We start from the raw sequence: 227,350 nt of genomic DNA on the forward strand, positions 1-227,350 counted from the left end.
GACGTCCCGGATCTTGTCGATCAGCAGCGGATCGGTGGAGATCTTGAAGTCCTCGCTCCGCCACGGCTGCAGCCCGAACGCCTTCCAGATCCGCTGCACGCTGGTCGGGGAGATCCCGACCTGTTTGGCCAGTTCCCGCTTGGACCAGTGGGTGGAACCTTCGGGCACCTCCTCCAGGGTGCGGACGACGACCTGTTCGACCTGAGCGTCGCTGATCGAGCGGGGCACGCCGGGGCGCGGTTCGTCGGACAGGCCGTCCAGGCGCCGGGCCAGGAACCGTGACCGCCACCGGCTGACGGTGTTCCTGGCCACCCCTAATCGCGCCGCCACCGCCAGGATGCTGCGGCCTTCCGCGCACTCCAGCACGATCCGCGCCCGCATGGCCAGGCCTTGCGCGGTCGATCGCCGTTTCGCCCAGTTCTCCAACGTCGACCGCTCGGCCTGCGACAGCACCAGCGGCGTCAACCGGTTGTCACTCACACCCACCAGCACACCCCGGCCACCGGCCGCTGTCACGCCTGAACCCACGATCTGAAACAGAACGCGACTCAGGTGGCGATACAAGCACTCAAGACCGGCTCACTAGGCGATGTGGTAGCCGATTCCGGGCGTTGTCGCGATGAGCGGCGGGTCGCCGAGTTTGCGCCGCAGTCGGCCTATCGTCACCGCGACGGTGTTCGTGAACCGGTCGGCGTTTTCGTCCCATACCTGTTCGAGCAAGGTTTCGGCGCTCAGAAAGCCAGGGCTGGTCCGTAGCAGCGCCTCCAGCACGGCGAACTCCTTCACCGAGAGGACCAGTTGTCGCCCGTCGCGAACGGCGATGCGGCGGACCGGGTCCAGTTCGATCCCGGCCGCGCGCAGCGTCCGGGGCCGCGCGTCAGGCTTGCGGCGGGCCAGGGCGTGAACGCGCAGGACGAGTTCCGGGAAGTGGAAGGGCTTGGCGAGATAGTCGTCCGCGCCGAGGGTCAGCCCGCTGACCCGGTCGCCGGGCGCGCTCGCCGCGGTCAGCATCAGCACCATCGGCCGGGCCGCCCGGTCCGTAATCATTTGGCACACTGTGTCACCGTGCAGGCCGGGCAGATCCCGATCCAGGACCACCACGTCGTACGAGGCGAGGTCGAGCTTGGCTGCGGCGGCCAGCCCATCGTGGGCGAGGTCGACGGCCATCCCTTGGTCGCGCAGCCCTTCGGCGATCACTTCGGCCAGGGCGTGATCGTCTTCGACGACGAGGACCCTCATGCCGCCACCGGCACCCTGGCAACCGGAAGCATGATTGACACGCGCAGGCCACCCCCGGGCCGGGCGAGCAGCACGAGCCGGCCCCTGTGCGCGGCGGCGACCGCGGCCACAATGGACAGACCCAGTCCGGAGGAGCCGGTACGCTCGACCCCGAGCCGCTCGAACGGCTGCGTCAGCCGGTCGACCTCCCGCTGGTCGAGGAGGCACCCGCCGGTCTCGACGGCCAACACCATCTGCGCCTCGCCCGCGGACCCGGTGATCTCGATCCATCCGCCGTCCTCGTTGTGCGTCACGGCGTTGTCCACGACGTTGCCCACAAGCCGCGCCAGCAGTGCCGGGCTGCCCTGGATCGCCATCCGCGGTGGCACGTCCACCGTCACGCTCAGCCCTTTGGCCCGCATGTCGGCAAACCTTTCGCGCAGCGCCGCGCCGATGAGGTCGCCAAGCTCGACCGGGACGGTGTCCGCAAGCGCGCCGTGCTGCGCCCGGGCCAGCACGAGGAACCCGTCGAGCAGGTGATCGACCCGATCCAGCTGCGTACGCACCCGGTCCGCAAGCGTCACCGTCGAGGCGGCCGGGTCGGGTTTGGCGACCGCGACGTCCAGCGACGCGCGCATCGTCGCCAGCGGCGTGCGCAGCTCGTGGGAGGCGTTGGCGACGAAGCGGCGCTGCGCGGCGAACGACGCCTCCAGCCGTTCGAGCAGCTCGTCGATGGTGTCGGCGAGGTCTTTCACCTCGTCGGCAGGGCCGGTGACGGCCAGCCGCCGGTCCAGGCTGTCGGCGGAGATGCGCCGCGTGGCGCTCGTGATGAGTCGCAACGGCCTCAGCACGCGCCTGGCCAGCACTCGCCCGAGCAGCAGCGAAACGACCGCCATCACGGCCAGCGCAATCAACGCGCCGGCCAGGAGTTGGCGGGTCTGCTGCTCGTGCACGGCGGCCAGCTGCTCCTCCAGCTGCCAGATGCGCTGCTGCGCCTGGCCGGAGGGATCCCCAGCGGGGCCGTTGCTCTTGCGGTCACGGGAAAACAGGAAGGTCAGGCCCAGTAGGCCGAAGCCCGAAAGGAGGAACACGACGGCGTACAAGATGGTGAACCGTAGCCCGACGGTCCCGCTGCGCAGCCCGATCATGTCTCCAGCATGCCCTGGAGGACTTAACAACAGCATGACAACGCCGCTTCGGGCCGCGTTATGGGCCGATCTGTAGAACCGACGCCATGTCAACGACCCAACCCATGCGATCCGAGTGGACCGCGTTTCGTCGCCCAGGCAGGCTGATCGCCCTGGCCGCCGCCGGGCTCATCGTGATCGCGGTGGGCCTGCTGCTCGCCGCCGGCAACCGCTCGGACTGCGGCGGTCCCTGCCCGGAACTTGTCTCTGGCGGCGGAGTCGTCGTCAGAGACAAGTTCTCGTTCCTCCATCGCGACCTGGGCCGCGAGGGCAGCATCACGGTCCGGCTCACCTCGATGACCGGGACGATCACCTATCCGCCGCCGAACCACGACCAGATCGTGCCCGGGCTGGTGCCGTGGGCGAAAGCCGGCATCCTCATCAAGGACGGTGTGCGGCCGGGCTCGCAGTACGCGGCGCTCCTGATGACCGGCAGCCACGGCGTACGGTTCCAGTACAACTACACGCACGACCTCGCCGGACGCGCAGGTGGCGTCTCGGAGCAGTCCCCTCGCTGGCTGCGCCTGACCCGCTCGGGCGACAACATCACCGGCGCCGAGTCCACCGACGGCAAGCAATGGCACAACGTCGCCACTTCGAAGCTCCACGGGCTGCCGGAAAACGTCCAGGTCGGCCTCTTCGCCACCTCCCCCAACGACCTCACACTCCGCAAGGTCGGTCTTGGCGCCACCATGGGGCAGGCCCGGCACACCCAAGCCGTCGGCGTCTTCGACAACGTCACCGTCGACGGTGCCGCCACCGGCAAGTGGCACAACGAACCGGTCGGCGGCGAGATCAAAACGGACTGGGAGAGACAGCACCCGTCGGGAGCCGTGGAGAAGGATGGCGCCATCACGGTCAGCGGCAGCGGCGACATCAGGCCGCACAGCGACGAAAGTGTCAAGACCCTCCTGCTCGGGCTCCCAATCGGCCTGATCATCGTGCTCATCGTCGCGGCCCGCCACGGCACCCGCACAGCCCGCCAGACGCCATCCCGGCGAGTGATCGCCGCGCGGGCGACCATCCTCGGCGCGGCGACCTTCGCCACCGGCCTCGTGGCCGTCGGTATCCTCGTGCCGACGGGTATGGCGATCCTGAAGGGCAACGGCATCGCGGTATCGCCGCCGCCCTTCCTGACCGGCACCCGCGTGGTCGCCGGCCTCGCCGTCGCGCTCGCCCTCTGCGCGATCCTCACCTTCGGACTCGGTCTGCGGCTGCGCCGCGGCTGGACAGCGATTCTCATCGGACTGTCACTGATCGCCCTGCCCTACACGATCGCCACGCTCCCGCTGCTGCCCGACCCCTTCTCGCAATGGTTGCTGCGGCTCACCCCCGCCGCCGGCTTCGCCGTCCAGCAGACGATGACAGAGTACCCGCACGTGACCGCGCACTACGCGCCGTCGGCAGGCTACTTCCCGCTCCCCTGGTGGGCCGGGCTCGCCCTACTCGGCGCCTACACACTGATCGTCATGTGGATCGCCCTCGGCCGGAAACCAGTCGCGGACACTGAAGCGGTCCGGGTCTGATGGAGGCTCTGATGTTCCCCGTGTTGGGCGGAGTCGGGTTGCTGGACTCTATGCCGGTTGGCGGGTTGGGTAGAGCATCTCGTATTCGACGGGTGTGCGCATGCCCAGGGCGCTGTGGCGGCGTTGGCGGTTGTGGAAGATCTCGAGGTATTCGAAGATCGCGTTGGCGAGTTCGATGCGGGTCCTCCAGCGCCGGCGGTTGAGGAGTTCGACCTGCATGCGGCCCCAGAAGGACTCGATGACGGCGTTGTCGAAGCAGTCGCCGATGGACCCCATGGAGGGGACGAGTCCGGAGTCTTGGGCGCGGCGGGTGAACGCCCAGGAGGTGAATTGCGTCCCATGATCGGAGTGGATCAGCGCACCCGGGTGCGGGGTGCGGTTGTGGATGGCCATCCCGAGCGCGTTGGTCACCAGCGCGGAGGTCTGGGTGGAGTCGATGGACCAGCCCACCACGCGGCGGGAGTAGACGTCCAGGACGACGCAGCGGTAGACCTTGCCTTCGCGGGTGGGGTGCTCGGTGATGTCGGTGACCCATAACGTGTTGGGTGCGTCCCGGTGGAGGTCCCGGTCGACCAGGTCGGCGGCGGTGGGGACCTGCTGGACCGGCCGGCGCCCTCGCGGGTTGCCGGGCAGGCCGCGGATGCCTTGGCGCTGCATCAGCATTTCGACCGTGTGGTAGGCGAGGATCAGGCCGCTGCCGAGTTTGAGCTCGGCGTGGACGCGCCGCGATCCGTAGGTGCCGCGGGAGGCGGCGTGGATCTGCCGGATCCGCTCGGTCAGCCACGCGTGACGCAGCGACCGGGGTGACGGGGGCCGGTTCCGCCAGGCGAAGTAGCCCGATTCGGAGACGTTCAGCACCCTGCAGGCGACCTGGACCGGCAGGCCTCATCGGCCATCACCGCGATGGCTTCGAACCGTCTTTTGGGGGCACCACCTCTCGCACCAGCTCGATCGCCCGATGGGTGACGGCCAGTTCGGTCTCCAGCTCCCGGATCCGTTTGCGGGCGGCCAGCAACTCAGCTTGCTCGGTCGTGGTCACTCCGGGGAGCCGCCCGGTGTCGATCAGGTCCTGCTTGCGCCAGACGTAGATCGTCTGCTCACTGATCCCCAGATCGCGGGCGATGTCCCGGACGGGCCGTCCGGCCTCGACCAGATCCAATACCTTGCGGCGAAACTCCGGCGGGTAGCCCCTGCGTGGCATGCCGACCTCTTCTCGAGGGGTCCATGGCATACAAGTCAAGCAAAGCGACTCCACGGAAGCCGGGGAACATCACCACCCGCCCGCACTCAGCCCTCGGCGGGCGACCGCCCATCAGCCGACTGTCACCAAGTCCATGACCGAGTACAGCCAGACCTGCCCATTTCGGCCAGCGCCACGAGCCCCGGTCGGGGTGGTGCGCATACGCGGGCACAGTCCAGGCATCGTTCGCGGGGGCTGTCCCTACCGGGCACGGGCGCCCCAGCCGTACCGCTCATACGCCTGCCCGCCGGATTCTGTGATCAATCAAGCCACCGAATGATGGGTGACGCAATCCCCACAACAGCACCCGTATCCCAGAGGATCAGTCATGTCCCCCATCACGCCCAACCGCCGGTCCGTCAACCGGGCGCTGCCGACCCTTGCTCTGCTGGCTGTGACTGTCGGTGCCGTCACGGCCTGCAGTGACCCGGGCTCCGCCTCCAAGCCCTCGATCTCTCCGTACGCCACCTCATCCGTATCACCCGAGACCAGCCAGGTAGCCGGAGCGAAGCTGCACATGATCGACAATGACGGTCACCGAGTGGCGTTCTACGTCACCCAGGGCAACAGCTCCACCATCGTCCTGGATTCGGGCGGCGGCGAGTCCTCCTCACAATGGAAGGACATCGTTCCCCGGCTTCACGAAGCCACCGGAGCCACCGTCATCACCTATGACCGGGCCGGTCTCGGCAAGAGCGACGTGGTGCCCGGCAGGTGGAAGGTTGAGAGCGCTGTCAGCGACCTCAAGACGGGGCTCAAGCAACTGGGCATCACCAAGGACGTGACCCTGGTGGCCCACTCCCAGGGCGGCGAGATCGCGAACCACCTCGCCCAGGACAACCCCGAGATGCTCTCCGGTGCGGTCCTGGTCGACGCCAATCTCCCTCAATTCTTCACCGACGAGGAGATTCCCCGCCTTGTAGCCGCGACCCAGCCGGAGGTCGACGCGGCCAGGAAGAACCCCGAGAAGCCGGAGAACCGCCAGCTCATCTCCACTGCGGAGGGCTTCGCCGCAGCGCACGAGGCGTTCCACAAGGTGACGTGGCCTGACTCGGTGCCGGCGACGGTCATCGTCTCGGAGAAGACTCCGTTCGAGGGGTCTCCTCTGGACGCCCAGCGCTGGCGTGATGCCGCCGTTTCGTTCGTCCGGGCGGCGCCCAACCGAAAGCTCGTCACCGCCGAGGGCACGTCCCACGAGGTGCCGACGGAACGTCCCGACCTTGTGGTCAAGGAGATCGAGGACATGTTCGCCACACAGCACTGACCCCGCACCTCAAGCCAACGTCGTCTGCGGCCACGCACTGCGACCCCATGGGGCCGGTGTGAGTGACCACGTAGGAGACCGAGAGGCTAGGGCTGTATACCGCAGCACAGATCTTTGATCTGCCCAGAGTTCGAGTAAGCGACCGTTAGCTCCACTCGCTCGGGATGGCCCGTGGTTGTTGCCCCTTCGGGGCACCGGCCACGGGCCTCTCTCGTTCGTGCATACGGGGGGACGACCCCCGAACCCCCCGATATCGAGAGGGCTGCGCCCCCTTCGCGCGCCCCCTGGCCGCCGACGCATCCCGGCGTCGCTGTCGCTCCGGATCGCTGCGCTCCTGGCCAGGGCTCCGCCCCTCGCGCTCCCTGGCAAGGCCTCGCTTCGCTCGGGTTGAGCTCGCTTCGCTCGAATGAGGGGCTCCAAGCCGCACCACAGGGTTTGGGAAACAAGCCCGGCGAAGGCTTGCGTTGCTCGTCCTGAATGTCCACGAGACGGCACAATGTCGGCGTTCCCAAGACGGGGCTCGCTGCGCTCGGATGAGCGACCTCCAGCCCGGGCCGGGCCTCTGTGAAGCGGTTGCTTCTCTTTGGGGTGACGCGACCGCCGTCGGCGGGTTTAATTGTTAGCGTGGTACGGGGTGGTACGGAGGGAGGGCGAGTGATGAGCGGGAAGTCTCAGCCAGTGGACGTCAGCGTGCGGCAATTCGTCAGTGACTCGGGAAGCGTGACGCGAGGACTGCGGCGAGGGCAGCGGTATGTGCTGACGATCAATGGCGAGCCCCTCGCCGATGTTGTTCCCATCAAGCGTCGGCGTGCTGTGCCCATGACGGAGGTACTGGCGATCTTCGCCGGCGCGCCTGCCCTGGATGTCGATGAGCTGCGCGCGGATCTGGACGCCGGTATCGATCAAGGGTTGCCTGACGATCCGCTGGAGGGGACCGGTCTGTGAGACATGAGGAAGGCGTACTGGACACGAACATCGTGGCTGTGCTGTCTCTCTATGAAGCAGCTGAACTTCCGCAGGCGGGTCTCATCACCGCTGTGACCCTCGGTGAGCTGTCAGATGCGCCGCATGCGACGACCGATCCGATCAGGCGTGCTCGACGTATGGCGGTTCTTCAGCATGTAGAGGCCACATTCGACGCGCTGCCCTATGACGACGAAGCCGCGCGTATGTACGGCCAGATCTGTGCGGCCGTCCGCGCGGCCGGCCGACAGCCGCGTAGCAGGGCGGCCGATCTGATGATCGCTGCGATCGCCGCGAGCAACGGGCTTCCCCTGTATACAGCCAATCCGAAGGACTTCGTCGGGCTCGACGGCATGGTGGAAATCGTGGCTGTGTCGCGGCCTCCGGATGCCACCGCGTGATTTCCCCGAAGTTGGCTGGTGATCGCAAGGGGAGGCGAACTCGCCAAGAACGGGGAGCAAAAGTACTCAACTGACTGTGGTGGGACGACCACAAATGCGTCACTTCACATGCTTCCGCAGCTCCGCAAGCGAGGCTTTGTGTTCGAGTAAGCGACCGCTAGCTCCAGGTGTATGAGGACAGACATCAAGGGGCAGATCGAGCGTGAAAAGCTCACTGCCGACGACCGGGTGCCATCTGTCCTTGGGCTACAGGAGATCTACGGCATCGCCACGGGCCAGAGATGCACCCGGACCTGCCGGGTCGCGGGCGGCAGGTCCGTCGGGTTCTCGTTACCGATCGGCCAGGCCGAGGTCCGCGATGAAGCGGGCCATCCCGATCCGCCGCCGGAACAGTTCGCCGAGTTCGGGGGTCGGTTCGTCCGCCAGATGATCCAAGGGCAGGGCCGACCAGAGCGACCGCAGCACCATCGAGCCCGTGTACCCGAGCCTGACCTGGTCCTTGTCGCCGCCGTAGGCGTCCAGGATCGTCTCGTGGATGGCGGGCAGGTCGGCGGGTTCGATCTTACCGTCGTGGGCCAGGCCGACGATGAGCTGACCGAGGTCGAACCCGATCGCGGCCGGGCTGCCCCAGCTCCAGTCGATCACCACGAACTCGGCCGAGCCGTCCGCCGGGACCAGCAGGTTCTGCGGGGCGGCGTCGCCGTGTACGCGGGTGTGCGGCAGCCGGGCCAGCTCGGCTAGCAGTTCGCCATACCGGGCGGCGAGGGCGAGGATGTCGGACCTGAGCCGGTCATCGGCGAACGGGGCTACCAAGGGGTGCGTCCAGGTGGAGTCGTCTCGCAGCGCCGGCAGCCACAGCTGCGGCAGCGGGCCGTCGCCGATCACCCGCAGGCCGACGCTGTCGTTGTACGCGGACGGGCGGCTCGCCGCCATTTCGCCGAGCAGCGCGGCGGCGCGCGCGTACCGGGCCAGGTCCCACGGCTCGGGCACGGTGCGCACGTCCTCCATCCAGGCGACCAGGCGGTCGTCGCCCAGGTCGTCCAGGCGGTGGAGACGCGGCATCCGCAGGCCCGCGGGCAGCGGCTCGTTCGCGAGATAGGCGTCGATGTCCGTACGCCAGGGGAAGTTCTGGACGAAACCCGCGCGCTGGTCTTCGGGAATCATGACGAGACCGGGCCAGTGCTGGGCCGAATGCACCGACTTCGCGACGAACGACCACTCCGCGCCGGTGGTGGTGGTGCCGCGCACCCGGTGCAGGCCCGCGGTGGTCAGCATGGTCGGGGCCGGAAGGACCGGCTCGACCCGCTGCTCCGCGATCTCGGCGGCCGGGTCGCCCAGACTCTCCCTGACCAGGGCGGTGAGGTCGGTGGTCACGGTCATGTTCATACCGGTCAGCCTGGCGGGCGCGAAAGCGGTTCGCCTGAGTAGGGGCTACTCAAATACGCTCGGCAGGTGCCCAGCACGTGGCCGTTCTCCGGCCGATCCTCTCCCCTCGCCGCGATCCGGGCCGCTCCGCGAGGCGTGGTCGTCACCGGTCCGTCCGGCGCGGGGAAGAGCCGCCTGGTGGCCGAGGCCGTCCGAGGGCTGTCGGGGGTGGCGTGGGTGCGGGCCACCGAAGCCGCGTCGGAGCTGCCGTTCGGCGCGTTCGCGCACCTGCTGCCCGAGGTCGCGCCGACCGGGAATCCGCTCCGCTGGGCCGCGTCCGCGATCGGCGCGGATGTTCTCGTCGTTGACGACGCACACCTGCTCGACCCCGCGTCCGCCGCGCTCGTCCACCATCTGGCCGCGCACGGTCCCGGCCGGGTGCTCGCGACCGTGCGCGGCGCCGGGGCGTCCGAATTATGGAAGGACGACCTGCTCACCCGGGTCGACCTGGAACCGTTCACGCTGAGTGAGACGGAGGAGATCCTCACCGGCGCGCTCGGCGGCCGGATCGAGTCGGCCACCCTGGCGCGGCTCTGGCGTACTAGTCAGGGAAACGCCCTCTATCTGCGCGAACTCGTCCTCTCCGGGGTGCTGCGCGACATCGGCGGCCTCTGGCTGTGGCACGGCCCGGTCACCCTGACCACCACGATGCGCGAGACCGTCGCCGCCCGTCTCGGCGAACTCACCCCGCCCGAACGCGACGTGCTGGAACTCCTCGCGTACGGCGAGCCGCTCCCCGCCGGCCTGCTCGACCTCCCGGTCACCGAGCATCTGGAGACCCGGCAGCTCGTCACCGTCGACCCCGACCTCGCGGTACGGCTCGCGCACCCGCTCTACGGCGAGGTCATCCGGGAGGGCTGCGGCACGCTCCGCACCCGCGCGATCGTGCGCCGCCTCGCCGACGCCGTCGGCACCCGCAGACGGGAGGACGTGCTCCGCGTCGCCGTCTGGCGCCTGGACAGCGGCGACCCGGGCGACCCCGCGCTGCTCACCGCCGCGTGCGAGCGGGCCCGCGCCGTCCGCGACCTGGACCTGGCCGAACGCCTGTGCCGGGCCGCCATCGCCGCCGGCGGCGAGGCGCCCGGCCTGCGGCGTGACCTGGGCCGGATCCTGTGGTTCGCCGACCGGTACGAAGAAGCGGAAACGGCCTTCCGCGAGGCTTGGGACACCGGGGTCGGCGATTTCGACGTGACCGCGTGCGCGGTCAACCGCGCGATGAACCTCACCTGGGGCCTCGGACGGCTGGACGACGGGCTCGCCGTGCTGTCCGAGGCGGACGAGCGGATCACCGGTCTCAGCGAACGACACGCGCTCATGATCGTCAGCGTGACCCTGCACGCCCAGTCCGGCGACCTGCCCGCCGCGTGGGAACTCCTCGCGCGAGCCGAGCGGCTCGGGCCGGTGGATCAGCAGGCCAGGCGCGCGGAGGCCGTCGCCACCGCCGGTGTCCTGGCCGCGTCCGGTCGGGCGTCGGAGGCCCTGACCGTGGTCGACGACGCCCGGCGGCTGTTCGGCCTCGTACAGGACCCGCTCCCCAGCCTGCTCACGTCCCTGCTCTGGGCGGCGACCCTCGCCTGCTTCACGACCGGCGACCTCCCCGCCGTCGACCGCCTCACCACCGAAGCACTCGACGACGAGATCGCGTTCGCGCACTGGACCCGGACCGCCGTCCAGTTCACCGCCTTTCAGGCCTGGGGCCTGCGCCTGCGCGGTCAGGTCCGGGACGCGCTGACCCGCGCCGCCGAGGCGGCCGTCCGGTTGCCCCCGACCAGCGTGTACGCCGGCGCCTGCCTGGGGGAGTTGGCGCACGCGCATGCTCTGCTCGGTGACGTGGACGCCGCCGAGGAGACGCTGCGGCGCGCGACCACGGCGACGGTCGCCGCCGGTCCCGCCGCGACCGTGCCGCTGCAATTGGCGCGGGCGTGGACACTGGCGGCGCGCGGCGACATCGCCGGGGCGGTGGAGGTCGCCCTGCTGGCCGGGGACAGCCCGCACCCGTCGCAGGCGCTCTTCGGCCTGCACGACGTGGTGCGATTGGGCCACGCCGACCTGGTCGCGTCCCGGCTGGCCGAGCTGACAGTGGAAGGACCGCTCGCCGCCCTGTTCGCCCGGCACGCGGCCGCCGCGACCGGGCAGGAGCTGGACCAGGTCTCCTCTGATTTCGAGGAGATCGGGTTCATCCTGTACGCGGCCGAGGGCGCGGCCAGGGCCGCCGGCCGGTATCGGGAGGACGGGCTGACTCGGGCCGCGCGGGCGGCGGAGACCCGGGCGTGGGCGCTGACCCGCCGATGCCAGGGCGCCCGGACACCCGCGTTGATGGATCTTGACGTTCCCGGGATGACGCCCCGCCAGCGCGAGGTGGCGACCCTGGCCGCGCAGGGCTTCACCAACCGCGAGATCGCCGAACGCCTCTTCCTGTCGATCCGGACGATCGCCAACACGCTGTACACGATCTACGAGAAGACCGGCGTCAACGACCGGACGGCGCTGGCGGACCTCCTGGGTCTGGCAGACGGTACGAAAGAAGACATGTCTGGTGGTGGATCGAATGGCGCTCCACGACCTCAGGCTCCTGAATCAGGTCGGTAAGTGCTCCCGGCCACGATCCAGCGAGAGAACATGGCCACCTCCTCACATGGATTCCTTGCCGGCTCCGTGAAGCGCCCGTTCCACGCCGACGGTCGCACGGGTGAAGCGAGCGGCCAGCGTGCGCAGGTGCTCGATCAGCTCCGGAGGCTCGGTCACGTCGAAGTCGAGGTCGAGCAGGTTCGCCAGTCGTCCCGGTCGACGTCCCAGGCGACGAGATACCAGCGACGCCCCCACGACACGATCCGATACGGCTCGACGGCGCGCACCGTGCTCGACCCGTCATGGGCGCGATAGTCGAACCTCAGCCGCTCCAGGTTCCGGCAGGCCGTCGCGAGAGTGGACAGCACGGCGGCGTCCACGGTCGGCCCGGGACGGTCGGCGGGAACAGGTTCGGTCGACGCGCGCAGCGCGTCGACGCGGTGTCGCAGGCGGGACGGGAGTACTTGTTCCAGTTTGGTCAGCGCGCGGGCGGAGGTCTCCTCGATGCCGGCGATCGAGCCGCCCACGGCGGTGCGCAGGCCGATCGCTACGGCGACGGCCTCCTCGTCGTCCAAGAGCAGGGGAGGCATGGCCGTGCCGGCGCCCAGGCGGTAGCCGCCGTCCGTGCCTCGGCTCGCGTGGACGGGGTAGCCCAGGTCGCGTAGGCGGTCGACGTCGCGGCGCACGGTGCGGTCGCTGACGCCCAGGCGGTCGGCGAGGTCGCGGCCCGGCCAGTCGCGCCGGGCTTGCAGGAGGGACAGCAGGCGCAGCAGCCGCGCCGAGGTTTCCAGCATGGACGCCACATTGCCACCCCTTCCGGACAGAGGTTGACCGGAAGCCCCCGTAGCGTTGCGGTCATGAGCGAAGAGATCACCCCCTTCCGGATCGACATCCCTCAGGCCGACCTCGACGATCTCCGCGATCGGCTGGACGGCACCCGGTGGCCGGACCAGATCCCGGACACCGACTGGGACTACGGGGTGCCGGTGGCGTATGTGAAGCGGTTGGCCGAGCACTGGCGGCACGCCTACGACTGGCGTGAATGGGAGGCGAAGCTGAACGCCCACCCGCAGTTCACGACCGAGATCGACGGCCAGAACATCCACTTCCTGCACGTCCGCTCGCCGCGTGCGGACGCGTTGCCGCTGCTGCTCACCCACGGCTGGCCGGGGTCCGTCGTGGAGTATCTGAACGTGATCGAGGCGCTCACCGACCCGCCGGCCGGCGAGCAGGCTTTTCACCTGGTGATCCCGTCACTGCCGGGGTTCGGGTTCTCCGGCCCGACCAGGGAGCGGGGCTGGAACCGGTTCCGCACGGCGAAGGCGTGGGCCGAGCTGATGCGGCGGCTGGGCTATGACCGCTATGGCACGGGCGGCAACGACGCCGGGTCGATGGTCGGGCCGGAGCAGGGCCGGATCGACCCCGAGCACGTGGTCGGCGTGCACGTCACGCAGATCTACTCGTTCCCGTCGGGCGACCCCGCGGAGTTCGAGAAGATCACCCCGGAGGACCAGGAGGCGCTCAAGGTCCTCGCGTGGTTCCGCGACAACAAGATGTCGTTCAACATTCTGCACTCGCAGCAGCCGCAGACCCTCTCCTACGCCATCACCGACTCGCCCGCCGGGCTGCTCGGCTGGCACGCCCAGCTCATGGGAGAGGATCTCGACCCGGACTTCGTCCTCACCAACGTCATGCTCTACTGGCTGACCGGCACCGCCACGTCGGCCACCCGCTTCTACTACGAGGACGCCAGGGCCGAGGCGCCGGCCGGGCCGACCACGGCGCCGATCGGGCTGGCGATGTTCAAGGGCGACTTCGTGTCGATGCGCACCTTCGCCGAGCGCGACCACAAGGACATCCGCTCGTGGCACTCCTACGAGGAGCCCGTCGGCCACTACGCGGCGCACCTGGCGCCGGAGCTGCTCGTACAGGATGTTCGCGAGTTCTTCCGGGGGCTGTGAGGGCTCCGCCTCCCTGAGGAGGCGGAGCCCGGCGAGCGTCGGCCCTGGTCAGTTACCCCAGCCGCCGCGGCCGTCCCACGGGTTCACGTCGGACTGGTTCCCGTCATCGGGCCCGCCCTGGTCCGTCGCGCCGGGGTCGACCGAGGTCACACCGGGGTCGTTCGTGCCGGGGTCGTCCGGGTTGAAGCCGTCCGGGGGACGCTGGCCGTACTCGTCCCACGGGCGGTCGCCCCAGTAGTCGAACTCCTGCTGCGCGCCGAACCTCGTCGTGTTGATCGGCGTGAACGGTGTCGCGGGCACCCCTTCCAGGGCCGCGAGCATGGTGGCCTTCCAGATCGGGCCCGGCACGGTCGCGCCGAACACCGAGCCGTACCAGCGGCCGCCCATCGTCACGTTGTTCAGGCGGTGGGTGCTGGCGCCGCGCGGGTCGGCCAGGCTGACCGCTCCGGCCAGGTCGGGGGTGAAGCCGGCGAACCAGGCGCTCGACTGGTTGTCGTTGGTGCCGGTCTTGCCGGCCGCCGGGCGGCCGATGCCGCCGACGCTCGACATAGTGCCCTTGGTGAAGACGCCGGACAGGATGTCGGAGGCGGCGTCGGCCACTTCGGGGTCGAGGGCGTCTTCGCACTTCGGCTCGAACGTCGTCTTCTTGCCGTTGCGGTCGGTGATCGCGGTGATCGCCATCGGGGCGCAGTACTTGCCGCGGGCGCCGATCGCCGCGTAGGCGGTGGCGACCGTGACCGGGTCCATCTCGTTGATGCCGAGGGTGAAGGTCTCGTACTCCTGCAGCTTCTTGCCGTCGGCGCGCTTGATGCCGAGCGACTTGGCCGTCTTCACCGTCTCGCACAGGCCCACGTGGGCTTCCAGCTGCATGAAGAACGTGTTGATCGAGCCCCACGTCCCGGTCTGCAGCGTCGTGTGGCCGGGCGAGCCCTCGTCGTTGGTCACGGCGTGCGAGGGGTCGCCGACGGCGTTCCCTTCGCAGTCGGTGAAGGTCGAGGGCGTGGGCGCGGTGTAGGAGGCGCCGACGTTGAAGCCGTCGCTCAGCCGCATGCCCTGGCTCAGCGCGGTGAGCAGGGTGAACGTCTTGAACGTCGAGCCCGCCTGTACGCCGCCCAGTCCCCCGTGGGCCCGGTCGGCGACCACGTTGTAGTCGAGGTTGTCGCGGCTGGCGGCCATCGCGCGGATCGCGCCGGTGCCCGGTTCGACGAGCGCCTGCGCCGCCACGGGGCCGTCCTTCGGGCCGACGTAGGCCTTGATGCCCTTCTGGGCGGCGTCCTGCATCGTGGCGTTCAGGGTGGTGCGGATGGTCAGGCCGCCCTGCTTGAGGACGCGTTCGCGGTCCGCCCTGGTCTTGCCGAGGCTCTTGTCGGCCAGGATCTCGGCGGAGACGTACTGACAGAAGTAGCGGTAGTCGCTCGTCTCGCAGCCGCCGGGGATCGGGACGCCCTTGTAGCCGAGCTTGGACTTCTTCGCCTTCGCGGCCTCGGCGGGGGTGATCTTCTTGAGTTCGGCCATGCGGTCGAGGACGACGTTGCGGCGGGCCACCAGCTCGTCGCGGTTGGACTTGCCGCCCTCCGGGTCGGTGGAGGTCGGCAGCCGGACCGCCGCCGCGAGGGTCGCGGCCTGCGGCAGGGTCAGCTTCGACGCCGAGACGTTGAAGAAGCGTTTGGCCGCCGCCTGGATCCCGTGCGCGCCCGCGCCGAAGTAGGCGATGTTCAGGTACTTCCCGAGGATCTCGTCCTTGGTGTACTTCTCCTCGACCGACAGCGCGTAGCGGAGTTCGTTGAGCTTGCGGACGTAGCTCGGCGCGAGCGCCGCCTGCTTCGCCTCGTCGGTGGGGGCGTTGTTGAGCAGGACCTGCTTCACGTACTGCTGGGTGATGCTGGAGCCGCCCTGGGCGACGCCGCCCGCGTTGAGGTTGGCGGCCAGGGCGCGGATGGTGCCTTCGAGGTCGATGGCGCCGTGCTCGTAGAAGCGGTCGTCCTCGATGGCCACGATCGCGGTGCGCATGATCGGGGACACCTGGTCGATGGTCACGCTGTCGCGGTACTGGTCGTAGAACTGGGCGATCCGCTTGCCGTCGGCGTCCAGGAGCGTGGTCTTCTCGGCGAGCGGGGGTTCGCTCAGTTCCATCGGGCTGAGGTCGATGGCCTCGACGGCGCCGCTGAGGGCGATCCCGACGGGGACGCCGATTCCGGCGGTGAGCACCCCGGCGGCGATTCCGGCGACCAGCAGGGCGGGCATGTTACGCAGGCGCATCAGAGTTTCCCGAGGCCACGGGCCGCGATCGTGGCGGCCTTGGCGATGACGGTCTCGTCTGCGGTGCCGTTCTTCGCGGTGCGGTTGGTGTAGATCGCCATGATGATCGGTTTCGTCGAACCCTTCGGCCAGATGATCGCGTAGTCGTTGGCGGAGCCGTAGGTGCTGCCCGTGCCGGTCTTGTCGCCGATCCGCCACGACTTGGGCAGCCCGGCGCGGATCCGCTTGTCGCCGGTCTCGTTGGCGACCAGCCAGCCGGTGAATATGCGGCGGTCACCGGCGTCAAGGGCGGTCCCCACCGTCAGGGCCTTGAGATCGCGGGCGATGGCGGCGGGGGTGGTGGTGTCGCGGGGGTCCTTCGGAGTCCAGTCGTTCAGGCCGGGTTCCGTGCGGTCGAGGCGCGACACGTGGTCGTTCAGGCCGCGGAAGTAGCGGGTCAGGCCCTTGGGGCCGCCGACCTGCTTGAGCAGCAGGTTCGCGGCGGCGTTGTCGCTCTTGGTGACGGCGGCTCTGGCGAGCGCGGCCACGGTCATGCGCGAACCGACGTGCTTCTCGGTCTCCGGCGAGTTCGGGAGCAGGTCCTTCTTCTTGATGAGGATCCGCTTGCCGAGGATGTCGGGCTTCTTGTCCAGGACGGCCGCCGCGAGCACGCCCTTGAAGGTCGAGGCCAGGGGGAACCGCTCCCCCGACCGGTAGGCGATCGTCCTGCCGGTGGCGGTGTCGATGGCGTACACCCCGATTCGGCCGTGGTAGGAGGTCTCCAGCGCGCGCAGATCCGCGACCGCCGAGGTCGACTGCGGGGTCGACGCGGCGGTGAGGCCGCCGGAGAGCAGGGCGAGGGACATCACGAGTGGAAGCATGCCGGTGAGTCTGTTCTGTCAGCGTAAATACCGTCAAAGACACTTGAAGCCTATATTATGCATTCATGGCATAATTCCAGCTCGTGGACCTACTCGCGGCCTGGAGAGTGTTCGTCAACGTGAGCGAACGCGGCAGCTTCACCGAGGGCGCCGCCGCCTCCCAGATCCCCCAGCCGGTGGCCAGCCGCCGCATCGCCGCCCTGGAACAGCACCTCGGCGGCAAGCTCTTCGACCGGTCCGCGCGCGGCGCGCTGCTCACCGATTTCGGCCGCGACCTGCTGCCCTCGGCGCAGCGGCTGCTCCGCCTCGCCGACGACATGGAGTGGGAGGCCGGGCAGTCCCGCCTCAAACCGCTCCGGCTGGCCGTCCCGGAGATCTGCGCGGTCCGCGACCTGGCGCTGTTAACGGTGGAGGCGCGCGAGGAGGGCGTCCACCTCGATGTGGTGCCGGCCGCCGCCGGGATCAGGGCCGAACTGGCCCGCTCGCGGGAGGTCAGAGCCGCCCTGGTGGGCACGCCGGAGGACGGCGCGACGTGGGTGGTCGAACTGGGGCTGGCCGGCGTGACCGGGCCTCCGGTTCCGGTCGTGTACGTCGAGAGCCTCCGGTCCCCCCGCGCCGACAGGTCCGGCCGCAGGCGGAGGATCTGGGTCCAGCCGGAGGACGACGTACCGCACATCAGAGACCACCTCTTCCGCATCAGGGACGCCGCAGGCCTGCTCCCCGCCCAGGTCGCCGTCGCGTCGTCGCTGACGACCGCCGCCGCCGAGGTGATGGTCTCGACCGACCTGCTGCTCTGCTCCCCCCGTCAGGCCGCCGACCTGGGCCTCGACTGGCACCCGATCGGCGAGATCCGGCTCGTGCGCGGGTACGCTGTCGCTTCCGCCATCGGGGACGACGCCGAGCGGGTTCGGGGATGGCGTCGGGTGGCGACCTGCTTGGGGGTTTGACGCGTGATCCGTGAGGTGCGCCGGATGCTCGACGAGGGCGGGCTGCGAGGATCGTTCCTGGTCCGCGACCTGCTCACCGGCGAGGAGATCGGCATCGACCCCGACGTCGAGTTCATCACCGCCTCCCTGGTCAAGATCCCGCTGGCCGTGGCCACCCTGGAGCGGATCAGGCGCGGCGAACTCGACGGCGCGACCCGGCTGACCGTCGGCCCCGGCGCCCGCTTCTCCCCCGGCCCGACCGGCGTGAGCCGCTTCCGCCACCCGGCCGAGATCGCGATCGACGACCTGCTCCTGCTGACCATGACGGTCAGCGACAACACCTCGGGCGACGCCCTGTTCGACCTGACCCCGCCCGCGATGGTGGCCGCTTTCCTGGACGAATACGGGCTGCGCGGCATCTCCGTCCGGCACACCCTGCGCCACCTGACCGACAGCCCGGTCGAGCACCTCGGCGGCCACCTGGCCCACGTGCTGGCCATCGAGGGCGCGACGGCCGGGCGCGGCCACCCCGTTCCCCAGCTCGACGTGACCCGGGCGTCGTCGGGCACCGCCCGCGCGTTCGTCGACCTGCTGGCGGCGTTGTGGCGGCCGTCCAAGATCGACCCTTGGGTGTCGGAACGCGTGCGGGAGCTGATGGGCGACAACGTGCTCCGGCAGCGGCTCGCTCCCGACTTCGCCTCCGACCTGACGACGTGGTCGTCCAAGACCGGGACCATGCTCAACCTGCGGCACGAGGTGGGCGTGGTCGAGCACGCCGACGGCCAGGTGTTCGCGGTCGCGGCGCTGACGGAGTCGCGGGTCGCGGCGGTGCGGCAGCCCGGGGCGGAGGCGCTGATGGCTCAGGTGGCACGGGCGTTACGGGATGAAATCCGCTCGCGCTGACGGCTCGCCGACTGCGACGATCATGACAAATGAGCAGTCGATTACGGGCCATCGCCCGCGAAACCGTCGAGGTCGTCGAGAACGGCGGATACAAAGCACCGTCCGGCCGCTGGGTCGAGGTCACCGTCGACCGGACCGAGACCCGCATCCACCTGCCGGACGAGCCGCTCGTCCGGTGCGGAGACCGCACACCGGTGATCGAGGTCGTCAACCAGACCACACTGGAGGCCACCCGCGAGCTGGCCGCCGATGACCTGGCCTGCCTCGTCTTCGCCTCGGCCAAGAACGCCGGGGGCGGCTTCCTCAACGGCGCCCAGGCCCAGGAGGAGAGCGTCGCCCGGGGGTCGGCGCTGTACGCCTGCCTGACTGCGGCGCGCGCGTTCTACGAGTTCCATCGTGAGCAGGGAGACCTCCGGTACAGCGACCGGGTGATCTACTCCCCCGGCGTGCCGGTGTTCCGGGACGACAGGGGTGACTTCCTGAAGGAGCCGTACCGGGTGGCGTTCCTGACCTCGGCCGCGCCCAACGCACGCGCCATGGGGCAGACGCAGCGCTCATCGCTCGGGGAGGTGCCCGAGTTGCTGAAGGCGCGGGCCGCAAGGGTGCTCGACGTCGCGGCCGCTCACGGGCACCGGAGGCTGGTTCTCGGGGCGTGGGGGTGCGGAGTGTTCGGCAACGACCCCGAGGTGGTCGCGGCCGCGTTCGCCACGGCTCTCAAGGGGCCGCAACCCTTCGACCTGGTCAGGTTCGCGGTGCTGGACCGGACTCGCGGCAATCCGGTTCATTCGGCGTTCGCGCGAGTCTTCGGCTGACGGGCGATCTCAGCCCAGGCTTGAGATACCGGCTGAAATCCGTGGCGAGGCAATATGGGGCTCCAGGCACTCATGAGGGACGAGCGTCGTGTGCGCCGAAATCCGGCATCGACAAATACGATATCGATCTTCTGCTCGCTTTCGCCAGACAGAATGACCGGCTTATAGTTGCTACTGCGCAATTTCTCCTTGGCCTATTTAGGTGCAGAGAGGTGTGCGGGTATTGGCCTCCAGCGTCTACCACGTCGGTCGCAACCTCGAGCTCAATCTCACGGAGCCGGATCTCGGGCATCCGGAATTACCCGGTCTCTGGGAAGAACTGCTCGGCGAGAGAAACCTCCCCGTTCCCGAACGTCAATTGCAGTGCATGGAATGCCGGGATCAGCGGCCAGCCTGTCCGGAGTGGATGTTTCTCACCGAGCGCCGAGGTGTGCGCTTCGCCACTCATCACAACCCGGCGGTCCGCGACCATCCATCCAACGAGAGTGATCAGCACAAGGCGATCAAAGAGCGGATCGCCAAGGCGGCCATACTCGGTGGATTCAGGGTCGACGTCGAAAGCCGCGCCAAGGATGGCCGCCGCCGGACCGATGTGCTCGTCAAAGGCGTCGGTGACCTGCTCGTGGGGCACGAGGTTCAGTTGGCCTACGCAGGCCTCTCATCGGTGAGAAAGCGGACCCGGCGGGCTCGCGCCGACGGCATCACACCGTCGTGGACGACCGTCGATCCGCAGCGGGACTTCATCAACCACGTCCCCTGGGCTCAGACCGATGACTTCCCGTGGAAATACATCGCCGAAGGCGGCGACCTGCAGATCCGGGGCGGCGTTCGCTCTCTGCACATGATTCGCTGCAACGTCCTGAGTCCCGAGCCGTGTCCGACGCGCGGCCAGGGGAGGTGCGGGCAACGCCACGGCACATGGATCCCCCATTTCCCGTACCTGCTCGACGATCTCGTGCGCGATACGGCGGCCGGTGAGTTCGTGCCGGTGATCGTCACCGGAAAGCGGCTGAACCGCCGGTGGTGGGTGCGGCCCGCAGACCGTGACCGCTACGCCGATTGCGGCGGCGGGATCGTCACGGAGGACGACCTGCTCCGTGGCCGTGAGGGGAAGATCGCCGCCACCGTGATTCCGCGCCCCCTCGACGGCGAATGCCGTTTTGGACAGGACAGCGGAATCCGATCCGCGCCACGACCGGCCCACGACGGTGACGACACCGACCTGTCGGTGATCACCGAGACGACGCCATGGCCGTCTCCGCCCCCGAGAGCTCCGATCCGGCGGGGTGTGTGCGGCAGCGGATCGGGACCGTGCGGGCATTCGCCAGCTCGGCTCTACGCATGCGGCTGGCGCTGCGAGCAGCACCGCCCAGGTCTTCCGGCGGCACGGTTAATCGATGGTCCGGCAAGGGATCTGATGGCATAGTTCCTGGATGATCCGCACATCGACGGCGTCCTGACCACGTGACCGTCGACCGGAGGGCCGACCTCCCGGCCCGTCGCCGCTATCCGGAGCATCTCAGCCCATGACCGATGAGTTCACGACGAAGGCCACCTATGGCCAGGTCTTCGCGGTCACCCAGTTCCGTGCCCTGTTCGCCGCTCGCCTGCTCGGCGTCATGTCCGACACACTGCGATCCGTCGCGCTGGCCGTCCTGGTGTTCGACCAGACCAGCTCTCCCCTGTTGACGGCGGTCGCGTTCACGATCGGATTCCTCCCCCAGGCCGCCGGCGGCCTGTTCCTCGCCGCGATGGCCGACCGGTTCCCGCCTCGGACCCTCATCACGACCGGATACGCCCTCCAGTGCGCGGTCGGCCTGCTCCTCGCGTCCGGAAGGATCCCGGTCGCGTTCAGCCTGCTCCTCGTCGCCGCGGTCGCCTGTCTGACACCGGTCATCACCGGGGCCGCCGGCCGCGTCCTGGCGGAGATCCTCACCGGTGACACCTACGTGCTGGGGCGTTCGCTGAACTACCTCGTCGCCGTCGCGGCGCAGCTGGTGGGCATGGCAGCCGGTGGGGCGCTGGTCGCATGGCTGGGTGTGGGGCCGACGATGCTGGTCACCGCAGGGGCGCATCTGCTCGCGTTGGCGATCAGCCGCCTGTTCCTGGCGCACACCGAGAGGGCGGCCCGTACGGGCGGATCGATCGTGCGTAGGACCCTTCAGGGGAACGCCGCGCTGCTCGCCGCCCCCGGGGTCGCCAAGCTGATCATGGTGCAGTGTCTGCCCGCCGCGCATCTGGCCGCGGCGGGCAGCCTGCTCATCCCCTACTCCGAGCAGCGCGGGTTCGGTCCGGCGGAGACCGGGCTCCTTCTGGCGGCCACGTCGGCCGGGATGCTCATCGGGGACATCGTGGTGGGGCGGGCGTTCGCGCCGGCCACCCGGGAACGGCTCGTCCTGCCGTTGCTGCTGGTCATGGGGACACCCCCGATCGCGCTCGTCCTGGACCTGCCGCATCCGGTCGTCGCCGCCCTGTACGTCGTCACCGGCGTCGGCTCCGCCTACCTGCTCGGCCTGCAACGACGCTTCCTGGAGGCGGTCCCGTCAGACCTCCAGGGTCAGGGTTTCGCGGTGCTCAACACCGCCACGATGACCATCCAAGGGGTCGGGCCTCTCGTCTTCGGCGTGTTCGCGGAATTCCTCCCGGTCGGCCACGCGATCGCCCTGACGGGAGTGAGCAGCGTGATCACGACGCTCCTCCTGCGCCACGTCATTCGTGCACCGGGGTGGCCCGCGAGGGCGGGCTCTGGACATACAGAAGAGTGATTCACGAGATCATCACAGGCTGAGCAGCACGAGCACCACCACGAGCAGCGCGAGCGCGACGAGTGGCGCGGTCAGCTTGGTGGCGCTGTAGGGCCGTTTCCCGCGCACCTCCCCGGTCGCCCCGTCGACGGTGAAGCGCCAGGTCTTCCCGCCGAGTGAATAGTCTCCGGTCCAGTACGGCAGCAGGATCAGATCCCCGTCCATCGAGGGATACGTGGTCACCATCGAGTTCAGGCGTCGTTCGTCGCCGCCGATGTCGGCGAGGCAGGCCGTCCGGATGTGCGACTTCACCGAGGTCTTGGCCTGGTTGAGTGCCTGGTCGGGCGGGACGGTGTAGCGCAGCGTCGCCACTCCCGACAGGTATTCGGCCTGGAACGGCACCGTCGTGGCGGGCAGTCTCGCGGGCCGGTGCTGCTTCACCCCGGGTACGACGACGTCGGTGAAGCGACGGTTGATCTTGCCGCGGGCCTGCCTCCAGCGGGTGCGCCGGACCGACCGGGTTCTGGTCTCGCCGCCGCTCTCGTAGGTCTCGACCTGGTAGTAGTGGTCGCCGCGGCGTCCCACGTAGCGGGTCACGGTCTCCAGGTCGAACACCCAGACCGGGACGAACGTGGCCGTGATGGACGCGGCGTCCGACACCCGGGCCAGCGATTCGGGCGCGAACCACCGGGCGCCGGCCCAGCGGTCGAGGGCGTTCAGGGCGAGTTCCCGGTCGAGGGTGAACGGCGCCAGCGCGCCGGGCCGCACCTCACCGCCGAGTTCCAGCACGATCGGCGTCTCGCAGGCCGGGCAGCGGGAGGACAGCAGAGCGGGCGTGGACGCGGTCGCGCACCGGGGGCAGACCACCCGATGCTCGTCGGTGAGGGTCACGGGCAGGCGCCCGCGCAGCGTCTCCACCGGCCGCCGCACCGCCGGTCCGGTCACCGCGAGAGGCTGGACAGCCTGGCAGTACGGGCAGCGCATGCCGTCGGCGCCCGGGACGTACTCGGTCACGCCACCACACAGATCACACAACATATGGCCTGGTCAGCCCCCCTATGTCGATGTCGCAGACTTCCAGTCCCGGCTCGGCCAGGTCGCGGTTGACGGCGGCGGCGACCTCGTCGGCCAGCGCCGCGTCGTTGAGCACGTCGAGCACCGGCCGATGCGCCGACCAGGCCGCGAGCGTGCTGGTGAGGCGCCGGAGCAGCGGCCCCCTGATCGACTCGGCGACCTGTTCGGCCACCACGAGCGGCTGCCCGGCGACGAGCTGGTTGAGGAAGGCGGTCGGGTCGACCACCCGGAAGGAGAAACTCCCGTGCGCGGCGACCATGACCGGGCCCATTCGCGGATCGTTCAGCGCGACGGGACGCCGGGTGCCCCATTTGAGGTTGGTGAATCTGCGGGTGCTGACGAAGTGGACTTCCGCCTTCTCCGGGGAGCGGAAGCCGTACCGGAAACCGCGCAGTCTGCTTTTCACCGGCACATTGCCGGTCTGCAGAGTCTGGGTTCCGGCGTGGCATTCTCTGATGATCTGACCGCCGCGTACGAACAGGGCGACCTGCCATTCCCGGACGATCAGTTTGGACCCGTTCTTGAGTTCGTCGAACGGCCGGTGGTATCGCCAGGCGACGACGCCCGGCCGCCCGCCGTTCCATTCCACGATGTCGATCAGTTCGCCGCGTATCAGGCCCATGTGCTCCCGCTCCCGTGGACTCACACCCCAGTGGGAACAGGAAACCGTCCGCTTCCGGACAGCGGGGGTAACCGTGCGGCTATAGAAATATAGGGAAATTTCGCTAGTCAGCCGGGGTGTGACGCACGCCACTTACTCATGTACTCGGCCAGATCGAGCGACGCGTCGCGAATGGTCGCGCAGGCGACGCCGGAACCCGGTGAACGTCCAGCCCGGCGCGCATGAACGAGAACTTCCCATCGGCGCCCCCGCAGACGGAAGCAGCCTCGGCGAACGAGATCACTGAACGGATGAGTTGTTCTCACTTCGAGATAACGGTCTACACGAATCCGCACCCGCCCGTGCTCGAATTCAGCGCAGCGTTCGCTCCTCGGTGATGACGACGTCGGTCAGGTCAGGACGCTTGGCGAACCGCCCGTTGCCCGACGACCGCCCGGTCAGCCGGCGCACCAGCCACGGCCCGAGAAAGGTGGCCACCCACACGAGTTCGGCCCGATACCTGGCCAGCCGCTTCGGCGCCTTCAACGGCGGCAGCGGCTCGGCCCACGACTCGTCGGAGTCCGGCAGCCCGAGCGCGTGCGCGGCCCCCGCCGCGATCAGCGAGTGCCCCAGCGGGGTGGCGTGGACGCGGTCCCGGCACCAGAGCCTCGGGTCGACCCCGATCTCGTACGCCTCGGTGTCGACCACGATCACCCCGAGCCGCCGCGCCGACTCACGGATCCGCCGGTTGAACTCCAGCAGCTTCGGGCGCAGGTGCCGGGTGATGGCGGAGATCCTGGTGACGTCGGGATAGGTGAACGTGAGGATGGTCGCCCCGGCGTTCGCGAAGGCGGCGTAGACGGCGTCGAGGTCGGCCATCACCGCGTCGACGTCGAACCCGGGACGGACCAGATCGTTCATGCCGACCATCACGGTGACCAGGTCGGGCCGCATCGCCAGGGCGGGGCCGAGCTGCATCGACCTGACGTGGCAGCTGCGATGGCCGCGGATGGCGAGGTTGGCGTACTGGATGCCGGGATGATGGACGGCGAGCAGCTCGGCGAACCGATCGGCCCAGCCCCGGTAACCGATCGACTCGTCACCGTCGAGAAGTCCTTCGGTCTGGCTGTCGCCGACGGCGACGTAGCGGAGATAGCTCATGCCGGCTCCTGGCGCTCAATGTGTTGCACAGTGATCGCACCAGCTCCGCTTTTCCGCCACTCGCCGGACAGGTGACACGCGTCTTAAGGCCCGGTGAGATCGGGGCTGTCCGGGGTCGGCCCCACCCTTCGCTTCGCGCTTGCGGGTGGCGGAGCGAATCTGCTCCGCCACCCCGTCTCAGATCAGTGGCGGCGGCCCTTGAAGACGCTCTTCGGGATGTAGCCGGTCACGACCTGGGTGCGGTCGACGACCTCGGCGTTGTGGTAGTTCACCGCGATCGAGGCGAACGAGTAGGCCTTCGGGACGGTCAGGCCCTGGGTGGTGACGAGGAAGTCGACGGTCTTCTCGACCGCGATCCGCATGGCGCGGTCGAGGTCCCAGTGGATGCCCATCATGATCCAGTGGTCGTCGGTCTCGGCCCACGGCAGTTCGGTTTCCACGTTCTTGATCAGGGTGATGCGGAACGTGCCGGACAGCGAGTGCTCGACGGCGGTGCCGCTGACCTCGCCGTCGCCCTGGCAGCTGTGCGGGTCGCCCATGAAGATCTGCGCGCCGGGCTGGAAGACCGGCAGGAAGAGCGTCGTCCCCACGTTGAGGTCGCGGACGTCCATGTTGCCGCCGAACTTGCCCGGAGGCGTCGAGTTCTGCACACCGGTGGCCGGCGGCGGCTCGTTCTCGGTGTTGCCGATGAACTCGCCCGTGGGCGAGGCGACCGCGATGATCCCCATGAACTTGTGGGTCGGGATGATGATGTCGTCGGCGAAGAAGACGACCTCCTCACCCCGGTGCATGCCGGTCCGGTAGAGGTGGGTGCGGACGTCGGGCCAGACGCCGGCCGGAAGGTCCGGCGGGATGGTGGCGGGTATGTCGAGGCCCTGGTCGCCCTCGCGCCAGCCGGGGTAGAACGTGGCCATCACGCCGCTGGTCGGGGCGGTGTTGTTGAAGCCGTAGGGCACCCGGGTGTCGACGTTGAGGATGTCGATCGCGACGGTGTCGCCGGGCTCGGCGCCCTCGATGTAGATCGGGCCGGTCAGCACGTGCCCGCCGTAGCGCCGGCCCGTGGCCTCGCGCTCGGGCAGCGTCTGCCAGAACGCCAGGCCGTCGGAAAGGATCTCTTTCGGCCTGACCCCGAAGGCGCCGAAGTAGTCGTTCGGATGGACGGCGGAGTTGGTGAAACCCTGGTGGGAGAGGGTGTCGACGCGGACGGTCTGACCCGACCTCATCGTGAGGCCGGGCGTCCAGCCGATCGGGTAGCCGCCCCAGTGCAGTTTGTCGGGGGTGGACTTGAGGTGGTGGTCCCACTTTCCGGGCTTGGGATGGCCGTGGCCGCCCCTGTCTCCGGGTGATGCCTTGGCGGGGGCGGGGACGGTGGCCGCGAACGTCGCGGCCAGACCGGCGGCCAGCAGGCTCCGACGACTCGCCGAACTCCAGTGGTTGGTGGAAATGGTGGACTCCCATCCCTGGTCCCTGACGATGATCATCGGGGGGGTGGCTCCACCTTGACCGCCGGGTGTTTCGGCCGCTTAACGGTCGTGCAAAATCCGGGCGCTTACGACCACGGTGCCCCGCCTCGGGCACGGGTGTCCCATTGGCGGGCGGCGGCGCGTACGAAAATCACCCTGGATCCGGTCTATGTACGGTCCACGTACCAACTCCCGCAGGTGACGCCCCCGCCATTCGGCCGGATGCAGGCACGAGTCGCGTAGTGGCGCTGCTGGGTCGTGTTCCAGTTCATGACGAGGTCGGTGATCCGCCCGTCGGTCGTCCACCATTCGATTTTGAATGGACCGCACTGCTTCCATCCGCCCTCGCCGTTGACCTGTGCCGTGCTCGGATACTTGGGCAGCGAATTGGGGATCCCGTTCCTGCTGCGGTCGATCCAGACGAGGTCTCCCGACTGGCCTCCGTCGACGTTGGTATAGCTGAAGTTGAGGGCCGCGCCGTTCATGAGTTTGACGGTGCGTCCGGACACGCTGAGGGAATAGACCTGCTTGTAGACATCGGGCCGGAGGTAGGCATCGCAGTCCGCGGTGCCTGCCTGCGCCTGGGCCGGCACCAATACGACGGTGGCCGCACCAGCGATGACCGCGGCCATCGACAGCACAAGCCTTCGCGTCTTCATACTTTTCATCATTCGACGAACCCCTCGTTGTTTTGCCACTCCGAATCTCTATATCCGGAGCGAACAACGCCATTTTGGGCGCCGATCGATAAATGAGAAACCTATAAGCTTATAGGGTGCCTCGGGTCGTTTCCCGTCCCACGGTGATCGTCTGCAGTGCCTGGACCAGGTCCTGGGCGGAGGGCGCGCTGTCCGGGTCGACCAGCCACTGGGTCGCCAGCCCGCCGAGCAGCGCCTGGTAGAACGCGCCGACGGCCATCGCCTTCTGTTCGTCGGCGGCCGGGTCGAGGTTCTCGAAAAGGGCCGCCAGCCCCAGCCGGGCCTGCCGGTTCGCGCTCGCGAACGCCTCGCGCACCTCCGGCAGGCGGTCCATCTGCGCGATGAGTTCGAACTGGATGGCCCAAAGGGGCCGGAGCCTGATGTACGACTCGATGATCTGAGTCCAGATCGCTTCGAAGCGCCGCAGGGGGGTCGCCCCGGGTGGCGCCTCGGTGGTCAGGGCGCGCTCGATCTCCTTCCCCCAGTCTTCCATCGCCTCGATGAGGGCCTCGTTCAGCAGCGCCTTCGTTGATCTGAAGTGATAGCCGATGGCGGCGAGGCTGGTGCCTGCCGCCTCGGCGATGTTGCGCGAGGTGGTGCCCGCGTAGCCCTTCTCCATCAGGCATTGCTTCGCCCCGGCGAGCAGATCTTCCCGATTTCCCATGCTCACAAGGGTATCGGATAGTCGCACAGATGTCTTGCACAAACGTCCTAGACAGTTGCCTGAGACGTTTGTACAGTCGAGGCATGACAAACATCCTGATCTCCGGCGGCAGCGTCGCCGGGCCGGCGTTGGCCTTCTGGTTGCGTGCGTACGGGTTCAACCCGACCGTCGTGGAGCGCGCGCCCGCACTGCGGACCGGCGGCTACAAGATCGACATCCGGGGCGCGGCCCTCGAGGTCGTCGACCGCATGGGGCTGCGGGACGAGGTGGCGCGCAACGGCACCGACATGCGGATCGCGCGGTTCGTGGACGCGACCGGCAGACAGCTGGCCAGCATGAGCGCCCAGCTCTTCGGCGGACGCGAGGGCGACGACGTCGAGATCATGCGCGGAGATCTGGCGCGGATCCTGTACGACGCGACCGAGAACGACGTCGAATACCTCTTCGACGACTCCATCACCGCGTTGGAGGAGACAGCCGACGGTGTGCGGGTCACCTTCGAGAACGGACCCCCGCGCACGTTCGACCTCGTGGTCGGCGCCGACGGCCTGCATTCCAACGTCCGGGCACTGGCCTTCGGCGAGGAGTCCGCCTACATCCACGACCTGGGGCACTACATCTCGATCTTCACCGTGCCCAACCACCTCGATCTCGACCGCACCGAGATGATGCACCCCGCCCCCGGCCGCAGCGCCGGCATGTACAGCACCGGCCGGAGCGGCGACGCCAAGGCGATGTTCCTCTTCGCCTCGGCCCCCCTCTCCTACGACCGCCGAGACATCGCCGAGCAGCGGAAACTGCTCGCCGAGATCTTCGCCGGCCAGGGCTGGGAGGTGCCCCGGCTCCTCGACGCCATGGCCGACGCGCCCGACTTCTACCTCGACTCGATCAGCCAGGTGCGCATGGACGCGTGGTCGTCCGGCCGGGTGGTCCTGGTCGGCGACGCCGCCTACGGGCCCTCCCCCGCCTCAGGCCAGGGCACCAGCCTGGCGCTGGTCGGCGCGTACGTCCTGGCCGGTTCGCTCGCCGCCGCGGCGGGAGACCACCGGGCCGGGTTCGCCGCCTACGAGAACGACATGCGCCACTTCGTCGAGGAGAACCAGAAGCTCGCCGCGAACAACCTCAAGGGCATGGTGCTGAAATCGGCGGCACAGATCCGCTTCCAGATGTTCCTGCTGCGCCTGATGCCCCATCTGCCGGGGAAGGACAGCATGATCAAGCGGGTGACCGAGCCGATCCGCAAGGCCGCGACAGCGATCACCCTCAAGAACTACCAAGGGGACAGAACCGGCAGGTAGCCCGCCGGTCAGGCCACATACTCCCGCAGGTGCTGGGCCGTCAGCGTGTCGGCGTTGGCGATCAGGTCTGCCGGTGGGCCGGTGAAGATGACCTCGCCGCCGTCGTGGCCGCCCCCGGGGCCGAGGTCGATGATCCAGTCTGCGTGGGCCATGACGGCCTGGTGGTGTTCGATCACGACGACCGAGTGGCCGTCGTCGACCAGGCGGTCGAGCAGGCTCAGGAGCTGGTCGACATCGGCCAGGTGGAGGCCCGTCGTCGGTTCGTCGAGGACGTAGATCGAGGACTTCTCGGCCATGTGGATGGCCAGTTTCAGGCGCTGACGTTCGCCGCCAGACAAGGTGTTCAGGGGCTGGCCCAGTCGGAGGTAGCCGAGGCCGACGTCGACCATGCGGGCGAGGATGGTGCGGGCCTGGCCGGTGGTGAAGAAGTCGCGGGCCTCGGTCATCGACATGCCGAGCACCTCGTGGATGTTCTTGCCGCGCAGCTTGTAGCCGAGCACCTCGGCGGTGAAGCGCTTGCCCTCGCACTGCTCACAGATCGACGACACCCCGGCCATCATGGCCAGGTCGGTGTAGATCAGGCCGATGCCGTTGCAGCCGGGGCAGGCTCCTTCGGAGTTGGCGCTGAACAGGGCCGCCTTGACGCCGTTCTCCTTGGCGAAGGCGGTGCGGATCGGGCCGAGCAGGCCGCTGTAGGTGGCGGGGTTGCTGCGGCGCGAGCCCCTGATCGCCGACTGGTCAGCGACGACCACGCCGTCGCGGCCGGACAGGTAGCCGTGGATGAGGGAGCTCTTGCCCGACCCGGCGACGCCCGTCACCACGGTCAGCACGCCGAGCGGCACGTCGACCGACACGTTCTTCAGGTTGTGGAGCGTGGCCCCGCTGATGGACAGGTGGCCGCTCGGAGGGCGTACGTGATCACGGAGTTTGGCCCGGTGGTCGAGGTGGCGGCCGGTGAGGGTGCCGGAGGCGCGCAGGCCGGGGACGTCGCCGGTGTAGCAGATGTGGCCGCCGTTCTCGCCGGCGCCGGGGCCGAGGTCGACGACGTGGTCGGCGATGGCGATGACCTCGGGTTTGTGCTCGACGACCAGAACCGTGTTGCCCTTGTCACGGAGCATCAGCAGGATCTCGTTCATGCGCCGGATGTCGTGGGGGTGCAGCCCGACGGTCGGCTCGTCGAAGACGTAGGTGACGTCGCTCAGGCTCGAACCCAGGTGGCGCACCATCTTCACGCGCTGCGCCTCGCCGCCCGACAGGGTGCCCGAGGAGCGGTTGAGGCTGAGGTAGCCGAGGCCGATGCCGACCAGGGACTCGAGCAGTTCGCGCAGGCTGGTCAGCACCGGGCCGACGCTCGGGTCGTCGACGGTCCGCAGGAAGGTGGCCAGGTCGTTGACCTGCATCGACGAGCACTCGGCGATGTTCACGCCGTTGATCTTCGAGGAGAGGGCCGCGCGGGTCAGCCGGGTGCCCTCGCATTCCGGGCACGGGGCGAACACCACGGCGCGGTCGACGAACGCCTTGATGGCGCCCTGCATCGATTCGCGGTCTTTGGTCAGGTAGATGCGGTTGACCTTGACGATCAGGCCCTCGTAGCTGAGGTTGTTCGAGCCGATCTTGACCTTGGTGTTGGGCTTGTTGAGGAAGTCGTCCCACTCCTGGTCGGTGAAATCCTTCAGCTTCTTGTCCGGGTCGTAGAACCCGGAATGGGCCATGACCTGCCAATACCAGCTGTCGACGTGGAACTGCGGCACCGTGATCGCGCCCTGGTTCAGCGACAGCTCGCGGTCGACGAGCTGGTCGACGTCGATCGTCGACACGTGCCCCAGCCCTTCGCATCGGGGGCACATGCCGTCGGGCAGGTTGAACGAGAACGCGGTCGACGGGCCGATGTGCGGCTGCCCGAGACGGCTGAAGATGATCCGGAGCATCGTGTACGCGTCGGTCGCCGTGCCGACCGTCGACCGCGAGTTGGCGCCCATGCGCTCCTGGTCGACGACGATGGCCGCGCTCAGGTTGTGCAGCGCGTCGACGTCGGGCCGGCTCTGCGACGGCATGAACGACTGGACGAACGCCGCGTAGGTCTCGTTGATCATCCGCTGTGATTCGGCCGCGATCGTGCCGAACACCAGCGACGACTTGCCCGACCCGGAGACCCCGGTGAAGACGGTGATGCGGCGCTTGGGAATGTCGAGGGAGACGTCGGCCAGGTTGTTCTCCCTGGCCCCACGCACCTGGATCAGGCTGTGGGAGTCGGCCGCGAGCGATTCGTTGAGGGGAGGCAGCACAGCGGAGAGCCTAAACGACCGCACCGACACTTCCGCCCACCCGCGACCTCCCGACCGCGAGCGCACCCACCGCCCAGACTCCCAGCACCGCCAGCCCGGCCCAGGGGCCGATGGACGCGATTCCTCCCTGTACGGCCATACCCGCCTCCATCGGCGAGATCCAGGCCAGCCGCTCCTGCCAGACAGGATCCTGAATCATGCGGATGACCAGCGGAAATCCGTACAGGATCCCCAGTGCGACCCCCATCGCGACCGCCGTGTCCCGGACCGCCGCGGCCACACCCAGCGCGAGCAGTGACACCAGCACGAGGTAGACGATCGACCCGACGAAGGCCGTCGGCGTGACGCCGGGGCCGATGACCGCCGAAGTGGTGATCGCCACGAGCGCCCCGGCCAGCGTGACACCCCCGACGAGCAGGGCTTTCGCGGCCAGCATCCGCCCCCGGTGCGGGACGGCGAGGAGGGTGACGACGATCATGCCGGTGCTGTACTCCCCCGCCACCATCCCGACGGCCAGCGCCACGGCGGCGATCTGCCCGGCCTGGACGCCGGCGAGCGACACCCGCGACGGGAGGACGTCGCAGCAGGGCACCAGGGCGGTGGCCGCAGCTCCCGTGCCGACGGTCAGGACGACCAGCAGCAGCACGAGCCACGGGAGGCCGGGGAGGGTGCGGAACTTCGTCCATTCGGCCCGGATCACGCGTCCCTCCGGCGCAGCACCACGATCGCTCCCGCCAGGGCCACGGCGGCGTACCCGCACATCACCGCGAACCCACCCAGCGGCGGGAGCGGGTAGTAGCCGAGTGCGGGGATGTAGTAATCCTCGACCTGCGGATACGCGGGGATGCTCTGCTGGATCGCGAACCCGGCCGCCGGGGTGACCCGCAGCAGCCACTGGGCCGCCGACGACGGGATCACCGAGGCCGTCGCGAGGAGCTGGGGCAGCAGGACCAGCATGATCGCGGCGATGACCGCCGCCGCGCTCCGCCGGAAGATCGCGCCCAGCGCGAGGGCCAGCACCGCCGTGACCGCCAGCAGCGCCGCCGTACCGACGATCACGCGGACCTCGGTGAGGGCGGTGATCGGGGCGATGCTGTTGTTGCGGTCGCGCATCAGGCCGATCCCGACCGGGACCGCGAGCGCCGCGGCGACCAGCCCGCCCGCGAAGGTGACCGTGGCGACGACGGCGGCCTTGGCCAGCAGCACCCCGGTCCGGCCGGGGTTGGCCGCGAGCGTCGCCTTGATCAGGCCGCGCCGGTATTCGGCCGTCACGAACAGCACGCCGACGACGATCACCGCGATCAGCCCGATGGACGCGCCGGTCAGGGTGCGTTCGACGACCGCGCCGCCCTCCATGCCCGCCGGTGAGATGTCCCCCGACCCGGTCAGCTGGATCGTGCTCCCCCACACCCGCGCCGACCCGACCGACAGCGTCGGTGCGCCGATTTCGCCACCGACGTCGTCATGTGTCCATGTTCCGGACGCCCCCTCGACGGACACGTCCTCGAACTTCCCGGTGACGTTGGTGAGCCGGCACGCGCCGATCGTCCCGCCGAGCGCACCCTGGGAGAGGGTGACGTCGCAGGGTGAGGCCGCGAACAGCCCGATGAGCGCGGGCCCCTTGAGCCGCCTCTCGGCGATGACCCGCCACGACGTGCCGTCCGGGGAGGACTCGCCCTTGAGGGTGTCGCCGCTCCGGGTCAGCCGCAGCCACGGGTCGCCGCCCGCGGCGAGGTCGTTGACGAAGTCGTCCTGGACCCGGGTGCCGTGCGCACCGGTGACCATGACGGCCGCATAGGCCGAGCCCTGCCGGAGGTCCTGCTTGACCATCACGCCGACCTTCGCCCAGGGCACCACACCCGGGACGATCTTGTCGTGGTCGGGCGGCGGATAGGTGATGACGCCGCTCACGTCGGCGACCTTGACCGTGATGGAGCCGTCGCCGGGAAGGGCCCGGTGGTAGAAGGAGAACCGGTCGTGGACGGCCTGCCCGCCGGGGCCGATCGGGATCTCCGGGCAGACGTCCCCTTGCGGGCCCTGACACGACCGGACCGTGCCGGCGGCGCCCAGCAGCCCGACGCCGACGGTGAGCAGCACCGCCACGATCGACCCGGCGACCCAGCCGCGTACCGTGCGGAACTTGGTCCATTCGGACCTCAGCAGAGGGATCATCGGAACTCCACGCTTTCTCGCGTCAGCTCCATATAGGCCTCTTCCAACGTGGCCCGATGGGCGCTGACCTCGGCGAACGCCACCTCGGCAGCGGTCAGCACCGCCACCGTCTCCGCGCCGGACAATCCCGCCACGGTCAGCGAGTCGGCGCCGGTCACCGTCACGGTCGCGCCCGCGCGGGCCAGCGCCTCCATCGCGTCCTCACGTGCGGTCGTGCGCAGGGTCACCCGCCCGTTCGAGGCGGTCGCGATCAGGTCCTCGACGGCCCGGTCGGCGACCACCCGGCCGCGTCCGGCCACGATCAGGTGCCCGGCGACGTCCTGCAGTTCACTCATCAGGTGGCTCGACACCAGGACCGATCGCCCGTCGGCCGCGAGTGACCGCAGCAGCCCGCGGATCCACACGATCCCCTCCGGGTCGAGCCCGTTGAAGGGCTCGTCGAACAGCAGCACCGGCGGATCGCCGAGCAGCGCCGCCGCGATCCCGAGCCGCTGCCGCATCCCGAGGGAGTAGCCGCCCGCCCTGCGTCGCGCGGCCGTGCCGAGGCCGACCTGTTCGACGACCTCGTCGACCCGGCGCGGGCCGAGGCCCTGTGACTGGGCCAGCCACAGCAGGTGGTTGCGCGCGGTCCTGCTCGGCTGGAACGCCGACGCGTCGAGCAGGGCGCCGACGTGGGTCAACGGCCTTTTCAGGGTCCGGTACGCCACCCCGCCCACCAGCGCCGACCCCTCGTCGGGCCGGTCGAGGCCGACGATGATCCGCATCGTGGTGGACTTGCCCGCCCCGTTGGGGCCGACGAAGCCGGTGACCAGGCCCGGTTTGACGGAGAAGGTCATGTCGTCGAGCGCTCGGGTGGCGCCGAATCGTTTTCGGAGCCCGTTGACTTCCACAGTCACGTCCATGTTCCGGAACCCTAGGTTCGGGCGTCGCGCGGGGCGTCCCGCCGGGGAGCGGTCTTCGGGTAGCTCACACGAGGGATGCCGGGGAGCCCCTTTAGGGGCAGAATGACCTGCGTGAATGGGCGTGCCGTCGCAGGTCTCCTCGTGGTGGCGGCCTTCGTCCTGGGGGTGTCCACGTCGCTGGCCATGGCGCTGGTGGGCCTGGCGGCGACGCTGCCGCTGGTGCTGCTCTGGTCGCAGCGAGCCGCCGCCGGCGTCCTCGTCACGGTGGCCACGGTGCTGTCGCTGACGGCTTTCCAGGACCCTTCGTACGCCGGCCTGATCGCCACCATGGTCGCGCTGTTCCGTCTGGGCGAGACCTCGGAGCGGCTGGCGCTGGCCTGCTCGATCCCGTGTCTGGCGCTGATCGTCCACGCCCCCGTGCTGGCCCTCGCGCCGTCGGCCGCGATGGCCGGGATCACCTGGCAGGCGCGGAGGAAAGCGCAGGTCAGCGCGGCCGCCCGGGATGTGATCGAGGAGAACCTGCTGCGCCGCAGCGCGGCCGGTGAACGGGCCAGGATCGCGCGCGAGCTGCACGACGTGGTGGCCCACCACATCTCGATGGTGGCCGTCCAGGCCGAGGCGGCCCGCCTGGCGACCCCCGGGCTGCCCCAGGCCGGAGCCGACCGGCTGCGCGCGATCGGCGACACCGCGCGGAGCGCGCTGACCGAGATGCGGCGGCTGCTCGGCGTGCTGCGCGAGGACACCGACCAGCCGGAACGCGTGCCCCAACCAGGCCTGCGCGAACTCAACGCCCTGGTGGACACGGCCCGCGCGGCCTCCGGCGGGGCGACCCGGCTGATCCTGCGCGGGACGCCGATCGCGCTCGACCCGGTGGCCGAACTCGCGGCCTACCGCATCGTCCAGGAGGCCCTGACGAACGTCCGGCGGCACGCGCCGGGAGCGGCGGTGGACGTGGAGTTCGACTACGGAGGCGACGCGCTGAGGGTGGTGGTCCGGGACAACGGACCGGCGGTGGAGACCCCGATCGAGGGGCTGGGCCTGGTGGGCATGCGGGAACGCGCGTACGCGGTGGGCGGGACACTGCGTACCGGAGCACTGAGAGGCGGCGGTTTCATGGTCGAGGCGATCCTCCCTGGTAAGACGGCATGATCCGCATCGTCATCGCCGATGACCACCCCGTCGTCCGGTCGGCGTTCGCCGATCTGCTGGCCACCCAGCCCGACTTCATCGTCGTCGGCAGCGCCTCCGACGGCGCGGAGGCCGTGCGGGTGTGCGCGGTGACCGCGCCGGATCTCGTGCTGATGGACGTGCGGATGCCCGTCATGGACGGCATCGAGGCCACCCGGCGATTGTCCGAAGGCACCAGGGTGCTCATCCTCACCACCTTCGACCTCGACGAATACGTCTACGACGCCCTGCGCGCCGGAGCCAGCGGGTTCCTGCTCAAGGACGTCACGGCCGAGCGGCTCTTCGACGCGGTCAGGGTCGTGGCCGCCGGTGAGGCGTTGCTCGCGCCCACCGTCACGCGGCGGCTCATCGGGGAGTTCGCCCAGCTCCGGCCCAAGGTGTCCGTCGAGGGGCTGACGCCCCGCGAGACCCAGGTCCTGCGGCTGATCGCCGAGGGACTGTCCAATCCGGAGATCGCCGGAAGGCTGACCGTCACCGAGGAGACGGTGAAGACCCACGTCAGCCGGGTGCTCAACAAGCTCGGCCTGCGCGATCGGACGCAGGCCGTGGTCGCCGCCTACGAGTCGGGCCTGGTGGTGCCGCGCTTCAGGGGATGACCTCGAAGGTGGCCATCATGGCCATGTCCTCGTGTTCGAGGTTGTGGCAGTGGAAGACGTACCGGCCCGGATAGCCGTCAAATTTGGCGATCACCTCCATCGTCTGGGCCTCCCGGAGTTCGACCGTGTCCTTCCATGCCGGGTCGGGGGTGCCGTCGGTCATCACCTGGAAGTGGGCCAGGTGCAGGTGGATCGGGTGGCTGACGTCGCTGGTGAACCGCCAGATCTCGGTCGCGCCGAGTTTCACCGTGGCGTCGACCCGGCCGGCGTCGTACGGCTTGCCGTTGATCAGCCAGCCGGTGCCGCCGTGGAGGTTGCCGCTGGTGAACTCGAAGTCGCGGGTGACCGTGGCCGTCTCGGGGTCGATCCTGTCCACCTGGGAGAGGACGGGCGGGATCGACGAGTCGTCGGGGGCGTCGCGGTCGACGTCGAACCGCATGACCCGGCCGTCGTCGGCGAGGTCGCGCAGTTCCACGCGGTCTCCGATTCGGTGGGCGGCGAAGTCGACGACGAGATCGGCCCGTTCGCCGGGCGAGAGCCGTACGGAATCCAGGGTTCTCGGAGCGGGCAGCAGGCCACCGTCACTGCCGATCTGGACGATCGGGCCACCGGTCGACAGCTCGTAGGGCCGCGCGTTGGACGCGTTGACCACGCGCAGCCGATATCGGGCGCGGGCGACCTTCAGCACCGGCCACGGCGCGCCGTTGACCAGGGTGACGTCCCCCAGAACGCCGCCCATGTACGCCTCCTTCGCGCCGGGTTTGCCGGGTTGGCCCGGGTAGGGCATCGTGCCGTCGGCGGCGAACGTGCGGTCGCAGATCACCAGAGGGATCTCGCGCTCGCCCTTGGGGAGCGGCAGGGCGTCTTCCTCGTCGTCGCGGACCAGGAACAGACCGGCCAGACCACGCCAGACCTGCGGGCCGGTGTAGTCCATGCGGTGATCGTGATACCAGAGCGTGGCGGCCCGCTGCGTCATCGGATAGTCGTATTCGCGCGTCGCCCCCGGTTGTACGAGGTCGGTCGGATGGCCGTCGGAGGCCGCCGGCGTGTGGCCTCCGTGCAGGTGCAGAACGGTCGGAACGCTCAGTTCGTTGGTCAGCCGCACCACGGTCCGGCGGTCCCGGCGGGTCTCGATGATCGGCCCGGGAAAGCGGCCGTCGTAGCCCCAGATGGGCGTCCGCAGCCCGGGGATGATGCTCGCGACCGCCTGACGTGCGGTGATGTCGTAGTAGTCGGTGTCGCCGCGCCGAGTCGGGCGGGCGAACGGCGGGATGGGCAGCGGCGAGGCGAACGGCTTGGGCAGGGGCGCGGTGCTGCGCAGAATCTGCGGCACCGGGGTGCCCGCGAGCAGCGAGCACCCCGTGACCAGGGCGAACCCGCCCAGGCCGAGCGTGGCCAGCGCCTCGCGTCGGGTGAGCCTCACGCGGCCACCGGCGTGTCGCGCCTGGAGGGGTAGAGGATGCCCAGCGTGTGCACGACGCCACCGAACATGATCATGCCGATCGGCACGTGCAGCGCCTTGAAGTGGGCGAATCCGAAGTACATCTGCAGGAAGACCAGGAGAAGGATCATCACCGCGGGAATGATCTGCTTCCGGTCCTTCGTCATGATCGCCACCACCAGCGAGGCGATGGCCGCCAGCACCACCAGGATCGCGGTGGCCCGGTGGATTCCCCGCCCCCCGGGCGAGGCCAGCAGCAGGCCCGCGGTGATGCCCTGAATCAGCAGTGCGGCGGCGAGGATCAGCGTCACGATTCGGCGCGCGCCCAGATAAGCCGTGTTCATCGGTGGTCTCCCCACGTGAAAGTCAACGCCGCCAAGCGTCGCCGCCACGCGGACGCGCCGCGTCGTGCCCAGGTGGGCAGCCGGCCTACATCTCCGGGAGTACGTGTCAGCGCCGCGACGGCCCGATGTCAGCTCAGGCGGCGAAGGTTGCCCCATCGACCTCTACGGAATGAAGGAGCACGCCATGGACCTGCGGACGACCATCGAGGAGATCGTCGAATCCGGCTTCGTCGGAATGCAGTTGCGCGTCAACGACCCGCGGGGCGAATGGGTCGGCACCGCCGGAGTGCGCGAGCTCGGCTCGCCCGAGAGGCCCCCGGCAGACGGGCGGTTCCGGATCGGCAGCGTCACCAAGACCTTCACCGCGACCGTGGTGCTCCAGCTGGTGGCCGAGGGCAGGTTCGGCCTGGACGACTCGGTGGCCGCCCACCTGCCCGGCTTCGACCTCGACGAGCGGATCACCGTGCGCATGCTGCTGCAGCACACGAGCGGGGTGTTCAGCTACACCGGAGAGGTCTACGAGGACGGGACGATCGTCCCGGGCATCACCGTGCTGGGCAAAGAGTGGGTGGACAGCCGCTTCACCACCTATCAGCCGGAGGAACTGGCCCGGCTGGCCCTGTCCAGGCCGGCCAGGTTCGAGCCGGGCACTGACTGGAGCTACTCCAACAGCAACTACGTGCTGGCCAGACTGCTGGTCGAACACGTCACCGGCCGCTCACTCGCCGACGAGACGCACAGGCTGCTCCTCGGGCCGCTCGGCCTGACGGGCACCTTCGTCCCCGGCACCCAGACGGAGATCCCCGGCCCGCACGCCCACGCCTACTACCGCTACGAGGAGGACGGCCAGGAGAAGATCGTGGACGTCACCAGCCAGAACCCCTCCTGGATCGCCACCGGCGGCGACATGATCTCGACCACCCGCGACCTCCACACCTTCGTCTCCGCGCTGATGGGCGGCAAGCTCCTGCCGCAGTCCCTGCTGGACGAGATGCGCACGCCCGACCCCAAGATCGGCTACGGCCTGGGGGTCTTCGTACAGCCGGACGGCGCCCTCGTCTTCCACAACGGCGGCCTCACCGGCTACGCGACGCTGATGTACAGCACGCCCGACGGCGGCACCACCCTGACCGCCTCGGTCACCTATGTGGACGACGCCGCGATGTCCCTGGCGACGACGTTCCAGAAGTCGGTGGAGCGGCTCCTGACCGAGGTCTTCAGCCGGTAGCCAGGATCCGGTAGTGGTAGGCGTGCGAGAAGGTGAACCCTTGCCGGGCGTAGAGGGCCCTGGCGCCCGGATTGTCCTCCTCGACCTGGAGGAAGAGCCGCCGCGCGCCCTGGCTTCCGGCCCAGCCGGCCCCCGCCGCCAGGACCGCCGAGGCGATCCCCCTACGGCGGTGGGCAGGGTGCGTGACCATGCAGAAGACACCGGCGTAGCCCTCGTCCACGGCGAAGACCCCCATGCCGGCGATGTCCCCGTTGACGGTGGCGGCGAAGAAGGCGACCGGTTCGGGGATCCGGAGGATGACGTCGACGGTGGTCAGCCGGTCGTCGAGCGTCGCGAAGACCTCGGGCCAGCGGGCGCGGTCGTGGATCTGGTCGACGGATCCATCCGCTTCGAAGATCGAGGTGGGAGCGGTGAGGATCAGGGTCGGGGCGTCGCGGCGGTAGCCCCGGGCCGCGAGCGTCTCGTCGAGTTCCGGGTGGACTTCGGCCGGGCTGACCTGGATGCATACCGCCTGGCCGAGATCGCGGTAGTAGGTCTCGACGGCCTCGATCGACGGGCTGGATCCGTGGAGGGGCAGCGCGGAGTTCGTTCTCCGGCGGGGCACCGACGGGGTGTGCCGCAGCAGCCAGCCGTCACGCTCCTCCGTGTGAACGGCGGGCCAGACGCGGGCCGCGCTGCGTTCGAGCCTCCACCACTCCGGTTCCGTTGCCACGAGCGGCACCCTACACAGCCCGGAACGTCCGTAATGTCTAATGGCTTGCATGGAGATCGGGTGTGACGAGTCGGGGGCGGAGGGCGAGAAGCTCATCGGCGGGGTGACCGACGTGTTCGCCCACGCGGGCGTCGCGCTCACCCTCGACGAGGCCGACGCCTGCATGGACGAGGTCCGGCACCGCGCCCCCTCCCCCATCACCGAGTACAAGTCCTTCGTGATCAGAAGGGCCAAACACCGGCTGGCGCTCCAATGGCTGCTCGGCCCGACGGGTCCTCTCCAGGGTCACGCGCACGTCCATCTGACCGACAAGACCCTCTACATGACCCACCGCGTCACCGATCTGATCGCGGAGGACGGCGACCGCCTCTACCTGCTGGGGCCCGAGGCTTTCGGCCTCCGCTGGCAGGAGCTGCTGGCGGGCTTCAACGATCTGATGCGTCCCTACACCGAGCGGCCGATCGCCGACGTGTTCGCGCTGGTCGACGAGCTGGCCGTGGTTCCCGGTGAGGCCGGGGACCTGATGCGGCGGCTGGCCAAGGCCCGGCCCCTGGTCGAGGACCTGCGGCTGCGCCTGGCCCGGAACCCGACGACGGCCGCGCCCCTCGATCCGCTGCTGCCGGCGATCGTGCGGGCGGTGGACTACTGGGGCGGCGGACGTCCGGTGACGATCGTGCACGACCGGCAGACGACCCTCACCGAGGAGCGCGTCGACCTGCTGCGGCAGGCCGGTCCACTGGCGGAACTGCGCCTGGTGGATTCGCATCTCGACGCCCGGATCCAGGTGGCCGACCTGCTGGCGGGGATCGCGCGCGGGATCGCGGCCAACGACCTGCACGGCGAGGGCGACCCGCTGATGACGGGCCTGCTCGCCCCTTATGTGGATGATCGTTCCGTTTGGATTTGAGAAAGCCACGGGGACGTCGAGGCGGACATGCGCCGCGACCTGCCTAGTGTCGGCGGCATGAGGACAACGCTGCGACGACTGGCCACCGCGACCCTGCCGCTCGCCGTATTCGCCGTGCTCTCCCCCGCACCGGCCGAGGCCCGCCCGGCGCCCGACCGGCAGACGGCCTACTACCTGGTCAAAGCCGGCAAGCTCAACTTCCTGCGGCAACTCGCCCTGTCCGGGCGGGCCACTATGATCGAACCGTCTCTTCCCCGCCTGGTCGACGAGTACAAGTCGATCAGGATCGACGGCGCCGACCTGCGGACCTACCTGCGGAAGATCGACCCCAGGTCACCCGCCGACCCGGCACTCGACCCGCTGGTGGCCAACCCGGACTATCAGGCCGCTCTGGCCGAAGTCCGGCGGCTTCCGACCTACCCCAAGCTGATGCGCCTGCTGAAGAGGCACGTCAACCGCTGACGGGATCGATGTGGATCTTGGGTGGCCGGTCGGGGTTCCGCTTTTCGGCCAGCACCCCGGCCACGTCGTCGAGCCCGATGGTCGCGGCGACGAGCGGGGAGGGATCGACCGCGCCGGAGGCGTAGCGTTCGATGGTCCCGGCCAGGCCGCCTGACGCGCTGAGCACGCCGGTCACCCGCAGGTCCTTGAGCGCGATCACCCTGGTGTCGACGAGGCTGGGCTCACCGGCCAGGCCGATGTAGACGACCCGTCCGCCGGGTTCGACCTTCTCGGCCGCGAGGGCGGGCAGATCGGCGGAGTTCGAGGCGTCGATCACCGCGTCGAACGGCAGGTCGGGCACCTCGGTGTGGCAGGTGAAGCCCAGCGAGCGGGCGAAAACCGGGGACAGCCCGAGCAGGTGCACCTCGACGCCTTCTGCGACCGCGAACATGGCCGCCAGTAGGCCGATCGTCCCCGGGCCGAGGATCAGCAGCTTCTGGCCTGGTCTCAGCCGGGCGGCCTGGACGGCGCGCAGCGCGTTTCCGCCCGGCTCGACCATCGCCCCGAGGACGGGGCCGACGTCGTCGGGCAGCGCGTGGAGTGCGAAAGCGGGCACCGGCAGGAATTCGGCCAGCGCGCCCGGGTGACCGTACCGGATCCCGATCTCGAACCTCTCGGCGCACAGGTGCTGCCTGCCGCCCTGGCAGCGGGCGCAACGCTGGCAGCCGAGCATGGTGTCACCGGTCACCCGCCGCCCGAGCCACTCCCCGGACACGCCGGCCCCGAGGGCGGTCACCACGCCGCACCATTCGTGCCCGATCCGGAGGGGGTAGCGGGCCTGTCCGTCGTGCAGGTAGGCCATCTCGCCGGTGAAGAACTCGGCGTCGGTTCCGCACACACCGGCCCGTTCGACCCGGACGATCACTTCTCCGGGCTTCGGTACGGGCGGTTCGACGTCCTGAACCTCGCCCTGAAAGGGACCTGTGATGACGAATGCGCGCATGGTCCTATTTTCTGCCTAAGACTCCTCGAAACGAGTGATCCGGGCGCGGCCGGTTGGCGCCGGCTGCGGGCGAACCGGGGGCGGCGGGCGGTGCCGTGGTGGGCGGAGCCGTAACGGAGCAGCAGTCGGCTTTTTCGGCGGGCCCTAACCGCAAAGGGTTCTTTGCAAAGAGTTGTTTGCGGTTTATGGTGGTTCGCATGAACGAGTCCGTCTCCCTCGACGCCAAGGGCCTGCGCGCGCTCGCCCACCCGCTGCGCGTGCAGATCATCGGCCTGCTGCGCCTCTACGGCCCCCACACCGCGACCGGCCTGGCCGACCGCCTGGGCCTCACCTCGGGTGCCACCAGCTACCACCTGCGCCAGCTCGCGGCCGCCGGATTCGTCGAGGAGGACGTCGACCGGGGCAACGGCCGCGAGCGCTGGTGGCGGGCCGTCCACCGCAGCACCTACTTCAACGACCGTGACCTCGCCGACCAGGAACCCGAGGCGACGTTCATGTACCTCCAGTCGGTGATCAACGTCCAGGGCGAACGGGCCCAGCGCACGCTGGCCGCCTCCCAGACGATGCCCACCGAGTGGCGCGACGTCTTCGACCTCAGCGACTGGTCGCTCCGGCTCACGCCCCAGGAGGCCAACAGCCTGATCGAGGAACTCCACGCCGTCGTCGGGCGCTACCGCAAGTACGACGCCGAGGCCCCCGACGGCGCCGAGCGCGTGGTACTCGTCATCCACTCCCTGCCGGAGCCCTCATGACCCGCTCATGGCGCCCGGTCGCCGGCCTGTTCGCCGCCTCCCTCGTCGCCCTCACCGGAACCCGCGTCTCCTCGATCGCGATCCCCTGGTTCGTGCTGGTCACGACCGGGAGCGTCACCCAGACCGGCCTGGTCGCCTTCTGTGAGATGGCCCCGTACGTGCTGGTCAAAGCCCTCTCAGGACCGGTCGTCGACCGGGTGGGACCGCGCAGGATCTCGTGGCGGGCCGACGCGGTCAGCGCCGTGGCGGCCGCGACGATCCCGGTTCTGCACGTGTCGGAGTTACTGTCGTTCCCGCTGCTGCTGGTCCTCGTGGCGATCATCGGTGGGGTACGCGGCCCCGGCGACCTGGCCAAAGAGATCATGGTCCCGGAAGCGGCCGAACGCGGCCGGATCCCCCTCGAACGGGCCGCCGGCCTCGCGGGCGTGGCCGAACGCCTGGCCTCCACGGTCGGCCCGGCCCTCGCGGGTGTCCTCGTGGCGCTGACCGGGCCGATGATCGGGCTGGTCGTCAACGCCGTCTGCTTCGCCCTCGGCTCGGTGATCGTCGCCACCGTGCTGCCCAAGGACATGGGCCACCGGCCCGCCGCGACGGGCCCGCAGCCCGGCTACTGGCGCAGGTTCGGCGAGGGGTTCACGTTCCTCAGGAGCGAACGCCTCATGCTGACCATCACGATCATGGTCGGCATCACGAACCTGCTCGACGCCGCGTTCTCCTCGCTGCTGCTCCCCGTCTGGGCCAAGGAGACCGGCGGCGGCCCGGCCGCGATCGGCCTGGCCGCCAGTGCCATGGGCATCTCGGCGGTGGCGGGTTCCCTGATCGCCGCGATGGTCGCGCACCGGCTGCCGCGGCGGACGGTCTTCTTCCTCGGCTTCCTGGTGATCGGCGCGCCGAGGTTCCTGATCCTCGCCTTCGACGTGCCGCTGTGGGCCGTCATCGCCGTCTTCGCGGTCGGTGGCTTCGGCAGCGGCTTCCTCAACCCGATCATCGGGGCAATCTACTTCGAACGGGTGCCGAGGGCCATGCTCGGCCGGGTCAACTCACTGAGCGACGCAGTGGCCTGGTCGGGGATCCCCCTCGGTGGCCTCCTCGCGGGTGCGGCGGTGGCGGCGACCGGGCTGGCGCCGGTGCTGGTGGCGTGCGGGGTGGCGTACTTCCTGACGACGACGCTCACCGGGCTGAGACCGGAGTGGCGGCAGATGCGGCGACAGACGGGCGGGCCGGTCGAGGCCGAGTCGGGGGGCGGCGATCCGCGGGCCGGTCAGGAACAACGCACACCGTAGATCGGCCTCGCACAGATGTCGTCAGGATGGCCTGGCCACTTCAAGCGACGGGCACGGAAGATCCGCCCTCGCGGGTCGCTCTACGGCCAGGTCAGAAACACACAACCAGGGCTGCGCGAGACGGTCATCCCGCCGTAGAACCGCCTCACGAACATCGGCCCATGTGTGTGCGGTCACCTCCAGTGAGCGGGACGGTCAAGGTCGATCTGCGTCCCCTGATCACCCCGAGCGGCGGCGACCTGCGGACGAGTCAGGAACAACGCGCCCCGGAGGTCCGCGCCCCGAACATCGGCCCCGCGCAGGTCGGCGCCCAGGAGGTCGGCCTTGCGAAGGTCGGCGCCGCGCAGGTCGGCGCCGATGAGCAGGCGGCCGCGCAAACTCACGTTACGCAGGTCCTGACCTCGCAGTTTCGCCCCGGCCAGATCGTGGCGCATCTCCTTGGCCCGGCCGCGGACCTGCGCGCTGATCTCCCCCAGGCGAGCCCCGATCCGGCCGCGCAGCTCGCTGATCCGGGCGGGGTCGATGATCGGCGACGCCGCCAGGGTTTCGGTCTCCTTGTGCAGGTCGGCGGCGTGCCCGTACCGAGAAGCCTCTTCCAGGTACCACAGCAGCTCGTGAAGCTGCCGGATCAGCGGGAACAGCGCCACATCGAGGCGCTCCTGCGTGACCCGCTGCCCCGCGCCGAAGCACTCGAAGGTCACGCACCCCTGGTAGCCGCTCTCCCGCAGCCGGTCATGGATGCGGCAGCGATAGTCGCCGGTCAGGTTGACGCAGGGCTTCCCGGCAGGCTTGTCGACGGCGAAGTCGGCCGACTTGGCGAACGGCAGCTCCACGCAGCACAGGCCGGCGCAGGAGCCGCAGTCGGAGTGCAGGTCGGTCACACGTGCTCCATGACGATCACGGCGGTGGTCTGGGGTTCCAGGGCGCGGAAGACGTGCGGCACATCGCCAGGGTAGGTGATGTAATCCCCTGGCCCGAGTTCCACGGGCCCCTCGGTCGGCCCGACCAGCGCCCGCCCGCGCCCGATGATCGCGTGCTCCATCGTGCCGGGATTGTGTGGGTCGGAGGTGCGGGCCTCGCCCGGTTCGGCGTCGATGCGGAACAGGTCGCGGCGCGCCCCGGGCGGACAGGAGGCCAGCAACGTCGCGGCGTAGTCGGCCCGCTCGGAGTGGGTCACCGGCCCCTCCCCCGCGCGGATCACCCGCACATGCGGCCGAGGCGGATCGATCAGACGGCTGATCGGCACCCCCAGCGCGACCGCGAGCGCCCACAAGGTCTCCACGCTGGGGTTCCCGCCGCCCGATTCGAGCTGCGACAGCGTCGACTTGGCGATTCCGGCGCGTTTGGCCAGCTCGGTCAGCGACAGTCCGACCCGATCGCGTTCGCGGCGGATCGAGGCGGCGAGGAGCGTGATCAACGCGGCGGAGGTGTCCAAGCGTTCGCTCCACAAGTCCGATCGTTCGCCTTGACGAACAATGTCCGTAGTGTTCATTCTAATGGCCATGCGTTCGATATCGCGAACAGCGCTACGTGACATCGCCCTGGTCTGCGTGGCCGACGCCATCGTAGGGGCCTCCTTCGGCGCGATCGCCGTATCCGGCGGCTTCGACCCATGGGTACCGGTAGTGATGTCCCTGATCGTCTTCGCCGGAGGCGCCCAGTTCGCCGCGATCGGCATCGTCATGGCCGGCGGCGGGATCATCGCCGCGGTCGCCACCGGCCTGGTGCTCAACGCCCGGCTCCTCCCGTTCGGCTTCGCCGTCGCCGACGTGGTGAAAGGCCGCCTTGCAGGGGTGCACCTGATCACCGACGAAACGGTCGCGTTCGCCCTGAAGGGCCGCGACGCCCGCGAGCGGCACGACTACTTCTGGACCAGCGGCCTGGCCCTGTTCGCCGCCTGGAACGCGTCCGTCGTGGTGGGCGCACTGGCCGGTTCCGTGATCGGCGACACTGACGCACTGGGCCTGGACGCGGCCTTCCCCGCCGTCCTGGTAGCGCTGATCATGCCTGCCCTGGCCGACCGCGGGGCGCGGATCCCCGTACTGACCGGCGGGGCGATCGCGCTGGCCGCCTCGACGCTCTTCCCCGCCGGGGTGCCGGTCCTGCTGTCACTGCTCGGGCTGCTGGCCCGGCCGAAGGAGACCTGAGATGAACATTGCCGCCGACCGTCCTTTCCATGATCGTGTAAGCCTCACGCCCCACCCGAAGGCCGTCGCCGCACGGTTTCCCCTGTTCGCACCGACCGCACCCTCAGCGTTCCCGACCGTGCTGAACGTGCTGCCCGGGATCCCGGCCCAGCCGATGGAGGCGTGAATGGACATGCCCATCGCCGCCATCGTGGCCCTCGCCGCCGGAACGCTCGCGTTCCGGCTGGCGGGCCCCCTTCTCCGCGATCGTGTACGCCTTGCGCCCCGCCTGGAGGCGCTGCTGGCCACAGCCGCGCTTGTGCTGCTGTTCGCCCTGGTAGTGACTTCGTCGTTCGGCGGCTTCGCCAAGCCCGCCGGGGTGGTCGTGGCCGGCGTGCTGGCCATCCGGCGAGCCCCGTTCCCCGTGATCGTCATCGCAGCGGCGGCAACCACCGCACTGCTGCGGTTTATCGGGGTGCCCTAATCCACCTACTGCGCTTCGCCCTGCTCGCGACCTCGCCCTTTGACCGCCTCACCTGCCCTCGGAGTGATCGTGGCAGGCGTGCCGAATCTCCGACGCGCGCAGGTCCCCGCGATCGCCATCGCGGCGGCGACGACCTCCGCACTGCTCCCTGTTCCGCTTGCCCCCGCGTTCATACTGCGGTTCAGATGGTCGCGACCTCGCCTTTCGGCGGCCTCGCCCGTCCCGCCGGGGTGATCAAGGCAGGCCTGCCGGCTCTCCGGCGCACCCCATTCCCCGCGATCGTCATCGCGGCGGCGACAGGCGTGCCGACTCTCTGACGCACACGTTCATCGCCTCGCTGTGTCCTACCGGGCTACCGTGACCCGGGCGTCGAACTCCTCGCGTGTCGGCAGGAACCACGTCTGGTCGCCTCGGTTGCTTTCGCGGACCAGGTCGCGGAAGGCGTCACTGGCTGCGATGTGGCGGGAGACGTCTCCGATGACGGCCAGGCGGAAGCCGTACTGAACGAATTTCTGCAGGATCGCGCCCGCGAGGCCGGTCCGCAGGGAGAAGAACGCGTCGGCGAGCCGCTCGGCCGGGATGACCACCCAGGTCACGTCCTGTCCGTAGGTGGCACCGATGACGTCGAGCGCGTCGGCCTCGGTGGCGATCAGCGGGCCGTCGGCGGGGAGAACGTAGTGCATGGTCATTCCTGGGTGAGGGTGTCGATGATGGTGAGCAGCGCGGCGGTGTCGGCGGCGCCGCCGATGACGATGATCTTCAAAGAGGCCCTGACCTCGTCATAGATGGCCTCGACGCGGAGTTTCTGCTCACCACCGGAGTTGGCGACGGCGATCAGCGCGTTGGAGAGCCGATCGGTCCGCTCGCGGCTGATCGCGTCGACCTGTACGACCGCGGACACCTCGACCCCGCGCTGCCGCCGCACCGTCTCCTGGACGACCGGCTGACCGGTGAAGGCCTCCAGGTCATCGCGCGTGATGCGATATTGCTTGCCGATGCGGACCGCCTTCAGCTTCCCGTCGCGCACGTAGTTGCGGACAGTCTTGACGTGAAGGCCGAGGAGATTGGCGACCTGCTCGACAGAATAGGGCTGCATCTTCCCTATCATAGGGAACAATAGGGAAGGTTAACGCCGAAGCGAGAACGCAACGAGCACAACACCGACGAAGGCGAGCGACAGGTTCGCGAAGACCTCACGGCCCTCGAAGAACTCCAGCCGCTCGAAGATCAACCGGTTGGGTGCGTTGAGCAGCAGTCCCATGAACGGCTGCGCCGCCAGGTGGTCGATCGTGCCGCTGACACCGATCGCGAACAGAAGCAGGCCGAACAACCGGGAAAATTTTCGCATGCGCCGACAGTAGGAGTGGCGACGGTCGCGACGGCTCGGCCGAAGGTCGCCGAGTGGATCGACTTTCGGGTAGGAATGGCTGAATGACCACGGTTCTGTGCGTGCCGCAGTGGCAGGGTTCGGCGTCCGAGCGGGCACCCCGGCTGGCGGAGGGCGCACGGCGAGCGGCGGCACTGGTCACGGCCGACGCGGTGGTCACGGTGCCGGTGCCCGACACCTCCCCGAAGCTCGGCGGAATCCGGGCCAGGGACGCCCTCATCGAGATCCAGCGCCGGACTTCCGAGGCGCTCGCGGGGATCGACGATCGGGTGCTCACCATCGGCGGCGACTGCGCGGTCGACATCCCGTCGATCGCCGCCGCCCACGACCGCTACGGCGACGCACTCACGGTGTTGTGGATCGACGCGCACCCGGATGTGTACAGTCCGTCGACGCTTCCGTCGGGGGCCTTCCACGGGATGGTCGTCCGGGCGCTGCTGGGTGACGGCCCGGCGGGCCTGGTGCCGGCACGGCCACTTTCTCCGGATCAGGTGATCATCGCCGGGGAGCGGGCAGGCGCCGATTCGGAGCACGAATACCTCAAGGAACGCGGAATCCGCCGGTATGGGGTCGCGGACCTCCACCACGCCTTCGCAGGCTTGACCGGGCCGGTTTACGTCCATATCGACCTCGACGTGCTGGATCCCGAGGCGTTCGATGCGACGTGCTACCCGGAGCCCGGCGGGGTGCACCCAGACCGGCTGGCGGAGCTGGTAGCCGGATTGGACGGCGTGGTCGGCGCGGCCCTGACCGAATACGCGCCCCTTGAGGAGGTAGCGAGCGAAGACGACGTGATCCGGGCGTTGTCTGCCGCCCTCACTAACGCCTTCTGAGTGGCACCTACCGAATGAGCACCGCCCAACAGGAGCCCTGCCGCCCAAGCAGGAGCCCTGGTGAGCGGCGCTTCTGAGTAGGCACCCTAGGACCACGCCTTCCGAGCAGGCGCCACCGAGTAAGTGCTTCCTGCGGGGCCTCCCATTTCGGAGACCTTCTGAATCAAAACTCCCGAGTCAGCGAATACCAAGGGCCCTCCGACCAGGCGCCTTCCGAACGGGCGCCTAACACTTGGGGACTTTCCGCTTGCGAGCCTCCACCGCTCTAACGAGCACTTCCGAAGTAGGTACCCTCAAGCACCTACCGAACCACTCGCCACTCGGGCACTCGCCACTCGGGCACTCGCCACTCGGGCACTCGCCACTCGGGCACTCGCCACTCGGGCACTCGCCACTCGGGCACTCGCCACTCGGGCACTCGCCACTCGGGCACTCGCCACTCGGGCACTCGCCACTCGGGCACTCGCCACTCGGGCACTCGCCACTCGGGCGCCTCCGAGGCAGGCGCCCTCGAATCAGCACCTACCGGGCGCCATCCGAATGGGCGCCTCCCGCTCGGGTGCCGCCCGAGCAAGCAGCTCCCGCTCGGGCGGCTTCGATGCAGGCGCCGTCGAATCAACGTCCTCTGAGATAGGCGAGCACGGCCAGCACACGGCGGTGGTCGTCTTCGGCCGGGGGCAGGTCGAGCTTGGTCAGGATGCCGGCGATGTGTTTGGCGATCGCCGCGTCGGTGACCACCAGAGCGCGGGCGATCGCGGCGTTGGAGCGGCCTTCGGCGACCAGACCCAGTACCTCGCGTTCGCGCGGGGTCAACCGGGAAAGGGGTTCGCGGCGGCGGCTGAGTAGTTGCCGCACCACTTCGGGGTCGACGACCGTGTGCCCGGCGGCGACGCGTTCGACCGCATCGACGAACTCGCGCACGTCGCCGATGCGGTCTTTCAGCAGGTAGCCGATGCCCACACCGCCGCCGGAGTCGAGCAGTTCGGCGGCGTAGGTCTGTTCGACGTATTGACTGAGCACCAGAACAGCCAGTTGAGGGCGGGTGGCGCGCAGGATGAGCGCGGCCCGCAGACCTTCGTCGGTGAAGCCGGGCGGCATGCGGGCGTCGGCCACGACGATGTCGGGTTCGTGTTCGGTCGCGGCGGTGATCAGCGCGTCGCCGTCACCGACCGAGGCGACGACGTCATGGCCGAACCGCTCGAGGAGCCCGGCGATCCCTTCGCGCAGCAGCACGCCGTCTTCGGCCAGAGCTATCCGGAGACGAGGCACGAAATCTTCACCAGCTCTACCCGGACACGGGACACGAAACCTCCATGGTGTTCATCGGAAGGCAGACCACGAGACTTCACCAGGGCAACCGGAGACGGAAAAGGTGATCTCCGCCGGATCAGTCAGGAGATGAAACCACACGATCTCCACCGGGGCAGTCCCGAGATCCGGCAAGCGATCTCCACGAGGGCCGTGAGGTCTTCGCGGACCTGTCCGCTCGCCTTCGTCTGGGCTAGACGGCGACCGGGCACGGGATCTCCACACGCAACGAGGTCGGGCCGCCGGGCGGGCTCGACAGGGTCATCACGCCGTCGGTGACGGCGACGCGGTCGGCCAGGCCGGCCAGCCCTGATCCGGCCGCCGGGTCGGCTCCGCCCACTCCGTCGTCGCGGACCTCCAGCACCAGGGTGTCGTCGTGGAGACGGCCGTAGATGAAGCCGTGCCGGGCCTCGCTGTGCTTCACGATGTTCGTCATCGCCTCGGAGACGATGTAGTAGGCGGCGACCTCGACCGGGGGCGGTAATCGGCCGGGGAGCGAGACGTCGACGTCGACGGGGATCGGCGACCGCCCCGCCACATCCTCCACGGCCGCGCCGAGCCCCCGATCGGTGAGCACCTGGGGGTGGATGCCGCGAATGAGTTCCCGTAGCTCGGCCAGCGCGCGTTTGGCCTCCTCATGGGCCTCGGCCAGCTGCGTCTCGGCAGGCGAACCGGGCGGCAGGTCGAGACGGGCCAGGCCGAGCTTCATGCTGAGGGAGACCAGCCGCTGCTGGGCGCCATCGTGGAGGTCACGCTCGATGCGGCGGCGTTCGGCCTCGAACGCGTCGACCAGCCGGGCCCGGGAGCGGATGATTTCCGCGTCGCCAGGCGCGAGCACCGCCCGCGTGATCATGGCCCGGGTGCCCGCCCAGGCCGTCAGCATGTAAGCGGAGATCGGCACCAGCAGCACTCCGCCCGCGGCCAGCGGCAGGCCGTCGGCCCAGTGCATGCCCGGCTGGAACGGCCCCGACATCAGCAGCACCGGCAACCAGAACGCGGAGGAGACCAGCCCCAGATCCATCCAGCACAGCACCGAAAGCCCGACAACCGTGAACCCGAGGTCCCGCCAGGTCGCCTGCTCCCGCGCACGGGTGCTGAGCCAGGCTCTCAGCCCTTTCTTCGGCGGTTTCACATGCGGGTTATCCGTAGGCATACGATCCACCAGCCGTAACCGCCACCGCTCGAACGCCGCCGACGGTAACGCCAGCACGACAAGGACGAGCAAGGCGGTGGCGGACGCCACCCAGGCGCCATAGACGTAGCCCGTGTAGATCAGCAGGCACGCGGCCACAGCGTAGACCGCGCTGCCCAACAGATAGACGAGCGAGCGCCACGGCCATGACGAGCAGAGGAACGCCAATGGCCGACGCGTCATCGCCGCCGTAGCGGTTCGGGTCAGCACGCCCCGACCGTAACCGATCGAGCCGGACGGGCACGGTAGTGCCAGGACTACTGTCGCTTCTCGCCACAGCACCAATGCGCCGACATGGGCCGGTCGAGTTCGCTGGACGCCATGAGGGTTCGATTAGAAGCGGTACGCCGCACCTATGGCACGGTGACGGCGCTCGACGGAGTGACGGCCACCTTCGACGCGGGCACCCTGACGGCGATCATGGGCCCGTCCGGCTCGGGAAAGTCTGTTACTGAATTGTGCCACTTCTCTTAACCGGTGATCTTATTAGCTGAGCACGCGGGGACCTGCCTTGACGTGCTCTTTGTCCTTTGAGGGCGAGCGTTGGCGCGGGCCTTCGCGTGGCGGCCTGGCCGCTCCTCTCCCGGCTCCCGGATAGCTGCCAGGGTCCGGGGCCTGTGCGCGGCGGCGGCGGTCAAGGGCTGCCTCGCGTGACCTTGGCGCGCTCTCTTCCACTCGCGCTGACTGCGCGTCGTGCACGGCAGCCCTTGAGGGTCGCGTCCGCGCCCCCGGATACTTGGGCAGCGGGGCAGGGAGACCGGTTGGGATGTGGAGCGAAGCGGAACGATGGTCGCTGACGCGGTGAGATCCAACCGGGCACGGTTGATAAAAATCAGCAACGGTCGAAAAACCGAAAGGCCTTTCGCCCGTGTCGACTACTCCTGCCTGTCTTTGTTCTTGCTAGTGCGACCCGGGTTGAGCTTCTAACTGTTCACGCGCAGGGCCGACCTCGGGGTCGTTCGCCCAATGATGTGTTTTCTTAATTATCCGAGATACGCGTGCGTTCATTCGGCCTGATGACACGAATGGAAGTATCATCGCGAGTGCATTCATGCGGTCGGCCGCAAATGCGGCATCGGAGCTTGCGATTGCCGTAAGGACCTGCCGGCCGATGTATTGCGCCTGAAATAGCGGCGACCGTGAGGCTATCTGTGTGGCAGCTTCATCGAGTAGCGAGTTAGCGTTGGTGTAATCAGCTAGCTGGCCAAGCCCAATCCCCACATCGCCCAGAATGGCAGCCGAAGAGAAGGCCGTTAAGCCTTCGGTATTCAGTGCTTGCTCAAGCGCCTCTCGGGATTGCTGCGACTGACCAGGTGTGGCGGCTAAAGCTCTGCCTAGCCTCATGTAGATCTGTGCGGTCTGATCTGGGGAAAGCTCGGGAATCGCTAGGCCGCGCTGGGCGTACTCGATCCCTCTGGCGTAGTCCCCCTTGTAGAGCTGGACTCGGCTCAAGATATCGAATGCACGAGCCTGTGCTGAGTGATCGGCCGCTTGCGTCGCATATCGCAGCGCAAGCACTCCTACGCGTTCGGCCTGCGCAATGCTGTTTGCATCGTAGAGAATAAGTGTGGCTTGTGCCATTAACTCGGATGCGGCACCCAGAAGGGTCGGGCTCTGCGATTTTCCGATAACTTCTCTGATTTTCGCGACTTGCGCCAATGCCTGCGGCACCAGCGGGTTTCCGCCAATCGCATACCTATTGTTTGCGAGCGATACAGATAAAGCGCGCAAATAGTTGGGGTCGTGATACGGAGTTGTAGTTGGCGAAGGTATGAACATGACGGAAGCAGCGGCGGTCAAGAACTCCCTGCGCTTCACTTCATCTCCCTCGTCTCGTTGTGTGACTATCCGGACTTCGAGACCAATGCGGGCTAGCAGCGGGGCTGCCTTGCCGATGCCGGGGTCCGTGGCTCCCCGGATCACTCGTGATACCCACACCTGAGATGTACCCAGTTGGTGGGCCAACTCGTTCTGAGTCCACGAGCGGTCGACCATCGTTCGGCGTAAAGCCTCTGAGAGTGTCCGCGCCTCCATGACCTCAGATTATTCACAATCTGAATATCGCGCTAGGGCGTAACGGCCAGGTGGGGTCAGAATCCCGAAGGAACACGACGTGGCCGGAAGGTCGCGGAACGAAGCGGACCCGCCCCGGTGCCTTGCACAACACCGTGACGGGTCCTTGACCAGGAGGGTGATCCTGATCCATGGCACACGATAGGGCTATGAATGGGGTTCGGCGAGATGATCTCTCGCCGGTGCCCTTACGCAGAGAGTTTTCGGACACAGGCAGAGGTTCCGGTGGCGGCGCGCAGCGTCGGGGCAGATCTTTGGAGCGTCATTACGAGTGCCTGATGGCGCACGCTCTTTCGTCGAAGTCCGCTCGGGCGTACGTGCGGAGGGCGGTCCTCGCGGTGGGACGTGATGACCTGGTGGACGCCGCCCAACTGGTGACTTCCGAGCTGATCGCCAACGCGATTGCGGCGACTCGGGAGGCGGACAACGGGCCGGGAACCGTTGCGGTGGGGGTGTATCAGTTCGGCCGGGCCTTTGTGATCGAGGTCTGGGATTGCAGCCGGGTGCCTCCTCGGATGGTCGACGCCACCACCGATGATGAGGGCGGGCGGGGGCTGCTGCTGGTCGGCGCGGTGTCGTCGGACTGGGGTTTCCGGTGGCCGGTCTCGGGCGGGAAGGTCGTTTACGCGGTCGTCGGGACGGTGTTGTGAGCGAGCCGGGAGAGATCACGGTCGCAGGCGGGCCGGATGATGCGGCGGACTTGCGGGCGCTGGAACAGCTGCTCGACGCGGGGGGCCTCTCCACGGTTTTCATCCCGGACTTGTGTGAGGCGGCTGCCGCGCGGGCCGCGACTCCGGGCCTGCTGGTTCTCACCCGGGATCGGCGGGAGGTGGCTCGGGTCTACATGGGGCCGCGTAGCGGGGCGTACATGGTCCAGTTCCTGATGGGATCGGGTTCGGATGCCTCGCGCGTGCTGCCGGTGATGGGTGCCAGACAGGCGGCGGCCAGGATCGCGGGGGGCTCTGGTGTCTCGGGGCTTCTGGCCGGCTCGGCGGAACACGGGGTTACCGATGTCGCTGAGTAGAGCGCTTACCGGGCTGCGTCGCCGGTCGTGGGATCTGCGGGAGGCGGCGTTTCGCCTGCTGGATCACGTCGAGGTGGCGTGGGAGCGGAAGGCCGTTGAAGCGGCGGAGGCAGGGATTGAGGACCTGGCGGTTTTGCTGGATGAGCGCGGGATCTATCGCGTGTACTACGGCGGGCCGGGTCTGATCGAAATCGGCCGGTTGTCGGACGGGCGGTTGGGTGCATGGGTCAGGTACAGCGTCCGGAGTGGGCTGTATCTCGTGGGGGCGACTCATGGCCCGACTGCCGTGGCTTCGGACAGGTACGAGGCGGCGGAACTGGTCCCGGGTTATGGGCCGACGTCGTTGACGGCGCTGTGCTGGTCGCCGGAGTGGGATCGGTTCCGGGAAGAGGTCGACGCCATCCGTGACCAGATGTATGGCGGTGAGGACTGAGGGCCGGGGTGGGCTGAGACGGCTGCCGGGCCGGTGGGCTTCTCCCCGGGTACTGGTGGTGACCCGAGGGGGTGAGCGAGCCATTGACGTGTGTCCCCCGCACACGTGGACGGTGCGGTTCCGGTGGCAAGGGGGCGGGGTGGGTTGTAACGCGTCCGGCGTGCTCCTCACCCCGCCTTCGTTCTGGGCAGATCACGGGATGAGTCGTCGGCTCTCCCGTCGCGACAGGCGGTGGTGCGTGAAGCTCTCGGAACTGGCGGAGAAGTACGGACGGCGGTGGGACATCACCGGCAGCGGCACGGAGGGGTGGACGGCGGTGCGTCGTCAGCTCATTCGGCAAGAGGCGTTGGATCGGGGGCTGTCCAATGTCCGGTGCGGCAACACCTTGGAGGACCTGGCCGCGCGCTTGAAGGAAGAGGAGGCAGCGGAGTGGAAGAAGTAGCGCTTCCGTGGTTCCCCGTCGCCGGTCGGTTCGGCGGCATGACGGCGCGTCTGGGCGTGCGTGTTCGGCAGTTCGAGACGGGATGAATCCGGAGGCCGGTGAAAGGCCGGTCTCCCTGTGATCGTGCGGCGGTGGGGCGTCTTCCCGATGAGGTCTCGCCTACCTCTCCCCACCGCCGCACCCCTTCTTGCCGTGGCGGGTTCTTGCCGGGGCGGGCAAGTCGGTCGCGTGCCGACGAACTTAGGCTCCGATGTGGGCGCTGTGTATCTGGCTATGGCGCTACGGCCTGCGTGCGGTCGGAGTGGCTGGGCCGGCGGAATGACCGCAGGTCACCCGTAGGGCGAGCGCAAAGCGAGTTCGGCCGGCGCTGACACGGGCCGCATGTTGATCTAGGAGGTAGTTGTGGACGTGAAGGCCTTTCAGCACGTGTCGCCTTCGACGCTGCGTGTGCTGCGGGTGATGGTGTCGGATCCTGCGGCGGTGTATGGGTACGCGCTTGCTAGTGCTTGCGGGGTGCGGAGAAGGAACCTCTATGTGATCTTGCATCGGCTGGTGGAGAAAGGGTGGCTGATCAGTGAGTGGGATTCGCCGAACCGGTCGGGTCCACGTCGGCGTCTGTACGGGTTGAGCTCCGGTGGTCGGCGGGCTGCGTTAGAGCTGCTGTCGGAGCATGGGATAGAGCTGCTGGCGAACTCGCCCCTTGAGCCGGTGTCGGCGGTGCTGTCTAAGCCGTGACGAGTCCGACCGGGAGGGCGGAAGTGTTCGGCAACCTCCGGCGGTCCCGTACAGACCGGATCGTCCCGTACGCCATCCCCCACCTTAAGTGATCGGACAATCACTTTGCGTTGCTGTCGCTGCAAGGGTGTGGGCCAGTAGTGGATGTGTCGGTGGGGGGACTTGAACCGTTCGCCTATCTGCTTGAGCAGGGGAACCAGTGGCTTGAGCTGGGCTGAGTCTCGTACCCGATGAGCTGGGGCTGAGGAACGAAGCCGCTGACCCCCGATCGCCCCCAACCACGGATGGCGCTCAACCACAGTCAGGCGATCGTGAGAGTGGTGCCGGTCAGACGGCACCAGTTTGGAAGATTACGGTGCGATCTTGTCTCGTACCGTGTGACGCACGTCAGGATCAGTGTTGGTCTGGCTCCCGCACAGAGGTTTAGCGGTTTTAGCGCAGGCGCGTTCGAACGTCGCTTGCTCGCCAATTTCGGGACGGTTGCAGATCTGGCTGGATCGGCGGATACGGGCGGTGGCCCAACCGAAAAAGGCTGTGGCCAGGTTCAGAACGCTGATGGCCAGTGGGATCCAGATAGTCAGGTGGTGCATGATCGGCTCCAGTGCTGGTGAGATTAGGAGGTGGTCGGCACCATGTGGTGCTGATGTCACTGCACTGGAAGGTGGCGGTCTCCGGCAGCGGGTCCGGAAGAAGCCGGACGAATCACTGCGCGCGCACGTGTTGGCGAGGCAAGCTGACAGCACAAACGGTGAACGTCAAGCGGTGCCTTCAGCAGTGTCCGCCGCTCTTCGCCGCCACAACCGGACAGCACTTCGCCAGCAAGCGGGAACCGATATTCCTCACAGCGGGCGATCCCGTGAAAAGGAGCAGCGGTGACGCCCTCTCAGCCTCCAATGGATCAGCAGCGCTCTGCAGGTGTTGAGCCAGCACAAGTGCACACTCCGGCAGAACTGGCTGCGGCGTTGGATGCACTGAGGGGCAACCGCTCGTATGCCGATCTCAGCAAGGCGGTACGGCCGGAGCGACTGGCTTCCAGCACAATCAGCGACCTGCTTAACAACAAGGTCCGCCCCTCGACCGAGACGTTGGAGCTGTTCCTCAAAGCTTGCTGCATTCCCGAGGAACACAAGGAGCCATGGCGGACCGCACGGAACCGTGCCCTGACAGCGACGTCCGCGTTAGCGGGACTGGTGCGAATGGAGCGGGCCGATCCGCGCCGGCTCGGGGTACACGCCGCCATCGATGCCCCAGGTGCTAATGGCCCCTTACCGGTCTACGTGGAGCGTGACACTGACACCGACTCGCGCGGGGTTCGAGCGTTAATCCATGAGGCCACCCAACGCGGGGGCATGGTGGTGTTGGTGGGTGGTTCCTCGGTAGGCAAAACCCGTTGCGCCTTTGAGGCGCTCAACGCCTTGGTGCCGCAATGGTGGTTATTACAACCAGCCGATGCCGAGCAGGTACGTCAGGTAGCTGCGACTGCTCCGGAGCGACTGGTGGTGTGGCTAGACGAGCTGCAGCGCTATTTGGGTGGCTCTACCGGTTTGAGCGCAAGCACGATCCGCACGTTGCTTCACGGTGGAACAGTCGTGGTGGCCACAATCTGGCCCGAGCGCTACACCGCTTATACCGCTCCGCCCGTCACTAATCGCGACGACCCATATGCCGGCGAGCGTGAATTACTCAGCCTGGCCCATGTTGCACACCTCAAAGCCCAATTGACCGCTGGTGAGCGCCAGCGCGCACGTCATGCCGCCCATCACGACCCACGGATCGCCCTGGCTCTGAGATCGACCGACTATGGCCTAACCCAAGTCATCGCCGCCGCGCCTCAGCTGATCGACCGCTGGCACGGGTCTGACCCCTACGCGGCAGCGATCTTAAATGCGGCCATCGATGCCACCCGCTTGGGTGCGCGTGCACCGCTCAGCGCCGATCTCTTGCGTGCAGCCGCACCCGGCTACTGCGACTCGCGCCAGCGCGCCACCGCCCCGGACAATTGGTTCGAGGCTGGCTTGGCCTACGCCACGCAGACCTTACACGGAGCAACTGCCGCACTTGCCCCCATTGCTGCTCCTGGTGAGATGGGTAAGCCATCGGGATACTCGGTGGCCGATTACCTCCAGCAGCACGCCGGTCACCAACGCCGCGCGGTAAAGGTGCCCAATTCCCTCTGGACGGCACTCACACAGCATCTAGTTGATCCTGAAGATCAGATCCGCACAGGACACAGCGCTCGACGGCGTCTGCTATACAGCCACACCGAAGCGTTGTACCGCAAAGCAGTCGATTGTGGACATCCGAATGCGTCCCATTGGCTCGACGACCTACTCGTCGCTCCTGATCATCTGAAAGACCTCCGGGCCCGAGCCGATAACGGAGACGAGCAAGCCGCTTTCTGGCTGGCGGGTCTACTCACAGCCCAGGGTTGGGAAGACGAGCTCCGCGCCCGAGCCGATAACGGCGATTACCATGCCACTTCCCGGCTAATAGACGTGCTGATAGTCCAGGGCCGGGAAGACGAGCTTCGCGCCCGAGCCGATAACGACGACGAACCAGCCGCTTCCCGGCTGGCGGATTTGCTGGCCCTGCAGGGCCGGGAAGACGAGCTTCGCGCCCGAGCCGATAACGACGACGAGCCAGCCGCTTCCCGGCTGGCGGATTTGCTGGCCCTGCAGGGCCGGGAAGACGAGCTTCGCGCCCGAGCCGATAACGACGACGAGCCAGCCGCTTCCCGGCTGGCGGGTTTGCTGGCCCTGCAGGGGCGGAAAGATGAACTCCGCGCCCGGGCGGACGCTGGGGACTGGCACGCCGCCTTACGGCTAGCTGAGCAATTAGCCTTGCTAGGCAGAGAAGATGAACTCCGCGATCAGTGCGATGCAGGCAACCTGCATGCCACCATGCGGCTGATGGATTTGCTGGTTGACCCGCGGAGGGAAGACGACCTCCGAGCCCGGGCTGACACCGGCAACCGGCCTGCCGCCTCTCGCTTGGCAGATCTTCTAATTGCTCGGGGCCGGGAAGACGAACTCCGGGCCCGAGCCGACGCCGGAGACGAGCCGGCCATCAATCGGCTGGTAGGGCTACTTGCGGCTCAGGGGAGGAGAGACGAACTCCGCGCCCGAGCCGACGCGGGCGACGAACAGGCGGCTTCCCGGCTGGCGGACTTGCTGGCCTTGCAGGGCCGGGAAGACGAGCTCCGCGCCCGAGCCGACGCTGGCGACACCCCGGCTAATGCCCGACTGGTCTCCTTGCTGGCCTTGCAGGGCCGGGAAGATGAACTCCGCGCCCGAGCCGACGCGGGCGACGAAAAGGCGGCTTCCCGGCTGGCGGACTTGCTGGCCTTGCACGGCCGGGAAGATGAACTCCGCGCCCAAGCCGACACCGATGATTGGGATGCTGCCATTCGGTTAGCTCAGCTATTGACCTTGCAGGGCAGAGATGGAGAACTCCGCACCCGAGCTGACAACGGCGACGGATTTGCGGCCATTCAGTTAGCAGACCTTCTGATTGCTCAAGGCCGGGAAGATGAACTCCGTGCCCGAGCCGATGCCGGCGACCCTCAGGCCAACATCCGCTTGTCAGACCTATTGGTTGCCCGAGGCTGGGAAGACGAACTCCGCGCCCGAGCTGACACGGGGGACAGCCGGGCTACTTCCCGGCTGATAGAGCTGTTGCTTGCCCGGGGCCATGAAGACGAACTGCGCACCCGAGCTGATAACGGTGACGACCAGGCCGCCTCCCAACTGATAGACCTGCTGATTGCCCAGGGTCGGGAAGACGAACTCCGCGCCCGGTTCGACGCCGGCGAAAGGACGGCTAACTATCGCCTGACTGACTTGCTGATCGCCCAAGGCCGAGAAGATGAACTCCGCACCCTTGCCGACGCGGGAGACGTGAGGGCCGCTTCCTATCTGATTGACTTATTGATCGCCCAGGGCCGAGAAGATGAAGTCCGCGCCCGGGCCAACACGGGAGACTGGAACGCCGATTTCCGGCTAGCAGACCTGCTGATCGCCCAGGGCCGGGAAGACGAACTCCGCGCCCGCGCCGACGCAGGAAGCCTCTATGCCAGCAAACGGATGACAGACCTGCTGATCGCCCAGGGCCGGGAAGACGAACTCCGCGCCCGAGCCGACGCAGGAGACTGGAGTGCTGCTTCCCAGTTGACGTACCTGCTGGCTTATGAAGCTCGGGAAGACGAATTGCGTTTCCAAATCGAGGTCGGTAACTCAGCCATCGCCTACCTGCTAGCCGATGTCCTCGTGAGATTGGAACGACAGGAGGAAGCGGATCGTCTGCGTCGATTCGGTCTGTCGATTGGGTAGTCATGCTCCTGACCCGGGCCTTTCGGTCCATCGTCCGCGAAGCATTCTATGCGACTAGCGCACAGGTGATCCCAACCCTCGTCATTGCTGTTCTTAATCGAGCTCCACACCCGACCGCAAATAGCGCCCTCCTGTTCCGGTCCACGGAAAGACATTTCCTTTTTTGGTCCTCGCTTCTCAGGATGCCCCTGTGATGCGGATAACGGCTTTTCCATCTGCCGCAAGCTCTTGGGTAGCAAGATCCCCTGTCAGGCGAGCTGCGACTACTGTCGACGGTATCAGTACTTCTTGCCGCACGATTGGAGAGATGACAACGGCGACTGCATCCGGAGACGGGTCTATTGCCGACGGTCGTCCTCGCACTCCCCCGCCTCCTTGAAATTCCGCGTCAAACTGCGGGTAAATTAGAGGGCCGAGTGCCGGAAGCGTGCTTCTGGACAAGCCAACACCGCTACCTTCCGGTGACGGCAATATGGTTTGCTGACGCCGAATCGCTCCGATCGCCTGCCAAATGGCGGCCAATTGTGCGGGTGGAACGCTAGATCGGGTAGTCTCATCAGTGGGAAGGGGCTGGCCTGCTGGTGTTGCCTTCTCCTTCTCGACATTAGCTGCCGCTTTTGCAGCACCTTCCTTAGCTTCTCTCTCGTTTTCCTCTGCTCTCTCTAATGCTGCCGCCGCCTCGCGTTCTTTCTCCTGTGCATCAGCAGCAACCGCTTTCAAGGCTTCCTTTTCTGCTTCAGTTGCGTCGGATGGGGGATTGTTTGCGTTGTATGTAGCCTCTACGTCGTTAGCTTGAGCCTGCTGATGCGCGGTGTATGCCCGTTCCTTTTCGTTTGTCGTGAGCTCGACATACGTATTCCATTGAGCTAAATCGCTCTTAGCTGATTCAATGCGTTCGTGTTTTGCGGCGCGGTCCTCGTCGGTTTGGATCATTTCGACGCATGCTACTCCATACTGAGTGCCGATTATTGCCCCCACGATACCACCACCTACGGGGGTCATTACTGTACTCGCAGCCAATCCAGCACATGTTCCGACCACAACTGCTGTTACTGCACAATATGAATCACGAGCAAATTGCGACATGCCGATAGCTGCCGGATCGTCATTCATTGATCGCAGGGCCATGGAAGCAGAACCGAAGTTCCCGGCCGATAACTCCTGTCGGAGTGCTTCTGCGTTAGTATTCAATGTCGCAGAGGAAATAAAGGCGAGGCTAGCCGATAGAGGCTCGGTATTTAGCTCTGCTATCAGGCGAACACTTGGCAGCCCAGCGTCATGCGTTTCGCGGGCAAGGATTGTCTCCAATGCCGCATTCATGTGAACGAGCCCTTCTTCGTCTGCTGCACCGGCCATCCATGCAAATATCGATAATGTCAGGCTTTCCAGGCCAGAGTAATCGTTTCCGTAGGCAGAGACGAACGAGTCTAAATCCTTAGCCCACAACCTCTTTTCTTCTTGGCTACCTGCAGCGAACGATCCTAATATGCACGCTTCCGCAGCAAGATAGGCGTCAGTCGAGTTTTCATAACTCAAGGAATCTGCGACAATGACCGGCTTCCAATGGTCTGGGTTTGATGATGTTGCAAGATCGTGAAGATCGCGTAGCCATTGCAGTGCGACGGAACGCTCCACTAGAAGAAGGGCGACGAGCTTCTGATTTTCTGTCGCACGCTCCAGGGCCCTTATCAGTAGAAGTCGCGCCAGTTTGCGGAAATCGCGGGTGAAGTCAGCCACAACCCTCGTCCTCGCTCTTGGTCATCCCTGCTAGAAGACTGCTATCGCAATGCACTTCTGGCAAGAGGGGTGCTCTAAGAGGACGAAGATCCACACGGTTGGTCATCGCTCTTTATGCAGGTCGCGCTACCCTTGGCGCCCGCATCGAGATCAGTCAGAATCCATTTTTGCTGGGTACTAAATGGATATTTCGGAGAATGGATCATGCTCAATACTGGGCCGCCATGCGAGGACCACTTCCGATAGCCTGATCTTCGGAACAACATCGCCTCCGCCAGATGCCCGCGATGGAGATTTCCCGCCACCAATCCAGGAGATAACGTATCTTCCCGCACGCCTTGACGAAGATAGACAACAGCGGATCATGCCGTTCCTATCCCGGAAAATCAGATAGCGGGTGCACGGGCTACGGCAGGGAAGGCGGCGGGCCGACCTACGGCGCGTTCGTTCGGTCACAGCGGGTGCGCGGGTCGGTGGACGGCCCGGGCCGCTGCCGTACGGGACCGGCCTCCAGGCCGCAGCCCGGGCGGCGGACGGTAGAGGGCCAGGTACGGCGGCGCGGCGCGCCGCCGCTTGACATCTATAAGAACAATTCGGCAATGCAATGGCGGGCTCAGCCTCGTGGTCAGGGGATCTGTCAGGTTGAGGTCTGATGTCGCGTGATGTGGAGTTAGATCTTCTTGAAAGTGGTGTTCACGTCGGTTTTGGCTACTGCGCGTATCTCTTCCGGTGACATGCCTTGCACTCCGATCAGGTAAGCGCCGCTCAGGTCCGCGCCGGTCAGGTCGGCGCCGACCAGGTTCGTACCGCTCAGGTCCGCGCCGACCAGGTCCGCGTTGCGCAGGTTCGCGCCGCTCAGATCCGCGTTGAGCAGGCTCGCGCCGCTCAGGTCCGCGCTGCTCAGGTCCGCGCCGCTCAGGTCCGCGACGAACAGTTCCGCGTTGCTCAGGTTCGTGTTGCTCAGGTTCGCGTTGCTCAGGTTCGCGCTGAACAGGTTTGCGCGGCGCAGGTCCGCGCCGACCAGGTCCGTGCTGCTCAGGACCGCGTCGAACAGGTCCGCGCCGCGCAGGTTCGCGCCGCGCAGGGCCGCGTCGCTCAGGTCCACGTAAGGGAATCGGATTCTGGAGAAGTCGGCGCGGTCGGTTCGGGTGTTGATGTCGTTGGTCGCCGGGGGTTGGTTGGTAAGGGTGGGGGCGATGATGAGGGCGGTGTACACGTCGGTCGGCAGGCGAATGAACCCGATGCTGGAGGTTTTCCTTGACCGGGCGCATTGCGGGGGTGCGGGTGTGGGGGTGCAGAGGTCGTGGTTTCGTACGAATGCGGCTAGGACGTTTTTGATGGTGGGGCGGTCGCGTGGGGAGTCGTTGGCGAGGCGTTGGAGTGCGTAGATGGCTGCGAGGCGGACGTCTACGGCTTGGTTGGCGAGTTGTTCGGCGGCTTTGGTGTAGCGGTCGGTGATCTGGCCTTCCTGGGTGGTGCCGAGTGCGCGGGCGGTGTAGTCGAGAGTGCCTGCGGTGTAGTCCAGGGTGCGGGCGGTGAACAGGATTCCCAGGATGACGGCTACGGAAGTGATGAGTGAGCTGATGGCTTGAAAGGGGCGTTGGCGGTGTGCGTCCCAGAGTTCTTGGCGTTCTTTGATGCTGAGGTCCGCGAGTTCGGCGGGGGTGGGCCGGTTGACGGGTGGGTGGCGGCGGAGGAGTCGGCCCAGCCATGAGGCGGCGCGCGGTCGGGCCGCTGCGGCGGGCGGTGGTATTGGTACGTGAGCGGGGGCCGGTGGCCGCTGCGGGAGGTGGCGGTATCGGCGGGTGACGCGCGGGTGGCGGGGGGTGGCCATGGTTTAACGCTACGGAATGCTGATTGCTAAGCGTTGAATGCGATTTCGCGGGTTGTGTTCGTGGGTGGGCTGAGGCCGGTTGATGCCGTAGGCACCCCGCAGGGGCGACCAAAGGGAGTCTGCCGGCGTCAGCCGTGAGCGTTGGTGCAGGTTGCAGGTCTTCCGGACATTGGTTTGGCCATGGTTAGGCCGATGCGCGATTGCCGGGCCCGGCTTTGATGCTGTCTGGTTGTAATGAGTGTGCGAAGTCTGGCGGCGTTGCGTTGTTCGATGCACGATGTCATTGGAGCGCGTCGCCTTGTTCCGTGTCATTGCCGGACGGGGTCGCGTGACCGGTCAGAACTGTTGGTCCCTGTCAGAGATGGAACTGCGAGAGACGGAAGAGGAGGGTTGATCACCAATGTCATATGCGTCATATGCGCTGTTCAGCTCGCCTCCGTGCGCGGTTTGCATGCGGGGCCGTTCGGCGTGGGCGGGATAGTAACAGCGGATTCCTGATTTGGGAATGCCTGATTGATGCCTTCCGGTTATGGCGGGATCGGTTGCCCTTCTCGGGCCGTTTACTGGTCACAAGCCCGCTGAGCCAGATCACTTGTCGAGAACAGGTGGTACGGCTCGGGCGGGGACCAGCTATCGAGGAGGCTGATGCCGCTTGATTAGGGGCCCGATCCCCGTGCACCACCAGTTCGTGTTTCCCCATGGGGCCTTTCTCTCCGGAGAGGTCACCCCCGTACTCGACTTTGACGCGAGTACAAAGGACCGTCCCGTCCAGCAGCGCGACAAGACGACCGGTGAGCCGGTGTGGTCGGTCGCGGTGACCAACGTGAGTCCGGATGTCCGCGCGGCGGACAAGACGGTCAGCGTGAAGATCGTCGCGGCGGTCGCTCCGGAGATGCCTCCGGTGCCGCCCGCGATGGCAAGTCTCGGCTTGCCGTTCGTCCCGGTCGAGTTCGTTGACCTCACGGTCACGCCGTACGTTAACTCGGCCAACAACCGGATGGCCTACAGCTTCCGGGCTCGCGGGTTCCGCCCTTTGGCGGTCGCCCGCACGCAAGAGGCCAGCAGGGGATGATCCTGCTCGCAGCGACCTGAGGGTCTGATTCAGGGCCGGTAGATCCGGTGCCTGCTGCGGCGCGATAGCCGCCAATCATTCAACACGCCTGAGCCCGTCACCGCCGTGCGCGGTGGGGCTATGCCCTGGCATGCCGGGCCGTGCGCTGTGGAGCTTGGAACCCTCCCGTGTACGGCTCGGCGTGCCGCTGGGGCCTGCGTATTGCCCTGTTTCCCCCGAATCGACGCCTGGGGTCTGCCGGTTGGCCAAACCCGGTTGGCCCTTGGGTGTCGGCACTGCGGTGTGAGCGGTCCTCGCTGCTGGGCGCGGGCTGCGGTGTGGGGTGCGGGGTCCTCTGGTCTTGAGAGGAGGTCTCTCATGATTCTGCGCAAACTCCCTGGTCAGGAAATCGTCGGCGTCGTCTCTACCCGTCCGGACACCACGGTTGTGTTCGCTCCGACCGTTGTTCGTACTCCGGCAATCGTCACGGTCGTCGTCTGGTTGTGGCGGCTGCTGGCCGGTTCGGTCCGGCTGCTGTGGCGTCACCCGGTGGCGTGTGCGGTGCCGGTCGTCACGGGCTGGCTGTGGTCGTTCGGCGCGTGGCAACTGGTCGCGTTCATGGCGGCCGATCTTTCGGCGATCGCTGCCCTGGTGGCCTGGGCCTATCCGCACGCCTTCGGCCGGTGGGTCGGCTGGCCGCTGGTGGCGTGGTGGCGCTGGGTGTGGGTGTACCGGCGTAAGTGGCAGTCGGTCATGGTCATGGCCGGGCTGTCGGGCAACTTCGGCGGTCGGCTGTATCTCCCCGATCTGGTGCGCGTGCGGTGCGACGCGCGCTGTGACACGGTGCGGGTGCGGATGCTGGCCGGTCAGGCGGTGGAGCAGTTCACCGATCACGCGCCGAACCTGTCGAACGGTTTCGGCGCTCCCCGGGTGCGGATCACCTCCCCCAAACCGGGCTGGGTGACGCTGATCTTCCCGCGCGCCGATGTCCTGGCGGGGGTGATTCCGGCGATGCCGATTCCGGTCCGGCCGTGGGTGGGGCCGGTGGAGATCGGGCTTGCTGAGGACGGGGCGTCGTTCCGTCTCCAGGTCCACGGAACTCACGTGTTGATCGCGGGCGCGACCGGTTCGGGCAAGGGGTCGTGGTTGTGGGGCATCGTGCGGGGATTGCTCCCGGCGTGCGCGGCGGGTATCGCGCAGGCGTGGGGCCTGGACCCGAAGCTCATGGAGCTGTCGTTCGGACGTGAGTTGTTCGACCAATACGCGGGGACGCCTGAGCAGTGCGCGGAGCTGCTTGAACAGGCCGTGGCGTTGATGCAGGAGCGGGCGCGGCGGTATGCGGGGGTGCGTCGTAACCACATCCCGACCATGGAGGACCCGTTCGTTCTGGTCCTGGTGGATGAGATCGCGTTCCTGACCGCTTACCAGCCGGACAAGGCGTTACGTCTGCGGATCTCGGCGGCGCTGGCCACGCTCACCACACAGGGCCGTGCGGTCGGTATCGCGGTGGTGGCCGCGCTCCAGGACCCGCGAAAAGAGGTCCTGAATATCCGCAACCTGTTCCCCGACAAGGTGGCTTTGCGGCTGGATGAGCCGGGTCAGGTCGACATGGTGCTCGGTGACGGTGCGCGGGATCGGGGCGCGGTGGCCGATCAGATTCCCCGTGATCCCGATGACCCGTCGGTCGGGGCCGGTGAGGCGTACGTGCGGTTGGAGAACAGCCCTGATCCGGTGCGGGTGCGCGCTGGTTATGTCTCTGACGCCGACATTCAGCAGATGTGCGACTGGTTCGGGGGTCGCTCATGGTGACCTCGGGCGGTGCGGCGGGCAACGTTGGGGCGTCCGGTGAGCTGAGGCCGGCGGATGCCGTGGGCACCCGTAGGGCGACCGGTAGGGAGTCAGCCGGCGTCGGCGGCGGCACATCGGACCTGGTCAGCACTCCTGCGGAGGTGGCGGGGACGGCTGCCGTGGTGAAGGCGGCGGGGCTGGTGTCCCGTGAGGTTGCCGAACAGATCGCCATCAATGCCGGGGTGTGTATCCGGCCTATCCCGATGCGTCGCCAAGACGTCGAAACAGGCGAGGTGGACACCATTGACCTGCCGTGCGGGTCGTGGCGGGAAAGCTGGTGTCCGCCGTGTGCGAAGCGGGCACGGCAGGTTCGGCAGGCCCAGTGCCGTGAAGGCTGGCACATGGAGTCCGAGCCCCTGGTGGAGTACACGCGGGGTGAGTACCGGACGTACCTGCACGACCTTCGGGAGCAGGCTCAAGGCTGGCGGGATGACGCTGCGGCGGCCGGTGAGGACACCACCGATTTCGACCTGGCTCTAGCGGAGCTGGATACCGAGATAGGCGCGTTGGAGCCGGTGAGCCGGACGACGGCAGACTCGGCCGATCAGGAGGACGTGGGCGACGGCTCGGTGTCGGCGGAGGTGGCGGAGCGGCGTTCGCGGTCGACGCGGCGGCGGGATGATGCGGTGAATCTGCCTCGTCGGGTGCCGGTGCCGGGGACGCTGGGGCGGGTCTATGAGGGCCGGGACGGCAAGGGTTTCCGTCCGAGCATGTTCCTGACCCTCACGCTGCCCTCTTACGGTCGGGTGTTGAACGGCGTGCCGGTCAATCCGGCGACCTACGATTACCGGTCGGCGGCGCGGGATGCGTTGCACTTCTCCAAGCTTGTCGACCGGTTCGTGCAGAACCTCCGCCGGGTGGCCGGGTGGGATGTCCAGTACTTCGCGGCGGTGGAGCCCCAACGGCGGCTGACTCCACACCTGCACATGGCGATTCGGGGGACGTTGCCCCGCTCGATCCTGCGTCAGGTGGTGGAGGCCACCTATCACCAGGTGTGGTGGCCTGCGGTGGATGAGGTCGTGTTCGGTGAGGGCGACGCCGAACCGGTGTGGTCGGAGGGTCACGGCTACGTGCATCCGGGCACGGGTGAAGTGCTGCCGTCCTGGGATGAGGCGTTAGACGCCCTGGACGATCGCGCCTCGGCGGACGGCGCGGATGGCGGCGGGCTGGTGGAACCGTTGCACGTGGCGCGGTTCGGCGCGCAGATGGACATGCAGGGCGTGTTAGCCGGTTCCTCGGACGCTGATCAGCGGGTCCGGTATCTCACGAAGTACCTGACCAAGTCGCTGTCATGGGACGCGGTCCTGAAGGCCGACGATGGGGGTTCGGCTCGGGCGGCGCATGTGGCGCGGTTGGCTGAGGCGCTGCGGTGGGAGCCGTGTAGCCCGGAGTGCGCGAACTGGTTGCGGTATGGAGTGCAGCCTCGCAAGGCGAAGGATGGGTTGCGGGCGGGGTGGTGTCGTAAGAAGGCGCACAGTCCGGACCGGATGGGCTACGGCGGTCGTCGCGTGCTGGTGTCGCGCAAGTGGTCGGGTAAGACGCTGGCCGGTCATAAGGCGGATCGGCGGGCGTGGGCGCTGGCGGCTGCCGGGTTGGACCCTGAGCAGGAGGCGCGGGAGCCGGGCCGGTATGTGTGGCGTCGCCTCAGCGCGTCTGATCCGGCGTTGGAGCCGGTGGCGGTGCGGCTGTTGCGGTTGGTGGCGGCTCGGCAGGCGGCGCGGGCAGCTCGGGAAGGGCCTGCGGAGGGGGTTCCCGATACGGGCGGTCCACCGATGTGGGGGCCTGCGGTGAGTCAGTCACCGGGCGTTGAGGCTTGATGGGCAACCGGGTGGGGAGCGCGTCGGCGCGGTTGGGTGCGGGGAAACGTCGCCGTCGTTCGGCAAAGAGTCCCGAAGGGGCCGCTACGCCTGTGCCTGAAGTCTTGCCTTTGCCAGGTATGGAGGAGTGGTTGTCGGCGGCGACCAGCCACAGCAGGGCGGAGGGTGGGCGGGCGGGAGGCGGCGAGGCCGACCAGGGAACCCTCCCGAATGTTGATCTTGCTGGGGGGCCTGGGGCCTCGTCGGTGGGGTCGCGGCGGGGATCTGGCGTCGGCGGGCAGGGCTGTCGATCGGCGGAGAGTGGGCCTGTCGGTCACCTTTCGCAGGAAGATCTTGACTGGGCTCGGCAACGGGCGGCTGCGTTGGGGCCGTTAGGTCAGGAAGATCGCGAGTATCTGGCGTTGATCTTCCGGAACTCGGCGGTCCGTCGTCGGTGAGGCCGGTTGACCGTTAGGCGGCTGGCTTGCGGCGGATGTCGATCCGGTCGCGCACGGGCAGACGTCGGCCCCTGCCCACGGGCAGGAGAGTGACGATCAGCAGGCGGCGGAGTACGGCGCGTTGTTCTCCCAGGAAGAGACCTTCCCACGCCTCATCGATGTCGGCTGCGCCGATCAGCTTGGTGATTGGGTGGGAGTCGTCGCGCACCTTGTCTAGCTGGGCCTGGACTGTGGTGATCTTCTCCTGGCGCTTCCTGGTCATCTCGCGCATCTGTTCTTTGGTGATCAGGTCGGCTTCGCGCTCGTCGGCGATCTCCAGCAGGCGGGCACGGTGGCGGGCCAACTCCGCATGCAGGGCCGCAACGTCCACGTGGGTGTCCTGGACGGGGAGCAACTCGGCGGGGTCGGAGATGCGGATGATCTCTTTGATGGTCTGGGCCACGAGTGCGTCAGTCTCGTCGGCGAGACAAGCCACATGGCCCTTGCCGCTGATCAGGCACCGGTAGACCGGATATTCCACGATCCGGGTCTTCTCCCCGGTGGCGTGGTCGAGCCGCTTGTCTCGCCTGGTGTCGGCGCGCATCTGAGCGCCACAGGGACAGTCGTAGATGTTGGAGCCCAGCCGCGACGGCTGGTTGCCGACGAAGTTGGTTCGCCTGTCGGGGTCGGTCAGCTTGGCCATCAAAGCCCAGTAGTCCTCCGGCTCGATGATCGGATCGAACGGGTACTTGCCCACGACGTCATCAGGGGTGGGCCACTTGCCCGGGGCCTCTTCCTCGTCATCCTCCTGCTCCTCAGCGTCCACGGGCACGGACTGGTCGAACTCCTCGTCGTCGTATCCGGCATCGTCAAACCGGGCGGGCTCCTCGGCCGCCGGGATACGGGTACGGAAGGTGATCAGACCGGCGTTACGGGGGCGCAGGATCATCGCCTTCATGGTCTGGGTGGTGAAGTCCTTGCCCGTCGCGGTCTTGACGCCCTGTCGCTTGGCTTCCCGCACAATCTCACTCAGGGTCACCGGCCCCAGGGCGGCGTGGGCAGCCCAGTCGATCACGTGGGCCTCACTGGCTCGGTAGGTCGTGCGATCGACCTCCCAGCCGAACGGGCGGGGTCCTCCGGTACTGCGGCCTTCCTCGGCAACCATGAGCTTGTCGCGGCTGACCCGTCGCCTGGTGTCTCGGCTGGACTTGTTCATGAACGCGCACATGACGCGCGCCATGGTGATGTCACTATCGTTGGCGAGTTTGAGACTCCCGGTGGGAGAGTCGGCGATGATCCGGGGGCGTGACTGCTCAACCACGTCAATCAGGTCTTCAAGGTCGCGCGGGTCGCGGACGGTCCGGTCAAGGTCGTAGGCCATGAAGAACCGGATTCCGGACTTCGGGGTTGCCATCAGCTTGATGGCGAGACGGAACAGCGGCCGGTCGGTGCGTAAGATCTTTTCCCCGTTGGCGAGCTTGATCACCTTCCGTTTGAACGCGCTGGTGTCGTTCTCGACCAGGATGATCCGGGGCCGTGCGCGTCGCTTCTTGGCGTGCCTGATCGTGTCCTGGACCTGGCGGGCCACGCCGTTGATGTCGGTGGGGTCGGCGTCGCTGATCCGGACAAGGATGATCGCGTTGGTCCGGATCTCGTTGTCAGCGGTCCATCTGTCGCCTGCGGCGTTCCACCTGCCCGGGACGCCATTGATGGTCATGGCCTGACCGGTTGACATGGCGACCTTGAGTCGGATGATTTCCGGTGTCGCCTCTAACGTCTGAACTGTCATGATCCGCTCCCTTTAGCGCCTCTACCTGCTTACATGTCAATTTTCTCCCAAAGAAGTGGCATAACTAAGAGGTTGGGCAAGTCGACACTGTTGCACTGCGCGGCCGGCCTGGACCGGCCGACCGACGGAACGGTCGTCATCGACGGCACCGACCTCGGTTCGCTGACCGAACAGGGCCTGACCGTGCTGCGGCGCGAGCGCATCGGGTTCGTCTTCCAGGCGTTCAACCTGGTCTCGGCACTGACCGCCGAACAGAACGTGGCGCTCCCACTGCGCCTGGCCGGCCGCCGGGCCGCCCCTGACCTCATCCACCGGGCGCTGGCGGAGGTCGGGCTGGCCGACCGCGCCCGCCATCGCCCGAGCGGGTTGTCAGGTGGCGAGCAGCAGCGGGTGGCCATCGCGCGGGCTCTGATCACCAGACCCGCCGTGATATTCGCCGACGAACCCACCGGCCAGCTCGACACCCAGACCTCCCGCCAGGTCCTCAGCATGCTGCGCGGCCTGGTCGATGACCACGGACAGACGATGATCATGGTGACCCACGACCCCGTGACGGCCTCCTACGCCGACCGAGTGCTCTACCTGGAAGACGGGCGCGTGGTCGACGAACTCACCGGCGCCCTCACGGCCGAGACCATCGCCACCCGAATGGCCGGAACATGTTGAGCTTCGCGACCGTCCGAGAGCGCTGGCACACCTTCGCCGGCGGGTTCGTCGTGCTGTTCCTCGGCATGGCACTGGTGTCGATGAGCGTCCTGGCACTCGTGTCCTCAGGGCCACGCGTCCCCGACCGACTGGCCGGAGCACCGATAGTCCTCGCAGTACCGAGGCTCGATCGAGCCGACGGCAACTTCGCTCCCGACCGCCCGTGGTCACCCGCACAGGTCACAGCTCTGCTTGACCAACTGGCCGCCATCCCCGGGGTGACGCACGCGATCCCCGACCGGACGTTCTACGCCCAGCCGCTCATCGGAGGCCGACCCTCCTCTTCCGACCGGGGCTACGCCTGGTCCACGGCGATGCTCGCGCCTTACCCGCTGACGGCGGGCACCGCTCCCCGAGAAGGAGAAGCGGTACTGGACCAGTCGTTGGGTCTCTCGCCGGGTGCTCAGGTCTCCGTGCTGACCGTGCACGGCCCGGTGACCTACACCGTTTCGGGCACGGTCAACGGCCCAGGGGTCTACCTGAACGACACCGACGCGACCCGCATCTCAGCCGGGGTCCGCGCGATCGGCCTGATCACCCAACCGGGAGCGAACCTCCCAGCGATCGTGAACGCAGCGGAAGGCATCTCCCAACTGGTTAAGGAACCGATAGGCATCGCCGCAGTAGGACACACGCCGAGAAACGCCTCCAACTCGATCAGCGACCTTGGAACGGACGTCACCGCCGTAGGCCACTCGAAGGCAAGGGCCTCCGGCCTGAACAATGTGCCGGGCTCCGGCCCCGCGACGATCGCGGATGCGGCAGGGCATGTCCCCCGCCTGAGCGACGGGCCCGGTTCGGACTTCGCGACGGTCGAGAAGATGGCGGAAACTTCGCCCGGCCTGGGCAGGAGCCCGGAGTCGGACATCGCCGCAGTCGCCCATGCGGGGGGAGGCACCACTGAACCGGCGCCGAAAGCATCGGGAAAGGTGGCAGTCGTCCTCACCGGCGACGATCGGAGCCTCCTGGAGTCGCGGGACGACGAGCGGACTCGATGGATCGGTCTCCAGGTCCTCACCGGCATGGCCGTGCTGTCGGCGTTCGTGACGGTTCTGGTGGTGGGGTCCACGTTGGCCGTGGGAGTGGCTCAGCGGCGGCGTGAGTTCGGGCTGCTCCGCGCTGTCGGCGCGACGCCGCGCCAGATTCGGCTCATGGTCTACGGCGAAGCGCTCGTGGTCGGCGTCACCGCGACGACTGCAGGTGTGGCGGCTGGTGCGCTGCTCGCTCCAGTGCTGGGCGCCCTGCTGGTCAACGTCGGATTCGAACCGAAGGGCTTCGCGGTCGGCCTGTCACCGCTCCCGCTCGCGGGGTCGCTGGCGGCCGGGGTGGTCGTGACGCTGGTGGCGGTGTGGTCGGCGTCCCGGCGGGCCGCGCGGGTGGCCCCGTTGGAGGCGCTGCGTGAGGCCGAGGTGGATGACCGCCCGATGCCGCGCATGCGGTGGATCACCGGGCTGGCCTCATGCGCCCTGGGCCTGGCCGCCGCAGCGGGCGCGGACCCCGAAGGCGCGTTCGTCATGTCGGGTCTGGTCGCGGCAATGGGTGTGATCGCGGGCCTGGCGTTACTGTCCCCCGTCGTGGTCCCGCCGCTGGCGCGACTTGTCTCATGGCCACTGACACGAGGGCGCGGCGCGATCGGGATGCTCGTACGCGAGAACGCCCGTACCTCGGTCCGCCGGACCGCCGCCACGGCCACGCCGGTGCTGGTCACTGTGGGCTGTGCGGTGCTGATCACGGGGATGGTGCAGACGACCGCGGCCGGTTTCGCCGCCGTCCGCGCCACCACGATCCGCGCCGACGCGGTCATCGTGCCTGACGGGACGCCCGGCCTGACCGACGCGTCCGGCGGAGAGTCGTCACTGTTCAGCGGCCTGTTCGAGCCGGACGGCGAGCCCATCAGCGCGATCGGCGCCACTCCGGAGGTGCTGGCACACGCCGGTGAGACGACCGGTCCGCTCGACGCGCTGCGCCGCGACGACCAGGTCCTCGTGGCCGACTGGCTGGCGGAAGACCGGGGTCTGCGGCCGGGTTCGACGCTGCCGGTGTCCTTCGAGGACGGCACTTCGTTACGGCTGAGAGTCGCCGGCAGCGTCCAGGACGCGGGCGCCGACGTGCTGATCTCCCGGGATCTGCTGAGACGACACGACCCGGCCGTCCTCGCCGACGAGGCCTACGTCGTCGGCCCCGCCCCGGCACCCGGTCCGGGGGCGCGCGTCGTGGACGTCGCGACCTACGCCGCCGAGGCCGACGCCGAAGAAGACCGGCTGGTGTGGATCGCGACCCTGCTCATGGTCGTGGTCTCCACTGCCTACGCGGGCGTGGCGATCGTCAACACCATGGTGATGTCGGCCGCCGGACGCGTCCGCGACCTGGAGGTCCTGCGGCTCTCCGGCGCGACGCCCCGTCAGGTGCGCGCCACGCTCGCGGCCGAGTCGGTGCTCGTGGTGCTGCTCGGCGCCGGGTTGGGAGCGGTGGTCGCACTGCCCGCCTTGTTCGGGATCCGCGGCGCCTACGCCGCGGCCATGCGCGCGGACGTCCCCCTCGTGATCCCTTGGCCGCTCATCCTGGGCGTGATCGCCACCTGCCTGGTACTGGCCGCAGGCACGTCCACGCTTGCCGCGACAACCGGGAAGACCAAAGTCAGCGCATGAACGACCATCGGCGCGTAGCCGCGAAAAAGCCGGCGTGGTTACGCTCGGACGCGATGGACGTCTCCCCCCGCCGCCCCCGTGACTGGATCGTCGACTCGCTGCTGTTCGGGTTCGCGGTCGCCTTCGGCCTGTTGTCCGCCTGGGGGCGGGTCTCGACGGGCCACCAGTTCATCCACCCGGTCCTGTTCAACCTCGACCAGGTGCTGGGTGTGCTGGGCTGCGTGGCCGTGTGGTGGCGGCGTCGTTTCCCGGTCGAGCTGGCTCTGGTCACGGTCGTGATCGGGTCGTGGTCCGAGCTGATCGCCGGGGCGACGATCGTGGCACTGTTCAACCTCGCCGTGCACCGTCCCCCTCGGGTCACCGGTGGGGTGTTCGGGCTCAGCCTGCTGTCGTGCGTCGCCTACGCCGTCCTGCGTCCCGACCCGGCCGATCCCGGCCCGGTGGTGTTCCTGCTGGGCGCGTCCATCTATGGCATGGTCACCGGCTGGGGCATGGTGATCCACCACCGGCGCCAGCTCGCCACGTCCCGGCGCGACCGGGAGGATCAGATGGCCACCGAGGTACGGCTACGCGCCGAGCAGGCCCAACTGCAGGCCCGGGAGGCGATCGCCCGGGAGATGCACGATGTCCTGGGTCACCGGTTGTCACTGCTCAGCGTGCACGCGGGCGCGCTGGAATTCCGTCCGGACGCGCCACCGGAAGACGTCGCCCGTGCGGCCAAAATCATCCGCGAGAGCGCCCACCAGGCCCTTCAGGATCTGCGCGACGTGATCGGCGTGCTGCGAGCCCCCGTACGCGAGCTTCCGCAGCCGACCCTCGCCGAGGTCGGCCGTCTCACCGAGGAGTCGGCGCGGGCCGGCATGCGGGTGACGCTGACCGAGAAGATCGAGGGTGAGGTGCCCGGCCTGATCGGGCGGACCGGCTACCGCATCGTCCAGGAGGGCCTGACCAACGCCCGCAAACACGCCCCCGGTGCGGCTGTGGAGGTGGCGGTCACCGGCGCGCCCGGGCTGGGGCTGACGGTCGAGGTGCGCAACGGCCGTCCACCCGGTGATCCTTCCATCCACTCAGGCGGACAGGGTCTCAACGGCCTGGCCGAGCGGGTGGCACTGGCCGGGGGCCGGCTCACCCACAACGGGCAGTCTGACGGCGGCTGGGTGCTGGCGGCTTGGCTACCCTGGCCGTCATGACCATCGCCGTGCTGATCGTCGACGACGACCCGCTGGTCCGGGCCGGCCTGACGATGATGCTCGGCGGCGCCGCCGACCTCCGCATCGCCGGTGAGGCCGCCGACGGCTCCCAGGTCGCCGGCCTCGTCGACACCCTGACGCCCGACGTGGTCCTGATGGACATCCGCATGCCCGTCATGGACGGCCTGGCCGCGACCGAACTCCTGCGCTCGAAGCCGAACGCCCCCGAGGTCATCGTGTTGACCACGTTCGACGCCGACGAGCATGTCCTGCGGGCCCTGCGGGCGGGCGCGGCCGGGTTCCTGCTGAAGGACACGCCTCCGGCCGAGATCGTCGAGGCGGTGAGGGAGGTGGCGCGCGGCAACCCCGTCCTGTCGCCGCAGGTGACCCGCCGCTTGATGGACCGCGTCGCCGAAACCGGCCCCGACCGGCGCAAAGCCATCGCCGTGGCGAAGCTGGAGACCCTCAACACCCGCGAACGCGAGGTCGCCGTGGCGGTCGGTCACGGCCGGTCGAACGCCCAGATCGGCGCCGAACTCTATTTGAGCGTCCCGACGGTCAAGACCCATGTGTCGAGCATCCTGGCCAAACTCGGCTTCAACAACCGGGTGCAGATCGCCCTGCTCGTCCACGACGCGGGTCTGATCAGCGAAGCGCCTCGATGAGAATCCGCTGCGAGTGGGCAACGAAAGGCCCGTGCCGCTCGATGAAGTCGTCCAAGATCTCTAGACGGTCGCGATAGGCCTCGACCGTGAACCCGGGAACCGTCCAGATGACCTTCCGCAGGAACACCACGACGGCCGCGACGTCGAAGAACTCCATCCGCAACGCCTCGTGCCGCATGTCGATCACGTTCAGTCCGGCCCGTTCGGCGGCGGTCACGAGCCCGACGACGTCGACACCGGAATGCGTCGTCAGCGGATCCCGCTCGCGACGGCCTCCGGTGAGGGGTCCCATCATGAACTCGGTCAGTTCCCGCACCGATCCCGACCCGACATGCTGGGCCAGATAGCGCCCGCCGGGCGCCAGCACCCGGGCGATCTCGTCCCAGCGGGTGGCGACGGGATGCCGGGAGACGACGAGATCGAAGTGCCCATCGGGGAAGGGCAGGTCGGCGTCGTCGGCAACGTGGGCGACGGTCCCGCTGAGGTTTCGCCGGGCGATGGCCAGGTTGGGCTCCCACGATTCGGTCGCCGCCACCACCGGCGGCAGAAGCGGAACCGACGCCAGTACCTCACCCCCACCGGTCTGCACATCAAGCAACGCCTTCGCCGACGCGGCCCGGTCGGCGAGCAACCGCGCATACCCCCATGAGGGCCGCTGCTCCGTGGCCCGCCCGTCGAACCAGGAGAAATCCCACCCCTCAACGGGAACCGCCACGCCTTCAGCCAGACGATCACCAAACATGCGAACCACGATGCCGTGCGCCGAGCCGCATTCCCACCGATTAACCTCGCCGCGTCCATCCAGCTCGAACACCCCCCGCCACACGTGCACCTGGACCTGGCCCCGAGCACCCAAGGACAGGCCAGATCGCGTCTCTCTCCCCGCTACGCGTACACCAGCCCGCACACATCGAAACGACCCGGACCGCGGCTCAGCGCTCGCCGCGGTCCCGCTCCTCCTCCACTCGTTCGTCCAGCTCAGGTACCTCGAAGACCTCGCGGATCTCGATGCCCTCCTCGCCGTCCTGGACATAGGGCATCTTCAGGGCCCAGGCCACCGCCTCCTCCTTGGACGCCACCTCGATGATCCAGAACCCCGCGATGACCTCCTTCGTCTCGGTGAACGGACCGTCGATCACGACGGCCTTTCCTTTCCTGTACGAGAGCCGCGCCCCCGTCGCCATCGGGTGCAACGCCTCGGCGGTGCGCAGCACGCCGGCCTCGGTCATCGAGGCGTTGTAGGCGCGCATGGCCTCGATGAGTTCGTCACTGGGCAGCACCCCGGCCTCGCTGGCCTCGCTCCCCCGGCCCATGATCATGAATCGCATCCGCCCAGTCTGGTGGAATGTCCCGGTGACCAACAAGGCGCATCACGCGGCGGAAGAGGTCTGGCGGACCGAGGCGCCCCGGGTCATCGCCGGCCTGACCAGGCTCACCGGCGACGTCGGCCTGGCCGAGGAGCTGGCCCAGGACGCGCTGGTGGCGGCGCTCGAACAGTGGCCCCGCGACGGCATACCGAACAACCCGGGGGCATGGCTGACCACGGTCGCCAAGCGCCGCGCCATCGACCAGTTCCGCCGGAGGGAACGCCACGACGAGAAGCTCGCCGAACTGGCGCGGCGCGAAACGGACGTCGAAGAACAACCCGACCCGGACGCCATCGAGGACGACGTCCTGCGCCTGGTCTTCATCGCCTGCCATCCGGTGCTCACCACCCAGACCCGGGTGGCGCTGACGCTGCGTATGCTCGGCGGGCTGAGCACCGACGAGATCGCCCGCGCGTTCCTCACCCCGGAGGCCACCCTCGCGCAGCGGATCTCCCGCGCCAAGAAGACCCTCGCCAAGGAGCGCATCCCGTTCGAGGTCCCGCCCCGCGAGGAGCTGGGCGAACGTCTGGAGGCGGTGCTGGAGGTCATCTACCTGATCTTCAACGAGGGCTACACCGCGACCGCCGGCGACGACTGGATCCGCCCCCACCTGTGTGAGGAGGCGCTGCGGCTGGCCCGTCTCCTGGAGGACCTCCTGCCGAAGGAACCCGAGGTTCACGGCCTGCGGGCCCTCTTGGAAATCCAGGCGTCACGCCTGAACGCCCGCACCGACGCCGACGGCGACCCGATCCTGCTCCTCGACCAGGACCGTACAAAATGGGACCGCACCCGCATCACCTCAGGCCTGACCGCCCTCGAAAGCGCAGGCCAGGGCCCCTACGCACTCCAGGCCGCCATCGCGGCCTGCCACGCCCGCGCCGAGACCGCCGACGCGACCGACTGGGGCCGCATCGCCGACCTCTACGCCCGATTGGCGGAGGAGGTCCCGTCGCCGGTCGTCGAACTGAACCGCGCCGTCGCGCTGTCGATGGCCTACGGCCCGCAAGCCGGTCTGGCCCTGGTCGACGAACTCACCGAGGACCCGGCACTGGAGGGCTACCACCTGCTGCCCAGCGTCCGTGGGGATCTCCTGGCCAAACTGGGCCGCGACGAAGAAGCCCGGGCCGAGTTTCGGAAGGCGGCGGACCTGACTAGAAACGAGCGGGAACGCGCGCTGCTACTGGCTCGCGCGAGAGAATCTTGACGATCATGAACATGCCCGTAAAAGCCCGAGTCTGACCTTCATCGCCGCCTGCCACTACGCCGCCTGCAACGCCGCGCAAGCCTGAACGCGCCGGCCGGTACTTCGCCCCGAACTTTCCATTCTCACCACCTTCCCAACTCTTATATAAGACATTAGAGTCCTGGGTATGGTGAGAGAGATTCCGAAGTACGAGCAGATCGCCAACGACCTACGCCAGCGCATCACCTCCGGCGAATTCCCTCCCGGCTCCAAACTCCCCTCCATCAGCGACCTGGAGAGCAGCTACGGCGCCTCCATGGGCACCGTCGAACGCGCCCTGGAGATCCTGCGAGGCAAACGCCTCATCCGCACCCACCAAGGCATCGGATCCCTGGTCCAAGGCGGAACCGAGAAATCCGAGCACGTCCTGGACCTGCCCGACGGCAAACAACTCACCGTCACCGCCTACGACACCGGCGCCATCCGCATCCGCATCAACCACGCCCCCTATGTCCTGAGCGACATCAGCCTCAAAGGCGGCGCCGACGACAGCATCACCGTGGAACTGTCCCCCGGCGGCCAAGGCAGCGCCGCCTACACCGGCCGCGTCTAACCCCGGCCAGTTCTCCGGGTCAGTTCCCGCCCACACTGGCGACACCGGAACCGTCCGCCGCCAGCCAAGCGGTGCGGGGTCGCCCACCCACCCCTGCACCGTCCCGCCCGACCGCAACCCGACCACACCCCGGGCACCCGCCCGGGAACGCCGGCACCCACCCCCGACACCCTCGACGACGCCCTTCAGCCGAAGGGAGGCCCATGACCATGACCGCGCATCAGCCTGCTGGATTTCGCACCCGGCATGACCCTCACACTCTCGCCGTGCCGCCCTCGACTGCCTTTGTATCGAAAGCCTGATCGAGTCCGACCGCGAAGAGGTCGTCGACTACCGGCTGGCAAGAAACAGGCGACTGCTCACCCGTGCCCTAAGCGGCCACCCTCTTTGACACCTGCGGTTGCCGCATCGTGTTCAACCGCTGAACAGGGTCGGTGTCGGCCTGTTTACAAGCGGCAGCATGTTGCCGCGCACGATCTTTGTTGCCGGGTTGTCGGCTCCTGGGACGCGTTCGCAGTCGGCCAGGTTGTGCTCGAACAGCGGGAGTGCCCGGCCCAGGTCTCCCGTCGCCTCATAAGCGCCGGTGAGATTGTTGCGGGATCGCAGGGTGGAGGGGTGGTCGCCGCCCCGTCGAACCGGGCGTCCTCGTAGAAGATCGCCCCGCTGAGGTCGGCGTCCGTATCGTCGTCGCTGATGAAAAGTCGCGTCGGCGAACACGGCGAGTCCGGTGAAGGTCGCCCTCTCGAACCGGGCGTCCCCGGAGAAAGTCGCGCCGGATCGTGCGCGCGACACTGAGAGAACCGCCCGTCCCAGCGCGTCGCGCATCCAGCACCACGATGACACCGATATGACTGATCCGATGAAGGCCGTTGTTCTCGCCCGTTTCGGAGGGACCGATGCTTTCGAGCTGCGCGACGTCTCCGTACCGCGAGTCGAACCCCGCCAGGTACGGGTGCGTGTCCATGCGACCGCCGTCAACCCGCTCGACTATCAGATCCGTCGCGGAGACTACGCGAATCATGTGCCGCTCCCGGCGATCATCGGGCACGACATCTCGGGCGTGATCGAGGAAGTCGGATCCCACGTGACCGAGTTCCGCGCCGGCGATGCGGTGTACTACACGCCCCGGATCTTCGGCGGCCCCGGCTCCTACGCCGAGCAGCACATCGCCGACGTCGACCTCGTCGGCCAAAAGCCGGAGAACCTCAGTCACCTGGAGGCGGCGAGCCTGACTCTCGTCGGCGGGACGGTCTGGGAGTCCCTGGTGAGGCGAGCTCAGCTCACCGTGGGGGAGACGATCCTCGTCCATGGAGGCGCGGGTGGTGTCGGCACGATCGCGATCCAGATCGCGAAGGCGATCGGCGCACGAGTGATCACCACCGCGAAAGCCGGCGACCATGAGTTCGTGCGCTGTCTCGGAGCGGATGCGGCCATCGACTTCACTTCGGCGGACTACGTCGATGCCGTGGCCGAGATGACGCGAGGCAAGGGGGTCGATGTCGTCTTCGACACGATCGGTGGCGACACGCTCACACGAAGCCCGGCCACGCTCGCCGACTTCGGACGCGTCGTCAGCATCGTCGACATCGCGCAGCCGCAGAACCTCATCGAGGCGTGGGGCAGGAACGCCGCCTATCACTTCGTCTTCACACGACAGAACCGAGGAAAGCTCGACGCGCTCACCACGCTGGTCGAGCGCGGTCTCGTGAAGCCGGTCATCGGCGCGGTTCTTCCGCTCGCTCGAATGGGCGAGGCTCATGAACTCCTGGAGAACAGGCGGTCGTATGCACTCCGCGGCAAGGTCGCGATCGATGTGGCGGGCGAAACTGTGGCGCTTCCCCCTCGCATCTCGTAGCGGAACGCTCCAGGTACTCGGACGATGATCGCGGTGGTCGGCTCCGCCCGGAGAAGGTGGCGCGGTACTCCGAGGGGGACACATTCAGGAGCCGGCGGAAACGCAGTCGGAGGTTCGATCCGATTCCCAGGCCGACCTGGTCCGCGATGCGGTCGACCGACAGCCTCGTGCTCTCCAGGAGTTCGCGGGCGGTGTCGACCCGCGCCCGGAGGATCCACTGCGGCGAGGTGCCGCCGGTCTCTTCGGCGAAGCGGCGCAGAACGTGCGGGGCGACATCCGCGCGTGTGCGGCGAGTCCGGCGATCGTGAGCTGCTGGTCGAGCCGCGTCGTGGCCCATTCGCGCGTCGCGGCGAGGGTTCGCCATGGGCTGCCGAGCTGGTCTTCGGCAGGTACTGAGCCTGACCCCCGATCCGGTAGGGCGCGGTGACGAGTCCTCGTACGATCTCGTTCGCCGCGCTCCCGCCGACTCCCAGCGGAAATACGCGTCGACGACGTACGTTTACGCCGCCCGGGAGTTCTTCGCCACCGGCAAGGGCTTCCTCGACGCGGTCGTGCTCAAGTCGGAACCGAGGTTCCTGGGACCGTACGAGACCGCGCTCGACACGGCGCTCGCGAAACGTTCATAGCCCCGCCTGCGGAGATGTCACCGGCGTTGGCCAGGAAGGCGGGCCGCCGGTTATGGTTCCCGTGACCTCGTGACCGCGGAGACCCGCCACGCCCTGCCGTGGCGGGTTTCTCGTGCCTATCGGCAGGTGCCGGGCGTGACCGTCGGGGTGCCGGCGCCGCTGAAGTTCGACAGGAAGCCAATCGTGATCGCGCCGCCCGGCGGGATCGTGGTGTTCCACGCCATCGGACGGAACGTCAGCGTCGTGACGCTTTGGGTGTAAGCGGCGTTCCAGGCCGAGGTGACCGTGGTGCCGGAGGCGACGGTCGCGGTGGCCGTCCACGAGGAGATCGGGGTCGTGCCGGTGTTGCGTATGGTCACGCTGCCCTGGAAGCCGCCGTTCCAGGCGGTCGCGATGCCGGCCGTCACGGTGCACTGGCCCGAGGGGGTGGGCGTCGGGCTGGGGCTGACCGGCGGGCACGAGGGCGCCGGGGTGGGCGCGCCGGGCTCACACCCGCCAGGGAAGGTCGGGCTGGGGCTGACCGGCGGGCATGACGGCGCCGGGGTGGGCGCGCCGGGCTCACACCCGCCGGGGAACGTCGGGCTGGGCTGGGGCGTGGGGCTCTGGGTGCCGCCGAAGACCACGTCGGAGCAGCTGTAGAAGGTCTCGGCGCTGTCGCTTCGGGTCCAGACGGCGTAGATGACGTGCCTGCCGGACCGGACCGGCAGGGTGGCGGTCCAGCGGTAGGAGCCGTTGGCGAGGGCGGGCTGCGGGTCGGCGGTGAAGAAGGGCTGCTCCTCCATCATCGACCAGGTCAGCGGCTGGCTCGGGTTGTAGCCCTGCTTGGTGACGTAGAGGCGGAACGCGCCGGGGTGGGGCACCCAGGCGCCGTAGACGAAGTTGTAACTGGCGCCCGAGGGCAGGTTGGTCGAGGGCCAGTCGGTCCGGGGCAGGTCGTAGGCGGCGTACTTGGTGTTGCCGCCGGAGCAGAGCTGTCCGTCGGGGATGTAGCCCCGGGTGCGGCCGGCGCCGTCGGAACGCAGCACGCCGTACCAGTCGTAGAGAGGCTGAGTTCCGCCCTGGGCGACGGCGGCGGCGCACGCGGGGTTCTTCGGGATGATCTGCCCGCCGCTCAGGCCGTCGAGGTAACAGGCGTAGGTGCGGCTGGCCGGATTGGTGGTGGCGCCGTGGGCCTGCGCCGACGGCGATGCGACGACCATCGCCACCAGTGCCGCCAAGGCGGCCACCACGGCGATCAGGGGTCGGGTCACGATGCGGTCCTCTCAGTCGGGGGCATGCGTCGTACGCCCTCCGGAAAGACGGCCCACCCGAAACAGGGGGCCCGATGACCTGCGTGACGATCCGGACGATGACACCGGCCCGGCCGGGCCGTCGAGGAGACGGCCCGGTTCCCGGCGCTGACCAGGGAAGACTTTTGAACGTTTCAGCCGCAGTAGATGTCGGCGATCGTGGGGGCACCGCGGTGAAGGATGTGCGGCCGTGGTGTCCAGATTCTCATCACCACCCGCAACCCGGAAACGAACGCGAACAGGCCCGCACCAAAACTCTGACGATCACAAGCCGACCCGAAACGAGCGTTGGGCGGGCCATGTTCCAAGCCCCCACGGGAGTATCCTGACGATCATGAGTCTGCCCGAACGCGTGATCGACGGCGTGGTGGCCCGGGACGGGCAGGCGGTGCTCGATCGGCTGACCCAGGCCTGGCTGTTGTCGTTCGCCTCTCCTCACACCCGTTCGGCCTACGGCTCTGACCTCGCTCAATGGCTGGCCTTCTGCGAGCGGCACGAGATCCACCCACTGCGGGTCATCCGCGTCCACGGCGACGCGTTCGCCCGCTGGCTGGAGCCCGTCTCCCCGCGCACCCTCGCCAGGAAACTCTCGGCCATCTCGTCCTGGTACGCCTACGCCACCGACGAGGGCGTCCTGGAGGCCAACCCCTTCACGCGGGTGCGCCGCCCCAAGGTCGAGCGCTTCCAGTCGGAGACGGTCGGGCTCACCGAAGACGAGGCCCGGTCCCTCGTGGCCGCCGCCGACGCGATGACGGGGCCGACGGCGCGTCGCACCGCCGCGTTCATCCGGCTGATGATCGAGCTGGGGCCGCGCGTGTCGGAGGCGCTCGCGGCCACCGTCGACGACCTGGGTCACCAACGCGGCCACCGTACGCTCAGGATCGTTGGAAAGGGTCAGAAGACCCGCGTCCGGAACCTGCCCCCGGCCACCGCGGTGGCGCTCGACGCCTATCTCGACGAGCGCGCCCGTCTCGCGGGCGTCGCCAGGGAGAAGCTGGCGGGGCCGCTGTTCGCCACCGCCGGGGGTCGCGCGCTCGATCGCGCCGACGCCTATCGGCTGGTCGTGAAGGTCGCCAAGGCCGCGGGGCTGGAGTCGAAGGTGACGCCGCACGCGCTGCGGCACACGTTCGCGACCGTCGCCAGCGATCGGGGCGCGTCGGTGAAGCAACTGCAGCAGGCGCTCGGGCACGCGAGCTCCTCGACGACCGACATCTACATCCACAGCCGCGACAACCTGGAACGCGACCCGTCGCAGATCGTCGCGGCGGTGATCGGATGATCCCCGGCGAGAGCGACCTCACGACGCTGCTGGCGAGCCTCGATCCGGTGCTGCACGACGGCGTCTACGTCTTCGTCACCGCCGGGGAGACGCCGCCCGGCGTGACTCCGGTGCTGACCTTCACCGAGCCCGAAGGGCTCACCCTCGTGGTGCCGGAAGGACAGGCGGAGGGGGTGTTCCCGTGCCGGTGGATCACACTCCGGGTGTATTCGTCGCTCGCGGCGGTCGGCATGCTGGCCGCCGTCGCCGCCGCGCTCGCGGCCGAGGGGATCCCGTCGAACGTCGTGTCGGCCTATTTCCACGACCACCTGTTCGTGCCGCCCGACCGGGCCGGCGACACGCTGCGGGTGCTGGGTCAGTTGGCGAACGTCCAGGCCAGGTGAGACAGGCCCTCGTCGGCGTAGTGTCGCGCGCCGGGCTGGGTGAGGCCGTAGGCGATGTCCTCGATGATCGCGCAGCGGGCGTAGAACCGGGCGCGGACCTCCGCGTCGGGGCCCGCGTCCCCGCCGTGTTCCCGGTAGCAGCGCAGGGTTTCGGCGAACACGTCGGGGCCGAGGTCGCGCAGGATCAGGCCGAGGTCGTAGGCGGGGTCGGAGATCGCGGCGTCGGTCCAGTCGATGACGCCGGTGACGTCCTTCCCATCGGTCAGGACGTGTTCGCAGCCGAGGTCGTTGTGGCAGAACGCCATCCGCTTCGTCTCGTTCCTGGGCGGGTCGGCCCGGAGGAACTTCTCGACGACGCCGCGCAGGTCGCCCGGCACGTGGTCGCGCACGACCTCGTGGTATTCCTCGATGGTCCCGGCGAGCCAGGCGTAGAACGGGTCATCGTCGACCTCGACCAGTCCCTCGACCCGTTCGGCGGGCACCGCGTTCACGGCGGCGAGAAAGGCCCCCAGTGGTGCGGCGACCGCGATCCCGAGCCGGCTGTCGAGGGGTTCACCCGCCAGCTTTCTGTACGCCATCACGCCCGCCGCCTCGTCCACGAACAGGACCCGGGGAACGGGAACAGGTGAGACCTCCGCGACGACGGCGAGGAGCCGGGCCTCCCGGCGGACCGCCTCGGCGCCGCCCTCCTTGCTGCCGCGCACGATGAGGTCGCCGTCGACCTCGAAGGCGACGTTGTCCCAGCCTTCCCCGAGCTTGACCACCGAACGGGCCGGACGGCCCAGATGACGCGCCACCAGGGCGCCGATCCCGTCGATCACGAGCCGGAGACTATCCGCCGCAGGTCGATGATCACCAACGTTTCGGCACCCGTCCTATGCGCGCTGAGCATGTCCCGGCGGTCGACGGTGACGGCGATCGTCGTGTATGAGCCCCCGGCGTTCACCGGGATGTTCAACTCCAGGCTGCCGGCTCTGCCGGTGGTCACGTCGACGAGGTACTGCTCGGACTCGCCGGAGCGGGCGTCGTGCAGCCCCATGATCCGGTCGGCGGCCAGCCCGAACGGCACTCCCGGCAGCACCCGTTCCCTCGTCCCGTCCCGGCCCCGCACGAACGCCGTGCCGTCGGCGCGCAGTCCCGAACAGGTGGACACTCCGCAGGTCACGTTGGTGTCGCCCGGCTGGGAGGTGGCCTCGGAGATCTCGCCCGTCTCGAGGTTGACCAGGCGCTGGAACGTGATCTCCGTCCCCGTGCCGGCCGGCTGGAAGGCGCCCGCCCACGGCCACTCCAGCAGGAACAGCCCCTGCCCGCCGGGCACCGGTTCCGGCCGTCCGCCGGTGACCGGGACGCTGAACACCCCCTCGGTGGCGGAGTAGACGAGCCGGTCGCCGCGCAGTTCCATCCGTCCCGGGACGTGCGGAAGCCCGCCGGGCAGCCGCCGGGCGGGGCCGCCGGACAGCGGCGCCTGCCACAGGACCGCCGACGTGTCGGTCTTGACGTGCCAGATCAGCCGGTCGCCGGCGACGAGGAAGCCGTCGGAGATCTCGCCCTTCCGGGTGGGGACCTCGGTGACCTTGCGCGTTTCGCGGGTAACCCGGTCGTGGGCGTAGACGGCGTTGGCGTTCTCGTGGGAGCCCCAGGTCGACAGAAGGGTGGTCCGGTCGTCGACGACGACCAGCGCGCGCAGGCGGCGGCCGTCGAAGGTCGCCGGGACGACCCGGACCGCCTCCGGCCACACCTTCTCCACCGGCGGCGACCCGACCACCTGTTCGTGCGTGATGGCCGGGAGGGACGGGTTGATCACCACGGGCTCGGGCGTCTCGTGCCGCACGGCCAGCAAAGTCCCGGCCGCGACCAGCGCGACGGCGGCGGCCGAGGCGAGCAGCCGGGTGCGCGCCCGGCGGCGGCTCCGCTTCCCGACTCCGGCCAGCAGGTTTCGCGGGGCCGCGGGAGCGTGGGCGGCGGCGTGCCGGAGGGTCGCGCGCAGGTCGTCTTCGATGGTCATCTCAGGCTCCCCTCGGTTTCGCTGCGCATGGTCGCGGCCGTCATCGCAGGCTCCTGTCGGTCTCGGTGTCGCCGATGACGGCCCGCAGGCGGGCCAGGGCGTGGCTGGCGTGGCTGCGTACGGTCCCCGGGGAGATGCCCAGGAGGCGGGCGATCTCGGCGTCGGTCAGGTCCTCGTAGTAGCGCAGCACCAGCACGGCGCGCTGTCTGCGGGGCAGCACGGCCAGGGCCCGCCACAGGCCCTGTTCGCGGTCGGCGGGCCGGTCGTCCTCCCAGGGAGTGTCGGGCGGGTCCCATGTCAGGTTCTCGCGGCGCCGCCATCGCCACACGCTGATGTGCAGCCGCGCCATCGTGACCCGCACGTACGCTTCCGGGTTGTCCCGCCGCCGGACGCGCGGCCACGCCCGGTGCAGCCGCGCCAGCGCCTCCTGGGTCAGGTCGGCCGCGTCGTGGGAGTTGCCGCTCAGGACGTAGCCGTACCGTAAGAGGGCGTCGCCACGTTCGGCGGCGAACACGGCGAAGTCGGGGTCGGGGCTCACACCACCTAGACGGTAGAGGCCCCGGAAGTGTTGAAACCCGGTCGAGATACAGGGGCGATACGCTCCCGCCCCATGATCCCCCGCCCCGTGTTCGACCCCGCGCTGGGGGAGCCGATCACCGCCCAGGTCACGGCCGCGCTGGACCGCCGCGACTGGCCCGCCGCCCGCGGTCTGCTGGCCGGCGCGGACCCCGGCGTCCGCGCCTTCACCCTCCGGGTGGCCGCCTCCCGGCCCGGCCTCCTCGACTCGATCGGCCGCCACGACGACGCGGCGGCCCTGCTGCTGCGGGGCGCGCACGAAGTGATCACCGCCTGGCGGGCCCGCCCCGCCGAAGGCCAGGCCGCGTTCGCCGCCCGCCTGAAAGCCGCCGAGGTCCACCTGAGCCGGGCCGTCGAGGCCGACGTCGACGATCCGCACGCCTGGACCTGGCTCGTCAACACCGCGACCGGCCGGGGCCTGGACCGGTCGGAGGCCCGGCGCCGGTTCGACGAGGCGGTCAAGCGCGACCCCGGCCACCACGACGCGCACGTCGCGCTGCTCCGCAACCTGAGCGCGACGTGGGGCGGCAGCCACCGGGGGATGTTCGCCTTCGCCAGGGAGACGGCCCTGACCGCCCGCCCCGGCACCTGCCTGCCGGCCCTGATCCCGACGGCCCACCTGGAACACCTGTGGTCGGGCGACGCCGACACCCTCCGCACCGCCGAGGTCGTGGCTGAGCTCCGCGCCGCCGCCCTGACCTCGGTCCTGCACCCGGTCCATGTGGACGGCCCGGTCCGCCTAGTGTCGCTGTCATGGTTCGCCCTGGCCTTCGTGATGGCGGGCGACCACGAGTCGGCCCGCCAGATCTTCGGCCTGCTCGGCGACGTGGTGACCGAGCACCCGTGGAAGGTCTACGGCGACCCGGTGGAGACGTTCACGACGATGCGGGAAAAGGTCGGTCAGGTCTGAGATCAGCCGGTCGCGGCCAATTCGGTCAACGTCTCCCCGAGAGGCGCGTCGAGCTTGAGCAGCGCCTGCGCGTCGCCACCCGTCGGCCCCTGATTGACGATCGCGATCGGGATGCCGAGCGCCTCCGCGCGGTCGACGAAGCGCCGTCCCGAACGGACCGCCAGCGACGATCCCAGGACCAGCAGCAGCCGCGACGCCGCCACCATCGCGAAGCACTCGTCGACCCTCGGCTGGGGCACGTTCTCGCCGAAGAACACCACGTCGGGCTTGAGCAGCCCGCCGCAAACTGCGCAGTCGACCACCGTGAACCCGGCCACCAGGTCGTCGGACAGCACCGCGTCGCCGTCGGGGTTGATCGGACCGACCGCCGTGTCGAAGCCGGGGTTGGCCGCCTTCAGGCGGGCGTCGAGTTCGGTGCGAGGAATCCGCACCCGGCAGGCCAGGCACGCCACCCGGTCGAGCCCGCCGTGGAGTTCGATCACGCGGCGGCTTCCCGCCGCCTGGTGGAGGCCGTCGACGTTCTGGGTGACCACGCCGTCGAGGAGGCCGAGCCGCTCCAGCCGGGCCACCGCGTGATGGCCGGCGTTGGGTTCCACGCGGCCCATGTGGCGCCAGCCGACGTGGCTGCGCGCCCAGTAGCGGCGCCGGGCGACGGCGCTGGTGGTGAAGGTCTGGTAGGTCATCGGGTCGGCCCGGCGGGCGCGGCCGGTCTCGCCCCGGTAGTCGGGGATGCCCGACTCGGTGGACAGGCCCGCCCCGCTGAGGACCACCACGCCCCCGTCGCCGACCAGGCCGGCGAGTTCTCGCATCACCAGTCCATTCTGGGGTCCGCCTGGCGTGCCTTGTCCTCCAGGTAGCGCCGTTCGGGCAGGCTCGCGGTCTGTCGCGCGGCCTTGGCGTAGGCGACGCGGGCGCCGTCGAGGTCTCCGGCCATGTCGAGCAGGTGGGCCCGGACGGCCTCCACCCGATGATGGCCCTTCAGCCGGGTGTCCTCTTCGAGCGCGGTCACGAGGTCGAGGCCGGCGGCGGGCCCTTCGACCATGGCGACGGCGACGGCGTGGTTGAGGGACACCATGGGGCCGGGCCAGAGGCGCTGGAGGGCTTCGTACAGGACCAGGATCTGCGGCCAGTCGGTCTGGCCGGCGGTGGGGGCCTCGTCGTGGACGGCCGCTATGGCCGCCTGCACCTGGTAGGGGCCCAGCGGGGCCGACCGCAGGGTGTCGGTGATCAGGGCGATGCCCTCGGAGATGACGATCTTGTTCCAGCGGGACCGGTCCTGGTCGGCGAGGGGGACCAGGGTCCCGCCGGGGCCAGTGCGGGCGGGGCGGCGGGCGTCGGTGAGCAGCATGAGCGCCAGCAGTCCGGCGACCTCGCCGTCGTCGGGCAGCAGGCGGTGCAGGCGGCGGGTCAGCCGGATCGCCTCGGCCGTCAGCTGGACGTCGAGCAGGCCCGCCCCCGCGCTGGCGGCGTAGCCCTCGTTGAAGATCAGGTAGAGGACGTGCAGGACGACCGCGAGCCGCCCCTCCCACTCCTCGACCGGCGGCGGTTCGAACCGCGCCCCCGCTTCCCTGATCGACTGTTTGGCGCGGCTGATGCGTTGCCCCATGGTCGCCTCGGGCACCAGGAACGCCCGCGCGATCTGCCCGGTCGTCAGCCCGCCGACGGCCCGCAGCGTGAGCGCGACCTGCGACGACGGCGAGATCGACGGGTGGCAGCACAGGAACAGCAGGGTGAGGGTGTCGTCGTGCCGCTCGACGTCGTCGCCCGGTCCCGGCATGGCGGCGACGCGTTCCTCGCGGCGTTCGCGCGCCTGTTCGCCGCGTGCCTCGTCGGCCAGGCGGCGGGAGGCGACCGTCACGAGCCACGCCTTCGGATTGGCCGGAATGCCCTCCATCGGCCACTGCAGGGCCGCCGCCAGCAGAGCCTCCTGGACGGCGTCCTCGCAGGCGTCGAAGCGGCCCCAGCGGCGGACCAGCACCGCCAGCACCTGCGGCGCCAGCTCGCGCAGCAGGCGGTCGGTCACCGCATCCAAACCGGTCATGGGCCTTCGAACACCGGCCGTATCTCAACGGCCGAGAATTCGGCCTCCGGCAGCATGGCCGCCAGCTCGACCGCCCGCTCCGCCGTGCATTCGACGATGTAGAGACTGGCCAGGAACTCCTTGGCCTCCACGAACGGCCCGTCGGTCACCACCGGGACGCCGTCGCGCACGCGTACGGACTTCGCCTGTTCCTCCCCCTCCAGCCCTTGCGCCTGGAGGAGTTCGCCTGTTTCGCGAAGCTTGGTGATCCAGGCGTCGTGGCGTTCGACCAGTGTCTTGAAGTCCTCGGGCGAGAACGCCGCGAACCCCGCCTGGTTGCCGTAGATCATCAACGCGTACTTCATGGATCCGACCGTATCGCTCCCGATCAAAAAATCTTCAAAAAGTGATTGCCGCGCAGCTCACAGGCTGTTTTCACCTTCCGTACGTCGTCAGCACTCTACGGCGTTTCCGCAGGTCAGAGTGAACGTGAACGTACATTTCACGTTTGCCTGGGCACCCGGGGCGGGGTCACTATGGAGTGATCCCCAACCCGCCCCCACCAGGGGTTTCCTTGGCATGCCCGAAGGAGCTTCCGTGATCCACGCTCGTGGTCTCACCAAGACGTACAAACTCAAGAAAACCACCGTCGACGCGGTCCGCGGCGTCGACCTGGACGTGGAGCCCGGCCAGCTCGTCGCCTTCCTCGGCCCGAATGGCGCGGGCAAGTCGACCTGCCTGCGCATGCTGACCGGCCTGCTCCCGCCCACGTCCGGCACCGCCCGCGTGGCCGGCCACGACATCACGACCGAGCAGACGGCCGTGCGCTCCCGGATCGGCTACATCGGCCAGAAGAACGGCGCCGGCGAGACCTTCCGCATCGGCGACGAGCTCGTCACCCAGGGCCGCTGCCACGGCATGCCCCGCCGCGAGGCCAAGGCCCGCGCCGAGGAACTCCTGACCGTGGTCGGCCTGGACGGCCTGTTCGCCCGCAAGCCGTCGACCCTGTCCGGCGGCCAGCGCCGCCGCCTGGACATCGCCCTCGGCCTGATGAACCGCCCGCCCCTGCTGTTCCTGGACGAACCCTCCACCGGCCTCGACCCGGCCAGCCGCGCCGACATCTGGTCCCACATCCTCCAGCTGCGCGCCGACCACGGAATGACGCTGTTCCTGACGACCCACTACCTCGACGAGGCCGACGCGATGGCCGAACGCGTCATCGTCATCGACCAGGGCCGCATCATCGCCGACGGCACCGCCCGCCAACTGAAAAGCGATCTCGCGGGCGACCGCCTGACGGTGACCCTGCACGACGCCGCCGACATCCCCCGCGCGGCCGAACTCGCCGGAGGGTTGCCGGGAGCGGCCGACATCACCTCGGACGGCCCCAGACTCACGCTGCGGGTGGCCGCCGCCGACCGGGCGCTGCCCGAATACGTGCGGGTGCTGGATGCGGCCGGTCTGAAGCTCGACACGGCCGAAAGCTCCCGCCCGACCCTGGACGACGTGTTCCTCGCCCTCACCGGCCGCACCATCCGCGAAGAAGACGCCTGAACCAGGACTCGCAGACATTCACCCGGCCCGAGCCAACCCCGCGATGCTCGCTTCCTTGGCGACGCGGTCGCCTTCCCCGGACCCGCGGGTCGTTCCGGCAACCAGCCGCCGTCGGCGGCATCGGGAGACCCTCATCACCGCCGCACCTTCCCCTCACCACGCGGGCGCATGCAGCCTCGCCTGATTTGGAGCCCCCCATGGCCTTCTTCCGTGACACCGCCACGATCTTCTCCCGCGAGTTCGCCCCCGTCTGGCGAGATCCCCTCTCACTGGCCTTCAGCATGGCCCAGCCCCTGCTGTTCCTCTATCTGTTCGGCCCGCTGCTGGCGGAGGGCACCGCCACGCCCGGACCCGCCTGGCAGTGGTTCGTGCCCGGGATTCTGATCATGATGTGCCTGTCCGGGCCATTGATGTCCGGATATTTCCTTCTCATCGACCTCATCGGCGGTTCCATGGAACGCCTGCTGGTCACCCCGGTCAGCCGGACCGCCCTGCTGATCGGCCGCACGCTCAAGGAGTTCGTCGTCCTGCTGGCCCAGGCCGTGCTCATCATCGGCCTCGCCATCCCGCTCGGCCTCGAACTGCACGCCCCGGGTGTGCTGACCGGGCTGACGCTGCTGGTGGTGTTCGGGATCGGGCTCGGCGCGCTCTCGTTCGTGCTGGCCATGATCTCCGCGCCCGGCGGGGAGCTGTTCTACGGCATCACCCAGATCGTCATGTTCCCGCTGCTGCTGCTGTCGGGCGTGCTGCTCCCGATCGAGAACGGGCCGGGCTGGCTGCAGACCGCCGCCTCGATCAACCCCGTCACCTACATCGTGGAGGCCGAACGCGCCCTGTTCACCGGCGGGTTCATGGAAACCCCGGTCCTGTACGGCGCCCTCGCCGCCCTCGTCACCGCCGCCCTCGGCCTCTATCTGGGGAGACGGCGCATGGCCCAAGGGCTCTAGCCCCGTCTCTAGCCCCGGAACGCCACCTCGTGGGAGGCGGCGTCGTGGTGGGTGAACTCCAGCAGCCGCTTGGCCTCGGCGACCAGTTCGGCCTTGGCCCGGATGGGGACCTGCTCCAGCGGGGTCAGGATCAGCGCCGCCCCGGCCTTGGTGGACGTGATCGTCCACAGCCCGGCCACCTTGCCGTCGACCAGGAACGACGGCTTGAGCTGGCCGTTGGCCTTCACGTAGACGTGGTCCTTGTGGGCGTCGGGCAGGATCCGGGTGCGGCGTCCGGGCGCGTAGGCGAGCAGGGTGCTGTCGAACCACGGCAGCAGCCGCACCGGCGCCTCGGCGTCCTCCCCGGGGCGGGGCGCGCCGGGGAGGTCGAACAGGGTGCGGCCGTCGTCGTCGGTGTCGCGCACCAGATCGGGCATGGCCTCCAGCGCGTTGCGTACCGGCGTGATGTTCCAGGCGATCCACGACGCGACGTCCTCCGCGGCGGCCGGCCCGAACGCGCCCAGATGACGGCGGATCACGAACTCCAGCGCCTCCGGCAGCGGCGGGAGCTCCTTGACGGGGCCGCGCGCGTAGAGGACCGGGGTGCGCCGCGACCACTCCCCCTCGGCCGGGACGCGGATGAAACCGACCCGCATCACCACCGACGTCCACCGGTAGAGACGCTGCAGCTCGATCTCACGGTCGGAGAACACGCCCGGGTTCGCGACCACCCACGCGTCGATCGCGGCCACCAGGTCGGGGCCCGGGCGCGGCGTCTCACCCATCTCGCGCACCATGGCGAGCAACTCGCCGATCTCCGGTTCGGGACCGGCCCGGAACGAGCCCACCTTCGATGCCGCCGACACCGCCGCGTAGGCCGGATAGTCACCCGGAGTGACGGTGTGGATGGTGCCGCGCAGCAGCGTGCCGGTCACCAGGTCGCCGGTCGCGTGGGCCTGCCAGGGCGACGCGGGCGGGCACTCGTGGGCGCGGGCCCACAGGGCCGGGCCCAGCGCGGGCCAATATTGCATCTGCAACGCGCCGATCCGCTCGGCCACCCCGGGCAGGGGCAACCGCATCCGCTCGAGCAGTCCCTGCCGCGCGAGCAGGGCACGATTGAGGGCACGGATCGTGATCGGCATGCCGCCAGCCTACGGGCCCGGGAACAGCAGGCCCCCGTGTGTGGTTAACTACGTAGTGCCGGTGTGGATGTGTCCCCCGGGCCGCATTTACCGCCTTCACGGAATACCGTTCGGCTGGAACCGTGTTGTGCATCTCGCCGAGGAGGCGACCACCACACCGGCCTAAAACGTTCTCCACGATGCCCCGCCACCGCGCGGGGCATCGTCGTGTACGGGTCGTGGCGACACCTAGGCTTGGAGCGGTCAATCGAGGGAGGAGCCCCCTTGTCGTCGCTGTTCTACCGCGCCGCCAAAGTCGTCAGCATCCCGGTGATGCACGCCGTCTGGCGGCCCCGCGTCGAGGGGATGGAACACGTCCCCGAGAGCGGTCCGGCGATTCTCGCCGCGAACCATCTGTCCGCTCTCGACTCCTTCTTCCTGCCCGCGCTGATGCCCCGCCGGGTCACCTTCGTGGCCAAGAACGAATACTTCACCGGCAACCCCATCACCCGCATGATCATGAGCGGCAACATCGCGATCGACCGCGAGAGCGCCGGAGCCGCCCAGGCGATGCTCGACGCCGCCGCCGGAGTCCTCGACGAGGGCGGCCTGTTCGGCATCTATCCCGAGGGCACCCGCTCCCCCGACGGCCGCCTCTACAAGGGCAAGATCGGCGTGGCCTGGCTGACCCTGACGACCGGCGCGCCCGTCATCCCCGTGGCGATGGAGGGCACCGACAAGGTGCTGCCGCCCGGCGCGTCGGTGCCGCGCGTCCACCGCATCAGCGTGAAGATCGGCAAGCCGATGACCTTCGAGGGCGACGCCGCCAAGGCCCGCGACCGGCGCGAGGTCACCGACCAGATCATGGACGCCATCCGCGAACTTTCCGGCCAGGAATACGTGCCCAGTTACGCCAAACGGCCCAATGCGTAACAAATCCCACTTTGTAACGAATGGGGTTCGCTAAGCTCGTCCGCGTGCGGGGACGAACGATAGCGATCATCTCGGTGGCCGGCGTGGTCGCCGCCGCGGGCGGCGGCGCCGGAGCCTGGTGGGTGCTGCACACGCGCGGCACCCCTCAGGAGACGGCCCGGCTCTACGCCACCGCCTGGGTGGCGGGCGACCTGGCGGCGATGAAGACGCAGCTGGTCGCCCCGGTTCCGGCGACCTTCGACACCGTGACGGCCTCGATCGCCAAGGACCTCAAGGCGACGTTCAAGGACGTCACACTGGGCGACGTCGCGCCCGCCGGCGAAGACCGCTACCAGGCGTCCTACACGGCGACCCTGGACATCGCGGACGTCGGGCCCTGGACGTACCAGGGAACCTTCGACCTGGTCGTGTTCGACCGGCAGTGGAAGGTCGACTGGAAACCGCAGGCACTCCACCCCGGCATCGACGGCACCGCCAAACTCGCGCTGAAGACGACGTGGCCGCAGCGGGCCGCGCTGACCGACGCCCAGGGCAACCGCATCGACGGGGGCGACGTCGGCGGCTCGGTGCAGCAGCTGGCCGGATTCCTCGACAAGGCGACCGCCAAGGACATCGCGAAACTCGGCCCCGCCTACCGGAAGAACCAGGCCATCGGACGCGGCGGCCTGCAGGAGACCTTCCAGAAGCGCCTGGCCGGCACCCCCACCACCGACATCATGGCGGGCGACAAACCGCTGGAGTCGATCAAGGGCGAGAAGGGCGAGGCGGTCCAGACCAGCCTGGACATGACCGTCCAGAACGCCGCCGCCAACGCCATCCGCGACCTGGACAAGCCCGCGTCGCTCGTGGCGATCCGCCCCTCGACCGGCGAGATCCTCGCCATCGCCAACAACCGCGGCGACTTCAACCGCGCCCTCAACGGCCAGTACGCCCCCGGCTCGACCTTCAAAACGGTCACCGCCGCCGGTCTGCTGGCCAAGGGTGTCGGTCCGGGCGAGAGCGTGACCTGCCCGGAGAACGCGAACGTCGGCGGCCTGAAGATCCGCAACAGCGACAACGCCGAATACGGGACGATCAGCTTCAGCGACTCCTACGCCTACTCCTGCAACACCACCTTCGCCCCGCTGGCCCAGGAACACCTCGGCGCCGACGGGCTGTACAAGACCGCCGGCAGCCTCGGCTTCAACCAGCCGCTGAACATCGGCGTCCCGGCGACCAAGGGCAGCATGCCGAAGGCGACCTCCGACGCCGAACTGGCCGCCGAGTCGTTCGGCCAGGCGAAGATCATCGCCAGCCCGCTGGTCATGGCTTCGGTCGCCGCCGCCATCGCCGACGGGACCTGGCGGCCGCCGACTCTCGTACCGGGCCTGAAGCAGAAGGCCGAGGAGATCCCGCTGGCCGACGGTGTGGCCGACGGGCTGCGCGGCATGATGCAGGCCGTGGTCTCGAAGGGCACCGCCAAGGCGGCCGGGCTCCCGAGCGGCTCCTACGGGAAGACGGGCACGGCCGAATACGGCAGCGGCCCCAAGCTGCCCTCCCACGCGTGGTTCCATGGCTATCGCAAGGACGTGGCGTTCGCCGTCGTCGTGGAGGGTGGCGGCGGAGGCGGCAAGGTGGCCGCCCCGGTCGCGGCCGACTTCCTGCGTGGCTTCTGACCTCTTTGACAAATTTTATTGTCGGTGAGACGCTGACGCCATGCTCGAAGTGGCGGTGATCGACGATCCCGCGGCCGCCGAAGTGTCCCTCGACCCGGTCCGCGTCCGCATCCTGGCCGAACTCGCGCAGCCCGGTTCGGCCACCCAGCTCGCCACCAAGATCGGCCTGCCCCGGCAGAAGGTCAACTACCACCTCAAGACCCTCGAGAAGCACGGCCTCGTCGAACTGGTCGAGGAACGCCGCAAGGGCAACGTGACCGAACGCGTGATGCGCGCGACCGCGGGCTCCTACGTCATCTCCCCCGCCGCGCTGGCCGCCGTCGAGCCCGACCCCACCCGTCGCCCCGACCGCCTGTCGGCGGCCTGGCTGCTCGCCCTGGCCGCCCAGCTCGTGAAGGACGTCGGCACGCTGATCACCCGGTCGGAGCGCGCCCAGCAGAAGGTGGCGACGTTCGCCGCCGACGGGACGATCCGCTTCGCCAGCGCCCGCGACCGGGCGGCCTTCGCCGAGGAACTGGCGGCCGCCGTGGCGTCACTCGTGTCGAGATACCACGACGAACAGGCGCCGGGGGGCCGCGACCACCGGGTCGTCGTCGCCCTGCATCCGGCCATCACCCGCCAGGAACCCTGACGAGCGTCAAAGTGGGTTGATGCGCGCCTTGAGCAGGCAGAACTCATTGCCTTCCGGGTCGACCAGGACGTGCCACGGCTCCTGTCCCGTCTGACCGATGTCGGCCAGGCGCGCACCGAGCTTCAGCAGGCGTTCGAGCTCGGCGTCCTGGTCGCGGTCGGTGGGGTTCACGTCGATGTGCAGCCGGGACTTCCCCGCCTCGGGCTCATCCCTGCGGCTCAGGATGATCGTCGGCTGCGGACCGCCGAATCCCTCGCGCGACCCGATCTCCAAGGAGCCGTCGTCTTCACGATCGAGCACGACGAAATCCAGCACCTCGCACCAGAATCGCGCCAGCACCTCAGGGTCGCGGCAACTGAGCACGAGCTCACTGATACGACATGCCATCACAGAACCTGCTCTCAGCTTGGGAGTCGCCGGGGCCGCACGGGCTCCCAGCGATGAAAACATGCCCGCGACCGTATCGAACGAGACGACCGTCAATGACGGAATCCGGCGCCTCAGCCGGTCGGGTGGCCGGCCAGGCGGAGCCGTAACGGAAAAGGGCCTTTATCCGGCGACGGCGCGGCCGCTTCCGGCGGCGGGATCCGGCGGCGGCGCCCCGCCGAACACCATCGCCCGCACGATCATCTCGACGCCTTCCCGGGTGACGGTCCCCAGCGGCGCCGTGACCAGCGTGAACAGCGCGCCGCCATACAGCGCCATCAGCCCCGGCACCCGCTCGGGCGGGATCGCGAGCCCCAGCTGCGCGTGGTGCCCCTGCGTGAACACCGTCGCGACCGCCTGGAGCCCCTCCAGCGCCTTGTTGAGTTCGGGGCGGCGCACCGCCTCCAACCGCAGCTCGAAGATCGCCAGATAGCGGTCGCGCAGCACGGTCGCCGCGCCCAGCAGCGACTCCGTCAGCAACTCGACCAGGTCGGGCTCCCCGATCTGGTGGTCGGCGGCGGCGTCCATGTCGGCCAGGTGGAGTTCCACCACGCGTTCGGCCGCCGCCACCAGCAGCGCTTCGCGGTTGCGGAAGTAGTTGGACGCCGTTCCCGTCGGCAGCCCGGCCGCGCGTTCGGCCGTGCGGTGGGTCAGGCCGTGCACCCCCGACGAGGCCAGCAGGTCGATAGCGGCGTCGGTGAGGGCCCGGCGGCGGTCCGGATTGGAGGGCGGCACCCGGTCATGCTACCAATAGCCGTAGTAGTACGACCGTAGTGAATGACGGGGACCCCCATGAGAATCGCGATCATCGGCGCCGGCCTCGGCGGCGTCACGGCCGCCACCGGCCTCCACCTGACCGGCCACGACGTCACCCTTTACGAACGCGCCCCCGACCTGCGCGAAACCGGCACCGGCATCGTCGTCATGCCCAACGGCCTCAACGCCCTCGACACCCTCGGCCTGGCCGAACCCCTCCGTGACCACGCCGCGCCGACCGCTCAGGGCGGCCTCCGCGACCGGAAGGGACGCCCCCTCCTGGTCACCGACGCCGCCAAGGCCCAGGAACGCTACGGCCCGACCATCGTCATCGACCGCGCCGTCCTGCACCGCACGCTGCGCGCCCGGCTCCCCGCCGACCGCATCCGCACCGCCACCCCCGTCGACGACCTCGGCGGGATCACCGCCGACGCGATCATCGTCGCCGACGGCCTCCACAGCCGCCTGCGCGGACGCCTCTTCCCCGGCCACCCCGGCACCCACCGCACCGGACGACTCGACCTGCGCGGCACGCTCAGGAAAGTGCCAGGTGTCGAAGCGTTGCTCACCGCGATCCTCATCGACCGGCACAGCGGCGCCATGTTCGGCCTGTTCCCGCTCGGTTCTTCCGGTCTGTACTGGTTCACCGACGCCCCCGCGCCCGCGACCATCCCCACTCCGGAACAGGCGCGCGAGCAGATGGCCGAACTGATGGCCGACTGGCACCCGGCCGTCCCGGCGATCCTGCGGGCGACGGACGTGGCCGACATCCACGTCGACCCCATCACCTGCCTGGCGCGCCCGCTGGACAGCTACACCTCCGGCACCGTCGCCCTGCTCGGCGACGCCGCCCACGGCATGACCCCCGACCTGGGCCAGGGCGCGAGCCAGGCCTTCGAGGACGCCGCCGCGCTGGTCCGGCATCTGAAAGACGCCGAACCAGCCGACGCGGCCGAACGGCTGAGCCGCTACGACGCCGAGCGCCGCCCTCGGGCGAACAAACTCATGCTCGCCTCAGCCCGCCAGTCCCGCCTCACCACCCAGACCGGTCCGGGGGCCTGGCTCCGCGACACCCTCCTGCGCGCCACGCCGCCGTCCCTCGCGGCCCGCCAGCTCGCCGCGATCTGGCTGGCCTGATCAGCACAGCCGCCGCCACAAGGTCACCCACTGATCGGGGTGGACGTATCCCACCACGGCGTCGCGCGGCACACCCGCCACCGCCAGGGCGGCGTCCACCCCGTCGTACCGGGTCATCAACGACGCCCGAACCGAGCCCCCGACACCGCCGAAGCCCAGCTCGACCAGCTCCTGATACGACCGCCGGTCGGACACCAGCGGCTCGGGTCGCCGCTCGATCCGCAGGATCGACGACTCGACCGACGGAACCGGCCGGAACGCCTCCGGGAAGATCGTGTGCCCCAGCAGCCAGTCGAACCACGGCCACGACTCGACCGTGACCAGGCTCCACCGGCCGTAGTCACCGGTACGTTTGCGGGCGTACTCCCGCTGCGTCAGTAGCGTCGCCGACGAAAGATCCGGCGCCCGTAGACACCATTCGACGATTTTCGAAGTGACCGAATACGGAATGTTCCCCACCACCGCGAACGGCTCCCTTGGTACCCGCGCACGCGTGAAATCACCTCTGACCACATCGATGCTCTTGTTGTCTTTTGTACGGGATGCGAGAAGCCCCGCCAAGCGGGGATCGATCTCGTAGGCGACCACCCGCGCCCCCGCTTCGGCCAATGCGAAGGTGAGCGCCCCCTCCCCCGCACCCGGCTCGAGCACGAGCCCTTCCGGCGCGGCGGCCTTCACCATCAGTTCGACGGCGTGCCGGTCGACCAGGAAGTTCTGCGAGAGGTCACGCCGCGCCTTGTCGACGGGCGTGCGACCGCCAGTGTTCCTGGCCTTCTTCTGGGTATGCGAATAATTCCCGTGCGCGAAATTCTGCGCCACAGCACTTGCCCTTTCGGGTCCTCGAGATTTATGGGGTTCTCGAAGGGCCCTGGGCTCGCCGGGGACGCGAAACGTCCGTTCAAGCTCGGCCTTACGACGAAGGCCGACAGATCGCGTCCGCTAGCGGGCCAGAGCCCGGCTGTGGCGGATGCGAATGAAAACGGGGCAGCAGAAGTTGGAGGCCATGCGCCGCACCCTACGCAGGGAACGATCGCTCGGACAAAGCATTTAACGCGGGGGTCTTCTTCTTCCACTGTGGCTCTGCCTGGTCAGCGCCGCCCACCGAAGCCGTGACGGACCGCCGGGGGGCCGATCTGTTCCAGGTGGGGAACTGGTTGTCTTGGGCGCCTCACCTACTCGTGACGGGGCGCCACCGGGAGCGGGTGCCTGGTGCCGGATACGGCGCGGACCGGGGGCGGCGGGCGGGGCCGGCCAGGCGGAGCCGTAACGGAAGAAAGCTTTCATCCCGCGACAGATACGAACGGCGGAATCCGAGCCCGCCGCTGATCGAGACGGACTCGAGTTCGCGTCACGGCGACCGATCGCCCCGGCACAGCCCGAACACGCGGCTTCGGGCTAGAAGGGCACCGCTGCCGCGTCGTTGTGGAACGCCATCACCAGCAGCGTCGCGATCAACGTCGCGATCAGCAACCAGCTCACCGCGATCACCACCGTCGACCGCCGCCACCGGCGTTTCTTCTTGTCGGTGCGGCGGCGATTTCGCTCGCCTCGCACCACTCGCTCGTTGAACGACTCTAAACGGGCGGCGAGCCTCGGATCCTCATCCGTGAGGTGCCGCTCGATCATCGCCAGCATCCGCTCCTCGTCTTGCGACCAGGCCATGGCGCACCTCCCAGGGATGCAAGGTGTGTGCCGAGGTCGTTCCCCCGAAAGAAGATCATTAGCCGTTTGGTGGGACGCGATTTGCCCGCACTTTCCGTTGCGATCATGCTCGAACAGATGTTCCAATCATGGGATGCGCTGGGACAACCTGCAACTCATCCCCGACCAACCCGACAACGCCCTGATCACCAAGGGTGCGGTCGTCCGAACCATCGACACACCGGAGTTCCGCGGCGTCACCTTCTTCGAGATCCAGGCCCGGAGCATCATCAACCGCGTCCCCGGTCCCAGCCGAGTCCCGTTCGAATGGACCCTCAACCCCTATCGGGGATGCACCCACGCCTGCGTCTACTGCTTCGCCCGCAACACCCACACCTACCTCGACCTCGACGCCGGCCACGACTTCGACACGAAGATCATCGTGAAGATCAACGCGGTCGAGTTGCTGCGCAGGGAACTGGCCGGGCCGCGCTGGCAGGGCGAGCCCATCGCGATGGGCACCAATGTCGACCCCTATCAACGATGTGAAGGGCGTTACCGGCTCATGCCGGGAATCATTCAGGCGCTTATCGACTATCGAAATCCCTTTTCCATTCTGACCAAAGGGACGCTCATTCTCCGCGACCTCGATCTGCTCACTGAGGCGGCCTCGCGAACCCGGGTCTCCACCGCGATGTCGATCGGCACCACTCACCCCGACGCCTGGCGGGCGACCGAACCCGGCACTCCCAGCCCGCGCGCCCGGCTCCACGCCGTCGCCACCCTCAACGAGGCCGGCGTCCCCTGCTCGGTGCTGATGGCGCCGATCCTGCCCTACCTGACCGACTCCCCCGCCCAGCTCGAGGCGACCGTCAAGGAGATCGCCGAGGCCGGAGCCACCGGGTTGACCCCGCTCGTGCTGCACCTGCGCACCGGCGCGCGCGAGTGGTGGCTCCAGTGGCTGGCCCGCGAGCATCCGCGCCTGGTGCCGCGCTATCAGGAGCTCTACGGGCGGGGCGCATACGCACCCAAGGCCTACCAGCAGCGGATCAGCGCCCAGGTGGCGGAGCTCGCCCGCAAGCACGGCATCAGGGAGCGCACCGTGCGACAGGCCCCTCCGGCGAAGACGAAGGCCCCGGAACCGGAACAGCTCGGGCTCTTCGGCCGATGAAGGCCACGCGTCCGCAGACGGTGGCAGCCAGGCGGATGAGAGCCAGGGCGTGTCGCCGGCGGATCAAGGGCCGGTGAGGGTTCTTCGTTTTGGTAGTGAAGATCGTTTTCTATAGATCGGACTCCTTTACAAAGTAGATTTCTAACGGGACTTTTGTACCGCCGAACTCGGGATTCGGCTCCCTACAGGGGCACGGCCGCCGGAAATAGCGTCGTGGACATGACCGACGCCATCGTCATCCAGGGCCTGCGCAAGGCCTACCGGCACATCCTCGCCGTCGACGGCCTCAGCCTGGCGGTCCCCCAGGGGCAGCACCTCGCCCTGCTCGGCCCCAACGGCGCGGGCAAGACCACCACCATCAACGTGCTGCTCGGGCTGCGCCCGCCCGACACCGGCAGCGCCACCCTCTTCGGGCAGAATCCCCGTTCCGCGCTGAACGCCGGGCTCATCGGGGTCATGCAGCAGGAGATCGGGCTGCCGCCCCGCGTCACCGTCCGCGAGCTGATCCGCTTCGCCCGCGCCGTCTTCCCCACCCCCCTCCCCTACGCCGAGATCGTCACCCAGACCGGCCTCAGCGGCCTGGACAAACAGCGGGTCGACCAACTGTCGGGCGGCCAGCGCCAGCGGGTGCGGTTCGCCATGGCCCTGGCCGGCGACCCGAAGCTCCTGGTACTCGACGAACCCACCGCCGGCCTCGACGTCGAGGCCCGCCGCGAGTTCTGGGACGGCCTGTCGGCCGCCGGACGCACAGTCGTCTTCTCCACCCACTACCTCGACGAGGCCGACCGCTTCGCCGACCGCATCGTCGTCATGAACCACGGCCGGATCGTGGCCGACGGAACGGGCGAGGACATCAAGAAGGGCGGCGACCTGGAAGACGCCTTCCTCGCCTTGGTCTCCGGAAAGCTCGCCTGACCGCGCGACTGCAAACGGGCGACTTGAAAACGCTCTCGATTCGGTCCAGAAGACCGGTCTGACGGCCGATACCGCAGCGCACCTGAACGAGGCGTCGGGACGACTCGGAAGACGCCCTGTCCTGGCTTTCAGAAAAGCCGGCCTGACCGCCGCCCGCCCGAATCGCCCCGCACCCGGACCCGCCTCAGCTCGCCGTCGCGGCGGACTCGTCTGCGGCGTCTCCCCAAGAATCCGTGCTCGCCGTCGTACATCCAGGAGAATCCTGTGACCGCCTATATCCGCCTCGAAGTTCGCAAGATGCTGCGTGACCACGGCTTCATCGTCATGAGCCTCACTCTGCCCGTCGTGCTGTATCTGCTGTTCAGCAACCTCGCCCTCGGCGCCACGACCGTTGAGGCCAAGGCGGCCGCCGCGGCGTGGAGCATGGTGGGCATGGCCGCCTACGGTGCGCTCGGGGCGGCGTTCAGCAACGGCACCGGGACCAGTGAGGACAAGGCGCTCGGGTGGCTGGCGCAGCTCGCCGTGCTGCCCATCGCGCCCTGGCGGATCATCGCGGGGAAGGCCGCCACCGGGGCGATCATCGTGGTGCCGTCGATCCTGCTCGTCCTCACCGCCGGGGGGCTGGTCAACGGGGTGCCGCTGACGCCGTTCGAGTGGGTCGCGGTCACCCTGCTGCTGTGGATCGGCACGATTCCGTTCAGTCTGTTCGCGCTCGGCACCGCCTACCTGCTGAGCCCGCAGAACGCCGCCGCGGTCAACCTCGCCGGATATATCAGCCTGTCGATCGTCGGCGGGCTGTGGTTCCCGGCCGCCAACTTCCCCGGGTGGCTGCAGACCATCAGCGAGTGGAGTCCGGTGGCGGCGTACGCGCACCTGCCCTGGGCCGTGCTCTTCGGCGAGCCCGTCTCGCTGCGGTCGCTGCTTACTCTGCTGGGGTGGACCGCCGTCTTCACCCTTTACGCTTTGTACGGCTTTCGCCGTGCCGGGAGGACCTCATGAGATCGAATTCAGGCGGATTCACCGTCTGGGTTCTCCTCATGGCCTTCCCCGTCCTCGAGACCGTCGCCGAGCCCCGGGTGACGGCCTGGGTCGCCCTCGCCGTGATCGCCGTCCTCTACGTGTGGACCGTGCGGACCCGGACCTACCTGGGGCTGGCCCTGCTCACCCTCGCCACCGCCGCAGGCACGCTCGCCTTCGGCGGGGCCTGGACGTTCACGCTGACGATGACGGCCGTCGCCACCGGCGGCATCGTCAGGAAGCTTCCCGGGATCCTGCTGCTGCTCCCGCTCACCGCGGTCGCCGTCGTGGCGAGTCTGCGGATGGAGGTCGGCGGCCTGCTCGTCGGCTTCTCGGCCTGGGGGGTGTTCGTGGCCGGGCTGGTGCCGTGGATCATCGTGCAGCTGTGGGACACCATCGCCGAGCTCCAGGCCACCCGGAAGGAGCTCGCCCGGGTCGCCGTCTCCGAGGAGCGCCTGCGGTTCTCCCGTGACCTGCACGATCTGCTGGGCCACACGCTGTCGGTCATGGTGGTCAAGGCCGAGGTCGTCCGGCGCCTGGCGCCCCGCGACGGCGAGGCCGCCGCCAAGCAGGCCGCCGACATCGAGGAGATCGGGCGCCAGGCCCTCACCCAGGTCAGAGCGGCCGTGACGGGCTACCGGGGCAGAGGGCTCAAAGCGGAGCTCCAGGCGGCACGTGACGCCCTGGACACGGCGGGCATCGCCCTGACCGTCACGGCCGACGAGAACGAACTCCCGCCGGAGACCGACGCCCTGCTCGGCTGGGCGGTCCGCGAAGGTGTGACCAATGTCATCCGGCACAGCGCCGCCCAGAAGTGCGGCGTCACCCTCCGGCTCGGCGACCCGACCGAGCTGGAGATCACCGACGACGGCGTCGGCGCCGAGACGACCACGGGCAACGGCCTCGGCGGCCTGCGCGAACGCGTGGAGGCCGCCGGTGGGAGCCTGACCGCCGGGAACCTCCCCGGTGGCGGGTTCCGACTGGCCGTGACCACCCCTGAAGGAACACTCCCGTGATTCGCGTGCTGCTCGCCGAAGACCAGGGCATGATGCGCGGCGCCCTGGCCCTGCTCCTCGGGCTGGAGGCCGACATCGAGGTCGTCGCCCAGGTCGGCGACGGGACCCAGGTCGTGCCGGCCGCTCTGGAGGCACGGCCCGACGTCGCCCTGCTCGACATCGAGATGCCCGGACGCAGCGGTCTGGACGCCGCCGCCGACCTCCGCGAGCGGCTGCCCGCCTGCCGGGTGCTGATCCTCACCACGTTCGGCCGGCCCGGCTACCTGCGCCGCGCCATGGACGCCGGCGCGCGTGGCTTCCTCGTCAAGGACGCGCCCGTCGAGGACCTCGCCGACGCCATCCGCCGCGTGCTGCGCGGCGAACGGGTCGTCGACCCCGCCCTGGCCGCCGCCGCCCTGTCGGCCGGGCCGAGCCCGCTCACCGAGCGGGAGCGGGAGATCCTGGCCATCGCCGGGGACGGCGCCACCATCGCCGACCTGGCCGCGCGGCTGCACCTGTCGGAGAGCACGGTGCGCAACTACCTGTCGTCTGCGATCGGCAAGACCGGCACCCGCAACCGCGTCGAGGCCGCCGGGGTGGCCCGGCAGCACGGCTGGCTCTAGACCGGCACCTCCGAGGTCTGGAAGGAGAGCCGGGCGATCGTGCGCTGGCCCTCGGCGTTCGGGTGGAAGTAGTCCCACTTGCTCACCATCGACAGGGTGAACGGGAAGCGGAACACCTCGCCGTTGTCGTAGCGGCAGTTCGCGCCGTAGGCGACGCACGCCTTGGCCATCTCGTTGTTGTACGCGACCACGCGGGCCCGGACCCGGTCGCGGCGGTCCTCGTCCTTCTGGGCGGTCGAGGTCGGGTTGGCCAGCATCGTCTGGCAGATCCGCGCGATGCCCCAGAACGCGCGGGCGATCGCGTTGCTCTTGCCGACCCGCCACAGGCGCTTCAGGTCGGGGATGCTGACGATGCGCACCTGCGCACCCGTCGGTGCCAGCTTGGCCAGCGCCGCGTCGACCCGGGCCCGGTAGGTGGCCACCGGGGTCATCTGCTGCTCGGTACGCACGCACGCGTCCTGAGCGCCGATGAGGATCGTCACGTAGTTGGCCTTGGCCTTGATGGCCTCTTCCGTCTGCTCCATCAGGTCTTCGCTCGTCGCGCCGTTGTAGGCGAAGTTGCGGTTGCGGCCCTTCACGTCCGCCCCGTCGGCCAGCAGGCGCAGGTAGTGGCTGTCGACCTCTTTGTGGTCGCCGGCCGACCACGAGCGTGACGTGCACGCGACGTACCAACCGCAGGCGTTGAAGCCCGCGCTGATCGAATCGCCGAGCGCCGCCATGGTGATGGGCTGGGCGGTCGCGTGGACCGTTCCAGGCCACAGGAGCAGCGCGGCGGCCGCGACCACCGGCGTGATCTTCTTGATCATGGACACCTCCGGGAGCCAAAGGTAGAGATCACGAACGGCCAGGCTCTATTACCAGGGCGGCAGGCGTCTCTTCCCTGACCAAGCTGCTATCGGGCCTTGACACACCCGTACGGCGAAAGGTGCCCCAATGTCGAACACGTTCAGTTTCTGCGTAAAGTGGGTGAGGTGAGCGTCGCCCTCGGACTCCATCCCCCGCTCGTGGTTCGCACGGTCCCGGTACGCGACCCCGGTGACCTCATCTCCCTGCTCCCAGGCCCGGCCTCCTATTCGTGGGTGCACCACGGCGACGGCATGGTGGCCTGGGGCGAGGCGCTGCGGGTGACGATACCGCCGGGCCCCGGCCGGTTCGCCTGGGCCCGCGAGTGGCTGGCCACCGCCTTCGGCCACGCCGACATCGACGATCGGGTCGGCCGCCCCGGCTCCGGACCGGTCGCCTTCGGCAGCTTCACCTTCGACCCCGCCTCGGCGGGGTCGGTTCTCGTCGTGCCCCGGGTCGTGGTCGCCCGCCGCGACGGCCAGGCCTGGCTGACCACCGTCGGTGAGGAGAACCTCGGGCTGGTCACGCCCGCCACGCCGCCCGGCCGGATCCGCTACTCCGACGGCGCGCTCACCGCGCCCGGCTGGGAGCACGCCGTCGCGACCGCGGTGAAACACATCACATCGGGAGGGCTGGAGAAGGTCGTCCTGGCCCGGGATCTCATCGCGACCGCCGACGCCGACATCGACCCGCGCGTCCCGCTGGCCCGCCTCGCGGCGCGCTACCCCGAGTGCTACACCTTCTCCGTCGGCGGCCTCATCGGCGCCACCCCCGAACTGCTCGTGCGGCACACCGGGCGGGCCATCGAGTCGCTCGTGCTGGCCGGCACCATCCCCAGCGGCGCCGACCCGGCGACGCTGTTCGACTCCCCCAAAGACCGCTACGAGCACACCTGCGCGGTCGCTTCGGTGGAGGCGGCGCTGAAGCCGTTGTGCGCGGAACTCGACGTGCCGGCCGAACCCGAACTCCTCTCCCTGCCCAACGTGCAGCACCTCGCCAGCCGGGTCACCGGCAAGCTGGGCGACGGCGCGTCGGTCCTCGACGTCGTGGCCGCCCTCCACCCCACGGCGGCCGTCGGCGGAACGCCGACCTCGACGGCGATCGGGCTGATCCCCGAACTGGAGAACATGGACCGCGGCGGCTACGCCGGACCGGTCGGCTGGATCGACGCCCGGGGCGACGGCGAATGGGGCATCGCGCTGCGCTGCGCCCAACTCGACGGGCGCCGTGCCCGCCTTTTCGCAGGTTGCGGCATCATGGGCGGATCCGACCCCGCGGCTGAACTCGCCGAGGCCCAGTCGAAGTTCCGCGCCATGCAATACGCCCTGGAGGGCTGACGCCGTGTCCCTGCTTCTCGTTTTCACGGGACCGATTTCGGTGAGCGTCGACGTCGACGAAGAACGGAACGCGGGCGACGTCGTCCTGCGGTTCGACCCCCGTTGAGCATCTGCCGAAAGCCATAGCACCACCCCTGGAGGGCTGCCCCCTGATCTCCCCCGCCGATCGCCGTGCCCGGGTCGCGGTCGCGCTGTTGTTCCTCACCAACGGCGCGATCTTCACCAACCTGATGCCGCGATACCCCGCCATCATCGAGTCACTCGAACTCTCCAACGCCCAATTCGGGCTGGCGGTCGCGGCCGTCCCCGCGGGGTCGCTCGCCTCGGGGCTGCTGGCGGGCATTCTCATCAGGCGGCTCAGGTCCTCCCGGGTCGCCGTCGGCGGCATGGTGCTCACCGGTGGGGTCGTCCTGCTGGCCGGGCTCGCGCCGAGCTGGGCGCTGTTCGCGGCGGCGCTGTTCGTCGTGGGCGCGCTCGACTCGGTCATCGACGTCGCGCAGAACACCCACGGGCTCCGTGTGCAACGGCTCTACGGGCGCTCGATCATCAACTCCTTCCACGCCATCTGGAGCCTCGGCGCCGTCATCGGCGGGCTCATGGGCGGCGGCGCCGCCGCGCTCGGCATGTCGCTCGGGCTGCACCTCAGCATCTCGGCGGTGACGTTCATCATCGTCAACCTGGTCGCCTACCGGTTCCTGCTCCCCGGGCCGGAGCCCCAGGAGGTCATCGAGGCGCCTGCCGCCGACGGGCCCGCCGTGCCGGTCAAGACGGTCGCCTACGGCGCGCTCGCGCTGCTGGCGATCATCGCGATCTGCGGCGCCACCGTCGAGGACGCCGGTGGCACCTGGGCCGCCGTCTACCTGTCGGGATCGCTCGGGGCCGCGCCCGGCATCGCGGCGTTCGGCCTGGTCGCCGTCGTGGGCGCGCAGTTCGTGGGGCGCGCGCTGGGCGATCGTTTCGTCGATCGGTACGGTCAGCGCGCCGTCGCCCGGGTCGGCGGGCTGCTCATCGCGGTGGGCATCGGGCTCGCGCTGGCCTTCCCGAGCGTGCCCGGCACCATCGCCGGGTTCGGCCTGGCCGGGTTCGGCAGCGCCACGCTCATCCCCGGCGCCATGCACACCGCCGACCAGCTCCCCGGCTTCCGGCCGGGCACCGGGCTGACCCTGCTGTCGTGGCTGCTGCGGGCCGGGTTCCTGCTCACCCCGCCGCTGGTCGGGCTGATCGCCGACGCGAGTTCGCTCCGGCTCGGGCTGCTGCTGGTGCCGGTCGCCGGGATCATCGTGATCTTCTGCTCAGGCGTCTTCAGCCCGCACGAACAGCGTGCCGCCGGCTGACGCCCGCGCCCGGCCCGCCGTCGCGGTGGCCAGCCACTCCTCGAACGCGCCGAGGTCGGTCACCGCGACGTCGAAGGCCACCGCTGATCCGTAGGTGACCTCGCGGACGTCGTACCGAACCCTCAGGTCGTTCTCCAACCGCCCCGCGTGCGCGTGGTCGATCGACACCGTCACCAGGTGGGCCTCGACCATCGTGACCGGCGTGACCCTGTCGAGGGTCTCCCCCACCGCGCCGCCGTAGGCCCGCACGAGACCGCCGGCACCCAGCAGGATGCCGCCGAAGTAGCGCGTCACCACGGTCACCACGTCGGCGTAGCCGCGCTTGAGCAGCACGTCGAGCATGGGCGTTCCCGCGGTGCCGCCGGGTTCGCCGTCGTCGTCGGAGCGGCGCACCTCGGTGCCGATCACGTAGGCGGTGCAGTTGTGGGAGGCGTCGGCGTAGAGCGCGCGGTGGGCCGTGATGAACTCGCGGGCGGCCTGCTCCGAGGGGGCGGGCGCGACGGCGCAGACGAACCGGGACCGCCGCACCTCCGTCTCGTGCTCGACCACGTCGTCGAGGGTTTTGTACGGCACCGCGCCAGGTTATCCAACTTCATGAAGGCAGCTCCAACGCCTACAGCGAGCCGCAGACCCACCGGTTGAGGGAGGGGCCCTCATCTCCGCGAAGCCTGCCGCCTTTCTTGGAGCAGGGCCCCTGTGGCGAGGCGGCCCCCGCCATCGCGCCCGGCGGATACCGTCGCCAGAATGACTCCGGGAGGTGCTGACCATGGGCAAGCTGATACGCGACGGGATCCCCGGCATCATCCGCCGAAACGGCGGAGACCCGCAGGTCTCCGTGCTCGGCGACGACGCCTACCGGGAGGCTCTCCAGGCCAAACTGGCGGAGGAGGCCGGCGAACTCGCCGAGGCCACCGGGGAGGAGGTCGCCGAAGAACTCGCCGACCTCCTTGAGGTGCTCCGGGCCATCGCCGACGTCCATGGGCACTCATGGCAGCACGTCGAGCGAGTCGCGGAGGCGAAACGCGCTCAGCGTGGCGCCTTCGCCGAACGGCTCTACCTTCATTGAGATCCGGTCTGGACGAACTCGGCGATCGCGCGGGTGAACTCCTCGGGCTGTTCGAGATGGCCCATGTGGCCGCTGTCCTCCAGCACTGCCAGACGGGAGCCGGGGATGATCCCGTGGGCGAGGCGTGCCCAGCGCGTGCCGCCGAAGAAGTCGTGCACCCCGGAGATGATCAGCGTGGGGACGGCGAGGGAGCGGAGTTCCTCGCGCACGTCGAACGGCGCGGGCTCCTCGCCGCGCATCGGGTCGATCCACGCGGTGAGGGCAGCGCGCATCGGTTCGAGGTCCCGCTCGTGCGTCCAGTAGTCGGCGAAGTACGCCGGCAGGATCTCGCGCAGCGACGAGGTGTACGCCTGGTCGTCCTGGGCGGCCAGAGCCCGCTGGAACGCCTCGGGGATCTCGCCGGCCTCGGGGCGGTGCGGGAGGCGCTGCGGGAAGGCGGCGATGTGGGCCATCGCGTCGCCCCAGAACTCCTCTCCGGTGATCGGCGACGTGGAATAGAGGATCGCCCCGGCGACACGGTCGGGGTGGTCGAGGGCGTAGCGCTGGACGACGAAACCGCCGTGCGAGTGACCGAGCAGGAAGACGGCAGGCTCGCCCAGGTGCTCGACGACGCCATGGAGGAACCGGGCGTAGGTGTCGATCCGATAGTCGCGCGGGTCGTCCAGGCGGCCTGAGGAGCCGGTGCCGACCGGTTCGAGGTACACCATGGTCAGGTGCTCTTCCAGGGCCGGCAGCCGCAGGTACCTCCATTCGATGCCGGGGCCGCCCGAGTGCACCACGCACACCGGGCCGGTGCCCGCGACATGGAAGACCTGGCGCACGCCGTCGATGGTGATCTCGTGAGTCATCGTCATCCCTTACGTTCCGTGCCGGGCCCGGAGCGGGCCAGGCTGACGTGAACGGGATGCGGCGGCGAAAGGAGAAGTTCGGTCGTGTACGTGTGGCTTACGTCACCTAGGCCGCTCGGCGCGGGTGGAACAGCCGCAGTCGCCGGACCCGTCCCCCGCGGAGATGATGCAGCCACACCAGACTGGGCGGGCAGTGCCCGGGATCGTCGGGCGGGCTGATCAGGTCGGCCCGCCAGATGCTCAGGTCGCGACCGGCCACCACCTCGACCAGGCGCTGCCGGACCCCTGCGGCCAGGTCGGCCTCCATGCCCCTGATGGCGAAGGCGCGGTCGTCGTCGGCCCGTTCTCCGCCCGGGCCGATGAACTCGACGTCGGGTCTCCAGTGTTCCCGCACCACGTCGGCGAAAGCGCCGCGCTGGGCCGCCGCCAGCATCTCCTCGGCCTCCCGGCGCCGGGTCCTGGTCAGCGCCGCGGCGTCGTCGTGGGCCAGGTCGGCCGTGTTCACCAGGGCCGCCGCCAGTTTCGCCCTGGCCTGGCTCAGCCGGCTGCGGACGGTGCCGACGGGCACCTCGCACAACGCGGCGATCTGGTCGTAGGTGGAGACGTCGCTGAAGTAGCGCAGCAGGGCGACCAGCCGGACGGGTTCGGAGAGGTCCGCCATGGCATGCCAGACCCAGTCGCGCAGGGCCCGGCGCTCCAGCAGCTCCTCCGGGGTCGGGTCGTGCGACGGGAGCTCGCCGTCCGGGAGCGGCAGGGCGCCGGCCGTCCGCAGCCGGGCCCGGCACGCGTTGCGCGTGATCGCCCGCAACCAGGGACCGGCGGCGTCCGGATCGCGCAGCTCGTCGATCCTGCGCACGGCAACGAGCATGGCGTCCTGCACCGCGTCTTCGGCGTCGGGGCCGTGCCCCAGGATGCTCAGCGCGACCGCGTGCATGCCGGCCCTGTGCCGGGAGAGGAGCAGCCCGAGACCGGTCACGTCCCCCGTCACGGCGGCCCGCACCAGTTCCGCGTCCGAAAGAGACACCTTGCCCCCTTTCAGGCGTCTGACCTGGGCAAGCTTAGAGGGCCGCAGTGTCTTCGCGCGAAAGACCGCCACCGCCGGGAAGGGCCGACGGGCATTCGCGCGACCCGTGCGTTGACGATGTGATCATGACTGATCGGCTGACGGAGTACGTGAAGTTCGTCTACGCGAACCTGCCCTCCCCATGACAGCGGCGAAGCTCATCGCGCCGGCCCGGCCGACGATCCGGCTGGCGCACGCGGGCGAAGGCGACCCGGTGGTCGGCCGGCTGGCCCCTGCTACCACCGGACCCGAAGCTGGGCCCATCAGACACTGGCCATCGAACTCGACTGCGCCGCGCTGACCGCCTGCGAAACAACCTCGATCACAGTCAGGTTCGTCGAGAAGACCGACACCATCCCCGTGCAGGGACCGGAGACCGAAGTCATCGCCGATCTGGTGTATGCCGACTTCCTGGCCCTGCTCGATCCCCGTGAGCGGCAGGTCGTCGTGCTGCCGCGCAGTGGAGCCACCAAGCTCACCGAGATCGCCGGCTTGCTCGGCCACAGCCGAGCACAGCCCGATCTCCAAATGCCTGGCCCAGATTCAAAAGAAGCCGGCAGCGTACTTCACAAGCAGTCACCTATGAAACACAGCAACAAACAATCGGCGGGCGGCACGGTCTTTGTCGGAGGGCTGGCTCCTAAAACGCATTCGCAGTCTGCCAGGGCACCTGAAACCGCGGCCGCTCAAGCCCCGGACCGCCCTCTATACGGTCCAGGGCTTTGCCGTTTGCCCGGACCCTCTCTTCGGCGACGAATCAGCCGACCTTCTGCCCTCAGTGACGCTTTGTGATCATGTCAGCAGTTGTCTACGTCTACGCCTCACGCGCATCTGCACATAGGCGCTGATACGAAGACGCAGACAAACCTGGAGACGATCACTGAAAGTAACGGAAGCCGCCATGTGATCGGCATGCGGGCACCGGGCGTGGAGCCAGGCGTAGGTCGCACTGACCGTTCACGGCGCTGGGGGCGACCGCGTCGGGCACCAGCGAGCAGACTGGGGCTTTCAATGGGCAAACCTTGCACTGATCACCGGATGCGTATCCGGCTTTTGAGACAGGTCATACAGTGCTGCACCACCACGTTGCCGATGCGCTCGGTGTCCTGCCAGTCGTGACGGAAGTGGAACCACCGTTGACGCTCACGTTTCATAAGTGATCGCTTGCGAACTCTCTTTTGCCTGTTCTGCGGACATCAAGCCGAGTTGGTTCAGACCTCGTCAATGCTCCGTAACTGTCAGGTGCCGTGAAGGCATGAAAGAGCCGTCTCCGAACTGGAAGGAGTCAGGAGATTCCCTGCTTGCTGTCCTAAATGTCGTGATCAAACGATCTTTGAAGCGGACATTACGACACAGACCAGCATTCCGCAAGATCATCTTCGGGTTGACTTTATTTGTCCTAAGCGTCGCACTCCGCTTGTCAGCATTCACAGATGGTAAGCATTCGGATGCGCGGAGACCGGGGCGGCGGAAGGAGGCGGCGCCTCAGCCTGGAAGCCGTCCAGTTGCCATCTGGCCGTCAGTTCACCACTCGACTTTGGCACTCTCAGCCTCGCGAATGTACTTCTCTGTTTCGTAGGCGTCCGCTTAAGAAACGGGTCGCTTATGAACAGCGCGCCTGCAGTGGAGGGTCTCTGCGGACATGTTGTCGCGGGGTCCGATTCTTCGCTTACCGGAGGGCGGAGCTACGCTCAGGGAATCTTTCTGCACGCGATCTCCACATCCCCGCAAAGGGTTCTGCACTCAGCTGTGCGAGCATGCCCGGCGTGCCGAGATATGTGGTGATCGCCGTGGTGGCGCTGCTGGTGGCGAGTTGCAGCTCGGGAACGAAGACCGCTCCCGAGATCGCCGGATATGTCGAGACCTATCTGCAGGCGCATCCGGACGTCAAGCGGGCGGCGAAAAAGGGGACCGAGAGCGCCACCGTGGTCATCAAGGGACGCGACCAGGATGTTTTCGCCGATCTGGGCGAGGGCCTGGGTGGACGGCTCATCCGGACGGGCGGCGCCGCATATATGCATATGTCGGGAGAAGAGGTGGCGCCGGGCAAGACCTGGGACAAGATCACCGAAGAGCACGAGCCGTACAACCTGTTCGGCATCGGCGTGGTGACAAGCCAGGCGATGACGCTGGTGAACAGCCACCGGGTGTCCGCGCAGCTGGCAGCACGGGGACGAGCGAGCGGCCCGCTATTCGATGGCGGGCTCGACCGTTATACGGTCACCATCGATGTGCAGGCGGCACTCGACGGATTGGATCTCGTCGCGTTCCCTGAGGTGTACGACCCGCTACCGCTCCGGCAAGACACCGAGACCGAGTACGTCATGGTCCGGGCCGGCGACAAGGCGGCGCAGGCACGGCTGCGTGCGGAGTTGCTCGAGGAGTTCGGCGTGCGGGCCACGTACGACCTTTGGCTTGATGGCCAGGGGCGGCCGGTGCGGCAGCGGCTGACCGCGAAGACCTCGACGGAGATCATCTTTTCCGATTGGGGCGATACGACCGTGACCGCTCCTCCCGCCGATCAGGTTCGGGGGCCGACGGGGTGATCCCTAAAGGTGGAGCAGGCCACCGGAGCAGCCCGCAACAGCACGTTCCACACCCTCTATGAGGCGGTCGACGTCTTCACCCCCGGGCAGGCGGCGACTTCCTGCGGACCCAGGCGCACCGCCCCGAGCGCCGATTCACAGCCGTCCACGTCTCGCTTTAAGAAGTAGGTCCCAACGAAGGCAGGTTCACCACGACCGCCTCCTGGGACGACCGCGCGATCACCACCACCGCCTCCTCGTCGGGCGACGGGTTCTCCTCCCGATGCGGCGTGAACGGCGGAACGAACACGTAATCCCCCGGCGAGGTGTCGATGCGCCGTTCCGCACCGTCCTCCCCCAGGAAGACGAACGACGGGTGCCCGCTGACCACGTAGATCGCGGTCTCGGACTCGCCGTGGTGGTGGTCGGCCGACCGGGTGGACGGGGCCACGTGGGTCTGCCCCATCCACAGCTTGGCCGAGCCGACGGACTGCCCGCTGATGGCGGCCCGCCGGTACATCCCGGATGTCTGCGCCGTCTCGTCGGACAGCCCGGCGGGCACGACGTGGTGCAGCGGTTCGTGAAAGGACAAGCCCTGGGCCCCTTTAGGTGAACGATCCGAAAGTGCCGTCATGGTAGAGCAGCGGCCGCCGCCCGGGGACGGTCTCGCCCTCGGTGATCAGGCCGACGACCAGCCGATGATCTCCCGCCACGAATCGTTCCCTGATCTCACACCGCAGCCACGCCGCCACACCGTGGAGCACGGGTTCGCCGGTGGGCAGCGAGGTGTAGGACGTCTCCGGGCCGAACCTGTCGGCCCCGCTGCGGGCGAACAGCGCGGCCAGGTCCCGCTGGGACTCGCCGAGGATGTGGACGACGAAGCTGTCCCGGTCACGGATCGCGGGCCAGCTGGAGGAGCCGAGCCCGATGCCGAAGGTGACGAGTGGGGGCTCGGCCGAGACCGAGGCGAGCGAGGTGGCGGTGAATCCGACCGGGCCCGCCGTGGTGACCACGGCCACTCCGGCGGCGTGCCGGCGGAAGGCACTGCGGAAGAGGTCGCGGATGTCGGTTCCGGTTTCAGGAGAGACCGTCATGTTTCCATCTCCAGGGAGTTCCGGCGTCTCGGGGCGGCGCCCACCGAGCCGGGGTCGCGGGAAATCCGAAATGGCCGTCATGCTCCTACCTCCGCCGGGCTCCGGACCTCCGCGCGCGGCGCCGGTTCCTCAACAGGATGAAAACCGGGAATCACTGAGGACAGCGCGGCGACCCGCGTGATAGGCAGAGTGAGGGAGGTCTCCCGCCCACCGGTCCCGCCACCCCCGCCGCCACAGGCGGCCGGCACCACCGCATCCGCACCGGACAGGACGGCAAACCGCTTCGCTGGCATGGGGTTCCTCTCGATCAGTTCTCCTCATCGTAGAAATACCCCCAAAACCTGTCAATATAGTAGGGAATATCGCCGCGTCCCGTTACAGCGTGGATTGCCCGATTACGACCGGGTCCGCCGCCGCACCCACACCATGGTCATCACGCCGAACACGACCACCACGACCAGCGCCACCCAGGAGAGCTGATTGAGCCACCGCTCGGCCGCGATGCCCAGGTAGTAGACGACGGCCGTGGTCCCGCCGGCCCACACGATCGCCCCGAGCACGTTCGCGATCAGGAAGCGCCAGTACGGCAGATGCAACGCCCCCGCGAGAGGCCCGGCCAGAATCCGGAGCAGCGCCACGAACCGCCCGAAGAACACCGCCCACACGCCCCAGCGCCGGAACAGCGCCTTGGCCCGGTCGACGTGCGCCGGCCCGAAGTGGCGGGGGAAGCGCCGTCCCAGCCGATCGAACAGCCCCTGGCCGCCCCGATGCCCGATGAAGAACCCGATCGAGTCGCCGACGATGGCCCCGGCGGTCGCGCACCCTCCGACCAGCAACGGGTCGACGATGCCCTTCGCCGCCAGCAGAGCCGCGCTGACCAGCACGATCTCGCCCGGCAACGGGATACCGAGACTCTCGATCCCGACGACGAGACCGACGACGACGTAGATCCAGACGTCCGGAATCGACTCCAGCCACTGTTCGAGGTGCATCTGACTTCCTTCAGCTGATCGCCGCCCGTACGGCGTCGCGCATCGCGACGTGCACCGCCGCGTTGGCGTTCCGGTCGGTGCGGGCCTCCACCAGGCGCATGCCCTCGCCGCGGATCGCCTTCTCCAGGTCGTCGGGATCGGACACGACGCTGTAGGGCGTGCCCGTGGCCGCCGCGAGATATCCGAGGTCGACGCCGTGCGGCGTGCCGAAGATCCGTTCGAAGGAGCCGCCCAGCGACGACTGCGGCAGCAGCGAGAAGATCCCGCCGCCGTCGTTGTTGACCACCACGACGCACAGGTCGGGCCGGGGTTCCCTGGGCCCGATGACCATGCCGTTCTGGTCGTGGAGGAAGGACAGATCGCCCAGCAGCGCGTAGGCGCGCCCGTGGTGCGCCAGCGCCGCCCCGGCCGCCGTCGACACCAGGCCGTCGATCCCGGACGCCCCCCGGTTGGCCATCAGCCGCACCCCGCGCCGGGGCCGCATCGCCTGGTCGAGATCGCGGATCGGCATCGAGGAGCCGCAGAACAGCAGCGACCCGTTGGGGATGATCGCCGCCAGGTCGCGGGCCAGCCGGGGCTCGCTCAGCCCACCGGCGTCGAGCACGTCGTCGATCGCGTGACGGGCGGCCATCTCGGCCCGCCGCCACGCGTTCAGCCACTGGTCGCTCCCGGCCGCCACCGGGATCTCCACGGCCTGCGCGACCTGCGTGGCCGACCGCGTCGGGTCGGGCCACCGGGTCAGGTCGCGGGCGACCACGACGTGTTCCTGGGCCCGCTTCAACCAGGCCAGCATCGGCCGCGACAGGCCGGGACGCCCGAGGGTGACGACCACTTCGGGCTGGTGCGCCTCGGCGAAGCCGGGGGTGCCGAGCAGGAAGTGGTAGGTCGAGATCGCGGTGTCGCCGTAACGGCCGCCGCCGCTGGGCTCCGAGAGCACCGGCCACCCGGCCATCCCGGCCGCCGCGACATAGCGCCGCACGTTGGTCGCGCCGTCGCCGACCACCAGCACGCCGCGCCGGGTCGCCGGGATGTGCAGCGCCGACGACGGCGGCGCCACCCTGGCCCGCACCCACGGCCCGTTCGCGTCGAGCGTCTCGGGCCAGTCGTCGTTCCCGTCGGGTACGAGAGGCTCACGGAACGCCACGTTCAGGTGCACCGGACCGGGATCCCCGGGCCCCTCGGCCCGCTGGTAGGCGCGGCAGGCCAGCGACCGCCAGTAGGCCACCTGCCCCGGACGTTCCTCCGGCACCCCGATCTCGGCGAACCACCGCACGGCCGAGCCGAACAGCTTCACCTGGTCGATCGTCTGGTTGGCGCCGGTTCCGCGCAGCTCAGGCGGCCGGTCGGCGGTCAGCAGCAGCAGCGGAACCCCCGCCTCGCTCGCCTCGATCACGGCGGGATGGAGGTTCGCGGCCGCCGTCCCCGACGTCGTGATCACGGCGACCGGCTTCTCCAGCCGTTTGGCCAGCCCCAGCGCGAGGAACCCGGCCGAGCGCTCGTCGGTCCGCACGTGCAGGCGGATCCGCGGGTCGTCGTGGATCGCCAGTGCCAAGGGCGCCGATCTGGACCCCGGCGCGACCACCGCCTCGGTGACTCCGCACCGCGCCAGCTCATCTGCGAGTACGGTCGCCAGCGCGGTAGCCGGGTTCACACGGCGGCCCCCTCCATGCGCCGAATCCACTCCGGCGACTCGATCTCAAAACGCGCCAGGGCGTCGTCATCAACCTCAGGACGCCGTACGCGGATGACCCCACGCTCTTCGACGAGCGGATCGGCGACGACGTCACCGGCGAGCAGCGACATGGTCCCGAGGCCGCAAGCGTACGGCAATTCCGGCAGCGCGGCGGCCAGCGCCAGCCCCGCCGCCAGGCCCACCGAGGTCTCCACCGCCGACGACACGACGGCCGGCAGACCACACGCCTCGACCACCCGCAACGCGTTGCGCACCCCGCCCAGCGGCTGCACTTTCACCACCGCGATGTCGGCCGCCCCGGCGGCTCTGACCCTGAGCGGATCCTCCGCCTTGCGGATCGATTCGTCGGCCGCGATCGGCACGTCCACCCGCCGCCGGACCCGGGCCAGCTCGTCGAGCGAGGCGCACGGCTGCTCGACGTACTCGAGCGTGAACCGGTCGAGTTCCTTGATCGCGTGGACGGCGGCGTCGACGTCCCAGCCGCCGTTGGCGTCGACCCGGACCTTCCCGCCCGGCCCCAGCGCGTCGCGGACCGCCTCCACCCGGGCGAGGTCGTCGGCCAGCGTCTGGCCCGTCTCGGCGACCTTGACCTTGGCCGTCGAGCATCCCGAGGCCCGCACCATCGCGGCGGCATTCTCCGGCCCGACCGCCGGCACGGTCGTGTTCACCGGGATCGCCTCCCGCAGCGCCGCCGGCCACCCCTCGAACGCGGCCTCCCGGGCGCAGGCCAGCCAGCGCGCGCACTCGGCCGGGCCGTATTCCGGGAACGGCGAGAACTCCCCCCACCCGTGCGGGCCCCTGATCAGGACGCCCTCCCGTGCGGTCTGCCCCCGGAACCGGACCACCATGGGAATCCGGAACACCCGTGGCTCCACGTCACCCTCCCCGCTCTTCCGCACCGGCCCGGCTACCCTGACCACGTGGTCGATCGTCCGGTGCACGCACTTGTCCTGCCGCCAGGTCCCGCTCTCGCCGACGCCGTGGCGTCCGCCCTCGACGGCAGCGGCCCGGCGATCCTGCCGGTCGCGCCATCGTTGCCCGATCCGGCGGTCAAGGCTCTGTTCGACACGCTCCGGCCGACCCATGTCACCACATCGGAGGGCACCAGCGTGCTCCGGGAGGGCGTACCGGCAGCGGAGGACACCGCTGTGATCATCGCCACCTCGGGCTCGACCGGCGTCCCGAAGGGCGTCGAACTGTCGGCGCGGGCCCTGCTGGCCTCGGCGCGGGCCTCGCTCGACCGGATCGGCGCGAAGACCGGCGACCGCTGGCTGTGCTGCCTGCCGCCCTCCCACGTGTCGGGGCTCCAGGTCATCACGCGCGCACTGCTCTGCGGCACCGACCCGATCGTCCACGAGACCTTCGATCCTCTCGCCGTGATGGCCTCCGGCGCCGACCACGTCTCGCTGGTCCCCACGCAGCTCCGCCGCCTGCCCGACGTGGCGGCGTTCACCACGATCCTGCTGGGCGGCGCGGCGGCCGGCCCCGACCTGCTCGACCGCCATCCGAGGATCTTCACCACTTACGGCATGACGGAGACCTGCGGCGGCTGCGTGTACGACGGCATCCCCCTTGACAATGTAGATCTCCAACTGGCCCCCGACGGCCGCATCATGATCGCCGGCCCCGTGCTCATGAACGGCCACCGTCTGGGCCCCCGCCACACCGGCGAGTGGTTCACCACCAACGACCTCGGCGACCTCGCGGACGGTCGCCTGAAGGTCCTGGGCCGGGCCGACGACGTGATCAACACCGGTGGCCAGAAGGTCGTCGCCGGGGTCGTCCAGGGCGTCCTGGCCACCCACCCCAAGGTGCGGGAGGTGGCCGTGATCGGCCGTCCCGATCCCGAGTGGGGGCAGGTCGTGGTGGCCGTCGTGGCGGGCGAGGCGACGCTGGAGGAACTCCGTCGCCATGCCAAATCGGAACTGCCCGCCTATGCGGCGCCGAAGGTATTGATCCAGGTCACGGCACTTCCACTACTCCCCAATGGCAAACCCGATATGGTCGCCATACGGAACCAAGTGTGACAATTATTCGTCTTACGATCAGGTAGCCCCTGACGAAAGGAAACACCCCATGATCCCGACCCCGAAGATGCTGATCTCCGCCGGGATCGTCGGTGTCATCGTCGTCGGTGGCCTGACCGTGGCGGGCGCCGCGGCCGACGGGCGGCTGGAAATCGAGCAGCAGCGTTTGCTCAAGACGGTCGAGGGCAAGGGTGTCAGCGCGACGCCGACCCCCGAACCCGTTCCGTCCAACGTCGTGGTCAGGGAGCTGGAGACCGACCCAGAAGCGGTCAGCGAATACTGGACGCCCGAGAACCTCGAGCAGGCCGAGCCCATGCCGATCCCGCGCGTCGAGGTGACCCTCAACTGACCTACCGCGCCCGTTTTTGTGCGGTTTAGGTAACACGGGAACAAATATCCGGCGTTGGCGTTCTTACTAAGGCAGCCGTGGTGGCGCATGGGCGCCCAGGCATTGCCCAGAACTCATTGACGACGATTTTTGATCTCCGCGAAGGAGGAGGTGTCCTCATGCCCCGAACCGCCGTGGCGTCTACCTCGCCCGCGCGCGAGGCAATTCCGACGACTCTCGACCAGCTCCTGGAGCGAGGCCGGAAGCAGGGTCGCCTTTCCCTGACCGAGCTGCGCGAGGCGTTCGTGAGCGCCGGCGTGAGCGCGACCAAGGCCCGTGGAATCCTGCGGGGTCTCACCGAGGCCGGAGTGAGCCTCGCGGAAACCAGCGAGGACACTTCGAAGGTTACGACCTCTGTCAAGGACGACGACGAGGTCACCGAGGCCGAGGTCGAGGCGGCCGTCGACCTCGACGACAACTCCTCGGCGATGGGCGACTCCGTCCACACCTACCTGAAGTCCATCGGCCGCCGCACCCTGCTCACCGCCGCCCAGGAGGTCGAGCTGGCCCGCCGCATCGAGGCCGGTCTGTACGCCGAATACAAGCTCGACGCGGCCGAGGAGAGCGGCGTGCGGCTGTCCGCCGTCGCGCGCGAGGACCTGGAATGGGTCATCGAGGACGGCCGCCGGGCCAAGGACCACATGCTCGAGGCCAACCTCCGGCTGGTCGTGTCGGTGGCCAAGAAGTACACCGACCGGGGCATGGCCCTGCTCGACGTCGTGCAGGAGGGCAACCTCGGCCTCATAAGGGCCGTGGAGAAGTTCGACTACACCAAGGGCTTCAAGTTCTCGACCTACGCCATGTGGTGGATCAGGCAGGCCATCCAGCGCGGCTTCGCCGACTCGGCCCGGACGATCCGGCTCCCGGTCCACGTACTGGAGATGCTCTCCAAGCTGTCGCGCGTGGAGCGTGACATGCACCAGCGCCTCGGCCGCGAACCCACGCCCGAGGAACTGGCGATCGAGCTCGACCGCACCCCCGACCAGATCGAGGACCTGCTCCGCACCAGCCGCCAGCCGATCAGCCTCGACAGCACCATCGGCGAGGACGGCGAGACCCGCATAGGCGATCTGATCGAGGACGTCGACTCGCTCGAGGCCTCCGAGGTGGTCGACCGGCAGCTGCTGGCCGAGCAGCTCAAGGGCGTGCTGAACAACCTGTCACCGCGCGAGGCCAAGATCATGGCGCTGCGCTTCGGGCTGGCCGACGGCAAGCCCCACACGCTCGACGAGATCGGCAAGCACCTCGGCCTGACCAGGGAGCGCATCCGCCAGCTGGAGAAGGAGTCCCTCTCCAAGCTCCGCCACCCGAGCAACGCCAGGCCGCTGCTCGACTGGGCGAGCTAAGAACCTCCCGGTACGGGGTCACGCCCGCACCGAACCCCCATGCTGGCCCGGCCGCCCATACGGCCGGGCCAGTCACAACGTCGGCTCAGCATGATCGGGCGGCATCCGCCGACCGTTACGAGGTCAGTTCGATCAACGACAGGACCGCCCCCGCGGGATCGACGACAACGGCCGCCCACCCCGAGGGCAGGTCGAAGGGCGGGATCTGCACCGTTCCGCCCAGGTCGGCCACTATGCGGCAGGACTCCTCGCAGTCGGCCACCGCGAAATAGACCATCCAGTGGGGTGGGATCTCCGGTGGCCACGAGTCGGTCATCTCGACCATTCCGGCCACGGTGGTCTTCGACCGTTTCAGGTCGAACTCCGTGTAACTGCCGCTACCGCTGAGAAAAGGCGCCCGGCGGCCGTTCCAGCCGAGGACCTTCCCGTAGAAGGCCGCCGCCTCGTCGGCGTCGCGGGCGGCGAGTTCCGTCCAGCAGAACGCTCCCGGCACCCCGCGCGCGCCCGCGCCTTCCAGGGCGACCGGTTCCCATAACGCGAACTCGGCCCCGGAGGGGTCGGCGAGGACGCTGCGCCAGCCCTGTTCGCGGCCCTCGTCGTAGATCCGCTCGGGCCCGATGAGCACGCTGGCGCCGGCGTCGTCGGCGCGGCGGGTCGACTCGTCGATGTCGTCGGCCGCGATGTGCACCAGCCAGGCCGGTCCGCCGGGACGGGCGGGGCCCAGCCCGGCGACCGGTTCACCGCGCAGCAGCGCCGTGGAGGCGCTGCGGCCGCGCGGCTCGAAGTCCCAGCCGAAAAGGCCGTGGTAGAACTGCTCGCTGAGCGCGAGGTCGGCGGTGCCGACCTCGACCCAGCACGGCCGGCCCGCCGTGTATCTGACCCGTCCGGGCATCTCTCCGGCCTCCCTGACCTGCCAGAGGTCGTCGAGTGACCCGCGTCTCCGGCTTCTCTGACCCCAAGGTAATCCTTAGACGGCGCAGAGTGCCGGTCCGTTGACGCCTCGGATATTCCCGGTAGGTATTACTTCGGCCTCAGCGGGCCGGAGCGGTCGCCGGACGCGGGAGGCGCACGATGCCGGTCAGCCTGTTCTCCTCGCGGAGGGTGCGCAACCGGCTCACCTCCGTGGTCCACATGGCGCCGTCGGGGGTCGCCCTGCCCTTGCGGCGGCGGATGCGGTCGTCGTAGGCCTTCACGCCGAAGACCGCCCGCTGCGCCGCCTCGGCGGCCCGGAGGGCGGCGGTGAGCGCCTGGTCGTAGCCGATCCCGGCGGTTCGCAACTCGGCCCCGGAAGCGCCGGCGGCCCGGCGGGCGCGCAGGTGGGCCTCCGCCTGGCGAGCCTTGTCGAGCAGCTCACCGTAGCTCTTGGAGATCTCCTGGTCGGCGTGGAACCTGACCTCCGCCTCCCGGCTCACCCGCGGACGGAAAAACGCCATCGTCAACCCCTCAGTCCTGATTGAAACGCACTGGTCGACAGCGTAGACCCTCCCCTGTCCGGCCGGGATGGCAGGATGATCGCATGCCGGCCAAGCGACCTCCGACGCCACTCTCGCGCGAACGCATCATCGACGCCGCCCTCCACATCGCCGACGGGCAGGGGCTACGCCGATTGACCATGCGACGGCTGGGCGACGCGCTCCAGGTCGAGGCGATGGCGATCTACCACCACCTCCCCCGGGGCAAGGAAGCTCTGATGGACGCCCTGGCGGAGCATGTGACGGCCGTCCAGCTGGAACCGAGGGAGGCCACCTGGCAGGACATCGCCCGCGACTGGGCCCGCGCCGCGAGGGCCGCCCTGATGGAGCATCCCGGGGTGCTGTCCCTGGCCCTCACCAAGCCACCCAAGGGAATGGCCCTGCTGGCCATGTCGAGTCAGGTCGAACAGCTCAGGGACGCCGGTCTCGACCAGCCCCAGGAGGCGGTCCAGACCCTCCGCGCCTATGTCTACGGGGCCGTCGCGGTCGAGATGCAGGCCTCCGGCTGGGCTGACCCCGACGCCGAGGTGGAGAAGGCGCGGGTGGCCACGGGCGACGCCGATTTCGAGCGCGGGCTGGCGGCGGTGCTGGCCGGGTTGGAAAGCTCGTAACGGGTCATTTACCGAAGTGACGGCGTGTCGCGTCTGGGGTGTTATCGTGCATCGGGCACCCTTGTGTCGTAGGTCACACACATGATCACACCCCCCTACCAGGGTGTGGGCGAAATCGTCCGAACGGGCTATGTCCTTGTGGAGTGACCTGGCGCACACTGGTGTAGGCCAGAAGTGGTGTAGGCCAATTTGCGTCAACTCAACCCCAATACCGCTCGTCCCCCACAGCACTGGGCGGACCCACATCACGAGCGACAAGAGAAAGACACGGAGCCCCGGCGATGTGCCCTCATGAGCCCTGCTGTCCCGTCGCGGAAGCGCAGGACCGCGAAGCCGCCCGAACCGTGGCGGCCCACCCCGAACAAGGGTGGAGCCTCCTCTGCAACGGCGTCGTCCTCTTCGAGGACACCGGCGAGCTGCTCCCCAGCGGCGCGATCATCGCCCCGCACCGGCCGACCGACATGGCCATCACCGCTGCCTGAGCGCGACGTCATTCCACGGGGGATCACCGGCGCGCCACCAGCCAGCGCGCCACCTCCGCCCCCACCAGGGCGGGGTTCTTCCGGAGATCATGATTCTCTCCGGGAAGCACGACCAGCCGTTCCGCGTCCGCCTCATCAGGCACCCCGAACGGATCCCGGTCACCACTGATCACCAGCACCCCCGCCCCCGCGCCGCGCAACTCGGCGACCCGTGACTTCTCCGGGTGACCGGGCGGATGCAGCGGAAACGCCAGCGCCACCACGGCCGTCGCGCCCACCTCCTTGGCGGTACGGCAGGCGACGCGGGCCCCGTTACTCCGTCCCCCCTGCGCGATCGGCAGTCCGGGGAAACGCTCCTTGATCACCGAGGCGATGGCGACCCAGCTCTCGTCCTGTTTGACGGCCGACCCCGGCGCGCGGGCCCCCCGGAGCCGGAACGGCTGCGTGACCCGGGCCACCGCGATGCGGTCGGCGACGCACGCGTCCCGCACCGCGAGCAGGTCGGGCGCGTCCACTCCCCCGGCCGATCCGTGCGTCAGCAGCAGGACCAGACCCGCCGAGCCCGGGTCGTCGATCTCGACCCGACCGGGCCCGTGAGGTGTGCCGATCTCCATATCCGCACGTTATCGCGGTCAACCCGCCGCAGGACCGGCGTGTCATCCGAATGGAGGATGTCGCCCCCGAGGGGGGTGTGTCAGATTTGTGGGCGTGCCTGACACTTCACTTCCGCATGAGGACCTGCGCGCCACTCTGGCGGCCCGCCGCGATCTGGGGCCGGCCTACGAAGACGCCCTGGTCGACTCGTTCATCGAGAAACTCGACAACGAGATCACCGCGCGCGTCCAAGCCGAGGTCGCCCGGCGCCAGGACGTCAAGCCCCCGAAGCCGGACAACAGCCACATCCCCATCGCCCTGGGGTCACTGGGCATCGGCATCCCGCTGACCGCCATCGCCGCCAGCCAGGCCGGCAGCTTCGGCCTGCTCCTGGCCTGGAGCGGCATCGTCCTGGTCAACATGGCCGCCGCCCTGCGCCGCAAGCGCAGCTAGGCCACGGGATCCCAGAATCCGGGTGACCACCAGTACAGGATCGTCCCGTCGGCCGGCCAGGGACGCAGAAGCCGGTCGACGGGTTCGAACCTGTCGATCGTCAGGTCGATGATCCGCAACGCGCTCGGGACGTCTCAGGCCCGGCCACGGCGCATCTCGACCTGGGCCGCCAGGTCGGCGTCCTCGTGGTCGAGGCCGTAGGTCCATACGGTCTCGGCGTCGGCGTCGCGGCCCCGTAGGGGCAGCGTGCGGGCCAGCAGTTCGATGGCCAGGGCCGCCGTGTCGGCGTCCGGCCCCGCCTCGACCGCGACCTCGAACTCGGCGCAGGCCATCTCCAGGTGGGCGATGCCCAGCAGCACGCGCAGTCGCGCCGCGTCGGCGACGCCCGGGACGGCCAGGGCCTGCAGAAGCAGGTCTGCCGCCTCGGCGGGGGCGTTCTCCTCCAGCAGGATCTGGGCCATGCGCTCGGCCGTGACCGACAGACCGACCGCGGCGCTCGCCTGGTCGGGCGCCGCCGCGTCGGAAGCCAGCGTCGCGAAGATCGCCGCCGCGGCGTCGAGATCCCCGGCGTCATAGAGGCGCCGGGCCTCGTCTATCTGCCGTCCGGAGTCGATGGCCGTCATCTCGGGGGGCCTCCAGGGAACCGGGCCGAAAGGGATTGCGAAGATCCTAACGACCGGGTCCCCCATTAGGCGGCAGACATGCTGAAGGTGATGGGTTTCTGTCTCCCCCTTCAGGGAAGGGCCAGCCGGTTCAGTCCTCGTACGACGAGAGCGGCGGGCAGGCGCAGACCAGATTGCGGTCGCCGTAGGCCTGGTCGATGCGCCGGACCGGCACCCAGTACTTCTGGTCGCGCAGCGAGGCCACCGGGTAGGCCGCCTCGGTCCGCGTGTACGGGTGGTCCCACTCATCCGCCGTCAGCACGTCGGCCGTGTGGGGGGCGTTGCGCAGGGGGTTGTCCTTGGCGTCGTAGCCGCCTGAGGCCACCTTGTCGATCTCGCCTCGGATGGCCACCATCGCGTCGACGAAGCGGTCGAGTTCGGCCAGGTCCTCCGACTCGGTCGGCTCGATCATCAGCGTCCCCGCCACGGGGAACGACATGGTCGGGGCGTGGAAGCCGTAGTCGATCAGCCGCTTGGCGACGTCGTCGACCGTGACGCCGGTCTCCTTGGTGATGGCGCGCAGGTCGATGATGCACTCGTGGGCCACCAGGCCCTCCCGTCCGGTGTAGAGGACGGGGTAGTGCGGGGCCAGCCGACGGGCCAGGTAGTTGGCCGACAGGATCGCCTGCTCGGTCGCGGCCTTGAGACCGTCGGCGCCCATCATCCGGACGTACGCCCACGAGATGGGCAGGATCCCGGCCGACCCGAACGGCGCCGCCGACACCGGTCCGACGATGCCGCGGCCCGGCAGGAACTGGGCCAGGTGGGCCTTCACCGCGACCGGGCCCACGCCGGGGCCGCCGCCGCCGTGGGGGATGCAGAAGGTCTTGTGCAGGTTCAGGTGGGACACGTCGGCGCCGAACTCGCCCAGTTTGGCCAGGCCGACGAGGGCGTTGAGGTTCGCTCCGTCGACGTAGACCTGGCCGCCGGCCTCGTGGACCTTGGCGCACAGGTCGACGATGGTCTGCTCGTAGACGCCGTGCGTCGACGGGTAGGTGACCATGATCGCGGCGAGCCGTGACGCATGCTTGGCGATCTTGGCGTCGAGGTCGGCCATGTCGACGTTGCCGTCGGTGTCGCAGGCGACCACGACGACCCGCATGCCCGCCATGACGGCCGAGGCCGCGTTGGTGCCGTGGGCCGACGACGGGATGAGGCAGACGTCGCGCTCGACGTCGCCGCTCTCGCGGTGGTAGGCGCGGATGGCCAGCAGGCCGGCGAACTCGCCCTGCGACCCGGCGTTGGGCTGGATCGAGACGGCGTCGTAGCCGGTCACCTCGGCCAGCCAGTCTTCCAGGGTCAGGATCAGGTCGGTGTAGCCGTCGGTCTGGTCGGCGGGCGCGAACGGGTGGATCGACGCGAACTCGGGCCAGGTGATCGGCTCCATCTCGGTGGTCGCGTTGAGCTTCATCGTGCACGACCCGAGCGGGATCATCGACCGGTCGAGCGCGATGTCCTTGTCCTGCAGCTTGCGCAGGTAGCGCAGCATCGCCGTCTCCGACCGGTAGGCCTGGAAGACGGGGTGCGTCAGATATTCGGTGCTCCGCTGGAGGCCCTGGGGCAGCGCGTCGTCGGTGGAGATGTCCAGATCGTCCACAGATGGCCCGTCGACCCCGAAGGCCGCCCAGACGGCGCTCAGGTGCGCGGAGGTGGTCTTCTCGTCACAGGCCACCGCGATGTGGTCGTCGCCGTCCTCCCGGACGTTCACGCCGCGGTCCCGCGCCGCCGCCGCGACCTCGGCCGCGCGGCCCGGCACGCGGGCCCACACGGTGTCGAAGAACTCGTCGTGGACGACCTCGACACCCCCCGCCCGCAGCCCGGCGGCCAGCACGGCGGCGTGCCGGTGCACCCGCAGGGCGATCCGGCGCAGCCCGTCGGGGCCGTGGTAGACGGCGTACATGGAGGCGATCACCGCCAGCAGGACCTGGGCGGTGCAGATGTTGCTGGTCGCCTTCTCGCGGCGGATGTGCTGCTCGCGGGTCTGCAGCGCCAGCCGGTAGGCGGGCCTGCCGTCGGCGTCCACCGACACCCCGACCAGACGGCCGGGCATCTGCCGCTGGAGGCCCTCGCGGACCGACATGTAGGCGGCGTGCGGCCCGCCGAACCCGAGCGGCACGCCGAAGCGCTGCGAGGAGCCGATCGCGATGTCGGCCCCGAGCGTCCCGGGCGCCTCCAGCACGGTCAGCGCGAGCAGGTCGGCGGCCACGGACACGACCGCGCCGGCCGCCTTGGCCCGCCCGGCCAGCTCGCGGAAGTCGGCGACGCGCCCCGACGCCCCTGGGTACTGGACCAGGATGCCGAAGCATTCGGGCAGGTCGCCGGTGAAGTCCGACTCGACGAGCGTGATGCCGAGCGGCTCGGCCCGGGTGGCCAGCACGGCCTTGGTCTGCGGCAACGCGTCGGCGTCCACCACGAAGACGTCGGTCTTGACCTTGGACGCCCGCCGGGCCAGCGTCATCGCCTCGGCGGCGGCGGTGGCCTCGTCCAGAAGGGAGGCCCCGGCCACATCGAGCCCGGTCAGGTCACTGACCACGGTCTGGAAGTTGAGCAGCGCCTCCAGGCGCCCCTGCGAGATCTCCGGCTGGTACGGCGTGTAGGCCGTGTACCACCCCGGGTTCTCCAGCACGTTGCGCAGGATCACGCCGGGCGTGATCGTGTCGTGGTAGCCGAGCCCGATCATCGAGGTCAGCACGGTGTTGCGGGCGGCCAGCGCGCGCAGTTCGGCGAGCGTCTCGGGCTCGGAGAGGGCGGGCGGCAGGGCCAGCGCGCCGGTGGTGCGGATCGACTCGGGGACCGCCACGGCGATCAGGTCGGCGACGGTCTCGTAACCGACGGCCTCCAGCATGCGGGCCTGGGCGACGTCGGAAGGACCGATGTGGCGGGTGGCGAACGGCGGGGCGTTCAGGTCACGGAGCGGTGTGCGGTCGGTCATGACAGGAACTCCAGGGCAGGCGAGACCGGACGGTCTCCCCCTCTGTCATGGGACCTGAGAGCTTCACCGGACGCCGTCGGCCGGTTTTCCCCTTCGGTGAGGCGCCGTCTGGTCGACGGGCCTGCTTTTCAGAGTCGCCTCGCCTGGCGGTACCGGGTGCCTGAGAGATTCCGGGGAGGTTTGCTCCTTCGGCGCCTCACCTGGCCGTATGTGGGCCGGTGAGGACTCTCCCGCGCAGGGTCGATGGCTACGTCAACCTTACCGGTACCCGAGAGCTGGGGCCTCAACCGGTCTTACGAGCCCTCCGGCGCTGGGCCAGTTCGTCTGAGGGGTGGTCGGCCTCGTCACTGTCGGGGCCGACCGCGAGTTCCCCCGGCAGCTCCGCGAGCGATCCCTCGACCTCTCGCCAGACCCGGCCGAGAGCGATGCCGAAGACTCCCTGCCCGCCTTGGAGGAGGTCGATGACCTCGTCGGCGGAGGTGCACTCGTAGACGCTGACGCCGTCGCTCATGAGGGTGATCTGGGCCAGGTCGTTGACCCCGCGGTCGCGCAGGTGCTGGACGGCGGTGCGGATCTGCTGAAGGGAGACGCCGGTGTCGAGGAGCCGCTTGACGACCTTGAGCACCAGGATGTCGCGGAAGCTGTAGAGCCGCTGGGAGCCGGAGCCCTGGGCGGGCCGGATCGTCGGCTGCACCAGGTCGGTGCGCGCCCAGTAGTCGAGCTGACGGTAGGTGATCCCGGCGGCCGAGCAGGCCGTGGGACCGCGGTAGCCGATGTCGTCACGCACCGCCGCGGGCCGCTCGTCGAACAGCAGGCCCTGCTCGCCGGCGCGCTCGCGCGCCGACTCACGCTGAACCGCGTCGTGCTGGTCGGCTTTGTTACCCTCGCCGCTGCTGACCGCCACTGCGGACCTCCGGCTTTCTCTCATCCCACGGTCTGATCTGGGGGTACGCGAACTACAACCGTGGATTCCCTTGCACGGTAGGACTGCGGAAAGGCACAGTCAACGACCGCCCCCGGCGCGTCGTGAAGGTGAGATAACCACTCAACTCAACCCGCCCTGCCGAAATCCTCAGGGCTGATGTTGTCCAGGAACTCCCGGAACTTCTCGACCTCGTCTTCCTGGTCATCGGCCATGCTGACGCCGTTCTCCCGCATCACGTCTTCGCTGGCGAAGATCTTCGCGTCGGTCCGCAGGGCCAGCGCGATGGAGTCGGAAGGACGCGCGCTTACCTCTACGCCGTTGGAGAACACCAGGTCGGCGTAGAAGATGCCGTCACGCAGCGCGACGATGTTGACGCGTTCGAGTGACACCTTGAGCGCGCCCAGCACGTTGCGGAACAGATCGTGGGTCAGGGGACGAGGCGGCGGTTCGTCCGCCTGGGCCAGCGCGATCGCGGTCGCCTCGGTCATGCCAATCCAGATCGGCAGGTAGCGGTCGCCGTTCGCCTCCTTGAGAAGGACGATCGGCTGGTTCGAGGGCATCTCCACCCGGACCCCCACGAACTCCATCTGCAACACAGGCGCTCACTCTCCGGGATGCGGCATTTCACCAGGTATTCAACTCACCAGGCATTCAACGTAACACCCACGCGCCGGACCCGCGTCAACGGCCAAGTGAGCCGCGGACGGCCCCTTCCAGCAGTGCGGCGTGGATACGTAATAACAACCCGGTGATCTCCCGTGCCGATTCCCCGGCATGGTCGACAGCGCCCGGGACCCGGCGGCGCAGCAGGGGCGCGACGGCCTGTTCGATCAGGCCGGCCTCGCGTTCGGCGGCGGCCTTGACCGCGCGCAGATGACGGGCGTGCAGGCCGAAGGAGGCCAGCATGCCGACGCTGCGGGCGATCTCCAGGGCGGCCTCGTCGTAGAGCCGGGCCGTCGGGATGATCAGGCCGTAGTCTTCGAGCTCGGCCAGCGTCTCCTCGTCGATCTCGGCGGCGGCCAGCAGCTCCTCGCGGCTGAGCCGCACGGCCACCGGCTCGCTGTCGACCCCCCGGGGGCGGGAGGTCTCGTCGAGCTGGGTCTTGATCACGCGCAGCGGCAGATAGCGGTCGCGCTGGGCGGTCAGGATGAACCGCAGGCGCTCCACGTCGGCAGGGGTGAACTTGCGGTAGCCGGAGGGGCTGCGTTCGGGCTCGATGAGCCCTTCGCCCTCCAGGAACCGGATCTTGGAGATCGTCACGTCGGGGAACTCGCCCTGAAGCTGGGCGAGCACCTCCCCGATGCTCATGAAGGCCCTGGCCGCCTCGGCGCCCATGATCAGCCCCGGGTCAGGAACACCAGCCGGAACTTCCCGATCTGCACCTCGTCGCCGCCCGCGAGCGGGAACTCCTCGATGCGCTCACGGTTCACGTAGGTGCCGTTGAGGCTGCCGACGTCACGGGCGGTGAACTGGCCACCGCGCCGGTTGAACTCGGCATGTCGCCGGGACACGGTGACGTCGTCGAGGAAGATGTCGCTCTCGGGGTGCCGGCCGGCCGTCGTCAGGTCGCTGTCGAGCAGGAACCTGCTGCCCGCGTTGGGACCGCGCATCACGACGAGGAGGGCGGTGCCCGGAGGCAGCTGCTCGATCGCGGAACGGTCCGGAAGGAGACCTTGGCCGGTCGCCTCCTCGATCGCCTCGAGGGAGATCGTGGAGGTGTTGTCGGGGACGACGCCATGACCCGTGGCGTAGGGATTGGATGGCTGAACTTGGGCCGACGGTGGGCTCAGCGGCGAACCGCATCGCGAACAGAAGCGGGCATCCTCGGGGTTGGGGTGACCGCACTGCGTGCAGTAGACGCTGGGCATCGAACGGCTCGGCCTCTCTCACGACTAGCTCAAACTTGCGAATGCCGAAACTTACGCTGATCAGGCACATAGGTCAAGGCAGACGCGCCGGACAATGGCCACCCAACGCTATCGTCAGGCACCGGCCACGGTCCATGGCGCCACACCAACCACATGTGATCACCGTTTCCCGGTCAGGCTATCGTTTCATGCCGAACCGGCGGCACGCTCGACCACGTCGGCCCATCGTTCGAGAAGCGACTGCGCGGTGTCCATGTCGTGACCCTCGGCCCACAAGTGGGTGACGGCTTCGGAGGGGTCGGGCAGCACGAGCGCCCAGCTGCCGTCTTCGCCGACGACCCGCACGCCGTCGGTGGTGTCGATGCGGTCGCCCTCGGCGGCCTCGACGACCGAGCGCATGACCGCCCCCTTGTGCGCCCACGGGGTGGGCACGGTGCGGCGCAGGAGCTTGGTCTCGGGGATGCGCGCGTCGATCTGGCTGAGCGACAGGCGGGTGCGGGCGACCAGGCCGAGCAGCCGCAGGAAGACGGCCAGGCCGTCGACCGTGGGGCCGAACTCGGGCACGATGAAGCCGCCCCGGCCGTCGCAGGCGAAGATCATCTCTGGGTGCCGCGAGGCCGTGGTCAGCGCGTCGGTGCTGGTGGCCGTCCAGTCGACGTGGACGCCGTGGAAGCGGCAGACCATCTCGGCGACCCTGGTCGTGGTCACCGGCAGGGCCACGCGCCCGCCCCGGCGTTCGGCGGCGACCAGGTCGAGCACCACCAGAAGGGCCCGCTCCTCACTGATGAGCTGGCCCTTCTCGTCGACGAGGGAGACCCGCTCCCCCACCGGATCGAAACGGACCCCGAACGCGGCCCGCGAGGACGCGACGAGTTCGGCCAGGCGCTGCAGGTCGCGGCGACGTTCGGCGAAGGTCTCGGTGGGCGAGGCGTCGTCGAGGCGGTTGTTGACTGTGAGAACCCCCACACCGACCCGGCCGAGCAGGCTGGGCAGCACCAGGGAGGCGGTGCCGCCGGCGCAGTCGACGACGACCTTCATCTCGGCGTCTTTCACGCCGGTCATGTCGACGCAGCGGACCAGGTCGCGCGAGTAGGTGTCGAGGGCGCGGGCAGGGAAGGACAACTCGGCGATCTCGCCGGGGAAGGCCCGGCGGTATTCCTGGCGGGAGAAGACCCGTTCCAATTTGCGCTGCGCGGCCTGGGAGAGGTCGGCGCCCGTCTCGTCCATGAAGACGATGTCGACGCTCTGGGGGTCGCCCGCCGTGGTGCGCAGGGCGATGCCGCCCTTCACGGTCTCGCGGGAGGTGTGGAAGCGGGCCACCGGCATGGCGGCGGCCTCGAGGTCGACCACGTTGATCGCGCTAGCGTTGAGGGCGCTGATGACGGCGCGCTTGAGTGCGCGGGCGGCCCGGGAGCCGTCGCGGCTCGTGACGACGGTGTCGCCCTTGCTGAGGGTCGTGGCGTAGGCGCTGGCCAGGCGTACGCACAACTCGGGGGTGATCTCCACGTTGACCAGGCCGCTGACGCCCCGGGGGCCGAACAGGCTGCGCTGGCCCCGGGACTCCCAGATGACGCTGGTGTTGACGACGGCGCCGGCCTCGACGGTCTTGAAGGGGTAGATCTTGACGCCGCTGGAGACGTAGGCCTCGGCCTCGATGACGCACTCGTCGCCGACGACGGCGTTCTCCTCGATGCGGGCGGCGGCCATGACGTCGGTGTTCTTGCCGATCACGCAGCCCCGGAGGTTGGCGGCCGGGCCGACGTAGACGTTGTCGTGGACGACCGCGCGGTGCAGGAACGCCCCCTCCTTGACCACGGCGTTGCTGCCGAGCACGGTGTATTCGCGCAGCTCGGCGCCCGCCTCGACCTTGGCGTAGTCGCCGATGAACAGGGGGCCCTTGAGCACCGCCTCGGGGTCGACGGAGGCGCCCTCGGCGGCCCACACGCCCGGCGAGAGCTCGAACGCGTCGAAGTCGACCTTGACCCGGCCCTCCAGCACGTCGGCCTGGGCCTTCAGATAGCTCTCGTGGGTGCCGACGTCCTCCCAGTAGCCCTCGGCGACGTAGCCGAACAGCCGCTCGCCACGTTCCAGCAGCTTGGGGAACACGTCGGACGACCAGTCGACCGACCGGCCCGCCGGCACCTCGTCGAGGACGGCCGGTTCCATGATGTAGATGCCGGTGTTGACCGTGTCGGAGAAGACCTGGCCCCACGTGGGCTTCTCGAGGAAGCGCTGGATGCGGCCGTGGTCGTCGACGATGATGATCCCGAACTCCAGCGGGTTCGGGACGCGCTTGAGGCCGATGGTGACCAGCGCCCGGTGCTCGCGGTGGAACCGGAGCATGTCGGTCAGGTCGATGTCGGTGAGCGCGTCGCCCGAGATGACCAGGAAGCGGTCTTCGCGCAGGCGGTCGGCGGCGTTCTTGACGCTCCCGGCGGTGCCGAGGGGGCTCTCCTCGGTGGCGTAGTGGAGGGTCATGCCGAGCTCGTCGCCGTCGCCGAAGTAGTTGCGGATCAGCGCCGCCAGGAACTGGACGGTCACGACGACCTCGCTGTAACCGTGACGCTTCAACAGCCGCAGCACGTGTTCCATGATGGGCCGGTTGATCACGGGGAGAAGAGGTTTGGGCTGGTTGGCGGTCATCGGCCGCAGCCGGGTTCCCTCCCCGCCCGCCATCACCACGGCCTTCACGGGATGATCACCCTCTTCAGGAAACGCGTGCGAGCTGCCGCACCTGCACCACGTAAAGCACCCCTGCCCACCAGTACAGACCCGTACCCCAGATGACGAAAGCCCACCCGAAAATCGCGCAGATCTCCGCATACCACCCGGGGTGGGAGGCGAGGAAGAGCAGTGGGAAGGCGTACATCAGGTTGGCTGTGGCGGCCTTGCCCAGGAAGTGGACGGGCAGGGTGAAGCCGTAGCCCATGCGGCGCAGGAACGGCACCGTGAAGAGCAGCATCACGTCGCGGCCGACCACGAGGGCGGCCAGCCACCAGGGGATGATGTCGCGCAGCACCAGGCCCGCGAGCGTGGCCAGGATGTAGAGGCGGTCGGCGGCCGGGTCGATGAAGCGGCCCAGTTTGCTCGTCTGGTTCCACGCGCGGGCGAGCTTGCCGTCGAGCCAGTCGGAGAACCCCGCCACCATCAGCAGGGCGACGGCCCACCCGTCGGCCTTCGGGCCGAGGATGAGCCACAGGAAGACCGGGACGCCGAGCAGCCGCAGGAAGCTCAGCAGGTTGGGGATCGTCCAGATCCGGTCTTCGCCGGTAGTCACGACCCCGACCCTACATGTCGGCCGGACTGAAATCGGGGCCGACCAGGCCCAGCCGATGGGCGACCACGGCGACCTGGGTGCGGTTGCGCAGCCGCAGTTTCTCCATGAGCGCCGCGACGTGGGTCTTCACGGTGGTCACCCCGACGTGGAGCCGGGCGGCGATCTCCTGGTTGGACAGGCCGGTGCCGACCAGGGTGAGCACCTGTATCTCGCGTTCGGTCAGGAACGAGGGTCGCTCGGGGGCCCGCTGGTCCTCGGCGGCCAGCGCTCGGGCGACCACGCGGCGCAGCACCGAGGGGGCCAGCAGCTGCTCGCCGTGGGCGGCGCGGCGGACGGCGTCGACCATGCGGTCGGGCGGGTCGTCCTTGACCAGGAAGCCCATCGCGCCCGCGCGCAGCGCGGCGTACACGTTCTCGTCCTCGGCGAAGGTCGTCAGGACCACCACGCGGGCCGACGGGTGCGCGGCCAGGATGCGGCGGGTGGCCTCCAGGCCGTCGACGCGGGGCATCCGCAGGTCCATCAGCACCACGTCGGGGCGTTCGCGCTCGACCACGCGGACGGCGTCGTTCCCGTCGGCGGCCTCGCCGCAGACCGACACGTCGCCGGCCGCCTCCAGCATCATGCGCACCCCGGCCCGGACCAGCGCCTGGTCGTCGGCCACCACGACCCGGATCATCGGGACACCACTTCCATGGACAGCGCGAAGGTGGCCACCAGGCGCCAGCCGCCGTCGGGCAGCGGGCCCGCGGTCAGCCGTCCGCCGAGCGCGCGGGTGCGCTCCCGCATCCCGGCCACGCCGTGCCCCGACGACGGGAGGTCCATCGGGGCCTTACCTGGGGTGTTGCGGATCTCTACGACAAGCTCCTTGTCCTCGGCCGTGACGCTCACCGTCGCCCGGCTTCCCTCTCCGGCGTGCTTGAGCACGTTGGTCAGCCCCTCCTGGACGATCCTGGCCGCCGACGCGCGGGCCACCAGCGCGGCCCGTGCCGTCTCGGGGGCGATGTCCAGGACCACCTCGATGCCGGCCGCGGTCACCCGGGCGGCGGCGTCGCGCATGACCTCGTCGGGGTCGGCCACGGGCAATGTCGCGTCCGGACCCGGGTCGCGCAGCACGGCCAGCAGGCCGCGCAGGTCCTCGAGGACCTGGTGGCCGGTGTCGCGGATGTCGGCCAGCGCCTCGGCCGCCGGGCCGCCCGCGCCGGCGTACTGGGCGGCGCCCGCTCTCAGCACGATCGCGCCGATGTGGTGGGCGACGATGTCGTGGACCTCGCGGGCGATGCGTTCGCGTTCGGCCAGCCGGTCGCTGCGGGCCCGTTCGGCCCGCAGCTCCTCTTCTCTTCTGGCGGCGGTACGACGTACACCCACATAGGCCCCGATGGCCGCCGGGGCCACCACCATGGTCGCGACGACCCCGTAGGTCAGGCCGGTCATGTCGCTCCGCGAGTCGATCACCGTGGCGAGGGTGACCCCGCAGGTCAGCAGATAGCCCGCGCCCAGCCAGCGCCAGGTGGCCTGGCCGGCGAACACGGCCAGCGCCACGAACAGCACGACCCGGAGGCTGTCGGCGACCGGTGGCACCAGGCTGTCGGCCACCAGCACGAGCGCGCTCTCGAACAGCAGCACCGCCCCGGGCAGCCACCGGATCGCCCCCAGGGCCAGCCCCGACAGCACCGCCAGCAGGCCGACGCCGCCGACCTGGAGGTCGTGGCCGTCCCAGTAGGACCAGGTGCCGAGGACGGCGTAGGCCACTCCCCCAGCGGCGAACAGCACGTCGAGCAGGGGAGCGGGCTCCTCGCCGCGGTCGCGCCGCTCGGCCGCGCCCTGCAGGTAGCGCCCGACGAGGACCGGCAGCAGCACGATGCCGACGACGTAGTACCAGTAGTTGGCGGTGAACGCGATGCCCGGATCGGCCAGATTGACCGCCGTGGCCAGGCACGCGGCGACCCCCGCCAGGGCGGTCCAGCGAAGGGTGCGCTCCCGGGCCACCACGCCGACCACGATCGGCAGCAGGATCTGGGCGCCGTCCACCAGCCCAGGCCCCGCGTTGTCGAACACGACGAGAAGGGCGGCCAGCGTGAACGCGACCGTGACCGGCCGGTAGCGCAGGAACGCGACCGGCAGGCCGGTGCAGAGCGCGACCAGCGCCACCAGGGTCCAGCCGGGGGTGGGCGGCGCGCCGGTGAACGACTCGCTCGCGAGCACCGAGAGCGCGACACCGGAGGCGGCCAGGACGAGGTCCGGCCACCAGGTGACGCGCCATCGGAGGTATGACATGAATGCACGGTAGCGGCCCAAATGGGACCCGGATCCCATCTCGCCTCCGCCAAGTGGCCGGTCACTCGGCCGGTCGGACGGCTCACTTACCCCCCTCGGCCGCCTACCTTCCAGTTATGGCCAACGAATCAGCCCTCTTCTTCGGGCAGTTCATGCGCTCCCCCGGTTCCGTCGGCGCGATCGCCCCCAGTTCCCGGCGTCTCGCCGAGGCCGTCTGCGTCCCGATCCCCGAGCAGGGCGACCCCGTGGTGGTCGAGCTCGGACCTGGAACGGGTTCCTTCACCGCCGAGATCCAGCGCAGGCTGGGCGGGCGGGGACGGCACCTGGCAGTGGAGATCAACCCGAAGCTGGCGGCCCACCTGTCCGACCGTCACCCGGGGGTGGAGGTCGTCGTCGACGACGCCTGCGGGCTGCCGGCGCTGCTGTCCGACCGGGGCGTGGCCCAGGCCGACGTGATCATCAGTGGCCTGCCGTGGGCCGCGTTCTCCCCCAAGCTGCAGGACAGCCTGCTGAAGGCGATCCTGGGCTCGCTGGCCCCGGGTGGGGCGTTCACGATGTTCGCCTACGTCCACGCGATGCTCCTGCCGCCCGCGCTGCGGATCCGGCGGTCGTTGTTCAGCTCGTTCGAGGAGGTCGTGATGGGGCGGACCGTGTGGCCGAACCTGCCTCCGGCGTTCGTCTACCACGCCCGGCGTCCGCGCGGCGAGAGATAGAGAACGCGTTCTAGAATGCGGCATGGATTTCAGGCTGCCGGAGAGCGCGCGGGCCGTACAGGACGGCATCGGCGAGATCTGCTCCCGCTACGACATGTCCTACTGGGAGCGGTGCGAGGCCGAGAAGAGGTGGCCTGACTCGGTATGGGCCGAGCTCGCCAAGGGTGGCTGGCTCGGCCTCGCCGTCCCCGAGGAATTCGGCGGCGGCGGGCAGGGACTGCTCGAACTCGCGGTGGCGACCGAGACATTGTCGGCTTCAGGGTCGGCCGGAGGGTCGGCTTTCACGTATGTCTTGACGCCCGGGTTCGGGGCGCTGACGATCGCCCGGCACGGCTCTCCCCGGCACCGGGCGGCTCTGCTGCCCCGGCTGGCGGCCGGGGAGATCGAGACGTGTTTCGCGCTGACCGAGCCCGACGCCGGGTCGAACTCGCTGGCCATCACGACCTCGGCGCGGCTCGACGGGTCGGAGTTCGTGGTGAACGGGCAGAAGATCTGGATCACCGGGGTGCAGCGGGCGACGTGGATGCTGCTCGTCACCCGGACGATCCCGGCGGCCGAGGCCAAGCCGCGCACCAACGGGCTGACCGTGCTGCTGGTGAACGTGCCCGAGGCGGTGGCGGCGGGGACGTTGTCCTACCGGCCGATTCCGAAGATGGGGGCGAACACGACGCCCTCGAACATGGTGTTCTTCGACGACCTGCGGGTGCCGGCCGAGAACGTGGTGGGTGAGGTGCACGGCGGGGCCGTCGTGCTGTGGGACATCCTCAACCCGGAGCGGATCCTGCTCGGCGCGTCGGCTCTCGGCGGGGCCGAGGTCGCGCTGCGGGTGGGCGTCGAGTACGCCAAGCAGCGTGAGGTGTTCGGGCGGGCCATCGGGTCGAACCAGGCGATCGCGTTCCCGCTGGCGCGGGTGAAGGCGAAGATCGAACTGGCCCGGCTGATGCTGTACAAGGCGGCGTGGCTGTTCGACCGCGGCGAACCCTGCGGGACCGAGGCGAACATCGCGAAGCTGACCGCCTCCCAGGCGTTCTGGGAGGCGGCCGACGCGGCGTTCCAGACGCACGGCGGGATGGCCTATTCGCTGGAGTATCCGGTGGCCCGGCTGCTCGCCGACGCCCGCATCGGGCTGGTGGCCCCGGTGACCGAGGAACTCCTGCTCAACTACGTGGCGACGCAGGTGCTGGGGCTGCCCCGGTCGTTCTAGAACGACGCCCTGAGGCGGTCGGCGGCGAGTTCCCTGGCCTCGGCCGCTTCGGGGAAGAAGCCCGGCAGGCCGAAGAAACCGTGGAGCGAGCCGTCGAAGCAGCGGTATTCGGCGTGGAGTTCGGCGGCGTAGCGTTCGCACTCGGCGGTCAGCGGGTCGTGTTCGGCGGCGATGACCGTGGCCGGGGCCAGGCCGTCCTTGTTCTTCAGCAGCGCCGGGGCGAAGCGCGGGTCGGTGCGGTCGGCGGTGCCGGCGTACTGGTCGAACATCCAGGCCACGCGGTCGGTTTCGAGGTTGTGGTGGCCGTGGTCGTCGAAGCCCTGGGTGTCGGTGCGCATCTCCGTACACGGATAGATGAGCATTTGATGGGTGAGGCCCAACCCAGCGTCGCGGGCCAGGGCGGCGCAGACCGTGGCGAGGTTGGCCCCCGCGCTCTCCCCCATGACGGCGACCTTCTCATGGTCGTGGACGACCTTCTCCACCACCGCCCAGCAGTCGTCGACGGCGGCCGGGAACGGGTGTTCAGGGGCCAGCCGGTAGTCGACGGAGATCACCAGCGCGCCCGTCTGGACGGCGAGGTCCCGGCACATCGGGTCGTCGACGTCGGCGCTGCCGAAGACGAACCCGCCACCGTGGATGTAGACGACGACCGGGAGATCACCGGGCGCCGGGCGGAAGACCCGGACCGGCACCCCGGCGATCTCGGTGTCGGTGACCTCGTGAAGAGGGATCCGCGGGCTCCGGCCCTCGGCGTCGCCGTCGACGGGACGGCTCTCCTGGATCTCGGCCAGGGTCGGCGGGACATAGTCGACGGCCGGGGGGAATCGGTCCAGGTACGCGCGGGCGCGGTCGTGCAATGTCATGCACCGCACCTTAGAACCGACCGGGCCGCGGAGACGGACCGGGCCCGGCCGGTTGGCTTTCAGGGTCTTCCTACTATGTTTGGGGAAATTCTCGACCGGAAGATCCCCCCATGACAGAAGTAGTGCTGGCGCTGGTGGCCGGGTTCCTGGTGGCGGCGCTCGGCACGCCGGTGGGCGTCTCCGGGGCGGTGTTCCTGCTGCCGTTGCAGGCGAGCCTGCTGGGCGTCAGCGGTCCGGCCATCAGCGCGACGAACCTCGTCTTCAACGCCATGTCGACGCCCCTGGCCCTGCTGCGGGCGGTGGACGTCCGGGCCCGGTCATCGGAGCTGGTCATCGTCGCCGCCGCCTGTGTGCCCGCGGCGGTGATCGGCGCGTACGGCCGGGTGACGCTGTTCGCCGACCCGGCGCGCTTCCGCATCCTGGTGATCGCGGTGCTCGCGCCGCTGGGAATTCAGCTGCTCGTCCGCGCCTTCAGGGGACCCCGGGCCAAGGACACGGGCGAGTCGCCCGTCGTGCGTGCCGTGCCTTTGGCTCTGCTGGCGCTGGTGACCGGTGCGGTGGGCGGCACGATCGGGATCGGCGGGGGCTCCATGCTGGCGCCGGTGCTGGTGGCCGTGGCGCACCAGACCGTGCAGCGCGCCGCGCCGCTCGCCCTGACGTCGACCCTGGCGACCTCGATCAGCGGGCTGATCGCCTACAGCCTGTTCGACGCGTTCCACATCGGCACGCCCCCGGCCGCGCCCGTCTGGCACATCGGGATCGCGACCGGCCTGGGCGGGATCGCGGGCGCGCTCCTCGGCGCCGCCGTCGCCCGGCGCGCGGGGGAACGCGTGCTGACACTGCTGCTCGGGACGAGCGCCACGGCCACCGCCGTCAGCTATCTGCTCCAGGTCTCCCACTGAGAAGGCGCGGCCGGTGACCGGCCGCGCCTGTGTTGACTACCGCTCAATTCCGTTCGGATCCGGACACATCCGGCGGGATCATCCTCAGAAGGGCTGGGCCGCCTCGATCAGGGACTCCATCAGCCGGTTGTCGCCACCGCGTTCCGGGTGCCACTGGACGCCCACGCAGAAACGGTGCCCCTGAAGCTCGATGCCCTCGACGATCTGGTCGTCGCCCCAGGCCACCGCGATCAGGCCCTGGCCGAGCTTCTTCACCGCCTGGTGGTGGGGCGCGTTCACCTCGATGCGGTCGCCAACGGCCTTGCCGACCTTGCTCGACACGCTGATGATCACGGGGTGCTTGGCGCCCGTGTGACGGTCGTGCGCCACCACGTCGGGCAGCCACGGGATCAGCGAACCGCCCAGCGCCACGTTCAGCACGTGCATGCCGCGCGACACGGCCAAGACCGGCTTGCCGGCCGCGACGGCCGCCTTGGCCAGGGCGATCTCGAAACGGTCGCGGTGGGCCTGCGGCTCGTCCACCCGGGACTCACGCGGCTCGCCGTACAACGCCGGGTCGAGTTCGATGCCACCGGCCAGCAATACGCCGTCGAGGCCGCGCAGATGGTCGTCGACGTTGGCCGCGAGCAGCGGCGGCAGCAGGACGGGGACGCCCCCGGCCTTCTCCACGGCCCGCGAGTATCCCTGCGGGGAGACCACGGCCTCCCGCACCCACGCACCCCAGCGGGCGGCTTCAAGGTAGCTGGTGATGCCAATGATCGGACGAGCCATGGAGTCTCCAGTAGGTTGCGCGCGACGGCATGCCCATCATGGCGCACATGATTTCGGTTTTGTCACGTATCCCACGCTTCCAGAGCAGATTCCCGACCCGGCCACGGCCGGCCTCCGGCTCCCTCGTCTCGCTTCGAGCAACAACGCGAATCAGGTTCGCGTTTCTTGTCCGAAAATGTCGCTACTGTCGCTCACGGAGGATCACTCACCCGTTACCAACGGTTCCCTTTGAGGTGAATCAGTTGTGACGTCCATCTCCGAGTGGAAGACTCCCAAATGAGCGAACGGATGTGCCGGGGGGCCGCCACGCTCATTCACCCGGAACCGTCAGGGAGGTGGATCGGCAGACCGGAAGAACCTATTCCGGTCACAAGGGTGGGACCAATACATGTCGTTGAATCCGCGCCTCGTCAAAGAGAGTTTCTCCGTCGTCGAGCCTGTCGCGGAGCGAGCAGCCGCGTACTTCTACGGCCGCCTGTTCGCGCAGAGTCCGCATCTCCGGGGCATGTTCCCCCCGGCGATGGACATCACGCGAGACCGACTGTTCGGCTCGCTGACCCGGATCGTCTGGATGCTGGACAGCCCGGACAGCCTGGGGGGGTATCTGGGACAACTCGGTCGGGACCACCGTAAATACGGTGTGATGGCCGAGCACTACACCGCCGTCGGCAACGCATTGCTGGCGACGATCAAACGCTTCGCGGCCGAAATCTGGAACGCGGAGATCGAAGCGGCCTGGGTGGCCGCTTACACCGCAGCGGCCGATCTCATGATCGGCGCCGCCGACGCCGACGCGGGTGTGAACCCCGCGTGGTGGCTGGCCGAGGTGGTCGACCACGACCGCCGGACGCCCGACATCACCGTCGTCACACTGCGGCCCAGCCAGCCGATGGCGTTCACTCCGGGTCAGTACGTCAACGTGCAGGTCGCCCGCTGGCCCCGCGTCTGGCGGACCTTCTCCATCGCCAACGCGCCCCGGGCCGACAACACGATCACGCTGCACGTGCGCACCCTGCCCGGCGGCTGGGTCAGCACCGCGCTGGCGCAGCACACCAAGGCCGGCGACCAGGTCCTCCTCGGTCCGCCGGTCGGCACCATGGCGCCGCCGGACGGCGAGCGCGACATCCTCTGCGTGGCGGGCGGCACCGGCCTCGCCCCGCTGAAGGCCATCGTCCAGCAGGTCATCGCCTCGGGACGACGGCCCAACATCTCCATGATCGTCGGCGCCCGCCGGGTCGCCGAGCTCTACGACCTGCCCGACCTGCGCCGAATGGAGTCGGGCTTCCCGTGGTTGAGCGTGCTGCCCGTGGTGTCGCAGGAGGATTCGTACACAGGAATGAGAGGTGACCTCGACGAGGTGGTGCCGCGCATCAACACGTGGACCGGACACGAGGTGTATGTGTGCGGGCCGGCCACCATGGTGAACGCGACCGTGCGGCGGCTGCTCGACAGCGGGGTGCCGCTGGCCAGCATCCACCGGGACGCGATTCAGGGGGAACCCTGAACCCCGCCCCGCGACGATGCGAGCCCTGGCACGATGAGCGGATGAACGCCCGGCCGGTCACGCTGGTGACCTTCGTGCTGCCCAGTACCCTGCGTCACTGGATCGGTGACGACACCCAGGTCAAGGTGTTCGCCGTCGCCCCCGAGGAGTCGGAGACCCCGACGCTCGGCGGCGCGCTCGACACACTGCGCCGCACCCATCCGAATCTGGAGGGGCGGCTGCGCGACGAATACGGTGCGTTGCGCCGGCACATCGGCATCTTCGTGTGCGGGGAGAACGCCCGGCGCCTGGGCGGGCTCGACTGTGAGCTCCCTCCAGGCGCCGAGGTCTACGTGCTTCCCGCACTGAACTAATAGCGCTCTGTCAATAGCGTTCTGCGATTCCCGAGTTGACCTCGGTGAGGACCAGCGTCGACTTGGCGTACCGGACCAGGTTCGCCAGGGTCGGCGGCTGGGCCAGTGTGGTCTGGGCGTAGCGGACGGTGTCACCGACCGTGCCCACGCCGAGGGCCTGCGTCGTCAGGGTTCTGAGGACGGTTCCGGCGTTGATCCTGCGGGTCGCCATGTTGAGCGTGGCGGCCAGCAGGTCGGCGCGCAGCGTGCGCGGCTGGAGAACCGGCAGGAACAGCGCCGCCGACGCCTCCTGCTGCGACAGTTTCCCGTCCGGGGCCGATCCGTCGGCGCCGTCCCAGCGGGTGTCGGTCGCCTGCACGCGGGCCAGCGTCTCGGCCGTGCGCAGATCGGTCCGCAGCGCCCACAGTGCCGGGAGCATCGGGTTGCGGCTCGGCGCGACCGCGGTGACCGTGGTCGACGACGAGGCGGTGACCGGGGCGTAGACACAGGCCCCGCTTCCGTTCTTGTACGCGATCGACACGCCCCCGGTGAAGGTCGCGCCCGGCAGGGCCAGCAGGGTCGGCCGCGCGGTGAAGACGATCTTCTTGTCACCGGAGTTCGCGGCCAGGTCGCCGGGGCTCCAGGTCAGCGTTCTGGTGCCGTCGGCGTTGAGCGTCACCGTGGCCGGTTTCGGCCCGGCCCCCAGGTCGAGCGCCTTGCTGTAGTAGACGTCCTTGGGCACGGTCGCCGTCACGCCCACGTTCGAGGCGGCGTCGCCGCCCGCGTTCGCATAGGTGATCGTGTACGTGATCGCCTCGCCCGAGCCGACCGACGGGGTCGCCGTCTGGGCCACGGTCAGCTTGGGCGCCCGTGCGGTCGTGGTGGCCGTGGCGGTGTTGTCGGTCCGCGACGGGTCGGGCACGCCCTCGGCGTCGGTGCCGGTGACCGTGGCGGTGTTGGTGATCACGGTCCCGTCGGTGACCGCGCACGGCACCTGGTAGCTGAACGGCGTGGTCGTGGTGGCGCCGTTGGCCAGGTCGGGCAGGTTCCGGCGCTGGATCGTTCCATCCGGCAGGGTGTCGACGACCTCGATCGACTTCGCCGGGCCGGGGCCGAGGTCGGTGACGCCGACGGTGTAGGAGATGGTCTGCCCGCCCGCCGCCGTGGCGCGGTCGGCGGTCTTGGTGAGCTTGAGGTCGGCCTGCTGCGTCATGGCCTTGACGTCGGTCTCGGTCAGTTCGACGGGCAGGTTCCGCCGGATGCCGTCGGCGAAGAAGCCCACGTGCTGACGGGGGTTGTACTGGATGTTGGCCCAGTCGTCGTGGCCGTTGAGGGTCTGGGTCGCCTGGATGTTGCAGCCCTTGCCCGGATCGCCGATGGAGTCGATCCAGTTGATGTCGGCCGGGATCCCGGTCTCCTGGTCGCCGTCCTTGCCGTTCCAGTCGATCGGCTGGTCGTTGGCGTCGGTGACTCTGAGCTTCCCGTTGAGGCCGTAGACCGTCTTGCGGGCCGGGTTGGGCGTGGCGTGGAGCCGCTTCTTCTCGTCGAGGCTCGCCTCGTTCAGCGGCGTGCCGAAGGCGGTGCCCTTGGCGGCGCTGGTGTAGTCGAGGGGGCGGTTCGGGTCGCGGCCGGGGAACTGGAAGGCGTAGCTCATCACGCTCAGGTAGTTGGGCTTGCAGTTGATGTGGTCGCCGCCGCCGTGCCCCAGGCCGAGGGTGTGGCCGAACTCGTGCATGAACGTCGACGCCTCGGTCACCTGCCGGTCGGCGTCGTCGTCGAAGTCCCAGGTGGCGACGGTGACGATGAAGTCGTTGCCGCCTTCGACGGTGACGTCGTCGATCTCGGCCTGGCCCGAGGAATCGGGGTTCGGATCGTAGGTGTGGCCGAAGATCATGTAGCGGTAGACCTGACGGCGGGCTTCCAGGATGTTCTTGCAGTTCGGGCTGCTCCGCTCGGCTGCGGTGCCGAGGAAGCCGTCGCAGTCGACGTCCGGTTTGCCGCCCTTGAGGTCGTTGAAGTCGTCGAGGTCGCCGGGGCCGGGGTCCAGGAACTTGATGTTGTCGATCCGGGTCACCTCCTCGCCGCTCAGGACGTGCAGGTTGACGCCTCGGTACTTGCCCGGTTCGTACTCGTCGACCGGGGCCGCGGCGAACGCGTTGACCACGTCGGTGAGCGCGCCGGGCCGCGGGGCCGCGCCGGCCATGTGGTCGGCCTCGACGAACAGGTCCTTGCGGTAGGGCAGCGCGCCCATGTCACCCAGCGGCAGGTCGACCGTGCCGTTGCCGTCGTAGTCGACGCCCCGGCCGGGGCTCTCCCAGACGTCCATGAGGCCGTCGCCGTCGCCGTCGGTGGTCTTGGCCTTCTGGAGGCAGTCGGGCGTGGTGATGGTGAAGTAGCCGCGGGCCGAGTCGACGGCGCTCTGCTCGCTCTCGCCGGCGAGCGAGGTGATGCCCGCGCCCTGCTGCGCTGTCAGCCCGCCACCGGTGAAGACGCACGTGTTCAGGTCGAACTTCAGGTCGACGTGGTCGCCCGGGGCGCCCCAGTCGATGGGGTCGTCGTCGCTGGAGTCGTCCTGGTCCCACAGCTCCATGTGGATGTCGATCGGGTTCTGGCTGGTGTCGACGTCGGCCGAGTGGACCCAGTTGGTCCGGAAGTCGGTGCCGTGAGCGCAGCAGAAGTCGTCCTTGCCGTCGTAGAGGTCCTCAGTGCCGATCTTGAACTTCGGGTAGTAGTCGTTGGGACAGGGCACGGTCGCGCCCTCGTCGCAGGAGATCTCGACGACCCGGTAGAGGTGGACCGTGACCTTCACGGTCGCGGCGTGGGCGGGTGGTGCGATGAGAAAGGCCGCCACGACCAGTAATCCGGTCAGGGCGGCCTGCAGTTTCCTCATGTGAGGGTGCTCCTTTTCCGCGATGCTCGTGATCGCAGAATCGGCTCACCCTCGGACCGGGCGCGTGAGCACCCTCCTACTCAAATCACGGCGAGACGCGCCCGTTGGCGTTGAACGCGGCGTGGGTGAGCGGCATCAGCTCTGCCCACAGGGCTTCCATCTTCTCGCCGACCATCTCGATCTCCCGCTGCGGGAACGACGGCACGGCGGCCCGGTCGTCCTTGGTCCGCAGCGACAGGAAGTGCATCAGCGCGCGGGCGTTGCAGGTGGCGTACATGGAGGAGAACAGCCCGACGGGCAGCACGGCGCGGGCGACCTCACGAGCGACTCCGGCTTCGAGCATCTTCTGGTACGCCGCGTAGGCGTGCTCGTATGCGTCCTCCATCGTGGAGGAGACAAGGTCGTATTGCTCAGGTGTGCCATCGACGAACTCGTACTTACCCGGGCGCCCCTGCTGGACGAGTTTCCGATCTGGGCCGGGGACATAAAAATTAGGCTGCAGTTCCCGGTAGCGACCGCTTTCCTCGTTGTACGACCAAACGCGGTGACGGTGGAACTCGCGGAACACGAAGATCGGCGCACTGATGAAAAAAGTCATCGAGTTGTGCTCGAAGGGGGAGCCGTGCCGGTCGCGCATCAAGAAGTTGATGAGTCCTTTGGACTTTTCGGGATCCTTGTGGATCTCCTCCAGCGACTGCTCCCCCGCTGTCGAGACACGGGCCGCCCATAGCACATCCGAATCGGAAGCACTGTGTTTTACCAGCTCAACGGTCACGTCACTCTGCAGCTTCACCATGACGTCGCACTCTATCGACATAGGTTTGCGCTCCAAAGCCCGGCCTCGGGCTGGCGGACCAGCTCTTCACATCGGCACGCTCAGGTGATGTCTCTCCGAGTTGTCGTGAGGTTGGCGACCACCGCGAAGAGCAGGGCGTAGGCGACCAGGACGAGGGCGCCGCCCCAGGCGGGCAGCAGGTTCGACTCCCCGAGGCCGGTTTCGAAGTCGATGTTCATCAGCGCCTGCGCGGCTCCGCCGGGCAGCCACTTGCCGACCGTCTGCAGGGCCGGGAAGGCGCCGAGGATCGACTCGATCACATAGGCCCAGACGATGCCCCCGATCAGCGCGGCCACCTGGTTGCGCACGAGCGCGCCGAGGCCGATGCCGAACAGGGCGTACAGGACCAGGGTGGCGAACACCCCGAGGGTGAGCTGCGGGATGCGGCCCCCGGCCAGGTCGACCGAGCCGCCGCCGATGAGCACGGCGGTGATGGCGACGATGCCGGTGAACAGCAGCGAGATGATCGCGAAGAACACGCCGATGATCACACCGGCCCCGAGCTTGGCCGCGATGACGCGGCCCCGCTTGGGCGTGGTCAGGAACGTCCCGGTGATCGTCTGGTAGCGATATTCGCTCGTCATGAGCACGATGCCGAGGATCATCGTGAAGATGTTCGCCCCGGACGCGAAACTCAGCGCCAGCGGCAGCCACGCCGGGTCGTCGAGCGCGGGCAGTCCGGGCTGGCCGTTCGCCGGCGCGGCCCCGGCCTGGGCGATCAGGAACGCCAGGCCGAACGCGGTGAACGCGAACATGACCAGGGCCATCGCCCACCACAGGCGGGTGGTGAAGAGCTTCTGGAGCTCCGCGCGGATCAGGTTCGTCATGACTGAGCCCCCTCGCCGGTCAGTTCGAGGAAGACGCTCTGCAGGTCGGAGCGCTCGTGGATGACTTCGGTGATCAGCACCCGCTGGTCGAGGGCCAGGCGGCCGATCTCCTCGGTGTCCAGGCCGGTGACCCGGAGCAGGCCCGCTTCGACCTCCTCGACCGTGCCGCCGGCGGCGCGCAGGGCGGGGGCGAAGTCGTCTTTGGTCTTGACCCGGACCGCGCCGGCGCCGTTGCCGGTGAGCTCGGCGAGGGTGCCCTGGCGGATCATGCGGCCCTTGGCGATGATCACGACGTTGTCGACGGTCTGCTCGACCTCGGCCAGCACGTGGCTGGAGACCAGCACGGCCGCGCCGGTGTCGCGGGCCAGGTGGCGCAGGAAGCCGCGCAGCCACTGGATGCCCGCCGGGTCGAGGCCGTTGGCGGGTTCGTCCAGGATGAAGATCTTCGGCTGGCCGAGCAGCGCGCCCGCGAGGGCCAGGCGCTGGCGCATGCCGAGGGAGAACCCGCCGACCCGCTTCTTGGCGGCGTCGGCGAGGCCCACCTGGTCGAGCGCCTCGTCGGGCCGGGTGGCCGGCAGGCCCGCGGCGGTGGTCAGGATGCGCAGGTGGTCGCGGGCGGTGCGGCCCGGGTGGAAGCTGGTCGCCTCCAGCACCGCGCCGACCTCGTTCAGCGGATGGGCGAGCGACGCGTACCGCTGCCCGTTGACCAGGGCCTCCCCCGAATCGGGGGTGACCAGGCCGAGCAGACACCGCAGGGTGGTGGTCTTGCCGGCGCCGTTGGGGCCGAGATAGCCCGTGACGGTCCCGGCTTCCACCGTGAAGGAGACGTCGTCGACGGCGCGGACGGCGCCGAACGATTTGCTGAGGTTTCGGATCTCTATGGCAGTCATGGCGTTTCAAGTCTTTCGCCCGAGATCCGACCGGTCCTCCTACCTAAAGAGGATTTAAAGTCGGTATATCCGACGAGCGTTTCCCGATCCGATCATCCCCGCGACCCGTTCCGCGTCTCCCCCCGACCAGTCTCCCGCCTCGACGCGGGCGGCCAGCTCACGGGCCAGGACGGTGCGGTGCCGCAGGGCGCCCAGGTAGACGGTCTCGGCGACGCCCCAGCCGCCCGAGCCGTACATGATCTTGTGGAAGGGCGCCAGGTCGAGCACCCGGGCGAGCCCGTCGCGGACGTCGATGTGCACGTGCGGGAACGTCGCGGCCAGGAACGCGGCCTCGCGCTCATACGGCGAGCAGTGCAGCAGGATGACCGGCACGCCGAGCGGGCCCAGCGCCTTGATGAAGGGCGCGAGCGCGGTCGGGTCGGACTTGTGCGGCACACCCAGTTCGACCCCGGACTGGCCACACGGGATCTGCAGCGGCATCGCCCGCTCGCGTGCCACGTCGACCCCGATCCAGAGCAGATACCGCAGCAGCACGGGGTCGGTCAGGGTGCTCTTCGGCTCGGCCGCGCGCCTTCCCGCCGCCGCCAGTACGGCCCCGCGCGCCGGCCGCACCGGATCGACGTCGGTGCCATGGCGGTAGCCGATCACGGTCGACAGCCCGACCGCCCTGGAGGCCCGTGCCGCGACCTCGCCCCGCAGCCGGTCGAGGTAGCCGCCCGCGCCGTGCCCTTCTTCCGCGACCTCCTGCTCGACCCGCTCCAGCCGGACGATCTCGTCGGACGCCGCTCCCCCGAGCCGCCCCGTCTCGGCCACCGACAGCAGGTCGGGGGCGGCCTCGGTGCCGGTGTCGACCAGGAACGCGACCACCCCGGCGGCCCGCAGCAGCGTCCGGTTGACCTCGGCCGCGCCCAGTTCGGCGCGTCTGGCCAGGTAGACGGCGGCCGGCGCGTGCGGGTCGAGCCCGAGGACGGGCGCGCACCAACGCCGGATCGCGACGCCCTCGGGGGTGTCGAAATGGGTCGTCCCGGGCGGCGCGGGATGGCCCGCCCGGGTGATCAGCGTCTCGAACTGGGCCCTGACCAGGGTGTCGCGGCGGACCCCCTGACAGTGGTGGTCGACGAGGGGCGCCGCCAGCGCCGCCCGGACCGGACCCGGCAACACCGGCGTCATTCCTTCGTCCCCCTTGATGGCAGGGTCAGGACTCTAGGGCCGGTGGCGCCGGACGGTCAGGCGTTCGGCGCGATCTTTACCGCGCCAGCTTGAGCACGTTGGCGATGATCTTGGCCCCGGCGCCGCCCTCGGTGGTGAGGATCGACTCCGGGTGGAACTGCACCCCGAAGCGGCGGTTGGCGACGTCCTCGATCGCCATCACGGCGCCGTCGGCGGTCGCCGCGGTGACCGTGAACCCCTGCACCCCCGGGTGCTTGGCGTGCAGCGAGTGATAGCGGGCGGCGGTGAACGCCTCGGGCAGACCGTCGAGGAGCGCGCTGTCGCCCTCGCGCTTGACCTGGCCGCGCTTGCCGTGTTCGGGGTAGGGCAGCAGGTCGAGCTGGCCGCCGGCCTGCTCGACCATCGCCTGGAGACCGAGGCAGACGCCGAAGACCGGGAGGTCGCGCTGGTAGAGCGCCGACACGAGCGTGTCGGTGCCGAAGTCGGAGGGCCAGCCGGGCCCGGGTGAGAGCACGACCAGGGTCGGCGCGATGTCCTCGATCATCTCGATCGGGAAGCCGTGGCGCAGCGTGACGACCGTGGCGCCCTGCTGGCGGAAGTAGTCGGCCAGGGTGTTGACGAAGGAGTCCTCGTGGTCGACGAGGAGGACCTTGTGGCCTTCGCCCGGCTGCTCGGCTTTCACGATCTCTTCGCCGATGTCGGTCTTGCCGACCGCCGCCAGCGCGCCCAGCAGGGCACTGGCCTTGAGCTCGGTCTCGCGCTCCTCGGCGTCGGGGTCGGAGTCGAACAGCAGGGTCGCGCCCGCCCGGACCGTCGCCACGCCGTCGCGGATCTGGGCGGTCCGCAGGGTGAGGCCGGTGTTCATCGAGCCGTCGAAGCCGATGAAGCCGACCGCGCCGCCGTACCAGCGGCGGGTGGTGGCCTCGTTGTCCTCGATGAACTGCATCGCCCACGTCTTCGGGGCGCCCGTGACGGTGACCGCCCACATATGGGTGAGGAAGGCGTCGAGGGCGTCGAACTCGGGGCGCAGGTAGCCCTCGATGTGGTCGACGGTGTGGATCAGCCGGGAGTACATCTCGATCTGACGGCGGCCGATGACCTTGACCGAGCCGGGCACACAGATGCGCGACTTGTCGTTGCGGTCGACGTCGGTGCACATGGTCAGCTCCGACTCCTCCTTCACGCTGGACAGGAGGGTGCGGATCGCCTCGGCGTCCTCGACCGGGTTGGCGCCCCGGGCGATCGTGCCGGAGATCGGGCAGGTCTCGACGCGCTCGCCGCTGACCCGGACGTACATCTCCGGGGACGCGCCCACCAGGTGCTCGCCCTCGCCGAGGCCGATGATGAACTCATACGGCGCCGGGTTGCTGGTGCGCAGCGAGCGGTAGAAGGCGGGCGGGTCGTCGCAGGAGGCGTGGAAGACCTGGCCGGGCACGACCTCGAACAGGTCGCCGCGCTTGAACTTCTCCTTGGCCTTGGCCACGACGTCGGAGTAGGTGCCCCTGACGGGGTCGGCCGGGATGTCGACGGCCTTGGTGAGCTCGCGGGAGTCACCGGCGCGCGGGAGGCCCTTCGTGCTTTTGCCGGTGAATTCGAACTCGTAGCTGTACTCCAGCACGGTCTCCTTCACCCGGTCGATCACCACGAGGCGGTCGGGCAGGTGGAGGACCAGGTCGCGCTGGTCGTCGGGGCGTTCCAGCTCGTACCGGATCGGTTCGAACTGGAAGGCCAGGTCATAGCCGAAGGCGCCGTAGAGACCGAGGTGCGGGTCGTTGCCCTTGAAGGCGGCGATGACCTCGCGGATCGCGGTGAAGACCGTCGGACGGCGGGAGCGCATCTCCTCGGGCAGCCACTCGTCGGACGGGTGGACCTCGACCTCGGTGAAGGTGCCGGTGGGTGTGCCGACGACCTCTCCGGCGGCGCGGAGACAGGCCGCGACGGCGGGGAGCACGACGGCGCCCCGGTCGTTGAGCGCGCGGACCGAGATGCGGCGGCCCTTCGCGACGAGTTCGAGGCAGGGGTCGACGTAGCCGAAGGCCCATCGGCTGTACCTGCCCGGATAGTCCATCCCCGAGGAGAACGCCCCGCCTCGGCGGGTGCCGAGCGAGTCGACGATCTCCTCCAGAGCCGCCTCGGGGACGGCGCGCACGACGCGCTGGACCCCGATGCCGCCCGCCGTGGTGTAACCGCTGGTCTCCACTGTCGCCCCTTGATCCTTTCGAGGCCCCGGGGGCGGGAACACAGAAGGCCGCCCTATATCCCGGGGCGGCCTGTTTCGATTCGCGAGAAACCTGAGCTAGGGGCCGCCGTTAGCGGCGCCACCACTGCTGCTGCTCAGGAATTCGCATGCGGCACACAATAACACGCCGGACTCCACATGTCGGGCGAATGGACGGACAGGCGACCGCTCGGCGCGTCCAGCACGCCGCTCGTCGATGGGAGCTCCCCGTGCGATCTACCGGTGTGACGGGAGTCACTTTACGCTCCAACCGACAACTTGTCGGAAGGAGAGTCCGTTGACGGAACCGCGCTCCCCCAGATCGGACCGCAGCCCCTGGAACTGGGTGTTGCTGCCAGCCGTCGTCATCCCGCTCATCCCGCTCCTGTTCAACCATGCCGAACCCCGGCTGCTCGGCATCCCGCTGTTCTACTGGCTGCAACTCACCTTCATCCTGGTCAGCGTCGCGGCGACTCTCATCGTGTACCGGGTGACCCGCCGATGAACGAGCACATCACCGAGATCGTCGTCTTCACGGCGCTGTTCCTGCTGGTCAGCGGCATGGGCTTCGTGGCCTCCCGCTGGCGGCGGGCCGACAACCTGGCCTCCCTGAACGAATGGGGGCTGGGCGGGCGCAACTTCGGGCCGTGGGTCACCTGGTTCCTGGTGGGCGGGGACCTCTACACGGCCTACACGTTCGTGGCGGTTCCCGCGCTGCTGTTCGGGGCCGGCGCCATGGGGTTCTTCGCCGTCCCCTACACGGTCATCGTGTATCCGCTGGTCATGCTGGTGCTGATCCGGCTGTGGTCGGTGTCGCACGTGCACGGCCTGGTCACACCGGCCGATTTCGTGCGGGTACGTTTCGGGTCGCCGACCCTGGCGCTGCTGATCGCCGTCACGGGGATCGTGGCGACGATGCCGTACATCGCGCTGCAGCTCATCGGCATCGAGGCCGTGCTGAAGACGATGGGGGTGACCGGGGACCTGCCGCTGATCATCGCGTTCGCGATCCTGGCGGCGTACACCTATCAGAGCGGGCTGCGCGCCCCGGCGCTCATCGCCTTCGTGAAGGACACGCTGATCTACATCGTGATCCTGGTGGCGATCATCTACATCCCGGCGAAGCTCGGCGGGTTCGGGGCGATCTTCGACGCGGCCGAGGCGAAGTTCGCCGGCACGGCCGCCCCCGGTGACGGGACCCTGCTGAACGCCAACAACCAGCTGCAGTACATCACCCTGGCGCTCGGGTCGGCGCTGGCGCTGTTCCTCTATCCGCACAGCGTGACCGGGGTGCTGGCGTCACGTTCGCGCGACGTGGTCAAGCGGAACATGTCGGCGCTGCCCGCCTACAGCCTGCTGCTGGGGCTGATCGCGCTGCTCGGTTTCATGGCCATCGCGGCCGGGGTCACCCCGATCGGGACCGACGTGAACACGGTCGTGCCGCAGCTGTTCGACCAGATGTTCCCCGACTGGTTCACCGGCGTCGCGTTCGCGGCCATCGGCATCGGCGCGCTGGTGCCGGCCGCGATCATGTCGATCGCGGCGGCGAACCTGTTCACCCGCAACATCTACAAGGAGTACATCCGGCGGGACGCCACCGACGCGCAGGAGGCCAGGGTCAGCAAGCTGACCTCGCTGGTCGTGAAGGTCGGCGCGGTGCTGTGCATCCTGCTGATCGACCCGCAGTTCTCCATCGACCTGCAGCTCATCGGCGGCGTGATCATCCTGCAGACGCTGCCGTCGGTGGCGCTGGGGCTGTTCACGCGATGGTTCCACCGGGTCGGGCTGATCGCGGGGTGGACGGCCGGGATGACGGCCGGGATGGTGCTGCTCTACAACATCGCGAACCCGGCGAACGACCACGCCCACTTCGGCGGGTCGGCGTTCCCGCTGAACAAACTCGGCCTCGACACGTCGATGACGATCTACGCCGGGTTCCTGGCGCTGCTGGTCAACCTGGTGGTCGCCGCGCTGGTGACGGTGCTGGCCCGGCGCCTCGGTTCACCCGAGGGCGTCGACGGCACGGCTCCCGCCGACTACACGGCCGAGTCGGGCGACCCGCAGGTCAAGGAGGACCTGGAGGTGGCCGGGTCGACGTGATCCCCTTACGGCGCCTTTACAACGTAGATTCAAAGACGGTTCTCACCTGACGCTCATGCGCGGTTCCTAGCGTGAACGTCATGACGGACCACGACGAAGGCAAACGGGTCAGCCGGCGCACGATGATCGCCGGGGTGGGTTCGCTCGGCCTGGGCGCGCTGCTCGCGGCGTGCGGGTCGAGCGGCTCCACCTCGGTGACGACCTCCACGGGCGCCACGGCGACCATCACCCCCCAGGCCGCCACCGGCGACCTGACGGCTCTTTTCGAATCCTCCGGTACGTGCACGCTCACCGCCTCCACCACGCAGGGGCCCTACTACTTCGACGCGGACAAGATCCGGTCGGACATCCGCGAGGACCGGCCGGGGACCCGGCTGGACGTGGCGATCCGGGTCAGGGACAGCGAGACGTGCGAACCGCTGAAGGACGCCGTGGTCGAGATCTGGCACTGCGACGCGGGCGGCGCCTACTCGGGCGCCGAGTCGGCGTCGGCGGGCGGCCCCGGCCAAGGCCGGACGCCTGGTGGAGGAGGCGGTGACCTGGTCCCCGCCGATGACAACCGCTATCTGCGGGGCGCCCAGGTGACCAACGCCGAGGGGATCGTCACGTTCACCACGATCTGGCCGGGGTGGTATCGAGGTCGTACCGTGCACATCCATGCCATGGTCCACGTGGGCCAGGACAGGACCCTCACCACACAGGTGATGTTCGACGAGGCGCTGAACGACGCGGTCATGGCGGCGGAGCCGTACACGGGACGGGGCGCGCGGGACACCCGTAACGAGAACGACTCGATCTTCCAGACCGGCATGATCATGAGGACCGTCGAGGGCTCCGGCGGATACCAGGGCGCGATCACCTTCGACGTCGACCCCGACCACGACGGACGGTAGCCCCCTCCCCGCGATCGGTGAGATCATCGGCGGGCACCGAACGTAGCGGGAGGGGAACGCCGATGGCGGATCCGGCGGTATCAGGGGACGGCCTGAGCAGGGCGGCCAGGACGGCGGGGCGGATTCTGGTCCTCCTCGCCCTGACGGCGGTGATCCTGTGGATGATCTACCAGGTCAGGACCGTCGCGATCAGCGTCGTGCTGGCCATCTTCATCACCACGCTGATGATGCCCCCGGCGCGCGCGCTCCGGGAGATCGGCCTGAACCGGGCCCTGTCCACCATGGGCGCCTTCATCGGGGTGATCGTGGTGCTGGCCTCCTTCATCGCGGTGCTCGTGCCCCCGACGATCGACGGCATCGCCGAACTGAACGCCAGCATCGGCCAGGTGGTCACCGACCTGCAGAAGACGGCCGCCGGGTTCGGCCTGGACCACGCGCAGATCCAGAAATACGTCGCCGACTTCCAGACCTACCTGTCGGGACGCGGCGGTGAGATAGCGACGGGCGCGCTCACCGGGGTGCGCACCATCGGCGAGATCGTGGTCGGCGGGGTGCTCGCCCTGATCCTGGCCGTCTACCTGGTCCACGGTGGCGACCACCTGGTCCACTGGCTGGCCGACCTCGCGCCGCGTGGCAGCCGCGGCCACATCCTGAACACCTGCCGGGTCGTCTTCGACGTGATCGGACGCTACGTCCGCGGCGTGGCGGCGGTCGGGTTCGTCGACGCGTTCTTCATCGGCATCACCCTGTGGATCCTCGGGGTGCCGATCGCGCTGCCGCTGGCGGTGCTGACGTTCGTCGGCGCGTTCCTGCCGGTCATCGGCGCGCTGTTCGCGGGCCTGCTGGCGGCTGTGGTGGCGTTCGTGGCCAAGGGGTGGATCGTGGCCTTGATCGTCGTCGCGGTGACCATCCTGGTGCAGCAACTCGAAGGACACGTCCTGGCGCCGCTGATCTACGGGAAGGCGCTCGACCTGCCTGGGGCGGTCATCCTGATCGCACTGGCCGTCGGCAGCTTCGTCGCGGGCATCGTGGGCGCGTTCCTGGCCGCGCCGGTCGCTTCGGTGATCGTGGCGTTGATCCGCGACGCGCAGGGGCGCTCTCCCGATTCGGGCCCGCCCGCCACGCCGCCGGAACCTCCACCGCCCGCGAAACCGGCGGTGGCCTGACCGGCGAGTTCGGCCGGCGCCAGTCGCGTGGCCGGTCTCTACTGGGCGGGCCAGGCGGGGTGGATCTGCTCGACGCGGTCGCGGCGCGTGTACATGTCCCAGTAGACGTCCGCCAGGTCGTCGGGGTCGACGACGGGGAACGCCCCGAGGTCGAACGCTTTCTCGATCGCTTCGCTGCGGTCGATGGCGGCGGCGACCGACAGGGTGCCATCCGCCCAGCGGGTCATGCCTGTTCCTGCCCCCCTCGCTGGATCAGAACGGCGTGCGCCGCGCTGAGGCGTTGAGGGTCGGAGCGCTCCGAGGTGTCGCCGGAGACGGTGTCCGCCCATTCGAGGAGCCGGTGCACGTGGGCTTCAGCCAGGGATGTGGTGACGGCCGCCTCGCCTGCGACCACGTCGCCGCTGGTGCCGTCGATGGTGATGACGGCGCCCTCCGTCAGGGTGCGGTCGCCGGCCCGGATCGAGCCTGCCGCCACGATCAGGCCCGCGGTGCCGACCACGGCGGGTTTGCCCATCGCGCGGGCGACCACCGCCGCGTGGCTGGCCGGGCCGCCTCGCGCGGTGACGATTCCGGTGGCGGCGGCGATGCCGCGCAGGTCGAGGGGGGAGGTCTCCGGGCGGACCAGGATGACGGGGCCGTCGGCCGCCATGCGGACCGCCGCCTCAGAGGTGGTCGCGATGCTTCCGGTCGCCACGCCGGGGCAGGCGCCCAGGCCTCGGGCCACCACGTCGGCGGGCAGGGCGATCCGGGCGGTTCGTACCTGCTGGAGATCCTTCTCGGTGACCCGGAGGAGGGATTCCTCGCGGGCGATCACGCCGTCGTCGGCGAGGTCGGTCGCCACCCGGACGGCGGCGGCGCCGGTGAAACGGCCGGGGCGGACCTGGAGGAGCCACAACCTGCCGCTTTCGTAGGTGAACTCCAGGTAGCAGGCGTCGCGGTAGTGCGCTTCGACGCGGGCCATCGCGTGCGTCAGACCGGCCCACACCTCGGGTTCCCGGTCGGCCAGGTCGTGCAGCGGACGGGGGTGTTCGCGGCCGGAGACCACCGCGTCGCCCCGGCGGCCGAACAGGACGTCGCCGTACGGGACGGGGTCGCCCGTGGTGGGGTCGCGGGTGAAGGCGACGCCGGTGCCGCTGTGGTGGTCGCGGTCTCCGTGGACCATCGTCTGGACGGACACCGCCGTGCCGAGGTCGTGGGAGATGCCGTGGAGGTCGCGGTAGGTCTTGGCGCGGGGGGTGTGCCACGAGGCGAAGACCTCGGTGACCGCGTTCAGCAGGGGGCCGATCGGGTCGGTGTCCAGGTCGAGGACGGTCGTCATCATGCCGGGCATCGACACGCTCGCGCCGGATCGGACCGACACCCGTGTCGCGGGGAGGTCGGACAGGGCGGCGGACAGCTCCTCGACCAGGCCCTCGGGCAGGTGGCCGTCGCGGAGATAGGCGCGGCACGCGTCGGTTCCGATGACGAATCCGGGTGGTACGGGCAGGCCCAGGCGGCCCAGCACGACCAGGCCGTGGGCCTTGCCGCCGATCACCTCGACCGGTTCGCCCGACGTGAGGGGGTGGATCCACCTCATCGCGGGATACCCAGGGTGACCAGCAGGTCTTCGTGCAGCTGGAACCAGATGACGTGGTAGGACGCCATGTCGTCCGTGACGTACTCCCGCTCCCCCGCCCTGGCCCGTGTCAGCGCCTCGGTGAGGCGGACGCGGTATCTGGCGAAGCGGGGCAGCGCCTGCGACAGGGCGGCGACGACGGTCTCGGCGCGGCGATCGAGGTCGGTCAGCAGGGTGAGGACGCGGGCGTCGTGGGCCGGGTCGCCATGGTCGTTCAGGGTGCCCCCGCGCATCTGCCACGCCTCGCAGAGGTCGAGCAGCTCGGTGTTCAGGGGCAGGAAACGATCGAGGGCGTCGGTCACCGCAGCCCTGGTGCCGGCGTCGTCGAGTTCGGCGGCGACGCGGGCGGCGTGCACGGTCTTGCCGGTCGGGGTGATGCCCCAGCCGCCGAAGTCTCCCGGTTCGTAGGTCACCAGCCCGGCCACGGCCAGGTCGATCAGCTCCGACTGGACGTCGGACTCACCGAACCCGGACGCCTCGGCCAGCCGCGTCAGGGTCGTGAACCCCATGCAGCGAAGGGTGTTGAGAACCAGCAGGTCAGAGCTCGTCACACGACGAAGCGTACTCCTACCATCCGGATGATAAGAACATCTGGAATGGCCGGACCTGGTCGGGTGGCCGACCAGGCGGAGCCGTAATGGAAGGAGAAGCCCTTCCACCCACGACGGTGCGGCTGGGGTTCGAAGTGGCCCTAATTGGTTTGCCGCCCGATCTCGGGCGCGAGGATCCTCGGCCGAAAGGCACAGAGAGGAAATCACGACATGGCCGCCACCGGATCCAACCTGTCATCCGAGTCCCAGCCGGAGGTCCGCACGTCAGCCGGTGTTCTGCGCGGTGGCCGCGAGGCGGGGCGCGCGGTCTTCCGCGGCGTCCCGTTCGCCGAGCCGCCCGTCGGCGACCTGCGTTTCGCGGCGCCGCAGCCGGTGCGCGGCTGGGACGGGGTGCGGCCCGCCCTCGCCTACGGCCCGCCGCCGCCGCAGTCGGGTGTGCTCGCGGTGTCCCAGGACGCCGCCGGTGACGACTGGCTCACGCTCAATGTCTGGTCGCCCAACCTCGATCCGGCGGCGGGGCTGCCGGTGATGGTGTGGATCCCCGGCGGCGGTTACGCCATGGGCCACTCCGGCCTGCCGGAATACGACGGCGGGCACCTGGCCGCGAGCGGGACCGTGGTCGTGACCCTCAACTACCGGCACGGGATCGAGGGTTTCGGCCAGATCGACGGGGCCCCGGCCAACCGGGGGCTGCTCGACCAGGTCGCGGCGCTGGAGTGGGTGCGGGACAACATCCGGGCGTTCGGCGGCGATCCCGACAGGGTGACGGTCTTCGGGGAGTCGGCGGGCGGCGGGTCCGTCGCCTCGCTGCTGGCCATGCCGCGCGCCGCCGGGCTGTTCCGGCGGGCGGTCGCGCAGAGCGTGCCGGGGACGTTCTTCTCCCCCGAACTGGCCGCCGACCTGGCCGCCGCCTTCGCCGCCGAGCTGGGGGTGGCGCCCACAGCGGCCGGGATGTCGACGATCTCCCCGGACCTGCTGCCCGAAGCGGGCGACGCGGTCTTCGCCAAGATGGACCAGTGGCGGGAGCGCTGGGGGCGGATCACCCACCGGCCGATCCCCTACGCCCCGGTCATCGACGGTGACGTGCTGCCGACGACGCCCTGGCAGGCACTGGCCGGCGGCGCCGCCCGGGACGTGGAGCTTCTCGTCGGCCACACCCGGGACGAGCACCGGCTGTTCAGCCTGATCGACGGCGTGCTCGGCCAGGTCACGCGCGAGCAGTCCGAGGCCGCGCTGCGGGTGCTCGCCCCGGGGACGGACGGCGCGCGCCGCTACCGGGAGGCGTTCCCGGCCGCGACCGACGAGGAGTTGTACGAGCTGGTCAACGCCGACTGGCTGTTCCGCATGCCGAGTGTCCAGCTGGCCGACGCGCAGATCGCCGGCGGCGGCCGGGCCCACCTGTACGAACTGACCTGGACGGCCCCGGGCATGGGCGGCGCCCTCGGCGCCTGTCACGGGCTGGACGTGCCGCTCGTCTTCGGCAACCTGAGCAGCGGGCAGACCGCCATGCTGATCGGCGACCCGCCCTCGCCGGAGGCGGCGGAGCTGTCCGCGCGGATCCGGGGGGCGTGGACGTCGTTCGCCGCGCACGGCGACCCGGGCTGGCCCGCGTACGACGCCGGCGGCCGCCTCGCCCAGATCTTCGACGCGCCGTCGACGGTCGGCGCCTATCCGGAGGAGACATCGCGGCGGCTGTGGGAGGGTCACGCCTTCCCGGCGCTGCCGCTGCTCGCGGGCTGATCTCGTCGAAGGGCCGGCGTCATTCACGACGCCGGCCCTTCGTGCGTCTGTGGGTGCCGCCCGCCGCAGAGGAGGATAGTAGGGGGCATGGACGGCTCGGAAAGCATCCCCGCAGGTCGCCGCAGAGGCTTAGACCCGATCGCTCTGCCGGGTCGCGCCGGGGACGAGCCTCCCGAGCGGCATAAAACGGCTCCTTCACGGGTTGCCTCATAACGAGTGGCTGACCCGGGCGAAGCTCTTTCCGAGACGGTGAATTCGGGTGGATCGGGCGTGGTGTCGGGGTTAGTCTCCAGGTGGAGGCATGACATGAACTCGCGATTCGGCTGGCGTCCCCAGCCTGGCAGCTGATCCGGCAGACGAGCTCCCACCGAAGTCTGACCTGGTCAGTCGCCGCCCACCTGCACGGCAGGGCTCAGCGACCACGTTCACGCAACATCGGCGCCTGACCCCTGGAGGGTTCTCATGCTTCCGCGTTTGGAGCAGCTCGATCACGCCCATTTCGGGGCCGCGAGCACTCCGCATTCCCCGATGCATTCCCCCATGCCCGACGACGCCGCGATCCGCGCCGCGCTGACCGTCGACGAGCCGCCCTACCCTTTCGTGCTGGTCTCGGGTCCGGCCGCGTCCCGCCGCCTGTTCGAGGCGATCCGGGCGACCCTGCCGGCCGACACCCCGGTGCTGCTGCCCTCCTCCGGGCAGGAGCTGGCGGCCATGGTCGAAGACGGGCTGCCGTTCTCCGACGGCAGGCCCGGCCTGGTCTATCTCGACGGTCTCACCTCGGCCGACCTGGCGGCGCTGACGCCCGACGTGCTCGACGAGATCCTCGACGAGGCGATCCTGGCCGCCACGACCACCATGTCCACGGTGGAGCGGGGGTGTTCCGACGGGCTGCGGGCCGCCTACCAGGTGGCCATGGACGCAGGTGACCTCGACGTCGCTCCGGACGCCGCCATGAGGCTGGCCGAGATCCTCTACGAGGCGCTGGAGTTCGACGCGGCCCGCGCCGCCTACCAGACGGCCATCGACTTCGGGCATCCCGACGAGACGCCCAACGCGTATGTGAGCCTGGGCGTGCTGCTCGGCGACCTGGGCGACGTCGACGGGGAGATCGCGGCCTACCGGCGGGCGATCGACTCCGGGCACGGCGACTACGCGCCGATGGCGGCCTACAACCTCGGGATCGTCTACCGCGAGCTGGGGAACGTCGCGGCGGCACGGGAGGCCTACCGGCTGGCCGTCGACTCGGGGCACGTCCGGCACGCGTCGGCGGCGGGCAACAATCTGGGGTTCCTGCTCGTCGAGCAGGGTGATCACGAGGGCGCGCGGACGGCCTTCCAGGGCGCCATCGACCTGGGCGACCCCGACCGGTCGGCGATGGCGGCCTACAACCTCGGCGTCCTGCTCGGGGACATGGGCGACGTCCCCGGCGAGATCGCCGCCTATCGGCGCGCGGTCGACGCCGGGCATGCCGAACACAGCCCGCAGGCGGCCTACAACCTCGGTTACGTGCTCGACGAGCAGGGCGATCACGAGGGGGCGCGGGTGGCCTACCAGGTCGCCATCGACTCCGGGCATCCCGCCCAGGCGCCGTGGGCCGCTTTCAACCTCGGGGTGATGCTGGGGGAACTGGAGGACAGCGCGGGCGAGGAGGCGGCCTTCCTCTTCGCGGTCGGCTCCGGGCATCCGCACTTCGCCCCGAAGGCGGCTTATTACCTGGGGATCTGTTACGAGAACCTCGACGACATCGAGGCCGCACGGGCCGCCTACCAGGTCGCCGCCGACTCAGGCCACGACGTGGCGAGAGAGGCCCGGATGGCTCTGGACGATCTGCCCACCCTGTAGTCGGGTGGCCGGCCACTCCGAAGGCGTAACGGAAGAAGAGCCTTTAGATCTTGAGCTCCCGCAGGGCGGCGGCGAGGCGGTCGACGTCGGCGGCCGAGGTGAACAGGGCCGGGGTGACGCGGACGCAGTCGCCCTTCGCGAGGCCGCCGCGGCGGACCGTGAAGATGCGGTGGCGGTTGTAGAGATGGTCGACGATCGCGGTGTTGTCGGCCTCGCTCGTGCGGCCGGTGAGGCGGAACGCGGTCATTCCGCCATACATGGACGGGTCTTCCGGGGTGAGGATCTCGATCGGCAGATCGCTGACCTGGTGGACCCAGCGGTCGCGCAGGTGGCGGAGGCGGGCCTCCTTGACGTCCGCGCCCAGGGTCTCGTGGAAGTCGAGGGCGGCGCCGACGCTGAGGATCGGCGCGACGTCCATGGTGCCCGAGTGGACGCGGGAGCGGATGTCGGCCCGCTGCGACTCGTCGCCGAAGACGGGGTCGATGTCCGGCAGGCGACCTTCGCGGATGTACAGGAAGCCGCTCCCGAGGGGTGCGCCCATCCATTTGTGCAGGGAGAACACGCCGAAGTCGGCGTCGAGGGCGGGCAGGGTGAAGTCGAGGTGGCCCCAGGAGTGGGCGGCGTCGACGATCACGTCGACGCCCTTCTCGCGGGCCATCGCGACGATCTCCCGCACCGGGACGACCAGGCCGGTGAGGTTGTTCAGGTGGCTCAGCAGGAGGAGCTTGAGTCGCGGCGTCTTCGACAGGGCCGCGGCGTAGGTGTCCAGCACGGCCTGGCGGGTGGCCGGCTCGGGGATCACCAGGCGTTCGACGCGGGCGCCGTGCCTGGCGGCGAGCCATTTCAGGGCCGACTGGCCGCTGTGGAAGTCGAGGTCGGCGAACATGACGGCGTCGCCGGGGGTCAGACCCCGGTAGCCGGTGATCAGGTTCTGCAGGGCCTCGGTGCCGCCCCGGGTGAAGGCGATCTCCTCTTTCGTCACGCCGAGGAGCCGTTCTCCAGGTTCACGAAGTCGGGGCTGACGCGGAACCGGCTCGCGACGGTTCGCCAGAAGGGCTCGTCGTGAGCGATCTGGACGGGGGTTCCCGCCGGTCGCGCGAGGGCCGTGGCGGGACCGGCCATGAGCGACAGCGGCAGGCCGGTGAGCATCGCGCGGCGTGACAGGGCCACTGCCCCTCCTTCTCCGATACGAGGGGGCGATCGATTATCCGCCGGTCGCGACACCCGCGCCCGCCATCCGGAGCGGCGTGTCGTCGGCCTGTTACGTTGGGTGACCATGGCTTCTCACCTGGTGGGCGGCACCCCGGTGTGCCTGATCGGCGATCCGTTCGGCCCTTTCTGGGCGAAGCTCGAGGGCGTGAACCCCGGCGGGCTCAAGGATCGGGCCGCTCTCCACATCGTCGAGCGCGCGAGGGCGCGGGGTGAGCTCAGGCCCGGTTCGATGATCGTGGAGTCGACGTCGGGGACGTTCGGGCTGGGGCCGGCCCTGGCGGGGATCGTCCACGGGCATCCGGTGACCGTGGTGACCGATCCCGGCATGGAGCCCCTCGTCCACCGGTTGCTGGCCGCTTACACGTGGTCGCGTCGTGGCTGGCCAGGACGATGCCGCCGGACACCCGCATCGTCGCGATATTTCCTGACGGGCCCGCCCGGTATCACGCGACGATCTTCGACGACGCGTACTGCGCGGAGCACGGGCTGCTCGACCGGCCACCCGCCGACGAGGTCACCCGGTGGACGCGGATGGTGATCCGGTGAGGTGGGTTTCGTTCGACCGGTCGGTGCGCTTGCTGATGGTCAACCAGTTCACCATGAACGTCGCGTTCTACATGCTGATGCCGTATCTGGCGGGGCACCTGTCCGACGGGCTGGGTATGGCGGGGTGGACCGTCGGGCTGGTTCTCGGCGTGCGGAACCTCAGCCAGCAGGGGCTGTTCCTGCTGGGCGGGACGCTCGCCGACCGGCTGGGCTATCGGCCGGTCATCATCGCCGGGTGTCTGCTGCGGACGCTGGGGTTCGCGCTGCTGGGGTTCGCCGACACGTTGCCGGTGCTCCTGGCGGCTTCGGTGATGACCGGGTTCGCGGGGGCGCTGTTCAATCCGGCCGTACGCGCGTATCTCGCAGTTGACGCCGGAGATCGGCGGGTGGAGGCCTTCGCTCTGTTCAACGTGTTCTACCAGGCCGGGATCCTGCTGGGGCCGCTGATCGGGCTGGCGTTGATGGCGGTGGACTTCCGGCTGGTCTGCGCGGTGGCCGCCGGGGTGTTCGCGCTGCTGACGCTGCTTCAGGTGTTCGCGCTGCCCGCCTGCGCGGGGGCCGGGAGATCGGAGGCGGGGGTGCTGGCCGACTGGCGGACCGTGCTGAGGAACCGGCCGTTCGTGCTGTTCGCCTGCGCGATGGCCGGGTCCTACGTGATGTCGTTCCAGGTGTACCTGGCATTGCCGCTGACGCTCGGTTCCTCCGGTGGGGTGACCCTGCTGTTCGTGGTGTCGGGCGGGGTGGCGGTCCTCGGCCAGTCGCGGATCACCCGGTGGGCGCGGAGCCGGTGGACGCCGGGGCAGGCCATGACCTGGGGGCTGGCGGTGATGGGGGCGGCGTTCCTGCCCCTGACGGTGACCACGTCGATCGGGGCGGTGCTGCTGTGCGCGGCGCTGCTGGGGGTGGGGACGGCGCTGGCGTATCCGTTCGAGATGGACACGGTCGTGGCGCTGTCGGGCGGGCGGCTGGTGGCCACGCACTACGGGCTCTACCAGTCGATCGCGGGAGTCGGGATCACGCTGGGCAACCTCGCCGTCGGGGCGTTGCAGGACCGCGGTGTCGTGTGGGTGGCGCTGGCCTGCGTGGGGACGGCCGCGGCGGCGGGCGTCGCGGGACTGAACAGACCTGCGACAACTAAGCTCCAGCCCCATGGCTGACGGATGGGAATGGGACGACACCCTCTTCAAAGGCACCGCCGCCCACTACACACGCGGCCGGATCCCCTACGCCCCGGCCTTCGCCGAGACCCTGGCGACGGCCCTCGATCTGGACGGCCGCAGTCGCCTGCTCGACGTCGGGTGCGGCCCCGGCATCGTGACGCTGGCCATGGCCCCGTTCGTCGGGGAGGCGATCGGCATGGACCCCGACCTCGACATGCTGGCGGAGGCCGGGCGGCAGGCCGGACGCCGGGGGGTGACCAACGTCCGCTGGGAGGCGAGCCGGGCCGAAGACCTGCCCGGCGACCTGGGCGCGTTCCGGGCCGTGGTCTTCGCGCAGTCGTTCCACTGGACCGACCGCGACCTCGTCGCCGCGGCCGTGCGGCGGATGCTGACGCCCGGGGGCGCGTTCGTGCAGATCGGCAACCTGCCCTCGCCCGCCGTCGCCCCGTATGAGGAGATCGGTGAGCTGGTGCGGCGCTACCTCGGCCCGGTGCGCCGTGCCGGGCAGGGCAGGCTCGTCAACGGCACGCCGGGCCGCGAGGATCTCGTCCTGGCGCGAGCCGGGTTCGCGGACGTCGAACGCCATGTCGTCCCGGCCGGAGAGGTGGTCGCACGCACCGCGGACGACCTCGTGGCGTGGGCGTTCTCGCGGTCCGACTCCGCGCCGCACCTGTTCGGCGACCGGCTCGCCGACTTCGAGCAAGACCTGCGCGCACTGCTGCGGGGCCGCGTCTTCGCCGAACGCCTTCCGGCGACCGAGATCAGGATCTGGCGCCCGGATATCCGTTGGTCAGGTGATCGACCGATCTGATTGGATGATTACACAATTACAGTGAAAGGTCTCCTGACATGCGGCTTCCCACGTGGTTCGCCGAACCGGCCGAGCGGAACACCCCCGAGCCCGAATTACGGGTCTCCACCCTTGAGCTCTTCTTCGACCTGGTCTTCGTCTTCACCATCACCCAGTTGACCCACGTCCTGGTCGCCGGCCTGGAGCCACCGTCACCCGGGCACCGGGCCGTCACCATCGGCGAGAGCGCCCTGCAGGTGGTGCTGGTGTTCGGGGTGATGTGGTGGATGTACTCCGGTTACGTCTGGCTGCTGAACTCGGTGCCCCCGGTACGTCCGGCGCGGCGGATCCTCGTGCTGCTGGGCATGACCGGGTTCCTGCTCATGGCGCTCGCGATCCCCACCACGTTCAACGGCGGCGGACCGGCCTTCGCGATCGGATATCTGCTGCTCATCGTGGTCCACGGCGCGCTCTACCTCCAGGCGACCAGGGCCATCGTGCGGGTGATCCCGTTCAACCTCGCGGCCACCGCGCTCATCGGCGTGGCGTCCTTCGTGGCGGCGCCGTACACCTACCTGCTGTGGGCGGCGGCGCTGATCCTGCTCTGGGGCAGCCCCTATTTCATCGGCCAGAAGGGCTTCACCCTCCGCGCCCCTCACGTGGTCGAACGGCACGGTCTGCTGGTGATCGTCGTCCTCGGCGAGTCGATGCTCGCGATCGGCATCGGCGCCGCCGACCTGCACGTCGACCTGGGCCTCGGCATCGCGGGCGCACTCGGCCTGTGCCTGGCGGCCTGCCTGTGGTGGACCTACTTCGGCGACGGCGACGAGGTCGCGGCCGAACACGCCCTGGCGGCGGCCGAACCCGTCCCGCGCACGCGCATGATCCTCGGCGCCTACTTCTACGGCCACATCCCGATCCTGCTGGGCGTCGTCGCCGTGTCCGGCGGCATCAAGAAGGTCATCGGCCATCCCCTCGACCCGCTCAAGCCCGCAGCGGCGATCATGCTCTCGGCCGGGGTGGCCCTCTACCTGGCCGGCGACTTCTGGTTCCGCCGCGTGCTCGGATTACCCCAGGCCCGCATCAGAGGGCTCGCGGCGATCGCCGCACTCGTGGCGGCGGCGGTGGGACTGTGGTCGGCGATGGCGCAACTCGCGGTTCTGGTAGTGATCCTGGTCGTCATGCTCGCCATCGAACACCGGCGCTCATGGGCCATCGGCTGAGCTCTCGAACTTTTCTTCCGTTACGGCTCCGCCCACCCCGGCACCGCCCGCCGCTCTGAGTGCCGACCCGCCATCCGGCGCTCCTCACCCGCTCAATCCCCGCGCCGTCACGAACCAGGTCCGGCGGCCACCGTGTTCTTCAGCCTTCCGACGAGAACTCTCAGCGGATCCCCGTCGGCGGTCTGCGCGACGGAACTCCAGCCAGGTCCCCGGAGGTCCTCTATTCCGCCGACGAGTCTGCGCTCGCCTCCCTCGACGGTCTCCAGCAGGAAGCCCTGGGGGTAGACCGCGAACAGATGTGCGCCGACCGGGCTCGGCTCGACATGGCCGCCATCGGCCGTTCCGGACGCCGGACCCGGTGGAGTGTTGAGGAAGAGAAGCGCCCGGGTCCCCCGCGGAATGGCTTTGGCGAAGTCGTCGAGCGACCGGCACGGACGGAGGCCCGGATCGCACAGACCGCCTTGCGGCAGTTCGACATAGGCGTATCCATCGGCCAGCTTCGGGTTGTCGTCGGCCCCCTTGACCGGATCGGTCACCCGGAATCTCATCACCACGTTGTACAGGGTGTCGTCGGGGACCGCGCCGACGACAGTACGGCCTTGTTCGAAGCCTTCCACCTCACCCGCTACGACGACCTCCGACAAAGGATCGGATGCCAGTTCTTCGGGGGATGCGAAAACGACGAAGTTACTGGCGACTCCGCGTAACACCGAAGTGTCCACAGGTTCTGTACTCGGCGCGCACGCCGCGATCAGAAAAGTGGCGGTCGCGAATGCCAGGAAGCGGGATCCCACGGAAATCACGACTCGGCAAGAGCGGCCTGGGCGCGATCCATCGTCCCGTAGAAATTGATATTCCGCTCCAGCCCTCTGCCCGAAACGGCGTCCAGCACGGCCTGCGAAGATGCGACCACGAACAATCGGCCGCCCGACGACATGACTCGTTTGGCCGAGGCGATGACCGCACCGACACCATCGACGTCGCAGAACGTCACGCCGCTCAGCTCCATGAGGACTTGCGGCGGATCGAGCCGTTCGACGGCGGAGACCGTCAGAGGGTTGAGGACCGATACGGCGGTGTCGGTCATTCGGCCGGTCACGTAGAAGATCTCGTACGTTGATTCGTCTTCCACGCGGACGCGTATTTCCTGATCCTGGCCTGACATCTTTCCCCTTTGTTCCGCCGGCGCGATGAACAGGTCTGGAGAGGCTCTCACACCCGGGGTCGTCCTGAAAATGCGTCACCTGCTGGAACGCAGGGGGGTTACCACTACCGTTCCAGCCACGTCCTGAGGTCGTCGTTCTCCGAGTCCAGGGTCGACCCGTCGAGGATCCTGAGCGCCTGCACGCGGAGAATGTCCGCGCGGTGGGGGTGCGGCAGCACCATCAGGCTCAGGGTGTCGTCCTCCCACCAGGTGGCGCCGATGAAGACCGAGCCGTCGACCGAGGACAGGTCGAAGGCCGGATGGCCATGAGAGCCCAGGACTCGGGATCGGGAGCCCGCTCCTCCCAGGTCCCAGCCGGGTTCCAGTTCGACCAGCGCCCACACCATCTCCCACCATCGGGGGTTGTGGGACGACCCCGACTCCTCGCGGGCCCGGAAGAAGTCGGGGTCCACGCCCGGCTCCAACGCGATCAGGAAGCGCTCCCCGTCGGAGAACAGGCCGTGTTCCACCGCCGCCGTGTGCCAGGCGCGGTTGAACGTGACGGCCAGATCGGGGTCGTCGACCTCGAAGATCTGATCCTGCCTGCCCTCCTCGGGTCCGACCGTGGCGATCCGGGCGGCCATCTGGGGTGGTACGCCGGTGCCCCGCTGGATCTCGATCAGCCGTACACCGCAGGCCGCCAGGTCGCGGGCGACGAACTCCTCGCTCATCTCCCGGACGGGGGGCCACTCCGGAATCTCGGTGCGGAGCGACGACCACATCCTCACAAGCGGCATATCGAAGCCCTTGGTCATGTCGGGGTCGTCTTCGGCGGACGCCGGGGCCAGCACCACGGAGAGCCGCCAGCCCTGATCCACGAGCGTCCGGAGCCTCGTCACGATGTCGGGGGCCCAGCCGAAGATCTCGTCGCGCGGTACCTCCGGCACGCCCGTCAGGGCGGCCGACCACACGGTGGACGTGCGCGGCTCGCCCGACGGCCCGATCTCGCCCGCCCGGAACGTCCGGTCGGGGGTGATCCCCGTCGCGTCGGTGACCTCCTGCGGGTCGCCGTCGGCGCTGATGATTCGTACGTAAAAGCGGAGCATCGGGCCAGATCTTCCGAGGGGTTGTGGATCTTGTCAATAGTGCTCCTCGTGGTCGGTCGGTGGCACGAGAGGCGGGAGCCGTACAAAAGAGCACGGTAAGAAAATGCGTTGCGGCGGGATGGTTCTCCAACGGATCGTGGGCCCGGTGGCCATTCTTGAAGCCCAATCCCTGACCAAACGGTTCGGGCCGGTCCATGCCGTGAACGGGGTCAGTCTCACCGTCGGGCAGGGCGAGATCACTGGACTGCTCGGGCCCAACGGCGCCGGGAAATCCACCACTCTTCACATGCTGCTCGGGCTCGTCACCCCTGACTCCGGCGGTATCACGATGTTCGGGCTCGACCTGCAGCGCCATCGGACCGAAGTGCTGAGCCGGGTGAACTTCTCGGCCAGTTATCTCGGGCTGCCTGGGGTGCTGCACGTGCGGGAGGTGCTGAATTCGTTCGCGCGGCTCTATGGATTGCGGGATCCGCGTAAGCGGGTCGCCGACGTCGCCGAGCTCGTGGAGATCGGGCCGCTGCTCAAGCGGCGGACGGGGGATCTGTCCTCCGGGCAGCACACCCGGGTTCAGCTCGCCAAAGCGCTGCTCAACGATCCCGAGCTGCTGATTCTCGACGAGCCCACGGCGGCGCTCGATCCGGACGCGGGGGAACGCATCCGGGCGCTGCTCGTGGGGGTCGCGCGGGAGACGGGGAAGGCGCTGCTCATCACGTCGCACAACATGCGGGAGGTCGAGCGGATGTGCGACACCATTCACTTCCTCTCCGCCGGACGGATCGTGGCCAGTGGGTCGGCGGCCTCGCTGGCGGCGGACTTCGGGGTCGTCGACCTGGAAGAAGTGTTTCTCAAGGTCGCGCGAGAGGGGGTGCCGGCGTGACGGCCATCGCTTTCGAGCCGCACAGCGTCAACGCCCGGTGGCGGCGGATCGCCGGAGTGGTCTATCGGGATCTCGCCGCGATGCGCAGGAGCCCGATCCGGGTGTTCGAGATTCTGTTCTGGCCGGTCATCGAGTTGGTGGTGTGGGGGTACGTCACCCTCTTCCTCCAGGCCAACAAGGTGCCGTTCATTGTGTCGATGCTGCTGGGGGCGGTGCTGCTCTGGCAGGTGCTGCATCGGGCGTCCAACGAGGTGTCGATCGGGTTCCTCGAGGACGTCTGGAGCCGCAATCTGATCAACCTGCATGTCACCCCTGTCACGCCGGGTGAATACGTCACCGGGCTGATCCTGTTCTCGCTGATCAAGATCGCCGGTGGGCTCGCCGTCATGACGACGCTCGCCTATGTGCTCTACGGGTTCGGGCTGTTCACCATCGGGATCGGGCTGATCCCGTTCATGGCGGTGCTGCTGGTGCTCGGATGGGCGCTGGCGCTGGTGGCGATCTCGGCGGTGCTGCGGTTCGGGGAGGGGGCGCAGGTCATCGCGTGGAGCCTGGTGTTCGTGTTCCAGCCGATCGCCGGGGTGTTCTATCCCGTCTCCGTCCTGCCCGAGGTGCTGCAGTGGCTGGCCACGGCGGTTCCGGCCACGCATGTGTTCGAGGGGATGCGGGCGGTGCTCGGGGGCGCGCCCATTCCGTGGGACACGCTGGCTCTCGCGATGGGGCTCGATGTCGTGTACGTCGGGGTGGCGCTCTGGCTCTACTCCGCGACGCTGCGGCACGCCCGGTCCAAAGGGCGGTTGTCCCGATTCGGAGAGTGAACTTGTAGGGTAATGTCCCGGCCATGAGTGAGGCGAGCGGCCCGCTCGTCCAGGGCTATGAGGTGTCCGACATCCTCGGCCAGGGCGGGTTCGGCATCGTGTATCGGGCCCGGCAGCTCGCCGTCGGCCGTGAGGTTGCGCTGAAGATCGACAACCGGGTCCTGGTCAACGATCGTGACCGGCGGCGCTTCATGCGCGAGGTCACCTCGGCCGGGGCCCTGTCGGGGCACCCCAACGTCGCCGACGTCTACGACGCCGGCGTCCTGGGGGACGGGCGTCCGTTCATGGTGCTGGAGCTGTGTCCGGGCGGGTCTCTCGCCGACCGGCTGAAGAACCACGGGCCCTTCTCCGTACGTGAGGTGCGCGACATCGGGATCAAGATCTCCGATGCCGTGGCCGCCGCGCACGCCGCCGGGGTGCTGCACCGTGACATCAAGCCCGCGAACGTCCTGATCAACGCGTATGGGCACGTCGCCCTCTCCGACTTCGGGCTGGCCACGATGCCGTCCAAGGGCGAGGGCGCCGAGCTGTCGGTCACCCGGGAGTCGCTCACGCCGGCCTACGCACCGCCGGAGGCGTTCGAGCTGGTGGAGCCCACGGCTCAGGGCGACGTCTACTCGCTCGCGGCCATGTTCTACGCGCTGCTGAACGGACGGCCGCCCCGGTTCCCGGCCAACGGCGTCGCCAACATCGCGGTCATCATGGCGCTGCACCGGCAGCCGGTGCCCGACATTCCCGGGGTGCCGCAGGGGCTGCTCGACGTGCTGCGGCACGCCCTGGTGACCGATCCCGCGCGACGCACCCAGACCGCCGCCGAGCTCCGCGACGCGCTGGCCGCGCTCGACGCCGACGGCAACGCGACCTCCGCGCGGCCGGTGCCGCCGGTGCCCGCTCCCCCGCCCTACCAGCCGCCGCCCCTGCGGCCTCCCTTCCAGGATGTACGGGTCGGCGGGCCCGCCACCCACAGCCCGAAGCACGGGCCGGTGCAGCACTACGCGCCCACCCACCCGGGGCAGCGGCCCGCCTATCGACCCCCTGGTCACCCACCTGCCCGGCGGACGTCGGCGGTCGGGTTCGTCATCGCCGCGGTGTTCTTCGCGCTGTTACTGGGCGGCGGCGTGGCCTACTACGTGATCGAGGGCCAGGCAGCGATCACGGAGACCATCACCGACGGCCCCGCGCAGGTCAACGCCGTGGAAGGCGGCGCCCAACCGGCGTCGGGTCCGAACGTGGAGACGTACACGGAGAACTGCGCGGCGGCCGAGACCGTCGAGGGCGCCGCCTGTGTGAAGGTGCCCGAGTGCTGGGAGAGCATCCTCAGCCTGCAGGGGTCGGTCACCGCTCCCCGCGTGGGGTGCGAGGCGCAGCACGCGTACGAGACGTTCGCGATCGCGCCGATGCCGTCGGACGCCATCACGTGGAACGCCAACAACCTGGTCAAACACCCCACGGTGGCCAAACTCTGCTCGATGCGGACGTTGCTGGCGTCCCGGCAGGGGGCGGCGGCGAGGGTGACGGCCGACCAGTGGTCACCCGATGTGCTGCCGCCGACGAAGGAGTCGTTCGCGGCGGGTGACCACTATTACCGCTGTGTGGGCGCGGTGACCGGGAAGTCCGGGGACGGGTCCTACTTCAGCGCCTACTGAGGCCAGCCGGCGATGATCTCGGGCGTGATCTTCTCGGTGTAGCAGCGCGAGGTCGTCCTGCCCTTGGAGAGACAGACCTTCACGTCGGCGCGCTTGATCCGGCCGTCCGAGCTGAGTTTGAAGGACGCCGTCGAGCACGTCGTCTTCGCCCGGCTCCAGCCGGTGCCGCCGCCCGTGTAGTGGAAGCGCGCCCGGATGTAGGCGCAGTGCGCCGGGGCCCTGTCGCGCAGTTTTCCGTACACGACGAAGGTCTCCGCCTTGAACGGCGTGATCCAGACGTCGGCGGCGGCGCGGCCGTTCGTCGACTCGACGGGACCCCAGTGGATGCCGGTGGTGGCCCCGGCCGGGGCCTGGGCCGCCACGACCGACGCGGCCAGGCCCAGGGCGATCAGTGTCTTTCTCATGGTCACGACGGTAGAGATCGTCACTTGGAGCAACCTTGCGACCGGCTTGGTCCGCGTCAGGACTGGTCTCCCGCGGCCTGATTGATGGCGTTGGTCAGCCGCTCGCGCTCCCGGCTGATCCACTGCCCCTCCGGGTAGTTCTTGAGGAACTCCTCGGCGAACTCCACGGGATCGTCTCCGACGATCGCGCGGACCGGGGTCCCGTTCGCCACGCTCTGCTCGAAGAGTTCGGCGAGGTCGGTCAGCATGGCCAGCAAGGGCTCCGCCCTGCCCGGCCCGAAGTAGAGCATGTAGCGCTCCAGCGCCTCGACCGCCTTACGGTAGCCGCCGGGGAGTTGCTCCATGCGTGCTTTGACCTGGCGGTACTGCCTCTTCTGGTCGAGCGGTCCGACGACCGCCTCCAGCCACTTCCGGTAGCGCCCCTCGTGTTCTGCGGTCATGTCTGTTCTCCTTCGCGGAGCTGTTCGAGACGTTCGGTGAGGAAGCTCCAGTTCCTCCAGAACTCTTCGAGATAGGCCCGTCCCTGCGCGTTCAGGGAGTAGACCTTGCGCGGCGGCCCCTTCTCGGACGGGACCTTCTCCACGTCGACCAGGCCGCGCTGCTCGATCCTGACGAGCAGCGCGTAGATGGTGCCTTCGGCGATGTCGGAGAAGCCCTGGTCCCGCAGCCAGGCCGTGATCTCGTAGCCGTACGCCGGCCGGCCGAGCAGGAGAGCCAGGACGATGCCCTCAAGGGTTCCCTTGAGCATCTCCGTCAGCTGCTTGCCCACTGCACCCCCTTTGAGCTATTCAGTGTTGCTAGCTACTAGTACATAGTAACGCTGAATAGCGGGGACGGCGCAAGGCCCTCATCACGGCCACTGACAAGGTCCGGCACTATTGGCCGGGTGCGTGTTGATTTGCTCGGGCCGTTCGAGGTCCGCAACGGTGACGGGTCCGTCGTAGAGGTGCCCGGGGCGCGGCTGCGGGCGCTGCTGGCCGCGCTCGCCCTCGAACCCGGCCGGATCGTCACCCGGGGGCGGCTGGTCGACTGGATCTGGGGCGAACAGCCGCCGTCGGACGCGGTGAACGCCGTCCAGGCGCTGGTGTCCCGGCTGCGCAGAGTGCTGCCCGACGGAGTGATCGAGGCCGACGCGGGCGGCTACCGGCTGGCCGTGGGCCCCGACGCGGTGGACGTCTCCCGGTTCGAGCGCCTGGTCGGTCAGGCCCGGTCGGCCGAGCCGCCGGCGCGGGCGGAGCTGCTGCGCTCGGCCCTGGCGCTGTGGCGGGGCAAGGCCATGGCGGACATCGCGCTGCGCGGCAGCGACACCTTCGACGCCGCCGTCGCCCGGCTGGACGAACTCCACCTCGCCGCGCTCGGCGACCGGGTGGACGCCGACCTCCGCCTCGGCCACGGTTCCGAGCTGGTCTCCGAGCTGACCGACCTGGTCGCCACCCATCCGCTGCGCGAGGGGTTCGCGGCGGCGCTGATGCGGGCGCTCGCCGAGGCGGGGCGCGGCACCGAGGCGCTGACCGTCTACCAGCGCACCCGCGAGCATCTCGCCGAGGAGCTGGGCGTCGATCCGTCGGCCGAGCTCACCGCCCTGCACACCGCGCTGCTGCGGGGCGAGGTGGGCGCGGAGCAGCGCCAGACCAACCTGCGCGCCGAACTGACCAGTTTCGTCGGCAAGGACGACGAGGTCGCCGAGATCGCGGGCCTGGCCGCCGACCACCGGCTGGTCACCCTGACGGGCATGGGCGGCACCGGCAAGACCCGGCTCGCCGCCGAGACCGCGCGGACCATGCTCGCCGACCTGCCCGACGGGGCGTGGCTGGTCGAGCTGGCCCCCGTCCGGGAGGGCGCCGACCTGGCCCAGGCCGCGCTGACCGCGATCGGCCTGCGTGACCAGGCCCTGCTCGGGGGTGTACGGGCCGGGGAGCCGATCGACCGGCTCATCGCGGCGCTGCGGGACCGTTCGATCCTGCTGATCCTGGACAACTGCGAGCACGTGATCGAGGCGGCCGCCGCGTTCGCCGACCGGCTGCTGGGCGAGTGCCAGCGGCTGCGGATCCTGGCCACGAGCCGCGAGCCGCTCGGCATCACCGGCGAGGTGCTGTGGCAGGTCGAGCCGCTCGCGGCCGCGTCGGCGGTGCGGCTGCTGCGCGACCGCGCGGCCCTGGTGCGCAAGGACATCGGCGCCGACGAGCCCGCGCTGGCCGCCATGGCGCGGATCTGCCGGGCGCTCGACGGGATGCCGCTGGCGATCGAACTCGCGGCGGCCCGGCTGCGCACCATGTCCGTCGACCAGCTGGCGCACCGGCTCGACGACCGGTTCCGGCTGCTGACCGGCGGGAGCCGGACCGCGCTGGCCCGGCACCGGACGCTGCGCGCGGTCGTCGACTGGAGCTGGGATCTGCTGACCGAGGAGGAGCGCGGCGTGCTGCGGCGGCTGTCGGTATTCGCCGGCGGGGCCGGGCTGGAAGCGGCCGAACGGGTCTGCGGCGACGAGGACCTGCTGACCGCGCTGGTCGAGAAGTCGCTGCTGCTGGCCGACGGCGCGGGCACGCCCCGCTACCGGATGCTCGGCACCATCAGGGAGTACGCCGCCGACCGGCTCGCCGAGGCCGGGGAGACCGAATCGGCCCGCCGGGCCCACCTCGCCTACTTCACCGAACTGGCCGAGACGGCCGATCCGCACCTGCGGCGGGCCGGGCAGCTCGAATGGCTGGCCACGCTGGAGGCCGAGCACGACAACATCGGCGCGGCCCTGCGCGGGGCCCTCGCCGACGGCTGGGCCGAGGAGGCCATGCGGCTGGCCGCGGCGGCCGGGTGGTACTGGTATCTCAGCGGGCACCGGGCCGAGGGCACCGAGCTGAGCGTCGCGGCGGCGTCCCTGCCCGGTGACGTGTCCGACGAGGTGCGGGCGCGGGCGTACATGATCGTCACGATGTTCGTCACCTCGGGGCTCGGCGGCGACCAGTTCCAGGCGGAGAAGTGGATCTTCGAGGCCTATCGGCTGGCACAGCAGGGCGGGTTCCGCCACCAGATGCTCGGGTTCATCGTCCCGCTGGAGCGGATACTGCGGGATCCGGAGAACTTCCTGTCCGCGTTCGACCCGCTGGTCTCGGACGACGACCCGTGGGTCAGCGCCCAGGCCAGGCTCAGCCGGGCCCGGCTGCGGCTCACGATCGGCGGCGACGCGACCGGCGTCGACACCGACATCGAGATCGCCCTCGCCGAGTTCCGGGCGGTGGGTGACCGGTGGGGCATCTCGTCCGCATTGGCCTTCCTGGCCGACCGGCTCGCCATGCGCGGCGACTTCGGGCGCGCGTGCGGGCTCATCGACGAGGCGGTCACGGCGCTGACCGAGGTCAACTCGACCGAGGACGTGGTCGGCCTGCGGGCCCGGCAGGCCCAGCTCCACTGGCTGCTCGGCGACGAGCCGGCGAGTGCGGCCGCGATGGCCGAGGCGCAGCGGCTCGTGGGCGGCATCACCTGGCCGAACGTGCTCGCCGAACTGGCCATCGCGAAGGGCTGGCTGGCCCGCCGGCGCGGCGACCTGGAGGAGACCCGCCGCCACCTGGCCACGGCCGGGACGCTGCTGGGCGACAGCGATCTGGGCGGCTGGATCCGCGCCTCGGCCATGGACATGTACGGCTACCTCACCGACGATCTCGGTGAGTCCCGCGAGTATCGGACCGAGGCGTTCCGCGCCGCCGTGGCGAGCGAATATCCGCCGATGATCTCCTCCGTACTCATCGGGATCGCCGACGTCGCGCTGCGGCAGGGCGAGCACGAGCAGGCCGCGCGGCTGCTCGGGGCCGCCGATGCCGTGCGCGGCACCCAGGACCTCTCCCAGCCGGACGCCGCCAGAATCGCCTCGGAAGCACAGAACCGCCTCGGTGAACTCGCGTTCACCGAGGCGTTCGAGAATGGCCGTGGACGTGACTGGCGGGAGCTGGCCGAGATCACACTCGCTTGCTGAACGTCGCACGGGCCCACACGTAACTGACCAGCGTGATCCCGACGCACCAGGCGACCGCCGCCACGGCCGCGCCCGTCGACGGCGTCCCGGCCAGGAATCCGCGCAGCGCCTCGATGATCGAGCTGAAGGGCTGGTATTCGGCGAACTGCGACACACCCGGCCCCATCTTCTCGGCCGGGACGAACGCGCTGCTCAGGAAGGGCAGCAGCATCAGCGGGGCGGCGATGATCCCGGCGCTCTCCGGGGTCTTGGCGGCCAGCCCGAACGCGACGGTCAGCCAGGAGATCGCCACCACCGCCAGCACGATGACGCCGATCGCGCCCAGCCACTCCGGGAAGCTCGCCGCCGGGGCGAACCCCATCAGGAGCGCGATCCCGATGATGACCGCGATGGCCAGCAGGCTGCGCAGCGTGGTCACGATCACGTGGGAGTTCAGGACGGCGGCCCGGGAGACGTCCATGACGCGGAGCCGGTTGATGAACCCGGTCGTCATGTCGGTGTTCACCGCGACCGTGGTGGCGCTGACCCCGTAACAGATGGTCATGATGATCAGCCCGGGGGTGGCGTAGTCGATGTAGCTGACGCCGAGGTCGAAGCCGTCGCCCAGGACGTACACCATCAGGAAGATCAGGAAGAGCGGCAGCAGCAGGGCGTTGATGATCGCGACCGGGTTCCGGACGGAGTGCCGGAAGTTTCGCCGGAGCATGGTCGTGGAGTCGGCGAAGCTGTTCACTTGGGGCCTCCGGTCAGGGCGAGGAAGACGTCGTCGAGGTCGGGGGTGTGGACCGACAGGTCCTCCACGTCGATGGATCGGGCGTCGAGGCGGTCGAGCAGCGCGCGGAGCGAGCGCACCCCGCCGTCGCCGGGGACGCGCAGGGTCAGGTCGTCGTCGTCCCGGGTGGACCCGGGCAGGGCCTGCGCCGCGACGTCGAGTTCATGCCGGTCGGCGAACCGCAGCCGGATGTGGCTGCCGGGGACCCGGCGCTTGAGCTCGGCGGCGGTGCCCTCGGCGACCAGGCGGCCGTGGTCGAGCACGGCGATCCGGTCGGCGAGCTGGTCGGCCTCGTCGAGGTACTGGGTGGTGAGGAAGATGGTCGTGCCGTCGGCGACCAGCTCGCGGATGATCTCCCACATGGTGCGGCGGCTGCGCGGGTCGAGGCCGGTCGTGGGCTCGTCCAGGAAAATGATCTTCGGCTGGCCGACCAGCGTCATGGCCAGGTCGAGCTTGCGGCGCATGCCGCCCGAGTAGGTCGACGCCGGCTTGGCCGCCGCCTCGGTCAGCTCGAACCGGTCGAGCAGCCCGGCGACGACGCGCCGGCCCTCCGCCTTGGGCCGGTGCAGGAGGTCGGCCATCATCAGCAGGTTCTCCTGGCCGGTGAGCAGGTCGTCGACCGCCGCGAACTGCCCGGTGACCCCGATCGCCGCGCGCACCGCCCTGGTCTCGGTGCTCACGTCGTGCCCGGCGACGACCACTGTCCCCGCGTCGGGGGTCACCAGCGTGCTCAGCACGTTCACCGTCGTGGTCTTGCCGGCGCCGTTGGGCCCGAGCAGGGCGAAGATCGTGCCGGCCCGGACGTCGAGGTCGATGCCGTCGAGCACGACCTTGTCCTTGTATGACTTCCGCAGCCCCGTGGCCGCGATCGCGGATCCGTTCATGAGACATACGGTCGCGGGCCGAGCTGACACGGGACCGTCGCCGTGCTGACACGGCGCTGCCGTCAGTCGGTCCAGGTGCCCGCGGCGTCGAGGATCCGGTCGATCAGATCGTCGGACACCTCGCCGGGCTGGAGCAGCGCGCGGAAGAGCAGGGGGCCGATCAGCAAGGCCGGGGCATCGTGGGGATCGCCCGCCGGCCGGAGTTCCCCGGCCTGCTCGGCCAGTGTCAGCGCCGCGCGGAGTCGCCGGCCGATGGTCGCGGCGAACTGGTCGCGGCGGGCGGCGGCCTCGGGCTCCCACAGCGCGCCCTGCACGAGCGCGGTCGTCACCGCCAGGACGTCGGGCATGGCCAGCTGGTCGGCGAGCAGGCGCAGCTGCCGCTCCAGCCAGGGTCGCACCGGAGTGGCCGGGTCGAGGAAGAAGGGCATCCGGACGCCGGCCATCGCGTCGGTCAGCAACTGTTCCGGGCGGGGCCAGTGGCGGTAGACGGTGGCGCGGCCGACCTCGGCCCGGACGGCCACCCGCTGGTGGGTGACGGCGGACGGTCCCTCCTCACGCAGGAGGTCGCGCGCGGCGGCGAGGATCGCCTCGCGGCTGCGGGTGACGCGCGGATCAGGGGTGTCGGCCATGCGCCCCATCTTATGAGACAAGTTGACTCATAAGCCAGGCGGATGGCAAGCTCCGACTATGAGACAGAATGACTCAGAAGTCTTCCGGATGGTCGTCCTCGGCGCCACGGGAGGCACCGGCCGGGCCGTCGTCGAGGCCGCCCTCCGCGCCGGTCACGCCGTCACCGCCGTCACCCGCCGGGCCGGCGCCCTGCCACCCGCCCCCGGGCTCACCGTCGCGGTGATCCCCGGCCTCGGTGACCTCACCGAGGCCGTTGCGGGACACGACGCGGTCGTCAGCGCCCTGGGCCCCGCGGCGCGCGGACCCGTCACGGTGTGCGCCGACGGCATCCACTCCGCACTGCGGGCGATGAAGGCGACCGGCCCGCGCCGCCTGGTCGTGGTCAGCGCCCACGGCGCGGCCGAGAGCCGCGACCGCTCCCCCTACTCGCTGGCGCTGTGGGCCTCGGTCGGGGCCAAGATGCGCGACAAGGAGGCGATGGAGGCGCTGATCCGCGCCTCCGACACCGACTGGACGATCGTCCGGCCACCCGCGCTGAGGGACTCCGCGCCGACCGGCCACTACCGCACCGGCACCGACCTGCGCATCCGGCTGACCACCGCCGTCTCGCGCGCCGACCTGGCCGACTTCATCGTGAAGGAGACCGTCGAGCCGGCCTACCTCCGCCGCGCGCCGCGGATCGCGTCATGAGCCTCCTGAGCGGCCGCACCGCCCTCGTCACCGGTGGCACCGGCGGGATGGGCCGGGTCATCGTCACCGAACTGGCCAGGGCCGGTGCGCACGTCGTCGCCACCAGCCGCGACCACGAGCGCGGTCAGGCGCTGCGGCGGCGGATCGCCGGGGAGATCGGCGCCGACCGCGTCGAGATCCTGACCGGCGACCTGGCCGCCCGCGCCGACCTGCACCGGCTCGCCGCCGGGTTCACCGCGCGCCACGACTCCCTGCACCTGCTCGTCAACAACGCCGGGGCACACTACCGGGAGCGCCTGCTGACCGCCGACGGCGTGGAGGCACACCTGGCGGTCAACCATCTGGCCGGCTTCACCCTCACCCACCTGCTGGAGAACCACCTGCTCGCGGCCGGGACCGCCCGCGTGGTCAACGTCGTGTCGGCCACGATGTCCGACGCGCGCTCCGTGCCGCTGTTCGGCCGCCCCCAGCCCGTCTCACTCGACCTTTCGGGCGTCACCGACGTACGCGACCTCAATCCGGCCGACGGGTACGTCCCCTTCGCCGCCTATGCCCGAGCCAAACTGCTGGCCACGATCTGCGGCTACGCGTTCGCCGAACGCTGGCAGGACGCGGGCGTCACCGTCAACGCGGTCCATCCCGGCATCGTGAGCACCGGCATCGTCGACGACCTCGTCCCCGCCGTCCTCGCGCCGTTCCGGTCCCTGATCCACCGGCGTCTGCTCACGCCCGAGCAGGGTGCCGGGGCCGCGCTGCGCCTGGCCACCGACCCCGGCATGGAGGGCGTCACCGGCCGCTACTACATGCGTGACAAGGAGACGCGCTCCCCCGAGGCCTCCTACGACCCGGACACCCGCGCAGCGGCGTGGAAACTCAGTCTGAGCTGGGCCGATGACCGTTAGAGCTCGGCCAGAGCGTCTTCCATGTAGTCGATGAAGTCCCAGACGTCCGGGACCATCTCGCGGTCGACGACGATGCCGACGTCCAGGAAGCCGTCGTAGGAGAAGACCGTGATGTTCATGCCGCCGCTCACGTCGGTGATGACCGACAGCGGGTAGTGGGCGACGATCTTGGAGCCCAGGATGTAGAGCGGGAGCTGCGGTCCCGGCACGTTCGACACCATCAGGTTCATCGCCGACACCGTCCCGGAGGCGAGCCGGAAGGCGGCGCGGTCGGCCAGGCCGCTCAGCGCCGCCGGCATGGCCTGGCTGAAGTCGAGCAGCCAGCGGGCCGGGGCGACCGAGAAGCGCTCCTTCACCGTCGCCATGTTGGCGCTGATCATCCGCAGCCGGGTCTCCGCGTCGGAGACGTTGGTGGGCAGCGTGGTGGTGGCCAGCAGGACCTGGTTGCCCAGGTCGGGGCGCATGTTCGACGAGAACGGGATGCCGACGACCAAGGGCTCGACCGGGAGTTCGTCGCGCTGGGAGAGCCAGCGGCGCAGGGCCGTGGCGGCCACGGCCATGACGACGTCGTTCACGGTGACGCCGTGTTCGTTCTTGACCTTCTTGACCGCGTCCAAGGGAAGCCGGCCGAAGGCGAAGCGGCGGTGGCCGGAGACCGGGCCGGAGAAGGGGGTCACCGGGACCGTCAGCCTCGGCAGGTCCGGCAGGACCGAACCGGTGTCGCCCGGCCAGCCCGCGCCCCGGATGAAGCGCGACAGCATGCCGGTGCCGGGGATCTGGGACACCACCGGAATCTCGTCGAGCCTCGGGATCGCGCCGGCCACGAACCTGAGCAGCGCCTGCGGGCTGTCGAGGAACTTCTCGAACCCGCGGCCCAGCATCATCGCGGGCTCCGGGGCCTTGACCGGGAGGTCGTCGGGGGGCTCGACCTCGCGGGGTTCTGCGGACAGGTCCATCAGCGTGGCCAGCACCTCGGCGCCGGCGATGCCGTCGATGGCCGCGTGGTGGACCTTGGTGTAGATGGCGGAACGGCCGCCTTCCAGGCCGTGGACCAGGTACATCTCCCAGAGCGGGCGATGGCGGTCGAGCCGCCGGGCGTGGAGCCGGGCGACCTGTTCGGCCAGCTGGTGGTCGTCGCCCGGGGCGGGGAGGGCCAGTTCCCTGACGTGGTAGTCGAAGTCGACGTCCTTCGACTCGTCCCAATAGGGGTGGTCGAGGCCGAAGGGGACGCGCACCAGGCGGCGCTTCAGCGGCGGGGCCAGGTGCAGGCGGGAGCTGAGCAGGTCGATGATCCCGGCACGCGTGACCGACGCATCCTCCAGCACCGCCAGACTGGCGATGTGCGCCACGTTCGTGGCGGTTTCGAAGTTCAAGAACTGTGCGTCGAGCGCGCTGAGTTGCCGTCCCATGCTGGGATCATTGCCCATCCGAGGCCGGGAAGAGTCCTGAAATGCACGACTCAGTGACGGTGTGTCGCATCCGGCTGACGAGGGTCCCCCGGGTGCTCGAAACCGGGCATCAGCGTGACCTTCTCGCGGTGACGCCGCTCCAGCCACCGGACGAAGAGGGTTTCCTTCCTCGCCTGTACGAGCTGAGCTGCGATCCCCGCCGATTCGCCGTCGAACGGGCCGGGGTGACGGTCGCGGTTGCGGTCGTAGTAGGCGCGTACCTCGTCTGGCGGGAGGCCGGCGTCGATCCGGGTGAAGAGGCTCTGCCCGGCGGGCGTGGACAGAACGGAGGCGATGACACCACCGGTCCGCAGCGCGATCGGCAGAGTCACCGGCGCGACCTGATCCGGACCACCGGCCGGCCCGTCAGATGCCGTCTGACCTGATTCGCCGCGCTTTCGAAGGTCCCGGTACTCCTGCGCGACCACCCGTTCCATGGTCATGAGCTGGACCAGCCAGCGGCGCAGGTTGCGGCCCTCCGGCGAGGCGGGATGGGGAAGGCGGGCGGCGAGCGGGCCTTCGTACAGGTCGCGCATCCGCCGGTCGACCTCGGCGACCGAGATGACCTCGTCGCCGACGGTCGCGGCGATCATGGGAGGACCTCGATGGTGACCGGCTCGGTGTAGTGGACCTTCCCGCCGTATCCCAGCTTGACCAGGGCCCACCATGTCCCCGGCCGGTGTCCGCCGATGACCGGGAAGCGGAGTTCGGTGGTTCCCGGGCCTGTTCCGGTGTTCCAGAGCGGGAGCATCTCATAGGTGTGCCACGGGCTGATGAGCTGGGCCTGCACCGGGACGTCGCAGGTCAGCCGGATCACGATCTCCGATCGCTCCCTCGCGCGGAGGGTGAGGTGCGGGGTCTCGGTGACCGCTGCGAGGGTGGCGTCGCCGAGGCGGTCTTCGAAGGTCTGGCCGTCGAAGTTCAGTCCGGCCGTGGTCCAGCCCTCGTTCGGCCAGGCCGTGAAAGCGCCCGGTTCGAGGGTGAAGCCGCGGGTCTCGGTGCCGTCGAGCGTGACCTCACCGGTCACCGTCTCCTCCACCAGCGACGACGCGACCGTGACCGTCTCGGGGGTGAGGTGGACGGCGAGCGGCATGTTGCCGATCGGCGCGGGGCCGGTGTTGTGCAGCCAATATCGGACGAAAACCGGCTGGAACGGCTCGGCGCCCGGGGCCGCTCCGCCGCCTTGGACGTCTTGTGAGTAGGTCACCACGTCCATACCGGTCACCGGGGCGTCGGGCTCGTCGCGGGTCTCCAGCAGGTCGGTCCGCCGCCATCCGGGCAGGTCTATGTGTTCTGTACGCCCATGCGGTTCGTACAGCCGCATCGTCATCCCGGTGACCTCACCCGGCAGTCGTCCGGTCGCGATGAGGTTGCCCGCCGGTTTGAGCGCGGTCAGCACGAGGCTTTCCGGCACGTCGAGGAGCGACTCCGCGGCCGATTCGCCCGTGACACCCTGATCGAGGGCGATCAGCGGGTGGTTCACCTCGTGCCCCGCACGGACCAGCCCGGTCGCGCGCCAGTCGCCGGGGCCCGCGAGCAGTGCGTATTCGAAGCTGTGGGTCCAGTGCTGGAGCTGGAAGTTGGTGCCGTCGGGGACGGTCCGGCGGGGTGGGTCGATCCAGATTCCGGAGGGCCAGCCCGTACACGACCGGAGCAGTGACAGGTTGAGCGCGCCGTTCGGTTCGACCGCGAAGCCGGGGATGCCCCGGTTGATCAGCCCAATCGTGTACGGCTCGTACGACTCCCCCTCGATCTCGACGACCGCGTCGGCCAGGTCGTCGATCAACGAGTCGAGGTCGTCCGCGCCGATCGACAGGACCGGCAGCGCGTCCGCGGCCGTGAGGTCGGCGCTCGGCACCCACACCTCCACGAGCGGCCTGACGGCCGGATGCCAGCCTTTCGGCCAGGGCGTCTCGCCGACGGCGATCCGGACGTCGGGCAGGTTGGAGTCGACCGCGAGGTTGCCGTAGCGGGGACCGTCAGCCCGCGAGACGGTGGCCGTGACGCCTTGTTTCACCAGGGCGACCGCGAGCGCGCGCAACCGTTCCGCCGGGACGTCCGGGCCGGCGACGATCTCGGCCACACCGATGGGCCGGCCGCCGATCCGGCACGTCGCGGACAGGGCGAACCAGTTGTGGGCGGGGTTGTCGAGGGTCCACGGGTGCTCGGCGGTGTCGGCGTCGATGTGGGCGAAACCCCGTCCGACGACGGCGTTCCCCACCTCGCTGACCGGCAGGGCCTGGTCGATCTCGACCGGCCAGCGGAGCCTGACGAGCTGGTCGGCGCCGTCGAAGTCGAGGTGGGTGACCAGGTCGACGCGCTTGAGGCCGCGCCAGAGGGTGATCTCCTGGACGTACCTGACCGACCCGAACGCGCCCCTCACCACGAGCCGCTCCCCGAGTGCGGACCGTTCGGCGACGACCTCGGCCGGGTGCGCGGACGACCCTTCCTTCGTCCCCTTGGGCACCAGGTGCCAGGGGCCCTCGTGGAATTTCGGGTGAGCCGGATATTCGTCGTGGACGACCAGCTCATTGCCTACTTGGCCGGGTTGGAGGAGTTCCCTGCCGTCCACCCGCCAACTCGTCACCGCGCCGCCCCGGTCAGGGTCGGCGGTGATGGCATGGCCGGAGCCGGCGATGGTGGTGCCCCCGGCGGGCAGCCAGCCGGCGTTGCCGCCGGGGGCGCCACCGGGGGTGAAGGAGAAGGTCCGGTGGCCGAGCGGCGGGACGTCCTCGGCGAGGAAGGTGACGTCGGCCTCGGTGATGAACCCGTCGTCGTCGAGGACGGCGTTCTCGACGAGCGCCGCTTCGGCGATCCCCCGCCAGCCGGGCGGGGGCGACAGACGTACCCGGACGACGTCGGTGCGCGGCCACGACGACGGGTTCCAGACCACCACCCCGCTCAGCCCCGCACCGAGCGTGCGCAGGGCGCCGTCGAGGGTCTCGGAACCGATCGTGTACGCCTCCCGCCAGCCCGTGAGCAGGTCGAGATAGACCTGGTCGGACTCCGAACCCGTGATCGCGTCGTGGTGTGCGCCGTAGACGAGCTGCCGCCAGGCCTTGTCCATCAGGGCGAACGGATAGTCGGCCCGCTTCGTGACCGAGGCCAGCGTGGCGAACTTCTCCGCGTCGGCGACCAGCACCTCGGCCCGGCGCTGGACCTGTTTGGTGTCGATGAACGAGACGTCTTTCCCGGTGTAGATGGGATTCATGTCCCGCGTCTGCGGCAGGAAGGCGTGCTCCTCGGCCCGGACGGCGGCGAAGAACTCCTTCGGCAGACCGCAGACGAAGCGCGGCGAGACGTAGCGGGCGTTCCACTCCCGCTGGATGTCCATGATCCACTTGTTGGGCGGCGTGTAGTCGGTCCCCACCGGCAGCAGGACGTTACGCGTCGCCGCGACCTCCTTCAGCGCGAGGAACCACGTGTAGACCTCGGCGGCGGCCTCGTCGACGGTGGTCGAGGAGTCCATCCACCAGCCCGCGCTGTAGTGACCGGGCATGTAGTGCGTCAGCACCCCTTCACCCGACGGGGCGACCCAGTCGAACTCGGCCGGGAACTGCATCCGCTTCGGGTCACCGCCGCCCAGCATCGGCCCCCACTGGTGGAAGGGGCCGCGCGCCCAGGAACTAGAGGTCAGCCCCGCCGCGGCGGCCAAGCCCGGGAACTGGGGGTCGTGGCCGAAGGCGTCGAGCTGCCAGGCGGTGCGGGGGTCGCCGCCGAGGATGTCACGCTGGAACCCGATGCCGTGGACGAGGTTGCGGATCGTCGACTCGGCACCGGTCAGGTTGGTGTTGGGCTCGTTGTAGGTGCCGCCCATGATCTCGACGCGGCCCTCGTCCATGAGCCTGCGCAGGTAGGCGCGGTGTTCGGGGTGGGCGTCCCAGAAGGGCTTGAGGTAGTCGACCTCGGCCAGCACGAACTTGTAGCCGGGCTCCCGGCGGGCCGTTTCCAGGTGCAGTTGGACGAGCTCGAAACCGGCGTGCTGGAAGGCCGAACGGCTGGCCTGGGCGGCGTCGCCCGCGGTGTTCCACGTGGTGGTGTAGGCGGCCTGGGTGTTCCACCAGACGGGGTCGTAGTGGAAGTGGGAGACCATCCAGACGGTCCAGCCGGGTTCGGCGACGACGAAGGTGGTCTCCCGGCTGTCGTCGCCGACGGTGACGGTGATGGCGGCGACGTCGCCTGGGGTTTTGGGGGTGATGACCGCGACTTCGACCGTGCCGGCGCCGGTCGCGGTTCCCTCTGCGTCACCGGTGATCACGACCTGGGCGGGAGGGCCCTCTTCGAGGGTGACCCGGACGATCTGGCGGGGGCCTTCAACAAACAGTTCCGTACCGGCGATGTCGGCGATCCGCATGTGGCAATGATCACACATGGGGCGGTTTTGGCCAGATGTTCAGGTTGGAACGACGAGGCGGAGCCGACCTACTCAGCTCTGCCGAAGTCGGCCGATTCCATCTCGACAAACGTCTACCCAGTCCAAGAAATCTATCGACTCATAATATTTCCGGGCGGCCTCATAGTGATGGATCGCCAACTTCACATCACCTCTGAGTTCAGCGAGACGCGCCATATCCAGACTAAGGTCCGCCGTTCCCTGCCGGCTTCCCATTTCCTCATAGAGACCCCAGGCTCGCTCACAGAGGTCATTCGCCTGCCCGAAATCACCCTGTGCAAAGGCCACTCCACCCAATCCCCTGACGGTGAGGGCCAGACCCAGCCGGTCTCCCATCTCCTCATAAAGGCTCCGGGCACGCTCATACAACTCAACCGCCCGCCCAAAATCACTCCCGGCATACGCCACGTCACCCAATCCCCTGACGGTGTTGGCCAGACCGTGCCGACTTCCCAGCTCCTCATAAAGACCCAGGGCACAGTCATACAACTCGACCGCCCGTCCATAGTCGCCCAGTGAATAGGCCACATCGCCCAGGTCCTTCAAGGCGTGGGCCAGCCCCGGCCGATCTCCCATCTCCTCGTACAGACCCCGGGCACGCTCATACAGGTCATTCGCCCGCCCAAAACCACCCTGGGCATACGCCACATCGCCCAATCCCTTCATCGCGCCGGCCAGACCTGAACTGTCTCCCATCTCCTCGTACAGACCCCGAGCACGCTCATACAGCTCAACCGCCCGCTCAAAGTCACCTCGCGGATACGCGACCGAACCCGCATGGATCAGGACCTCGGCCTGCACAGTCACGTCATCAGACGCGAGAAGGAGAATCTCGCGATATAGCTCCTCCGCGAGATGGTATTGGCCACTGGTTCTGAACCAAGATGCCAGCCCCAATGCCAGGCCGGCAGAATCTGCAAAGCCGATGGAGTCATCACGAAGTGACGCCTTCGCCGCCTCACCCAACTCTCCGTTCGCGACGCTCAACCACGTTCGCGCGGCGTCGACATCGGCGAAGGCTCCCGTCTCTTCGCCCGAAGATTTCTGATAGGAGAGAAAGGTGGTGGCGGCGACGACGCGCTTTCTCAAGTGAGCGAAGAGGCGGGCCAGACCAGGGTGCCTCTCCGACAGGTCGTAAACCCTCGCGCACTCGAGGAAGAGGTCGTGGAAGGTGTACCGGCCCTCCGGCAGCGGGGAGAGCATCGCCTTGCCGGCCAGATCGTCGAGCCGGAAGGACGCGGCGAAGGCCGGGATCTCGGCCATGGCGCCGATGGAGGTCGCGTCGAAGTCCGGCCCCGGATGGCGGGCGCACCACAGCAGCGCCTCCTGCCGATCGGCGTCCAGCGCGTCGAACGAGACGGCGAAAGCGGCCTGGAGCTTCTGCCTGATGTCGGGGAGATGGTGGAAACGCTGTGCGCCCTCGGCTCCGGCGGCGCGCAACGCGCTGATGACGAAGGCCGCCGGCTGTCTGGCCAGCAGCAGGCCGATGGGTTCCAGGGTCAGGGGCAGGTGACCGCACAACCCGGCGAGCTCGTCGAGCATCCGCGACGGCACGGCGTGCCCGCCACGGCGGCGGAGCAGGTCGACGGCGTCAGCGGACGCGAGAGTGTTCAGGCGCAGGTGCTCGGCGTCGTGGAGTTCGTCGAGGTCGTCGCGGCTGGTGATCAGGGTGAGACAGCCCGGTGCGTGTTGCGGAAGCAGCGGGCGCACCTGATCGGCGGAACGGGCGTTGTCGAGGATCAGCAGGACCCGGCGCGAGGAGAGCCAGCCCTGCCACAACCGCATCCGGGCGCCCACGCTGACGGGAATGTCCGCGCCCTGCCACCCGGCCCAGGACAACAAGTCGGCCAGGACGGCGCCGGGGTCGGCGGGTTGCAGGCCTGGCGTGTAGCCGTAGAAGTCGACTTCGACCCAGGCGTCGGGGAAGTCGTCTTTGATCTCGGCCGCGACCGCGCGGGCAAGCGCCGTCTTGCCGATGCCGGCGATGCCGTGCAGAGCCGAGATCACGACGGGGCGGTCGCCGCGAACCTTGCCGACCAGTTCCGCGATCTCGCGGTCGCGGCCCACCATCTCCGGCGGGGCCACCAGGGCACGCTGGGCCACCGCGGGCCGGGAACCGTTCTGGAAGTAGATGTTCTGGACGCCCTGCCCGAGCACTCCCATCTGGGAATGCCCATGGGCGGAGGCGTTCACGTCTCCGCCGCTCATGATCGAGGTGGGCCGAAGTTGACGTTCTGCACGCCCTGGCCCTGCACGGCCTGCTGGGCCTGGTCGTAGGCGCTCGCGTTGACCTGCACCGCCCCGGCCGCGCTCGCCGGGGCGTGCGCCTGCGCGAACTCCACCAGGTCGCGAAGCCGGGCCTCGGCGTCGGGATGGTCTTCCAGGAAGTCGCGCAGGCGGACGGTCCACGCCGCCTCCAGCGCCCCGGCCGTCTGGTCGCGGTCGTCCGCCGCGAGCAGCTCCGCGCGGGCCGATTCCAGGCGCTCCGCCTGGCGTCCCGCGGCCTCCCCGTCACCCCGGCCGATCAACTGCGCGCACCGGGCCTTCACGTCTTCCCACGCGTCTGTCGCCATGGCCGTGACCACGGCGCTGCCCGCCGTGGCGGCCAACGCGGCGAGAGCTTCCGCCAGCATCGTGAGTCCTTCCGAAAGCCCGGATGAATGGATGCTTCCGGCATACCTCACCTACGCTCAGAACGCAGGCGATCAGCGACAACGCGTGACTTAGGGGCGCATCCGTATGAGGGTTTCGGCCACTGGGACGACCGGTTCGCCCAGGTCGTATTGGCTGAACAGGTGGATGTCGTCGCCGGTGTCGATCTCCAGGAGCGTCGATCTCAGGCCGTAGCGGGCGCGTTCGTCGACCCGGATGCGGTCGATCTCGCTCCACGTGATGCGCCGGCGGCCGGCGAAGCCCGCCACGACGATGATGCCGCTGGGGTCGGCGACCAGACGTACCCGGGCGAGCAGGTCACGTGCCGTGAAGAAGGCCAGCGCGATCGCGGCGGCGGTGAGGAGGATCACCAGCCGGATGTCGGACGTCAGCCAGCCGTAAACGATCAGGAGCAGACAGATCAGGGTCCCGGCGGCTTTTCCGGCCACGATTTTGGTAGGGACCTGCCACACGTTCATCCCCGCAGGTTACTGCGGCGAGAGACTTTACCTGCCCTAGGTGCGAACCGGGATATACAGGGAAGTGAGGCTTGAATGGCGCGCCGCTTGGCGTGCGACTCGATATTCCGCCCGCCGGAGGCACCATGAGCAGGCAGATCGCCAGCGCGTACCAGCAGGTGACAGTCGCGGAGCTTGAAGCCCGGGTCAGGGGGCTGGAAAACCAGGTCGCCCACCTCACCGAGATGCTGGAAGCGCTGACTGAGGAGGCTGATTAAAGGATCGTCGCGCCCGTGTCGTCGCCGACGGTCTCGGCGGCCAGTCGGGTGAGCAGGGCGGTCAGTTCGGGGTTGCTGTCGGGGTTCCAGCCGTCGAGGTGCCGGGCCAGTGCGGCTCTGCGGATTCCGACCAGGCGTCGTGCTGCCCTGCGGCCGGTGGTGGTGATCGTCAGGTTGTCGCCGGAGCGCTCGATCAGGCCCCGGTCGACCAGGGGCTGGGTGTACGGCGTGCCTCGGTCGACGGCCACGCCCGCCCTTTCCGCCAGGGTCCGGCGGGAGACGTGGCCCTCTCTGGCCACGCGGCAGAGCACCCAGGCGGTACCGGCGGAGAAGTCGTATCCCGCGCGGCGGGCCAGGTCGGCGTAGAGGTCTCTGGCGCAGGGGTCGCGGCGCATCAGCAGGGTGAGGGCGCGTTCGATCTCGGCCTGTGAGGAGTCCGCGCAGTCCGGGTGCGGGGTGAATTCGGTCGCGGTGGCCCCGGTGGTCGTCCGGAGCGGGACCTCGCGCAGGAACAGGGACAGCAGGAAGCCCGCGAAGGCCACCGGCGCGGCCCAGGTGAAGATGGCGCTGATCGACTCGGCGTAGGCGTGCGGTCCGGCGGTGTTCCCGCCCCGGGAGGCCAGTTCCCCGGCGAAGATCGAGCCGAAGACCGAGACGCCGAACGACCCGCCGATCGAGCGGAAGAAGGTCGCCGCCGAGGTGGCCACGCCGAGATCCTTGTAGTCGACCACGTTCTGGACGGCGATCACCAGCACCTGCATGACCAGGCCGATGCCGAACCCGAGCACGAAGAAGTACGTCCCGACCAGCCACATCGACGTGGTCTCATCGAGGGTGCGCAGCAGCAGCATCGCCACCGTCATGATCGCCATGCCCGCGATGGGGAAGCGCCGATAGTGGCCGGTCCGGCTGATCAACCGCCCGGTGGTGATGGACGTCGCCAGCAGGCCCGCCATCATCGGCAGCAGGTAGACCCCGGAGAGCGTCGCCGACACCCCGTGCACGACCTGCAGGAACAGCGGCAGGTAGGCCAGCCCGCCCAGCATCGCGAACCCCACGACGAAGCCCATGGCCGACGTCACCGCGACCACCGGCAGGCGGAACAGGCGCAGCGGCAGGATCGGCTCGGCGGCTCGGCTTTCCGCCGCGAGGAACAGGGCCGCGAAGACGACGGCCGTGAGGGCCAGCACCAGGACGGGGGGCGACGTCCAGGCGTACACGGTCCCTCCCCAGGTGGTGACCAGCACCAGGCAGCCGACCGCGACCGTGAGCAGGACCGCGCCGAGGTAGTCGATCACGTGGCGGGTGCGGTCGGGCTTCGCCGGGAGGGTCACGGCGACCGCGATCAGGGCGGCCACGCCGATCGGCAGGTTGACGTAGAAGACCCAGCGCCAGCTCAGATGGTCGACGAACAGGCCGCCCGCGAGCGGTCCGACGACGCTGGCCACGGCGAAGACGCCGCCGAAGTAGCCCTGGTAGCGGCCGCGTTCCCGGGGCGGTACGACGTCGCCGACGATGGCCATGGCCAGCACGATCAGACCGCCGCCACCCAGGCCCTGGAGTGCCCGGAAGGCGATCAGCCCGGTCATGTCCTGCGCGAGCCCGCACAGCGCGGAGCCGATCAGGAAGATGACGATGGCGGCCTGGAAGAGGGGTTTGCGGCCGTACTGGTCGCCCAGTTTGCCCCAGAGCGGGGTGGAGACGGTGGAGGCGAGCAGGTAGGCCGTCACGACCCACGACAGGTGGTCGAGGCCGCCGAACTCACGCACGATGGTGGGCAGGGCGGTGGAGACGATGGTCTGGTCGAGGGCCGCGAGCAACAGGGACAGCATCAGCGCGCCGATGACGACCCAGATGTCCCGCCGCGGTTCCCTCATAGGGCCGATCTCCCCGGGCCGGAGTCCAGGAAAGCTCAACCGGGTGTCAACGCGGGACAGGTCCCGCGGCGTGTCCCTGGTCGGCACATATCCCGACAGAGAAGGGAGCGCGGGTGGATGCGGATTTCGCGGACTTCGTCCGACGCCGGGGCGACCACCACCTGAGGACGGCCGTGCTGCTCACGGGTGACTGGCACACAGCCGAGGATCTCGTGCAGACCTCACTCGGGAAGCTCCTCGCGGTCTGGCCCCGCCTGGACACCGCGACCGAGCCGGACGCCTATCTGCGTCGGATCATGGTCAACACCCACCGGTCGTGGTGGCGGGCGCGGTGGCGGCGGGAGATCCCCCGGGCCGAGTTACCCGAGCGGGTCTCGCCCGGAGACCTGTCGGAGGGGCGGGTGGTGGCCGAGGAGGTGCGGGCCGCGCTGCGGCGGCTGCCGGCGCGGCAGCGGACGGCGTTGGTGCTGCGGTTCTTCGCCGATCTGCCGGAGGCCGAGGTGGCCGCGCTCATGGGGTGTTCCGCGGGAAGCGTCAAGACGCACGTGCACCGGGGGCTGCGGGCGATGCGGCGACTGGTCAACCGGACCGAGGACGAAGGGAGTGTGCTCCGGTGAACAACCGAGACGAGGAGGCTCTGATGCCGGAGAACGAACTGCGCACCCTGCTGGCCAAGGCCAGCGCCGACCGGCCGCCGGGCATCCGGCTCACGCCGGCCCGGCCCCGCACCGACCGGCTGTGGTTGCCGGTCACGGCCGCCGTGGCGGCGGCCGTGACGGCGCTGGTCCTGATCATGCCCGGTACGACCCCATCGGCCAACGCGCAGGTGATGGCCGCCGTGGAGACGACGTCCGCGGAAAGCTACCGCATCGCGACCACATCGGGAGACAAGACGTTCACAGGCTCCTTTGATCCCGCCCAGCGGGTGGGGGTCATCGTCCGCAACGACGGCGCCGAGACCAGGTTCGTCGGGGACACGATCTACGGAAAGGACCCCGGCGACGCCAAGTGGTACGCCGCCCCGCGCTTCGACGACGAACTCAAGGAGGCGCCCGCCGCGACCGGACTGGTGAAACTGCTGCCGCTCGACCCGTCTGCCGCCCTGGCGAAGCTGCGCGCGGCGACCGAGGTCCAGGAGGAGGGATCGGTCTCTGACGGGACCCGGTACACCTTCGCCCTGGCCGAGGAGGTCTCGGGCCTGGTGGACATCGACGACCAGGACCGGATCAGGCACCTGGAGATCACCTTCGCCGACGGCCACACGGTGGAGATGGACTTCATCGACTTCGGCACGGACGTGTCGGTCGAGGCGCCCCCGCAGGACCAGATCGAGACCGAGCCGAGAGACAAGCAGGTCAACGAAGTACCCAAGCCCGGCGAACCACAGAAGAAGCCCACGCCGAGCATTTCGTGACCGAAAGGGCGTCACCGGTCCTCCGGTGACGCCCTGTCTCCGTCAGGCGCCCGGGAGCCGGGCCGGGCCGTAGCGGGCGTGTCCGGCTCCCGTCACGCAGGCCCAGTAGCGGTCTCCGTGCGACCAGTGCCACCACTCCGTCGGGTAGTTGACGAAACCCGCCGTCGTCAGGGCCGCCGACAGCACTCCCCGCCGTTCCGCGGCCTCTCCCGTGACGCCGGGGCCGGCCGTGTGGCAGGCCTCGGTGTCGGTGTCGTTGACCTCGGTGCCGAGCCACAGTTCCCGGCCGTCGGCGTCGCACAGGGTCAGGTCGACGGCCGCGCCCGCCACGTGGGGGGCCACCTCCGGCGGGGAGATGTAGCGGCTGGCCCGGACGTGATACCAGTGCTCGTCCTGTCCGGGATGCGCCTCCCGGAGGCGGCCGACGTGGGCGTCGAAGTAACGGGACTGGAGTTCGACGGGGCGGAAGCCCTCGACGACGAGGAAGTAGAGGCCCGGCGGGAGGAAGGTCTGGGCCGTCACCAGCCGGTCGACCACGCCGTGGCGCAGGTGGGCGTGGCCGGGTCCTGTCGCGGCCATCCGGGGGTCGACCCGCAGGGCCGGGACGGCACGCAGGTCGATCAGCGGCTCGCCGGACTCCCTGATCGGGGTCCCGGCGACGACGGGGTCGGAGAGGAGGATCACGTCTCGTCCTTTCGATACGCGGGCAGCCGCCCGGTCGGGGTGACCGGGCGGCTGAGGTTTCCGTTGCGGCGGGTTACTGGGCGGTGGGGATGTGGCCGATGGTCGACCAGCCGGCGCCGAGGCCGGTGAAGGGGGCGAAGACCGGGCGGCCGCCGGCCGGGGAGTTGCGCCAGGCGAGCATCTGGTCGGTGCCGTTGAGGCCGAGCAGGTCGGTCTTTCCGTCCTTGTCGTAGTCGGCGACCAGGAACTCCGTCACCGTCTGCCAACCCGTGGACACCTGGAAGCTGGCGCCCCGCGACAGGTTCCCCGCGGTGGAGGTGTTGGGGACGACCCAGAACGCGTCGGCGCTGCCCGCGTTGAAGCCCGCCAGGTCGACCTTCCCGTCACCCGTGAAGTCGCCGATGACGATCTTCGTCAGGGTCGACCACGCCGAGCCCAGGTCGGCGTAGGGCGCGAACGACGGCGTGTTGCCGGAAGCGGTGTTGCGCCAGGCGAGCATCTGGTCGGTGCCGTTGAGGCCGAGCAGGTCGGTCTTGCCGTCGGCGTCGTAGTCGGCCACCCAGAAGCGGGTCACGGTCTTCCAGCCGGAGGACATCTGGAGGCTGTTGCCCCGCGAGGGGTTCCCGGCGGTCGAGGTGTTCGGGACGACCCAGAACGTGTCGGCGGTGCCGGCGTCGAAGCCCGCGATGTCGACCTTCCCGTCCCCGGTGAAATCGGCGATCACCAGCTTGGTCAGGGTGCTCCAGGCCGCGCCGAGGCTGACGTAGCCCGCCAGCGACGGCGCGCCGGGAGAGCTGGTGTTGCGCCAGACGAACATCTGGTCGGTGCCGTTGAGGCCGAGGACGTCCTGCCTGCCGTCGCCGTCGTAGTCGGTCAGCCAGTACTTGGTGACGGTCTTCCAGCCGGTCGACAGCCGCGTGCTGCCGCCCCGTGACAGCGCACCGGGCGTGCTGGTGTTCTGGATGAACCACAGGTCGTCGCCCGAGGTGCCGAGGCCCAGGAAGTCGGGCTTGCCGTCGCCGTCGAAGTCGACCAGGCGGCGGGCCTGCGGGTCGATCAGGGGGCGGGACGGGGTGACCGTGTCGTCGACGATGTTGTTGTACCGGATCGGGCGGTAGTTCGCCGTCATGCTCGACCACGACTCGTCGCCGACCTTGCCCCGGGAGTTGGGCGTCGGGCCTTTGGCCCAGTCGTCGCGCCAGCCGTCGCCGTCGGGGTCCGGGCCGCCGTTCAGCGAGTAGGTCCAGGCGCCCTTCGTGTGGTCGCCGGCGTCCTTCCAGCGGGCGAACAGCTCCATGTGGCCGTCGGTGAGGATGGCGTCGCCGGGTTTCAGGTCGTGCAGGCTGCCGAGGAAGTGCTTGCCGCTCCACGACGCGAAGTCGTCGGTGCTGTTGCCGCCCTTGCCGGAGTTCGCGGTGATGTGCCAGGCCATCGAGACCAGGCCGGAGCAGTCGGGGCCGTAGCGGTGGGCGCCGTCCGCGTCGGTGGTCAGGGTGCTGGAATACCGGGTGAGGTTGTAACGCACCCCTCGGTCGACCCAGTTCTGGGCGCGGGCCAGCACCTCCGATCGGGTGATCTGGCCGCCGGCGACCGAGTCGGCGTGCGCCGGGGCGGTGGTCAGGGTGAGTCCGGTGAGGCCTATCGCCATGGCGGTCAGGACGCCGAGGGAGCCGGAGAGAAGTCGCATGTCGTGGTGCCCTTCCAGATGATGTCCGGTGACATCTGGAAGGTTGCGCCGGTCCGCTGGAACTTCGGTGGAAGCCCGCGGACCGGCCGGTTTCAGCTCATTTCCCGGAATTCGCGGGCGCCCTGGTCGTGGAAGACCTTCAGGGCCCGGTTCCGGACCGCCCGTGCGGCGTCATGGTCGCCTCTGGCCTCGTGCAGAAGGGCCAGATCTCTTTCCGTACGCGCTCTCCACACCAGCACCTCGAGTTCGTCCCAGACCTGGAGGGCGGTGGTCAGGCAGGCCTCGGCGTCGTCGAGCCGGCCAGCGGCCAGGTGGAGTTCGCCGAGGGTGCGCAGGGCCGCCGCCAGGCCCCACCGGTCGCCCATGGCCTGGCAGACCGAGAGGGCCTCTTCCAGGGCGGGCAGCGCGACGGCGATCCGGCCCAGGCGGAGTTCGGCTTTGGCGCGGGCGCGCACCGAGTAGGCCTCCAGGAGGGGGTCGCCGAGGCGGGCGAAGATGACGCGGGCGGCCTCCGCCGTCTCGACGGCCTGCTCATGGTCGCCGGTGGCGCGGTGGTGCAGGCTCATCGTGCGCAGCGTCAGGGCCTCGCCCCTGAGGCTGCCCGCTTGGCGGTAGCCGTACAGGCAACTCTGGAGGCCGGCCCACGCGGCGGGGAAGTCGCCGCGTTCGAGCCGCACCGAGGCGGCGAGGCGGAGCGGGTGGAGGGCTGCGGGGTCGTCGCCCAGCAGGGGGCGGGCCGAGTCGAGGAAGTGCAGCGCCTCCACCAGGCGGCCGGTCTCCCGGCAAATCACACCCAGCGTGGCCAGCGCGACCGCCTGGCCCCGTTGGTCGCCGAGGTCGCGGAAGACGGCGAGGGCCTCGTCGAGGACCTGGCGGGCTTCGGCGAAGCGGTCCTGGTCGTAGCGGAGCCGGCCGAGCTCGGCCAGCATCGCCGCCACGCCGTGGGGATCGTCGGCGTGCCGGGCGGCGGCCAGGGCGGCCCGGGTGATGCGTTCGCGGGAGACGAACCGGTTGACGCCCAGGAAGGAGGGGCCCAGGCGGGCGGAGGCGAGCGCGCAGACGACCTCGTGCAGGCCGAGGGCGGCGGCCCGTTCCAGGCCGGTGACCAGGGCGGTCTGCTCGAAGTCGAACCAGTCGTGCGGCGCGGCCACGACCCGCGCGACCAGCTCGCCGGAGACCGGGGTGGCCATGGCGGCGGGGCGGGGTCGGGCGATCTCGTCGGAGGGCGCGTCGGCGGCGACCTGGTCGGCGAGGGTCAGCCAGCCGCCGAGCACCCGGCCGACGGCCGCTTTCAGGTCCTCGGCGGTCTCCTCCACGTCGGCGCGCTCCCGGCCGTAGATGCGGACCAGGTCGTGGACGCGGTAGCGCGGCGCGCCGAGGCCGTCGACGCGGGCGAAGTCGACGAGCTGGGCGTCGACGAGGCGTTCGACGGTGCCCTCGGCGGCCTGGCCGGATTCGCCGGTGAGCCAGGCGACGACCCAGGGGGCGAACTCGGGCGTGCCGAGGTGGCCGAGCCTGCGCAGCGCCCGCCGGGCGGCCGGGTCCAGCGCCCGGTAGCTGAGCTCGAATCCGGCGCGCACCTCCAGGTCGGCGATGGCCAGCTCGTCCAGACGCCGCCGTTCGTCGGCGAGCCGGTCGGCCAGCAGCCGGAGCGGCCAGCGCTGCCGGGTGGCCAGCCGCGCCCCGGCGATGCGCAGCGCCAGCGGCAGCCGCCCGCACAGTTCGGCGATCTCGCGCGCGACCGGCTCCTCGGCCGCGACCCGGCCGGCGCCGACGATGCGGTCCAGCAGTTCGACCGCCTCGCCGGGGTCCAGGACGTCCAGGTCGGTACGGCTGACGCCGCTCAGCCCGCCCAGACGGTTCCGCGAGGTGATCAGCACTCCGCTCGAGCCCCCCGGCAGCAGCGGCCGGACCTGCCGCTCGTCGGCGGCGTCGTCGAGCAGCACCAGCAGCCGCCGCCCGGCCGTCAGCCGCCGGAACAGCTCGGCCCGCTCCGCCGGGCTCTCCGGCACCGGCTCGGCGCCCAGCGCCTTCAGGAACAGGCCGAGCACCTCGCCAGGGTCGGCCGGGGTCTCGCCCAGCCCGCGCAGTCCGGCGTAGAGGCGGCCGTCGGGGAACGCCCCGGCGGCCTGGCCCGCGACGTGGGCGGCCAGCGCCGACTTGCCGGAGCCGCCGCGCCCCGCGATCACCTGCACGGTTCCGGTGACCAGCGCGGCGGTCAGCCGCGCGGTCTCGGCGTGGCGGCCGGTGAAGTCGGCCGGGGCGGGCGGCACCTGCGCCGGGACCGCCCGGGGCGATTCGCCGCTCTGGAGCCGGGGGTCGCCGCGCAGGATCGCGTGGTGGAGTTCGGTGAGCGCGGGGCCCGGGTCGACGCCGAGTTCCTCGGCGAGTACGTCACGGCCCTCGCGGAAGACCGCCAGCGCGTCCGACTGACGGCCGAGCCGGTAGAGGGCGGTCATGTACTGGGCGCGCAGCCGTTCGTTGGCCGGGTGGCGGCCGAGCAGCGCGGCCAGGTCGGAGACCAGGCGGCCGTGCTGGCCGAGGCTGAGCCCGGCGGCCATCCGCTCCTCGGTGGCGGCCAGCCGGAGCTCGTTCAGCCGCTCCGCCTCCCCCGCCAGCAGGCTCTCCTCCAGGCCGGCGAGCGCGGGGCCGCGCCACAGGGCCAGGGCGGCGTCGAGCAGCCCGGCCGTCTCCTGCGGTGTCGCCGCCTTCCGCGAGCGGGTGACCAGGTCGTGGAAGCGGGCGGTGTCGAGGGAGCCGTCCGGGACCTGGGTCAGGTAGCCGGGGGCGCGGGTGAGGATGACCTCGGCGGAGCCGTACCGGGAGAAGGAGCGTCTGAGGGTTTTGACGTAGGTCTGGAGGGTGGCCCGCGCGCTGTCGGGCGGGTCGTCGGGCCAGACGACGTCGATCAGCCGGGTGGTCGGCACGACGTGGCCGTTTTCCAGCAGCAGCGCGGCGAGCAGGGTCCGGGGTTTGACCCCGCCGAGCGGGACGGCGTCACTGCGGTCGAGGACTTCTACGGGGCCGAGCAGGCGAAACTCCACATTGAGGATTTACGGCCATATCTGTATAGGTTGGATATAGGACGAGAAAATGCACATTATTGGTATGGCCAGATCATCGGCGTCATTGGACAATGCCGGGAAACGCCGTGCCATGGGAGAATTCGCATGGCACTATCGCCGGGTCCGTTCGTGTCGGCAAGTATCTGGGAGCTCACGCAATGCCTGTTCACGGAGCCGGCCAGGATCTCCGGACTCCCGGGCCGACCGCCCTGCGGCTGCTCGTCGGCGCGCAGCTGCGGGAGGTGCGCGAGGCGCGGGAGATCACCCGCGACGACGCCGCCTTCGTCATCCGGGCCTCCGCCTCGAAGATCAGCCGCATGGAGACGGGACAGGCGACCTTCAAGCCGCGTGACGTGGCCGATCTGCTGACCTTCTATGGCGTCATCGATGACAAGGAGCGGCAGGCGATCATGATTCTGGCCGGGCGGGCCAACGAGCCCAGCTGGTGGCATCCGCTGCGCGACATCGTGCCCTCATGGTTCGAGGCCTGCCTCGGCCTGGAGCCGGACGCGGATCTGATCCGCACCTACGAGATCCAGTTCGTCCCCGGGCTCCTCCAGACGCCCGACTACGCCCGCGCGGTCGTCTCCCACGCCCACCGGATGCACGACAAGGTCCAGATCGACCGGCGGGTCGAACTGCGGATGCAGCGCCAGCGGATCCTGGCCGGCGCGACCCCGGCCAAGCTGTGGGCGGTCGTCGACGAAGCGGCGCTGCGGCGCGTGGTCGGCGGCGCGAGCGTGATGCGGGCCCAGTTGCGCCACCTCGACGAGATGAACCGGCTGCCGAACGTGACCGTCCAGATCGTCCCGCTCGACTCCAGCTACGTCTCGCGCGGCATCGGGCCGGTCACCCTGCTGCGGTTCGCGCAGAGCGCCCTGCCCGACGTCGTCTACCTGGAACGGCTGGCCGACGCGCAGTATCTGACCAAGCGCGCCGAGGTCCAGCCGTATTTGCACCTGCTCAACGAGACCGCCGCCCAGGCCGAGCCCGCCTCCTCGACGACCGAGATCCTGCGGGGGTGCATGGACGCCCTCTAGGGCTTACGGGCCACGCCCACCAGCGCGTCGACGGGCGAGGGCGGGCCGAAGGGGTCGGGGTCGGGGTGCCACTGGGTGATCGGCACGATCCCCGGCTCGATCAGGTCGAGGCCGTCGAAGAAGCTGCCCAGCTCCTCCTTGTTCCGCAGCGTGTAGGGCGCGGCGGGACCGTCGTTGAGGTCTTCCTGGGCCTTGTCGAGCGCCTCGCCCGTGACCACGTTGGAGCCGTCCCAGATGACCAGGTAGCTGCCTGAGGGGAGCGGGTCCATGAGGGTCCGGACGATCTCCCCGGGCCCGTCGGCGTCGGTCATGTAGCCGAGGATGCCCATCAGCATCAGCGCCACCGGGCGGTCGAGGTCGAGCGACTTCTCCGCCCCGGCCAGGATGCGCTGGGGGTCACGCAGGTCGGCGTCGATGTAGCCGGTCAGGCCTTCGGGGGTGCCGACCAGGAGGGCGCGGGCGTGGGCCAGCACGAGGGGGTCGTTGTCGACGTAGACGACCCGGGCGGCGGGGTTGATCCGCTGGGCCAGGTCGTGGGTGTTGTCGACGGTGGGCAGACCGGCGCCGATGTCGAGGAACTGGGTGACCCCGGCCTCGACGCTCAGGTGGCGGACGACCCGGGACAGCAGGTAGCGCGACAACCGGGCGATGGCCACGATGTCGGGGAACGCCTCGGCGAACTGGTCGCCGGCGACGCGGTCAACTTCGTAGTGGTCTTTGCCGCCCAGCCAGTAGTTCCACATCCGGGCCGAATGGGGGACGGTTGTGTCGATCTTGGGGTTGCTCACCGGATCTCCTGTCAGGTCGGCTCCCCCAGAACTTACTGTTTCCAGCGCGTGGTAAGTGGTGTCCGGATATTTCCCGATGAACGCGGCGGCTGGGCAGGAACGTGCTCAGTGCCATCAGGGCCAGGCCCAGAATCATCAGCACCGAGACGATGAACACTGCCGCGATCGCCATCGCGAGGATCGAGACGAGCATGGCGGCGACACCTAGTAGCTCGATCATGCGGCCGTTTTGCCCGTAATGGCCATTCTCATTCCTTACTCAGGGGCGAGGTCAGAACCCCCCAGGCCGTCGAGCCGTCGGAAGATCACACCCTCACGCAGCGCCCAGGGACAGATCTCCAGCGTCGGCACCTGGAACAGATCCATCGTCGCATCCGCCACGAGTGCCCCGGCCAGCAGCTGCCCCGCCCGGCCCGGCGACACCCCCGGCAGCGCGGCCCTGCGGTCGGTCGACATCTCGCCCATCCGCGCCGCCCAGGTGGAGACCGCCTCGTGGGTGAGGTTGCGGCGGACGTAGGAGCCCTCGCTCGACGGCGCGGCGCCGGCCATCCTGGCCAGTTGCTTGAAGGTCTTGGACGTCGCCACGGCATGGTTGGGCGGACCGTAGCGGGTCACGTCGCCGACGCGGCGGCCGATCTCGGTCCGGATGTGGCGGCGCAGGGCGCGGATCTCCTCCGGCGAGGGCGGGTCTTGGGTGAACCAGTCGCGCGTCAGCCGCCCGGCGCCCAGCGGCAGCGACACGGCGGCGTCGGGGGCCTCGTCGATGCCGGAGGCGATCTCCAGCGAGCCTCCGCCTATGTCGAGGACCAGCAGGCGGCCCGACGACCAGCCGTACCAGCGGCGGACGGCCAGGAAGGTGAGGGTCGCCTCGTCGGCGCCGGAGAGGACCTGGATGTCGACCTGGGTCTGACCCTTGATCGCGGCGAGCACCTCTTCGCCGTTGCGGGCCTCGCGGACGGCGGAGGTGGCGAAGGCCACCAGGTCCTCACAGCCCTTGTCCTCGGCGAACTGCAATGCCTCCTCGACGAAGGCGGTGAGCTGGGATGCGCCCTCGGCGGAGAGGTGGTGGTCGTCGATGTGTTCGGCGAGCCTCATGTCGACCTTGTGGGAGAACGCCGGCTGGGGCCGGGCCCCCCGGTGCGCGTCCATGACGAGCAGATGCACCGTATTGGAACCGACATCGAGGACACCAAGTCGCATGCATCGACGGTATCGCCCTTTAGGGAACGTTCCTGTCGTCGTTACCACGCCGGAATGACGAAAAATCACGTCCTGGCGCGGAAAGCAGCGGTTTTCGTACGATTTTGGCACGCCGTGGAACAGAAGCGACGCGTGCCGTTCCGTGAGACGTCCACGAAGACGCGGTCGCACCGATCGGCCGTACACACCCCCAGACGATCGTGGAACTCCCCGCCCAGCACGATCGCCAGCGAGGTGGCGCACGACGCGGTCCAGTTGCCGCCCCAGGTGCCACCCGCCCCGTGGAAGTGGAGGTGCCAGGGCTCGCCGTCGTGACCGGTGAGGTGAGGGCGGGCGTCGGTGGCCGCCAGAAGGCGGTTGATCGTCGTACACGCCCGGTCGAGGTCGCCGGAGAAGGCGACCCGCAGCTCGGCGGCGTAGCCGGACAACTCGGCCACGTCGTCTTCGGTGAGGTCATGTCCCAGCTCGGCGGACAGCTCCTCTTTCCGCGGCACGGCATAGGGCCGTCCCCGCCGCTCTCCCGGGGTCAGCGTGTTCACCAGGGTGACGGCCATCTCCACGACCGCATCGGTGTGACTGTTGAAGTTCACTTGACCAGTTACATCCTTCGTGGTTACGGTAACTGGCAACAACCTATACGACAGTTACATCAGGAGCACGCCGTGACGCTCAGCCGTGACCACGCCCGACACTGGCTCGACCGCTGGGACCGCCAGCAGGAGGGCTACATGCCCAGCCGCGAAGCGCGTTTCGACACCCTCGTCGACGCCGTGGTGGAGACCGCCGGGCGGTCCGATCCGCTCGTCCTCGATCTCGGCTGCGGACCCGGGTCGCTCGGCGCCCGGCTGAAGGAGCGGCTGCCGGCCGCGACGGTGGTCGGTTTCGACACCGACCCGCTGCTGATGGCGCTGGGAGAGGCCGCCTACGACGGCATCCGGTTCGTGGACGCCGACCTGCGCACCGAGGGGTGGAGCGCGGCCGCGGGCCTGCCTCGCCCCGCCGACGCCGCCGTCAGCACGACCGCGCTCCACTGGCTCCCGGAAGAACCCCTCACCGCCCTCTACCGGGAGCTGTCCACGGTGCTGCGGCCGGGCGGGGTGTTCCTCAACGGCGACCACCTCGGCGCCCCCGCCGACACCCGCCTGGCCGCGCTCGAACGCGCCCTCGCCGTCCGTGCCACCGACCGGCGCTTCCCCGCAGGACGCCCCGAGGACTGGGCGTCCTGGTGGGCGGCGGTGGAGGCGGACCCGGTGCTCACCGCCCTGCACGCCGACCGCGAGAAGCGCCGCGAGATGGCCGCCCACCACGGCTTCGAGTCGCTCCACCTCGACATCCACGTCACCGCGCTGGACAAGGCGGGTTTCACCGAGATCGGCACGTTGTGGCAGGAGGGCGACGACCGGCTGCTGTGCGCGTTCCTGCCGGAGTGAGGATCAGGCGTGGCAGCTCGGGATGGGACTCCCCCGCAGGATGCTGCAGAAGATCCCGGCCGACGACGGGATCTTGACCCAGGTGCCACCGGACAGCAGGACGCCGTTGACGTAGCCGTCCCGGAACTGCTGCTCGACCATGAAGCCGTCGGCGTCCTTCACCCCGATCTGGCTGCTGGATCGACCACTGGGCAACCAGTAGGTCTTGCACTTGATCCGACCGGCGTTGTAGGTGTCGCAGATCTCCGAGCCCTCGTCGAACGTCGCGACCTTGACGTGGAAGTTACTCGGGAGGTTGTTCTTGACCGACCCGCAGAAGCCGTAAGAGCACACCTCGGCCAGGGCGGGGGCGGGCGCGAGGAGGGCGGCGACGGCTGCGGCCGTGGCGAGGCCTGCGGCTAATTTTCTGATCATGCTTGAACGGTACGGAGCGCCGGTATACCGGCGCGTATATCACACCGTTCCCGTGTAGTTGAGCGCCAGCTCCGCCGCCGCGGCCTCCGAGGTCGCGATGCGGTGGAGCTGGGCCAGCTGGAGGCGGGTGTCGAACTCCGACTGGCCGGGTGTCAGGTGCAGCATCGTGGTCATGAACCAGGAGAAGTGCTCGGCCCGCCAGACCCGCCGGAGGCAGGTGTCGGCGTAGGAGTCGAGCAGGTCGTCCTTGCCGGTACGCCGCCAGTGTTCGAGCGCCTGCGCCAGCACCACCACGTCGGCCACGGCGAGGTTGAGGCCCTTGGCACCCGTCGGGGGGACGATGTGGGCGGCGTCCCCGGCCAGGAACAGGCGGCCGTGGCGCATCGGGTCGGTGACGAAGCTGCGCATCGGGGTGACGGCCTTGGCCGTGATGGGCCCCCGGGCGAGCTTCCAGTCGTCGTCGACGGCGAACCGCAGGTCGAGTTCGTCCCAGATCCGGTCGTCGGACCAGTCGTCCGGGTCGGTGTCGTTGGGGACCTGCAGATAGAGGCGGCTGACCGTCGGGGAGCGCATGCTGTGCAGCGCGAAACCACGCGGCGAGTGGGCGTAGATGAGCTCGTCGGTCGAGGGGGCCACGTCGGCCAGGACGCCGAGCCACGAGTAGGGATATTCGGCCTCGTAGATCCGCGTGCCCGGGACGTGCGCCCGGGAGATGCCGTGGAAGCCGTCGGCGCCGACGATGAAGTCGCAGGTCAGGGTCTTCTCCTGGCCTTCGTGGCGGTAGGTGACGTAGCCGTCGCCGATGCCGGTGGCCTGGGCGTCGAACAGCAGCGGGTCGCCCTTGTCGAGCTGGAGGGCGACCAGGTCCTTCACGATCTCGGTCTGGGCGTAGATCATGACGGTGCTGCCGCCGGTCAGGGCCGGGAAGTCGAGGCGGACGGCCCGGCGGTCGAACCGCAGCTCGATGCCCTGGTGCGGGAGTCCCTCGCGGTCCATCCGCGAGCCCGCGCCGCACTCCCTCAGGGCGTCCACCGTCGCCTGTTCGAGCATGCCCGCGCGCTGACGCTGTTCGACGTAGGCGCGGTCGCGGCTCTCCAGCACGACGGAGTCGATCCCGGAGTTGTGCAGCAGCCGGGCCAGCAGCAGGCCCGCCGGGCCGCCGCCGATGATCGCGACCGTGGTGTGGGTCATTCGAGGCTCCGTAGCGTGCGTTGGGCGACGGCGAAGGCGGCGTTGGCGGCCGGGACTCCGCAGTAGACGGCGGTCTGGAGGAGGACTTCCTTGATCTCGTCCGGGGTGAGGCCGTTGCGGACGGCCGCCTTGACGTGCATGGCGAGCTCCTCCTGGTGGCCCCCTGCGACCAGTGCGGTCAGGGTGACGCAGCTGCGGGTCCTGCGGTCGAGGCCGGGGCGGGTCCAGATCTCACCCCAGGCGTAGCGGGTGATCAGGTCCTGGAAGTCGGCGGTGAAGTCGGTGGTGTTCGCCGTCGCCCGGTCGACGTGCTCGTCTCCCAGGACGGCCCGGCGCACGGCCTGGCCGTCCACCTGCGGCAGGTGCGCGCGCATCGCGGCCACGACGGCGCCGGGCCTCTCCACCGGGGCCAGGTGGGCGGCGCCGGGGAGCTCGGTGAGCGTCGCGCCCGGGATGCCGTCGGCCAGTTCGCGCGCCACGGGCGGCGGGACCGCCGGGTCGTCGCGGCCGGCGATGACCAGGGTGGGGGCGGCGATGTTCGCCAGCTCGGCACGGATGTCGTAGCCCGACAGCGCCTCGCAGCACTCGGCGTAGCCTTCGTCACTGGCGGACAGAAGGTCGTCGATCATGGATTGAACTGCGGTTTTGTCGGCGTTCTCGGTGAACCAGCGGCCCCGGGTGACGTCTTCGAGCGCCTGGGTGCCCTGGTCGCGGACCAGGGCCGAGCGTTCGTGCCAGCTCTCCTCGGTGCCGAACTTGGCGGCGGAGCAGACCATCGTGAGGGAGAGCACCCGGTCGGGGTGGCGCAGGGCCAGCCAGGCGCCGATCGCACCGCCCAGGGAGATGCCGGCGTGGTGGAAGGCGTCCGCGCCGGTCGCGTCGGCGACGCCGATCACGAGCTTGGCCAGGGCCTCCATCGAGGTCGCTCCCGGTACGACCTTCGACCCCCCGTGGCCGGGGAGGTCGTACCGGATGACTCTGAAGTGGCGCGAGAGCGTGGCGGCCTGCGCGTCCCAGACGCGGAGCGAGGTGCCCAGGGAGGGGCCGAGGAGCAGGGCGGGGGCCTGCGCGGGGCCGTCAACGCGGAAGTTCAACATCGGCGATCTCCTTGAGGGGACGGTCGAGAGCTCGGTCGACGAGTTCCCCTGCGGCACCGGAATAGCCGGTCGGGTCGAAAACGGCGCGATCGAGGCGGATGACGCGGTCGGCATTCGCACAGGCGATCTCTATTGCCTGCCTGAGCGGCATACGCAACCGTGCCGCATCAAGGGAAGCGGTTTCAAGGATGTCCCGCGCGGCCTTTTTACCGATTTTTCGCGACAACTCATTCATGACGCGTTCGGCGACGATCAGGCCGCCGGTGATGGACAGGTTCTGCCGCATCCTGGCCGGGTGGACCTGGAGGCCGCCCGTCAGCGCGACGGCATGTGACGCCGCTCCCCCGGCCAGGCGGAGCAGCGTGCGGAGCGGCTCCCATTCGGCGTGCCAGGCACCGGCGGGGCGTTCGTCCTCGGCGGCCATGGCCCCGTAGAGGGTGGCGGCGAGCGCGGGGGCCTGGCGGGCGCAGGCGGCGATCAGGGTGGCGTGGACGGGGTTGCTCTTGTGGGGCATCGCCGACGAGCCGCCGCCGTCGCCCTCGGTGACCTCTCCGATCTCCGTACGCGAAAGCACCAGGACATCGGCCGCGATCTTGCCGAGCGCCCCGCAGCAGAACGCCAGCGCACCGGCGAGATCGGCGACCGGCGTGCGCAGCACGTGCCAGGGCAGCGTCGGCGCCGCCAGCCCGACCTCCCGCGCGAACCGCTCCAACAGCGGGACCGAGAGCGTGGCCAGCGTGCCCCCGGCGCCACCGAGCTGGGCGGGCAGGTGCACGGCGGCAAGCCGGTCGTAGGCGTCGAGCACCAGCGACCGCCACCCTGCGGCCTTCAGCCCGAACGTCGTCGGGACGGCATGCTGGGTCAAGGTGCGACCGGGCATCGGGGTGTCCCGGAACTCCCGGGCCAGCGCTTCCAGCGCCCCGGCCGTCGCGCCGAGGTCGAGCAGGATCAACCGCCGCGTCCGGGCGGCGACCAGCATGAGCGCGGTGTCCAGGATGTCCTGGCTGGTCGCCCCGTCGTGAGCATCCTCGGGCAGCGCCTTGACCAGCGGTATGACGGGGTTCCCTCCGCTGTGCGCGGCCACCCTGAGGCCCGGCTCCTCACCGTGCGGCGCGTCCTGCCGGGCCTGGCCCTCGCCGCCGGGCCCGGTCTGAGCGAGCGAGGTGATCTGGTCGGCCAGGGCGTGCCTGTTCTGGGCGCGGGCCAGGGCCGACTCCGCGTCGAGCATGGCGCGGAGAACGGCCGGGTCGGCGGTCGCCTCGGCGGCGGCGGTGCCGGACCAGGCCGGGCCCAGAAGGCCGTCAGCCGCGATCAAGAGAACCTCCGGGGTCAGCCCAGGTCGAGGAAGACCGTCTCCGCGTCGCCCTGGATGCGGATGTCGAACCGGTACACGCCGTCTCGTTCTGGCTCGGCGATCAGCGTCGCCCGGCGGTCGCCGGGCAGTGACGCCAGCAGCGCCTCGCCACTGTCCTCCAGGTAGACGCGCGTGTACAGGTGGTGCAGCAGGCCGCGCGCGAACACGCAGACCGCGATGTAGGGCACCTCGCCCGGCGGCACGGTCCGGATGGCCCAGTGGCCGTCGAGGTCGGTCGCCACCCGGCCGAAACCGGTGAAGGTCACCCCGTCGCGGCCGGCGAAGGAGCCGTCGACCTCGTCGCGGCGCATCGAGCCGGGCCTGCCGTCGAGGTTCCCGGCGGCGTCGGCCTGCCAGAACTCCAGCAGCGCGTCGGGGACGGGCGCGCCCGCGCCGTCGTAGACGTAACCGTGGACGGAGATCGCGCCCGGGTGGCCGGACGGCACCAGGTCTCCCCCGTCGCGGAACGGCAGCGCGTATCCGTAGAAGGGCCCCACGGTCTGTGAGGGGGTGGGTCTCATCGGCCTTCCTCCATCCAGGTCGCCGACGGGCCGTCGAGGACGATGTCCCATCTGTACCCAAGGCTCCACTCGGGCTGGGACAGGTCGTGGTCGTAGGCGGCCACGAGACGCTCGCGGGCCTTCTCGTCGGTGACGGACTGCAGGATCGGGTCGTACGCGAACAGGGGGTCGCCCGGGAAGTACATCTGGGTGACGAGGCGCTGGGCGAAGGCCGTACCGAAGACCGAGAAGTGGATGTGGGCCGGACGCCAGGCGTTGACGTGGTTCTTCCACGGGTACGCGCCGGGCTTGATCGTCGTGAAGGTGTAGCCGCCGTAGGCGTCGGTGAGGCAGCGGCCGGTGCCGGTGAAGTTGGGGTCCAGCGGGGCGGGGTGCTGGTCGCGCAGGTGCGGGTAGCGGCCGGAGGCGTTGGCCTGCCAGACCTCCACGAGCTGGTTCCTGACCGGGCGTCCGTCGCGGTCGAGCACCCGGCCGGTCACGGTGATGCGCTCGCCGAGCGGCTCCCCGAGATGCTGGCGGGTGAGGTCGCCGTCGAGCGGGGTGACGTCGCTCGCGCCGAAGACGGGCCCGCGCAGCTCGGCGTAGGCCTCCGGCGGGGCGACGAGCGGGCGGTGGGGGTGCCGCAGGCCGCTGGAGCGGTAGGGCGGGTAGTCACGCGAGGGGTGGTCGGCGCCGTCGGACTTGGCGGCCAGTTCGGCGATCTCGCGGGAGATCACGTCCTGCGGTTCAGGCATCAGGGGCTCCTTGGGTGAGGCGGCGCAGCGCGGTCAGCTCCGCCTCCGTGGGCTGGTCGGTGACCCGCAGGTCGGCGGCGACGGCGAGGGGCCAGCCGGTGGCCGCGACGGCCTGTTCGGGGGTCACGCCGGGGTGCACTTCGGTGAGGGTCAGTTCGGCGGTCTCCGGGTCGGGCCGCATGATCCCGAGGTCGGTGATCACCGCGACCGGACCGGCGCCGGGCAGGCCGAGACGCTCGCGCGACCCCGGCCCGTCGCCGTGCCCGACGGTCGTGACGAAGTCGAGCCTCCCGACCAGGTTCCGGGTCGAGTGACGCAGCACGAGCAGCACCTTCCCGCAGCTCGCCGCGATCTCGGGCGCGCCACCGGCGCCGGGCAGACGCCCTTCGGGCCTGCCGGGACCCCGGTCGATGACGGTCGTGTTGACGTTGGCGAAGCGGTCGACCTGGGCGGCGCCGAGGAAGCCGACGTCGATGCGGCCGGCCTGGAGCCAGTAGTTGAAGATCTCCGGTACGGACACCACCGCGTCCGCCGTGTCCGCGAGCTCACCGTCGCCGATCGACAGGGGAAGGCGCGACGGCTTGGAGCCCAGGGTGCCGGATTCGTAGATGAGCACCAGGCCGGGCTCGATGGTCCGCCGCGCGAGGTTCGCGGCGGCGCTGGGCAGGCCGATACCGACGAAACAGGTCCGGGCCCCGGCGAGCGCGCGGGCGGCGTTGACGGTCATCAGCTCGTCGGAAGTCCAGGTCATGACGCCACCAATACCGTTTCGCGCATCCAGCCCAGGAAGGTGTCGCGGTCGCGGGAGATGGCGTCCCACGCCTGGTAGAAGTCGTTGTCCCTGACCGTGTATCCGGCCGCGTAGGACGGGTGGGCGCCGTTGGGGGCCACGGCCACCGCGTCGACCGCCCATGAGGGCAGCACGACCGCGCCTGGGGTCGGTGTGAGGTCGTCCACGATCTCTTCGACGGTCACGAGCACCCGCGAGGCGGCCAGCGCGGCCTCCTTCTGGATGCCGACCAGGCCCCAGAGCTGGACGTTTCCATTCCGGTCGGCGCGCTGGGCGTGGATCACGGTCACATCCGGGTTGATCGCGGCCACGGCCGCCAGTTCCTCGCCGGTGAAGGGGCAGACCACCGTCGAGATCGTCTCCGACCGGGACGGGAGGTCGCTCCCCCGATAGCCGCGCAGGACCGCGAACGGCAGGCGGGAGGCCCCGGCGACGTAGCGGTTGGCCATGCCCGCGTGGCTGTGCTCGTCGAGTTCGAGGGGGCGTGGCCAGCCGTTCTCGACGGCGTCGCGGAAGCGGTGCAGGGAGCCGACGCCGGGGTTGCCGCCCCACGAGAAGACCAGTTTGCGGGCCGCGCCCATGCCGATGAGCTGGTCGTAGATGACGTCGGGGGTCATCCGGACGAGGGTGAGGTCGGTCACGCCCTGCCGGATCACCTCGTGTGCGGCGGCGAACGGGATGAGGTGGGTGAAACCCTCCATCGCCACGGTGTCGCCGGAGTGCACGAGTTCGGCCACCGCGTCCCGCAGGCTACGGATCTCCGCCATGTTCTCCCTGCTCGGATGGCTCTTGTTCGCCTGGTGAACTATTGTTCGCAATTGCGATAGATCAGGAGTCTGCTACCCCGTTTGGACGTGTGTCAATGACCGACCCTCTGGAGCGCGGACTCGCCGTGCTGCGGGCGATGGCGGCGGGCGAGCCGTGCCGTCCGAGCGACCTCACCCGCGCCACCGGGATGGCTCGCTCGACCGTCGACCGGGTGCTGGCGACTCTCGTCGCGGCGGGCTTCGCCAGTCCTTCCGGGCCCGATCGTTCGGTACGGCTGACGCCCCGCGTCCTGACCATCGGAAACACGTATCTGTCGGGCAGCGGCATCCCCGACGCGCTGGGGCCGGAGGTTCGAGAACTCGCCGAAGCCCTCGACGAGTCGGTCTCGCTGGCGGTGGCCGACGGGACGGCGGTCCGGTTCGTCACCCAGCTCCCCCGGCGGCGCAGCCGCTCGCTGACGTTCCGGGTGGGCGACCTGGTGCCTGCGGAACGCTGCGCGGCGGGCGCACTGCTGGCGGCCGAGTGGACCGAGGCAGGCTGGGCCCGCTGGCGGACGGGCAGCCCCGAGACCGTGGTGGCCCCCGACGTGGCGGGCGAGCAGGCCTTCCGCGACCGGGCCGCAGAGGCGCTCGCCCGGGGCCACGCCCGCGACGACCAGCTCATCGAGCCGGGCCTGATCGCGATCGCGGTGCCGGTGCGCTTTCAGGGCCGGGCGGCCTGCGCGGTCAGCGTGGTCTCCCATGGCAGCCGTCACTCCGTCGAGTCGCTGGCCGACCTGGCGCTCCCCCACCTGGACACGGCCCGGATGGAACACCTGCTGGCCGCCCACCGGCCGGCTCCGCCGAGCCCCATCGACATCCCCGGCGACACCCCGGTCCAGTCGCTGGCCCGGGGGCTCGCGGTGCTCACCGCGCTGGGCGGCACGCTGTCGGAGATCGCCGAGGCCACCGGCCTGGCGCGGGCGACCGCCCGCAGGGCGCTGCTGACCCTGGTCGAACTCGGCTACGCGGGGCGGTCCGGCAACCGGTTCGTGGCCAGGCCGAAGGTGCTGGAGCTCGGCTACGCCCGGCTGTCGTCGCTGTCGCTGGGCGAGATCGCCACGCCCCACCTGACCGCGCTGGCCGGGGCGGTGGGCGAGTCGGCGTCGGTGGCCGTGCTCGACGGGACGGACATCCGATATGTCGCGCGGGCGATGGCGTACAAGATCATGAGCGTGGACGTCACCGTCGGCACCCGCTTCCCGGCCTATGCCACGTCGATGGGCCGGGTGCTGCTGGCGGAGGACGCCGACCTGGGCGGAACCGCGCGGCTGACCCCCCACACCGTCACCGACCCCGTCGCGCTGAGAGCTTTGATCCGCCAGGCCCGCGCCGACGGGTTCGCGATCGTCAACGACGAACTCGAAGAAGGGCTCCGGGCGCTGGCCGTGCCGATCCACGATCGGGCCGGTCAGGTCGTCGCGGCCGTCAACGTCGCCACGACCAGGCAGGTCAGACCCGGTCTGCTGGCTCACCTTCAGGCCACCGCGCTCGCCGTCGAGACCGATCTGGCGCTGGTCACCGAACGAACCGCGCCCCGCCTGGCCTGAACGACGCCATATCGACGCCTCTCCCCGGCCTGAACCGCTCACCGCCGGGCATAGTGGGCGGCCATGAGGAGACTGCTCGCGAGGTTCCGGCTCGGCTCGACCGCCCGCCGCGTGTTCGGCTGGCAGCGGCTGCGTCCCGGCCAGAAGGAGGCCATGCGGCATCTGGTCGCCGGGCGCGACGTGCTGCTGGTGATGCCGACCGGGGGCGGCAAGTCGGCGGTCTACCAGGTGCCCGCGCTGCTGCTCGACGGCCCGACGGTCGTGGTGTCGCCGTTGATCGCGTTACAGCGCGACCAGGTGATGAGCCTGCTCAAGGCCGGCACGGGCGCGGTCGCGGTCAACTCCACGCAGTCGATCGACAAGGGCCTCGACCAGGTCACCGCGGGGACGGCCGAGTTCGTCTTCCTGTCGCCCGAGCAGCTGGCCAAGCCCGAGGTGGTGGAGCGGCTCGCGGCGGCCCGCCCGTCGCTGATCGCGATCGACGAGGCCCACTGCGTGTCGTCGTGGGGGCACGACTTCCGGCCCGACTATCTGCGGCTCGGCCAGGTGATCGAGAAGCTCGGCCACCCGCCGGTGGTGGCGCTGACCGCGACGGCGGCGCCGAACGTCCGGGCCGAGATCGTGCGCTCGCTCGGGTTGCGGAACCCCGTCGAGCTCGTCCGCGGCTTCGACCGCCCCAACCTGACCCTGTCGGCGCGCAGATTCACCGGCGAGGACGACCGCCGCAAGGCCCTCGTCGAGCACGCGCTGAACAGCGAGGGCCTGACGCTGATCTATGTGCCGACCCGCCGGGACACCGAGGAGTACTGCGCCCTCCTGGCCGGGAAGCGCGCCGAGCCCTACCACGCGGGCCTGAAGACCGCCGACCGCAACGCCACCCACGCGCGGTTCACGGCCGGTGAGCTGGACGTGGTGGTGGCCACCTCCGCGTTCGGCATGGGCATCGACCGCCCCGACGTGCGGCGGGTGCTGCACGCGGGCCCGCCTGAGTCGCCCGACTCCTACTACCAGGAGATCGGCCGCGCGGGCCGCGACGGCGAGCCGGCCGAGGCGATCCTCTTCTACCGCCCCGAGGACATGGGCCTGCGCAGATTCCAGACCGGCGGCCGGGCCGACCCCGAACTGCTGCTGCGCATCGCGGTCCTGGTCCGCGAACACGGCGGCCTGGTGCCGGCCGGAGAGCTGCGCGACCTGCTGGAGATCAGCACCACCCGGCTGACCGGTCTGGCCAACCTGCTGGAACGCGCGGGCGCACTGGTCCCCGGCGAGCTGCGCTGGACCCGGAAGGACCTCACCGCCGAGAAGGCGGTCGAGAAGGCCGTCGAACTCGACGAGGTCCGGCACCGCGTCGACGAGTCGCGCCTCGACATGATGCGCGGCTACGCCGAGACCACCGGCTGCCGCCGCCGTTTCCTCCTGGAGTACTTCGGGGAACCGTACGGCCGCTCGTGCGGCACCTGCGACACCTGCCGAGGCGCGGCCGAGCAGGCCGAAGACCGCCCTTCCCCCGTACAGAACAGGCTTTTCCCCGCGCAGCCGAGGATCGAGGGCCCCTTCCCGGTCCAGTCCAAAGTCGAGCACACCGCCTGGGGCACCGGGATCGTCATGAGCGCCGACCCCGACCGCATCACCGTGCTCTTCGACTCGGTCGGCTACAAGACGCTCGCGCTCTCGGCCGTGGACGGCCTCCTCCACCGAATCTAGAGATTTGCTCTAAAGAATTGCTCTAATTTATGCTCGCGGCCATGAACGTGGTGGTCACCGGGGGAAACCGGGGAATCGGATACGCCGTCTGCGCCGAACTGGCGCGGCAGGGGCATCGGGTGGTCGTCGTCGCCCGCGACGCCGCCGCCGGAGAGCGGGCGGTCCGGTCGTTGCCGGGCGAGGTCACCCTCGTCCAGGGCGACCTGTCGACCGTGGCCGGCATGTGGGCACTGGCCGAGCGGCTGCGGTCGGCCTGCCCGGAGATCGACGTGCTGGTCCACAACGCCGGCCTGTGGCCGTCGAAGCTCACCCTCACCTCCGACGGCCTGGAGGAGGCGTTCGCGGTCAACCACCTGGCCCCGTTCACCCTGAACCGGCTGCTCGAAGGCCACCTCAAGCGGGTCGTGCAGGTCAGCGCGGGCCTCTACGTGAAGGGCAGGGCCGACCCCGACCGGACTCCCTACGGCAAGGACTTCCACCCGCTGCGCACCTACGCCGACACCAAGCTCTGCAACGTGCTGACGCTGCGACCGTTCGCCGAGCGCTGGCAGGCCCGGGGGCTGACGATCGACGCCGTCCATCCGGGCGTCATCAACACCGGCCTGGGCGCACGGGGAGGCCCGGTCGGACTGCTGCTCAAAGTGGCCAAGCGATTCTGGAAGACTCCCGCCCAGGGCGCCGAGCCCGTGGTCGCGCTGACCGCGAAGTCGACGTCCGGCCGCTACTACGACGAACGGGACGAGATCGAGATGACCACCGACCCCGCGCTGGGCCTGCGCCTGTGGGAGCAGGCGGAGAAACTGTCGGGAGTCGCGTGAGGCAGGCCCGCGGCGAGGCCACGATCCGCAGGCTGCTCGACACCGGCCTTGCGGCGTTCACCGACGGCGACTTCACGCTGCGCGGGGTGACCTCCCGCAGCGGCGTCAGCATGGGCAGCCTCTACCACCACTTCGGCAGCTTCGACGGGCTCGCCGCCGCGCTCTACTCCGAGTGCATGGACGACCTGCTCACCAGCCTCATCGAGGCGGTCGAGAAGACGTCCACGGCGGAGGAGGGGGTGCACGCGATCGTGCGCGCCTATCTCGCCTTCGCCCGCGACGAGACCGCGCGGGCCCGGTTCATCCACGCCGCGCCCCTCATCGAACCGCACGCCGCCGCCATCGCCGCCGGGAAGGCGCCGCGCATGGACCGGCTGGCGGCCTGGTTCGCGCCGCACATCGCGGCCGGGACGATCGCCGACCTGCCGCCGGCCCTGATCGAGATGCTGCTCATCGGGCCTCTGGCGGAGACGACGAGGCGTGTCCTGGCGCGAGCGCCCGGCCTCGATCTGGACGAGGCGGCGGCCACTCTGCCCGGCCCGATCTGGCGTTCCCTGAGCGCCCATTGACGGGGACTGTGACGCGGGTTACGTTCTGGCTAATTAAAAGGAAAGCTTCCTATTAGTTGGACGGGAACCTCCTGTTCCCGGCGCGTCCCCGCCGCATCCCCCTCCCCCCACGTGGAGTAGCACGATGAGAAGAGTCCTGACCCTCTTGACGGCGATCGGTGCGCTGATCCTGCCGCTGATGTTCGCGCAGAGCGCGGCATACGGCGCGGTGACGGTGCCCCTGCGTGCCAACGCGAACGGTCCCGCCCTCACCGACGGCGGTGGCAACGCCTGGCTCGCCGACAAGGCATACTCCAGCGGCACCTGGGGTTATGAGACGTCCTACGGCGCCGGCTCCACCGGCAGCGCGATCGGCGGCACCACCGACGACGCGCTTTACCAGAACTACCAGCTGTTCAGCGGCTGGGGCGGCTACAAGTTCGACGTGGCCAACGGCACCTACCAGGTCACCGTGAAGATGGTCGAGGACTGGGCGAACGCCGCCGGGCAGCGGAAGTTCGACATCCGGATCGAGAACACCGTGGTCCAGTCGGCGTTCGACGTGTTCGCCTCCTGCGGCGCGCTGACCGCCTGTGACCGCACCTACACCGCGACCGTCAGCGACGGCCAGCTCAACGTGCAGTTCAACATGAACGGCGGCGCCAACTACGCCATCGTCTCGGCCATCGCGGTGACCGGCGGTTCCGGCGGCGGCGACACCACCGCGCCGAGCGTCCCCGGCAACCTCGCGGTCAGTGGCGTGACCAGCAGCAGCGTCTCGCTGTCGTGGAACGCCGCGACCGACAACGTCGGCGTCACCGGCTACCTCGTCTACCGGGGCGGCACCCTGGTCACCACCGTGACCGGCACCACCTTCACCGACACCGGCCGCTCGGCGAGCACCGCGTACACCTACCAGGTGCGCGCCCGCGACGCCGCCAACAACCAGTCGGGCCTGTCGAACAGCGTGACCGGGACGACCAGCGGCACCGGCGGCCCCGACACCACGGCCCCGTCCGTGCCGGGCAGCCTGAGCGTCAGCGGCGTGACCAGCAACAGCGTCTCGCTCCAGTGGAACGCCTCCACCGACAACGTCGGCGTCACCGGCTACCTCGTCTACCGGGGCGGCACCCTCGTCACCACCGTGACCGGCACCAGCTACACCGACACCGGCCGCGCCGCGAACACGGCGTACACCTACCAGGTCCGCGCCCGCGACGCCGCCAACAACCAGTCGGGCCTGTCCGGCAGCGTCACCGGCACCACCTCCCAGACGGGGACCGGCGGCAACAAGAAGCTGCTCGGCTACTTCGTCCAGTGGGGCGTCTACCAGCGGGCCTACCACGTGAAGAACATCGTCACGAGCGGCTCGGCGGCGAAGCTGACGCACATCAACTACGCGTTCGGCAACGTCCAGAACGGCCAGTGCACCATCGGCGACAGCTACGCCGACTACGAGAAGGCCTACACGGCGGCCGAGAGCGTCGACGGCGTGGCCGACACGTGGGACCAGCCGCTGCGCGGCAGCTTCAACCAGCTCCGCAAGCTCAAGCAGCAGTACCCGAACATCAAGGTCCTGTTCTCCTTCGGCGGCTGGACCTGGTCGGGCGGCTTCGGCCAGGCCGCCCAGAACCCGACCGCCTTCGCCAACTCCTGCTACAACCTGGTCGAGGACCCGCGCTGGGCCGACGTCTTCGACGGCATCGACATCGACTGGGAGTACCCGAACACCTGCGGACTGTCGTGTGACGCCTCGGGCTTCGCGTCCTTCAAGAACATGATGCAGGCGCTGCGCACCCGCTTCGGCCAGAACTACCTGGTCACCGCGGCCATCACCGCCGACGGCACCTCCGGCGGCAAGATCGACGCGGCCGACTACGGAGGCGCGGCCCAGTACCTCGACTGGTACAACGTCATGACCTACGACTACTTCGGCGCCTTCGCGGCGCAGGGCCCGACCGCCCCGCACTCGCCGCTGACCAGCTACTCCGGCATCCCGACCGCCGGGTTCTACAGCGACAACGCGATCCAGAAGCTCAAGTCGAAGGGAGTGCCGGCGTCCAAGCTGCTGCTCGGCATCGGCTTCTACGGCCGGGGCTGGACCGGCGTCACCCAGGCGACACCGGGTGGTTCCGCTACCGGAGCGGCCCCCGGCACCTACGAGGCCGGCAACGAGGACTACAAGGTCCTGAAGAACACCTGCCCGGCCACCGGCACCGTCGCGGGCACCGCCTACGCCAAGTGCGGCAGCAACTGGTGGAGCTACGACACCCCGTCCACGATCACCGGAAAGATGACCTACTCGAAGGACCAGAGCCTCGGCGGCTCGTTCTTCTGGGAGCTCAGCGGTGACACGAGCAACGGCGAACTCATTACCGCGATGAAGAACGGCCTCGCGTAACACCCCGTTCGAAAAGGGACCCCGGACCGTATGTCCGGGGTTCCTTTTTTGATCTTTTGGTTGAAATATCTACTACGATCATCAGCTTCAGGGACCCCCGGACATACGGAGGAGAACCAATGCGCGCGGTGGTCGTCAAGGCGTACGGGGGCCCGGAGGCCCTGCTGACCGTGGAGGTTCCCACCCCCGAGCCGGGGCCGGGGCAGGTCCGGATCACGGTGGAAGCGGCCGCGATCAACCCGGTCGACCTGTTCATCCGCTCGGGCGGCCTCACCTTCCACGGCGCGCCGGCCCGTGAGCAGACCGGCATCGGCTGCGACGTCGCCGGCGTCGTGGAGGCCCTCGGCGAGGACGTCACCGACGTCAAGATCGGCGACCGCGTCATCGCCGCCTCGACCCACAGCGGCTTCAGCCGCGACCTCGGTCCCTACGCCGACCAGGCGATCATCGCCGTCGACGAACTCGCGCCCGCGCCCGCCGAATGGCCCGCCGAGCAGGCGGCCAGCCTGCCGCTGCCGGGCCTGACCGCGTGGCAGTGCCTCGACATCGTCGCCCTGCCCGCGGGCGCGACCCTGCTGGTCACCGGCGCCGCCGGCGGCGTCGGCGCCATGCTGGTGCAGCTGGGCACGCTGCGGGGTCTGACCGTCGTCGCGGTGGCGCGTTCCAGCGACGAGTCCTACGTGCGTGAACTGGGCGCCGGGTACTTCGTCGACGACGTCGCGAAGGTCCGCGAGCTGCTGCCCGAGGGCGTCGACGCGGCCGTCGACCCGGCGAAGCTGGTGCAGGACGCGCACGACGCCGTCCGCGACGGCGGCACGTTCGTCGCCGTGGTCGCCGACGGCGGGCCGGAAGACGGCCGGGGCATCGCGTCCCAGGTCATGTGGGCCCACCCGGCGCGCGAGCAGCTCGACGCGCTGGTCGCCCTCGTCGACGAGGGCAAGCTGAAGGTCCGGGTGGCCGGCACCCTGCCGCTCGACCAGGCCGCCGAGGCGCACGCCCGGATGGCCGAAGGCGGCCTGCGCGGACGGCTCGTTCTCCTGCCGTAGTCCTGACAATCTGGAATGCTTCCGGTCATATGCGCGTAAGAGTCACGCCTTTTGGCGAACCGCTGACCGGCCATTCCGCCCCCGTCGCCGGGGTGGCCATCCATCCCGGCGGCGAACTGATCGCCACCTCCGACGACACGGGCCTCATCCGCTACTCCACGGGCGTGGAGATGAGCGGGTCCCCGTACACGATGACCCTGTCCTTCCACCCCGACGGCCACCTGCTCGCCTCCGGGGGCGAGGACGGCGCCGTCCGCCTCTGGGACCTCGCCGGGTCGCCGGTGGGCGAGCCGCTGAAGGGCCACGACGACGTGGTCACCGCGGTGGCCTTCCACCCCGACGGCCACCTGCTGGCCAGCGCGAGCTGGGACCACTCGATCCGCTTGTGGGATCCGGTGACCAGGATGCCGGTCGGCGACCCGCTGACCGGGCACACCGGCCGGGTGACGGAGCTCGCCTTCCACCCCGCCGGGCACCTGCTGGCCACCGCCGCGAAAGACGGCATGGTCCGCCTCTGGGACGCCGGCACCGCCCAGCCGCTCGGTGATCCCGTCCCCGGCGAGGGCATCGCCTTCCTGGGCGGCCAGCTGGTGATCATCGGTGTCGACCGCCTGGCCAGGGTCGACGGCCAGGTGATCACCCCCGAGCCGGTGTCCTGGCTGGCCGGCTGCGGCGACCTGCTGGCCGCCGCGAGCTGGGACGACTCCATTTCCCTGTACGACCTGAGCGCCACCCCCCTGGCCCAGCTCACCGGCCACACCGGGGTGATCCAGGCGCTGGCCCTCAGCCGCTCGCTGATGGTGAGCGTCGACGACCTCGGCGAGGTGCGGCGCTGGCGGGTCGACGGCCTGCCCGCCGCCGAACCCCCCGACCCCGTCGCGACGCTGCGCCGCTCGCTGGTGACCCTCCAGCACACCCACGCGGTGGCCCGGCGGGTCCGCGACGACCTGCACCGCCGTCTCGAAGAACGCGACGGTCTCGTACGACGCCTCACCGCCCGCGTCGAGGAACTCGAGAACCGGATGACCTCGGCGGTGATCGCCCGCCGGTTGACCGGCCACGACGCGCCCGTCCACGGGGTGGCGTTCCACCCGCGCGGCCACCTGCTCGCCACCGCCGACAAGGCGGTGCGGCTGTGGGACCCGGTCACCCGTGACCAGATCGGCGACCCCCTGCCGGGCGGCCCCGCCGTGGCCTTCCACCCCGGCGGTCACCTGCTGGCGGCCTCCTGCGCCGACCACACGGTCCGGCTGTGGGACCCGGAGACGCGGCGCTTCTTCGGCGAACCGCTGACCGGGCACCTTGCGACGATCACCTCCGTCGCCTTCCACCCGTCGGGCGACACGCTCGCCACCGCGAGCGACGACGGCACGGTCCGCGTGTGGGACACCGTCTCGGGCCGTCAGCTCAGCGAGCAGCCGGGGTTCTTCGCGGTCTTCGCCGGCGAGGACCTCGTCGTCGACGCCCTGGCCGCATGTGGCCACCTCGTGGCGAGCGCCGTCCCGGGAGGCGAGGTCCGGTTGAGGAACCTGCGGACCGGCGCGATCCTCGAACTGATCGGCCACACCGCCGACGTGCGGGCCGTCGCCTTCGATGCGGTCGGTGAGCTCCTGGCCACGGCGGGCGACGACCGTACGGTCAAAATCTGGGACACGATCAGCGGCGCGGAACTGAGCAGCTTCACCGGCCACACCTCCGCCGTCAACGGCGCGGCCTTCCATCCTGACGGCCATCTGCTGGCCACGACGTCCGACGACTGCACGACCCGGCTGTGGCCGACCAGGCTCGGCGGGGACGCGGGTCCGGCAGAATGGGCCGGAGCCTAGGGAGAAGGAAGCTAGTGATCCAGTCGATCAACCAGCGGATCGCCGATGAACTCGGCGTACGTGAACGGCAGGTCGCCTCAGCCGTCGATTTGCTCGACGGCGGCGCGACGGTGCCGTTCATCGCCCGCTACCGCAAGGAAGCGACCGAAATGCTCGACGACGCGCAACTGCGCTCGCTGGAGGAGCGGTTGCGCTACCTGCGGGAGATGGAGGAGCGCCGCACCGCGATCCTGGAGTCGATCAGGACACAGGGCAAGCTCGACGACGCGCTCGAGGCGCAGATCATGGCGGCCGACTCGAAGGCCCGCTTGGAGGACATCTACCTCCCCTACAAGCCGAAGCGCCGCACCAAGGCGACGATCGCCCGCGAGGCCGGTCTCGAACCGCTGGCCGACAAGCTGCTCGGCGACCCTGGTCTGGATCCGGTCACCGTGGCGGCCGAGTTCATCGGTGAGAACGTCGCCGACGCCGCGGCGGCCCTGGAGGGCGCCCGCGCGATCCTGATCGAGCGCTTCGGCGAAGACGCCGACCTGATCGGCACCCTCCGCGAGTCGATGTGGACGCGGGGGCGGCTCATGTCGTCCGTCCGCGAGGGGAAAGAGGAGGCCGGGGCCAAGTTCTCCGACTACTTCTCCTTCGCCGAGCCGTTCAGCAAACTCCCCTCCCACCGCATCCTGGCGATGTTCCGGGGCGAGAAGGAGGAGATGCTCTCCCTCACGCTGGAGCCGGAGGAGCCCGCCGAGGGCCCCACGACGTTCGAGCAGCGCATCGCGGCCCGGTTCGGGATCTCCGACCAGGGCCGCGCGGGCGACAAGTGGCTCAATGACACCGTGCGGTGGGCGTGGCGGACCCGCATCCTGGTCCACCTGGGCATCGACCTGCGGATGCGCCTGTGGCAGGCGGCCGAGGACGAGGCCGTGCGGGTGTTCGCGGCCAACCTGCGCGACCTGCTGCTCGCCGCGCCCGCCGGAACCCGGTCGACGATGGGTCTCGACCCGGGCCTGCGCACCGGCGTGAAGGTCGCCGTGGTCGACGCCACCGGCAAGGTCGTCGAACACGCCACGATCTACCCCCACGAGCCCAAGCGCCAGTGGGACCAGTCGCTGGCCGTGCTCGCGGCGCTGTGCCAGAAGCACAACGTCGAGCTGGTCTCGATCGGCAACGGCACCGCCTCCCGCGAGACCGACAAGCTGGCCGGTGAACTGGCCGCCCTGGTGCCCGGCGTGACGAAGGTGATGGTCTCCGAGGCGGGCGCGTCGGTCTACTCGGCCTCGGCGTTCGCGTCCCAGGAGCTCCCCGACCTCGACGTGTCGATCCGCGGCGCCGTCTCGATCGCCCGGCGGCTGCAAGACCCGCTGGCCGAGCTGGTCAAGATCGACCCCAAGTCGATCGGCGTCGGGCAATACCAGCACGACCTGGCCGAGCAGAAGCTCTCCAGGTCGCTCGACGCCGTGGTCGAAGACTGCGTGAACGCGGTCGGCGTCGACGTGAACACCGCGTCGGCTCCCCTGCTCACCCGGGTGTCGGGCATCGGCTCGACGCTGGCCGACAACATCGTCCAGCACCGCGACGCCAACGGCCCGTTCCGGTCGCGCACGGCGCTGAAGTCGGTGCCGCGCCTCGGCCCGAAGGCGTTCGAGCAGTGCGCGGGCTTCCTGCGCATCCCCGGCGGCGACGACCCGCTCGACGCCTCCAGCGTCCACCCGGAGTCCTACCCGGTGGTCCGCAAGATCCTGACGACCACCGGCAGCGACCTGCGCACCCTGATCGGGAACACCGCCGCGCTGCGCTCGCTGAAGCCGGCCGAGTTCGTCGACGGCACGTTCGGCCTCCCCACGGTGACCGACATCCTGGGCGAACTGGAGAAGCCCGGCCGCGACCCGCGTCCCGCCTTCAAGACGGCCACCTTCAAGGAGGGCGTCGAGAAGATCTCCGACCTGACGAAGGGCATGCTCCTCGAAGGCGTCGTGACCAACGTGGCGGCCTTCGGCGCGTTCGTCGACGTCGGCGTGCACCAAGACGGGCTGGTCCACGTGTCGGCCATGTCGAACTCGTTCGTCAAGGACCCGCGCGACGTGGTGAAGCCCGGCGACATCGTCCGGGTGAAGGTCCTCGACATCGACATCCCGCGCAAGCGCATCTCGCTGACCCTGCGCCTGGAAGACGAACCCGCCAGGAACGCGCCGGGGCAGGCTCCGCGCCAGGAGCGTGGCGACAGGCAGCCCCGCCAGGACCGCCAGCCCCGGCCCGAGCGCCGAGGCGGCGGCACCGGCGGCGGTGGCGGCGGTGACCGTCGTCAGGCGCCCCCGCCGGCGAACAGCGCGATGGCCGAGGCGCTGCGCAAGGCGGGCCTCACCGACGACGGCCGCAAGAAGCGCTGACAGGCGGCGCATGACCAGGGCGGCCCTGAGCGCTACCAGGCGACGGACAGCGCCTCCAGACCGCGCATGACCGGGGCGGCCCGCCATGGCAGGGCCGCCCTGGGCACCGCGAGGCGCGCGTCGCCGAGCCGGCCGAGCAGGATCGGGAGGGCGATCCGCGCCTCCATGCGGGCCAGGGCGGCGCCGACGCAGAAGTGCCGCCCCCGCCCGAGCGACAGGTGGTCGTTGGGGTCGCGGCCCAGGTCGAGGTCGTCGGCCCGGTCGAACTGGGCCGGGTCGCGGTTGGCCGAGGCGATGTCGAGCAGGGCGACCATGCCGTTCCCGATGAGGTTGACGGTCGTGTCGTGCCCGACCAGCAGCAGGATGTAGGCCGTGCCGAGGAGTTCCTCCTCGCTCAGACCGTCCTCGTCGTCGTGGGCCGCGATCAGCACGCTGAGCAGGTCGGTGTCGCTCACCGGGCCGCGGTCGCGCTTGGCGGCGAGAAGCTCGGTGAGGAAGACGTGCAGCCGGGCCGTCACGTCCCTGCCGCCCGCGAGGCTGTCGATCAGCAACTGCCGCAGCCCCGGCGTCTCCAGGTCGGCGGGCACCCCGAGGACCGTTTTGATCATCCCGAAGGCCAGCGGCCCGGCGAAATCGGCGATGAGATCGCACCTCTCGGGCAGCCGGTCGGCCAGCTCCCGGGCGGTCTTGTCCACCAGCGGTTCCAGCGCCGCCACCCGGGCGGGGGTGAACGCCCGGTTGACCAGCCGCCGCAGCCTGGTGTGGTCAGGCGGATCGCAGTGGACCAGGTTCCGCTGCAACCCCTCGGGCCCCGACACCCGGCCCTCACCCAGCGGGCACTTGCTCAGCCGATCGTCACCCAGCAGCCCCCGGACGTCGTCATACCGGCTGATCTGCCAGACGACGGTCCCCCGCGAGGTGACCTCACGATGCACAGGCGATCGTTCCCGCAACCACGCGTAGTAGGGAAACGGATCGGCGACCCGCGCCGCGACCAGCTCAACCGGAACCTCGCGAACACTCATGGTCATCACTGTTACACGAATTGTGATCATGGTCACGGTACCGGTTTGCGAGGCGGCCGACCGGCCCTGAGCAGTGCGTACACGGCCCTCGACGTGGGCAGAAACGAGCCGCGGAAGCCGGACCAGGAAAACCAGGCCACTGAGACCGGGCCACTCCGCTGCTTTCCGCGGGGGCGGCTAGGCTCCGCGGCCATGGTCACGAAGTCACCGCCCGGCGTTCTGCGGATCGGCGCCACGGCTGGAGTGCTGCGCCAGGACACCTTCGTGGCCTGTCTGGCGATCTCCGCCGACGGGCGCAGGGTGGTCACCGGCGACGAGAAGGGCGTGGTCCGCGTCTTCGACACCGCCATCGGCCGGTGCCGGGAGCACAGGCCCGCCGGACCGGCGCGGAAGCGCGGCCGGGTCCAGGCGCTCGCGGTCTCCGGCGACGGTCGCACGATCGCCGTCCGCTACCCGGACCGCGTCTGGATCCCGGGCAGCGGCACGACGATCCCGGACATCGGCCCGTTCGGGCTCGCCCTGACGGGCCGGACGCTCGTGGGCGCCGGTGTCCGAGGAGTGGCCGTCGCGGACACGGCCGACGGCACGATCCGCGAGATCCTCGCGGGTGGTGGCGCCGCCGCCCGCTGCCTCGCCGTGCGGGGTGACGTGATCGCCGCCGCCTTCCAGGACCGCCGCCTGCGTCTTCTCGACGCCGCGACCGGCGAGGTCCGCGGCGAGGTCACGCTCGACCCCGACGACGATCTCACCTGGTCAGACCTGGCGTTCGCCGCTGACGGCGCCGTTCTGCTCTGTCTCGGACGCACCCTGCTCACCTGGTCGGGCACTCTCCTGCGCCGCGCCTTCGACATCCCGGACGCCGATCCCAACGGCGTGCCCCGCCTGCTCACGCCGATCAACGCGGTCGGCGTCACCACGGCCAGGGACACCACCCTCCTGGTCGACCTGACCTCGGGCGAGGTCCGCCACGAGTTCCCCGGCCGGACCCGGCTCGCGGTCTCCGCCGACGGCACGGCTCTCGCCGCCGCCCACGGGTTCACCGTCGACATGTACGACGGCCACACCCTCACCCGCCGCATTCCCGAGCCGGGCCTGTCCACCGGCGTCAACGCCGTGGCGTTCGAACCAGGCGACGCCGCGCTGTGGACGGGCGACCAGACGTCGGCCCGCCGATGGACGCTGCCAGAAGGACTCCCCGACGTCGCGGTGCCCACGGGAAGAACGGTGCGGCTGACCCCGGACGCGAGCGCCGCGCTGGTCTCCGAGCCGGGCGGCGGCCGGGTGGTGCTCCTGCCATCAGGTCAGCGGCTCGGCGAGCCCCTCGGCGCGATCCACCGGATGCCCGGCCTCTCCCCCGACGGGCGATCGGTGGCCGGCATCGGCGCGGCGGGCGGTGTCCGCCTCTGGGACACCACGACCGGCGATCCCGGCCCTGACCTGCCCGAAGACGCACGCCGCCACCCCTACGCGATGACCTTCTCGCCCTCGGGCAAGCTGGTGGCGGCCGGGCGAGGCGACGGAGTGATCCACGTCTGGACGAAGGACGGCGCGATCATCGCCCGCTTCGTCACGCCGGGTAAGCCCCCACTGAGTCTGGACATCTCCCCGGACGAGTCGATGCTCGCGACCGGAGGGGACGAGCGGACCGTGCGGATATTCGCCCTGCCCGGCGGCGACCTGCGCCGGAACCTGTTGGGACACACCCGCCGCGAGGTCTGGACGGTCGCCTTCTCCCCCGGCTCGACCCTGCTCGCCTCCAGCGACGGCCGGGACGTCCGCCTGTGGGACACCGCCACCGGAGAGTGCGCGAGGGTGATCAGAGTCGGGGCGAACGCGCTGGCCTTCTCCGCCGACGGCCGGCTGCTGGCGGCGGGCGGTGACGGCGCGGCCTGGGTGATCGACCTGGATCAGGTGCCGAACAGGCCGTAGGAGCCGTGGACGACGTTCGACTTCTTCGTCATGCGCTGGTAGCCGGGAGCCTCGAAGATGATCTTCGTGTAGATCTCGTCGCCGATGTCGAGCAGGGGGCCGTTGTCCTCGTCGAGGTACTTCACGCAGAAGAGGGTCAGGTCGGAGACGATGAAGAGTCCGCCGCCGTTCTTGTCCGACACCGCGCTCAAGGTCGCCTTGGGGCCCTTGTACATGCGGTTGTCGTACGCGGGGTCCTCGCCCCAGATCTCGACGCGGGCCGTCGCGCCGTTGTCGACCAGGTACTGCGCCTGGGCGTGGGTCATCCCGACCTTGCCGACGGTGAGGACGCGGCAGTCGTTGCCGGTCTTGAGTTCGGTGATGGTCAGGCGGGCGGTCAGTTTGCCGGGCTCGTCGGCGGCCTGGGCGGGGGCGGCCAATGCCAGGGCCGTCGCGGTGGTGATGCCGAGTGCGGCGGCCAGGTGGGTGATCTTCTTACGCGGGAACATCGGTTCCTCCGGTGCCTTCTCATCGCTGCTACGAAGGTCACCGTCGGACGGCGGTCTTGCAGCGCGCTTGAAGATCGGCGACCGACCCCGGAACTGTCGGGCGCGTACCCTCCCCAGGGCCCTTGACCTGCGGATCTCGCACTTTCCCCGGCGAGCCACTCTGGCCGTCGTTCTTCGGGCCACTGCGCGCGGAGCGTCGCCCACATTCGGCCGGAGCCGGTCGTGTGGCCGGCCAGGCGGAGCCGTAACGGAAGAAAAAGCTCTTCAGGCC

General features: G+C 69.5%; 214 protein-coding genes, 5 pseudogenes and 2 riboswitches. Of the genes and pseudogenes, 102 read left to right on the forward strand and 117 right to left on the reverse strand.

Going from position 1 to position 227,350, the window contains the following annotated elements; translation table 11 throughout:
* The 3 genes from AW272_RS24585 to AW272_RS24595 form a co-directional block, all read right to left on the reverse strand.
* A partial coding sequence (locus tag AW272_RS24585) for an IS630 family transposase (protein ID WP_218011044.1) occupies positions 1-516 on the reverse strand: 516 nt, incomplete at its 3' end.
* Between the two features lie 66 nt (positions 517-582).
* The gene (locus tag AW272_RS24590; RefSeq protein WP_066369618.1) at positions 583-1,239 is read right to left on the reverse strand and encodes a response regulator transcription factor; all 657 of its coding nucleotides are present in this window, start codon (positions 1,237-1,239) and stop codon (positions 583-585) included.
* The gene (locus AW272_RS24595) at positions 1,236-2,366 is read right to left on the reverse strand and encodes a sensor histidine kinase (protein WP_066369620.1); all 1,131 of its coding nucleotides are present in this window, start codon (positions 2,364-2,366) and stop codon (positions 1,236-1,238) included. The genes AW272_RS24590 and AW272_RS24595 overlap by 4 nt, the downstream gene beginning before the upstream one ends.
* Before the next feature lie 104 nt (positions 2,367-2,470).
* Between AW272_RS24595 and AW272_RS24600 the strand changes: the two genes are divergently transcribed.
* Complete coding sequence (locus AW272_RS24600) at positions 2,471-3,931, forward strand: DUF1349 domain-containing protein (RefSeq protein ID WP_218011045.1); 1,461 nt, start codon at positions 2,471-2,473, stop codon at positions 3,929-3,931.
* 48 nt (positions 3,932-3,979) lie between these two features.
* On the opposite strand, the pseudogene AW272_RS24605 reads toward AW272_RS24600, so the two are convergent.
* Positions 3,980-5,132 (reverse strand): annotated as a pseudogene (locus AW272_RS24605) (IS3 family transposase).
* A 367-nt stretch (positions 5,133-5,499) separates the two neighbouring features.
* On the opposite strand from AW272_RS24605, the gene AW272_RS24615 reads away from it, so the two are divergent.
* The 3 genes from AW272_RS24615 (at position 5,500) to AW272_RS24625 (ending at position 7,799) form a co-directional block, all read left to right on the forward strand.
* Entirely contained in the window at positions 5,500-6,435 is a 936-nt protein-coding gene (locus AW272_RS24615; protein WP_066369633.1) for an alpha/beta fold hydrolase, read from the forward strand.
* Positions 6,436-7,113: 678 nt separating this feature from the next.
* On the forward strand, positions 7,114-7,380 hold the full coding sequence (locus AW272_RS24620) for a type II toxin-antitoxin system Phd/YefM family antitoxin (RefSeq protein ID WP_157518750.1): 267 nt from the start codon (positions 7,114-7,116) through the stop codon (positions 7,378-7,380).
* A 38-nt stretch (positions 7,381-7,418) separates the two neighbouring features.
* On the forward strand, positions 7,419-7,799 hold the full coding sequence (locus tag AW272_RS24625; protein WP_245657706.1) for a type II toxin-antitoxin system VapC family toxin: 381 nt from the start codon (positions 7,419-7,421) through the stop codon (positions 7,797-7,799).
* 330 nt (positions 7,800-8,129) lie between these two features.
* Here AW272_RS24625 and AW272_RS24630 read toward each other — a convergent pair whose 3' ends face one another.
* Positions 8,130-9,185: a phosphotransferase family protein gene (locus tag AW272_RS24630; protein ID WP_157518751.1), complete on the reverse strand. Its 1,056-nt coding sequence runs from the start codon at positions 9,183-9,185 to the stop codon at positions 8,130-8,132.
* A gap of 66 nt (positions 9,186-9,251) precedes the next feature.
* On the opposite strand from AW272_RS24630, the gene AW272_RS24635 reads away from it, so the two are divergent.
* Positions 9,252-11,813: a LuxR family transcriptional regulator gene (locus tag AW272_RS24635; protein ID WP_157518752.1), complete on the forward strand. Its 2,562-nt coding sequence runs from the start codon at positions 9,252-9,254 to the stop codon at positions 11,811-11,813.
* A 176-nt stretch (positions 11,814-11,989) separates the two neighbouring features.
* On the opposite strand, the pseudogene AW272_RS24640 reads toward AW272_RS24635, so the two are convergent.
* Positions 11,990-12,586, reverse strand: a pseudogene (locus tag AW272_RS24640) (helix-turn-helix transcriptional regulator); the annotation flags it as partial.
* Positions 12,587-12,649: 63 nt separating this feature from the next.
* On the opposite strand from AW272_RS24640, the gene AW272_RS24645 reads away from it, so the two are divergent.
* Entirely contained in the window at positions 12,650-13,753 is a 1,104-nt protein-coding gene (locus tag AW272_RS24645; protein ID WP_066369644.1) for an epoxide hydrolase family protein, read from the forward strand.
* 48 nt (positions 13,754-13,801) lie between these two features.
* Here the strand turns inward: AW272_RS24645 and AW272_RS24650 are convergent, their stop codons facing one another.
* A complete protein-coding gene (locus tag AW272_RS24650) occupies positions 13,802-16,012 on the reverse strand; it encodes a transglycosylase domain-containing protein (RefSeq protein WP_083958635.1) in 2,211 nt (736 codons plus the stop codon).
* Positions 16,012-16,872 carry a class A beta-lactamase gene (gene bla / locus AW272_RS24655; protein ID WP_066369647.1) on the reverse strand — a complete coding sequence of 287 codons (861 nt, stop codon included), beginning with the start codon at positions 16,870-16,872 and terminating at the stop codon, positions 16,012-16,014. The genes AW272_RS24650 and bla overlap by 1 nt, the downstream gene beginning before the upstream one ends.
* 83 nt (positions 16,873-16,955) lie before the next feature.
* On the opposite strand from bla, the gene AW272_RS24660 reads away from it, so the two are divergent.
* From AW272_RS24660 to AW272_RS24680, 5 genes are all read left to right on the forward strand, one after another.
* A complete protein-coding gene (locus AW272_RS24660; RefSeq protein ID WP_066369649.1) occupies positions 16,956-17,819 on the forward strand; it encodes a LysR family transcriptional regulator in 864 nt (287 codons plus the stop codon).
* Positions 17,820-17,822: 3 nt separating this feature from the next.
* On the forward strand, positions 17,823-18,701 hold the full coding sequence (locus AW272_RS24665; RefSeq protein ID WP_500779141.1) for a serine hydrolase: 879 nt from the start codon (positions 17,823-17,825) through the stop codon (positions 18,699-18,701).
* A gap of 29 nt (positions 18,702-18,730) precedes the next feature.
* On the forward strand, positions 18,731-19,513 hold the full coding sequence (locus tag AW272_RS24670) for a TIGR02452 family protein (protein WP_066369652.1): 783 nt from the start codon (positions 18,731-18,733) through the stop codon (positions 19,511-19,513).
* A 214-nt stretch (positions 19,514-19,727) separates the two neighbouring features.
* Positions 19,728-20,939: a competence protein CoiA family protein gene (locus tag AW272_RS24675; RefSeq protein WP_157518753.1), complete on the forward strand. Its 1,212-nt coding sequence runs from the start codon at positions 19,728-19,730 to the stop codon at positions 20,937-20,939.
* Positions 20,940-21,039: 100 nt separating this feature from the next.
* Positions 21,040-22,278 (forward strand): MFS transporter, encoded by a 1,239-nt coding sequence (locus tag AW272_RS24680; protein WP_066369655.1) that lies wholly within the window; start codon positions 21,040-21,042, stop codon positions 22,276-22,278.
* A gap of 12 nt (positions 22,279-22,290) precedes the next feature.
* Here the strand turns inward: AW272_RS24680 and AW272_RS24685 are convergent, their stop codons facing one another.
* The 6 genes from AW272_RS24685 to AW272_RS24710 all read right to left on the reverse strand — a co-directional run bounded on the left by AW272_RS24685 (position 22,291) and on the right by AW272_RS24710 (position 27,918).
* Entirely contained in the window at positions 22,291-23,271 is a 981-nt protein-coding gene (locus AW272_RS24685) for a hypothetical protein (protein WP_083958636.1), read from the reverse strand.
* Positions 23,272-23,284: 13 nt separating this feature from the next.
* On the reverse strand, positions 23,285-23,953 hold the full coding sequence (locus tag AW272_RS24690; protein ID WP_066369663.1) for an SPFH domain-containing protein: 669 nt from the start codon (positions 23,951-23,953) through the stop codon (positions 23,285-23,287).
* A gap of 351 nt (positions 23,954-24,304) precedes the next feature.
* A complete protein-coding gene (locus AW272_RS24695) occupies positions 24,305-25,093 on the reverse strand; it encodes an SGNH/GDSL hydrolase family protein (RefSeq protein ID WP_066369666.1) in 789 nt (262 codons plus the stop codon).
* A gap of 182 nt (positions 25,094-25,275) precedes the next feature.
* The gene (locus AW272_RS24700; RefSeq protein ID WP_066369667.1) at positions 25,276-26,574 is read right to left on the reverse strand and encodes an acetamidase/formamidase family protein; all 1,299 of its coding nucleotides are present in this window, start codon (positions 26,572-26,574) and stop codon (positions 25,276-25,278) included.
* 149 nt (positions 26,575-26,723) lie between these two features.
* Positions 26,724-27,215: a hypothetical protein gene (locus AW272_RS24705; RefSeq protein WP_157518754.1), complete on the reverse strand. Its 492-nt coding sequence runs from the start codon at positions 27,213-27,215 to the stop codon at positions 26,724-26,726.
* A 109-nt stretch (positions 27,216-27,324) separates the two neighbouring features.
* Positions 27,325-27,918 (reverse strand): TetR/AcrR family transcriptional regulator, encoded by a 594-nt coding sequence (locus AW272_RS24710; RefSeq protein ID WP_066369674.1) that lies wholly within the window; start codon positions 27,916-27,918, stop codon positions 27,325-27,327.
* A gap of 83 nt (positions 27,919-28,001) precedes the next feature.
* Between AW272_RS24710 and AW272_RS24715 the strand changes: the two genes are divergently transcribed.
* Positions 28,002-29,216, forward strand: a complete 1,215-nt coding sequence (locus AW272_RS24715) for an FAD-dependent monooxygenase (protein WP_066369675.1) — start codon at positions 28,002-28,004, stop codon at positions 29,214-29,216.
* 8 nt (positions 29,217-29,224) lie between these two features.
* On the opposite strand, the gene AW272_RS24720 is transcribed toward AW272_RS24715, so the two are convergent.
* Genes AW272_RS24720 through AW272_RS24735 form a run of 4 tightly spaced genes read right to left on the reverse strand, consistent with a single transcriptional unit; the run spans position 29,225 to position 34,575 of the window.
* Entirely contained in the window at positions 29,225-31,501 is a 2,277-nt protein-coding gene (locus AW272_RS24720) for an ATP-binding cassette domain-containing protein (protein ID WP_245657707.1), read from the reverse strand.
* Between the two features lie 10 nt (positions 31,502-31,511).
* On the reverse strand, positions 31,512-32,201 hold the full coding sequence (locus AW272_RS24725) for an ABC transporter permease (protein ID WP_066369677.1): 690 nt from the start codon (positions 32,199-32,201) through the stop codon (positions 31,512-31,514).
* Complete coding sequence (locus AW272_RS24730; protein ID WP_066369679.1) at positions 32,198-33,673, reverse strand: ABC transporter permease subunit; 1,476 nt, start codon at positions 33,671-33,673, stop codon at positions 32,198-32,200. The genes AW272_RS24725 and AW272_RS24730 overlap by 4 nt, the downstream gene beginning before the upstream one ends.
* Entirely contained in the window at positions 33,670-34,575 is a 906-nt protein-coding gene (locus tag AW272_RS24735; RefSeq protein ID WP_066369682.1) for an ATP-binding cassette domain-containing protein, read from the reverse strand. The genes AW272_RS24730 and AW272_RS24735 overlap by 4 nt, the downstream gene beginning before the upstream one ends.
* A 111-nt stretch (positions 34,576-34,686) precedes the next feature.
* Here AW272_RS24735 and AW272_RS24740 point away from each other — a divergent pair, with 111 nt between their 5' ends.
* Both AW272_RS24740 and AW272_RS24745 read left to right on the forward strand, forming a co-directional pair.
* Complete coding sequence (locus tag AW272_RS24740; protein WP_218011046.1) at positions 34,687-35,724, forward strand: sensor histidine kinase; 1,038 nt, start codon at positions 34,687-34,689, stop codon at positions 35,722-35,724.
* Positions 35,721-36,359: a response regulator gene (locus AW272_RS24745; RefSeq protein WP_066369686.1), complete on the forward strand. Its 639-nt coding sequence runs from the start codon at positions 35,721-35,723 to the stop codon at positions 36,357-36,359. Before AW272_RS24740 ends, AW272_RS24745 begins: the two co-directional genes overlap by 4 nt.
* On the opposite strand, the gene AW272_RS24750 is transcribed toward AW272_RS24745, so the two are convergent.
* The gene (locus AW272_RS24750) at positions 36,349-37,782 is read right to left on the reverse strand and encodes a multicopper oxidase family protein (RefSeq protein ID WP_066369688.1); all 1,434 of its coding nucleotides are present in this window, start codon (positions 37,780-37,782) and stop codon (positions 36,349-36,351) included. The two genes, AW272_RS24745 and AW272_RS24750, sit on opposite strands and share 11 nt — an antisense overlap.
* Complete coding sequence (locus AW272_RS24755; RefSeq protein ID WP_066369691.1) at positions 37,779-38,144, reverse strand: hypothetical protein; 366 nt, start codon at positions 38,142-38,144, stop codon at positions 37,779-37,781. The genes AW272_RS24750 and AW272_RS24755 overlap by 4 nt, the downstream gene beginning before the upstream one ends.
* Before the next feature lie 184 nt (positions 38,145-38,328).
* On the opposite strand from AW272_RS24755, the gene AW272_RS24760 reads away from it, so the two are divergent.
* Positions 38,329-39,372 carry a serine hydrolase domain-containing protein gene (locus AW272_RS24760; RefSeq protein ID WP_245657708.1) on the forward strand — a complete coding sequence of 348 codons (1,044 nt, stop codon included), beginning with the start codon at positions 38,329-38,331 and terminating at the stop codon, positions 39,370-39,372.
* Here the strand turns inward: AW272_RS24760 and AW272_RS24765 are convergent.
* On the reverse strand, positions 39,362-40,084 hold the full coding sequence (locus AW272_RS24765) for a GNAT family N-acetyltransferase (RefSeq protein ID WP_066370382.1): 723 nt from the start codon (positions 40,082-40,084) through the stop codon (positions 39,362-39,364). The two genes, AW272_RS24760 and AW272_RS24765, sit on opposite strands and share 11 nt — an antisense overlap.
* A 49-nt stretch (positions 40,085-40,133) precedes the next feature.
* Here AW272_RS24765 and AW272_RS24770 point away from each other — a divergent pair, with 49 nt between their 5' ends.
* The gene (locus AW272_RS24770; RefSeq protein ID WP_245657709.1) at positions 40,134-40,991 is read left to right on the forward strand and encodes a DUF3800 domain-containing protein; all 858 of its coding nucleotides are present in this window, start codon (positions 40,134-40,136) and stop codon (positions 40,989-40,991) included.
* Positions 40,992-41,048: 57 nt separating this feature from the next.
* A complete protein-coding gene (locus AW272_RS24775; protein ID WP_066369699.1) occupies positions 41,049-41,453 on the forward strand; it encodes a hypothetical protein in 405 nt (134 codons plus the stop codon).
* Here AW272_RS24775 and AW272_RS24780 read toward each other — a convergent pair.
* Complete coding sequence (locus AW272_RS24780; protein ID WP_066369700.1) at positions 41,443-42,435, reverse strand: zinc-dependent alcohol dehydrogenase; 993 nt, start codon at positions 42,433-42,435, stop codon at positions 41,443-41,445. The two genes, AW272_RS24775 and AW272_RS24780, sit on opposite strands and share 11 nt — an antisense overlap.
* A gap of 197 nt (positions 42,436-42,632) precedes the next feature.
* Here AW272_RS24780 and AW272_RS24785 point away from each other — a divergent pair, with 197 nt between their 5' ends.
* Both AW272_RS24785 and AW272_RS24790 read left to right on the forward strand, forming a co-directional pair.
* The gene (locus AW272_RS24785; protein WP_218011047.1) at positions 42,633-43,187 is read left to right on the forward strand and encodes an ArsR/SmtB family transcription factor; all 555 of its coding nucleotides are present in this window, start codon (positions 42,633-42,635) and stop codon (positions 43,185-43,187) included.
* Positions 43,184-44,470 carry an MFS transporter gene (locus AW272_RS24790; protein WP_066369704.1) on the forward strand — a complete coding sequence of 429 codons (1,287 nt, stop codon included), beginning with the start codon at positions 43,184-43,186 and terminating at the stop codon, positions 44,468-44,470. Before AW272_RS24785 ends, AW272_RS24790 begins: the two co-directional genes overlap by 4 nt.
* A 173-nt stretch (positions 44,471-44,643) precedes the next feature.
* On the opposite strand, the gene AW272_RS24795 is transcribed toward AW272_RS24790, so the two are convergent.
* Together AW272_RS24795 and AW272_RS24800 are read right to left on the reverse strand one after the other, a co-directional pair.
* Positions 44,644-45,351 (reverse strand): pentapeptide repeat-containing protein, encoded by a 708-nt coding sequence (locus AW272_RS24795; protein ID WP_066369707.1) that lies wholly within the window; start codon positions 45,349-45,351, stop codon positions 44,644-44,646.
* Positions 45,348-45,905 (reverse strand): helix-turn-helix domain-containing protein, encoded by a 558-nt coding sequence (locus AW272_RS24800; protein WP_066369709.1) that lies wholly within the window; start codon positions 45,903-45,905, stop codon positions 45,348-45,350. Before AW272_RS24800 ends, AW272_RS24795 begins: the two co-directional genes overlap by 4 nt.
* Before the next feature lie 67 nt (positions 45,906-45,972).
* Here AW272_RS24800 and AW272_RS24805 point away from each other — a divergent pair, with 67 nt between their 5' ends.
* The 4 genes from AW272_RS24805 to AW272_RS45675 all read left to right on the forward strand — a co-directional run bounded on the left by AW272_RS24805 (position 45,973) and on the right by AW272_RS45675 (position 47,397).
* The gene (locus AW272_RS24805) at positions 45,973-46,617 is read left to right on the forward strand and encodes an AzlC family ABC transporter permease (protein WP_066370385.1); all 645 of its coding nucleotides are present in this window, start codon (positions 45,973-45,975) and stop codon (positions 46,615-46,617) included.
* 1 nt (position 46,618) lies between these two features.
* Positions 46,619-46,783 carry a hypothetical protein gene (locus AW272_RS42330; RefSeq protein WP_157518757.1) on the forward strand — a complete coding sequence of 55 codons (165 nt, stop codon included), beginning with the start codon at positions 46,619-46,621 and terminating at the stop codon, positions 46,781-46,783.
* Positions 46,784-47,080 carry an AzlD domain-containing protein gene (locus tag AW272_RS24810; RefSeq protein ID WP_066369714.1) on the forward strand — a complete coding sequence of 99 codons (297 nt, stop codon included), beginning with the start codon at positions 46,784-46,786 and terminating at the stop codon, positions 47,078-47,080.
* 185 nt (positions 47,081-47,265) lie between these two features.
* Positions 47,266-47,397, forward strand: coding sequence for a hypothetical protein (locus tag AW272_RS45675; RefSeq protein WP_275527313.1), 132 nt, complete (start codon positions 47,266-47,268; stop codon positions 47,395-47,397).
* A gap of 27 nt (positions 47,398-47,424) precedes the next feature.
* On the opposite strand, the gene AW272_RS24815 is transcribed toward AW272_RS45675, so the two are convergent.
* Genes AW272_RS24815 through AW272_RS24825 form a run of 3 tightly spaced genes read right to left on the reverse strand, consistent with a single transcriptional unit; the run spans position 47,425 to position 48,428 of the window.
* The gene (locus AW272_RS24815) at positions 47,425-47,763 is read right to left on the reverse strand and encodes a DUF4180 domain-containing protein (protein ID WP_245657710.1); all 339 of its coding nucleotides are present in this window, start codon (positions 47,761-47,763) and stop codon (positions 47,425-47,427) included.
* A gap of 2 nt (positions 47,764-47,765) precedes the next feature.
* The gene (locus AW272_RS24820; RefSeq protein ID WP_245657711.1) at positions 47,766-48,176 is read right to left on the reverse strand and encodes a helix-turn-helix domain-containing protein; all 411 of its coding nucleotides are present in this window, start codon (positions 48,174-48,176) and stop codon (positions 47,766-47,768) included.
* A 30-nt stretch (positions 48,177-48,206) separates the two neighbouring features.
* Positions 48,207-48,428: a hypothetical protein gene (locus AW272_RS24825; protein WP_066369724.1), complete on the reverse strand. Its 222-nt coding sequence runs from the start codon at positions 48,426-48,428 to the stop codon at positions 48,207-48,209.
* 83 nt (positions 48,429-48,511) lie between these two features.
* Here AW272_RS24825 and AW272_RS24830 point away from each other — a divergent pair, with 83 nt between their 5' ends.
* The gene (locus tag AW272_RS24830; RefSeq protein ID WP_066369726.1) at positions 48,512-49,300 is read left to right on the forward strand and encodes an arginase family protein; all 789 of its coding nucleotides are present in this window, start codon (positions 48,512-48,514) and stop codon (positions 49,298-49,300) included.
* A 615-nt stretch (positions 49,301-49,915) separates the two neighbouring features.
* Here AW272_RS24830 and AW272_RS24835 read toward each other — a convergent pair.
* Both AW272_RS24835 and AW272_RS24840 read right to left on the reverse strand, forming a co-directional pair.
* A complete protein-coding gene (locus tag AW272_RS24835; RefSeq protein WP_066369731.1) occupies positions 49,916-50,569 on the reverse strand; it encodes a response regulator in 654 nt (217 codons plus the stop codon).
* A gap of 232 nt (positions 50,570-50,801) precedes the next feature.
* Positions 50,802-52,010 (reverse strand): sensor histidine kinase, encoded by a 1,209-nt coding sequence (locus AW272_RS24840; protein ID WP_157518758.1) that lies wholly within the window; start codon positions 52,008-52,010, stop codon positions 50,802-50,804.
* A gap of 111 nt (positions 52,011-52,121) precedes the next feature.
* Here AW272_RS24840 and AW272_RS40960 point away from each other — a divergent pair, with 111 nt between their 5' ends.
* Complete coding sequence (locus tag AW272_RS40960) at positions 52,122-52,274, forward strand: hypothetical protein (protein WP_169807616.1); 153 nt, start codon at positions 52,122-52,124, stop codon at positions 52,272-52,274.
* Between the two features lie 426 nt (positions 52,275-52,700).
* On the opposite strand, the gene AW272_RS42335 is transcribed toward AW272_RS40960, so the two are convergent.
* Entirely contained in the window at positions 52,701-53,618 is a 918-nt protein-coding gene (locus tag AW272_RS42335; RefSeq protein WP_157518759.1) for a tetratricopeptide repeat protein, read from the reverse strand.
* Between the two features lie 533 nt (positions 53,619-54,151).
* Here AW272_RS42335 and AW272_RS24845 point away from each other — a divergent pair.
* The 5 genes from AW272_RS24845 to AW272_RS24865 all read left to right on the forward strand — a co-directional run bounded on the left by AW272_RS24845 (position 54,152) and on the right by AW272_RS24865 (position 56,507).
* A complete protein-coding gene (locus AW272_RS24845; RefSeq protein ID WP_066369736.1) occupies positions 54,152-54,523 on the forward strand; it encodes an ATP-binding protein in 372 nt (123 codons plus the stop codon).
* On the forward strand, positions 54,520-54,897 hold the full coding sequence (locus AW272_RS24850) for a hypothetical protein (RefSeq protein WP_066369738.1): 378 nt from the start codon (positions 54,520-54,522) through the stop codon (positions 54,895-54,897). Before AW272_RS24845 ends, AW272_RS24850 begins: the two co-directional genes overlap by 4 nt.
* On the forward strand, positions 54,884-55,330 hold the full coding sequence (locus AW272_RS24855; RefSeq protein ID WP_066369741.1) for a hypothetical protein: 447 nt from the start codon (positions 54,884-54,886) through the stop codon (positions 55,328-55,330). The genes AW272_RS24850 and AW272_RS24855 overlap by 14 nt, the downstream gene beginning before the upstream one ends.
* Positions 55,331-55,568: 238 nt before the next feature.
* Entirely contained in the window at positions 55,569-55,772 is a 204-nt protein-coding gene (locus AW272_RS24860; protein ID WP_066369743.1) for a hypothetical protein, read from the forward strand.
* Between the two features lie 402 nt (positions 55,773-56,174).
* A complete protein-coding gene (locus tag AW272_RS24865; RefSeq protein ID WP_066369745.1) occupies positions 56,175-56,507 on the forward strand; it encodes a PadR family transcriptional regulator in 333 nt (110 codons plus the stop codon).
* Positions 56,508-56,857: 350 nt separating this feature from the next.
* Here the strand turns inward: AW272_RS24865 and AW272_RS42340 are convergent, their stop codons facing one another.
* Complete coding sequence (locus AW272_RS42340) at positions 56,858-57,097, reverse strand: hypothetical protein (RefSeq protein WP_157518760.1); 240 nt, start codon at positions 57,095-57,097, stop codon at positions 56,858-56,860.
* Positions 57,098-57,400: 303 nt separating this feature from the next.
* Here AW272_RS42340 and AW272_RS42345 point away from each other — a divergent pair, with 303 nt between their 5' ends.
* On the forward strand, positions 57,401-60,835 hold the full coding sequence (locus AW272_RS42345; RefSeq protein WP_157518761.1) for a hypothetical protein: 3,435 nt from the start codon (positions 57,401-57,403) through the stop codon (positions 60,833-60,835).
* A gap of 177 nt (positions 60,836-61,012) precedes the next feature.
* Here AW272_RS42345 and AW272_RS42350 read toward each other — a convergent pair whose 3' ends face one another.
* Entirely contained in the window at positions 61,013-62,572 is a 1,560-nt protein-coding gene (locus AW272_RS42350; RefSeq protein ID WP_157518762.1) for a hypothetical protein, read from the reverse strand.
* Positions 62,573-63,242: 670 nt separating this feature from the next.
* Positions 63,243-64,406, reverse strand: coding sequence for a pentapeptide repeat-containing protein (locus tag AW272_RS40965; RefSeq protein WP_083958641.1), 1,164 nt, complete (start codon positions 64,404-64,406; stop codon positions 63,243-63,245).
* 652 nt (positions 64,407-65,058) lie between these two features.
* Between AW272_RS40965 and AW272_RS24890 the strand changes: the two genes are divergently transcribed.
* The 3 genes from AW272_RS24890 (at position 65,059) to AW272_RS24900 (ending at position 69,122) form a co-directional block, all read left to right on the forward strand.
* Entirely contained in the window at positions 65,059-65,478 is a 420-nt protein-coding gene (locus AW272_RS24890) for a hypothetical protein (protein WP_066369758.1), read from the forward strand.
* A 357-nt stretch (positions 65,479-65,835) separates the two neighbouring features.
* A complete protein-coding gene (locus tag AW272_RS24895; protein WP_245657712.1) occupies positions 65,836-67,266 on the forward strand; it encodes an FtsK/SpoIIIE domain-containing protein in 1,431 nt (476 codons plus the stop codon).
* A gap of 158 nt (positions 67,267-67,424) precedes the next feature.
* A complete protein-coding gene (locus AW272_RS24900) occupies positions 67,425-69,122 on the forward strand; it encodes a replication initiator (RefSeq protein WP_174551855.1) in 1,698 nt (565 codons plus the stop codon).
* Positions 69,123-69,572: 450 nt separating this feature from the next.
* Here AW272_RS24900 and AW272_RS24905 read toward each other — a convergent pair whose 3' ends face one another.
* Positions 69,573-71,327, reverse strand: coding sequence for a recombinase family protein (locus tag AW272_RS24905; protein ID WP_083958642.1), 1,755 nt, complete (start codon positions 71,325-71,327; stop codon positions 69,573-69,575).
* Between the two features lie 72 nt (positions 71,328-71,399).
* Here AW272_RS24905 and AW272_RS24910 point away from each other — a divergent pair, with 72 nt between their 5' ends.
* The 4 genes from AW272_RS24910 to AW272_RS24925 are packed head-to-tail and all read left to right on the forward strand — an operon-like array spanning position 71,400 to position 76,535.
* Entirely contained in the window at positions 71,400-71,993 is a 594-nt protein-coding gene (locus AW272_RS24910; RefSeq protein ID WP_245657713.1) for an ABC transporter ATP-binding protein, read from the forward strand.
* Complete coding sequence (locus AW272_RS24915) at positions 71,987-74,680, forward strand: FtsX-like permease family protein (protein ID WP_083958643.1); 2,694 nt, start codon at positions 71,987-71,989, stop codon at positions 74,678-74,680. The genes AW272_RS24910 and AW272_RS24915 overlap by 7 nt, the downstream gene beginning before the upstream one ends.
* A gap of 53 nt (positions 74,681-74,733) precedes the next feature.
* Positions 74,734-75,870, forward strand: a complete 1,137-nt coding sequence (locus tag AW272_RS24920; RefSeq protein WP_066369767.1) for a sensor histidine kinase — start codon at positions 74,734-74,736, stop codon at positions 75,868-75,870.
* Positions 75,867-76,535 (forward strand): response regulator, encoded by a 669-nt coding sequence (locus AW272_RS24925; protein ID WP_066370388.1) that lies wholly within the window; start codon positions 75,867-75,869, stop codon positions 76,533-76,535. Before AW272_RS24920 ends, AW272_RS24925 begins: the two co-directional genes overlap by 4 nt.
* On the opposite strand, the gene AW272_RS24930 is transcribed toward AW272_RS24925, so the two are convergent.
* Both AW272_RS24930 and AW272_RS24935 read right to left on the reverse strand, forming a co-directional pair.
* Entirely contained in the window at positions 76,516-77,286 is a 771-nt protein-coding gene (locus AW272_RS24930) for a class I SAM-dependent methyltransferase (RefSeq protein WP_439649160.1), read from the reverse strand. The two genes, AW272_RS24925 and AW272_RS24930, sit on opposite strands and share 20 nt — an antisense overlap.
* A gap of 181 nt (positions 77,287-77,467) precedes the next feature.
* A complete protein-coding gene (locus AW272_RS24935) occupies positions 77,468-77,863 on the reverse strand; it encodes a YciI family protein (protein ID WP_066369774.1) in 396 nt (131 codons plus the stop codon).
* 25 nt (positions 77,864-77,888) lie between these two features.
* Here AW272_RS24935 and AW272_RS24940 point away from each other — a divergent pair, with 25 nt between their 5' ends.
* Positions 77,889-79,106, forward strand: coding sequence for an RNA polymerase sigma factor (locus AW272_RS24940; protein ID WP_245657714.1), 1,218 nt, complete (start codon positions 77,889-77,891; stop codon positions 79,104-79,106).
* Between the two features lie 166 nt (positions 79,107-79,272).
* Positions 79,273-79,698 (forward strand): winged helix-turn-helix domain-containing protein, encoded by a 426-nt coding sequence (locus tag AW272_RS24945; RefSeq protein ID WP_066369778.1) that lies wholly within the window; start codon positions 79,273-79,275, stop codon positions 79,696-79,698.
* A gap of 414 nt (positions 79,699-80,112) precedes the next feature.
* On the opposite strand, the gene AW272_RS46080 is transcribed toward AW272_RS24945, so the two are convergent.
* The gene (locus tag AW272_RS46080; RefSeq protein WP_369408769.1) at positions 80,113-80,523 is read right to left on the reverse strand and encodes a pentapeptide repeat-containing protein; all 411 of its coding nucleotides are present in this window, start codon (positions 80,521-80,523) and stop codon (positions 80,113-80,115) included.
* Here AW272_RS46080 and AW272_RS24950 point away from each other — a divergent pair.
* Entirely contained in the window at positions 80,426-81,553 is a 1,128-nt protein-coding gene (locus tag AW272_RS24950; RefSeq protein WP_218011048.1) for a zinc-dependent alcohol dehydrogenase family protein, read from the forward strand. The genes AW272_RS46080 and AW272_RS24950 overlap by 98 nt on opposite strands.
* A 70-nt stretch (positions 81,554-81,623) precedes the next feature.
* Here AW272_RS24950 and AW272_RS46085 read toward each other — a convergent pair.
* Positions 81,624-81,917: pseudogene (locus AW272_RS46085) on the reverse strand (helix-turn-helix domain-containing protein); the annotation flags it as partial.
* On the opposite strand from AW272_RS46085, the gene AW272_RS42355 reads away from it, so the two are divergent.
* A complete protein-coding gene (locus tag AW272_RS42355; protein ID WP_066369779.1) occupies positions 81,916-82,179 on the forward strand; it encodes a hypothetical protein in 264 nt (87 codons plus the stop codon). The pseudogene AW272_RS46085 and the gene AW272_RS42355 overlap by 2 nt on opposite strands.
* Before the next feature lie 116 nt (positions 82,180-82,295).
* Here the strand turns inward: AW272_RS42355 and AW272_RS45680 are convergent, their stop codons facing one another.
* The gene (locus AW272_RS45680; protein ID WP_275527314.1) at positions 82,296-83,429 is read right to left on the reverse strand and encodes a lytic polysaccharide monooxygenase; all 1,134 of its coding nucleotides are present in this window, start codon (positions 83,427-83,429) and stop codon (positions 82,296-82,298) included.
* Between the two features lie 373 nt (positions 83,430-83,802).
* Here AW272_RS45680 and AW272_RS24965 point away from each other — a divergent pair, with 373 nt between their 5' ends.
* Positions 83,803-84,747, forward strand: coding sequence for a tyrosine-type recombinase/integrase (locus AW272_RS24965; protein WP_083958644.1), 945 nt, complete (start codon positions 83,803-83,805; stop codon positions 84,745-84,747).
* Positions 84,744-85,130 (forward strand): ACT domain-containing protein, encoded by a 387-nt coding sequence (locus AW272_RS24970; protein WP_218011049.1) that lies wholly within the window; start codon positions 84,744-84,746, stop codon positions 85,128-85,130. Before AW272_RS24965 ends, AW272_RS24970 begins: the two co-directional genes overlap by 4 nt.
* Here AW272_RS24970 and AW272_RS24975 read toward each other — a convergent pair.
* The 3 genes from AW272_RS24975 to AW272_RS45230 are packed head-to-tail and all read right to left on the reverse strand — an operon-like array spanning position 85,103 to position 87,673.
* On the reverse strand, positions 85,103-85,951 hold the full coding sequence (locus tag AW272_RS24975) for a phosphotransferase family protein (RefSeq protein WP_218011050.1): 849 nt from the start codon (positions 85,949-85,951) through the stop codon (positions 85,103-85,105). The genes AW272_RS24970 and AW272_RS24975 overlap by 28 nt on opposite strands.
* A complete protein-coding gene (locus tag AW272_RS24980; protein WP_066369782.1) occupies positions 85,948-87,135 on the reverse strand; it encodes a hypothetical protein in 1,188 nt (395 codons plus the stop codon). Before AW272_RS24980 ends, AW272_RS24975 begins: the two co-directional genes overlap by 4 nt.
* Before the next feature lie 40 nt (positions 87,136-87,175).
* Positions 87,176-87,673, reverse strand: a complete 498-nt coding sequence (locus tag AW272_RS45230; protein ID WP_245657715.1) for a SigE family RNA polymerase sigma factor — start codon at positions 87,671-87,673, stop codon at positions 87,176-87,178.
* Between the two features lie 72 nt (positions 87,674-87,745).
* On the opposite strand from AW272_RS45230, the gene AW272_RS45235 reads away from it, so the two are divergent.
* Positions 87,746-88,621 (forward strand): hypothetical protein, encoded by an 876-nt coding sequence (locus tag AW272_RS45235; RefSeq protein ID WP_066369783.1) that lies wholly within the window; start codon positions 87,746-87,748, stop codon positions 88,619-88,621.
* A 2-nt stretch (positions 88,622-88,623) separates the two neighbouring features.
* Here AW272_RS45235 and AW272_RS24995 read toward each other — a convergent pair whose 3' ends face one another.
* The 3 genes from AW272_RS24995 to AW272_RS25005 are packed head-to-tail and all read right to left on the reverse strand — an operon-like array spanning position 88,624 to position 91,006.
* Positions 88,624-89,430, reverse strand: coding sequence for an NAD-dependent protein deacetylase (locus tag AW272_RS24995; RefSeq protein WP_066369785.1), 807 nt, complete (start codon positions 89,428-89,430; stop codon positions 88,624-88,626).
* Positions 89,430-90,662, reverse strand: a complete 1,233-nt coding sequence (locus AW272_RS25000) for an RNA polymerase sigma factor (protein WP_066369790.1) — start codon at positions 90,660-90,662, stop codon at positions 89,430-89,432. The genes AW272_RS24995 and AW272_RS25000 overlap by 1 nt, the downstream gene beginning before the upstream one ends.
* Positions 90,659-91,006 (reverse strand): YciI family protein, encoded by a 348-nt coding sequence (locus AW272_RS25005; protein WP_066369793.1) that lies wholly within the window; start codon positions 91,004-91,006, stop codon positions 90,659-90,661. The genes AW272_RS25000 and AW272_RS25005 overlap by 4 nt, the downstream gene beginning before the upstream one ends.
* Positions 91,007-91,238: 232 nt before the next feature.
* Between AW272_RS25005 and AW272_RS25010 the strand changes: the two genes are divergently transcribed.
* Together AW272_RS25010 and AW272_RS25015 are read left to right on the forward strand one after the other, a co-directional pair.
* A complete protein-coding gene (locus tag AW272_RS25010; protein ID WP_066369797.1) occupies positions 91,239-92,195 on the forward strand; it encodes an ATP-binding cassette domain-containing protein in 957 nt (318 codons plus the stop codon).
* A 197-nt stretch (positions 92,196-92,392) separates the two neighbouring features.
* Positions 92,393-93,142, forward strand: coding sequence for an ABC transporter permease (locus AW272_RS25015; protein ID WP_066369800.1), 750 nt, complete (start codon positions 92,393-92,395; stop codon positions 93,140-93,142).
* Positions 93,143-93,150: 8 nt separating this feature from the next.
* On the opposite strand, the gene AW272_RS25020 is transcribed toward AW272_RS25015, so the two are convergent.
* Positions 93,151-94,263: a winged helix DNA-binding domain-containing protein gene (locus AW272_RS25020; RefSeq protein ID WP_066369802.1), complete on the reverse strand. Its 1,113-nt coding sequence runs from the start codon at positions 94,261-94,263 to the stop codon at positions 93,151-93,153.
* Positions 94,264-94,527: 264 nt separating this feature from the next.
* On the opposite strand from AW272_RS25020, the gene AW272_RS25025 reads away from it, so the two are divergent.
* Genes AW272_RS25025 through AW272_RS25035 form a run of 3 tightly spaced genes read left to right on the forward strand, consistent with a single transcriptional unit; the run spans position 94,528 to position 97,461 of the window.
* Positions 94,528-95,175 carry a lysophospholipid acyltransferase family protein gene (locus tag AW272_RS25025; protein ID WP_245657716.1) on the forward strand — a complete coding sequence of 216 codons (648 nt, stop codon included), beginning with the start codon at positions 94,528-94,530 and terminating at the stop codon, positions 95,173-95,175.
* A 44-nt stretch (positions 95,176-95,219) separates the two neighbouring features.
* On the forward strand, positions 95,220-96,830 hold the full coding sequence (locus AW272_RS25030) for a penicillin-binding transpeptidase domain-containing protein (protein WP_245657717.1): 1,611 nt from the start codon (positions 95,220-95,222) through the stop codon (positions 96,828-96,830).
* A gap of 40 nt (positions 96,831-96,870) precedes the next feature.
* On the forward strand, positions 96,871-97,461 hold the full coding sequence (locus tag AW272_RS25035; protein WP_174551856.1) for an ArsR/SmtB family transcription factor: 591 nt from the start codon (positions 96,871-96,873) through the stop codon (positions 97,459-97,461).
* A gap of 6 nt (positions 97,462-97,467) precedes the next feature.
* Here the strand turns inward: AW272_RS25035 and AW272_RS25040 are convergent, their stop codons facing one another.
* Positions 97,468-97,848 (reverse strand): VOC family protein, encoded by a 381-nt coding sequence (locus AW272_RS25040; RefSeq protein WP_066369812.1) that lies wholly within the window; start codon positions 97,846-97,848, stop codon positions 97,468-97,470.
* Between the two features lie 162 nt (positions 97,849-98,010).
* Positions 98,011-98,622, reverse strand: coding sequence for a TetR/AcrR family transcriptional regulator (locus AW272_RS25045; protein ID WP_066369815.1), 612 nt, complete (start codon positions 98,620-98,622; stop codon positions 98,011-98,013).
* Between the two features lie 57 nt (positions 98,623-98,679).
* On the opposite strand from AW272_RS25045, the gene AW272_RS25050 reads away from it, so the two are divergent.
* Positions 98,680-99,780 carry an FAD-dependent monooxygenase gene (locus AW272_RS25050; RefSeq protein WP_066370412.1) on the forward strand — a complete coding sequence of 367 codons (1,101 nt, stop codon included), beginning with the start codon at positions 98,680-98,682 and terminating at the stop codon, positions 99,778-99,780.
* Here the strand turns inward: AW272_RS25050 and erm are convergent.
* Both erm and AW272_RS25060 read right to left on the reverse strand, forming a co-directional pair.
* A pseudogene (gene erm / locus AW272_RS25055) lies at positions 99,781-100,541 on the reverse strand (23S ribosomal RNA methyltransferase Erm).
* Between the two features lie 634 nt (positions 100,542-101,175).
* Positions 101,176-101,442: a DUF3040 domain-containing protein gene (locus AW272_RS25060; RefSeq protein ID WP_066369817.1), complete on the reverse strand. Its 267-nt coding sequence runs from the start codon at positions 101,440-101,442 to the stop codon at positions 101,176-101,178.
* A gap of 133 nt (positions 101,443-101,575) precedes the next feature.
* Between AW272_RS25060 and AW272_RS25065 the strand changes: the two genes are divergently transcribed.
* The 5 genes from AW272_RS25065 (at position 101,576) to AW272_RS25085 (ending at position 106,142) form a co-directional block, all read left to right on the forward strand.
* Positions 101,576-102,592 (forward strand): Rv2578c family radical SAM protein, encoded by a 1,017-nt coding sequence (locus AW272_RS25065; protein WP_066369819.1) that lies wholly within the window; start codon positions 101,576-101,578, stop codon positions 102,590-102,592.
* A gap of 219 nt (positions 102,593-102,811) precedes the next feature.
* Positions 102,812-103,507: an ABC transporter ATP-binding protein gene (locus AW272_RS25070; RefSeq protein WP_218011051.1), complete on the forward strand. Its 696-nt coding sequence runs from the start codon at positions 102,812-102,814 to the stop codon at positions 103,505-103,507.
* Between the two features lie 264 nt (positions 103,508-103,771).
* Positions 103,772-104,506, forward strand: a complete 735-nt coding sequence (locus tag AW272_RS25075) for an ABC transporter permease (protein ID WP_066369823.1) — start codon at positions 103,772-103,774, stop codon at positions 104,504-104,506.
* On the forward strand, positions 104,503-105,540 hold the full coding sequence (locus AW272_RS25080) for a sensor histidine kinase (RefSeq protein ID WP_066369826.1): 1,038 nt from the start codon (positions 104,503-104,505) through the stop codon (positions 105,538-105,540). Before AW272_RS25075 ends, AW272_RS25080 begins: the two co-directional genes overlap by 4 nt.
* Positions 105,537-106,142 carry a response regulator transcription factor gene (locus AW272_RS25085; RefSeq protein ID WP_066369829.1) on the forward strand — a complete coding sequence of 202 codons (606 nt, stop codon included), beginning with the start codon at positions 105,537-105,539 and terminating at the stop codon, positions 106,140-106,142. The genes AW272_RS25080 and AW272_RS25085 overlap by 4 nt, the downstream gene beginning before the upstream one ends.
* Here the strand turns inward: AW272_RS25085 and AW272_RS25090 are convergent.
* Positions 106,139-106,948 carry a GDSL-type esterase/lipase family protein gene (locus AW272_RS25090; protein WP_066369830.1) on the reverse strand — a complete coding sequence of 270 codons (810 nt, stop codon included), beginning with the start codon at positions 106,946-106,948 and terminating at the stop codon, positions 106,139-106,141. The genes AW272_RS25085 and AW272_RS25090 overlap by 4 nt on opposite strands.
* Before the next feature lie 165 nt (positions 106,949-107,113).
* On the opposite strand from AW272_RS25090, the gene AW272_RS25095 reads away from it, so the two are divergent.
* Positions 107,114-108,322 (forward strand): isochorismate synthase, encoded by a 1,209-nt coding sequence (locus AW272_RS25095; RefSeq protein ID WP_066370421.1) that lies wholly within the window; start codon positions 107,114-107,116, stop codon positions 108,320-108,322.
* A 194-nt stretch (positions 108,323-108,516) separates the two neighbouring features.
* Positions 108,517-109,656, forward strand: a complete 1,140-nt coding sequence (locus tag AW272_RS25100; RefSeq protein ID WP_245657718.1) for an MFS transporter — start codon at positions 108,517-108,519, stop codon at positions 109,654-109,656.
* Here AW272_RS25100 and AW272_RS25105 read toward each other — a convergent pair.
* Positions 109,615-110,229 (reverse strand): IMPACT family protein, encoded by a 615-nt coding sequence (locus tag AW272_RS25105; protein ID WP_066369835.1) that lies wholly within the window; start codon positions 110,227-110,229, stop codon positions 109,615-109,617. The two genes, AW272_RS25100 and AW272_RS25105, sit on opposite strands and share 42 nt — an antisense overlap.
* Before the next feature lie 193 nt (positions 110,230-110,422).
* Between AW272_RS25105 and AW272_RS25110 the strand changes: the two genes are divergently transcribed.
* Positions 110,423-110,722: a nucleoside triphosphate pyrophosphohydrolase gene (locus tag AW272_RS25110; protein WP_066369836.1), complete on the forward strand. Its 300-nt coding sequence runs from the start codon at positions 110,423-110,425 to the stop codon at positions 110,720-110,722.
* Here the strand turns inward: AW272_RS25110 and AW272_RS25115 are convergent.
* Complete coding sequence (locus AW272_RS25115; RefSeq protein WP_218011052.1) at positions 110,716-111,570, reverse strand: alpha/beta fold hydrolase; 855 nt, start codon at positions 111,568-111,570, stop codon at positions 110,716-110,718. The two genes, AW272_RS25110 and AW272_RS25115, sit on opposite strands and share 7 nt — an antisense overlap.
* Before the next feature lie 106 nt (positions 111,571-111,676).
* Positions 111,677-112,594 (reverse strand): RNA polymerase sigma factor, encoded by a 918-nt coding sequence (locus AW272_RS25120; RefSeq protein WP_083958649.1) that lies wholly within the window; start codon positions 112,592-112,594, stop codon positions 111,677-111,679.
* A 1,805-nt stretch (positions 112,595-114,399) separates the two neighbouring features.
* Between AW272_RS25120 and AW272_RS25125 the strand changes: the two genes are divergently transcribed.
* The gene (locus tag AW272_RS25125; protein WP_157518764.1) at positions 114,400-115,179 is read left to right on the forward strand and encodes a hypothetical protein; all 780 of its coding nucleotides are present in this window, start codon (positions 114,400-114,402) and stop codon (positions 115,177-115,179) included.
* A 157-nt stretch (positions 115,180-115,336) separates the two neighbouring features.
* On the opposite strand, the gene AW272_RS25130 is transcribed toward AW272_RS25125, so the two are convergent.
* From AW272_RS25130 to AW272_RS25150, 5 genes are all read right to left on the reverse strand, one after another.
* Positions 115,337-115,750 carry a cupin domain-containing protein gene (locus AW272_RS25130; protein ID WP_245657719.1) on the reverse strand — a complete coding sequence of 138 codons (414 nt, stop codon included), beginning with the start codon at positions 115,748-115,750 and terminating at the stop codon, positions 115,337-115,339.
* Between the two features lie 13 nt (positions 115,751-115,763).
* Complete coding sequence (locus AW272_RS25135) at positions 115,764-116,252, reverse strand: flavin reductase family protein (protein ID WP_066369848.1); 489 nt, start codon at positions 116,250-116,252, stop codon at positions 115,764-115,766.
* 395 nt (positions 116,253-116,647) lie between these two features.
* Positions 116,648-117,244 carry a DedA family protein gene (locus tag AW272_RS25140; protein ID WP_066369850.1) on the reverse strand — a complete coding sequence of 199 codons (597 nt, stop codon included), beginning with the start codon at positions 117,242-117,244 and terminating at the stop codon, positions 116,648-116,650.
* A 10-nt stretch (positions 117,245-117,254) separates the two neighbouring features.
* Positions 117,255-118,895, reverse strand: coding sequence for a 2-succinyl-5-enolpyruvyl-6-hydroxy-3-cyclohexene-1-carboxylic-acid synthase (gene menD, locus AW272_RS25145; protein ID WP_066369853.1), 1,641 nt, complete (start codon positions 118,893-118,895; stop codon positions 117,255-117,257).
* Complete coding sequence (locus AW272_RS25150; protein WP_157518791.1) at positions 118,892-119,812, reverse strand: o-succinylbenzoate synthase; 921 nt, start codon at positions 119,810-119,812, stop codon at positions 118,892-118,894. The genes menD and AW272_RS25150 overlap by 4 nt, the downstream gene beginning before the upstream one ends.
* Before the next feature lie 45 nt (positions 119,813-119,857).
* Between AW272_RS25150 and AW272_RS25155 the strand changes: the two genes are divergently transcribed.
* The 3 genes from AW272_RS25155 to AW272_RS25165 all read left to right on the forward strand — a co-directional run bounded on the left by AW272_RS25155 (position 119,858) and on the right by AW272_RS25165 (position 122,698).
* Complete coding sequence (locus AW272_RS25155) at positions 119,858-120,964, forward strand: AMP-binding protein (protein WP_066369854.1); 1,107 nt, start codon at positions 119,858-119,860, stop codon at positions 120,962-120,964.
* Between the two features lie 49 nt (positions 120,965-121,013).
* Positions 121,014-121,313, forward strand: coding sequence for a hypothetical protein (locus AW272_RS25160; protein WP_066369856.1), 300 nt, complete (start codon positions 121,014-121,016; stop codon positions 121,311-121,313).
* 158 nt (positions 121,314-121,471) lie between these two features.
* A complete protein-coding gene (locus AW272_RS25165) occupies positions 121,472-122,698 on the forward strand; it encodes an RNA polymerase sigma factor (RefSeq protein WP_066369858.1) in 1,227 nt (408 codons plus the stop codon).
* A gap of 115 nt (positions 122,699-122,813) precedes the next feature.
* Here the strand turns inward: AW272_RS25165 and AW272_RS25170 are convergent, their stop codons facing one another.
* Positions 122,814-123,590, reverse strand: coding sequence for a VOC family protein (locus AW272_RS25170; protein WP_066369861.1), 777 nt, complete (start codon positions 123,588-123,590; stop codon positions 122,814-122,816).
* Positions 123,591-123,729: 139 nt separating this feature from the next.
* Positions 123,730-124,131, reverse strand: a complete 402-nt coding sequence (locus tag AW272_RS25175; protein ID WP_066369863.1) for a hypothetical protein — start codon at positions 124,129-124,131, stop codon at positions 123,730-123,732.
* A gap of 83 nt (positions 124,132-124,214) precedes the next feature.
* Here AW272_RS25175 and AW272_RS25180 point away from each other — a divergent pair, with 83 nt between their 5' ends.
* Together AW272_RS25180 and AW272_RS25185 are read left to right on the forward strand one after the other, a co-directional pair.
* A complete protein-coding gene (locus AW272_RS25180; protein ID WP_066369865.1) occupies positions 124,215-124,781 on the forward strand; it encodes a TetR/AcrR family transcriptional regulator C-terminal domain-containing protein in 567 nt (188 codons plus the stop codon).
* Between the two features lie 281 nt (positions 124,782-125,062).
* A complete protein-coding gene (locus AW272_RS25185) occupies positions 125,063-125,263 on the forward strand; it encodes a DUF5999 family protein (protein ID WP_066369867.1) in 201 nt (66 codons plus the stop codon).
* 23 nt (positions 125,264-125,286) lie between these two features.
* Here the strand turns inward: AW272_RS25185 and AW272_RS25190 are convergent, their stop codons facing one another.
* Positions 125,287-125,877 (reverse strand): alpha/beta hydrolase family protein, encoded by a 591-nt coding sequence (locus tag AW272_RS25190; RefSeq protein WP_066369869.1) that lies wholly within the window; start codon positions 125,875-125,877, stop codon positions 125,287-125,289.
* A gap of 94 nt (positions 125,878-125,971) precedes the next feature.
* On the opposite strand from AW272_RS25190, the gene AW272_RS25195 reads away from it, so the two are divergent.
* Positions 125,972-126,310 carry a hypothetical protein gene (locus AW272_RS25195; RefSeq protein WP_066370432.1) on the forward strand — a complete coding sequence of 113 codons (339 nt, stop codon included), beginning with the start codon at positions 125,972-125,974 and terminating at the stop codon, positions 126,308-126,310.
* Positions 126,311-126,444: 134 nt separating this feature from the next.
* Here the strand turns inward: AW272_RS25195 and AW272_RS25200 are convergent, their stop codons facing one another.
* The 10 genes from AW272_RS25200 to AW272_RS25245 form a co-directional block, all read right to left on the reverse strand.
* Positions 126,445-126,933, reverse strand: coding sequence for a hypothetical protein (locus AW272_RS25200; protein WP_066369871.1), 489 nt, complete (start codon positions 126,931-126,933; stop codon positions 126,445-126,447).
* A gap of 130 nt (positions 126,934-127,063) precedes the next feature.
* Positions 127,064-129,904, reverse strand: a complete 2,841-nt coding sequence (gene gcvP, locus AW272_RS25205; RefSeq protein ID WP_066369874.1) for an aminomethyl-transferring glycine dehydrogenase — start codon at positions 129,902-129,904, stop codon at positions 127,064-127,066.
* 35 nt (positions 129,905-129,939) lie between these two features.
* A riboswitch (glycine riboswitch) is annotated at positions 129,940-130,041 on the reverse strand.
* Positions 130,042-130,147: riboswitch (glycine riboswitch) on the reverse strand.
* Between the two features lie 40 nt (positions 130,148-130,187).
* Positions 130,188-130,808: a MerR family transcriptional regulator gene (locus AW272_RS25210; RefSeq protein WP_066369875.1), complete on the reverse strand. Its 621-nt coding sequence runs from the start codon at positions 130,806-130,808 to the stop codon at positions 130,188-130,190.
* 146 nt (positions 130,809-130,954) lie between these two features.
* Positions 130,955-131,425: a bifunctional nuclease family protein gene (locus AW272_RS25215; RefSeq protein WP_157518765.1), complete on the reverse strand. Its 471-nt coding sequence runs from the start codon at positions 131,423-131,425 to the stop codon at positions 130,955-130,957.
* Positions 131,426-131,510: 85 nt separating this feature from the next.
* A complete protein-coding gene (gene ftsR, locus AW272_RS25220) occupies positions 131,511-132,164 on the reverse strand; it encodes a transcriptional regulator FtsR (protein WP_066369878.1) in 654 nt (217 codons plus the stop codon).
* Positions 132,165-132,166: 2 nt separating this feature from the next.
* Entirely contained in the window at positions 132,167-132,697 is a 531-nt protein-coding gene (locus AW272_RS25225; protein WP_066369882.1) for a double zinc ribbon and FHA domain-containing protein, read from the reverse strand.
* A gap of 186 nt (positions 132,698-132,883) precedes the next feature.
* Positions 132,884-135,388 carry a mannose-1-phosphate guanyltransferase gene (locus AW272_RS25230; RefSeq protein ID WP_066369885.1) on the reverse strand — a complete coding sequence of 835 codons (2,505 nt, stop codon included), beginning with the start codon at positions 135,386-135,388 and terminating at the stop codon, positions 132,884-132,886.
* Positions 135,389-135,404: 16 nt separating this feature from the next.
* On the reverse strand, positions 135,405-135,974 hold the full coding sequence (gene clsA, locus AW272_RS25235) for a cardiolipin synthase ClsA (RefSeq protein ID WP_066369888.1): 570 nt from the start codon (positions 135,972-135,974) through the stop codon (positions 135,405-135,407).
* A gap of 10 nt (positions 135,975-135,984) precedes the next feature.
* A complete protein-coding gene (locus AW272_RS25240; RefSeq protein ID WP_066369893.1) occupies positions 135,985-136,650 on the reverse strand; it encodes a response regulator in 666 nt (221 codons plus the stop codon).
* On the reverse strand, positions 136,647-138,248 hold the full coding sequence (locus AW272_RS25245; RefSeq protein WP_083958653.1) for a sensor histidine kinase: 1,602 nt from the start codon (positions 138,246-138,248) through the stop codon (positions 136,647-136,649). The genes AW272_RS25240 and AW272_RS25245 overlap by 4 nt, the downstream gene beginning before the upstream one ends.
* Positions 138,249-138,364: 116 nt before the next feature.
* On the opposite strand from AW272_RS25245, the gene AW272_RS25250 reads away from it, so the two are divergent.
* On the forward strand, positions 138,365-138,961 hold the full coding sequence (locus AW272_RS25250; protein WP_066369895.1) for a class I SAM-dependent methyltransferase: 597 nt from the start codon (positions 138,365-138,367) through the stop codon (positions 138,959-138,961).
* A 22-nt stretch (positions 138,962-138,983) separates the two neighbouring features.
* Complete coding sequence (locus AW272_RS25255; RefSeq protein ID WP_066369897.1) at positions 138,984-140,165, forward strand: acyl-CoA dehydrogenase family protein; 1,182 nt, start codon at positions 138,984-138,986, stop codon at positions 140,163-140,165.
* Here AW272_RS25255 and AW272_RS25260 read toward each other — a convergent pair.
* Positions 140,162-141,028, reverse strand: coding sequence for an alpha/beta hydrolase (locus AW272_RS25260; RefSeq protein WP_066369898.1), 867 nt, complete (start codon positions 141,026-141,028; stop codon positions 140,162-140,164). The two genes, AW272_RS25255 and AW272_RS25260, sit on opposite strands and share 4 nt — an antisense overlap.
* Before the next feature lie 110 nt (positions 141,029-141,138).
* Between AW272_RS25260 and AW272_RS25265 the strand changes: the two genes are divergently transcribed.
* Positions 141,139-141,930, forward strand: a complete 792-nt coding sequence (locus AW272_RS25265) for a TSUP family transporter (protein ID WP_066369899.1) — start codon at positions 141,139-141,141, stop codon at positions 141,928-141,930.
* Between the two features lie 84 nt (positions 141,931-142,014).
* On the opposite strand, the gene AW272_RS25270 is transcribed toward AW272_RS25265, so the two are convergent.
* Entirely contained in the window at positions 142,015-142,701 is a 687-nt protein-coding gene (locus tag AW272_RS25270; protein ID WP_066369904.1) for a gamma-glutamyl-gamma-aminobutyrate hydrolase family protein, read from the reverse strand.
* 388 nt (positions 142,702-143,089) lie between these two features.
* On the opposite strand from AW272_RS25270, the gene AW272_RS25275 reads away from it, so the two are divergent.
* Both AW272_RS25275 and AW272_RS25280 read left to right on the forward strand, forming a co-directional pair.
* On the forward strand, positions 143,090-144,205 hold the full coding sequence (locus AW272_RS25275) for a globin domain-containing protein (RefSeq protein ID WP_066369905.1): 1,116 nt from the start codon (positions 143,090-143,092) through the stop codon (positions 144,203-144,205).
* A gap of 41 nt (positions 144,206-144,246) precedes the next feature.
* Positions 144,247-144,558 (forward strand): ubiquitin family protein, encoded by a 312-nt coding sequence (locus AW272_RS25280; RefSeq protein WP_066369908.1) that lies wholly within the window; start codon positions 144,247-144,249, stop codon positions 144,556-144,558.
* A 10-nt stretch (positions 144,559-144,568) separates the two neighbouring features.
* On the opposite strand, the gene AW272_RS25285 is transcribed toward AW272_RS25280, so the two are convergent.
* The 6 genes from AW272_RS25285 to AW272_RS25310 form a co-directional block, all read right to left on the reverse strand.
* Positions 144,569-147,427, reverse strand: coding sequence for a DUF11 domain-containing protein (locus tag AW272_RS25285; protein WP_066369911.1), 2,859 nt, complete (start codon positions 147,425-147,427; stop codon positions 144,569-144,571).
* Positions 147,428-147,512: 85 nt separating this feature from the next.
* A complete protein-coding gene (thyX, locus tag AW272_RS25290; RefSeq protein ID WP_218011053.1) occupies positions 147,513-148,223 on the reverse strand; it encodes an FAD-dependent thymidylate synthase in 711 nt (236 codons plus the stop codon).
* Between the two features lie 80 nt (positions 148,224-148,303).
* The gene (locus AW272_RS25295; RefSeq protein ID WP_066369912.1) at positions 148,304-149,089 is read right to left on the reverse strand and encodes an ABC transporter permease; all 786 of its coding nucleotides are present in this window, start codon (positions 149,087-149,089) and stop codon (positions 148,304-148,306) included.
* Positions 149,086-149,979, reverse strand: a complete 894-nt coding sequence (locus AW272_RS25300) for an ABC transporter ATP-binding protein (protein WP_066369913.1) — start codon at positions 149,977-149,979, stop codon at positions 149,086-149,088. Before AW272_RS25300 ends, AW272_RS25295 begins: the two co-directional genes overlap by 4 nt.
* Before the next feature lie 54 nt (positions 149,980-150,033).
* On the reverse strand, positions 150,034-151,149 hold the full coding sequence (locus AW272_RS25305) for an amidohydrolase (protein ID WP_066369916.1): 1,116 nt from the start codon (positions 151,147-151,149) through the stop codon (positions 150,034-150,036).
* Between the two features lie 76 nt (positions 151,150-151,225).
* A complete protein-coding gene (locus AW272_RS25310; protein ID WP_066369917.1) occupies positions 151,226-153,349 on the reverse strand; it encodes an anthranilate synthase component I in 2,124 nt (707 codons plus the stop codon).
* A 316-nt stretch (positions 153,350-153,665) separates the two neighbouring features.
* Between AW272_RS25310 and AW272_RS25315 the strand changes: the two genes are divergently transcribed.
* The 4 genes from AW272_RS25315 (at position 153,666) to AW272_RS25330 (ending at position 157,526) form a co-directional block, all read left to right on the forward strand.
* Positions 153,666-153,872: a DUF3311 domain-containing protein gene (locus tag AW272_RS25315; protein WP_066369918.1), complete on the forward strand. Its 207-nt coding sequence runs from the start codon at positions 153,666-153,668 to the stop codon at positions 153,870-153,872.
* A complete protein-coding gene (gene mctP / locus AW272_RS25320; RefSeq protein ID WP_066369921.1) occupies positions 153,869-155,467 on the forward strand; it encodes a monocarboxylate uptake permease MctP in 1,599 nt (532 codons plus the stop codon). The genes AW272_RS25315 and mctP overlap by 4 nt, the downstream gene beginning before the upstream one ends.
* Before the next feature lie 80 nt (positions 155,468-155,547).
* Positions 155,548-156,360, forward strand: coding sequence for an intradiol ring-cleavage dioxygenase (locus AW272_RS25325; protein ID WP_066369924.1), 813 nt, complete (start codon positions 155,548-155,550; stop codon positions 156,358-156,360).
* A gap of 62 nt (positions 156,361-156,422) precedes the next feature.
* On the forward strand, positions 156,423-157,526 hold the full coding sequence (locus AW272_RS25330; RefSeq protein WP_066369926.1) for an AI-2E family transporter: 1,104 nt from the start codon (positions 156,423-156,425) through the stop codon (positions 157,524-157,526).
* A gap of 38 nt (positions 157,527-157,564) precedes the next feature.
* Here the strand turns inward: AW272_RS25330 and AW272_RS43830 are convergent, their stop codons facing one another.
* Genes AW272_RS43830 through AW272_RS25345 form a run of 3 tightly spaced genes read right to left on the reverse strand, consistent with a single transcriptional unit; the run spans position 157,565 to position 159,692 of the window.
* Positions 157,565-157,753 carry a hypothetical protein gene (locus AW272_RS43830; protein ID WP_066369929.1) on the reverse strand — a complete coding sequence of 63 codons (189 nt, stop codon included), beginning with the start codon at positions 157,751-157,753 and terminating at the stop codon, positions 157,565-157,567.
* Positions 157,750-159,102, reverse strand: coding sequence for a PEP/pyruvate-binding domain-containing protein (locus AW272_RS25340; protein ID WP_066369932.1), 1,353 nt, complete (start codon positions 159,100-159,102; stop codon positions 157,750-157,752). Before AW272_RS25340 ends, AW272_RS43830 begins: the two co-directional genes overlap by 4 nt.
* The gene (locus AW272_RS25345; protein ID WP_066369934.1) at positions 159,099-159,692 is read right to left on the reverse strand and encodes a transcriptional regulator; all 594 of its coding nucleotides are present in this window, start codon (positions 159,690-159,692) and stop codon (positions 159,099-159,101) included. The genes AW272_RS25340 and AW272_RS25345 overlap by 4 nt, the downstream gene beginning before the upstream one ends.
* A gap of 210 nt (positions 159,693-159,902) precedes the next feature.
* Between AW272_RS25345 and AW272_RS25350 the strand changes: the two genes are divergently transcribed.
* On the forward strand, positions 159,903-161,432 hold the full coding sequence (locus AW272_RS25350) for a carboxylesterase/lipase family protein (protein WP_066369939.1): 1,530 nt from the start codon (positions 159,903-159,905) through the stop codon (positions 161,430-161,432).
* Positions 161,433-161,894: 462 nt separating this feature from the next.
* Positions 161,895-163,274, forward strand: coding sequence for a tetratricopeptide repeat protein (locus AW272_RS25355; RefSeq protein ID WP_083958655.1), 1,380 nt, complete (start codon positions 161,895-161,897; stop codon positions 163,272-163,274).
* Positions 163,275-163,317: 43 nt separating this feature from the next.
* Here AW272_RS25355 and AW272_RS25360 read toward each other — a convergent pair whose 3' ends face one another.
* Together AW272_RS25360 and AW272_RS44430 are read right to left on the reverse strand one after the other, a co-directional pair.
* On the reverse strand, positions 163,318-164,256 hold the full coding sequence (locus AW272_RS25360) for an aminotransferase class V-fold PLP-dependent enzyme (protein WP_066369944.1): 939 nt from the start codon (positions 164,254-164,256) through the stop codon (positions 163,318-163,320).
* Positions 164,253-164,444, reverse strand: a complete 192-nt coding sequence (locus AW272_RS44430) for a hypothetical protein (protein ID WP_066369947.1) — start codon at positions 164,442-164,444, stop codon at positions 164,253-164,255. The genes AW272_RS25360 and AW272_RS44430 overlap by 4 nt, the downstream gene beginning before the upstream one ends.
* Positions 164,445-164,550: 106 nt before the next feature.
* On the opposite strand from AW272_RS44430, the pseudogene AW272_RS45685 reads away from it, so the two are divergent.
* The 5 genes and pseudogenes from AW272_RS45685 to AW272_RS25390 all read left to right on the forward strand — a co-directional run.
* A pseudogene (locus AW272_RS45685) lies at positions 164,551-164,787 on the forward strand (pyridoxal-phosphate dependent enzyme); the annotation flags it as partial.
* A 62-nt stretch (positions 164,788-164,849) separates the two neighbouring features.
* Entirely contained in the window at positions 164,850-165,032 is a 183-nt protein-coding gene (locus AW272_RS45690; protein ID WP_066369951.1) for a hypothetical protein, read from the forward strand.
* Positions 165,029-166,189, forward strand: coding sequence for an MDR family MFS transporter (locus tag AW272_RS25380; protein ID WP_245657720.1), 1,161 nt, complete (start codon positions 165,029-165,031; stop codon positions 166,187-166,189). Before AW272_RS45690 ends, AW272_RS25380 begins: the two co-directional genes overlap by 4 nt.
* Positions 166,182-167,003 (forward strand): class I SAM-dependent methyltransferase, encoded by an 822-nt coding sequence (locus AW272_RS25385; RefSeq protein ID WP_066369953.1) that lies wholly within the window; start codon positions 166,182-166,184, stop codon positions 167,001-167,003. The genes AW272_RS25380 and AW272_RS25385 overlap by 8 nt, the downstream gene beginning before the upstream one ends.
* A 38-nt stretch (positions 167,004-167,041) precedes the next feature.
* A complete protein-coding gene (locus tag AW272_RS25390) occupies positions 167,042-168,205 on the forward strand; it encodes a low temperature requirement protein A (RefSeq protein WP_066369955.1) in 1,164 nt (387 codons plus the stop codon).
* Positions 168,206-168,312: 107 nt separating this feature from the next.
* Here the strand turns inward: AW272_RS25390 and AW272_RS25395 are convergent, their stop codons facing one another.
* The 3 genes from AW272_RS25395 to AW272_RS25405 form a co-directional block, all read right to left on the reverse strand.
* Positions 168,313-168,822 (reverse strand): hypothetical protein, encoded by a 510-nt coding sequence (locus AW272_RS25395; RefSeq protein WP_157518767.1) that lies wholly within the window; start codon positions 168,820-168,822, stop codon positions 168,313-168,315.
* A 182-nt stretch (positions 168,823-169,004) separates the two neighbouring features.
* The gene (locus AW272_RS25400; RefSeq protein ID WP_066369961.1) at positions 169,005-169,370 is read right to left on the reverse strand and encodes an STAS domain-containing protein; all 366 of its coding nucleotides are present in this window, start codon (positions 169,368-169,370) and stop codon (positions 169,005-169,007) included.
* A 104-nt stretch (positions 169,371-169,474) separates the two neighbouring features.
* A complete protein-coding gene (locus tag AW272_RS25405) occupies positions 169,475-170,455 on the reverse strand; it encodes a hypothetical protein (protein WP_066369965.1) in 981 nt (326 codons plus the stop codon).
* 145 nt (positions 170,456-170,600) lie between these two features.
* Here AW272_RS25405 and AW272_RS25410 point away from each other — a divergent pair, with 145 nt between their 5' ends.
* The 3 genes from AW272_RS25410 to AW272_RS25420 are packed head-to-tail and all read left to right on the forward strand — an operon-like array spanning position 170,601 to position 173,796.
* Complete coding sequence (locus AW272_RS25410; protein WP_218011054.1) at positions 170,601-171,332, forward strand: ABC transporter ATP-binding protein; 732 nt, start codon at positions 170,601-170,603, stop codon at positions 171,330-171,332.
* Positions 171,329-172,150, forward strand: a complete 822-nt coding sequence (locus AW272_RS25415) for an ABC transporter permease (RefSeq protein WP_083958656.1) — start codon at positions 171,329-171,331, stop codon at positions 172,148-172,150. The genes AW272_RS25410 and AW272_RS25415 overlap by 4 nt, the downstream gene beginning before the upstream one ends.
* Before the next feature lie 23 nt (positions 172,151-172,173).
* Positions 172,174-173,796 (forward strand): serine/threonine-protein kinase, encoded by a 1,623-nt coding sequence (locus tag AW272_RS25420; protein WP_066369969.1) that lies wholly within the window; start codon positions 172,174-172,176, stop codon positions 173,794-173,796.
* Here the strand turns inward: AW272_RS25420 and AW272_RS25425 are convergent.
* From AW272_RS25425 to AW272_RS25435, 3 genes are read right to left on the reverse strand one after another with little or no spacing between them, the layout of a single operon-like run.
* Positions 173,790-174,200 carry a hypothetical protein gene (locus tag AW272_RS25425; protein ID WP_157518768.1) on the reverse strand — a complete coding sequence of 137 codons (411 nt, stop codon included), beginning with the start codon at positions 174,198-174,200 and terminating at the stop codon, positions 173,790-173,792. The two genes, AW272_RS25420 and AW272_RS25425, sit on opposite strands and share 7 nt — an antisense overlap.
* 56 nt (positions 174,201-174,256) lie before the next feature.
* Entirely contained in the window at positions 174,257-174,640 is a 384-nt protein-coding gene (locus AW272_RS25430; protein ID WP_066369972.1) for a DUF1048 domain-containing protein, read from the reverse strand.
* The gene (locus AW272_RS25435; protein WP_066369980.1) at positions 174,637-174,969 is read right to left on the reverse strand and encodes a PadR family transcriptional regulator; all 333 of its coding nucleotides are present in this window, start codon (positions 174,967-174,969) and stop codon (positions 174,637-174,639) included. The genes AW272_RS25430 and AW272_RS25435 overlap by 4 nt, the downstream gene beginning before the upstream one ends.
* A gap of 117 nt (positions 174,970-175,086) precedes the next feature.
* Between AW272_RS25435 and AW272_RS25440 the strand changes: the two genes are divergently transcribed.
* Positions 175,087-178,164, forward strand: a complete 3,078-nt coding sequence (locus tag AW272_RS25440; RefSeq protein WP_066369981.1) for an AfsR/SARP family transcriptional regulator — start codon at positions 175,087-175,089, stop codon at positions 178,162-178,164.
* Here the strand turns inward: AW272_RS25440 and AW272_RS25445 are convergent.
* The 3 genes from AW272_RS25445 to AW272_RS25455 all read right to left on the reverse strand — a co-directional run bounded on the left by AW272_RS25445 (position 178,148) and on the right by AW272_RS25455 (position 180,449).
* Entirely contained in the window at positions 178,148-178,897 is a 750-nt protein-coding gene (locus AW272_RS25445; RefSeq protein ID WP_218011055.1) for an ABC transporter permease, read from the reverse strand. The genes AW272_RS25440 and AW272_RS25445 overlap by 17 nt on opposite strands.
* Positions 178,894-179,820 (reverse strand): ATP-binding cassette domain-containing protein, encoded by a 927-nt coding sequence (locus tag AW272_RS25450; RefSeq protein ID WP_066369983.1) that lies wholly within the window; start codon positions 179,818-179,820, stop codon positions 178,894-178,896. Before AW272_RS25450 ends, AW272_RS25445 begins: the two co-directional genes overlap by 4 nt.
* Before the next feature lie 62 nt (positions 179,821-179,882).
* Positions 179,883-180,449 carry a TetR/AcrR family transcriptional regulator gene (locus AW272_RS25455; RefSeq protein ID WP_066369984.1) on the reverse strand — a complete coding sequence of 189 codons (567 nt, stop codon included), beginning with the start codon at positions 180,447-180,449 and terminating at the stop codon, positions 179,883-179,885.
* Positions 180,450-180,507: 58 nt separating this feature from the next.
* Here AW272_RS25455 and AW272_RS25460 point away from each other — a divergent pair, with 58 nt between their 5' ends.
* Together AW272_RS25460 and AW272_RS25465 are read left to right on the forward strand one after the other, a co-directional pair.
* Positions 180,508-181,140, forward strand: coding sequence for an NAD(P)-dependent oxidoreductase (locus tag AW272_RS25460; RefSeq protein ID WP_066369986.1), 633 nt, complete (start codon positions 180,508-180,510; stop codon positions 181,138-181,140).
* A complete protein-coding gene (locus AW272_RS25465) occupies positions 181,137-182,042 on the forward strand; it encodes an SDR family NAD(P)-dependent oxidoreductase (protein WP_066369988.1) in 906 nt (301 codons plus the stop codon). Before AW272_RS25460 ends, AW272_RS25465 begins: the two co-directional genes overlap by 4 nt.
* Here the strand turns inward: AW272_RS25465 and AW272_RS25470 are convergent.
* The 6 genes from AW272_RS25470 to AW272_RS25495 all read right to left on the reverse strand — a co-directional run bounded on the left by AW272_RS25470 (position 182,039) and on the right by AW272_RS25495 (position 191,014).
* A complete protein-coding gene (locus AW272_RS25470) occupies positions 182,039-183,451 on the reverse strand; it encodes a WS/DGAT/MGAT family O-acyltransferase (protein ID WP_066369990.1) in 1,413 nt (470 codons plus the stop codon). The two genes, AW272_RS25465 and AW272_RS25470, sit on opposite strands and share 4 nt — an antisense overlap.
* 50 nt (positions 183,452-183,501) lie before the next feature.
* Positions 183,502-184,083 carry a DUF7158 domain-containing protein gene (locus AW272_RS25475; protein ID WP_066369992.1) on the reverse strand — a complete coding sequence of 194 codons (582 nt, stop codon included), beginning with the start codon at positions 184,081-184,083 and terminating at the stop codon, positions 183,502-183,504.
* On the reverse strand, positions 184,080-187,844 hold the full coding sequence (locus AW272_RS25480) for a glycoside hydrolase family 38 N-terminal domain-containing protein (RefSeq protein WP_066369994.1): 3,765 nt from the start codon (positions 187,842-187,844) through the stop codon (positions 184,080-184,082). The genes AW272_RS25475 and AW272_RS25480 overlap by 4 nt, the downstream gene beginning before the upstream one ends.
* Before the next feature lie 72 nt (positions 187,845-187,916).
* Positions 187,917-190,076, reverse strand: a complete 2,160-nt coding sequence (locus AW272_RS25485) for a tetratricopeptide repeat protein (RefSeq protein ID WP_169807619.1) — start codon at positions 190,074-190,076, stop codon at positions 187,917-187,919.
* An 11-nt stretch (positions 190,077-190,087) separates the two neighbouring features.
* The gene (locus AW272_RS25490; RefSeq protein WP_066369998.1) at positions 190,088-190,516 is read right to left on the reverse strand and encodes a hypothetical protein; all 429 of its coding nucleotides are present in this window, start codon (positions 190,514-190,516) and stop codon (positions 190,088-190,090) included.
* Between the two features lie 90 nt (positions 190,517-190,606).
* Positions 190,607-191,014, reverse strand: a complete 408-nt coding sequence (locus tag AW272_RS25495) for a PH domain-containing protein (protein ID WP_066370000.1) — start codon at positions 191,012-191,014, stop codon at positions 190,607-190,609.
* 125 nt (positions 191,015-191,139) lie between these two features.
* Here AW272_RS25495 and AW272_RS45695 point away from each other — a divergent pair, with 125 nt between their 5' ends.
* Positions 191,140-191,271 carry a hypothetical protein gene (locus AW272_RS45695; RefSeq protein WP_275527315.1) on the forward strand — a complete coding sequence of 44 codons (132 nt, stop codon included), beginning with the start codon at positions 191,140-191,142 and terminating at the stop codon, positions 191,269-191,271.
* Here the strand turns inward: AW272_RS45695 and AW272_RS25500 are convergent.
* Positions 191,268-193,148, reverse strand: coding sequence for an MFS transporter (locus AW272_RS25500; protein ID WP_066370001.1), 1,881 nt, complete (start codon positions 193,146-193,148; stop codon positions 191,268-191,270). The two genes, AW272_RS45695 and AW272_RS25500, sit on opposite strands and share 4 nt — an antisense overlap.
* A 113-nt stretch (positions 193,149-193,261) precedes the next feature.
* On the opposite strand from AW272_RS25500, the gene AW272_RS25505 reads away from it, so the two are divergent.
* Both AW272_RS25505 and AW272_RS25510 read left to right on the forward strand, forming a co-directional pair.
* The gene (locus tag AW272_RS25505; RefSeq protein WP_083958657.1) at positions 193,262-193,765 is read left to right on the forward strand and encodes a SigE family RNA polymerase sigma factor; all 504 of its coding nucleotides are present in this window, start codon (positions 193,262-193,264) and stop codon (positions 193,763-193,765) included.
* A complete protein-coding gene (locus tag AW272_RS25510; protein WP_066370007.1) occupies positions 193,762-194,562 on the forward strand; it encodes a hypothetical protein in 801 nt (266 codons plus the stop codon). The genes AW272_RS25505 and AW272_RS25510 overlap by 4 nt, the downstream gene beginning before the upstream one ends.
* A gap of 42 nt (positions 194,563-194,604) precedes the next feature.
* On the opposite strand, the gene AW272_RS25515 is transcribed toward AW272_RS25510, so the two are convergent.
* The 3 genes from AW272_RS25515 to AW272_RS25525 form a co-directional block, all read right to left on the reverse strand.
* On the reverse strand, positions 194,605-195,246 hold the full coding sequence (locus AW272_RS25515; RefSeq protein ID WP_066370009.1) for a M15 family metallopeptidase: 642 nt from the start codon (positions 195,244-195,246) through the stop codon (positions 194,605-194,607).
* Between the two features lie 73 nt (positions 195,247-195,319).
* Positions 195,320-196,933 (reverse strand): FG-GAP repeat domain-containing protein, encoded by a 1,614-nt coding sequence (locus AW272_RS25520; RefSeq protein ID WP_066370011.1) that lies wholly within the window; start codon positions 196,931-196,933, stop codon positions 195,320-195,322.
* A 92-nt stretch (positions 196,934-197,025) separates the two neighbouring features.
* Positions 197,026-199,977, reverse strand: a complete 2,952-nt coding sequence (locus AW272_RS25525) for an AfsR/SARP family transcriptional regulator (RefSeq protein ID WP_066370013.1) — start codon at positions 199,975-199,977, stop codon at positions 197,026-197,028.
* A 179-nt stretch (positions 199,978-200,156) separates the two neighbouring features.
* Between AW272_RS25525 and AW272_RS25530 the strand changes: the two genes are divergently transcribed.
* Entirely contained in the window at positions 200,157-201,038 is an 882-nt protein-coding gene (locus AW272_RS25530) for a helix-turn-helix domain-containing protein (protein WP_066370017.1), read from the forward strand.
* Here AW272_RS25530 and AW272_RS25535 read toward each other — a convergent pair.
* The 3 genes from AW272_RS25535 to AW272_RS25545 all read right to left on the reverse strand — a co-directional run bounded on the left by AW272_RS25535 (position 201,035) and on the right by AW272_RS25545 (position 203,616).
* The gene (locus tag AW272_RS25535; RefSeq protein WP_275527316.1) at positions 201,035-201,826 is read right to left on the reverse strand and encodes an SAM-dependent methyltransferase; all 792 of its coding nucleotides are present in this window, start codon (positions 201,824-201,826) and stop codon (positions 201,035-201,037) included. The two genes, AW272_RS25530 and AW272_RS25535, sit on opposite strands and share 4 nt — an antisense overlap.
* A gap of 255 nt (positions 201,827-202,081) precedes the next feature.
* A complete protein-coding gene (locus tag AW272_RS25540; RefSeq protein ID WP_066370023.1) occupies positions 202,082-203,026 on the reverse strand; it encodes a Ppx/GppA family phosphatase in 945 nt (314 codons plus the stop codon).
* Between the two features lie 65 nt (positions 203,027-203,091).
* Positions 203,092-203,616 carry a CGNR zinc finger domain-containing protein gene (locus AW272_RS25545; protein ID WP_066370025.1) on the reverse strand — a complete coding sequence of 175 codons (525 nt, stop codon included), beginning with the start codon at positions 203,614-203,616 and terminating at the stop codon, positions 203,092-203,094.
* A 72-nt stretch (positions 203,617-203,688) separates the two neighbouring features.
* Here AW272_RS25545 and AW272_RS25550 point away from each other — a divergent pair, with 72 nt between their 5' ends.
* The gene (locus AW272_RS25550) at positions 203,689-204,456 is read left to right on the forward strand and encodes a class I SAM-dependent methyltransferase (RefSeq protein WP_066370027.1); all 768 of its coding nucleotides are present in this window, start codon (positions 203,689-203,691) and stop codon (positions 204,454-204,456) included.
* 3 nt (positions 204,457-204,459) lie between these two features.
* On the opposite strand, the gene AW272_RS25555 is transcribed toward AW272_RS25550, so the two are convergent.
* From AW272_RS25555 to AW272_RS25590, 8 genes are read right to left on the reverse strand one after another with little or no spacing between them, the layout of a single operon-like run.
* Positions 204,460-204,870, reverse strand: coding sequence for a hypothetical protein (locus AW272_RS25555; protein ID WP_066370030.1), 411 nt, complete (start codon positions 204,868-204,870; stop codon positions 204,460-204,462).
* A 39-nt stretch (positions 204,871-204,909) separates the two neighbouring features.
* Positions 204,910-206,061 carry a 4-hydroxybenzoate 3-monooxygenase gene (locus AW272_RS25560; RefSeq protein ID WP_066370034.1) on the reverse strand — a complete coding sequence of 384 codons (1,152 nt, stop codon included), beginning with the start codon at positions 206,059-206,061 and terminating at the stop codon, positions 204,910-204,912.
* A complete protein-coding gene (pcaDC, locus tag AW272_RS25565; RefSeq protein ID WP_066370036.1) occupies positions 206,058-207,158 on the reverse strand; it encodes a bifunctional 3-oxoadipate enol-lactonase/4-carboxymuconolactone decarboxylase PcaDC in 1,101 nt (366 codons plus the stop codon). Before pcaDC ends, AW272_RS25560 begins: the two co-directional genes overlap by 4 nt.
* On the reverse strand, positions 207,139-208,473 hold the full coding sequence (locus tag AW272_RS25570) for a lyase family protein (RefSeq protein ID WP_066370037.1): 1,335 nt from the start codon (positions 208,471-208,473) through the stop codon (positions 207,139-207,141). The genes pcaDC and AW272_RS25570 overlap by 20 nt, the downstream gene beginning before the upstream one ends.
* A 14-nt stretch (positions 208,474-208,487) precedes the next feature.
* Positions 208,488-209,033, reverse strand: a complete 546-nt coding sequence (gene pcaG, locus AW272_RS25575) for a protocatechuate 3,4-dioxygenase subunit alpha (protein WP_066370040.1) — start codon at positions 209,031-209,033, stop codon at positions 208,488-208,490.
* A complete protein-coding gene (gene pcaH, locus AW272_RS25580) occupies positions 209,030-209,767 on the reverse strand; it encodes a protocatechuate 3,4-dioxygenase subunit beta (protein ID WP_066370044.1) in 738 nt (245 codons plus the stop codon). Before pcaH ends, pcaG begins: the two co-directional genes overlap by 4 nt.
* Positions 209,760-210,518 carry a CoA-transferase subunit beta gene (locus AW272_RS25585; RefSeq protein WP_066370046.1) on the reverse strand — a complete coding sequence of 253 codons (759 nt, stop codon included), beginning with the start codon at positions 210,516-210,518 and terminating at the stop codon, positions 209,760-209,762. The genes pcaH and AW272_RS25585 overlap by 8 nt, the downstream gene beginning before the upstream one ends.
* Positions 210,515-211,324 (reverse strand): CoA transferase subunit A, encoded by an 810-nt coding sequence (locus AW272_RS25590; protein WP_066370049.1) that lies wholly within the window; start codon positions 211,322-211,324, stop codon positions 210,515-210,517. Before AW272_RS25590 ends, AW272_RS25585 begins: the two co-directional genes overlap by 4 nt.
* Before the next feature lie 95 nt (positions 211,325-211,419).
* Between AW272_RS25590 and AW272_RS25595 the strand changes: the two genes are divergently transcribed.
* From AW272_RS25595 to AW272_RS25630, 8 genes are all read left to right on the forward strand, one after another.
* Positions 211,420-212,913, forward strand: a complete 1,494-nt coding sequence (locus AW272_RS25595; protein ID WP_066370051.1) for an IclR family transcriptional regulator domain-containing protein — start codon at positions 211,420-211,422, stop codon at positions 212,911-212,913.
* 63 nt (positions 212,914-212,976) lie between these two features.
* On the forward strand, positions 212,977-214,617 hold the full coding sequence (locus AW272_RS25600) for a RecQ family ATP-dependent DNA helicase (RefSeq protein WP_066370053.1): 1,641 nt from the start codon (positions 212,977-212,979) through the stop codon (positions 214,615-214,617).
* Between the two features lie 41 nt (positions 214,618-214,658).
* Positions 214,659-215,435 carry an SDR family NAD(P)-dependent oxidoreductase gene (locus AW272_RS25605; protein ID WP_218011056.1) on the forward strand — a complete coding sequence of 259 codons (777 nt, stop codon included), beginning with the start codon at positions 214,659-214,661 and terminating at the stop codon, positions 215,433-215,435.
* Positions 215,432-216,004 (forward strand): TetR/AcrR family transcriptional regulator, encoded by a 573-nt coding sequence (locus AW272_RS25610; RefSeq protein ID WP_066370056.1) that lies wholly within the window; start codon positions 215,432-215,434, stop codon positions 216,002-216,004. Before AW272_RS25605 ends, AW272_RS25610 begins: the two co-directional genes overlap by 4 nt.
* Before the next feature lie 124 nt (positions 216,005-216,128).
* The gene (locus tag AW272_RS40985; RefSeq protein WP_083958658.1) at positions 216,129-218,384 is read left to right on the forward strand and encodes a glycosyl hydrolase family 18 protein; all 2,256 of its coding nucleotides are present in this window, start codon (positions 216,129-216,131) and stop codon (positions 218,382-218,384) included.
* A 119-nt stretch (positions 218,385-218,503) separates the two neighbouring features.
* Positions 218,504-219,430, forward strand: coding sequence for an NADP-dependent oxidoreductase (locus tag AW272_RS25620; RefSeq protein ID WP_066370058.1), 927 nt, complete (start codon positions 218,504-218,506; stop codon positions 219,428-219,430).
* Positions 219,431-219,459: 29 nt separating this feature from the next.
* On the forward strand, positions 219,460-221,256 hold the full coding sequence (locus tag AW272_RS25625) for a WD40 domain-containing protein (protein WP_083958659.1): 1,797 nt from the start codon (positions 219,460-219,462) through the stop codon (positions 221,254-221,256).
* A gap of 14 nt (positions 221,257-221,270) precedes the next feature.
* Positions 221,271-223,637, forward strand: a complete 2,367-nt coding sequence (locus tag AW272_RS25630) for a Tex family protein (protein ID WP_245657721.1) — start codon at positions 221,271-221,273, stop codon at positions 223,635-223,637.
* Positions 223,638-223,669: 32 nt separating this feature from the next.
* Here AW272_RS25630 and AW272_RS25635 read toward each other — a convergent pair whose 3' ends face one another.
* Positions 223,670-224,662 carry a cytochrome P450 family protein gene (locus AW272_RS25635; protein ID WP_083958687.1) on the reverse strand — a complete coding sequence of 331 codons (993 nt, stop codon included), beginning with the start codon at positions 224,660-224,662 and terminating at the stop codon, positions 223,670-223,672.
* 192 nt (positions 224,663-224,854) lie between these two features.
* Between AW272_RS25635 and AW272_RS40990 the strand changes: the two genes are divergently transcribed.
* Positions 224,855-226,591 carry a WD40 repeat domain-containing protein gene (locus AW272_RS40990; protein ID WP_169807621.1) on the forward strand — a complete coding sequence of 579 codons (1,737 nt, stop codon included), beginning with the start codon at positions 224,855-224,857 and terminating at the stop codon, positions 226,589-226,591.
* Here the strand turns inward: AW272_RS40990 and AW272_RS25645 are convergent.
* On the reverse strand, positions 226,570-227,079 hold the full coding sequence (locus AW272_RS25645) for a hypothetical protein (protein WP_066370068.1): 510 nt from the start codon (positions 227,077-227,079) through the stop codon (positions 226,570-226,572). The genes AW272_RS40990 and AW272_RS25645 overlap by 22 nt on opposite strands.
* Positions 227,080-227,350 lie beyond the last annotated feature (271 nt).

It is taken from the genome of Herbidospora mongoliensis, assembly GCF_001570545.1.
In the GTDB taxonomy this organism is placed as follows: domain Bacteria; phylum Actinomycetota; class Actinomycetes; order Streptosporangiales; family Streptosporangiaceae; genus Herbidospora; species Herbidospora mongoliensis.

Coding starts and splice junctions, on each gene's coding strand:
- AW272_RS40985 (WP_083958658.1), top strand. CDS start 216,129: ATGAGAAGAGTCCTGACCCTCTTGACGGCGATCGGTGCGCTGATCCTG.
- AW272_RS25530 (WP_066370017.1), top strand. CDS start 200,157: ATGCCTGTTCACGGAGCCGGCCAGGATCTCCGGACTCCCGGGCCGACC.
- AW272_RS24785 (WP_218011047.1), top strand. CDS start 42,633: ATGAACGAGTCCGTCTCCCTCGACGCCAAGGGCCTGCGCGCGCTCGCC.
- AW272_RS25480 (WP_066369994.1), bottom strand. CDS start 187,844: ATGCGGATCGCCGACATCGCCGGTACGGAACTGTTTGTTGAAGGCCCC.
- AW272_RS24935 (WP_066369774.1), bottom strand. CDS start 77,863: ATGCGATTCATGATCATGGGCCGGGGGAGCGAGGCCAGCGAGGCCGGG.
- AW272_RS24745 (WP_066369686.1), top strand. CDS start 35,721: ATGATCCGCATCGTCATCGCCGATGACCACCCCGTCGTCCGGTCGGCG.
- thyX (WP_218011053.1), bottom strand. CDS start 148,223: ATGGTGAAGCTGCAGAGTGACGTGACCGTTGAGCTGGTAAAACACAGT.
- AW272_RS25035 (WP_174551856.1), top strand. CDS start 96,871: ATGCTCGAAGTGGCGGTGATCGACGATCCCGCGGCCGCCGAAGTGTCC.
- AW272_RS24895 (WP_245657712.1), top strand. CDS start 65,836: ATGATTCTGCGCAAACTCCCTGGTCAGGAAATCGTCGGCGTCGTCTCT.
- AW272_RS24845 (WP_066369736.1), top strand. CDS start 54,152: ATGGCGCACGCTCTTTCGTCGAAGTCCGCTCGGGCGTACGTGCGGAGG.
- AW272_RS25605 (WP_218011056.1), top strand. CDS start 214,659: ATGAACGTGGTGGTCACCGGGGGAAACCGGGGAATCGGATACGCCGTC.
- AW272_RS25555 (WP_066370030.1), bottom strand. CDS start 204,870: ATGATCAGAAAATTAGCCGCAGGCCTCGCCACGGCCGCAGCCGTCGCC.
- AW272_RS25385 (WP_066369953.1), top strand. CDS start 166,182: ATGGCTGACGGATGGGAATGGGACGACACCCTCTTCAAAGGCACCGCC.
- pcaDC (WP_066370036.1), bottom strand. CDS start 207,158: ATGTTGAACTTCCGCGTTGACGGCCCCGCGCAGGCCCCCGCCCTGCTC.
- AW272_RS25540 (WP_066370023.1), bottom strand. CDS start 203,026: ATGCGACTTGGTGTCCTCGATGTCGGTTCCAATACGGTGCATCTGCTC.
- gcvP (WP_066369874.1), bottom strand. CDS start 129,904: ATGACCGACCGCACACCGCTCCGTGACCTGAACGCCCCGCCGTTCGCC.
- AW272_RS24790 (WP_066369704.1), top strand. CDS start 43,184: ATGACCCGCTCATGGCGCCCGGTCGCCGGCCTGTTCGCCGCCTCCCTC.
- AW272_RS25255 (WP_066369897.1), top strand. CDS start 138,984: ATGGATTTCAGGCTGCCGGAGAGCGCGCGGGCCGTACAGGACGGCATC.
- AW272_RS25500 (WP_066370001.1), bottom strand. CDS start 193,148: ATGAGGGAACCGCGGCGGGACATCTGGGTCGTCATCGGCGCGCTGATG.
- AW272_RS25135 (WP_066369848.1), bottom strand. CDS start 116,252: ATGACGGTCTCTCCTGAAACCGGAACCGACATCCGCGACCTCTTCCGC.
- AW272_RS25040 (WP_066369812.1), bottom strand. CDS start 97,848: ATGGCATGTCGTATCAGTGAGCTCGTGCTCAGTTGCCGCGACCCTGAG.
- AW272_RS24915 (WP_083958643.1), top strand. CDS start 71,987: ATGTTGAGCTTCGCGACCGTCCGAGAGCGCTGGCACACCTTCGCCGGC.
- AW272_RS24995 (WP_066369785.1), bottom strand. CDS start 89,430: ATGCGAGAACTCGCCGGCCTGGTCGGCGACGGGGGCGTGGTGGTCCTC.
- AW272_RS25600 (WP_066370053.1), top strand. CDS start 212,977: ATGAGGAGACTGCTCGCGAGGTTCCGGCTCGGCTCGACCGCCCGCCGC.
- AW272_RS25330 (WP_066369926.1), top strand. CDS start 156,423: ATGGCGGATCCGGCGGTATCAGGGGACGGCCTGAGCAGGGCGGCCAGG.
- AW272_RS25645 (WP_066370068.1), bottom strand. CDS start 227,079: ATGTTCCCGCGTAAGAAGATCACCCACCTGGCCGCCGCACTCGGCATC.
- AW272_RS24945 (WP_066369778.1), top strand. CDS start 79,273: ATGGTGAGAGAGATTCCGAAGTACGAGCAGATCGCCAACGACCTACGC.
- AW272_RS25015 (WP_066369800.1), top strand. CDS start 92,393: ATGGCCTTCTTCCGTGACACCGCCACGATCTTCTCCCGCGAGTTCGCC.
- AW272_RS25305 (WP_066369916.1), bottom strand. CDS start 151,149: ATGACGCCGGTGTTGCCGGGTCCGGTCCGGGCGGCGCTGGCGGCGCCC.
- AW272_RS25180 (WP_066369865.1), top strand. CDS start 124,215: ATGCCGGCCAAGCGACCTCCGACGCCACTCTCGCGCGAACGCATCATC.
- AW272_RS42330 (WP_157518757.1), top strand. CDS start 46,619: ATGAACATTGCCGCCGACCGTCCTTTCCATGATCGTGTAAGCCTCACG.
- AW272_RS24695 (WP_066369666.1), bottom strand. CDS start 25,093: ATGAGCTATCTCCGCTACGTCGCCGTCGGCGACAGCCAGACCGAAGGA.
- AW272_RS24670 (WP_066369652.1), top strand. CDS start 18,731: ATGAGCAGTCGATTACGGGCCATCGCCCGCGAAACCGTCGAGGTCGTC.
- AW272_RS25275 (WP_066369905.1), top strand. CDS start 143,090: ATGTCGTTGAATCCGCGCCTCGTCAAAGAGAGTTTCTCCGTCGTCGAG.
- AW272_RS25585 (WP_066370046.1), bottom strand. CDS start 210,518: ATGACCTGGACTTCCGACGAGCTGATGACCGTCAACGCCGCCCGCGCG.
- AW272_RS24815 (WP_245657710.1), bottom strand. CDS start 47,763: ATGCACTACGTTCTCCCCGCCGACGGCCCGCTGATCGCCACCGAGGCC.
- AW272_RS25245 (WP_083958653.1), bottom strand. CDS start 138,248: ATGTCATACCTCCGATGGCGCGTCACCTGGTGGCCGGACCTCGTCCTG.
- AW272_RS25140 (WP_066369850.1), bottom strand. CDS start 117,244: ATGCACCTCGAACAGTGGCTGGAGTCGATTCCGGACGTCTGGATCTAC.
- AW272_RS24705 (WP_157518754.1), bottom strand. CDS start 27,215: ATGAAGACGCGAAGGCTTGTGCTGTCGATGGCCGCGGTCATCGCTGGT.
- AW272_RS45235 (WP_066369783.1), top strand. CDS start 87,746: ATGATCCCCCGCCCCGTGTTCGACCCCGCGCTGGGGGAGCCGATCACC.
- AW272_RS24650 (WP_083958635.1), bottom strand. CDS start 16,012: ATGCGCCTGCGTAACATGCCCGCCCTGCTGGTCGCCGGAATCGCCGCC.
- AW272_RS24970 (WP_218011049.1), top strand. CDS start 84,744: ATGATCCCCGGCGAGAGCGACCTCACGACGCTGCTGGCGAGCCTCGAT.
- AW272_RS25420 (WP_066369969.1), top strand. CDS start 172,174: ATGAGTGAGGCGAGCGGCCCGCTCGTCCAGGGCTATGAGGTGTCCGAC.
- AW272_RS24810 (WP_066369714.1), top strand. CDS start 46,784: ATGGACATGCCCATCGCCGCCATCGTGGCCCTCGCCGCCGGAACGCTC.
- AW272_RS25405 (WP_066369965.1), bottom strand. CDS start 170,455: ATGCTCCGCTTTTACGTACGAATCATCAGCGCCGACGGCGACCCGCAG.
- AW272_RS45695 (WP_275527315.1), top strand. CDS start 191,140: ATGAGCAGGCAGATCGCCAGCGCGTACCAGCAGGTGACAGTCGCGGAG.
- AW272_RS24925 (WP_066370388.1), top strand. CDS start 75,867: ATGACCATCGCCGTGCTGATCGTCGACGACGACCCGCTGGTCCGGGCC.
- AW272_RS42340 (WP_157518760.1), bottom strand. CDS start 57,097: ATGCACCACCTGACTATCTGGATCCCACTGGCCATCAGCGTTCTGAAC.
- bla (WP_066369647.1), bottom strand. CDS start 16,872: ATGCTTCCACTCGTGATGTCCCTCGCCCTGCTCTCCGGCGGCCTCACC.
- AW272_RS24980 (WP_066369782.1), bottom strand. CDS start 87,135: ATGACCATCGAAGACGACCTGCGCGCGACCCTCCGGCACGCCGCCGCC.
- AW272_RS25110 (WP_066369836.1), top strand. CDS start 110,423: ATGGGCAAGCTGATACGCGACGGGATCCCCGGCATCATCCGCCGAAAC.
- AW272_RS25595 (WP_066370051.1), top strand. CDS start 211,420: ATGACCGACCCTCTGGAGCGCGGACTCGCCGTGCTGCGGGCGATGGCG.
- AW272_RS24825 (WP_066369724.1), bottom strand. CDS start 48,428: ATGCGAAAATTTTCCCGGTTGTTCGGCCTGCTTCTGTTCGCGATCGGT.
- AW272_RS25250 (WP_066369895.1), top strand. CDS start 138,365: ATGGCCAACGAATCAGCCCTCTTCTTCGGGCAGTTCATGCGCTCCCCC.
- AW272_RS42345 (WP_157518761.1), top strand. CDS start 57,401: ATGGATCAGCAGCGCTCTGCAGGTGTTGAGCCAGCACAAGTGCACACT.
- AW272_RS25240 (WP_066369893.1), bottom strand. CDS start 136,650: ATGATCCGGGTCGTGGTGGCCGACGACCAGGCGCTGGTCCGGGCCGGG.
- AW272_RS24715 (WP_066369675.1), top strand. CDS start 28,002: ATGACAAACATCCTGATCTCCGGCGGCAGCGTCGCCGGGCCGGCGTTG.
- AW272_RS25050 (WP_066370412.1), top strand. CDS start 98,680: ATGAGAATCGCGATCATCGGCGCCGGCCTCGGCGGCGTCACGGCCGCC.
- AW272_RS24855 (WP_066369741.1), top strand. CDS start 54,884: ATGTCGCTGAGTAGAGCGCTTACCGGGCTGCGTCGCCGGTCGTGGGAT.
- AW272_RS40990 (WP_169807621.1), top strand. CDS start 224,855: ATGGTCACGAAGTCACCGCCCGGCGTTCTGCGGATCGGCGCCACGGCT.
- AW272_RS25260 (WP_066369898.1), bottom strand. CDS start 141,028: ATGACATTGCACGACCGCGCCCGCGCGTACCTGGACCGATTCCCCCCG.
- AW272_RS25285 (WP_066369911.1), bottom strand. CDS start 147,427: ATGAGGAAACTGCAGGCCGCCCTGACCGGATTACTGGTCGTGGCGGCC.
- mctP (WP_066369921.1), top strand. CDS start 153,869: ATGAACGAGCACATCACCGAGATCGTCGTCTTCACGGCGCTGTTCCTG.
- ftsR (WP_066369878.1), bottom strand. CDS start 132,164: ATGGGCGCCGAGGCGGCCAGGGCCTTCATGAGCATCGGGGAGGTGCTC.
- AW272_RS25185 (WP_066369867.1), top strand. CDS start 125,063: ATGTGCCCTCATGAGCCCTGCTGTCCCGTCGCGGAAGCGCAGGACCGC.
- AW272_RS24615 (WP_066369633.1), top strand. CDS start 5,500: ATGTCCCCCATCACGCCCAACCGCCGGTCCGTCAACCGGGCGCTGCCG.
- AW272_RS25455 (WP_066369984.1), bottom strand. CDS start 180,449: ATGGCCGACACCCCTGATCCGCGCGTCACCCGCAGCCGCGAGGCGATC.
- AW272_RS25060 (WP_066369817.1), bottom strand. CDS start 101,442: ATGGCCTGGTCGCAAGACGAGGAGCGGATGCTGGCGATGATCGAGCGG.
- AW272_RS25070 (WP_218011051.1), top strand. CDS start 102,812: ATGACCGACGCCATCGTCATCCAGGGCCTGCGCAAGGCCTACCGGCAC.
- AW272_RS25520 (WP_066370011.1), bottom strand. CDS start 196,933: ATGCGACTTCTCTCCGGCTCCCTCGGCGTCCTGACCGCCATGGCGATA.
- AW272_RS25000 (WP_066369790.1), bottom strand. CDS start 90,662: ATGACCGGTTTGGATGCGGTGACCGACCGCCTGCTGCGCGAGCTGGCG.
- AW272_RS25090 (WP_066369830.1), bottom strand. CDS start 106,948: ATGATCAAGAAGATCACGCCGGTGGTCGCGGCCGCCGCGCTGCTCCTG.
- AW272_RS24780 (WP_066369700.1), bottom strand. CDS start 42,435: ATGCGCGCATTCGTCATCACAGGTCCCTTTCAGGGCGAGGTTCAGGAC.
- AW272_RS25065 (WP_066369819.1), top strand. CDS start 101,576: ATGCGCTGGGACAACCTGCAACTCATCCCCGACCAACCCGACAACGCC.
- AW272_RS25465 (WP_066369988.1), top strand. CDS start 181,137: ATGAGCCTCCTGAGCGGCCGCACCGCCCTCGTCACCGGTGGCACCGGC.
- AW272_RS25270 (WP_066369904.1), bottom strand. CDS start 142,701: ATGGCTCGTCCGATCATTGGCATCACCAGCTACCTTGAAGCCGCCCGC.
- AW272_RS24730 (WP_066369679.1), bottom strand. CDS start 33,673: ATGATCCCTCTGCTGAGGTCCGAATGGACCAAGTTCCGCACGGTACGC.
- AW272_RS25460 (WP_066369986.1), top strand. CDS start 180,508: ATGAGACAGAATGACTCAGAAGTCTTCCGGATGGTCGTCCTCGGCGCC.
- AW272_RS25635 (WP_083958687.1), bottom strand. CDS start 224,662: ATGAGTGTTCGCGAGGTTCCGGTTGAGCTGGTCGCGGCGCGGGTCGCC.
- AW272_RS25625 (WP_083958659.1), top strand. CDS start 219,460: ATGCGCGTAAGAGTCACGCCTTTTGGCGAACCGCTGACCGGCCATTCC.
- AW272_RS24700 (WP_066369667.1), bottom strand. CDS start 26,574: ATGATCATCGTCAGGGACCAGGGATGGGAGTCCACCATTTCCACCAAC.
- AW272_RS25620 (WP_066370058.1), top strand. CDS start 218,504: ATGCGCGCGGTGGTCGTCAAGGCGTACGGGGGCCCGGAGGCCCTGCTG.
- AW272_RS24905 (WP_083958642.1), bottom strand. CDS start 71,327: ATGACAGTTCAGACGTTAGAGGCGACACCGGAAATCATCCGACTCAAG.
- AW272_RS25115 (WP_218011052.1), bottom strand. CDS start 111,570: ATGACTCACGAGATCACCATCGACGGCGTGCGCCAGGTCTTCCATGTC.
- AW272_RS24600 (WP_218011045.1), top strand. CDS start 2,471: ATGCGATCCGAGTGGACCGCGTTTCGTCGCCCAGGCAGGCTGATCGCC.
- AW272_RS25080 (WP_066369826.1), top strand. CDS start 104,503: ATGAGATCGAATTCAGGCGGATTCACCGTCTGGGTTCTCCTCATGGCC.
- AW272_RS24590 (WP_066369618.1), bottom strand. CDS start 1,239: ATGAGGGTCCTCGTCGTCGAAGACGATCACGCCCTGGCCGAAGTGATC.
- AW272_RS24630 (WP_157518751.1), bottom strand. CDS start 9,185: ATGAACATGACCGTGACCACCGACCTCACCGCCCTGGTCAGGGAGAGT.
- AW272_RS24775 (WP_066369699.1), top strand. CDS start 41,049: ATGAGGACAACGCTGCGACGACTGGCCACCGCGACCCTGCCGCTCGCC.
- AW272_RS24710 (WP_066369674.1), bottom strand. CDS start 27,918: ATGGGAAATCGGGAAGATCTGCTCGCCGGGGCGAAGCAATGCCTGATG.
- AW272_RS24770 (WP_245657709.1), top strand. CDS start 40,134: ATGGAGATCGGGTGTGACGAGTCGGGGGCGGAGGGCGAGAAGCTCATC.
- AW272_RS25590 (WP_066370049.1), bottom strand. CDS start 211,324: ATGGCGGAGATCCGTAGCCTGCGGGACGCGGTGGCCGAACTCGTGCAC.
- AW272_RS25300 (WP_066369913.1), bottom strand. CDS start 149,979: ATGACTGCCATAGAGATCCGAAACCTCAGCAAATCGTTCGGCGCCGTC.
- AW272_RS25430 (WP_066369972.1), bottom strand. CDS start 174,640: ATGACCGCAGAACACGAGGGGCGCTACCGGAAGTGGCTGGAGGCGGTC.
- AW272_RS25495 (WP_066370000.1), bottom strand. CDS start 191,014: ATGAACGTGTGGCAGGTCCCTACCAAAATCGTGGCCGGAAAAGCCGCC.
- AW272_RS25475 (WP_066369992.1), bottom strand. CDS start 184,083: ATGATCGCCGCGACCGTCGGCGACGAGGTCATCTCGGTCGCCGAGGTC.
- AW272_RS25470 (WP_066369990.1), bottom strand. CDS start 183,451: ATGGGACGGCAACTCAGCGCGCTCGACGCACAGTTCTTGAACTTCGAA.
- AW272_RS25160 (WP_066369856.1), top strand. CDS start 121,014: ATGATCCCGACCCCGAAGATGCTGATCTCCGCCGGGATCGTCGGTGTC.
- AW272_RS46080 (WP_369408769.1), bottom strand. CDS start 80,523: ATGCGCGACGCGCTGGGACGGGCGGTTCTCTCAGTGTCGCGCGCACGA.
- AW272_RS25400 (WP_066369961.1), bottom strand. CDS start 169,370: ATGTCAGGCCAGGATCAGGAAATACGCGTCCGCGTGGAAGACGAATCA.
- AW272_RS45675 (WP_275527313.1), top strand. CDS start 47,266: ATGGTCGCGACCTCGCCTTTCGGCGGCCTCGCCCGTCCCGCCGGGGTG.
- AW272_RS24965 (WP_083958644.1), top strand. CDS start 83,803: ATGAGTCTGCCCGAACGCGTGATCGACGGCGTGGTGGCCCGGGACGGG.
- AW272_RS25190 (WP_066369869.1), bottom strand. CDS start 125,877: ATGGAGATCGGCACACCTCACGGGCCCGGTCGGGTCGAGATCGACGAC.
- AW272_RS24690 (WP_066369663.1), bottom strand. CDS start 23,953: ATGGGCCTGATACGCGGCGAACTGATCGACATCGTGGAATGGAACGGC.
- pcaH (WP_066370044.1), bottom strand. CDS start 209,767: ATGCCTGAACCGCAGGACGTGATCTCCCGCGAGATCGCCGAACTGGCC.
- AW272_RS24595 (WP_066369620.1), bottom strand. CDS start 2,366: ATGATCGGGCTGCGCAGCGGGACCGTCGGGCTACGGTTCACCATCTTG.
- AW272_RS25350 (WP_066369939.1), top strand. CDS start 159,903: ATGGCCGCCACCGGATCCAACCTGTCATCCGAGTCCCAGCCGGAGGTC.
- AW272_RS25490 (WP_066369998.1), bottom strand. CDS start 190,516: ATGCTGGCGGAAGCTCTCGCCGCGTTGGCCGCCACGGCGGGCAGCGCC.
- AW272_RS25225 (WP_066369882.1), bottom strand. CDS start 132,697: ATGCCCAGCGTCTACTGCACGCAGTGCGGTCACCCCAACCCCGAGGAT.
- AW272_RS25175 (WP_066369863.1), bottom strand. CDS start 124,131: ATGGCGTTTTTCCGTCCGCGGGTGAGCCGGGAGGCGGAGGTCAGGTTC.
- AW272_RS24680 (WP_066369655.1), top strand. CDS start 21,040: ATGACCGATGAGTTCACGACGAAGGCCACCTATGGCCAGGTCTTCGCG.
- AW272_RS25280 (WP_066369908.1), top strand. CDS start 144,247: ATGAACGCCCGGCCGGTCACGCTGGTGACCTTCGTGCTGCCCAGTACC.
- AW272_RS25425 (WP_157518768.1), bottom strand. CDS start 174,200: ATGAGAAAGACACTGATCGCCCTGGGCCTGGCCGCGTCGGTCGTGGCG.
- AW272_RS25265 (WP_066369899.1), top strand. CDS start 141,139: ATGACAGAAGTAGTGCTGGCGCTGGTGGCCGGGTTCCTGGTGGCGGCG.
- AW272_RS43830 (WP_066369929.1), bottom strand. CDS start 157,753: ATGACCCGCTGGGCGGATGGCACCCTGTCGGTCGCCGCCGCCATCGAC.
- AW272_RS24755 (WP_066369691.1), bottom strand. CDS start 38,144: ATGAACACGGCTTATCTGGGCGCGCGCCGAATCGTGACGCTGATCCTC.
- AW272_RS24820 (WP_245657711.1), bottom strand. CDS start 48,176: ATGCAGCCCTATTCTGTCGAGCAGGTCGCCAATCTCCTCGGCCTTCAC.
- AW272_RS24830 (WP_066369726.1), top strand. CDS start 48,512: ATGACCACGGTTCTGTGCGTGCCGCAGTGGCAGGGTTCGGCGTCCGAG.
- AW272_RS25450 (WP_066369983.1), bottom strand. CDS start 179,820: ATGAACGGATCCGCGATCGCGGCCACGGGGCTGCGGAAGTCATACAAG.
- AW272_RS25340 (WP_066369932.1), bottom strand. CDS start 159,102: ATGAGGTGGATCCACCCCCTCACGTCGGGCGAACCGGTCGAGGTGATC.
- AW272_RS24645 (WP_066369644.1), top strand. CDS start 12,650: ATGAGCGAAGAGATCACCCCCTTCCGGATCGACATCCCTCAGGCCGAC.
- AW272_RS24805 (WP_066370385.1), top strand. CDS start 45,973: ATGCGTTCGATATCGCGAACAGCGCTACGTGACATCGCCCTGGTCTGC.
- AW272_RS25165 (WP_066369858.1), top strand. CDS start 121,472: ATGCCCCGAACCGCCGTGGCGTCTACCTCGCCCGCGCGCGAGGCAATT.
- AW272_RS40960 (WP_169807616.1), top strand. CDS start 52,122: ATGAGGGTTCGATTAGAAGCGGTACGCCGCACCTATGGCACGGTGACG.
- AW272_RS25355 (WP_083958655.1), top strand. CDS start 161,895: ATGCTTCCGCGTTTGGAGCAGCTCGATCACGCCCATTTCGGGGCCGCG.
- AW272_RS25390 (WP_066369955.1), top strand. CDS start 167,042: ATGCGGCTTCCCACGTGGTTCGCCGAACCGGCCGAGCGGAACACCCCC.
- AW272_RS42355 (WP_066369779.1), top strand. CDS start 81,916: ATGGGCTGCCGAGCTGGTCTTCGGCAGGTACTGAGCCTGACCCCCGAT.
- AW272_RS25170 (WP_066369861.1), bottom strand. CDS start 123,590: ATGCCCGGACGGGTCAGATACACGGCGGGCCGGCCGTGCTGGGTCGAG.
- AW272_RS25005 (WP_066369793.1), bottom strand. CDS start 91,006: ATGAAGTACGCGTTGATGATCTACGGCAACCAGGCGGGGTTCGCGGCG.
- pcaG (WP_066370040.1), bottom strand. CDS start 209,033: ATGAGACCCACCCCCTCACAGACCGTGGGGCCCTTCTACGGATACGCG.
- AW272_RS24920 (WP_066369767.1), top strand. CDS start 74,734: ATGGACGTCTCCCCCCGCCGCCCCCGTGACTGGATCGTCGACTCGCTG.
- AW272_RS25020 (WP_066369802.1), bottom strand. CDS start 94,263: ATGCCGATCACGATCCGTGCCCTCAATCGTGCCCTGCTCGCGCGGCAG.
- AW272_RS40965 (WP_083958641.1), bottom strand. CDS start 64,406: ATGGCCACCCCCCGCCACCCGCGCGTCACCCGCCGATACCGCCACCTC.
- AW272_RS25200 (WP_066369871.1), bottom strand. CDS start 126,933: ATGACGGCCATCGACTCCGGACGGCAGATAGACGAGGCCCGGCGCCTC.
- AW272_RS25325 (WP_066369924.1), top strand. CDS start 155,548: ATGACGGACCACGACGAAGGCAAACGGGTCAGCCGGCGCACGATGATC.
- AW272_RS24760 (WP_245657708.1), top strand. CDS start 38,329: ATGGACCTGCGGACGACCATCGAGGAGATCGTCGAATCCGGCTTCGTC.
- AW272_RS25560 (WP_066370034.1), bottom strand. CDS start 206,061: ATGACCCACACCACGGTCGCGATCATCGGCGGCGGCCCGGCGGGCCTG.
- AW272_RS25295 (WP_066369912.1), bottom strand. CDS start 149,089: ATGACGAACCTGATCCGCGCGGAGCTCCAGAAGCTCTTCACCACCCGC.
- AW272_RS24735 (WP_066369682.1), bottom strand. CDS start 34,575: ATGGACGTGACTGTGGAAGTCAACGGGCTCCGAAAACGATTCGGCGCC.